Source organism: Acidovorax sp. ACV02 (genome assembly GCF_014851475.1).
GTDB lineage: Bacteria > Pseudomonadota > Gammaproteobacteria > Burkholderiales > Burkholderiaceae_C > Acidovorax > Acidovorax delafieldii.
On sequence record NZ_JACUZU010000003.1, the window covers coordinates 170,266 to 397,512 of the forward strand.

Annotated in this window: 213 protein-coding genes, 1 tRNA gene and 1 riboswitch (2 of these 215 cut by a window edge); of the genes, 109 read left to right on the top strand and 105 right to left on the bottom strand. The window is 65.2% G+C overall.

Annotated features, from left to right (window positions below):
* The 6 genes in view from IB236_RS08085 to IB236_RS08110 are tightly spaced (at most 15 nt apart) and all read left to right on the top strand, a layout consistent with a single transcriptional unit that may run on beyond the window.
* Positions 1–18, top strand: the end of a protein-coding gene (locus tag IB236_RS08085; protein ID WP_192419981.1) for an EAL domain-containing protein. The gene continues 1,689 nt to the left of window position 1, outside the view; the window shows 18 of its 1,707 coding nt (coding positions 1,690–1,707); the start codon falls outside the window, past its left edge; its stop codon occupies positions 16–18.
* A gap of 5 nt (positions 19–23) precedes the next feature.
* A complete protein-coding gene (locus tag IB236_RS08090) occupies positions 24–1,148 on the top strand; it encodes a saccharopine dehydrogenase family protein (protein WP_192419983.1) in 1,125 nt (374 codons plus the stop codon).
* Positions 1,149–1,152: 4 nt separating this feature from the next.
* Positions 1,153–1,677, top strand: coding sequence for an SRPBCC family protein (locus IB236_RS08095; RefSeq protein ID WP_192419985.1), 525 nt, complete (start codon positions 1,153–1,155; stop codon positions 1,675–1,677).
* Entirely contained in the window at positions 1,674–2,072 is a 399-nt protein-coding gene (locus IB236_RS08100; RefSeq protein ID WP_192419987.1) for a DoxX-like family protein, read from the top strand. The genes IB236_RS08095 and IB236_RS08100 overlap by 4 nt, the downstream gene beginning before the upstream one ends.
* Positions 2,069–2,563, top strand: a complete 495-nt coding sequence (locus IB236_RS08105; RefSeq protein ID WP_192419989.1) for a DUF2269 domain-containing protein — start codon at positions 2,069–2,071, stop codon at positions 2,561–2,563. Before IB236_RS08100 ends, IB236_RS08105 begins: the two co-directional genes overlap by 4 nt.
* A gap of 15 nt (positions 2,564–2,578) precedes the next feature.
* On the top strand, positions 2,579–4,276 hold the full coding sequence (locus tag IB236_RS08110; protein ID WP_192419992.1) for an AarF/ABC1/UbiB kinase family protein: 1,698 nt from the start codon (positions 2,579–2,581) through the stop codon (positions 4,274–4,276).
* A gap of 87 nt (positions 4,277–4,363) precedes the next feature.
* Here the strand turns inward: IB236_RS08110 and IB236_RS08115 are convergent, their stop codons facing one another.
* From IB236_RS08115 to IB236_RS08130, 4 genes are all read right to left on the bottom strand, one after another.
* Positions 4,364–5,218, bottom strand: coding sequence for a molybdate ABC transporter substrate-binding protein (locus IB236_RS08115; RefSeq protein WP_370539899.1), 855 nt, complete (start codon positions 5,216–5,218; stop codon positions 4,364–4,366).
* Positions 5,215–6,051: an extracellular solute-binding protein gene (locus IB236_RS08120; protein ID WP_192419999.1), complete on the bottom strand. Its 837-nt coding sequence runs from the start codon at positions 6,049–6,051 to the stop codon at positions 5,215–5,217. Before IB236_RS08120 ends, IB236_RS08115 begins: the two co-directional genes overlap by 4 nt.
* A gap of 80 nt (positions 6,052–6,131) precedes the next feature.
* Positions 6,132–6,860: a phosphate ABC transporter ATP-binding protein gene (locus IB236_RS08125; protein WP_056066886.1), complete on the bottom strand. Its 729-nt coding sequence runs from the start codon at positions 6,858–6,860 to the stop codon at positions 6,132–6,134.
* Entirely contained in the window at positions 6,857–7,594 is a 738-nt protein-coding gene (locus tag IB236_RS08130; RefSeq protein WP_099730913.1) for an ABC transporter permease, read from the bottom strand. Before IB236_RS08130 ends, IB236_RS08125 begins: the two co-directional genes overlap by 4 nt.
* A gap of 63 nt (positions 7,595–7,657) precedes the next feature.
* Here IB236_RS08130 and IB236_RS08135 point away from each other — a divergent pair, with 63 nt between their 5' ends.
* The 3 genes from IB236_RS08135 to IB236_RS08145 all read left to right on the top strand — a co-directional run bounded on the left by IB236_RS08135 (position 7,658) and on the right by IB236_RS08145 (position 11,403).
* A complete protein-coding gene (locus IB236_RS08135) occupies positions 7,658–8,785 on the top strand; it encodes a substrate-binding domain-containing protein (RefSeq protein ID WP_192420001.1) in 1,128 nt (375 codons plus the stop codon).
* A 182-nt stretch (positions 8,786–8,967) separates the two neighbouring features.
* Positions 8,968–9,588 (top strand): TRAP transporter small permease subunit, encoded by a 621-nt coding sequence (locus IB236_RS08140; protein ID WP_056748212.1) that lies wholly within the window; start codon positions 8,968–8,970, stop codon positions 9,586–9,588.
* Positions 9,589–9,615: 27 nt separating this feature from the next.
* Positions 9,616–11,403 carry a TRAP transporter large permease subunit gene (locus IB236_RS08145; protein ID WP_099730915.1) on the top strand — a complete coding sequence of 596 codons (1,788 nt, stop codon included), beginning with the start codon at positions 9,616–9,618 and terminating at the stop codon, positions 11,401–11,403.
* 536 nt (positions 11,404–11,939) lie between these two features.
* Here the strand turns inward: IB236_RS08145 and IB236_RS08150 are convergent.
* The 4 genes from IB236_RS08150 to xseB all read right to left on the bottom strand — a co-directional run bounded on the left by IB236_RS08150 (position 11,940) and on the right by xseB (position 16,468).
* On the bottom strand, positions 11,940–13,022 hold the full coding sequence (locus IB236_RS08150; protein ID WP_015015263.1) for a TRAP transporter substrate-binding protein: 1,083 nt from the start codon (positions 13,020–13,022) through the stop codon (positions 11,940–11,942).
* A gap of 245 nt (positions 13,023–13,267) precedes the next feature.
* On the bottom strand, positions 13,268–15,163 hold the full coding sequence (dxs, locus tag IB236_RS08155; protein WP_192420003.1) for a 1-deoxy-D-xylulose-5-phosphate synthase: 1,896 nt from the start codon (positions 15,161–15,163) through the stop codon (positions 13,268–13,270).
* A 91-nt stretch (positions 15,164–15,254) separates the two neighbouring features.
* On the bottom strand, positions 15,255–16,229 hold the full coding sequence (locus IB236_RS08160) for a polyprenyl synthetase family protein (protein WP_192420005.1): 975 nt from the start codon (positions 16,227–16,229) through the stop codon (positions 15,255–15,257).
* Positions 16,226–16,468: an exodeoxyribonuclease VII small subunit gene (xseB, locus tag IB236_RS08165; RefSeq protein ID WP_056066864.1), complete on the bottom strand. Its 243-nt coding sequence runs from the start codon at positions 16,466–16,468 to the stop codon at positions 16,226–16,228. The genes IB236_RS08160 and xseB overlap by 4 nt, the downstream gene beginning before the upstream one ends.
* Before the next feature lie 275 nt (positions 16,469–16,743).
* On the opposite strand from xseB, the gene IB236_RS08170 reads away from it, so the two are divergent.
* The 5 genes from IB236_RS08170 (at position 16,744) to flhC (ending at position 21,331) form a co-directional block, all read left to right on the top strand.
* Positions 16,744–17,898, top strand: a complete 1,155-nt coding sequence (locus tag IB236_RS08170; RefSeq protein ID WP_056748219.1) for an aromatic ring-hydroxylating dioxygenase subunit alpha — start codon at positions 16,744–16,746, stop codon at positions 17,896–17,898.
* Positions 17,899–18,037: 139 nt separating this feature from the next.
* A complete protein-coding gene (locus IB236_RS08175; RefSeq protein ID WP_192420007.1) occupies positions 18,038–18,949 on the top strand; it encodes a DMT family transporter in 912 nt (303 codons plus the stop codon).
* Between the two features lie 101 nt (positions 18,950–19,050).
* Positions 19,051–19,956 (top strand): sulfurtransferase, encoded by a 906-nt coding sequence (locus IB236_RS08180; RefSeq protein WP_192420009.1) that lies wholly within the window; start codon positions 19,051–19,053, stop codon positions 19,954–19,956.
* Between the two features lie 440 nt (positions 19,957–20,396).
* Positions 20,397–20,723: a flagellar transcriptional regulator FlhD gene (gene flhD / locus IB236_RS08185; protein WP_015015270.1), complete on the top strand. Its 327-nt coding sequence runs from the start codon at positions 20,397–20,399 to the stop codon at positions 20,721–20,723.
* A gap of 44 nt (positions 20,724–20,767) precedes the next feature.
* A complete protein-coding gene (gene flhC / locus IB236_RS08190; protein WP_015015271.1) occupies positions 20,768–21,331 on the top strand; it encodes a flagellar transcriptional regulator FlhC in 564 nt (187 codons plus the stop codon).
* A 170-nt stretch (positions 21,332–21,501) separates the two neighbouring features.
* On the opposite strand, the gene IB236_RS08195 is transcribed toward flhC, so the two are convergent.
* Together IB236_RS08195 and IB236_RS08200 are read right to left on the bottom strand one after the other, a co-directional pair.
* Positions 21,502–22,083: a FlgO family outer membrane protein gene (locus tag IB236_RS08195; RefSeq protein ID WP_192420011.1), complete on the bottom strand. Its 582-nt coding sequence runs from the start codon at positions 22,081–22,083 to the stop codon at positions 21,502–21,504.
* Complete coding sequence (locus IB236_RS08200; protein ID WP_192420013.1) at positions 22,080–22,814, bottom strand: hypothetical protein; 735 nt, start codon at positions 22,812–22,814, stop codon at positions 22,080–22,082. Before IB236_RS08200 ends, IB236_RS08195 begins: the two co-directional genes overlap by 4 nt.
* A gap of 140 nt (positions 22,815–22,954) precedes the next feature.
* Between IB236_RS08200 and IB236_RS08205 the strand changes: the two genes are divergently transcribed.
* From IB236_RS08205 to IB236_RS08215, 3 genes are all read left to right on the top strand, one after another.
* Complete coding sequence (locus tag IB236_RS08205) at positions 22,955–24,202, top strand: spherulation-specific family 4 protein (protein WP_192420015.1); 1,248 nt, start codon at positions 22,955–22,957, stop codon at positions 24,200–24,202.
* A gap of 238 nt (positions 24,203–24,440) precedes the next feature.
* Complete coding sequence (locus IB236_RS08210) at positions 24,441–25,538, top strand: AI-2E family transporter (protein ID WP_056748231.1); 1,098 nt, start codon at positions 24,441–24,443, stop codon at positions 25,536–25,538.
* 351 nt (positions 25,539–25,889) lie between these two features.
* Positions 25,890–26,183 carry a DUF4148 domain-containing protein gene (locus IB236_RS08215; RefSeq protein WP_192420017.1) on the top strand — a complete coding sequence of 98 codons (294 nt, stop codon included), beginning with the start codon at positions 25,890–25,892 and terminating at the stop codon, positions 26,181–26,183.
* A gap of 206 nt (positions 26,184–26,389) precedes the next feature.
* On the opposite strand, the gene ppc is transcribed toward IB236_RS08215, so the two are convergent.
* Positions 26,390–29,179, bottom strand: coding sequence for a phosphoenolpyruvate carboxylase (gene ppc, locus IB236_RS08220; RefSeq protein WP_192420019.1), 2,790 nt, complete (start codon positions 29,177–29,179; stop codon positions 26,390–26,392).
* Between the two features lie 128 nt (positions 29,180–29,307).
* Between ppc and hemC the strand changes: the two genes are divergently transcribed.
* The 8 genes from hemC to IB236_RS08260 all read left to right on the top strand — a co-directional run bounded on the left by hemC (position 29,308) and on the right by IB236_RS08260 (position 36,648).
* On the top strand, positions 29,308–30,240 hold the full coding sequence (gene hemC, locus IB236_RS08225) for a hydroxymethylbilane synthase (protein WP_192420020.1): 933 nt from the start codon (positions 29,308–29,310) through the stop codon (positions 30,238–30,240).
* A gap of 1 nt (position 30,241) precedes the next feature.
* Entirely contained in the window at positions 30,242–31,069 is an 828-nt protein-coding gene (locus IB236_RS08230; RefSeq protein WP_192420022.1) for a uroporphyrinogen-III synthase, read from the top strand.
* On the top strand, positions 31,066–32,199 hold the full coding sequence (locus IB236_RS08235) for a uroporphyrinogen-III C-methyltransferase (protein WP_192420024.1): 1,134 nt from the start codon (positions 31,066–31,068) through the stop codon (positions 32,197–32,199). Before IB236_RS08230 ends, IB236_RS08235 begins: the two co-directional genes overlap by 4 nt.
* 4 nt (positions 32,200–32,203) lie before the next feature.
* Entirely contained in the window at positions 32,204–33,481 is a 1,278-nt protein-coding gene (locus IB236_RS08240; protein ID WP_192420026.1) for a heme biosynthesis protein HemY, read from the top strand.
* 371 nt (positions 33,482–33,852) lie between these two features.
* Entirely contained in the window at positions 33,853–34,425 is a 573-nt protein-coding gene (locus IB236_RS08245; protein ID WP_192420028.1) for a cytochrome b, read from the top strand.
* 119 nt (positions 34,426–34,544) lie between these two features.
* Positions 34,545–35,120, top strand: a complete 576-nt coding sequence (locus tag IB236_RS08250) for a YceI family protein (RefSeq protein WP_056066824.1) — start codon at positions 34,545–34,547, stop codon at positions 35,118–35,120.
* 117 nt (positions 35,121–35,237) lie between these two features.
* The gene (locus IB236_RS08255; protein ID WP_099730932.1) at positions 35,238–35,813 is read left to right on the top strand and encodes a YceI family protein; all 576 of its coding nucleotides are present in this window, start codon (positions 35,238–35,240) and stop codon (positions 35,811–35,813) included.
* A gap of 211 nt (positions 35,814–36,024) precedes the next feature.
* Positions 36,025–36,648 carry a VOC family protein gene (locus tag IB236_RS08260; protein ID WP_099730933.1) on the top strand — a complete coding sequence of 208 codons (624 nt, stop codon included), beginning with the start codon at positions 36,025–36,027 and terminating at the stop codon, positions 36,646–36,648.
* A gap of 170 nt (positions 36,649–36,818) precedes the next feature.
* On the opposite strand, the gene IB236_RS08265 is transcribed toward IB236_RS08260, so the two are convergent.
* Positions 36,819–38,678: a M48 family metallopeptidase gene (locus IB236_RS08265; protein WP_192420030.1), complete on the bottom strand. Its 1,860-nt coding sequence runs from the start codon at positions 38,676–38,678 to the stop codon at positions 36,819–36,821.
* Between the two features lie 467 nt (positions 38,679–39,145).
* On the opposite strand from IB236_RS08265, the gene IB236_RS08270 reads away from it, so the two are divergent.
* The gene (locus IB236_RS08270) at positions 39,146–42,043 is read left to right on the top strand and encodes a valine--tRNA ligase (protein WP_192420039.1); all 2,898 of its coding nucleotides are present in this window, start codon (positions 39,146–39,148) and stop codon (positions 42,041–42,043) included.
* 133 nt (positions 42,044–42,176) lie between these two features.
* Positions 42,177–43,064, top strand: coding sequence for a UTP--glucose-1-phosphate uridylyltransferase GalU (gene galU, locus IB236_RS08275; protein WP_056066808.1), 888 nt, complete (start codon positions 42,177–42,179; stop codon positions 43,062–43,064).
* 83 nt (positions 43,065–43,147) lie between these two features.
* Here galU and IB236_RS08280 read toward each other — a convergent pair whose 3' ends face one another.
* The 3 genes from IB236_RS08280 to cysM all read right to left on the bottom strand — a co-directional run bounded on the left by IB236_RS08280 (position 43,148) and on the right by cysM (position 44,991).
* Entirely contained in the window at positions 43,148–43,375 is a 228-nt protein-coding gene (locus IB236_RS08280; RefSeq protein ID WP_056067086.1) for a sulfurtransferase TusA family protein, read from the bottom strand.
* 5 nt (positions 43,376–43,380) lie between these two features.
* Positions 43,381–43,965: an NUDIX domain-containing protein gene (locus IB236_RS08285; RefSeq protein WP_056066805.1), complete on the bottom strand. Its 585-nt coding sequence runs from the start codon at positions 43,963–43,965 to the stop codon at positions 43,381–43,383.
* 123 nt (positions 43,966–44,088) lie between these two features.
* Entirely contained in the window at positions 44,089–44,991 is a 903-nt protein-coding gene (gene cysM / locus IB236_RS08290; RefSeq protein WP_015015341.1) for a cysteine synthase CysM, read from the bottom strand.
* A gap of 39 nt (positions 44,992–45,030) precedes the next feature.
* On the opposite strand from cysM, the gene IB236_RS08295 reads away from it, so the two are divergent.
* Positions 45,031–45,115: transfer RNA gene (locus tag IB236_RS08295), tRNA-Leu, on the top strand.
* A 273-nt stretch (positions 45,116–45,388) separates the two neighbouring features.
* Here the strand turns inward: IB236_RS08295 and IB236_RS08300 are convergent.
* From IB236_RS08300 to IB236_RS08310, 3 genes are all read right to left on the bottom strand, one after another.
* Positions 45,389–46,267: a DUF6279 family lipoprotein gene (locus IB236_RS08300; protein ID WP_192420041.1), complete on the bottom strand. Its 879-nt coding sequence runs from the start codon at positions 46,265–46,267 to the stop codon at positions 45,389–45,391.
* 174 nt (positions 46,268–46,441) lie between these two features.
* On the bottom strand, positions 46,442–46,657 hold the full coding sequence (locus IB236_RS08305; protein ID WP_015015343.1) for a hypothetical protein: 216 nt from the start codon (positions 46,655–46,657) through the stop codon (positions 46,442–46,444).
* A gap of 87 nt (positions 46,658–46,744) precedes the next feature.
* Complete coding sequence (locus tag IB236_RS08310; RefSeq protein ID WP_056748252.1) at positions 46,745–47,689, bottom strand: LysR family transcriptional regulator; 945 nt, start codon at positions 47,687–47,689, stop codon at positions 46,745–46,747.
* 180 nt (positions 47,690–47,869) lie between these two features.
* On the opposite strand from IB236_RS08310, the gene IB236_RS08315 reads away from it, so the two are divergent.
* The 3 genes from IB236_RS08315 to IB236_RS08325 all read left to right on the top strand — a co-directional run bounded on the left by IB236_RS08315 (position 47,870) and on the right by IB236_RS08325 (position 52,394).
* Complete coding sequence (locus tag IB236_RS08315; protein ID WP_192420044.1) at positions 47,870–49,066, top strand: acyl-CoA dehydrogenase; 1,197 nt, start codon at positions 47,870–47,872, stop codon at positions 49,064–49,066.
* A 108-nt stretch (positions 49,067–49,174) separates the two neighbouring features.
* Complete coding sequence (locus tag IB236_RS08320) at positions 49,175–50,449, top strand: CaiB/BaiF CoA-transferase family protein (RefSeq protein ID WP_192420046.1); 1,275 nt, start codon at positions 49,175–49,177, stop codon at positions 50,447–50,449.
* 343 nt (positions 50,450–50,792) lie between these two features.
* Positions 50,793–52,394: a methyl-accepting chemotaxis protein gene (locus IB236_RS08325; protein WP_225581032.1), complete on the top strand. Its 1,602-nt coding sequence runs from the start codon at positions 50,793–50,795 to the stop codon at positions 52,392–52,394.
* Positions 52,395–52,483: 89 nt separating this feature from the next.
* Here IB236_RS08325 and IB236_RS08330 read toward each other — a convergent pair whose 3' ends face one another.
* The 3 genes from IB236_RS08330 to IB236_RS08340 form a co-directional block, all read right to left on the bottom strand.
* A complete protein-coding gene (locus IB236_RS08330; RefSeq protein ID WP_146869557.1) occupies positions 52,484–53,032 on the bottom strand; it encodes a 6,7-dimethyl-8-ribityllumazine synthase in 549 nt (182 codons plus the stop codon).
* Positions 53,033–53,182: 150 nt separating this feature from the next.
* Positions 53,183–53,352: riboswitch (FMN riboswitch) on the bottom strand.
* A 137-nt stretch (positions 53,353–53,489) separates the two neighbouring features.
* Positions 53,490–53,975, bottom strand: a complete 486-nt coding sequence (locus IB236_RS08335) for a hypothetical protein (RefSeq protein WP_192420048.1) — start codon at positions 53,973–53,975, stop codon at positions 53,490–53,492.
* A 115-nt stretch (positions 53,976–54,090) separates the two neighbouring features.
* Positions 54,091–55,065 carry a LysR family transcriptional regulator gene (locus tag IB236_RS08340; RefSeq protein WP_056066760.1) on the bottom strand — a complete coding sequence of 325 codons (975 nt, stop codon included), beginning with the start codon at positions 55,063–55,065 and terminating at the stop codon, positions 54,091–54,093.
* A 154-nt stretch (positions 55,066–55,219) separates the two neighbouring features.
* Here IB236_RS08340 and IB236_RS08345 point away from each other — a divergent pair, with 154 nt between their 5' ends.
* From IB236_RS08345 to IB236_RS08365, 5 genes are all read left to right on the top strand, one after another.
* Positions 55,220–56,239 (top strand): TRAP transporter substrate-binding protein, encoded by a 1,020-nt coding sequence (locus IB236_RS08345; protein ID WP_192420050.1) that lies wholly within the window; start codon positions 55,220–55,222, stop codon positions 56,237–56,239.
* 70 nt (positions 56,240–56,309) lie between these two features.
* A complete protein-coding gene (locus tag IB236_RS08350) occupies positions 56,310–58,091 on the top strand; it encodes an IlvD/Edd family dehydratase (RefSeq protein ID WP_192420052.1) in 1,782 nt (593 codons plus the stop codon).
* 52 nt (positions 58,092–58,143) lie between these two features.
* Positions 58,144–59,373, top strand: coding sequence for a fumarylacetoacetate hydrolase family protein (locus IB236_RS08355; protein ID WP_192420054.1), 1,230 nt, complete (start codon positions 58,144–58,146; stop codon positions 59,371–59,373).
* 26 nt (positions 59,374–59,399) lie between these two features.
* Complete coding sequence (locus tag IB236_RS08360) at positions 59,400–59,969, top strand: TRAP transporter small permease (protein ID WP_108498345.1); 570 nt, start codon at positions 59,400–59,402, stop codon at positions 59,967–59,969.
* Positions 59,970–60,002: 33 nt separating this feature from the next.
* Positions 60,003–61,283: a TRAP transporter large permease subunit gene (locus tag IB236_RS08365; protein ID WP_192420056.1), complete on the top strand. Its 1,281-nt coding sequence runs from the start codon at positions 60,003–60,005 to the stop codon at positions 61,281–61,283.
* A 92-nt stretch (positions 61,284–61,375) separates the two neighbouring features.
* Here IB236_RS08365 and IB236_RS08370 read toward each other — a convergent pair whose 3' ends face one another.
* Positions 61,376–62,017: an NAD(P)-dependent oxidoreductase gene (locus IB236_RS08370; protein ID WP_192420058.1), complete on the bottom strand. Its 642-nt coding sequence runs from the start codon at positions 62,015–62,017 to the stop codon at positions 61,376–61,378.
* Between the two features lie 113 nt (positions 62,018–62,130).
* Here IB236_RS08370 and IB236_RS08375 point away from each other — a divergent pair, with 113 nt between their 5' ends.
* The 7 genes from IB236_RS08375 (at position 62,131) to IB236_RS08405 (ending at position 67,637) form a co-directional block, all read left to right on the top strand.
* Positions 62,131–63,033, top strand: a complete 903-nt coding sequence (locus tag IB236_RS08375) for a LysR family transcriptional regulator (protein WP_192420060.1) — start codon at positions 62,131–62,133, stop codon at positions 63,031–63,033.
* A 261-nt stretch (positions 63,034–63,294) separates the two neighbouring features.
* On the top strand, positions 63,295–63,699 hold the full coding sequence (locus IB236_RS08380; RefSeq protein WP_192420062.1) for a hypothetical protein: 405 nt from the start codon (positions 63,295–63,297) through the stop codon (positions 63,697–63,699).
* A gap of 29 nt (positions 63,700–63,728) precedes the next feature.
* Positions 63,729–64,607, top strand: coding sequence for a LysR family transcriptional regulator (locus IB236_RS08385; RefSeq protein WP_192420064.1), 879 nt, complete (start codon positions 63,729–63,731; stop codon positions 64,605–64,607).
* 33 nt (positions 64,608–64,640) lie between these two features.
* On the top strand, positions 64,641–64,943 hold the full coding sequence (locus IB236_RS08390; protein WP_192420066.1) for an antibiotic biosynthesis monooxygenase: 303 nt from the start codon (positions 64,641–64,643) through the stop codon (positions 64,941–64,943).
* Positions 64,944–65,082: 139 nt separating this feature from the next.
* Positions 65,083–66,042, top strand: coding sequence for a chemotaxis protein (locus IB236_RS08395; protein WP_015015359.1), 960 nt, complete (start codon positions 65,083–65,085; stop codon positions 66,040–66,042).
* Positions 66,043–66,381: 339 nt separating this feature from the next.
* On the top strand, positions 66,382–66,933 hold the full coding sequence (locus tag IB236_RS08400; RefSeq protein ID WP_056066726.1) for a hypothetical protein: 552 nt from the start codon (positions 66,382–66,384) through the stop codon (positions 66,931–66,933).
* A gap of 44 nt (positions 66,934–66,977) precedes the next feature.
* Positions 66,978–67,637, top strand: a complete 660-nt coding sequence (locus IB236_RS08405; protein WP_192420069.1) for a DUF4124 domain-containing protein — start codon at positions 66,978–66,980, stop codon at positions 67,635–67,637.
* A 50-nt stretch (positions 67,638–67,687) separates the two neighbouring features.
* Here IB236_RS08405 and IB236_RS08410 read toward each other — a convergent pair whose 3' ends face one another.
* A complete protein-coding gene (locus IB236_RS08410) occupies positions 67,688–68,632 on the bottom strand; it encodes an SDR family oxidoreductase (protein ID WP_192420071.1) in 945 nt (314 codons plus the stop codon).
* Positions 68,633–68,680: 48 nt separating this feature from the next.
* On the opposite strand from IB236_RS08410, the gene IB236_RS08415 reads away from it, so the two are divergent.
* The 4 genes from IB236_RS08415 to IB236_RS08430 all read left to right on the top strand — a co-directional run bounded on the left by IB236_RS08415 (position 68,681) and on the right by IB236_RS08430 (position 73,736).
* The gene (locus IB236_RS08415; RefSeq protein WP_192420073.1) at positions 68,681–69,745 is read left to right on the top strand and encodes a CDP-6-deoxy-delta-3,4-glucoseen reductase; all 1,065 of its coding nucleotides are present in this window, start codon (positions 68,681–68,683) and stop codon (positions 69,743–69,745) included.
* A gap of 47 nt (positions 69,746–69,792) precedes the next feature.
* The gene (locus IB236_RS08420; RefSeq protein WP_225581033.1) at positions 69,793–71,997 is read left to right on the top strand and encodes an ATP-binding protein; all 2,205 of its coding nucleotides are present in this window, start codon (positions 69,793–69,795) and stop codon (positions 71,995–71,997) included.
* Entirely contained in the window at positions 71,994–72,680 is a 687-nt protein-coding gene (locus tag IB236_RS08425) for a response regulator transcription factor (RefSeq protein ID WP_192420075.1), read from the top strand. The genes IB236_RS08420 and IB236_RS08425 overlap by 4 nt, the downstream gene beginning before the upstream one ends.
* A 72-nt stretch (positions 72,681–72,752) precedes the next feature.
* Positions 72,753–73,736 (top strand): tripartite tricarboxylate transporter substrate binding protein, encoded by a 984-nt coding sequence (locus IB236_RS08430; protein WP_056748292.1) that lies wholly within the window; start codon positions 72,753–72,755, stop codon positions 73,734–73,736.
* 278 nt (positions 73,737–74,014) lie between these two features.
* Here the strand turns inward: IB236_RS08430 and folK are convergent, their stop codons facing one another.
* The 4 genes from folK to hda all read right to left on the bottom strand — a co-directional run bounded on the left by folK (position 74,015) and on the right by hda (position 77,748).
* Positions 74,015–74,542, bottom strand: a complete 528-nt coding sequence (folK, locus tag IB236_RS08435) for a 2-amino-4-hydroxy-6-hydroxymethyldihydropteridine diphosphokinase (RefSeq protein WP_370539900.1) — start codon at positions 74,540–74,542, stop codon at positions 74,015–74,017.
* The gene (pcnB, locus tag IB236_RS08440) at positions 74,539–76,128 is read right to left on the bottom strand and encodes a polynucleotide adenylyltransferase PcnB (RefSeq protein WP_056066705.1); all 1,590 of its coding nucleotides are present in this window, start codon (positions 76,126–76,128) and stop codon (positions 74,539–74,541) included. The genes folK and pcnB overlap by 4 nt, the downstream gene beginning before the upstream one ends.
* Before the next feature lie 37 nt (positions 76,129–76,165).
* Positions 76,166–76,870, bottom strand: a complete 705-nt coding sequence (locus IB236_RS08445; protein ID WP_225581034.1) for an HAD family phosphatase — start codon at positions 76,868–76,870, stop codon at positions 76,166–76,168.
* A gap of 179 nt (positions 76,871–77,049) precedes the next feature.
* Positions 77,050–77,748 carry a DnaA regulatory inactivator Hda gene (hda, locus tag IB236_RS08450; protein ID WP_056748298.1) on the bottom strand — a complete coding sequence of 233 codons (699 nt, stop codon included), beginning with the start codon at positions 77,746–77,748 and terminating at the stop codon, positions 77,050–77,052.
* 268 nt (positions 77,749–78,016) lie between these two features.
* Here hda and IB236_RS08455 point away from each other — a divergent pair, with 268 nt between their 5' ends.
* From IB236_RS08455 to IB236_RS08465, 3 genes are all read left to right on the top strand, one after another.
* Complete coding sequence (locus tag IB236_RS08455) at positions 78,017–79,234, top strand: MFS transporter (protein WP_192420079.1); 1,218 nt, start codon at positions 78,017–78,019, stop codon at positions 79,232–79,234.
* A gap of 349 nt (positions 79,235–79,583) precedes the next feature.
* A complete protein-coding gene (gene purM, locus IB236_RS08460; RefSeq protein ID WP_056066695.1) occupies positions 79,584–80,633 on the top strand; it encodes a phosphoribosylformylglycinamidine cyclo-ligase in 1,050 nt (349 codons plus the stop codon).
* A 34-nt stretch (positions 80,634–80,667) separates the two neighbouring features.
* Entirely contained in the window at positions 80,668–81,768 is a 1,101-nt protein-coding gene (locus tag IB236_RS08465; protein ID WP_056066692.1) for an AI-2E family transporter, read from the top strand.
* A gap of 107 nt (positions 81,769–81,875) precedes the next feature.
* On the opposite strand, the gene IB236_RS08470 is transcribed toward IB236_RS08465, so the two are convergent.
* A complete protein-coding gene (locus tag IB236_RS08470) occupies positions 81,876–82,997 on the bottom strand; it encodes a PHB depolymerase family esterase (RefSeq protein ID WP_192420082.1) in 1,122 nt (373 codons plus the stop codon).
* A 324-nt stretch (positions 82,998–83,321) separates the two neighbouring features.
* On the opposite strand from IB236_RS08470, the gene IB236_RS08475 reads away from it, so the two are divergent.
* From IB236_RS08475 to IB236_RS08495, 5 genes are all read left to right on the top strand, one after another.
* Entirely contained in the window at positions 83,322–83,882 is a 561-nt protein-coding gene (locus IB236_RS08475) for a cysteine hydrolase family protein (RefSeq protein ID WP_146869574.1), read from the top strand.
* A 59-nt stretch (positions 83,883–83,941) separates the two neighbouring features.
* Complete coding sequence (locus tag IB236_RS08480; protein ID WP_146869611.1) at positions 83,942–84,556, top strand: DJ-1/PfpI family protein; 615 nt, start codon at positions 83,942–83,944, stop codon at positions 84,554–84,556.
* Between the two features lie 29 nt (positions 84,557–84,585).
* A complete protein-coding gene (locus IB236_RS08485) occupies positions 84,586–85,581 on the top strand; it encodes a GlxA family transcriptional regulator (RefSeq protein ID WP_056748306.1) in 996 nt (331 codons plus the stop codon).
* Between the two features lie 92 nt (positions 85,582–85,673).
* Complete coding sequence (locus IB236_RS08490; protein ID WP_192420084.1) at positions 85,674–86,180, top strand: GAF domain-containing protein; 507 nt, start codon at positions 85,674–85,676, stop codon at positions 86,178–86,180.
* The gene (locus tag IB236_RS08495) at positions 86,177–86,566 is read left to right on the top strand and encodes a histidine kinase (RefSeq protein WP_192420086.1); all 390 of its coding nucleotides are present in this window, start codon (positions 86,177–86,179) and stop codon (positions 86,564–86,566) included. The genes IB236_RS08490 and IB236_RS08495 overlap by 4 nt, the downstream gene beginning before the upstream one ends.
* 31 nt (positions 86,567–86,597) lie before the next feature.
* Here IB236_RS08495 and ppk2 read toward each other — a convergent pair whose 3' ends face one another.
* Complete coding sequence (gene ppk2, locus IB236_RS08500) at positions 86,598–87,512, bottom strand: polyphosphate kinase 2 (protein ID WP_192420088.1); 915 nt, start codon at positions 87,510–87,512, stop codon at positions 86,598–86,600.
* 149 nt (positions 87,513–87,661) lie between these two features.
* On the opposite strand from ppk2, the gene IB236_RS08505 reads away from it, so the two are divergent.
* Together IB236_RS08505 and IB236_RS08510 are read left to right on the top strand one after the other, a co-directional pair.
* Positions 87,662–88,702: a transporter gene (locus tag IB236_RS08505; RefSeq protein ID WP_192420090.1), complete on the top strand. Its 1,041-nt coding sequence runs from the start codon at positions 87,662–87,664 to the stop codon at positions 88,700–88,702.
* Between the two features lie 96 nt (positions 88,703–88,798).
* On the top strand, positions 88,799–89,644 hold the full coding sequence (locus tag IB236_RS08510; RefSeq protein WP_192420092.1) for a plasmid replication/partition related protein: 846 nt from the start codon (positions 88,799–88,801) through the stop codon (positions 89,642–89,644).
* Positions 89,645–89,671: 27 nt separating this feature from the next.
* On the opposite strand, the gene IB236_RS08515 is transcribed toward IB236_RS08510, so the two are convergent.
* Positions 89,672–90,523 carry a SirB1 family protein gene (locus IB236_RS08515; RefSeq protein ID WP_056066673.1) on the bottom strand — a complete coding sequence of 284 codons (852 nt, stop codon included), beginning with the start codon at positions 90,521–90,523 and terminating at the stop codon, positions 89,672–89,674.
* A 91-nt stretch (positions 90,524–90,614) separates the two neighbouring features.
* Entirely contained in the window at positions 90,615–92,174 is a 1,560-nt protein-coding gene (murJ, locus tag IB236_RS08520; protein ID WP_056748309.1) for a murein biosynthesis integral membrane protein MurJ, read from the bottom strand.
* A 275-nt stretch (positions 92,175–92,449) separates the two neighbouring features.
* On the opposite strand from murJ, the gene rpsT reads away from it, so the two are divergent.
* Positions 92,450–92,749 carry a 30S ribosomal protein S20 gene (rpsT, locus tag IB236_RS08525; RefSeq protein WP_056066666.1) on the top strand — a complete coding sequence of 100 codons (300 nt, stop codon included), beginning with the start codon at positions 92,450–92,452 and terminating at the stop codon, positions 92,747–92,749.
* A 249-nt stretch (positions 92,750–92,998) separates the two neighbouring features.
* On the opposite strand, the gene IB236_RS08530 is transcribed toward rpsT, so the two are convergent.
* A complete protein-coding gene (locus tag IB236_RS08530) occupies positions 92,999–93,325 on the bottom strand; it encodes a DUF3579 domain-containing protein (protein WP_192420094.1) in 327 nt (108 codons plus the stop codon).
* A gap of 242 nt (positions 93,326–93,567) precedes the next feature.
* On the opposite strand from IB236_RS08530, the gene IB236_RS08535 reads away from it, so the two are divergent.
* The 3 genes from IB236_RS08535 to IB236_RS08545 are packed head-to-tail and all read left to right on the top strand — an operon-like array spanning position 93,568 to position 96,400.
* Complete coding sequence (locus IB236_RS08535; RefSeq protein ID WP_056748311.1) at positions 93,568–94,764, top strand: aspartate aminotransferase family protein; 1,197 nt, start codon at positions 93,568–93,570, stop codon at positions 94,762–94,764.
* 17 nt (positions 94,765–94,781) lie between these two features.
* Entirely contained in the window at positions 94,782–95,711 is a 930-nt protein-coding gene (gene argF, locus IB236_RS08540; protein WP_192420096.1) for an ornithine carbamoyltransferase, read from the top strand.
* An 8-nt stretch (positions 95,712–95,719) separates the two neighbouring features.
* Positions 95,720–96,400 carry a hypothetical protein gene (locus IB236_RS08545; RefSeq protein WP_192420099.1) on the top strand — a complete coding sequence of 227 codons (681 nt, stop codon included), beginning with the start codon at positions 95,720–95,722 and terminating at the stop codon, positions 96,398–96,400.
* Positions 96,401–96,725: 325 nt separating this feature from the next.
* Here the strand turns inward: IB236_RS08545 and IB236_RS08550 are convergent, their stop codons facing one another.
* The 14 genes from IB236_RS08550 to IB236_RS08615 form a co-directional block, all read right to left on the bottom strand.
* On the bottom strand, positions 96,726–98,651 hold the full coding sequence (locus IB236_RS08550; protein ID WP_192420101.1) for a ferrous iron transporter B: 1,926 nt from the start codon (positions 98,649–98,651) through the stop codon (positions 96,726–96,728).
* A complete protein-coding gene (locus tag IB236_RS08555) occupies positions 98,648–98,977 on the bottom strand; it encodes a FeoA family protein (RefSeq protein ID WP_192420573.1) in 330 nt (109 codons plus the stop codon). The genes IB236_RS08550 and IB236_RS08555 overlap by 4 nt, the downstream gene beginning before the upstream one ends.
* A gap of 290 nt (positions 98,978–99,267) precedes the next feature.
* Positions 99,268–99,534 (bottom strand): hypothetical protein, encoded by a 267-nt coding sequence (locus IB236_RS08560; protein ID WP_192420103.1) that lies wholly within the window; start codon positions 99,532–99,534, stop codon positions 99,268–99,270.
* Between the two features lie 64 nt (positions 99,535–99,598).
* Positions 99,599–100,351: a DNA adenine methylase gene (locus IB236_RS08565; RefSeq protein WP_225581073.1), complete on the bottom strand. Its 753-nt coding sequence runs from the start codon at positions 100,349–100,351 to the stop codon at positions 99,599–99,601.
* Positions 100,242–100,544, bottom strand: a complete 303-nt coding sequence (locus IB236_RS24305) for a Com family DNA-binding transcriptional regulator (protein WP_225581036.1) — start codon at positions 100,542–100,544, stop codon at positions 100,242–100,244. The genes IB236_RS08565 and IB236_RS24305 overlap by 110 nt, the downstream gene beginning before the upstream one ends.
* A gap of 130 nt (positions 100,545–100,674) precedes the next feature.
* Positions 100,675–100,896: a hypothetical protein gene (locus IB236_RS08575; RefSeq protein WP_192420107.1), complete on the bottom strand. Its 222-nt coding sequence runs from the start codon at positions 100,894–100,896 to the stop codon at positions 100,675–100,677.
* Positions 100,889–102,781: a hypothetical protein gene (locus IB236_RS08580; protein WP_192420109.1), complete on the bottom strand. Its 1,893-nt coding sequence runs from the start codon at positions 102,779–102,781 to the stop codon at positions 100,889–100,891. The genes IB236_RS08575 and IB236_RS08580 overlap by 8 nt, the downstream gene beginning before the upstream one ends.
* Before the next feature lie 9 nt (positions 102,782–102,790).
* Positions 102,791–103,225 (bottom strand): hypothetical protein, encoded by a 435-nt coding sequence (locus IB236_RS08585; protein ID WP_192420110.1) that lies wholly within the window; start codon positions 103,223–103,225, stop codon positions 102,791–102,793.
* The gene (locus tag IB236_RS08590) at positions 103,222–104,334 is read right to left on the bottom strand and encodes a hypothetical protein (protein WP_370539903.1); all 1,113 of its coding nucleotides are present in this window, start codon (positions 104,332–104,334) and stop codon (positions 103,222–103,224) included. Before IB236_RS08590 ends, IB236_RS08585 begins: the two co-directional genes overlap by 4 nt.
* Before the next feature lie 251 nt (positions 104,335–104,585).
* Positions 104,586–105,749, bottom strand: coding sequence for a hypothetical protein (locus tag IB236_RS08595; RefSeq protein WP_192420114.1), 1,164 nt, complete (start codon positions 105,747–105,749; stop codon positions 104,586–104,588).
* A gap of 11 nt (positions 105,750–105,760) precedes the next feature.
* Entirely contained in the window at positions 105,761–107,668 is a 1,908-nt protein-coding gene (locus IB236_RS08600) for a hypothetical protein (protein WP_192420116.1), read from the bottom strand.
* Between the two features lie 12 nt (positions 107,669–107,680).
* Entirely contained in the window at positions 107,681–109,354 is a 1,674-nt protein-coding gene (locus tag IB236_RS08605; RefSeq protein ID WP_192420118.1) for a hypothetical protein, read from the bottom strand.
* Positions 109,355–109,357: 3 nt separating this feature from the next.
* Positions 109,358–109,756: a hypothetical protein gene (locus tag IB236_RS08610; protein ID WP_192420120.1), complete on the bottom strand. Its 399-nt coding sequence runs from the start codon at positions 109,754–109,756 to the stop codon at positions 109,358–109,360.
* 5 nt (positions 109,757–109,761) lie between these two features.
* Positions 109,762–113,262 (bottom strand): tape measure protein, encoded by a 3,501-nt coding sequence (locus IB236_RS08615; RefSeq protein WP_192420122.1) that lies wholly within the window; start codon positions 113,260–113,262, stop codon positions 109,762–109,764.
* 19 nt (positions 113,263–113,281) lie between these two features.
* Between IB236_RS08615 and IB236_RS08620 the strand changes: the two genes are divergently transcribed.
* Positions 113,282–113,437, top strand: coding sequence for a hypothetical protein (locus tag IB236_RS08620; protein WP_192420124.1), 156 nt, complete (start codon positions 113,282–113,284; stop codon positions 113,435–113,437).
* Positions 113,438–113,529: 92 nt separating this feature from the next.
* Here IB236_RS08620 and IB236_RS08625 read toward each other — a convergent pair whose 3' ends face one another.
* The 19 genes from IB236_RS08625 to IB236_RS08715 all read right to left on the bottom strand — a co-directional run bounded on the left by IB236_RS08625 (position 113,530) and on the right by IB236_RS08715 (position 129,401).
* Positions 113,530–114,543, bottom strand: a complete 1,014-nt coding sequence (locus IB236_RS08625) for a hypothetical protein (protein ID WP_192420126.1) — start codon at positions 114,541–114,543, stop codon at positions 113,530–113,532.
* Positions 114,544–114,546: 3 nt separating this feature from the next.
* A complete protein-coding gene (locus tag IB236_RS08630) occupies positions 114,547–114,756 on the bottom strand; it encodes a hypothetical protein (protein ID WP_192420128.1) in 210 nt (69 codons plus the stop codon).
* Complete coding sequence (locus IB236_RS08635) at positions 114,753–115,262, bottom strand: hypothetical protein (RefSeq protein WP_192420130.1); 510 nt, start codon at positions 115,260–115,262, stop codon at positions 114,753–114,755. Before IB236_RS08635 ends, IB236_RS08630 begins: the two co-directional genes overlap by 4 nt.
* 2 nt (positions 115,263–115,264) lie before the next feature.
* Positions 115,265–115,765 (bottom strand): hypothetical protein, encoded by a 501-nt coding sequence (locus tag IB236_RS08640; protein ID WP_192420132.1) that lies wholly within the window; start codon positions 115,763–115,765, stop codon positions 115,265–115,267.
* Positions 115,762–116,445 carry a hypothetical protein gene (locus IB236_RS08645; protein WP_192420133.1) on the bottom strand — a complete coding sequence of 228 codons (684 nt, stop codon included), beginning with the start codon at positions 116,443–116,445 and terminating at the stop codon, positions 115,762–115,764. The genes IB236_RS08640 and IB236_RS08645 overlap by 4 nt, the downstream gene beginning before the upstream one ends.
* 168 nt (positions 116,446–116,613) lie before the next feature.
* Complete coding sequence (locus IB236_RS08650; RefSeq protein WP_225581037.1) at positions 116,614–119,025, bottom strand: hypothetical protein; 2,412 nt, start codon at positions 119,023–119,025, stop codon at positions 116,614–116,616.
* Between the two features lie 6 nt (positions 119,026–119,031).
* Positions 119,032–119,295, bottom strand: a complete 264-nt coding sequence (locus IB236_RS08655; RefSeq protein ID WP_192420134.1) for a hypothetical protein — start codon at positions 119,293–119,295, stop codon at positions 119,032–119,034.
* 104 nt (positions 119,296–119,399) lie between these two features.
* Positions 119,400–120,209 carry a hypothetical protein gene (locus IB236_RS08660; protein WP_192420135.1) on the bottom strand — a complete coding sequence of 270 codons (810 nt, stop codon included), beginning with the start codon at positions 120,207–120,209 and terminating at the stop codon, positions 119,400–119,402.
* Between the two features lie 167 nt (positions 120,210–120,376).
* Positions 120,377–121,300, bottom strand: coding sequence for a hypothetical protein (locus IB236_RS08665; protein WP_192420138.1), 924 nt, complete (start codon positions 121,298–121,300; stop codon positions 120,377–120,379).
* Positions 121,297–122,814 (bottom strand): hypothetical protein, encoded by a 1,518-nt coding sequence (locus IB236_RS08670; RefSeq protein ID WP_225581038.1) that lies wholly within the window; start codon positions 122,812–122,814, stop codon positions 121,297–121,299. Before IB236_RS08670 ends, IB236_RS08665 begins: the two co-directional genes overlap by 4 nt.
* Positions 122,815–122,818: 4 nt before the next feature.
* Entirely contained in the window at positions 122,819–122,998 is a 180-nt protein-coding gene (locus IB236_RS08675; RefSeq protein WP_192420140.1) for a hypothetical protein, read from the bottom strand.
* A gap of 12 nt (positions 122,999–123,010) precedes the next feature.
* Positions 123,011–124,681 carry a phage terminase large subunit gene (terL, locus tag IB236_RS08680; protein ID WP_192420142.1) on the bottom strand — a complete coding sequence of 557 codons (1,671 nt, stop codon included), beginning with the start codon at positions 124,679–124,681 and terminating at the stop codon, positions 123,011–123,013.
* Between the two features lie 4 nt (positions 124,682–124,685).
* Positions 124,686–125,183 carry a DUF1804 family protein gene (locus tag IB236_RS08685; RefSeq protein ID WP_108615948.1) on the bottom strand — a complete coding sequence of 166 codons (498 nt, stop codon included), beginning with the start codon at positions 125,181–125,183 and terminating at the stop codon, positions 124,686–124,688.
* Complete coding sequence (locus IB236_RS08690; RefSeq protein WP_146185459.1) at positions 125,183–125,455, bottom strand: hypothetical protein; 273 nt, start codon at positions 125,453–125,455, stop codon at positions 125,183–125,185. The genes IB236_RS08685 and IB236_RS08690 overlap by 1 nt, the downstream gene beginning before the upstream one ends.
* A 7-nt stretch (positions 125,456–125,462) precedes the next feature.
* Positions 125,463–126,062 (bottom strand): hypothetical protein, encoded by a 600-nt coding sequence (locus tag IB236_RS08695; RefSeq protein ID WP_192420144.1) that lies wholly within the window; start codon positions 126,060–126,062, stop codon positions 125,463–125,465.
* Between the two features lie 108 nt (positions 126,063–126,170).
* Positions 126,171–126,860, bottom strand: coding sequence for a lysozyme (locus tag IB236_RS08700; protein WP_225581039.1), 690 nt, complete (start codon positions 126,858–126,860; stop codon positions 126,171–126,173).
* Between the two features lie 116 nt (positions 126,861–126,976).
* The gene (locus IB236_RS08705; RefSeq protein ID WP_192420146.1) at positions 126,977–128,098 is read right to left on the bottom strand and encodes a hypothetical protein; all 1,122 of its coding nucleotides are present in this window, start codon (positions 128,096–128,098) and stop codon (positions 126,977–126,979) included.
* Between the two features lie 58 nt (positions 128,099–128,156).
* Entirely contained in the window at positions 128,157–128,684 is a 528-nt protein-coding gene (locus IB236_RS08710) for a DUF4124 domain-containing protein (RefSeq protein ID WP_192420148.1), read from the bottom strand.
* Between the two features lie 12 nt (positions 128,685–128,696).
* A complete protein-coding gene (locus IB236_RS08715; RefSeq protein WP_192420150.1) occupies positions 128,697–129,401 on the bottom strand; it encodes an XRE family transcriptional regulator in 705 nt (234 codons plus the stop codon).
* 175 nt (positions 129,402–129,576) lie between these two features.
* On the opposite strand from IB236_RS08715, the gene IB236_RS08720 reads away from it, so the two are divergent.
* The 14 genes from IB236_RS08720 (at position 129,577) to IB236_RS08785 (ending at position 137,136) form a co-directional block, all read left to right on the top strand.
* Positions 129,577–129,900, top strand: coding sequence for a helix-turn-helix domain-containing protein (locus IB236_RS08720; protein WP_370539904.1), 324 nt, complete (start codon positions 129,577–129,579; stop codon positions 129,898–129,900).
* Positions 129,897–132,107: a Mu transposase C-terminal domain-containing protein gene (locus tag IB236_RS08725; RefSeq protein ID WP_192420152.1), complete on the top strand. Its 2,211-nt coding sequence runs from the start codon at positions 129,897–129,899 to the stop codon at positions 132,105–132,107. The genes IB236_RS08720 and IB236_RS08725 overlap by 4 nt, the downstream gene beginning before the upstream one ends.
* A gap of 80 nt (positions 132,108–132,187) precedes the next feature.
* Positions 132,188–132,907, top strand: coding sequence for an AAA family ATPase (locus tag IB236_RS08730; RefSeq protein WP_370539905.1), 720 nt, complete (start codon positions 132,188–132,190; stop codon positions 132,905–132,907).
* On the top strand, positions 132,907–133,566 hold the full coding sequence (locus tag IB236_RS08735; RefSeq protein WP_192420155.1) for a hypothetical protein: 660 nt from the start codon (positions 132,907–132,909) through the stop codon (positions 133,564–133,566). Before IB236_RS08730 ends, IB236_RS08735 begins: the two co-directional genes overlap by 1 nt.
* 11 nt (positions 133,567–133,577) lie before the next feature.
* Complete coding sequence (locus IB236_RS08740; protein WP_225581040.1) at positions 133,578–134,003, top strand: hypothetical protein; 426 nt, start codon at positions 133,578–133,580, stop codon at positions 134,001–134,003.
* Positions 134,000–134,227 (top strand): hypothetical protein, encoded by a 228-nt coding sequence (locus IB236_RS08745; protein ID WP_192420157.1) that lies wholly within the window; start codon positions 134,000–134,002, stop codon positions 134,225–134,227. The genes IB236_RS08740 and IB236_RS08745 overlap by 4 nt, the downstream gene beginning before the upstream one ends.
* Positions 134,224–134,406 carry a hypothetical protein gene (locus IB236_RS08750; RefSeq protein ID WP_108616327.1) on the top strand — a complete coding sequence of 61 codons (183 nt, stop codon included), beginning with the start codon at positions 134,224–134,226 and terminating at the stop codon, positions 134,404–134,406. Before IB236_RS08745 ends, IB236_RS08750 begins: the two co-directional genes overlap by 4 nt.
* Entirely contained in the window at positions 134,399–134,818 is a 420-nt protein-coding gene (locus IB236_RS08755; RefSeq protein ID WP_192420158.1) for a hypothetical protein, read from the top strand. Before IB236_RS08750 ends, IB236_RS08755 begins: the two co-directional genes overlap by 8 nt.
* A 44-nt stretch (positions 134,819–134,862) precedes the next feature.
* Positions 134,863–135,477 carry a DUF3164 family protein gene (locus tag IB236_RS08760; RefSeq protein WP_108616324.1) on the top strand — a complete coding sequence of 205 codons (615 nt, stop codon included), beginning with the start codon at positions 134,863–134,865 and terminating at the stop codon, positions 135,475–135,477.
* A complete protein-coding gene (locus tag IB236_RS08765; protein ID WP_192420159.1) occupies positions 135,474–135,788 on the top strand; it encodes a hypothetical protein in 315 nt (104 codons plus the stop codon). Before IB236_RS08760 ends, IB236_RS08765 begins: the two co-directional genes overlap by 4 nt.
* Complete coding sequence (locus IB236_RS08770; protein ID WP_192420161.1) at positions 135,785–135,961, top strand: hypothetical protein; 177 nt, start codon at positions 135,785–135,787, stop codon at positions 135,959–135,961. Before IB236_RS08765 ends, IB236_RS08770 begins: the two co-directional genes overlap by 4 nt.
* Before the next feature lie 10 nt (positions 135,962–135,971).
* Complete coding sequence (locus IB236_RS08775) at positions 135,972–136,253, top strand: hypothetical protein (protein WP_192420163.1); 282 nt, start codon at positions 135,972–135,974, stop codon at positions 136,251–136,253.
* Positions 136,254–136,261: 8 nt separating this feature from the next.
* Positions 136,262–136,711, top strand: coding sequence for a regulatory protein GemA (locus IB236_RS08780; RefSeq protein WP_192420164.1), 450 nt, complete (start codon positions 136,262–136,264; stop codon positions 136,709–136,711).
* Positions 136,712–136,716: 5 nt separating this feature from the next.
* Positions 136,717–137,136 carry a Mor transcription activator family protein gene (locus IB236_RS08785; protein WP_192420166.1) on the top strand — a complete coding sequence of 140 codons (420 nt, stop codon included), beginning with the start codon at positions 136,717–136,719 and terminating at the stop codon, positions 137,134–137,136.
* Between the two features lie 161 nt (positions 137,137–137,297).
* Here IB236_RS08785 and IB236_RS08790 read toward each other — a convergent pair whose 3' ends face one another.
* Complete coding sequence (locus IB236_RS08790; RefSeq protein ID WP_192420168.1) at positions 137,298–137,855, bottom strand: hypothetical protein; 558 nt, start codon at positions 137,853–137,855, stop codon at positions 137,298–137,300.
* A gap of 394 nt (positions 137,856–138,249) precedes the next feature.
* Entirely contained in the window at positions 138,250–138,981 is a 732-nt protein-coding gene (locus IB236_RS08795) for an HNH endonuclease signature motif containing protein (RefSeq protein WP_192420170.1), read from the bottom strand.
* Between the two features lie 438 nt (positions 138,982–139,419).
* Here IB236_RS08795 and IB236_RS08800 point away from each other — a divergent pair, with 438 nt between their 5' ends.
* A complete protein-coding gene (locus tag IB236_RS08800) occupies positions 139,420–140,469 on the top strand; it encodes a hypothetical protein (RefSeq protein ID WP_192420172.1) in 1,050 nt (349 codons plus the stop codon).
* A 486-nt stretch (positions 140,470–140,955) separates the two neighbouring features.
* Here the strand turns inward: IB236_RS08800 and IB236_RS08805 are convergent, their stop codons facing one another.
* Together IB236_RS08805 and IB236_RS08810 are read right to left on the bottom strand one after the other, a co-directional pair.
* The gene (locus tag IB236_RS08805) at positions 140,956–141,378 is read right to left on the bottom strand and encodes a copper-binding protein (protein WP_192420581.1); all 423 of its coding nucleotides are present in this window, start codon (positions 141,376–141,378) and stop codon (positions 140,956–140,958) included.
* On the bottom strand, positions 141,378–143,363 hold the full coding sequence (locus IB236_RS08810) for a S9 family peptidase (protein ID WP_192420179.1): 1,986 nt from the start codon (positions 143,361–143,363) through the stop codon (positions 141,378–141,380). Before IB236_RS08810 ends, IB236_RS08805 begins: the two co-directional genes overlap by 1 nt.
* A gap of 122 nt (positions 143,364–143,485) precedes the next feature.
* Between IB236_RS08810 and IB236_RS08815 the strand changes: the two genes are divergently transcribed.
* The 9 genes from IB236_RS08815 to kynA all read left to right on the top strand — a co-directional run bounded on the left by IB236_RS08815 (position 143,486) and on the right by kynA (position 151,857).
* On the top strand, positions 143,486–144,151 hold the full coding sequence (locus IB236_RS08815) for a response regulator transcription factor (protein ID WP_099732196.1): 666 nt from the start codon (positions 143,486–143,488) through the stop codon (positions 144,149–144,151).
* Positions 144,152–144,153: 2 nt separating this feature from the next.
* A complete protein-coding gene (locus IB236_RS08820; protein WP_192420181.1) occupies positions 144,154–145,605 on the top strand; it encodes a HAMP domain-containing sensor histidine kinase in 1,452 nt (483 codons plus the stop codon).
* A gap of 53 nt (positions 145,606–145,658) precedes the next feature.
* Positions 145,659–145,997 (top strand): YkgJ family cysteine cluster protein, encoded by a 339-nt coding sequence (locus tag IB236_RS08825; protein ID WP_192420583.1) that lies wholly within the window; start codon positions 145,659–145,661, stop codon positions 145,995–145,997.
* A 139-nt stretch (positions 145,998–146,136) separates the two neighbouring features.
* Positions 146,137–146,880 carry a GntR family transcriptional regulator gene (locus IB236_RS08830; protein WP_192420183.1) on the top strand — a complete coding sequence of 248 codons (744 nt, stop codon included), beginning with the start codon at positions 146,137–146,139 and terminating at the stop codon, positions 146,878–146,880.
* Between the two features lie 44 nt (positions 146,881–146,924).
* Entirely contained in the window at positions 146,925–147,968 is a 1,044-nt protein-coding gene (locus IB236_RS08835; RefSeq protein WP_099730972.1) for a tripartite tricarboxylate transporter substrate binding protein, read from the top strand.
* Positions 147,969–147,971: 3 nt separating this feature from the next.
* On the top strand, positions 147,972–148,787 hold the full coding sequence (locus IB236_RS08840; protein WP_099730973.1) for an amidohydrolase: 816 nt from the start codon (positions 147,972–147,974) through the stop codon (positions 148,785–148,787).
* Positions 148,788–148,890: 103 nt separating this feature from the next.
* The gene (kynB, locus tag IB236_RS08845) at positions 148,891–149,547 is read left to right on the top strand and encodes an arylformamidase (RefSeq protein WP_192420185.1); all 657 of its coding nucleotides are present in this window, start codon (positions 148,891–148,893) and stop codon (positions 149,545–149,547) included.
* Positions 149,548–149,644: 97 nt separating this feature from the next.
* Positions 149,645–150,955, top strand: coding sequence for a kynureninase (gene kynU / locus IB236_RS08850; protein WP_192420187.1), 1,311 nt, complete (start codon positions 149,645–149,647; stop codon positions 150,953–150,955).
* A gap of 2 nt (positions 150,956–150,957) precedes the next feature.
* Entirely contained in the window at positions 150,958–151,857 is a 900-nt protein-coding gene (gene kynA / locus IB236_RS08855) for a tryptophan 2,3-dioxygenase (protein WP_192420189.1), read from the top strand.
* Between the two features lie 128 nt (positions 151,858–151,985).
* Here kynA and IB236_RS08860 read toward each other — a convergent pair whose 3' ends face one another.
* Positions 151,986–152,348 carry an MliC family protein gene (locus tag IB236_RS08860; RefSeq protein ID WP_192420191.1) on the bottom strand — a complete coding sequence of 121 codons (363 nt, stop codon included), beginning with the start codon at positions 152,346–152,348 and terminating at the stop codon, positions 151,986–151,988.
* 674 nt (positions 152,349–153,022) lie between these two features.
* Between IB236_RS08860 and IB236_RS08865 the strand changes: the two genes are divergently transcribed.
* Positions 153,023–154,201: a nitrate/nitrite transporter gene (locus IB236_RS08865; RefSeq protein ID WP_192420585.1), complete on the top strand. Its 1,179-nt coding sequence runs from the start codon at positions 153,023–153,025 to the stop codon at positions 154,199–154,201.
* Here IB236_RS08865 and IB236_RS08870 read toward each other — a convergent pair.
* On the bottom strand, positions 154,173–154,655 hold the full coding sequence (locus IB236_RS08870; protein WP_192420194.1) for a hypothetical protein: 483 nt from the start codon (positions 154,653–154,655) through the stop codon (positions 154,173–154,175). The two genes, IB236_RS08865 and IB236_RS08870, sit on opposite strands and share 29 nt — an antisense overlap.
* Before the next feature lie 93 nt (positions 154,656–154,748).
* On the opposite strand from IB236_RS08870, the gene IB236_RS08875 reads away from it, so the two are divergent.
* Positions 154,749–155,135, top strand: coding sequence for a MerR family transcriptional regulator (locus IB236_RS08875; RefSeq protein ID WP_099732199.1), 387 nt, complete (start codon positions 154,749–154,751; stop codon positions 155,133–155,135).
* A gap of 98 nt (positions 155,136–155,233) precedes the next feature.
* Here the strand turns inward: IB236_RS08875 and IB236_RS08880 are convergent, their stop codons facing one another.
* The 8 genes from IB236_RS08880 to IB236_RS08915 all read right to left on the bottom strand — a co-directional run bounded on the left by IB236_RS08880 (position 155,234) and on the right by IB236_RS08915 (position 171,267).
* A complete protein-coding gene (locus IB236_RS08880; RefSeq protein ID WP_192420196.1) occupies positions 155,234–156,865 on the bottom strand; it encodes a SpoVR family protein in 1,632 nt (543 codons plus the stop codon).
* A complete protein-coding gene (locus IB236_RS08885; protein ID WP_192420198.1) occupies positions 156,862–158,130 on the bottom strand; it encodes a YeaH/YhbH family protein in 1,269 nt (422 codons plus the stop codon). Before IB236_RS08885 ends, IB236_RS08880 begins: the two co-directional genes overlap by 4 nt.
* 47 nt (positions 158,131–158,177) lie before the next feature.
* Positions 158,178–160,100 carry a PrkA family serine protein kinase gene (locus IB236_RS08890; RefSeq protein WP_015015409.1) on the bottom strand — a complete coding sequence of 641 codons (1,923 nt, stop codon included), beginning with the start codon at positions 160,098–160,100 and terminating at the stop codon, positions 158,178–158,180.
* A 317-nt stretch (positions 160,101–160,417) separates the two neighbouring features.
* On the bottom strand, positions 160,418–161,629 hold the full coding sequence (locus tag IB236_RS08895) for an FAD-dependent monooxygenase (protein ID WP_192420200.1): 1,212 nt from the start codon (positions 161,627–161,629) through the stop codon (positions 160,418–160,420).
* 61 nt (positions 161,630–161,690) lie between these two features.
* Positions 161,691–164,204, bottom strand: a complete 2,514-nt coding sequence (locus tag IB236_RS08900; RefSeq protein ID WP_192420201.1) for a bifunctional diguanylate cyclase/phosphodiesterase — start codon at positions 164,202–164,204, stop codon at positions 161,691–161,693.
* Positions 164,201–167,533: an EAL domain-containing protein gene (locus tag IB236_RS08905; RefSeq protein WP_225581041.1), complete on the bottom strand. Its 3,333-nt coding sequence runs from the start codon at positions 167,531–167,533 to the stop codon at positions 164,201–164,203. Before IB236_RS08905 ends, IB236_RS08900 begins: the two co-directional genes overlap by 4 nt.
* Before the next feature lie 209 nt (positions 167,534–167,742).
* On the bottom strand, positions 167,743–170,661 hold the full coding sequence (locus IB236_RS08910) for an aconitate hydratase (RefSeq protein WP_192420203.1): 2,919 nt from the start codon (positions 170,659–170,661) through the stop codon (positions 167,743–167,745).
* 198 nt (positions 170,662–170,859) lie between these two features.
* A complete protein-coding gene (locus tag IB236_RS08915) occupies positions 170,860–171,267 on the bottom strand; it encodes a hypothetical protein (RefSeq protein WP_192420205.1) in 408 nt (135 codons plus the stop codon).
* A 110-nt stretch (positions 171,268–171,377) separates the two neighbouring features.
* Here IB236_RS08915 and IB236_RS08920 point away from each other — a divergent pair, with 110 nt between their 5' ends.
* Positions 171,378–172,253, top strand: coding sequence for a helix-turn-helix domain-containing protein (locus IB236_RS08920; RefSeq protein ID WP_056746749.1), 876 nt, complete (start codon positions 171,378–171,380; stop codon positions 172,251–172,253).
* 250 nt (positions 172,254–172,503) lie between these two features.
* Here IB236_RS08920 and IB236_RS08925 read toward each other — a convergent pair whose 3' ends face one another.
* Together IB236_RS08925 and IB236_RS08930 are read right to left on the bottom strand one after the other, a co-directional pair.
* Positions 172,504–172,806 carry an H-NS histone family protein gene (locus IB236_RS08925; protein ID WP_056058651.1) on the bottom strand — a complete coding sequence of 101 codons (303 nt, stop codon included), beginning with the start codon at positions 172,804–172,806 and terminating at the stop codon, positions 172,504–172,506.
* Positions 172,807–172,965: 159 nt separating this feature from the next.
* Entirely contained in the window at positions 172,966–174,261 is a 1,296-nt protein-coding gene (locus IB236_RS08930) for a hemolysin family protein (protein WP_056746750.1), read from the bottom strand.
* 35 nt (positions 174,262–174,296) lie between these two features.
* Between IB236_RS08930 and IB236_RS08935 the strand changes: the two genes are divergently transcribed.
* Positions 174,297–175,139: a symmetrical bis(5'-nucleosyl)-tetraphosphatase gene (locus IB236_RS08935; protein ID WP_056746751.1), complete on the top strand. Its 843-nt coding sequence runs from the start codon at positions 174,297–174,299 to the stop codon at positions 175,137–175,139.
* A gap of 55 nt (positions 175,140–175,194) precedes the next feature.
* Here IB236_RS08935 and IB236_RS08940 read toward each other — a convergent pair whose 3' ends face one another.
* Both IB236_RS08940 and IB236_RS08945 read right to left on the bottom strand, forming a co-directional pair.
* Complete coding sequence (locus tag IB236_RS08940) at positions 175,195–176,241, bottom strand: FAD:protein FMN transferase (RefSeq protein ID WP_056746752.1); 1,047 nt, start codon at positions 176,239–176,241, stop codon at positions 175,195–175,197.
* A gap of 11 nt (positions 176,242–176,252) precedes the next feature.
* A complete protein-coding gene (locus IB236_RS08945) occupies positions 176,253–176,663 on the bottom strand; it encodes a cytochrome c5 family protein (RefSeq protein ID WP_056746969.1) in 411 nt (136 codons plus the stop codon).
* Positions 176,664–177,232: 569 nt separating this feature from the next.
* Between IB236_RS08945 and nosZ the strand changes: the two genes are divergently transcribed.
* The 7 genes from nosZ (at position 177,233) to IB236_RS08980 (ending at position 186,251) form a co-directional block, all read left to right on the top strand.
* Positions 177,233–179,158: a TAT-dependent nitrous-oxide reductase gene (nosZ, locus tag IB236_RS08950; protein WP_056746753.1), complete on the top strand. Its 1,926-nt coding sequence runs from the start codon at positions 177,233–177,235 to the stop codon at positions 179,156–179,158.
* A 215-nt stretch (positions 179,159–179,373) separates the two neighbouring features.
* Complete coding sequence (locus IB236_RS08955) at positions 179,374–181,995, top strand: NosR/NirI family protein (protein ID WP_056746754.1); 2,622 nt, start codon at positions 179,374–179,376, stop codon at positions 181,993–181,995.
* Positions 181,995–183,272 (top strand): nitrous oxide reductase family maturation protein NosD, encoded by a 1,278-nt coding sequence (locus tag IB236_RS08960; protein WP_192420207.1) that lies wholly within the window; start codon positions 181,995–181,997, stop codon positions 183,270–183,272. The genes IB236_RS08955 and IB236_RS08960 overlap by 1 nt, the downstream gene beginning before the upstream one ends.
* Positions 183,247–184,191, top strand: coding sequence for an ABC transporter ATP-binding protein (locus IB236_RS08965; protein ID WP_082565034.1), 945 nt, complete (start codon positions 183,247–183,249; stop codon positions 184,189–184,191). The genes IB236_RS08960 and IB236_RS08965 overlap by 26 nt, the downstream gene beginning before the upstream one ends.
* 2 nt (positions 184,192–184,193) lie before the next feature.
* Positions 184,194–185,009 carry an ABC transporter permease gene (locus IB236_RS08970; protein WP_056746755.1) on the top strand — a complete coding sequence of 272 codons (816 nt, stop codon included), beginning with the start codon at positions 184,194–184,196 and terminating at the stop codon, positions 185,007–185,009.
* Positions 185,006–185,587, top strand: coding sequence for a nitrous oxide reductase accessory protein NosL (locus IB236_RS08975; RefSeq protein WP_056746756.1), 582 nt, complete (start codon positions 185,006–185,008; stop codon positions 185,585–185,587). Before IB236_RS08970 ends, IB236_RS08975 begins: the two co-directional genes overlap by 4 nt.
* Positions 185,588–185,594: 7 nt before the next feature.
* Positions 185,595–186,251 (top strand): nitrous oxide reductase accessory protein NosL, encoded by a 657-nt coding sequence (locus IB236_RS08980; RefSeq protein ID WP_369817494.1) that lies wholly within the window; start codon positions 185,595–185,597, stop codon positions 186,249–186,251.
* A gap of 80 nt (positions 186,252–186,331) precedes the next feature.
* On the opposite strand, the gene IB236_RS08985 is transcribed toward IB236_RS08980, so the two are convergent.
* The 3 genes from IB236_RS08985 to IB236_RS08995 form a co-directional block, all read right to left on the bottom strand.
* Positions 186,332–187,813, bottom strand: coding sequence for a DEAD/DEAH box helicase (locus IB236_RS08985; protein ID WP_056746757.1), 1,482 nt, complete (start codon positions 187,811–187,813; stop codon positions 186,332–186,334).
* A gap of 352 nt (positions 187,814–188,165) precedes the next feature.
* Complete coding sequence (locus IB236_RS08990; protein ID WP_192420209.1) at positions 188,166–190,685, bottom strand: ABC transporter permease; 2,520 nt, start codon at positions 190,683–190,685, stop codon at positions 188,166–188,168.
* Positions 190,686–190,750: 65 nt separating this feature from the next.
* Positions 190,751–192,451 carry a C13 family peptidase gene (locus tag IB236_RS08995; protein WP_056746759.1) on the bottom strand — a complete coding sequence of 567 codons (1,701 nt, stop codon included), beginning with the start codon at positions 192,449–192,451 and terminating at the stop codon, positions 190,751–190,753.
* Between the two features lie 406 nt (positions 192,452–192,857).
* Between IB236_RS08995 and IB236_RS09000 the strand changes: the two genes are divergently transcribed.
* A complete protein-coding gene (locus tag IB236_RS09000; protein WP_192420591.1) occupies positions 192,858–193,097 on the top strand; it encodes a hypothetical protein in 240 nt (79 codons plus the stop codon).
* Between the two features lie 117 nt (positions 193,098–193,214).
* Positions 193,215–193,565: an RNA-binding protein gene (locus IB236_RS09005; RefSeq protein ID WP_056058635.1), complete on the top strand. Its 351-nt coding sequence runs from the start codon at positions 193,215–193,217 to the stop codon at positions 193,563–193,565.
* A 199-nt stretch (positions 193,566–193,764) separates the two neighbouring features.
* Here IB236_RS09005 and IB236_RS09010 read toward each other — a convergent pair whose 3' ends face one another.
* The 15 genes from IB236_RS09010 to apbC form a co-directional block, all read right to left on the bottom strand.
* Complete coding sequence (locus IB236_RS09010; protein WP_056746760.1) at positions 193,765–194,712, bottom strand: formate dehydrogenase accessory sulfurtransferase FdhD; 948 nt, start codon at positions 194,710–194,712, stop codon at positions 193,765–193,767.
* Positions 194,713–194,920: 208 nt separating this feature from the next.
* Complete coding sequence (locus IB236_RS09015) at positions 194,921–195,313, bottom strand: hypothetical protein (protein ID WP_082565036.1); 393 nt, start codon at positions 195,311–195,313, stop codon at positions 194,921–194,923.
* Positions 195,314–195,324: 11 nt separating this feature from the next.
* Positions 195,325–196,545, bottom strand: coding sequence for a formate dehydrogenase subunit gamma (locus IB236_RS09020; protein WP_056746762.1), 1,221 nt, complete (start codon positions 196,543–196,545; stop codon positions 195,325–195,327).
* 8 nt (positions 196,546–196,553) lie between these two features.
* Entirely contained in the window at positions 196,554–196,796 is a 243-nt protein-coding gene (locus IB236_RS09025) for a hypothetical protein (RefSeq protein ID WP_056058622.1), read from the bottom strand.
* Positions 196,793–197,410, bottom strand: coding sequence for a formate dehydrogenase FDH3 subunit beta (gene fdh3B, locus IB236_RS09030; protein ID WP_055402827.1), 618 nt, complete (start codon positions 197,408–197,410; stop codon positions 196,793–196,795). Before fdh3B ends, IB236_RS09025 begins: the two co-directional genes overlap by 4 nt.
* 23 nt (positions 197,411–197,433) lie before the next feature.
* Positions 197,434–200,400: a formate dehydrogenase subunit alpha gene (locus IB236_RS09035; RefSeq protein ID WP_056746763.1), complete on the bottom strand. Its 2,967-nt coding sequence runs from the start codon at positions 200,398–200,400 to the stop codon at positions 197,434–197,436.
* A gap of 14 nt (positions 200,401–200,414) precedes the next feature.
* The gene (locus IB236_RS09040) at positions 200,415–200,624 is read right to left on the bottom strand and encodes a hypothetical protein (protein ID WP_056058615.1); all 210 of its coding nucleotides are present in this window, start codon (positions 200,622–200,624) and stop codon (positions 200,415–200,417) included.
* Positions 200,625–200,772: 148 nt separating this feature from the next.
* A complete protein-coding gene (locus tag IB236_RS09045) occupies positions 200,773–201,405 on the bottom strand; it encodes a molecular chaperone TorD family protein (RefSeq protein WP_192420211.1) in 633 nt (210 codons plus the stop codon).
* Positions 201,402–203,471, bottom strand: coding sequence for a 4Fe-4S binding protein (locus IB236_RS09050; RefSeq protein WP_192420593.1), 2,070 nt, complete (start codon positions 203,469–203,471; stop codon positions 201,402–201,404). The genes IB236_RS09045 and IB236_RS09050 overlap by 4 nt, the downstream gene beginning before the upstream one ends.
* Positions 203,431–204,156 (bottom strand): DUF3306 domain-containing protein, encoded by a 726-nt coding sequence (locus IB236_RS09055; RefSeq protein WP_146871776.1) that lies wholly within the window; start codon positions 204,154–204,156, stop codon positions 203,431–203,433. Before IB236_RS09055 ends, IB236_RS09050 begins: the two co-directional genes overlap by 41 nt.
* The gene (locus tag IB236_RS09060) at positions 204,149–204,739 is read right to left on the bottom strand and encodes a DUF3305 domain-containing protein (protein ID WP_192420213.1); all 591 of its coding nucleotides are present in this window, start codon (positions 204,737–204,739) and stop codon (positions 204,149–204,151) included. Before IB236_RS09060 ends, IB236_RS09055 begins: the two co-directional genes overlap by 8 nt.
* 83 nt (positions 204,740–204,822) lie before the next feature.
* Positions 204,823–207,726, bottom strand: a complete 2,904-nt coding sequence (gene fdhF, locus IB236_RS09065; RefSeq protein WP_192420215.1) for a formate dehydrogenase subunit alpha — start codon at positions 207,724–207,726, stop codon at positions 204,823–204,825.
* Entirely contained in the window at positions 207,723–209,705 is a 1,983-nt protein-coding gene (locus IB236_RS09070; RefSeq protein ID WP_192420217.1) for an NAD(P)H-dependent oxidoreductase subunit E, read from the bottom strand. Before IB236_RS09070 ends, fdhF begins: the two co-directional genes overlap by 4 nt.
* A 192-nt stretch (positions 209,706–209,897) precedes the next feature.
* Entirely contained in the window at positions 209,898–210,854 is a 957-nt protein-coding gene (locus tag IB236_RS09075) for a LysR substrate-binding domain-containing protein (protein WP_056746767.1), read from the bottom strand.
* Positions 210,855–210,879: 25 nt separating this feature from the next.
* Positions 210,880–211,971 (bottom strand): iron-sulfur cluster carrier protein ApbC, encoded by a 1,092-nt coding sequence (apbC, locus tag IB236_RS09080; RefSeq protein WP_056746768.1) that lies wholly within the window; start codon positions 211,969–211,971, stop codon positions 210,880–210,882.
* Positions 211,972–212,091: 120 nt separating this feature from the next.
* Here apbC and IB236_RS09085 point away from each other — a divergent pair, with 120 nt between their 5' ends.
* A complete protein-coding gene (locus tag IB236_RS09085) occupies positions 212,092–212,664 on the top strand; it encodes a restriction endonuclease (protein ID WP_192420219.1) in 573 nt (190 codons plus the stop codon).
* 371 nt (positions 212,665–213,035) lie between these two features.
* Complete coding sequence (locus tag IB236_RS09090) at positions 213,036–214,307, top strand: patatin-like phospholipase family protein (RefSeq protein WP_056746769.1); 1,272 nt, start codon at positions 213,036–213,038, stop codon at positions 214,305–214,307.
* Between the two features lie 12 nt (positions 214,308–214,319).
* Here the strand turns inward: IB236_RS09090 and IB236_RS09095 are convergent, their stop codons facing one another.
* The gene (locus IB236_RS09095; RefSeq protein ID WP_056746770.1) at positions 214,320–215,435 is read right to left on the bottom strand and encodes an SMP-30/gluconolactonase/LRE family protein; all 1,116 of its coding nucleotides are present in this window, start codon (positions 215,433–215,435) and stop codon (positions 214,320–214,322) included.
* Between the two features lie 174 nt (positions 215,436–215,609).
* On the opposite strand from IB236_RS09095, the gene metG reads away from it, so the two are divergent.
* Positions 215,610–217,709 (top strand): methionine--tRNA ligase, encoded by a 2,100-nt coding sequence (metG, locus tag IB236_RS09100; RefSeq protein ID WP_192420225.1) that lies wholly within the window; start codon positions 215,610–215,612, stop codon positions 217,707–217,709.
* Positions 217,710–217,825: 116 nt separating this feature from the next.
* Here metG and IB236_RS09105 read toward each other — a convergent pair whose 3' ends face one another.
* From IB236_RS09105 to IB236_RS09115, 3 genes are all read right to left on the bottom strand, one after another.
* The gene (locus tag IB236_RS09105; protein WP_192420227.1) at positions 217,826–220,162 is read right to left on the bottom strand and encodes an integrin; all 2,337 of its coding nucleotides are present in this window, start codon (positions 220,160–220,162) and stop codon (positions 217,826–217,828) included.
* A gap of 251 nt (positions 220,163–220,413) precedes the next feature.
* A complete protein-coding gene (locus IB236_RS09110) occupies positions 220,414–221,055 on the bottom strand; it encodes a YitT family protein (RefSeq protein ID WP_056058586.1) in 642 nt (213 codons plus the stop codon).
* A gap of 154 nt (positions 221,056–221,209) precedes the next feature.
* Positions 221,210–221,722: a hypothetical protein gene (locus IB236_RS09115; RefSeq protein ID WP_056746773.1), complete on the bottom strand. Its 513-nt coding sequence runs from the start codon at positions 221,720–221,722 to the stop codon at positions 221,210–221,212.
* Positions 221,723–221,798: 76 nt separating this feature from the next.
* Here IB236_RS09115 and IB236_RS09120 point away from each other — a divergent pair, with 76 nt between their 5' ends.
* The 7 genes from IB236_RS09120 to bioA all read left to right on the top strand — a co-directional run.
* Positions 221,799–222,005 carry a DUF3460 family protein gene (locus IB236_RS09120; RefSeq protein ID WP_056058580.1) on the top strand — a complete coding sequence of 69 codons (207 nt, stop codon included), beginning with the start codon at positions 221,799–221,801 and terminating at the stop codon, positions 222,003–222,005.
* Positions 222,006–222,069: 64 nt separating this feature from the next.
* On the top strand, positions 222,070–222,933 hold the full coding sequence (locus IB236_RS09125) for a ScpA family protein (RefSeq protein WP_056058577.1): 864 nt from the start codon (positions 222,070–222,072) through the stop codon (positions 222,931–222,933).
* Positions 222,934–222,998: 65 nt separating this feature from the next.
* Positions 222,999–224,585, top strand: coding sequence for an L-aspartate oxidase (nadB, locus tag IB236_RS09130; protein WP_192420229.1), 1,587 nt, complete (start codon positions 222,999–223,001; stop codon positions 224,583–224,585).
* A 142-nt stretch (positions 224,586–224,727) separates the two neighbouring features.
* Positions 224,728–225,363, top strand: coding sequence for a 7-carboxy-7-deazaguanine synthase (gene queE / locus IB236_RS09135; protein WP_192420231.1), 636 nt, complete (start codon positions 224,728–224,730; stop codon positions 225,361–225,363).
* Positions 225,364–225,496: 133 nt separating this feature from the next.
* On the top strand, positions 225,497–225,871 hold the full coding sequence (locus IB236_RS09140; protein ID WP_056058569.1) for a 6-carboxytetrahydropterin synthase: 375 nt from the start codon (positions 225,497–225,499) through the stop codon (positions 225,869–225,871).
* Between the two features lie 67 nt (positions 225,872–225,938).
* Positions 225,939–226,325, top strand: coding sequence for an aspartate 1-decarboxylase (gene panD / locus IB236_RS09145; RefSeq protein ID WP_192420233.1), 387 nt, complete (start codon positions 225,939–225,941; stop codon positions 226,323–226,325).
* 2 nt (positions 226,326–226,327) lie between these two features.
* A protein-coding gene (gene bioA, locus IB236_RS09150; protein ID WP_192420235.1) for an adenosylmethionine--8-amino-7-oxononanoate transaminase crosses the window boundary here: on the top strand, positions 226,328–227,247 show its 5' portion. Its footprint extends 406 nt past the window's final position; the window shows 920 of its 1,326 coding nt (coding positions 1–920); the start codon lies at positions 226,328–226,330; its stop codon lies beyond the right edge, outside the window.

Below are 227,247 nucleotides of genomic sequence, written 5' to 3' on the forward strand. Positions count from 1 at the left end.
TGGGCCTCGGGGGCATGACCCCCATGGCTGCACTGAAAACCCTGGTCCTGGGCGGCTACGGCAATTTTGGGGCGCGCATCTGTCGCGCCCTGGTGGGCGATGAGGCCACACGCCACCACATTGCCCTGCTGGTGGCGGGCCGGGATGCCTCGCAAGCGAAGGCCTTGGCCGCCACGCTGGGCCACGGTGCACAGGGCGTGGCGCTGGACCACCAGGCGCCGGGCCTGGCCGCCACCTTGCGCGAGTGGGGTGTGGGTCTGGTGATCCACACGGCGGGCCCTTTTCAGGCGCAAGCCTACAACGTGGCCCAGGCGGCGGCCGAGGCGGGGGCGCACTACATCGATCTGGCCGACGGCCGCCGGTTTGTGTGCGACTTTCCGGCCGCGGTGCAGGCTGCATTCACTGCCGCCGGGCGCACGGCCATCGCGGGCGCCAGCACGGTGCCCGCGCTGTCCTCGGCCGTCATCGACCACCTGTGTGCAGGCTGGCAGCGCATTGACAGCATCGACATCTGCATTGCCCCTGCGCAACGGGCGCCCCGGGGCCAGGCCACGCTGGCGGCCGTGCTGAGCTACTGCGGCCTACCCATCGACGTGTGGGACGGTGGCCGGTGGCAGCCGTACCGGGGCTGGGCGCGGCCCAGCCCCGTCCAGTTCCAGCGGCTGCGCCCTCGCCTCGGGGCGGTCTGCGACATCCCGGACCTGGAGATCTTTCCCGCCCATTACCAGGCCCGCGACCGTGTCACCTTTCGCGCGGCCCTGGAGGTCGGCCTGGCGCAAAGAGCCTTCGCCACCCTGGCAACGTTGCGCCGTTGGGGCGTGCTGCCCCACCCCGAAAAGCTGGCCTGGCTGATGCACCACGCGGGCGGCGCGCTGGACTTTCTGGGCACGCCGCTGGGCGGCATGGTGGTGCGTGTGGCGGGCGCGGATGCGCAAGGCCAGCCCCGGCGCCGCGCATGGCACATTGCGGCCGATAACGACCATGGCCCCGAGATTCCCTGCATGGCCGCCATCCTGCTGGCCCGCCAGCTCGCAGCCGGGCAACCACTGCCCAGCGGGGCGCACACCAGCACCAGCCTGCTGCTCCTGGAGGCCTTTGCCCCCGAGTTTGCGAAGTGGGGCATGGTGACCGATGTGGTGGAGGAATGAGCCCATGGCCCATCGGAAATTGACCTTCCCCATGCCAGCGCGTGCCGACATTGTTTTTGATGCCTTCCACTACCACGAGTGGCGGTGCCAGTGGGATTCGCTGGTGCGCCGTACCAGCGTGGAAAGCGGTGCGCCCTGCCCCAGTGTGGGCGCCACCACCGAGAACCTGGGCGCCGGCGCGTTGCGGGCGCTGTCCATGCGCACGCAGTTCGTCAGCTATGACCGCCCCGTGCTCGCGGCTGCGGCCATGGTTGGGCGTTCGTTCCCTTTCTCCCAGTGGGCAGCCTCGATGCGCCACCAAGAGCAAGGCCCCCACCAGTCCCTGCTGATCTACACCTATACCTTTCAAGTGGTCCCCGCAGCCTTGCGGGCGGTCATGGAGCCTGTGGTGGACTGGGTCTTTGTCCGCAAGACGCGGCAGCGGTTCCAGCGCCTGGCGCAGTTCCTGGCGGTCCGTGCTGCCGACATTGCAGCTTGGCAGCAGGCGCAGGGCCCTGCGCCCTCTGCGGCGCAGAAGGCCAGCCCATGAACCGCGCGTCAGCCCAACTGTTGCGCGCCAGCCTCGTGGTCGTCTGGCTGGCCACCGCCGTGGTCAGCGTGTGGGAACTGCACGGCCAAAGCCGCGAGCTGCTGGCGGGTCTGCCCACCGCGTGGACCGAAGGCCCTGCCTCGTGGCTGCCCACCGCCATCATCCTGGCCGGGGCGGCTGCCGATGCGGTGCTGGGGCTGTGGCTGGCGCTCCGCCCCGGCCGCAAGGCGTATGGAGCGGCCCTGCTGGTGATGCTGGCCATGACACTGCTGGCCACGGCCATACACCCTGCGTGGTGGCTGCACCCCTTCGGGCCGCTGACCAAAAACCTGCCGATTGCCGCCATCCTGTGGGTGCTGCTGCAAGACGAGGCCACTTCTCCGCAAAAGCCATGAGCCTGTACCTCACCCTCAAATGGCTGCACATCATCTCCAGCGTGCTGCTGGTGGGCACCGGGCTGGGCTCTGCGTTCTACATGTTCTTTACCAACCGCAGCGGCAATGTGCAGGCACAGGCGGTGGTCACGCGCCTGGTGGTGCGGGCGGACTGGTGGTTCACCACGCCCACGGTGTTCCTCCAGCCCGCCACGGGGCTCGCCATGGCTGCGATGGCAGGCCTGCCCTGGAGCACACCGTGGCTCGCGGTGTCTATGGCGCTGTACCTGGTGGCCGGTGCCTGCTGGCTGCCCGTGGTGTGGCTGCAGTTGCGCATGCGCGACATGGCGATAAAGGCGGCAGAGGCGGCGCAGTCCGCACAAGGCGATGGCGTGCTGCCGCCCTTGTACTGGCGCTACGCCCGGTGGTGGGAGGCGCTGGGCTACCCGGCCTTTGTGGCCATGGCCGTGGTGTTCTACCTGATGGTGAACAAACCCGCCCTGAACTTCTGAACCTATCATCGCCCCATGCTGATCGAGACGCTGGACACTGCCCGCGACCTGGGGCGCCTGAAGGAAATCCTGGGCGTGATGGTGCGCCACGGGTTTGGCGACACCGTGCGCCGCCTGGGCCTGACCGACCGGCTGGAGCGCGCGGGCCAGGCGCTGAACTGGACCCACGCCGCCGACCTGGCCCGCGTGGAGCCCCCCGTGCAGGTGCGGCTGGCACTCGAAGAGCTGGGCCCCGCGTTCGTCAAGTTTGGTCAGATCCTCGCGGGCCGGGCCGACCTTTTTGGCCCGGAGTGGATTGCAGAATTCGAGAAGCTGCACAGCCAGGTGCCCGCCGTGCCCATCGATGCACTGCGCCCGCAACTGCGCGAAGACCTGGGCGCCGATCCCGAAGCCGTCTTTGCCTGGTTTGACACGACACCGCTGGCCGCCGCATCGATTGCGCAAGTGCACCGCGCCCGCCTGCAGGACGGCAGCGAAGTCATCGTCAAGATCCGCCGCCCCGGCATTGCGGACACCATCCAGGCCGACCTGCGCCTGCTGCAGCGCCTGGCCGCGCTGGCCGAGGCCGAGCTACCCGCGCTCAAGCCCTACCGGCCCCAGCAACTGGTGCGCGAGTTCGCGCGCTCATTGCGCCGAGAGCTGGACCTGGCGGGCGAATGCCGCCAGGCCGAACGCATTGCCACCAACATGGCCGCACTGCCCCACATCGTGATCCCGCGCGTGCACTGGGCCTACACGCGCGAGCGCATCAACGTGCAGGACTTCATCGACGGCACACCCGGCGGCGCGCTGGCCGCGCTGACGCCCGAGGCAGGCTTTGACCGCACGGTGCTGGCGCAGCGCGGCGCGCAGGCGGTGCTGCAGATGATCGTCAAGGACGGCGTTTTCCACGCCGACCCGCACCCGGGCAACGTGTTCTACCTGCCGGGCAACCGCATTGCCTTCATCGACTTTGGCATGGTGGGCCGCCTGTCGCAGCGCCGGCGCGACGAGCTGCTGCAGCTGCTGCTGGGCCTGGTGGAGCACCAGCCCCAGGCAGTGGCCGATGTGCTGCTGGACTGGACGGGCGACGCGCAGGGCCTGAACCTGGGCCAGCTCGAAACCGAGATCGAGGCCTTTGTGGACCAGTACCACGGCGTGCCCCTGGCGCAACTGAGCCTGGGACAGATGCTGGCCGACGTGACGGCCATCCTGCGTGAACACCACCTGGGCCTGCCGTCCGATCTGGCGCTGCTGATCAAGGCCTTCATCTCGCTCGAAGGCATGGGCCGCAACCTCGATCCGGACTTCCACATGGCGACCGAAGCCTTGCCGCTGCTCAAGCAGGTGGTGCGCGCGCGCTACGAGCCCAAAGTGCTGGCCGGGCGGGCCTGGAGCACCTTGCGGCGCGCGCTGGCCACGGTGGAGCAGTTGCCGGACGACATTGGGCGGCTGCTGCGCAATGCGCGGCGCGGGCACCTGCAGGTGGGCATCGAGCTGGCCCACCTCAAGCGTGTGGGCGACCAGATCGACCGGTCGGCCAACCGGCTGGCGATGGCGCTGGTGATTGCCGCGCTCATCATTGGCTCGTCCATCGTGATGACCGTGAAAGGCGGGCCCACGCTGTTCGGCCTGCCAGCGTTTGGGTTCCTCGGTTTCTTTGGTGCGGTGGTGTGTGGCCTGTGGCTGGTGCGGGCCATCTGGCGCAGCAGCCATCACCGCGATGACGACTGAACGCTGCAAAAAACACGCCGCGCCGCCCCACCAGGCGGGCAGTCGCGGGTGTGCACGCCCGCAGCACGTCAACGGACTGCAACTCGGTCAGGGTTGCCCAAACCCCATCCGCTGCAACACGGCCTGGGCGGCCGGTTGGCGCAGCGCACTGGCAAACGCCTGCGCCACAGCGGGCGCGTCGGCGCGTACGGTCAGGCCATACGCAGCGCCAACCTGCAGCGCTGCAGGCAGCTGCACCACGCGCAGGCGCGGCACCTCAGCCTGGGCCGCTACCGCGTTGGTGCAGTAGGTCAAAAACACATCGGCCTGGCGCTGGTCCATCACCCACGCGTAGGTGCCCCGACCCGCAGGTGGCTTGGGCGAATCCGCGCCACCCGTGAGCTTCAGGGCCTTGGCGTCCAGCTGGGCATAGGCACCCGGCTGAATCTTGTCGGCCTGGCGGAACAGCGCCCAGGCGTAGTCACCCGACGGGTCGGCCTTGGGCGTGGAGGTGCCCACGCGCACATCGCTGCGCAGCAAGGTGGCCAACAAGGTGTCGGGGGTGTCAGGGGTGGCGCTGATCTGCTCGCTGGTCAGCGCACACAGCGCATTGCGCGTGAACACCACAGGCGCCTGCCAGCCGCCCCGGGCCGCCAGGCGCTGCGGGTGGTCGGTGTCGGCCGAGGCAAAGACCTGTGCGGGCTCGCCCTTCTCAATACGCTCGCGTAGCAGGCCCGAGGCGCCGAAGGTCAGCGCCACCTTCTGGCCCGTGCGGGCCTCGTGGTCGCGCGCGATGTCGGTAAACGCTTCGCGCAGGCTGCCAGCGGCATACACCTGCACGGGGGCAGCGTCAGCCATGGGCGCCTGGGCGGGCGCGGTCACACAACCGGCCAGGGCCCAGGCCAGCCCGGCGGCTGCAGCGGCCACCGCCCCGGTGAACGGTTTGCCATGGGGAGTGCTCACTGCGCCGCGTTCGGGAAGAACAGCTGCTCGCCACCAATCTTGTAACCCGCAATCGCCAGCTGGCCGGCGGGCGACACCACCCAGTCCACAAACTTCTGAGCGTCCTGCGACTTCACATGCGGGTGCTTGGCGGGGTTCACGACCATCACGCCGTACTGGTTGAAGAGCTTGGTATCGCCCTCGACCAAAATGGCCAGGTCCGCGCGGTTCTTGAAGTTGAGCCAGGTGCCACGGTCGGCCAGCACATAGGCGCCGCTTGACGCCGCGATGTTGAGCGCTGGCCCCATGCCGCAGCCACATTCCTTGTAGCCGCTGCCTTTTGATGTATTTGCAGCCTCGGCACCGGCCAGCTTCCAGTAGCGCAGCTCGGCCGCGTGGGTGCCGCTCTTGTCGCCGCGCGAGATGAAGTTGCCATTGGCGGCAGAGAGCTTCTGCAGCGCCTGCACGATGTCCTTGCCTTTGGTGCCCACCGGGTCGTTCTTGGGGCCGATGAGGATGAAGTCGTTGTACATCACGGGGTAGCGCTTCACGCCCCAGCCATCGGCCACAAACTTTTCTTCGGCCACCTGGTCATGCACAAACAGCACGTCCGCGTCGCCCCGGCGTGCCATATCGAGCGCCTGCCCCGTGCCCAGCGCCACCACTTTGATGTCCAGGCCGCTGGCCTTCTTGAACTCGGGCAGCAGGTAGCCAAACAGGCCCGACTGCTCGGTGGAAGTGGTGGAGGCCATGGTGACGCTCTGCGCAAACGCTGAACCCGACGCTACCAAAACAATAGCTGCCAGCGCTTTGGACACCAGCGCTACCGCGCGAAAAGGCTTGAAATTTTTCATCGCCGGGCCGCTCCAAGATGAAAAGGCCCCCTTGGGGGGCAGTGACCACACGAAGTGGGAAGCGTGGGGGTCAATTCGCGTCATACCAGCTCTCCTTTGACAAACAATCGGGCGGCCTCCGGCAGGGGGCCATTGAAAAAGTCGTGCACCGGCAAGTCCGCCACCAGACGGCCGTGCTCCATGTAGATCACGCGGCTGGCCAGGCGCTTGACCTGGCCCAGGTTGTGGCTGCTGAACACCATGGTCACGGGGTGTGCCGGGCCGGCCGCGCCGTGGCTGGCCGCAAAGTCGGCCATCAGGGCCTCGACCTCGCGCTTGGCATGGGGGTCGAGGCTGGCGGTGGGCTCATCGAGCAGCAGCACATCGGGCCGCAGGGCCCATGCACGGGCCAGCGCCACACGCTGCTGCTGGCCGCCCGACAGGGTGCGCGCGTTCTGCGCTGCAATGCCCTGCAGGCCCACCCGCTGCAAGGCCGTCAGGGCCAGCGGGCGCGCATCGCGCCAGCGGGTGCCGCGCAGCCACAGGGCCAGGGCCACGTTGTTCTGGGCACTGGTGCGCAGCATGTGCGGGCGCTGGAACAGCATGGCCTGGCGCAGCGACGCATCGCATTGCAGGCCGCCCCCATGCGTGTCGGCCAGGCCATGCAGCACGCGCAGCAAAGTGCTCTTGCCACTGCCATTGGCGCCCACCAGCGCCACGCGCTCGCCGGGTGCGATGCGCAGCGTGACCTGGTCCAGCGCCTGCACGCGGCCGTAGCGCACGGTCACCTGCCGCAGGTCCACCCAGGGGGTTGGCAAAGGCCCGCTCATGCAGCCACTCCCACCGGCGTGCTGGAGGCCGAGCCATCCACCCGCTCGCGCCAGCGCCTCAGCAATGCAATCAGCACATTGAGCGCCAGCACCACGGCCAGCAGAATCATGCCCAGCGCCAGTGCCAGCGGCAGGTCACCCTTGCTGGTCTCCAGCGCGATGGCGGTGGTCATCACGCGCGTGAAGCCGTCGATGTTGCCACCCACGATCATCACGGCGCCGACCTCGGAGATCGCGCGGCCAAACGATGCCAGCAGCACGGTGAGCAGCGCATACCGCTCGTCCCATGCCAGCAGCAGGCTGCGCAGCAGCGGGCCGGCGCCCATGGAGCGCAGCTGCTCGCCATGCGCGCGCTCGGCGTCTTCCACCGTCTGGCGCGTGAGCGCGGTGACCACCGGCAGCACCAGAATGGCCTGCGCCAGCACCATGGCCTTGAAGCTGAACAGCCAGCCCAGCGACCCCAGCGGCCCGCTGCGCGAGAGCACCAGGTACACCACCAGCCCCACCACCACCGAAGGCACGGCCAGTAAGGTGTTGAGCACCGCCAGCACGGCGCCACGGCCAGTGAAGCGGGCCACGCCCAGCCAGGCGCCCAGCACCAGGCCCACCCCGCAGGCCATCAGACAGGCGGTGGCGCTGACAGACAAGGAACGGCCCACGATGGTCCAGAGGACAGGGTCGGACGAGAGGGTGAGTTCAAGCGCTGTGCTCGCGCTTTCGGTGAGGGTGGACATGGGCCAGGGGATCGGTTTGGGCTATCGTAGGCACCCATCCAATATCCAGCGATATGAACTCCCGTGCATAGGGTCCAACTTCACTACACACTCAGCCGCGACGCGGGCACTGCGCTCATCCGCAATCCGTTGCCCGAGCTGTTGCAGGCGGTGGCCGAGCGTGGCTCCATCTCGGGCGCTGCGCGCGCGCTGGACCTGTCCTACCGCCATGTCTGGGGCGCCCTCAAACGCTGGGAAGACCAGCTGGGCGGCGAATTGATCATCTGGGGCAAGGGCCAGTCGGCGCAACTCAGCGAGTTCGGCAGCAAGCTGCTGTGGGCCGAACGCCAGGCCCAGGCCCGCCTGGCGCCCCAGATTGCCGCGCTACACGCCGACCTGGAGCGCGCGTTTGCCGTCGCCTTCGACCCCAACGCCCATGTGCTCACCCTCTACGCCAGCCATGACGATGCATTGGCGGCGCTGCGTGCACATGCCGCAACGCAAACCGATGCAGGCGCGCTGCACCTCGACATCCGGTTCACCGGCAGCGTGGACGCCATCCGTGCGCTGAACGAGGGGCGTTGCACCCTGGCGGGCTTTCACACCGTGGCTGACGCAGCCGCACAGTCGCTCACCGCGCGCACCTACCAGCCACTGCTACAGCCCGGGCTGCACAAGATCATTGGATTCGCACAGCGCACCCAAGGGCTCATCGTGGCCCCCGGCAATCCGCTGGGTCTGCGCAGCCTGGCCGATGTGGCCCGCACCGGCGCCCGCTTCATCAACCGGCCGCTGGGCTCGGGCACGCGGGTGCTGCTGGACGACCTGCTGGCCCAGGCCAGCATGGACCCAGGGAGCATCGTGGGCTACGCGCTCAACGAGCCCTCCCACACCGCCATCGCCCAGGCCGTGGCTGCAGGGGCTGCCGATGTGGGCATGGGCATCGAGCTGGCGGCCCGCGCGCGCGGGCTGGAGTTTGTCCCCCTGGTGCACGAGCGCTACCACCTGGCATGCCTGAAAGCCAGCCTGGACCAGCCCGCCACGCTGGCACTGCGCACCCTCTTGCAAACACCTGAATGGCTGGCACACATGACCACGCTGCCGGGTTACACCGCCTGGCACTGCGGCGAGGTGCAGGCCATGAGCACCGTGCTGCCGTGGTGGCAATTTGCGCGGAAAAAGCGTGCTTCCACGCCTAGGAAGAAACCCTAATTGCTGCAGTTTTGATAGCTGAAGAATGAGCAGCTGCTGCGGGATAACACCGTCACGCTGCTGTCAGACTCCGCCTACAGTGCTCCGTAGAATCGCGCCGTCGTCAAAGTGTGCCCTGCCCCAGCGCCTACCCGCGCGGGGCCCGGGCATCTCGCACACACAGCCTTTTTATTGGAGACACCATGCAGGCTCTATTGAAGTTATCAAGAGGGATCGACTGGATTAACACCCAGGTCGGCAAGTACGTGGTCTGGCTGATCCTGGCCTCCACGGTCATCAGCGGCGTGAACGCCGTGGTGCGCAAGGCGTTCAACATCAGCTCCAACGCATTCCTGGAAGTGCAGTGGTACCTGTTCGCTGCGTCGTTCCTGCTGGCAGCTGGCTACACGCTGCTGCAAGGCGAGCATGTGAAGGTCGATGTGATCTCGAGCCGCTTTTCCAAGCGCACGCAGATCTGGATCGACGTATTCGGCTACATCGTCTTTCTCACCCCCATGTGCTTGGCTGTGCTCTGGTATGGGGTTCCGTTCTTCACGCGCGCACTGGCATCGGGCGAAATGTCCAACAACGCAGGTGGCCTGATCCGCTGGCCCGTGTACCTGATGATGCCCCTGGGCTTCACGCTGCTGTGGCTGCAAGGCATTTCTGAACTCATCAAGCGCCTGGGCTTCCTGCAAGGCCTGATCGAAGATCCGACGGTCAAGAAGGTCGAAAAGACGGCCGAGGAAGAACTGGCTGAATCCATCCGCAACCTGGCCGAAGCCGCCAAGGGCAACGGCAAGAACAAGGCCGAGGCTCACTGAGCGGCCCTACCAAGCGGAGCACACACCATGGAATTTTTGACCCATAACCTCGCCCCCATCATGTTCGCGGGGCTCATCTGCTTCTTGCTGGTGGGCTTCCCGGTCGCATTCAGTCTGGGCGCCTGTGGACTTTTCTTCGCCTTTATCGGCATTGAATTGAACGTACTTCCCGAAGCGCTGCTGCAAGCCGTGCCGCTGCGCATCTTCGGCATCATGCAGAACGACACCCTGCTGGCCATTCCGTTCTTCACGCTCATGGGGCTCATATTGGAGCGAAGCGGGATGGCGGAAGACCTGCTGGACACCATTGGCCAGCTGTTTGGCCCCATCCGGGGTGGCCTGGCACTGGCCGTGATCTTTGTGGGCGCGCTGCTGGCAGCCACCACGGGCGTGGTGGCTGCGTCGGTGATCTCGATGGGCCTGATCTCGCTGCCCATCATGCTTCGCTATGGCTATGACCGCCGACTGGCTGCGGGCGTGATTGCCGCGTCCGGAACCCTGGCACAGATCATTCCGCCGTCGCTGGTGCTGATCATCATTGCCGACCAGATGGGCCGCAGCGTGGGCGACATGTACAAGGGCGCCTTCCTGCCCGGCCTGATGCTCACCGGCTTCTATGCGCTGTACGTCATCCTGCTGGCAATCTTCAAGCCCCAATGGGTGCCTGCGATCCCGCCCGAAGCCCGTACGCTGCGCGACGACAACGGCAAGAGCGGTGTGACCTCCCTGCTGGTGCTGACCGGCATCTGCGTGGCAGCCTCGATGTATGTGGCCAAGAACATGGCCGCCCTGCACACCTGGTGGTCGGGCGAAGCGGTGGAACGCGTGGCGCTGGACGAAACCATCGTGGTGGCCATGTGCTTTGGCGTGGCCCTGGCCTTCGTGGTTGCCAGCGTCAACAAGATCACCCGCCTGGGCCTGCTGTCCAAGGCTGCGGAACGCGTGACGTTCGTGCTGATTCCCCCGCTGCTGCTGATCTTCCTGGTGCTGGGCACCATCTTCCTGGGCGTTGCAACCCCCACCGAAGGCGGCGCCATGGGCGCGCTGGGCGCAGGCATCATGGCCATCATCCGTGGTCGCCTGAGCCTTTCGCTGCTCAAGCAGGCCGTAACTACCACCACCAAGCTGTCGTGTTTTGTGGTGTTCATCCTGGTGGGCGCGACCATGTTCGGCCTGACCTTCCAGGGCGTGGACGGCCCGCTGTGGGTGGAACACCTGCTGACCGGCCTGCCCGGTGGCCAGCTGGGCTTCCTGATCGTCGTGAACATCATGGTGTTCTTCCTGGCGTTCTTCCTGGACTTCTTTGAGCTGTCCTTCATCGTGGTGCCCCTGCTGGCCCCGGTGGCCAACAAGCTGGGCATCGACCTGATCTGGTTCGGGGTGCTGCTGGCCGTGAACATGCAGACCTCGTTCATGCACCCACCGTTCGGCTTCGCGCTGTTCTACCTGCGCAGCGTGGCCCCGGCGAAGGAGTACCTCGACAAGGTCACCAAGAAGATGATTGCGCCGGTGACCACGCCGCAAATCTACTGGGGTGCCATCCCATTCCTGATCATCCAGTTGATGATGGTGGGCCTGATCATCGCCTTCCCAGGCATCGTCTCCAGCGGCCTGGACAAGGCCGAGGTGTATGACCTGGACAAGGTCCGTATGGAAATGGAAGCCACCATGCCCGACGCGGCCGGAGCCCCCGAGGCAACCGACCCCACGGCTGGCATGGAAGGCGCTGGAGCTGCCCCTGGCGATACTGCGGCCCCCGCTGCAGACGACCCACTCAAGGCCCTGCAGGATTCGCTGGCCAACGAGAAGAAGTGATCCGAACCGCACAGGGCTGTTGACCAGCCCCTGAAGCAACCAGAGCCCCGGCAGATGTCATCTGCCGGGGCTTTTTTCATGGACCGATGGCGTGCAGAGCGTGCTCAAAGACAGGACCGTCAACGAACGGCTCGACGTCGCCATCCCCAAAACCTAAGGACCTACAGCAAAACGACCGCCACGCGTTGAGACGTTGGCTTCTTCGCACCACTTAACCCGCTGGCAAGCGTCTGTCTGTGGCGCTAAACGAACTTTGCACACCACGGGAAGCGATGGCCTCAACCACCCCTGGTATCCCATCAGAAACGTTTGCGCCGAGGGATCACGCAGACCTGCCGATCACAGCAACAAGGGCGACACCTTGAGCGCCAGCCGACCGAACATCGCCGGGCATCCCGGCGGCATCATCTGCCCCGCAGTACGGCGGGACCGAGCACCCCACCCCATACCACCCACCAGATGCAAAAAAACCCGCCAGGCGAACCAGGCGGGTTTTCTGATCGACATGCCCTGCGGCTTGCACCGCAGCCGGGCTATCAGATCTTCTGTGCGGACATGAAGGTGTCGTAGCGGGCTTCGGCAAAGCGGAACCAGAGAATCTGGTCGCGCTGGAAGGCACGCATGTCGGCGTAGATCTTCTTCCACTCGGGGCTCTTGGCGTCGTTCTCGGCGAACACTTCCATCGAAGCCTTGAACGAAGCGTCCATCACAGCTTGCGAGAAAGGCAGCACCTTGGTCTTGGCAGCCACGAGCTGCTTCAGGGCCGTGGGGTTCAGCGCGTCGTACTTGGCCAGCATGTCCACGTGGGCCACGTTGGTTGCGGCTTCGATGATGGCCTTGTTCTCAGCCGACAGGCCGTCAAACGCCTTCTGGTTGACGAAGAAGTCCACTTCAGGACCACCTTCCCACCAGCCGGGGTAGTAGTAGAACGGAGCGACTTTGTTGAAGCCCAGCTTCTGGTCGTCGTACGGACCCACCCACTCGGCGGCATCCAGCGTGCCCTTTTCGAGGGCTTGGTAAATTTCGCCGCCAGGGATGCTCTGAGGCACAGCACCCAGCTTCTGCATCACTTCACCGATCAGGCCGCCACCCAGGCGCATCTTCATGCCCTTGAAGTCGGCAGGCGACTTGATTTCCTTGCGGAACCAGCCACCCATCTGCGTGCCGGTGTTGCCACCTGCGAAGCTGATCATGTTGAAGCCACCGTAGAACTCGTTCATGAGCTTGCGGCCGTTGCCATGCAACATCCAGGCGTTCATCTGGCGGGCATTGAAGCCGAAAGGCACTGCCGAGCCCAGCGCGAAGGCGGGGTTCTTGCCGTAGAAGTAGTAAGGCACGGTGTGTGCCATTTCCACGGTGCCTTGTTGCACGCCATCCACCACACCAAAGGGAGGCATCAGCTCGCCACCAGCGTGCACGGAGATTTCAAACTTGCCGCCCGACATGGCCTTGACGGCCTTGGAGAACACATCAGCGCCGCCATAGATGGTGTCCAGCGACTTGGGGAAGCTGGAGGCCAGACGCCAGCGAATGGCAGCCTGGGCGTGGACGGCGGGCGCAGCGCCTGCAGCCAGCACACCGGCAATGCCAGCATGCTTGATGATTGAACGACGATCCATGAGGTTCTCTCCGATATATTGATTGCAAAACTTGGTGCGCACGCGTTGTGCACGGCCGACCAAGGACATGTTTCAGCCGGGACCATTGTAGGAACATGCCCCCCAGGACTTTTGCGGGTTTTCCCGCGAAATTCCGGCGCCAACACACACCTTCAGGGTTCTGCAAGCATCTGCGCGACAGCGGTGCAAAGACCCTCCCGGCAACCAAAAGCCAACGCGCTGCGCTGACCGCAGCCCTCCGCCTTTTAGCCCGCGCTGCCTGGCAAAAACCGCGCTGCAATCGATGCGCGAATGCCGGCTGCATCCAGCCCCTGCAACGCCAGCAACTTGGCCGGGTCACCATGCTCGATGAAGACATCGGCCAGCCCGAGCTGCAACACGGGGCGCACAAGGCCCATGGCGTTGAGTGCCTCGGTCACTGCGCTGCCCGCCCCACCCATGATGGCGCCCTCTTCGACCGTCACGAGGGCGTCGTGCCGCTCGGCCACCTCGCGCAGCAAGGCCTCATCGATGGGCTTGGCCCAGCGCATGTTGACCACGGTGGCATCGATCGCCTCGCCCACTTCGAGCGCGGGATACAGCAAGGTGCCAAACGCCAGGATGGCAATGCGGGGCGCCTTGCCGTCCGCATCACCCTTGCGCTCGCGGCGAATCTCGCCTTTGCCGAACGGCAGGCCATCGAGCGCAGCCAGCGGCGCCACACCCGCGCCGCTACCACGCGGGTAACGCACGGCCACGGGGTGGTCCTGTTCAAACGCACTGCTGAGCAACTGGCGGCATTCGCGCTCGTCAGCCGGGCAGGCCATGCTCATGTTCGGAATGCAGCGCACGAACGGGATGTCGTAGGCGCCTGCATGAGTGGCACCGTCGGCGCCCACCAGGCCCGCACGGTCCAGTGCAAACACCACGGGCAGGTTCTGCAAGGCCACGTCGTGGATCAACTGGTCGTAGCCACGCTGCAAAAACGTGGAGTAGATGGCCACCACGGGCTTCACGCCCTCGCAGGCCATGCCCGCAGCGAACGTGACAGCGTGCTGTTCAGCAATGCCCACGTCGTAGTAGCGGTCCGGAAAGCGCTTTTCGAACTCGACCATCCCCGAGCCCTCGCGCATGGCGGGCGTGATGCCCACCAGGCGCGCGTCCTGCGCCGCCATGTCACACAGCCACTGGCCAAACACCTGGGTGAAGGTCTGCTTGGGCGGCGTGGCGGGCTTGGTCAGGCCCACGGAGGGATCGAACTTTCCGGGGCCGTGGTAGGCCACGGGGTCGGCCTCGGCCAGCTTGTACCCCTGGCCCTTCTTGGTGACCACGTGCAGGAACTGCGGGCCCTTGAGGCTCTTGATGTTCTCCAGGGTGGGGATCAGCGAATCGAGGTCGTGCCCGTCGATGGGGCCGATGTAGTTGAAGCCGAATTTCTCGAACAGTGTGGCGGGCACCACCATGCCCTTGGCCTGTTGCTCAAAGCGCTTGGCAAATTCGAGCAGGGGCGGCACGGGGCGCAAAACGGTCTTGCCCACGTTCTTGGCGGCGGCGTAGAACTGCCCGCTCATCAGTTGCGCGAGATAGCGGTTGAGCGCGCCCACGGGCGGGCTGATGCTCATGTCGTTGTCGTTCAGCACCACCAGCAGGTTGCAGTCGGCCACACCCGCGTTGTTGAGCGCCTCGAACGCCATGCCCGCACTCATCGCGCCATCTCCAATGATGGCCACGGCATGTCGGTTGTCGCCCTTGCGCTTGGCAGCCAGCGCCATGCCCAACGCTGCCGAGATGCTGGTGCTGGAATGCGCTGTGCCAAACGTGTCGTAGATGCTTTCCGCCCGTTGTGGAAAGCCCGAGATACCGCCCATCTGGCGCAGCGTGTGCATGCGGTCGCGGCGGCCGGTCAGGATCTTGTGCGGGTAGGTCTGGTGGCCCACATCCCACACCAGGCGGTCTTCCGGGGTGTTGAAGACATGGTGCAAAGCCACGGTCAGCTCCACCGTGCCCAGGTTGGAGCTGAGGTGGCCACCGGTCTGCGACACGCTCTGCAGCACGAACTCGCGCAACTCGGTCGCCAGCACCTTGAGGTCCGCGCGCGAGAGCCGGCGCAGGTCTGCCGGGTCATTGATGGTCTGCAGCAAGGGGAAGGGTGTCGTGGACATTGACTATTCTTTTGATAGCTACGAGCGCAAGAGATTCAAGCACCAGCAGGCATTTGGACATTGAGAGAGTCGCCAGGGACCAGGGCCGGGCTCAGTGAGAGCGGCGCACGACCATGTCCGCGAGGGCTGCCAGGGCACGGGTGTCGGGCAAGCCACTGCGACCCAGGGCCGCATGGGCCTCGGCCAGCAGCTCCTGCGCGTAGGCCTGCGCACGCTCCAGACCGAGCAACGATACGTAGGTGGGTTTGTCTGCGGCCGCGTCCTTGCCCGCCGTTTTACCCAGGGTGGCCGAGTCCGCCACCACATCCAGGATGTCGTCCACCACCTGGAACGCCAGCCCCATGGCAGCGCCATAGTCTGACAGAGCCTGGTAGGCGGTGGGCGCCGCGTGGCCACACAGGGCCCCCATGAGCACGCTGCCCTGGAGCAAGGCGCCCGTCTTGAGGCGGTGCATCTGGCGCAGTTGCGCTTCGGTCAGCGCCACGCCGACGCTGGCCAGGTCAATCGCCTGACCGCCCGCCATGCCGGCCGAGCCCGCAGCCCGCGCCAGCAGCCGGCACAAAGCCGCCTGCGTGGCAGCGGGGATCAGGGTGTTGTCGGGGGTCAGCAGTTCAAACGCAAAGGCCTGCAGCGCGTCTCCCGCCAGCAGGGCCTGGGCTTCGCCAAACTGCACATGCACCGTGGGTTTGCCACGGCGCAGCACGTCGTTGTCCATGCAGGGCATGTCGTCGTGGACCAGCGAATACGCGTGGATCAGCTCCACCGCGCACGCGGCACGCAGGGCAGCTTCGTTCAGAGCTGCCTGAACCGCCGCGCCCTCGGGTGCCACGGAGTCCGAAGTGCCGCTGCGCGCCGCCTCGTAGGCAGCCAACACCAGCAAGGGCCGCAGGCGCTTTCCGCCGTCCAGGACGGCGTAACGCATGGCGTCGCCCAGCCCTGCCGGAGCGCCGTCGCCCACCCACAAGGACAGCGCCTGCTCCACACGGGCGAGGTGATTTTGGCTCCAGAGATTCGTATCCAGGGGCGGGTTCAACGCCGTCGAGGAAGTCATCGGCAATGCGCTCATTCCTGGTTCCATGGTTGCAGCTGGCCGTCGTCCAGCACCTTGATCTGGTCCTGCACGGCATCGAGCCGGTGGCGGCAAAAAGCCAGCAAGGCGGCGCCGCGCTGGTAGCCAGCCAGCATCTGGTCCAGCGGCAACTGGCCCGATTCAATGCGGGCCACGAGTTGCTCCAGCTCCTCCAGGGCCGCCTCGTAGCTGGCAGGTTCGGCGGGAGGAGCAGGGGTTGCGGGGGCCTTGGGCATGGAGGGGGCGGCAGTGCGCGGGTGAAAAACCGGTGATTTTAGGCGCAGCGCTGTGGCGCCCGTGTCAGACAGTGGCCGATCCGTGGGAGGTCTCTATTTTTCCGGAACCGGTGTTTTCTATTCACGTAGCGGGGGTGCGGGAATAACCCCACCGCCTATAATCCCATTCCCGTCGAGCCGGCTACCCACCCTAGCCGGTTTTCTTTTTCCAGATGCGCCTTCACGGGCGCACCTCCCGCACTCTCTCTGTGGGGAGTCTTTAGGTCAGGTCACCCATGTCTGATTTAAGTCTTCAACTGCAGCAGGCCGCAAGCCAACTACCAGTTTCGAGCTACTTTGATGATGCGCTGTTCCAGCGCGAGCTGGAGACCATCTTCCAGCGCGGGCCCCGCTATGTGGGGCATCAATTGGCTGTGCCCAACGCGGGCGACTACTACGCACTGCCCCAGGAGGGCGAGGGCCGCGCGCTGGTGCGCAACGCTCAGGGCGGTATCGAGCTGGTCTCCAACGTCTGCCGCCACCGGCAGGCGGTCATGCTCAAGGGCAAAGGCTCGCTGAACACCCAGCAAAAGGGCAGCGCGGGCGGCAACATCGTGTGCCCACTGCACCGCTGGACGTACAACCCCAAGGGCGAGCTGCTGGGCGCACCGCATTTCGCGCACGACCCGTGCCTGAACCTGAACAACTACAAGCTGCGCGAGTGGAACGGCCTGCTGTTTGAAGACAACGGCTACGACGTGGCTGCCGACCTCGCCCAGATGGGACCACGCGCCGACCTGGACTTTGACGGCTACGTGCTCGACCACGTGGAGCTGCACGAGTGCAACTACAACTGGAAGACCTTCATCGAGGTCTATCTGGAAGACTACCACGTGGGCCCCTTCCACCCGGGCCTGGGCAGTTTTGTCACCTGCGACGATCTGCGCTGGGAGTTCGGCAAGAACTACTCCGTGCAGACCGTGGGTGTAGCCAACCGCCTGGGCAAGGCCGGCAGCCCCGTGTACGAACGCTGGCACGAAGCCTTGCTCGCCTACCGCGAGGGCAAGCCGCCCAAGCATGGCGCCATCTGGCTCACGCTGTACCCGCACATCATGGTGGAGTGGTATCCGCATGTGCTCACCGTGTCCACGCTGCACCCCATCAGCCCGACCAAAACGCTGAACATGGTGGAGTTCTACTACCCCGAAGAAATCGCTGCATTCGAGCGCGAGTTCGTCGAGGCGCAGAAGGCCGCCTACATGGAGACCTGCATCGAGGACGACGAAATCGGCGAGCGCATGGACGCGGGCCGCAAGGCCCTGATGGCACGCGGCGACAACGAGGTGGGCCCCTACCAAAGCCCCATGGAAGATGGCATGCAGCACTTCCACGAGTGGTACCGTGAGGCGATGGGCTCGGACACCATCGACCCGACCACGCCAAACCGCTGAATACGACGGCAAAACCCTGCCAATCTGCAGGCCCGCCGTGGTCTGCTCTCATTACAATAGCTGCCAGTGCTTAAAAATAAGCGCTGGCAGCTATTTTCATTTTTGCGCCCCACGGCGCGCTTCAAGAGATCACAACCCGATGCAAGCCCTCTGGATGGTGTTGGCCGCGTTCCTGTTTGCCAGCATGGGCGTGTGCGTCAAGATCGCCTCGGACTTCTTCAACTCCGCCGAGCTGGTGTGTTACCGGGGCCTCATCGGCATGTTGATTCTCTGGCTGCTGTCGCGCTCGCAAAAAGTGACGCTGTCCACGCGGTACCCCGGCATGCACGCCTGGCGCAGCCTCGTGGGGGTGGCGTCGCTGGGCGCCTGGTTCTACGCCATTGCGCACCTGCCGCTGGCCACCGCCATGACGCTCAACTACATGAGCAGCGTGTGGATCGCGGCCTTCCTGGTCGGCGGCACGCTGCTGGCCTGGCGGCCCTCCGCCGCCACGCCCCGGCCTGCCCTGCAAGGCCCGCTGGTGCTGACGGTGCTCACCGGGTTCGTGGGCGTGGTGCTGATGCTGCGTCCCAGCCTGGACCAGAACCAGGCGTTCGCCGGGATGATTGGCCTCATGTCCGGCTTGTCAGCCGCATTTGCCTACATGCAGGTGGTGGCACTGTCGCGCCTGGGCGAGCCTGAGTCGCGCACCGTCTTCTACTTTGCGGTGGGCTCCGCGGTGGCGGGCGGCTTTGCCATGCTGTTCACCGGCATGTCGGACTGGCCGGGCTGGCAAGCGCTGTGGCTGCTGCCCATCGGGGTGCTGGCAGCTGGCGGGCAACTGTGCATGACCAAGGCTTACGCCAGCGCCAAGACCCAGCGCGGCACACTGGTGGTGGCCAATCTGCAGTATTCGGGCATCGTGTTTGCCGCCGTCTACAGCGTGCTGTTGTTTGGCGACAAGATCACGCCCATCGGCTGGATCGGCATGGCCCTCATCGTGGGCAGCGGCATTGTGGCCACCATCTTGCGGGCCCGGGCCGCGCCCGGCGCACCGGCCGAAGAACACTGACCGATACAAAAACCAATGCGCGCTGGCGAGGACAGTCCCCATCGGGATGGCCACAATGGAGGCCTCCCCGCCCTACCGGTTGCTTTGCACCTGATCTGCCGATGACCACCTACACCACGCTCATCTCCGCCCCCGACCTGCAAGCTCTGATCGCCAGCGGTGCGCCGCTGATGGTGTTTGACTGCAGCTTCGAACTCATGCAACCGACGGCCGGCGCACAGCAATATGCGCAAGCCCATATCCCCGGCGCCGTGTACGCCAACCTCGACGCTGACCTCAGCGCCAAGCATGGCGCACCTGGAGCCACCGGCACTGTGACGGCGCAGGAGGCTGACCAGCCCGCATCCGGCGGCCGCCACCCGCTGCCCAGCCGCGAACGTTTTGCCATGTGGCTGTCCAGCGTGGGTTTTGCCAACAACATGCAGGCCGTGGTGTACGACCGCCAGGGCGCCAACTACTGCGGCCGCCTGTGGTGGATGCTCAAATGGGCAGGCCATGACGCCGTGGCCGTGCTCGACGGCGGACTGCAGGCCTGGCAGGCCGCCGGCGGTGCAGTCCACAGCGGAGAAGAGCCGTCGCACTTCCAGTCCCACTTTGCACTGAACGAGCCCTTGCGCCAGCTGGCCACGGCCAGCGATGTCCTGACCCGCCTGCAGCGCCCCGCAGACCAGACCGTGATCGACGCCCGCGCCGGCGCCCGCTACCGGGGCGAGGTGGAGCCGCTGGACCCGGTGGCCGGCCACATTCCGGGCGCGCTCAACCGACCCTTTGCCGAAAACATCGGAGCTGACGGCCGCTTCAAACCCGCAGCCACGCTGCGCGCAGAGTTCGACGCCCTGCTGGCGGGCCGTGACCCGGCGACCGTGGTGCACCAGTGTGGCAGCGGTGTGAGCGCCGTCCCCAATCTGCTGGCCATGGAGATTGCTGGTCTGGGGCACACCGCGCTGTTCGCGGGCAGCTGGAGCGAATGGTGTTCAGACCCCACGCGGCCCGTCGAAAAGGGCTGAGAGCGACCCCAAAAAACTTCTGGCGCCGTGGCTGCGTCTTGCCGCACCACGCGCACCGCCCTGCGACACAACGCCTGGCCAAAACCGCCTCGCTGGGTTCTTTTGCGGCTCTGAACGGGGGTGTGCCGGTCCGTATCAGGCGGCAAGGGTTGCAAAAGCGCAAAAAAGATGGTTTTGCAGGCGCTATCAAAACCATGAGCAGAATTCCGGGGTGGGTGTCTGTCAATGCAGCAGACACGGCCCCCTGAAAAGCCAGCCGGCGCCTGATCTGCGTGTAGGGCAAATTCCTACACAGCCCACCGCGAAACCAGACACGCGGCACAGCCAAACCCCGACTTAATTTCTGATTGGGGCGGTTTCACAATCCATTTCAACGGATCACGCAAAACCTGCAGTCAGCAGGCCACGCAAGACCCGGTACTGGAAAAAAGGAAGCCGCCATGACCAACGAACAAATCCTCGCTGAAATCCGCGAAGCCAACCTCACCTACCTGATGCTGGCCCAAACCCTGATCCGTCAGGACAAGGCCGAAGCGGTTTTCCGTCTGGGCATGAACGAGGAGTCTGCCGATATTCTCGCTTCGCTGTCGGCAGCGCAAGTGATGAAACTGGCCTCCCGCAACACGCTACTTTGCAGCTTCCGCGTGGACGACAACCTGGTGTGGAGCTTGCTGACCAACCACTCGGCCAAGAAGGTGGGCAACGACGCCACCAACACCCTGCACGCCAACATCCTGATGGCCAGCCGCGTGTCGGAAGTGCTCTGAAGCACTAGCCCGCAGCGTTGTCCCGTTCTCACCGAAAGCCCGCCATGTCCTCCACCACCACCGCCGCCGCCAAAGCCCCTGTCAAAAGCGTTCTGAATGAATCCAAGCAGATCGAACGCGCAGCCATGCTGATCCAGATGGGCGCCCGCATGCAGGTGCTGGAGTCCGAGACCACGCTGTCGTATGAGCGCCTGATCCGCCTGTACAAGGAGATCGCGGGCAAGTCGCCCTCCAAAGGCCAGCTGCCCTTCTCCACCGACTGGTTCCTGACCTGGCAAGAGAACATCCACAGCTCGCTGTTTTTGAACATCTACGAGTACCTGTCCAAGGGCGTGGACCTGGATTCGGTGGAGCTGCTGACCAAGGCCTACCGCCTGTACAACGAACAAGTCGCCACGGCCGAGATCGAACCCCTGCTGTCCTTCACCCGCGCCTGGCGCCTGGTGAAATTCGTGGACGCCGGCATGTTGACCCGCACCAAGTGCAGCCAGTGCAGCGGCCAGTTCGTGACCGAGCTGTACGAAAACCGCCATTTCACCTGCGGCCTGTGCAACCCACCCGCCCGTGCCGGCAAGAGCAAGACCGCCGGCGCGCTGATGCTGCATTGACACCTTGGCGTGTTTTTTGAGCCAAAAGCGCCCGATGCGCTAGTTCATATTGCCGCTCTAGCTATTGATTAGATAGCAAACAAACAAGGCCCTATATGGGGCATTTTTGCTGTCTGCTGTCTGCTGTCTGCCGATGGAATGTGGTGCAAGGCAGAACGCCGAGCCACCCATCAACGCCCCGCAAGCAAGGTGCGCACGTTCTCGTCCACGGGCACTGCGTAGTTGTGCGCCGCAATCACATGGTTGCCCACCGGGTTCACCAGCTTAAGGCTGATGTACACCACCGAGGCCGACACCGCGTACGTGCCCACAACCACGGCCTGCGCGTTCTGCGCCTGGCTGACCTCCCGCACCTCGCGCGACAGCAGCAACTCGCCCTGTTCGCGGTGCAGCACCAGGTTGTCGCGCAGCTTCACCTCCGTCACGGGCAGCCCGCGCTGCACCATGCGCCCCGCGATCTGCTCCGAAAAGATGCGCCCCAGCCGCGACGACTCGTTGAGCCGGTCCACATTGACCAGGGTGGCCACCAACAGCGGCTGGCTCGCGTCCAGCGGCGCGTTGAGCAGCAAGGCATCCGTTGCCCGGTCGTTCACCTCGATCAGGTCGGTGCGCGACACGCCACCCGCACTGTTGCCGTAGTAGTAGCTGTGGACCGGGTTGGTCGAGCAGCCCTGCAGCGCCAGGGCCGACACCACCACCATGCCCAAGCACCACGCGGACCTGAGCTTGCCGGGATGGAAACGGCGCATCATGGTGCCACCACCCGCCAGGTTTTAACGGGGGTGGGCGCCGGTGCGGGCACCGAGACCTCTGGCTGGTACAGCGCGGCATCTTCGCGCTCGATGTAGTACAGGTCTGCGGAACCAGCCAAATAACGGTCACGGCTCTTGAGTGTCGTAGTGATCAGAACTTCAGTCCGCGTAGGCCCGCCCGCTGCGGCACCTTGCGTGTACAGATGGGCCATGTCCAATGCCAAACCAGCCCCCACCCCCAGTGCTGTCGCAACGCCTGGGAGCAAAGTGCGATCCGAATAGTGCACCTTCCAGTCACGCCATACCCCCACGCCGGTCCCGATGAGGGTCCCAGCGATCGGGACAGGGAAATTGGGCGGAACACCGGCCAGGTGTTGAACCACCTGGGTCTGCACCTCCAGCTCCACCGCAGTAGGAACCGTGGAAAGGACAACGCCGCGGTTCAACAAATGCACTGTCAGCAGTTTGAGGAAACCCGCGTTGAAGCTGGATTTGTCCGCCACCGTCACGTGAATGGGGTACTCGCCTGCAGGCCAGGACGCGATCTTCTCGGCAACTCGCCCAGCCACATCCCCAGCCAGCACATCCCAGTGGTGCACGGCGCGGGCCTTTTTCTGGCCAGTAGCAGGATAGTTGTCGGCGCGTGGCACGTCCAGGGTGCCGCAGCCAGCCAGCAGCGTTGCTGCCAGCAACGGCACAACGGTCGAAATGCGCAGGAGGGAAGATCGCATGGCGCCATGTTAGTGGCGCCGGCCATCCGTGATCGGCACAACAAAGCCGTCTTTCCCCACCTTAAGCCGCGATTTCAGCGCTTGGTGACGCCACTACAAGCACTCACAATAGCCGTACACCCAATAAACCCCGGAAGACCATGCACACCAAGAACACGACACAACGCCTCGCGTCCCTGCTGGCCTTGACCGCCGCGCTGGCTGGCTGCGGCGGCGGATCGGACAAAACTGCCACGCCCGCGCCGCCTGCACCGCCACCTCCGCCGGCTGCGGCCCCCGTCAGCGTGAGTTTCGTGCAGTCCGCCAACAACGTGCTGGAACCCAGCAGCTCGGAGCCTCTGTCCGTCAATGTCTCTACGAACGGCAGCGCCGCGCCAAACGGCACCGCTGCCACCTTCGCCGTGAACCCCAGCACTGCCGGCACTCTGGCCCCTGTGGCACCCACAACGGTTGGTGGTGTCGCCAGCACCACCTTGACGGTCAGCAGCCTGCCGCCCACCGCGACATTTCAGGTGACAGCCACTGCCACCAGCAGCGCCAACTCGGCCAGTGACAGCCTGACGTACTATGTGCGCCCCGCTCACAAGCCGCTGCAGGTGTTGGTCCCCGCCTATTTCACGGCCACCGGTACATCGTCCCCCTGGGCCACGCTGACGAGCGGAGCGACCAGCTATCCCGATGTTCAGATCAACGTCATCGCCAGCACCAACAGCGGCATCCTGACAGCTTCCACCAAGGAAGACACCGACCTCACCACCGCAGTCAAAGCCTTCCGGGCGGTGTCAGGCACCAGCAACCGCGTGATCGGGTATGTGGCAACCTCATCGAGCAGCGGCGGCACGCTCTCCGTCGCCGACGTCAAGGCCACCATCGACAACTACATCAGGCTCTATCCCAAACTGCTTGATGGTTTTTTTCTGGACGGCATGGCCACCGACAGCGCGCGGGTCGCTTACTTCCAGGACATCTACAACTACGTCAAGGGATTGACCTCGGGCATGAGTACGGGTGCCAGCGCTCCGGGCACCCCTCTCCTGGTTGGCAATCCTGGCACCTACCCTGTCCCGGCCTACGCCGCGGTTGCTGACACTCTGGTGACCTACGCAGGCAATTCAGCCGCGTACCAGAACGTGGATCCACAGCCGTCGAGCACCTGGGTCTATGCCAAGGCCAACACAGCGCAAGCGATGCTGGTGCACTCGGCCAGCACCTGCACCGAGATGCAAGCAGCCGTGAAGAATGCGAACCGCCCACGCCTGAACACGGGCATGGTGTACGCCACCAACCTGGCTATCGGAGCCCCATGGTCGGCCCTGCCCACCTACTGGCCACAGTTGCTGGGCACCGTAGATGCCCTCAACAAGGAACGCACCTTGCCGCTCTGCTGAGGACCGTGGGCCATGCCGTACCAAGCGCTGAACGCCTACATGCATTGTTTGTAGGCCCCCTCACAATCGGCGCATGACGACTGAGCCCACTTCCACGCCCTCCTCGCAAACTCCCCTGGAGGAGGGGCAAGCAACAGCCGCGTCGGCAGCAGACGCTGCACCCCGCCAGGACTCCGATGCCCCTGAAATAGCAGGGTACGCCCCGGCAGCCGGTCCGGCGTCCCACGCAGCCCCTCTCATGCTCCACATGCCCGTGGACGTGCGCAACCTCTCCCTCGCGTTGCTGGCACTGTTCGCCAGCGTCGCGCTGCTGCACTGGGCCAGTGCGGTGTTCATCCCGATCATGCTGAGCTTGTTGCTGACCATTGCGCTGCGGCCAGCGGTGGAGATGATGGCCCGGTGGCATGTGCCGCGGGCGCTGGGGGCGGGCTTGTTGCTGGTGGCCATCGTTGCCGGGCTGGCCAGCACGGCCTGGTCGCTGAGTGACGGGGCGGCCCAACTGGTGGACTCGGTTCCTGTCGCCGCCAAGAAGGTCCGCGACAACCTCAAGGCACGCGCGGGTGGCAGCAGTCCGCTGGACACCGTGCAGAAGGCGGCCACCCAGATCGAGCAGGCCGCCAACGAAAACAGCGCCGCCAGCGCAGCGCCCCGCCGGGGCGTGCAGCGGGTGATCGTGGAGCGCCCGCCCTTCAACATCCGCGACTACCTCTGGAGCGGCACCATGGGCCTGATGTCGGCGCTGGGGCAGCTGATGGTGGTGGTGTTCCTGACCTACTTCGCTCTCGCCTCGGGCAACCTGTTCCGAGACAAGCTGCTGCGCATTGCGGGCACCAGCCTGGAGCGGCGCAAGGTCACCATCCATGTGCTGCAGGACATCACCCAGCAGATACAGCGTTATCTGCTGCTGCAGGTGTTCACCAGCGTGCTGGTCGGCCTGGCCACCGGCGCGGCCTATTGGGCATTGGGGCTGGAAAACGCCGCCGTATGGGGCGTGGTGGCCGCCGTGCTCAACCTCGCGCCATACATCGGCTCGGCGCTGGTCACAGGGGCCTCGGCCCTGGTGGCTTTCTTGCAGTTTGGCACGCTCGACATGGCCATGGCCATTGGCGGTGCCTCGCTGGTCATCCACACGCTGATCGGCAACCTGCTGACCCCCTGGCTCACCAGCCGCACCAGCAGCATGAGCCCCGTGGCCGTGTTCATCAGCGTGCTGGCCTGGGGCTGGCTGTGGGGCCTGTGGGGACTGCTGCTGGGCATCCCGGTGATGATGGCCGTGAAGGCCGTGTGCGACCGGGTGGAAGACCTGAAGGCCGTGGGCGAGTTGCTGGGCGACTGAGCGACTTGGCCACCGAGCGACGCGGCGTCTGCCACTGACGCCGTCACTGCGGCTCGGGCGGTCCGGATCTCTGCACCTGTTCCACACGTGGACTCTGGCATCGCACCAGAGATGCAGCTCCCCGAATTACCGAACACCAGGGCGCAACTGCGCCACCCAACTGTCGTTGGTGATTGTTTCCAATACTGGAACAGTTAGTTTGCGACTGGGTGGTTTTTCCCTGAACACCATCGGCGTACAGTTCATCCAATCGATGAGCCGAACCCGCAAGGCGACTCACCGAACCCGGTTCAGAAATGGTTTTTGACCCGGCTTTTTTGAGACGCTTTTTAACTTTCAAGGATTTTCATCATGAACAAGACCGCTCGTTTCCTCTCCGTCGCCGCTGTTGCCGCTTTCGCTGCTTTTGGCGCCCATGCCGACGAAGCCGATGGCTCGCAATTTGCCCTGAAGTTCGACACCAACCGCACCCGCGCTGAAGTGACTGCCGAAGCCGCTACCGTGGCACAAACACGCAGCATCGAGCCTGCTGGCTCGCGTGTGGTGACCTATAAATCCACCGCTGACCGCGCTGCCGTGCGTGCCCAGGCTGCCGAAGCTCTGCGCACCGGCCAGATCCCTTCGGGCGAATTCAGCGCCATGTAATCGCATGACCGATTGACGCAGTTGCGGGACTTCCCATGGTGGCGGCACTTCGCGCGGTGCGGATGCTGCTGCCATGGGAGGTGTTTTAGACACACAGTTCCACACTGGCCAAACAAACTGGGCTCCCATTGGGAGCCCTTTTTGTTGTGGGTGCCCGCGATAGCAGCAGGCTGGAAAGTGCGTTTTCGGACCGCTGTGCCCGCAGATCAACCCGTATTGCGCAGCCCCGCTGCAATCCCGTTGATGGAGATGTGGATCCCGGTCTGCACCCGCTCGTCGCCCTGCCCTGCGCGCCAGCGGCGCACCAGCTCGACCTGCAAGTGGTGCAGCGGATCGATGTACGGGAAGCGGTGCTTGATGGACCGCGCCAGCGCCGTGTTGTGCGTCAGGCGCTGCTTGTCGCCCGTGATGCGGGTGAGTGCATCGGCCGTGCGGTGCCACTCGGCCTCGATGTTGGTGAACACCTTTTTGCGTAGACGCGCGTCGGTCACGAGTTCGCTGTAGCGCGACGCCAGGGCCAGGTCGCTCTTGGCCAGCACCATGTCCATGTTGGACAGCAGCGTGCGGAAGAACGGCCACTGGCGGTACATCTTCTGCAGCAGCGCCAGCTGGGCCTTGGGGTCCTTGCCTTCGGTGTTGATGAAGGCTTCCACCGCCGAGCCAAAACCGAACCAGCCGGGCAGCGTGAGGCGGCACTGGCCCCAGCTGAAGCCCCAAGGGATGGCGCGCAGGTCTTCGATCTTCTGGCTGGCCTTGCGGCTGGCAGGGCGCGAGCCGATGTTCAGCTCGGCGATCTCGCGGATGGGCGTAGAGTTGAAGAAGTAGTCGGTAAAGCCCGGGGTCTCGTACACCAGCGCACGGTAGCTGCCCATGCTGGCCAGCGAGAGCTGCGCGGCGGCGTCCAGGAAGGCCTTCGTCGCAGGCTTGGTGGGCTGCAGCAGGGTGGCTTCGAGCGTGGCGGCGACCAACGTCTCCAGGTTGCGCCGGCCGATTTCGGGGTTGGCGTATTTCGAGGCGATCACCTCGCCCTGCTCCGTCAGACGGATCTGGCCGCGCACGGTGCCGGGCGGCTGCGCCAGAATGGCCTGGTAGCTGGGGCCACCGCCACGGCCGACAGTGCCGCCCCGGCCATGGAACATGCGCAGCTGGATGCCGTGGGTGGTGGCAAGTTCATCGAAGAGTTCGACGAGGGCGATCTCGGCGCGGTACAGCTCCCAGTTGCTGGTGAAGATACCGCCGTCTTTGTTGCTGTCGCTGTAGCCCAGCATGATGTCCTGCTCGCCGCCGCTGCGCTGCACCAGCGCGGCCACGCCGGGCAGGCTGTAGAACTCGCGCATGATGGGCGCGGCATTGCGCAGGTCTTCGATGGTTTCGAACAGGGGCACCACGATAAGGTGGTTCTTCGACTCGGCATCCAGCGTGCCGTTCATCAGCCCCACTTCCTTTTGCAGCAGCAGCACTTCGAGCAGGTCGCTCACCGTTTCGGTGTGGCTGATGATGTAGTGGCGGATGGCCTCGTGGCCAAAGCGCTCGCGCATCACACGGGCAGTTTCAAAAATGGCCAGCTCGCCTTGGGCGTGGGCCGAATATTCCGCGCCCACCACGCGCAGCGGACGCGCGTCGTTCAGCAGCTTGATCAGCAGTGCGCGCTTGGCGGCCTCTTGCAGGTTGGCATAGTTGGGCTCGATACGGGCCTTGGCCAGCAGCTCGGCCACCACCTCTTCGTGCTTGTCGGAGCTTTGGCGCAGGTCCACCGTGGCCAGATGGAAGCCAAACACTTGCACGGCACGGATCAGCGGGTGCAGTCGCTCGGCAGCCAAGGCCTGGCCATGGTGGGACTGCAGCGAGGCCTCGATCACCTGCAGGTCGGCCAGGAACTCCTCGGCACTGGCATAGGCATTCTGCGGCGCCACGGCATGGCGCGCAGCTTCGCCACCGGTCAGATCCTTGAGCGATGCGGCAAGGCGCGCATAGATACCAGTCAGCGCACGGCGGTAGGGCTCGTCCACGCGGTGTTCGTTGGTGTCGGGCGAGCGCTGGGCCAGGGCCTCCATCTCGGCCGACACCTGCACTAGGCGGGCCGACAGCGACAGCTCGCCGCCCAGGTAGTGCACCTCGGTCAGGTAGTGGCGCAGGGCCACTTCGGCCTGGCGGCTCAGGGCATATTGCAAGGTCTGCGCGGTGACGTTGGGATTGCCGTCACGGTCGCCACCAATCCACTGGCCCATGCGCAAGAAGCTGTGCACAGGGTACTGGCCCAGCTCGTTTTCCAGGTCCGCATAGATCTTGGGGATCTCACGCAGAAAGGTGGCTTCGTAATAAGAAAGCGCGTTTTCGATCTCGTCAGCCACCGTGAGCTTGCTGTAGCGCAGCAGGCGCGTCTGCCACAACTGCGCCACACGGGCACGCAGCAGGGCTTCGTTGGCAGCCAGCTCGCGCGGGGTGAGCGCGTCCTTGGCACTGTTGTAGAGCTGGGCGCGCACCTGGATGTCGTCGCGTGTGGCCAACAACTGGGCGATGTCGCGCTCGGCGTCCAGAATGCTCTTGCGCTGCACCTCGGTGGGGTGGGCCGTGAGCACGGGGGCCACGTAGCTGCCCGCCAGCGTCTGCGAAATCGTCTTGGGCGCAATGCCTGCCCAGCGCAGGCGCGAGAGGGCGACCTCGATGCTGCCCTCTTGCGTGTCGCCTGCGCGCTCGTGCACAGCGCGGCGGCGGATGTGGTGGCGGTCTTCGGCCAGATTGGCCAGGTGGCTGAAATAGGTGAAGGCGCGGATCACGCTCACCGTCTGGTCGCCCGACAGGGACTTGAGCAGCTTCTTGAGCGCGCGGTCGGCCTCCTGGTCGGCGTCGCGGCGGAAGGCCACGGAGAGCTTGCGGACCTGCTCGACCAGCTCATAAGCCTCCACCCCTTCCTGCTCCCGGATCACGTCGCCCAGAATGCGGCCCAGCAGGCGGATGTCGTCAATCAGGGGCTGGTCCTTGTCGGATCGTTTCATGCAGGAGTCTCCGGGATGGGTGGGATGGCCTGGCGCGTTGAGCCCGCATGGCCGCAGGCCGCACCAGCCCCAGTGCGGGCGCATGCTAGCATCCTGCGCCGCTGAATAATTACAAACAGGTTACGAACTTGAGCCCCTCGCCAACGCCCCCCATAGTCATCGCCACCCGCGAAAGTCGCCTTGCGCTGTGGCAGGCCGAGCATGTCAAAGCGCTGCTCGAAGCCCGTGGCCACAGCGTGCAACTGCTGGGCATGACCACCAAGGGCGACCAGATTCTGGACAAGTCCCTCAGCAAGGTGGGCGGCAAGGGCCTGTTTGTGAAAGAGCTGGAAGTGGCGCTGGAAGAAGGCCGCGCCCACATTGCCGTGCATTCGCTCAAGGACGTGCCCATGGAGCTGCCCGAGGGCTTTGCCCTGGCCTGCGTGATGGAGCGCGAAGACCCGCGCGATGCCTTTGTCTCCCCCCGCTACGAGAACCTGGACGCCCTGCCGCAGGGTGCCGTGGTGGGCACGTCGAGCCTGCGCCGCCAGGTGCTGCTGCAGGCTCTGCGGCCTGACCTGAAGATCGAGCCCCTGCGCGGCAACCTCGACACCCGCCTGCGCAAGCTGGACGAAGGCCAGTACGACGCGATCGTGCTGGCCGCCGCAGGCCTCAAGCGCCTGGAGCTGGAAGCCCGCATCCGCACCACGTTCGAGCCCAGCGCCATGCTGCCCGCGGCAGGCCAGGGCGCGCTGGGCATCGAGGTGCGCAGCGACCGGCAAGACCTGATCGACGCGCTGGCACCGCTGGCCCACCAGACCACCTGGCTGACCGTGGCCGCCGAGCGCGCCGTGAGCCGCGCCATGGGGGGCAGCTGCTCGATGCCCTTGGCAGCGCACGGCACCTTCACCCACGGCGTGCTGCAGCTGGACGCCGCCTGGGGCGACCCCGAGGACAAAGCCCCGCTGGTGCGCGCCCAGGCCTCTGCCCCGGTCACCACACTGGCGCAGGCGGAAGCACTGGGCGACGCGATTGCGCAGCGCCTGCGTGCTGGGGGTGCGCGCGGCGTCACCCCGGCCTGAGATGGGCACCTCAGCGCCCCGGGTCATCGTCACACGCCCCGCCCGCGAAGCGGCGCATTGGGTGGCGCAACTGGGCGCACACGGCATTGAGGCCGTGGCACTGCCCCTGATTGCGATTGGCCCCTGCACGGACGCTGCCCTGCGACAGGCGCTGGACGCGGCCCGCGCCAACGTCGGCACCTACCGCGCCCTGATGTTTGTCAGTGGCAATGCCGTGGCGCACTTTTTTGAGGCAAATCACCCTGTAGCGCTGGATATTCATGCCCTGGCAGCTACAAAAACAAGATCATGGGCGCCCGGCCCAGGCACCACCCGCGCGCTGGAGCAGGCGGGCGTGCCGCGCAGCGCCATCGACGGGCCCGCGCCCGACGCGCCGCAGTTCGACTCGGAAGCGCTGTGGCGCCAAGTGGCCCCCCAGGTGCGGCCTGGCGACCGCGTGCTGATCGTGCGCGGTCGCTCCGCCACGCCGCAGGGCGCACACGAATCGCCCCAGGGCAATGGCCGCGAGTGGCTGGCCCAGCAGATCGAGGCGCGGGGCGGTCACGTGGAGTTTGTGGTGGCCTACCAACGCGGCGCGCCCCGCTTCACGGCGCAGGAGGTGGCGCTGGCGCAACAGGCGGCGCACGACGGCGCTGTCTGGCTGCTGAGCAGCTCCGAGGCGGTGGCCCACCTGGCCGAGGCCCTGCCCGGCCAATACTGGGGCGCAGCACAGGCGCTGGCCACCCACCCGCGCATCGCCGAAGCGGCCCGCGCAGCGGGCTTTGGCATCGTGCGGGAATGCCGTCCGGCGCTGGAAGATGTGGTGGCCTCGATAGAATCGGCCGCATGAGTTCTGCGCCCCCCGACGATCTGCCCTCCACGCCCCCTGCAGCCCCTGTGGCCGCCGCTGTGGGCGCGCCAGCAGTGAGCCCGGCCCCCTCGGCCGCTGCGCCAGCCGCTGCCACCGGCCGCAGTGGCGCCGTGACCTTGCTGTTGGGCACCGTGGCGGTGGCCGCATTGGTCAGCAGCGGCCTGCTGTGGCAAAAGCTCAGCGCCATCCAGGAGCAACTGGCCCGGCAGTCCGCCGACTCGGGCGCCCTGGCCATCGAGGCCCGCACCATGGCCCGCCAGGCCGAAGAGCTGGTGCGCGACACGGCGGCACGCCTGTCGGTGGCGGAAGCCCGCGTGAGCGAGGTCGCCCTGCAGCGCAGCCAGCTCGAAGAACTCATGCAAAGCCTGTCGCGTTCGCGCGATGAAAACCTGGTGGTGGACATTGAGTCGGCCATCCGCCTGGCGCAGCAACAGGCCCAGCTCACCGGCAGCCTGGAGCCGCTGGTGGCAGCGCTCAAAAGCGCCAACCAACGCATCGAGCGCTCTGCCCAGCCCCGCCTGGCCCCCGTGCAGCGCGCCATCGGCCGCGACCTGGACCGCCTGACCCGCGCCACCGTGACCGACACCGCCGGCCTGCTGGCCCGCCTGGACGACCTGGTGCGCCAGGTGGACGACCTGCCCGTACTCAATGCCGTGGCCCAGGCCGCCTCGACCAAGCGCCTGTCCGCCGGCCCCGCAGCCCCTGGCAGTGCCCCCGCCCCCACCGAGGGCCTGGCCTGGTGGCAAGCGGCCCTGCAGCGCAGCTGGGAGGTGGTGCGCGACGAGGCCCGCAGCCTGGTGCGCGTGAGCCGCATCGACCAGCCCGAAGCCATCTTGCTGGCCCCTGAGCAGACCTTCTTTTTGCGCGAGAACCTCAAGTTCAAGCTGCTCAATGCACGCCTGGGCATCCTGGCACGCCAGTTCGAGTCGGCCCGTGCCGACCTGACCGCAGCCACCGCAGCGCTCAACAAGTATTTCGACCCCGCATCGCGCCGCACCCAGAACGTGGCCTCCACCCTGCAGCAGGCCCAGGCAAGCATGAAGGCGGCCGAGCTGCCGCGCCTGGACGAAACGCTGTCGGCCCTGGCCACCGCCGCTGCGGGACGTTGACGATATGCGTGCTGCACTCTGGCTTTTGGCGTTGTTTGGCGTGGCGGTGGCGGCCGCGCTGTTTGCGGGCAACAACCAGGGCACAGTCACCCTGTACTGGCCGCCTTATCGCATCGACCTGTCGCTCAACATGGTGGTGTTGCTGTTGGTGGGCGGTTTTGTCACCGTTTATGCGGCGCTGCGGGCCCTGGCGGCGCTGCTGGCGCTGCCGCACCAGGCACGCCGCTGGCGCGTGCAGCAAAAAGAGCGTGCCATGCACGGCGCACTGCTCGACGCCTTGACCCACATGCTGGGCGGCCGGTTCATCCGCTCGCGCAAGGCCGCTGTGGCCGCGCTGTCGCAAGAACACGCGCTGGAGGCCAGCGGCGAGGCGGTGCCCCACGGCAAGCAGCTGCGCGCGCTCGCCCACATGATCGCCGCCGAGGCGTCACACGCACTGCAAGACCGCGCCACCCGCGAAAGCCATCTGCAGGACGCACTGCAGGAAGCCCCCATGCGCGGCTCCATCAACGAGCAGGAAATGCACGAAGGCGCCCAGATGCGCGCCGCCCGCTGGTCGCTGGACGACCGCGATGCCAACGCGGCGCTCGACCGCCTGGCAGCCCTGCCCCAGGGGGCCGCGCGGCGCACCCTGGCGCTGCGCATCAAGCTCAAGGCCACCCGTCTGGCGCGCCAGACGCAAGAAGCACTGGACACCGCACGCCTGCTGGGCAAGCACCGTGCGTTCTCGCCCAATGCCGCGCAGAGCATCGTGCGCGGCCTGGCCACCGAACTCATCAACAGCGCGCACGATGTCGCTCAGTTGCAGCAGATCTGGCTGTCGCTGGAGACCAGCGAGCGCAACATGCCCGAGCTGGCCATCCACGCCGCCCAGCGGCTGGCCGCACTGGGTGGCGATGCCACGCAGGTGCGTGCCTGGTTGCTGCCCGTGTGGGAACGCATGGTAGAGCTGCCCGATGCCTTGGCCGAGCAACACGCCCTCAAGCTGGTGCGTGCGCTGGAGGCGGGGCTGGATGCGCTCGACGGGCACTGGCTGGCCCGCATCGAGTCCGCCCAGCAAGCCAACCCACGCGACGCCCGCCTGCAATACCTGGCGGGCATGGCCTGCCTCAAGCGCCAGCTGTGGGGCAAAGCCCAGCAGCTGCTGACCCAGGCAGCCCAACAGCTCAACGACGCGCCAATGCGCGCCAGTGCCTGGCGCCACGTGGCGGAACTGGCCGAGCAACGCGGCGACGACAGCGCCGCCGTCAGCGCCTGGAAACAGGCCGCGCTGGCCCGATAAACGGGGCATTGCGGGGTGCGCCCGCCCCCGTACAGCCCGCCATCGCTGCACTTGATGCGGCCACCTCCCCCATTCGCCAAGGTGTCTCCACAAGGGCACCGGCGCACCAGCAAGGTTCAGGCAGGCGCCACGCCGGTGCCCTGCGGATGCCAGCAAACAGCCGCTCCGCAGAAATTGCACAGCATTGGGGAACTTTGAGCGCTCAAGGCATATCGATTCAATAAATTTGAATCAAGGCATCAATCTGCCTGAAGCAGATCACGGCCAGCGCTTCCTACACTGCGCCATCGCCCAGCGCGTTGTGCCGCCAAGTACGGCGGCCCTTGCAGCCTTCGCTCACCTTCTTTGTGCACCGACCTCCAGATTCGCTGATGACAGCCACTTCCACGACGACCCTCGACACCCCGCGCCGGTACACGCGCACCGCCATGCTGTTGCACTGGGTGCTGGGCCTGGCGCTGATCGCTCTGTTTGGCGTCGGCGTCTACATGGCCGACCTGCCCTTTTCGCCCCAACGGCTGAAGCTTTACAACTGGCACAAATGGGCCGGTGTGACCATCCTGGTGCTGTCGGCGCTGCGCCTGCTGTGGCGCGCCACGCACCGCCCACCGGCGCTGCCCAAGGCGGTTGAGAAGACCATGCCCGGCTGGCAGAAGCTCGCGCACCACGGCACCCACCACCTGCTGTACGTGCTTTTCTTCGCCGTGCCCCTGATTGGCTGGGCCTACAGCTCAGCGGCGGGGTTCCCCATCGTGTTCCTGGGCCTGTGGCAGCTGCCCGACTTTGTGCCGGTGAGCAAGGACCTGGCTGAGGCCATCAAGCCCTGGCACCAGTACACCGCGTTTGCATTGGCCGCGCTGGCGCTGCTGCACATTGCCGCAGCGCTCAAGCACCAGCTGGTCGACCGTGATGGCCTGCTGCACCGCATGCTCCCCGGGAAATAACCAGCCTCCACCTTCAGGGCGCCATGGCAACCCCTGGTGGGTGCCTTGCCTACCTCAAAGGTCGCTCGCCCCCCTGCGACCACCGCTTCCACCTTTTGTGAATTGAACGGAGTTTCTGCATGCATCTGTCTTCTACCTTGTCCCGCATCGTGATCGGCGCTGCCCTCGTTGCAGGCGCGCAAGCCGCCCTGGCCCAGCAGCAGCTGGTGCCCGCGCAAAGCGAGGTGCAGTTCACCGCCCGCCAGATGGGCGTGCCACTGGAAGGCCAGTTCAAGAAATTCAGCGCCCAGGTAGCGTTTGACCCGGCCAAACTGGCCACCAGCAAGATCGCCTTCACGGTGGACACTGGCAGCGCCACGCTGGGTTCGCGCGAGACCGATGCAGAGCTGCCCAAGCCCGCGTGGTTCAACGTGCCCAAGTTCCCGCAGGCCCAATTCGTGTCGTCCAGCATCAAGGCCCTGGGCGGCGGCAAATTTGAAGTGGCGGGCGCGCTCACCATCAAGGGCAACAGCCAGAACGTGGTGGTGCCCGTGACGCTGACCCAAAGCGGCCCCACCACCACGGCCACAGGCGCGCTGCCGATCAAGCGGCTGGCCTTCAAGATCGGCGAAAACGAGTGGGCCGACACCTCCATGGTGGCCGACGACGTGCAGGTCAAGTTCAAGCTCGCGCTGACTGGCGTCGGCAAGCTCTGAGCGCCGCCCCTCTGCCCGGGCCCCACCGGCCTCCGCCTGTCGTCCGGGCACGGTCCCGGCGGGTGGTGCCTTCCTCTTTTCCCTTGTCCTTTCCTTTTTGATCTATCAGGAGTTTCCATGCGCAAGTCCCTCTTCGCCCTGGCTGCCGCCGCCACCCTGTTCGCCGGTGCTGCCCAAGCCCAATCGGCCAACTACGCCATCGACCCGACGCACACCTTTGCCTCGTTCGAAATCAGCCACTTTGGCGCCGCCGTGAACCGCGGCCGCTTCGACAAGAAGGAAGGCACCGTCCAGCTCGACAAGGCTGGCAAGTCGGGCAAGGCCGAGATCACGTTCGATGTGACCTCGGTGAACACGGGCACCCCCGCGTTTGACAAGCACCTGCAAAGCGCCGACCTGTTCGACGCTGCCAAGCACCCCACGATGAAGTTTGTCTCCAGCAAGTTCGTCTTCAACGGCGACAAGGTCGCCAGCGTCGAAGGCCAGCTCACACTGCTGGGCAAGACCGCCCCCTTGACCCTCAAGGCCAACCAGTTCAACTGCTACGACAGCCCCATGCTCAAGCGCGAAGTGTGCGGCGGCGACTTTGAAGCCACCATCGACCGCACCCAGTGGGGCATGAACTACGGCGTGGAATGGGGCTTCCCCAAGAACGTGCGCCTGGTGGTGCAGATTGAAGCCGTGAAGCAGTAAACCAGGCCGAGCAGACCTGGGGTGCAGCGGGCTGACTTGCTCCGCCCTGCCTCCGGCTGCTTGCGACCAGCCACCCGTGCGCCTTGCACCGGGTGGCTTTTTTTTGGGGCCAGCCCGTCCTCATCTGCCAGCCTTCTGGGTATAAAAATTAACTTAACGTAAATCAATTACGAATAGTAGAATTGCGTTCACCGATTTGAGGAGACTCTGCATGAACGCCGTTCTGAACCCGACCGACCTGGCCAACCTGCCGGCACCCGCCGCCATCCAGCAGTTGCACCACTACGCCTACAAGGCCCGCGACGCCGAGGAAACGCGCCAGTTCTATGAAGACATCCTGGGCTTGCCGCTGTACCACATCATCCAGAGCGACTATGTGCCCAGCACCGGCGAGTACTGCCCCTACACCCACTTCTTCTTCCGCCTGCAGGACGGCTCGTTCATCGCCTTTTTCGACCTGGGCGACGACGTGAAGGCCGAGCCCTCGCCCAACACGCCCCTGTGGGTCAACCACATCGCGTTCCGCGTGAACACCGTGCAGGAGCTGGAGAACACCAAGCAGCGCCTGGAGGCGCATGGCGTGGAAGTGCTGGGCGTGACGGACCACCACATCTTCAAGAGCATCTATTTCTTCGACCCCAACGGCATTCGCCTGGAGCTGTCGGCCCAACTGGCCAACGACGAGCAGATGGAAAAAGACAGCACCGTGGCCCACGCCCGCCTGCGCGAGTGGACGGCGCGCAAGGAGCAATGGCGCAAGGAACGCGCCGAGGGCAAGGTGGACGCGCCGCTCAAGCCCCAGCAAAACGACCGGCCGGAGTTTGTGCGCAAGTAAGCCGACCTGACCCCAGGCCTCGACGGTCCACGGTCCACGGGGTCGGCTGCACTGGCTGTGGTGCGCAGCCCCGTCAAACGGCCCTCCCACCGCTTTGCGATGGGATTTTTGGCCCTACAGCGCTGAAGCGCTACATCCTATTGCCTCAGCAGCTATACAAAATATAGCAGTCATCCCGCTGCCTGTTGCTGCGCACGCATGATCTGGTGGCGCTGCCAGTAGTGGCTGACCACCGCGTTGAACTGGTCCTTGTCCTTCTTGAGACCTGGCAGCTTGATCTTGCTGGTCTTGGCGCCCAGACCCAGGGCGTTCTTTTCGGGGTGGGTCACGATCAGCGCGTTGCCAAAGCTGCTTTCCTTGAATTCCAGCCCCTTGATGGCGTCCCAGAACACCGTGGTCTCATCGGCCGAGGTACGGATACCGTCAATGCTCACCTCCACTGTCGCGTCGCCATTGAGGGCAAACACCACGGGCGGGAAGTACTGCAGCACCAGGGCCCGCTCCTCGTCGTTCGCGGGCTCGTAGCGGTAGGCCAGGCTGCGCTCGTGGTCTTGCGCAAACTGCTGCTCGTAGGCGCTCCACAGCCGCTGCTCGATGGCGTCGGCAGTCAGGATCTCCTGCACCCAGGTGGTGGCAGGCACGCGCACGGCGATGGCGCCGTAGTCGCGCTCTTTCAGGGCCATGCCCACGTTGCGCAGGCGCTCGGGCATGGCGGGGTGTGAGTCGAAGGGGTGCGGCACATTGGCCGTCTTCATCGCATCCACAAAGTCGGGCGATGCCGCGTAGGGCGCCAGCCCCTGGGCCACAAAACTGGCAATGCCCAGCGTGCTGTTGTCGTGCCGCTCGTTGCGGCCAAACAGTTCGTCCTCGATACGGTAACGGTACTGGGCATAGGCGGCAATCTTGACCAGCGACTGTGCAATCGCCGCCGGACTCACCAGCTTGGCCGCCAGGCGGTCGGCCTTGAACTCGCGCTCGCGGCTGTCGCTGGCCAAGGCGATTTCGAAAATGGTGCGGTACAGGTCCAGCAGCGGCGACGCCATCGCCGACAGCCCGCCGGTGCGGATGGCGTGGCGGTAGTGGTCAAACTGCACCAGCTTGGGCCCCAGCTGTGCGCTGCGCCGCGTGTCGCCCCCGCGCAGGTGGGCCAGTTCATGGCCCAGCACGGCGTCGGCCTCGGTCTGGTCCAGAATGCGCAGCAGCGGCAGGCTCACAAACAGCGTGCGGCCCGTGAGGGTCTGTTGGCCCACGGTGATCGGGGCCTCGGTCACGAAGAAGTTGGCATCAATGCCAGCCACGATGTGCCGGGGCGGCTCTGTCTTCAGGCGCTGCGCCAGGTGGCGGATACGCTGCCACAGCAGCGGCGCATCGGCCTCGGCCACCAGCTCGCCCACCACCTGGTTGCTGGACTGCACCCGCTTGAAGATGCCCGCCACCGCCACCAGCACCCCCGCCGCCACGGCAAACCCCACAAACAGTACCAGCTTGGGCGAGTACTTGTGGAAGAAAAACGCCGTCACCCAGAACGACAGCCACACTGCCATCGCCCCTTGCACCACCAGCGCCGTGGCGCTGGCCCAAGAGGTCAGGCGCCAGCCCGCCACAAAGCTCGCGTACTGCAGCGTGCGGTCGGCAAACGCCAGCGCCCCCAGCCCCAGCACCGCCAGCAGCAGCGCCGCACTGGCCACCAGCGTCCACAGCGACAGCTTGCGCGCCATGTGGAACTGCCAGACATCGGAGAAGGTGTCGCACAGCGCCTCGCGGTATTCGCGGGCCTCGGGGTCTGCATTGCTGCAGATGGTGGACGGCGGGTTGCTGCGGTAGTAGTCCTTGCGCGCCTGCGTCTCGTCGGCGGGCAGGCCCTTTTCGGCATCGATGCGCTGGCTGATACCGGCCACAAAACGGGTGTCCTGGTCGGTCTGGACATGGCGGGTGAACACGTAGGTCACCGCAGGCACCAGAAACAGCGCCAGCAGCGCATAGGCAAAGACCTTGACCAGGCCCAGGCGCCAGGCAGATTGAAACGTCATAGGTTCGGATGGTTGTGACGGCCCGGCACCGTGGCACCGGAAGGCTGAACGCCCCCCGCAAGCCACCGCACCAGTCCTTGTTGTAAATCGTGATCCTTAGAGCGGCTAACAAAACTCAGCGAAGCGGCCCTGGCTAGGCGTTTCGCCGCAGGCAGTACAAGCAGTACGACAAGGCGAGACAACGACGCCAGGGGAGTTTTGTTAGCCGCTCTCAGAGCCTGGTCCGCGTTGCCGCGCCCTCCTCGCTCTGTGGGGCGGGATTATCAGGACGCATTCACCCGCGCACCCAGGCTCAAGGTAACCATTGGAAAGAATCGGCCGACAGACGGCGCGCGATTGCCAAACGGCCCAAGCCCCCGCGGGGCCAGCGCCGGGGTGGCGGTCCCTTAAAATGTGCGGTTCACCCTCTTGTTCGTCGGAGCGCTCCCTGCGGCCGCTCCGTCCCACTGCCCCCACTGCGACACCCCATGAGCACGCCCCAACCACAACCCGGCCTCGAAAGCCTGTCCAAGTCGTTTGAACCTGCCGCGCTGGAAGCCCACTGGGGCCCCGAATGGGAAAAGCGCGGGTATGGCACCGCAGGCCACCGTGGCACGGGCCAGCCCCAGGCGGGCGAACCCGCCTTTTCCATCCAGCTGCCGCCCCCCAACGTGACGGGCACGCTGCACATGGGCCATGCGTTCAACCAGACGATCATGGACAGCCTCACGCGCTACCACCGCATGCGCGGCTTCAACACGGTGTGGGTGCCGGGCACCGACCACGCGGGCATTGCCACGCAGATCGTGGTGGAGCGCCAGCTGCAGGAGCAAGGCATCAGCCGCTACGACATGGGCCCCACCCCGCCCGAGGCGCGCAAGAATTTTGTGAGCAAGGTGTGGGAGTGGAAGGAAAAGTCCGGCAACACCATCACCACGCAGATGCGCCGCATGGGCGACAGCGTGGACTGGAGCCGTGAATACTTCACCATGGACGACAAGCTCTCCAAGGTGGTCACCGACACCTTCGTGAAGCTCTACGAACAGGGCCTGATCTACCGCGGCAAGCGCCTGGTGAACTGGGACCCGAAGCTGCAGTCCGCCGTGTCCGACCTGGAAGTCGAGAGCGAAGAAAAAGACGGCTCGCTGTGGCACATCGCTTACCCGCTGGCCGATGGATCGGGCAGCCTGACGGTGGCCACCACCCGGCCTGAAACCATGCTGGGCGACGTGGCGCTGATGGTGCACCCCGAGGATGCCCGCTACACGCACCTCATCGGCAAGATGGTCAACCTGCCGCTGTGCGACCGCCAGATCCCGGTGATCGCCGACGAGTACGTCGACAAGGAATTTGGCACGGGCGTGGTGAAGGTGACGCCAGCGCACGACCAAAACGACTACGCCGTGGGCCAGCGCCACAAGCTGCCCATGATCGTGGTGCTGACCCTGCAGGCCACCATCAACGAGAACGCCCCCGCCAAGTACCAGGGCATGGACCGCTTCGTGGCCCGCAAGGCCGTGGTGGCCGACCTCGAAGCCATCGGTGCGCTGGTCGAGGTGAAGAAGCACAAGCTCATGGTGCCGATCTGCACCCGCACCGGCCAAGTGATCGAGCCCATGCTGACCGACCAATGGTTCGTGGCCATGAGCAAGGTGAGCGACCAGGACCCCACGGGCAAGAGCATCGCGCAAAAGGCCATCGACGCCGTGGCCAGCGGCGAGGTGACGTTTGTGCCCGAGAACTGGGTGAACACCTACAACCAGTGGATGAACAACATCCAGGACTGGTGCATTAGCCGCCAGCTGTGGTGGGGCCACCAGATTCCGGCCTGGTACGACGAAGACGGCAACGTGATCGTGGCACGCGACGAAGCCGAGGCCCAGGCCAAGGCGCCCGGCAAAAAGCTGCGTCGCGACGAGGATGTGCTGGACACCTGGTACTCGTCCGCCCTCGTGCCCTTCAGCACCATGGGCTGGCCCAACCAGGGCGACAGCGCCACCGACGACTTCAACCTGTACCTGCCCAGCACCGTGCTGGTCACGGGCTACGACATCATCTTCTTCTGGGTCGCCCGGATGATCATGATGACCACGCACTTCACGGGCCGCGTGCCGTTCAAGCATGTGTACATCCACGGCCTGGTGCGCGACGCGCAGGGCAAGAAGATGAGCAAGTCCGAAGGCAACGTGCTCGACCCGGTGGACCTGATCGACGGCATCGCGCTGGAGCCCCTGCTGGACAAGCGCACCACCGGCCTGCGCAAGCCCGAGACCGCGCCCACGGTGCGCAAGAACACGCAAAAGGAATTCCCCGAGGGCATTCCCGCCTACGGCGCCGATGCGCTGCGCTTCACGTTTGCCGCATTGGCATCGCTGGGCCGCAGCATCAACTTCGACAGCAAGCGCTGCGAGGGCTACCGCAACTTCTGCAACAAGCTCTGGAACGCCAGCCGCTTCGTGCTGATGAACTGCGAGGGCCAGGACTGTGGCCTGAAGGAGCACACCAAGGAAGAGTGCCAGCCCGGCGGCCCGGCCCACGGCTACATGCAGTTCAGCCAGGCCGACCGCTGGATCAGCTCGCTGCTGCAAAAGACCGAGGCCGAAGTCGCCAAAGGCTTTGAAGAGTACCGCCTGGACAACGTGGCCAACACGATCTATGACTTTGTCTGGAACGAGTACTGCGACTGGTACCTGGAGATCGCCAAGGTGCAGATCCAGAACGGCACCGAAGCGCAGCAACGCGCCACGCGCCGCACGCTGATCCGCACGCTGGAAGCCATCCTGCGCCTGGCCCACCCCATCATCCCATTCATCACCGAGGCCCTGTGGCAGGTGGTGGCACCTGTGGCCGGCATCCCGGGCGAATCGGTCAGCATTGCGCGCTACCCCCAGGCCCAGCCCGAGAAGATCGACGAGGCCGCGATTGCCCACATGGGCCGCGTGAAGGGCCTGGTGGACGCATGCCGCGCGCTGCGGGGCGAGATGAACGTGTCTCCCTCCACCCGCCTGCCCCTGTACGTGGTGGGCGACACCGAGTTCATGCGTGGCGTGGGCCCGGTGCTGCAGGCGCTGGCCAAGCTCAGCGAGGTGAAGGTGTTTGACGACGAGTCCGCCTGGGCCGCCGCCGCACAGGCCGCGCCCGTGGCCGTGGTGGGTGACGCCCGCATGTGCCTGTACATGGAGATCGACGTGGCGGCTGAGAAGGCGCGCCTGTCCAAGGAAATCGCCCGCATCGACGGCGAGATCACCAAGGCGAACAACAAGCTGTCCAACGAAGCCTTTGTGGCCAAGGCCCCTGCGGCGGTGATCGAGCAGGAGAAAAAGCGCATTGCCGACTTCGGCGCCACGCTGGGCAGATTGCGCGATCAGCTGACACGGCTGGGCTAAAACCCGGGCCATACTGCGCCATGGCAGCCCGTCCCGTAGGGGCTGCCCGCCCCGTTTTCATGTTTTGCCGGTGTGGGTTACGGACTGCAGTGCAGCCCGGGCACACCGTCACCCATCCGTCCAGAGGAGCCCCATGACTGTTGCCACGACCGTTCGCAAAGCCGTTTTCCCCGTTGCCGGACTGGGCACGCGTTTTCTGCCCGCCACCAAGGCCAGCCCCAAGGAGATGCTGCCCGTGGTGGACAAGCCGCTGATCCAGTACGCAGTGGAAGAGGCCTACGCCGCCGGCATCCGCCACATGATTTTTGTGACCGGCCGCAGCAAGCGCGCCATTGAAGACCACTTCGACACCGCCTACGAGCTGGAGGCCGAGCTGGAGGCAGCCGGCAAGAAGGAACTGCTGGAGTTGGTGCGCTCCATCCAGCCCAGCGACATGGACTGCGCCTTTGTGCGCCAGCCGCGCTCGTTAGGGCTGGGCCACGCAGTGTTGTGCGCGGAGCCCCTGGTGGGCAAGGAGCCCTTTGCCGTGCTGCTGGCTGACGATTTGATGGTGGGCCCCCAGGGCGGTCAGCCCGTGCTGGCGCAGATGGCGACCGCGTTCCGCCAGCAAGGCCGATCGGTGATCGCCGTGCAAGAGGTGCCCGAGGACCAGGTGCACAAGTACGGCATCGTGGCGGGCGAGCCTGCCGGTGGCCCGTTGATCCGCATCCAGCGCATTGTCGAAAAGCCCAAGGCGGCCGATGCCCCCTCGCGCATGGGCGTGGCGGGCCGCTACATCCTCACGCCCGGCGTGTTTGACGAGATCCGCAACCAGCCGCGCGGCGTGGGCGGCGAGATCCAGCTCACCGATGGCATTGCGCGCCTGATGAACAATGAAGCCGTGTACGCCTTCCAGTACGAAGGCAAACGCTACGACTGCGGCAGCAAGGAAGGATTTCTGGAAGCGACGGTGGAACTGGCCCTGCAGCACCCGCAGGTGGGGGCGCACTTCCGGGACTACCTAAAGAACCTGGCGCTGTAAACGCAGCCGGCCAAGCCCTCTGAAACTTCAAAATCGATAGCTGCCCGTGCTTATTGGATAAGCGCTGGCAGCCATTTTTACGTTCAACGGCGGCGCAGGATGTGGATGAACTCCTCGCCCACGGTCTGTTGCTCCACCAGCTCGTTGCCGGTCTGCTTGGCAAACGCCTGAAAGTCGCGCAGCGATCCGTTGTCTGTCGCCACCACCTTGAGCAGCTGGCCGCTGGCCATGTCCGACAGCGCCTTCTTGGCCTTGAGGATGGGCAAGGGGCAGTTCAGGCCCCGGGTGTCGATTTCTTTGTGAATGTCCATGGTCATCAATCCTTTGGCGGCGTCGCGGCCGGGGCTTGTTCGTCCAGCCCACGGCGGCGTTCTGCATTTTCTTCGGCCGTGAAAAACACGGGCTCGTGGCCCCGTGTGCGCAGCCAGTCGGCCAGCGCGTAGCCCGTGCCCGCAGGCCAGCATTTGAGGTCTGGCAGATCGTACAGTCGGTAGTCCACCAGCTCCGGCGACAGTTGCACCTGCCCGGTGGCCACCACGTGGTAGGCAATGATGACCTGGTTCATGCGCAAAAACTCGTAGGCCCCCACCAGGGTGGCGGACTGCACATCGAGGTTGGTCTCTTCCTTGACCTCGCGCGCAATGCCCTCCTGGGGCGACTCGCCCGCCTCCATGAAGCCGGTGATCAGCGCAAACATCTTGCCGGGCCACGCCGCATTGCGCGCCAGCAGCACCTTGCCGTCGATCTCCACAATGGCAGCCAGCACGGGCGTGGGATTGTTCCAGTGCGTCCAGCCGCAGGCGGGGCAGCGCAGCCGCTCCTTGTCGCCGCCATCCTCGGCCAGCGTGATGGGCTGCAACTCGGTGGCACAGTGGGGGCAAAAACGAACTTCGTAGGGCATATGCTATCTTTTATGTAGCTGCTGAGGCATGTTCAACTAGCACAAGCAGCCATTCTGATTCAAAAACCTGCGAGGAGGCACCCGGCAATGCCCTGGAGCCCACTGCGCAGGCCATTCCACAGGTCACGCAGGAAACACCCCGGTCGACAAATACCGGTCGCCCCGATCGCACACGATGAAGACGATGGTGGCATTGCTGTCGCGCGCAGCGATCTGCTGCGCCACCCAGCACGCGCCTGCAGCCGAGATGCCGGCAAAAATGCCCTCTTCGCGCGCGAGACGGCGGCACATGTCCTCGGCGCTGTCCTGGCTCACATACACCAGCTCATCGACCGTGCTGGCGTCATAAATCTTGGGCAGGTACTCCTGCGGCCACTTACGGATGCCCGGGATGCGCGAGCCTTCTTCGGGCTGTGCACCGATGATCTGGATGGCAGGGTTCTTCTCCTTGAGGAACCGCGACACGCCCGTGATGGTGCCCGTGGTGCCCATCGCGCTCACAAAGTGGGTGATGCGCCCGCCGGTCTGCTCCCAGATCTCGGGGCCCGTGGTTTCGTAGTGAATGCGGGGGTTGTCGGGGTTGCCAAACTGGTCCAGCACCTTGCCCTCACCACGCTTTTGCATGGCCTCGGCCAGGTCGCGGGCGTGCTCCATGCCGCCGCTCTTGGGTGTGAGCACCAGCTCGGCGCCAAAGGCCTTCATGGTCTGGGCGCGTTCGATGGACAAGTCCTCAGGCATCACCAGCACCATGCGGTAGCCCTTGATGGCCGCGGCCATCGCCAAAGCGATGCCGGTATTGCCCGACGTGGCCTCGATCAGCGTGTCGCCAGGGCGGATGTCGCCACGCTCTTCGGCGCGGCGGATCATCGACAGTGCAGGCCGGTCCTTGACGGACCCCGCCGGGTTGTTGCCTTCCAGCTTGCCGAGCACCACATTGCCCCGCGCGGCGTTGTCCTGGGCCCCAATGCGCTGCAGCGCCACCAGCGGCGTGTTGCCTACCGCGTCTTCAATCGTCGGATATTTCATACGCCCTACTGTGCCATAATTCAGGGCTTCACATATTCCGCCCGGGTGGTGAAATTGGTAGACGCAGGGGACTCAAAATCCCCCGCCGCAAGGCGTGCCGGTTCGATTCCGGCCCCGGGCACCACAGTCAACAAGGCCGGTAGCTTCCACGAGCTATCGGCCTTTTTGCTGGGCCAGCCGCTGTGGCGGCGGCATGTGATTTCTGCACACCTCCACACCCAGCCACCGCCATGACCGCCCAGGATCTGATCGCGCACGCCACCGTGCTGGCCTACCGGCTGGCGGGTTATGCCCTGCAGAACATGGCCGAGGATGCGGCCCTGCTGGCGATGATGTTCTGCTGACCTTCGCGTCGCGGCAGCAGCCTTTGCGCTTCGCCCCACCCTCGCGCAGCACCTCAGCGCGCAGCCAGCAACAGGAAGTCCTGCTCATAACCCTTGAGCGATTGCGCCGCACGCAGCCGGTGCGCAGGCGTCATGGCGTTGTGCAGGCGCGCAAATCCCTCGCAGCCCTCGGCCACCAGCGCTTGTGCGTAGCGCTGGTAGGCGCCGTCCGGTGACGTCACCACGCGGTCCAGAAAGCCGAGCATCAGCGTGCGGGCCTGGGCGGTGTTGCCACGGTCAGCCTGGATGTTGCGCAGCACCTGCACCAGGTCTTCTTGCCTGCGTACGCGCTCGGCATAGGTGCGCTGCGGGTCAAAAGCCGACTGGGCGACAAAGGCGCGCAGCACGGCCTTCTGGGGTTCGTCCAGCGCGCCATAAAAAGTTTCGAGCCGCGACGAGAGGTCCTTGAAGTGGCGCTCGCGCATCTTGTCGGGCGATGGGTCCAGCCATTCGGATTTCCAGTCAGCGTTGCTGTCGGCCTGCTTGCGCTCCAGATTGCGGATCTGCGCCTCGGACAGCTGCGAGGCCAGCCACACCACCTTGGGCTCGGCCTGGGCCAGCACCTTGTCCAGCTGTGTACGTGCCTCGTCATAGATGCGGCAGGCCTGCTCGGGGGTGATGGTCGCGGGCAACTGCTGCTGCACCTTTTGCAACAGCTCGGCATGCTGGGGCAGCATGGTGTCGCGGTGCCAGCGGTGCAGGTCGCCCAAGTCGCCACGCACGCGCTCCGTCTGCGCGTCCGACAGGTCAAGGTAACGGTTCAGTTGCCAGTACGCCAGGTGGGGCACCTGGTTGTACGCCAGCCGCACTGTGCTGCAACCCGCCAGCAGCACACCGGCAACGGCCAGCGCGGCGATGCACAGGGTGGTGCGCAAACGGGCCAAAGCGGGCACAGCGGCTCCAGACAAAGGGAATGGCACAGGATAGGCCCAACGCTGCGCGCGGCGGGCACAGGGCCCGGATTCCCCAGCCCGCGCACCAGGATTTAGCCAAAGGCACCCACCCGCACGGAGGTCCACGCCACACCCTGCGACGGATGCGCACAAGGGGTCGGCTGACGCGCGGGGTCAGTTGTCCTGTCGCCGGATCAACTGGCGGCCACTGGCAGTGATGGCCAGCTCACCCCCCGTCCCCTTGGTGATGAAGCCCCATTCGAGCAATCGCCCCGACACATGGTCCTTGAGCGCGTGGGGCAGCGTGATGACTTCGCCCATCTCCAGTTGCTTGAGGGTCTCGATCTCGTCCACGGTGGGGTCGAAATGCGGAGCGTGGTAAGTGGTCATGGTGGTCGCTCTCCAACAAGGTTGCTGAATGAAAGACAGACTTCCGCGCGGCCAGATTAGTTCACAGCCCCCGTGGGCGCAAGCGCGTCATCCCGCAACCGGCGGGCTCCCCACCTCGGCCATGTGCTGGAGCCAGCGCGCAAACGTGGCCAGCACCGGGGGCTGGGCCTGTGCGGGGCTGATGAGGTAGTACGCCCGCTCGCCGCGCAGCGGGCGGTTGCAGGCCACCACCAGCTCGCCGCTGGCGAGCTCGGCCTCGATGAGCAGCGGCGGGATCAGCGCCACGCCCATGCCATGCGTAGCGGCCACGGCCAGCATGGAGAACAGCTCGTAGCGCGGGCCATCCAGCGCGTGCGGAGCCTCCACCCCCATGGCATCGAACCACTGGCGCCAGCCGTAGGGGCGTGTGCTTTGCTGCAGCAGCGGCAGCTCGGCCAGCGCCTCGGCGGCCACGGGCTGGTGGGCGCGGCCCCGGCCCCGGGGCGCGGCGGATTCGAGCAGGCGCGGGCTGCACACGGGCACCACGTCTTCGTGCATCAGCAGTTGCGCCTGTACGCCGGGCCAGTTGGCGACCTGCTCGGGCGTGCCGGCATACAAGGCGGCATCGAAGGTGGTGTCGGCAAACAAGAAGGGGCGTGTCTGCGTGTCGATGTGCACCACGATATCGGGATGCGCCTGCGCCAGGTGCGGCAGGCGGGGGATGAGCCAGCGCGTGGCAAAGGTTGGCACCGCGGCCAGCGTAAGGGTGCCGCCCTCGCCCTGGTGGGCCATCACGTCCAGCGTATCGCGCTCCAGCCCCTGCAGCCAGCGCGCCACCTGGCGGCCATAGTGCGCGCCCGCAGGCGTCAGCACCACGCCGTGGCGCGTGCGGCGAAACAGTGCCACGCCCAAAAACTCTTCCAGCGCCTGGATCTGGCGCGAGACGGCGCTTTGGGTGAGCGACAACTCCTGCGCGGCGCGGGTGTAGCTCTCGTGGCGGGCGGCCACTTCAAAACAGGCCAGGGCCTGGGTCGATGGAATGTTGCGGCGCATGATGAAGAGGAATTTTTAAGTGACCGGCCACGCCGTGGCTTAGCCGGCCGCCAGTATTCCATACATTCCATAAACGCATGTCTGGATGAAAAGAACTCGCTTGCGGGCCACCACCCCAAGGCCTACGATGCGTTCCAGATTCGTTTTTTTCTTCCCCCACTTTCCGACCTGGAGACACACATGGCCCACGCCGCTTTTCAATGGGATGACCCGTTCCTTCTGAGCCAACAACTGACCGACGACGAGCGCGCCATCCGCGACGCCGCCGCAGCGTATTGCCAGGACAAGCTGGCACCCCGCGTGCTGGACGCCTTCCGCCACGAAAAGATGGACGTGAGCATCTTCCGCGAGATGGGCGAAGTGGGCCTCTTGGGCCCCACCATCCCCGAGCAATACGGTGGCCCCGGCCTGTCGTACGTGGCCTACGGCCTGATCGCCCGCGAGGTAGAGCGTGTGGACTCGGGCTACCGCTCGATGGCCAGCGTGCAGTCGTCGCTGGTGATGGTGCCCATTTATGAATTCGGCAGCGAAGCCCAGCGCCAGAAGTACCTGCCCAAGCTCGCCAGCGGCGAGTGGATCGGCTGCTTTGGCCTGACCGAGCCCGACCACGGCTCTGACCCTGGCAGCATGGCCACGCGCGCCTACAAGGTCGATGGCGGCTACAAGCTCAAGGGCAGCAAGATGTGGATCACCAACAGCCCCGTGGCCGACGTGTTCGTGGTCTGGGCCAAGGAAGTGTCCGAAGGCGGCGCCGTGGGCCCCATCCGCGGCTTTGTGCTGGAGAAGGGCATGAAGGGCCTGACCGCCCCCGCCATCCACGGCAAGGTGGGCCTGCGCGCCTCCATCACCGGCGAGATCGTGATGGACGACGTGTTCGTGCCCGAAGAAAACGCCTTCCCTGAAGTGCAAGGCCTCAAGGGCCCCTTCACCTGCCTGAACAGCGCGCGCTACGGCATCGCCTGGGGCGCCCTGGGCTCGGCCGAGTTCTGCTGGCACACCGCGCGCCAGTACACGCTGGACCGCAAGCAGTTTGGCCGCCCCCTGGCCGCCAACCAGCTCATCCAGAAGAAGCTGGCCGACATGCAGACCGAAATCGCCATTGGCCTGCAGGCCTGCCTGCAGTTTGGCCGCATGAAGGACGCGGGCACGGCCAGCGTGGAAGGCACCTCCATCATCAAGCGCAACAGCTGCGGCAAGGCGCTGGACATTGCCCGCCTGGCGCGCGACATGATGGGCGGCAACGGCATCAGCGACGAGTTTGGCGTGGCCCGCCACCTGGTGAACCTGGAAGTGGTGAACACGTACGAAGGCACGCACGATGTGCACGCGCTGATCCTGGGCCGCGCCCAGACGGGCATCGCCGCGTTCGCCAACTGATCGGCCTGCGCCCCGAAAACCGGCAAAAACACCGCCTTTGCGGTGTTTTTGCCTTGTAGCGCTAGTCAATCATGCGCTGACAGCTATCAATTTCATAGTAAACACACCATGACCACCTCTTCTACCGCCCCAGGCGCCCTCGCAGGCATCAAGGTGCTCGACCTCTCCCGCGTGCTGGCCGGGCCGTGGTGCACGCAGATCCTTGCAGACCTGGGTGCGGACGTGGTCAAGGTGGAGCGCCCCGGTGTCGGCGACGACACGCGCCAGTGGGGCCCGCCCTTCTTGAAAGACGCCGAGGGCAACGACACCAACCAGGCCAGCTACTACACCGCGTGCAACCGCAACAAACGCTCGGTCACCATCGACATGGCCTCGCCCGAGGGGCAAGCGCTCATCAAGCAGATGGCGCAAGAGGCGGACATCGTGGTGGAGAACTTCAAGGTCGGCGGCCTCAAGCAATACGGTCTGGACCACGAGAGCCTGCGCGCGCTCAACCCCCGCCTCATCTACTGCTCCGTCACCGGCTTCGGGCAGGACGGGCCCTACGCCGAGCGTGCGGGCTACGACCTGATGGTGCAGGCCATGACGGGCCTGATGAGCATCACCGGCCAGGCCGACAGCCAGCCCGGCGGCGGCCCGATGCGGGTGGGCGTGGCCGTCATTGACCTTTTCACCGGGCTGTATGCCAGCAACGCCATCCTGGCCGCGCTGCACGTGCGCGACAACGCCACCAATGGCTCGGGCCAGGGCCAGCACATCGACATGGCGCTGCTGGACGTGGGCATGGCCGTGCTGGCCAACCAGGCCTCGGGGTTCCTCGCCACCGGCAAGGCGCCCGGCCGCATGGGCAACAGCCACCCCAGCCTCGCGCCCTACCAGGACTTCCCCACGCAGGACGGCAACATGCTGCTGGCCATTGGCAACGACGGCCAGTTCCAGCGCTTTTGCGCCGCCGCCGAGCAGCCCCAGTGGGCCAGCGACCCGCGCTTTGCGACCAACACGCTGCGCGTACAAAACCGCACCGCGCTGATCCCCGCCATGGAGGCCGTGACCCGCACGCGCACCACAGCCGACTGGATCACGCTGCTGGAAGACAAGGCCGTGCCTTGCGGCCCCATCAACACCATTGCCCAGGCGTTTGACGACGCGCAGGTGCAGGCCCGTGGCCTGGCGGTGACGCTGCCGCGCTGGAAGGACGACGAGGCCGCCACCGACAACGTGTTGCAGATCACCGGCGTGGCCAGCCCGCTGCGCCTGTCGGCCACCCCACCCGTGCTGCGCAATGCGCCGCCGGCACTGGGCCAGCACACCGACGAGGTGCTGCGCGAGATGGGGCTGGACCCAGCGCGCATCGCGGCACTGCGGGCCAGCGGGGTTTTGTAGCCAGACCCTCGCGGCATCGGCCTGCGCCATGCCCTGACCACTGCACGGCCTTGCCCTCACCGGCAAGGCCGTTTTGTTTGTGCTGTCTGCATTGCACCGGCCCCTGGCGCTTATCTGGCTCGCGCTATCCGCTATCCGCTGTCCATCGGATGACAAAGCGAGCGACTGACGGAGCCCGCTTGCCTCGGCCCCACGGCAAAAAAGACATGTACAAAAAATTACATCCGTCTCCATAATCCCAAAGACACCCTGTCTGCGGCCCCGCGCACGGCGCGCCGCTGGACCAGGGTGCTGGGCCCATGGCCCAGCACTGCGGCGTTTCTGGACCCTCAAGGAGTTCCTCATGAAGCTCAGCCTCAAGCTCCCCCTGGCATTCACCGTGTCGCTGCTATTGCTGTTTGCAGCGGCCCTGTTTGGCATCAGCCGCCTGAACCAGGCGCTCGACACCTACCAGACCACCGTGGCCCAGAGCTTCGAGCACGAGCGCATGGCGGCGGGCATGCTCAACAACTTCAAGGTGCAGGTGCAGGAGTGGAAAAACGTGCTGCTGCGTGGCAAGGACCCGGCCCAGCTCACGCGCTACTGGGCCGCGTTTGAAAAGCAGGAACAGGCCATCAAGGACGAGGCGCAAAAGCTCGTGGCCGCCCTGCCCCCGGGGGAGGGCCGCGAACGCGTGTTGCAGTTTGCCCAGGCCCACGAACGCATGGGCACCGCCTACCGCAAGGGGTTTGAAGCCTTCAAGGCGGCCGACCACGACCCGCAAGCGGGCGACAAGGCCGTGGCGGGCATGGACCGCGAGCCCTCACAACTGCTGGACCAGGCCGGCGAGCTGATCGCCAAGGCCAGCAGCGCCGTGGCCGAACGTGCCGCCGCCACTGCGCAGCGGGCCACCACCATCAGCCTGGTGGTGATGCTGGTGGTGTGCGCGCTGGGCATAGCAGGCGCCATTGCCTTCAGCCGCACCGTGGTGAACCCGCTGGACAACGCGGTGCGCGTGTCGCAGGCCGTGGCCAGCGGCGACCTGACGGTGGCGCGGCACGTGCAGGGCAAGGACGAGATCGCACTGCTGCTCAATGCCTTGCACGACATGCAGATCAGCCTGTCGCAGGTGGTAAGCAATGTGCGCAACAACGCCGACAGCGTGGCCGCCGCCAGCACCGAGATCGCGCAGGGCAACAACGACCTGAGCGCCCGCACCGAACAGCAGGCCAGCGCGCTGGAGCAAACATCGGCATCGATGGAAGAACTCAGCTCCACCGTGCAGGCCAACGCCGAGAACGCGCGCACCGCCAACCAGTTGGCTGTGAGCGCCAGCACCGTGGCCGTGCAGGGCGGTGATGTGGTGGCCGAGGTGGTGACGACCATGAAGGGCATCAACGACAGCAGCCGCAAGATCGCCGACATCATCAGCGTGATCGATGGCATCGCGTTCCAGACCAACATCCTGGCGCTGAACGCCGCCGTGGAAGCGGCCCGTGCCGGTGAACAAGGCCGGGGCTTTGCCGTGGTGGCCGGTGAGGTGCGCAGCCTCGCGCAGCGCAGTGCCGAGGCCGCCAAGGAGATCAAGACCCTGATCCACGCCAGCGTGGAGCGCGTGGAACTGGGCACCACGCTGGTGGACAAGGCGGGCGCCACGATGAACCAGGTGGTGAGCGCCATCCGCCGCGTGACCGATATCGTGGGCGAGATCAGCGCTGCCAGCAGCGAGCAAAGCGCGGGAGTCGCCCAGGTAGGGGACGCCATCACCGAAATGGACCAGGCCACGCAGCAGAACGCAGCGCTGGTCGAACAGAGCGCCGCCGCCGCTGACAGCCTCAAGGTGCAGGCGCAGCAGCTGGTGCAGGCAGTGGCGGTGTTCCGGCTGGCAGACACCGACGCCAACACCCCCGGGCAGGCCAGCATGCCCGCACCGGGCCACCACCAGCCCCGGTTGGCCGCAGGCTGAAGCGGAGCAGCCATTTCAAGCCTAATCGGCTTGAAGCGCTAGTGCATCATGCGCCAACAGCTACATAAATGGTAGCAACTGGCGTCTTCTCAGGCTTCAGCCAGCGCAGGGGTTGCCTGCTGCACGGTGGCCAGCGTGGGCGAGGCCAGCTTGCGCAGGTAGGCCATGGTCTGCAGGCAGGCCTGGGCCACCTCGGTGCCCTTCTTCACAAAATGCTCGCGGAAGAAGCGCACATGGTCCTCGTGGTCGTGGAAGTCGCGCGGCGTGAGCACGGCCGACATCACGGGCACCTCGGTGTCGAGCTGCACGCGCATCAGGCCGTCGATGACGGCGGTGGTGACGAACTCGTGGCGGTAGATGCCGCCGTTGACCACCAGCGCACAGGCCACGATGGCGTCGTAGCGCCCGCTGCGCGCGAGCTTGCGTGCCAGCAGCGGAATCTCGAACGCGCCGGGCACATCGAACAGCGCCACCTGCGCGGGGGGCAGGCCGTGGCGGTCGAACTCGGCCAGGGCCGCGTCGCGGGCCTGGTGCACGATGTCCTGGTGCCAACTGGCACTGATGATGGCCACGCGGGCGCCACGGTGGGCAGCGACGGGAGCCAGGGGGGAAATGGAAGGTGAAGAAGACTGATTCATGGGTTCCTCAAAACAGGTCATACCAGAATCAGGGCGCGCGCGAACACGGCGCCTGCACAGGGCGGCGCAGGCCCTGCGCCCTGCCAGCGCGCAACAAAGCACGCAGGCAAACGCCGAGGGCCCAGCCACCCATGGCGGGAGCTGTGGGTTTCGCGATCTCTTTCATCCGGACTGTGACCGTCGGCTCTGGTTTCGCACCAGATCTGCTGACCCTGCAGGCCGATCCGAAGAACGGCACCGCAGGCGCTCGCGGGCTCTTGCGGGCTTTTCAGCCAACAAATACCGCCGGTGGGGAATTCCGCCCCGCCCTGAGAACGCTGTCGGCCCCGAAGGTCATCCGGGGCCGACGGGTGGGATTTTAGGCGGCGGGCACGCAGTACGCCGTCGCGCAGGCGATTGCCTGCACTGGCAGTGCCGGTTTCTGCGGCTGTGGGCTGTATTGAATGCCGAAGTCTGCTCAGCGCACGCGCTGAAACCCGCCTTCGGCCCAGCCCGCTGCGCTGGCGGGCGTGAGCTTGAAGGTGGGCGGCGCGGACGCACGCGCCAGTTCCTCACCCAGCTCGTCCTCTGCGCTCAGCGTGGCCGTGGCGCCTTCCTCATCGGGCACGATGGCCAGCGCCACGCGCAGGCGCTGGCCGTCTGCGGTGGTGATGTGCACGCTCTTGTTCAGCTGCGCATGCAACTGCTGCTCGTGGCGGCGCACCACTTCGCTGGCGGTCTTGACCAGGGTGTGGAAGGCCGACACATCGAGCGGCTTGGGGTTCTTCTTGTCGCGTCCCATGGTCCAGGGGCCCACCAGTGCGGGCTCGGCCTCGCCCTTCAGCGTCATGGACACAGCCCAGCCGTCGTCGTCTTCGTTCTTGATGACCTGCGCCGTCCAGCGCCCATCGCTCCAGCAGCGGGGTTCTTGGATGGTGTCGGGCGTGTCGGATGCGTCGGTCATGGAGCAAAAGGCCTGGATTGCGGGAAAGGGCGCAGAGCATAACGGCAGGGCTTTGCCGCCCCAATTTCCAATAACCATTGGTTATCGAAAGAGGCCAGGCATAGCGCGGGCCTGGTCACTCCCCCACAACGTCCGGCGCCACACCCGCCGTGTCGCGCAACACGTCGATAAAGGCCTGTGCCGAGGGTGTGGGCGGCTCGCCCAGGCGGGTGATGAGGCCATAGCTGGGCATGCGGTTGGGCAGCTCGACGGGGATGCGCGAGAGCAGGCCCCGGTCCACATATTTCTGGATCAGCGCAGCGGGCTGCAGCGACATCATGTGGGTGGTGTTCATCAGCTCCAGCGCAAACAAGAAGGACGGCGTCTCCACCACCCCCGCCGTGAGCGCCAGGCCCGCGCCACCAAACAAGTCGTCCGACACCTTGCGCACCGCCGTGGAGGCGGGGTACAGAATCCAAGGCCAGTGCGCCAGCTCGGTCAGCGACAGGTCGGTGGCGCCGCGCAGCGGGTGGTGCTGTCCGCCCACCACATGCAGCGGCTCGGCGGACAGGTGCTCGTAGTGGAATTGGCTGCGCTGGTCCTCGGTGGTGAAGCGGCCGATCATCAGGTCGATCTTGCGCTCGGCCAGCCAGGCGATGAGCTGGTCGCTGCTCTGCTCCAGGATCTTGATGACCAAGAGGGGCCGCAGGCGGTGGATCTCCACCACCGAGGCCACCAGCACATGCGCGGCCGAGCCGGTGATCGCCCCCACCGTCACATGGCCATGGCCGCCCTGCTTGAGGGCGTTGAACTCGTCGACAAACTTGCGCTGCCCATCGAGCGCCGCGCTGGCGTAGCGCAGCGTAAAAAGCCCCAGCTCGTTGGGCCGCATGCCGCGCGAAAGGCGGTCGAACAAGCGCGCCTCCAGGATCTCCTCGATGTCCATGAGGATCTTGGTCGCCGCAGGCTGCGTGACATGCATCTGCTCGGCCGTGAGCCGCAGGTTGCGCGTACGGCCCAGGATGTCCAGAAACTGCAAATGCCGAAAGCGCAGCCGCGCGCAGGCCTGCGCCAAAGACAAGGGTTTACCCGGAAATTCGTCTGGACTCATAAGCGTTTGGAATGGATTGTCGCAAAACATTCAGTGGACCGGCCGGGGCGCGAAACCTACCCTTCGCCTTGCGTTCATGACGGCTTGCCAAAAAGCTGCATACGCCGACGGCCTCGCCAGCGGGGTCCCGCCATTCCAACGGAGACAAGACACCATGCAATTCCATTCCCTCGCTAAATCCTTGGCGCTTGCCGCCGCGCTGCTGGCCGCCCTCGCCGCCCCCGTCTCGGCCCAAGTCAAGGAACACACCTTCAAGGTCGGCATTGGCCTGAGCGACGACCACCCGCAGGCCCAGGCCGTGCGCCACTTTGCCGAGCGCCTGCAGGCCAAGAGCGGCGGCAAGATGAACGCCAAGCTGTTCGCCAGCGGCGCCCTGGGCAACGACGTGAGCATGACCTCGGCCCTGCGCGGCGGCACGCTGGAGATGACGATTCCGGACTCGTCCACGCTGATGTCGCTGATCAAGCCCTTTGGCGTGCTGAACCTGCCGCTCACCTTCAATACAGAGGCAGAAGCCGACGCCTTGCTCGACGGCCCCTTCGGCCAGAAGCTGCTGGCCATGCTGCCCGACAAGGGCCTGATCGGCCTGGGCTTCTGGGAAAACGGCTTCCGCCATGTGACCAACTCGCGCCGACCCATCAACACGGCCGACGATCTGGCGGGCCTGAAGCTGCGCGTGATCCAGAGCCCTTTGTTCCTCGACACCTTCAACGCGCTGGGCACCAACGCCACGCCCATGCCGTTCACCGAGTTGTACACGGCCATGGAACAAAAGGCCGTGGACGGCCAGGAAAACCCGCCCGCCACTATCCTGGCCAGCAAGTTCTATGAAGTGCAAAAGCACCTGGTGCTGTCGCGCCACATGTACAGCGCCTGGGTGCTGCTCATCTCCAAGAAAACCTGGGACGGCCTCTCGGCCGACGAACGCAAGATCGTGCAGGAGGCAGCGCGGGAAGCCACGCTGTTTGAGCGCAAGACCATCCGCGCCTTCAGCGAAACCGCCCTGGGCGAGCTGAAGAAGGCCGGCATGCAGATCACCGAGCTGCCCGCTGCCGAACAAGCCAAGCTGCGCACCAAGCTGCAGCCCGTGCTGGCCAAGTACGGCAAGGAGTTTGGTGAAGAAACCACCAATGAAATGATGGGCGAGCTGGCCAAGGCACGGGGCAGCAAGTAAGCGCTTGGTTCGTTCCCCAGGGCGCAGCTTCCGGCTGCGTCCAGCCCCTCTTTTGCAACGCCCCGACCCCATGACCCAAACACCCCGCCGCCCCTTCCGCTCCCGCGAATGGTTTGCCGCGCCCGAGCGCTCGGACATGACCGCGCTGTACCTGGAGCGGTTCATGAACTACGGGCTCACACCCGAAGAGTTGCGCTCGGGCCGGCCCATCATCGGCATTGCGCAGACGGGCAGCGACCTGTCGCCCTGCAACCGCATCCACCTGGACCTGGCGCGCCGCGTGCGCGACGGCATCCGCGATGCGGGTGGCATCCCGATGGAGTTCCCCGTCCACCCCATCTTTGAAAACTGCCGCCGCCCCACCGCCGCGCTGGACCGCAACCTGGCCTATCTGGGGCTGGTGGAGATCCTGTACGGCTACCCCATCGATGCCGTGGTGCTGACCACGGGCTGCGACAAGACCACACCGGCAGGCATCATGGCCGCGTCCACGGTGGACATCCCGGCCATCGTGCTCTCGGGCGGGCCGATGCTGGACGGCTGGCACGAAGGGCAGCTGGTGGGCTCGGGCACCGTGATCTGGCGCAGCCGCCGCCAGCTCGCGGCGGGCGAGATTGACGAGGAAGAATTCTTGCAGCGCGCCTGCAACAGCGCGCCCTCTGCCGGGCACTGCAACACCATGGGCACGGCATCGACCATGAACGCCGTGGCCGAGGCGCTGGGCCTGTCGCTGCCGGGCTGCGCGGCCATTCCAGCGCCCTACCGCGAGCGCGGCCAGATGGCCTATGAGACCGGGCGGCGCATCGTGGAAATGGCGTATGAAGACCTGCGCCCCTCGCGCATCCTGACGCGCGAGAGCTTTCTGAACGCGCTGTCAGTGGTGAGCGTGGCGGGCGGCAGCAGCAACGCGCAGGTGCACATCATGGCGATGGCGCGCCACGCGGGCGTGCAGCTGGACGCGCAAGACTGGACCAACCACGCCTACGACCTGCCCCTGCTGCTGAACATGCAGCCTGCGGGCCAGTTTCTGGGTGAGCGCTTCTTCCGCGCAGGCGGTGTGCCCGCGCTGATGTGGGAGCTGCAGCAGGCGGGCAAGCTGCATGCCGATTGCGCCAGCGTGACTGGCAAGACGGTGGGCGAGAACCTGCAAGGCCGCGAGACCCGTGACCGTGAGGTGATCCGCCCCTTCAGCAACCCGCTCATGCACAAGGCGGGGTTCATGGTGCTCAGCGGCAACCTGTTCGACTTCGGGATCATGAAGACCTCGGTGATCTCCGAAGCCTTTCGCCAGCGCTACCTCAGCCAGCCGGGCGCGGAAGGCATCTTTGAAGCCCGCGCCGTGGTGTTTGAGGGTGCGGACGACTACCACGCCCGCATCAACGACCCGGCACTGAACATCGACGAAGGCTGCATCCTGGTGATGCGCGGCGCGGGCCCCATCGGCTGGCCGGGCTCGGCCGAAGTGGTGAACATGCAGCCGCCCGACGCGCTGATCCGGCGCGGCATCAACACATTGCCCACGCTGGGCGACGGACGCCAGTCGGGCACGGCAGACAGCCCTTCCATCCTCAACGCATCGCCCGAGAGCGCCGTGGGCGGGGGCCTGTCCTGGCTGCAAAGCGGCGACACCATCCGCATCGACCTGAACACCGGTCGCTGCGATGCACTGGTCGCCCCCGAGGAAATCGCGCGCCGACAACGCGACCTGCCCGCCCCACCCGTGCCCGCGAGCCAGTCGCCGTGGGAGGCGCTGTACCGCGAGAAAACGGGGCAACTGGCCGATGGCGCCACGCTGGACTTTGCGCTGGAATTTCAGCGCATCTCCGAAAAGACTCCACGCCACAACCACTGACAACGAACGGTAGGCCACTGGCGCCTTCCCGGACTTTTTCGAAGGACTCTCCATGAACAACATGACGGCAGCGGCAGTTGCCGAACGGGCCCGTGCGCCCCAGGCCGCATTGCAAGTGCTTCCCGACGACGGCCTGCAAGGCACGCTGGTGGGCCGTGTGTGGGCACCCCAAGGCGCCGTTCCCGGCCCGGCCGTGGTGGCGCTGCGGCCCGAAGGTGTGTTTGACCTCAGCGCGCACTACCCCACCATGAGCACGCTGCTCGACTCCCTGGCACCGGCAGAGGCTGTGCGCAGCGCCACCGGCCAGTACCTGTGCAGCGTGGAAGACCTGCTGGCCAACAGCCTGCCCGGCACGCGTGACGCCAGCCGCCCCTGGCTGCTTGCCCCGTGCGACCTGCAGGTGGTCAAGGCGGCGGGCGTGACGTTTGCGGCCAGCCTCATCGAGCGCGTGATCGAAGAGCAGGCACGCGGCGACGCCACCCGCGCGCAGGGCCTGCGCAGCCAGGTCATCGGCCTCATCGGCCAGAACCTGGCGGACATTCGCCCGGGCTCGCCCGAGGCCATGCGCCTGAAAGCGCTGTTGCAAGACAAAGGCCTGTGGTCGCAGTACCTGGAGGTGGGCATTGGCCCCGATGCCGAGGTGTTCACCAAGGCGCCGGTGCTGGCCTCGGTGGGCTGCGGCGACGACATCGGCATCCGCTCCGACTCGGCCTGGAACAACCCCGAACCCGAGGTGGTGCTGGCGGTGAACAGCCGGGGCCAGATCGTGGGCGCCACGCTGGGCAACGACGTGAACCTGCGCGACATCGAGGGCCGCAGCGCCCTGCTGCTGGGTAAGGCCAAGGACAACAACGCTTCATGCGCTTTAGGACCCTTCATCCGCCTGTTCGACGCCAGCTTCGGGCTGGAACAGGTGCGCAATGAGACGGTGCACCTGCGTGTGGCGGGCGCGGACGGCTTTGAGCTGCGCGGCATCAACACCATGGCCAGCATCAGCCGCGACCCCACCGACCTGGTGGCGCAGACCCTGGCTGCACACCAGTACCCGGATGGGTTCGTGCTGTTCATGGGCACGCTGTTTGCCCCCATCGAAGACCGTGACCAGCCGGGCGGCGGCTTCACCCACCACCTGGGCGACCTGGTGTCCATCCAGAGTGCCTGGCTGGGTGGGCTGCACAACCGCGTGGCGCACAGCGAGGCCGCGCCGCCCTGGCGCTTTGGCCTGCGCGCCTTCATGGCCAACCTGGCGCAGCGCGGGCTGCTGCAGGGCACACCGCTTTGAGTCAAAAGAAAACAGGAGACAACCCCATGCTCAATGCCTTCATCGACCGCTGCTGCCGCTGGATCAACCTGCTCATTGCCCTGGCGCTGGCCGTGATGGTGGTGATGGTGTTTGGCAACGTGGTGCTGCGCTACGCGTTCAACTCCGGCATCGCCATCAGCGAGGAGGTCTCGCGCTGGCTGTTCGTGTGGATCACCTTCCTGGGCGCCATCGTGGCGGTGCGCGAGCGGGGCCACCTGGGCACGGACTTTCTGCTGGCGCGCCTGCCGCCGCTGGGCCAGCGCATCTGCCTCGCCATCAGCTACGCGCTGATGATCTGGTGCACCTGGCTGCTTTTCAGCGGCGCGCTGGCACAGGCGCGCATCAACTGGGATGTGGATGCGCCGGTCACCGGTGCATCCATGGCCATCTTCTATGCGTCGGGTGTGGTGTTTGCCGTGGCGGCGGGGCTGCTGCTGGCGCTGGACCTGTGGCGGATTGTGTCGGGGCAGATGCCCGACAACGAGCTGCTGCACATCGCCGAATCCGAAGAACTGGCCGCCGTGGGCAGCCAGTTGCCGCACACAGCCCCCGCGCCCACGGCTTCACGCCAGTGAACCCCACACCGCAATGACCTGGAGCGCTCTTTCATGACCGTTTTTATCTTCCTCGGCTCCCTGCTGGCCGCCATGGCCATCGGCGTGCCGATTGCCTACGCGCTGCTCGTGTCTGGCGCGGCCCTGATGTGGCACCTGGACCTGTTCGACGCGCAGATCCTGGCGCAGAACGTGATCAACGGCGCGGACAGTTTTCCGCTGCTGGCCGTGCCCTTCTTCATGCTGGCGGGCGAGATCATGAACGTGGGTGGGCTGTCGCAGCGCATCGTCAAGCTCGCGCTCACGCTGGTGGGGCACAAGCGGGGCGGGCTGGGGTTCGTTGCCATCCTGGCGGCCTGCATGCTGGCGGCGCTGTCGGGCTCCGCCGTGGCCGACACGGCGGCACTGGCAGCCCTGCTGCTGCCCATGATGGTGAAAGCCGGGCACGACAAGGCACGAGCGGGCGGGCTCATCGCTTCAGCGGGCATCATCGCGCCGGTCATTCCGCCCTCCATCGGTTTCGTGGTGTTTGGCGTGGCGGCCAACGTGTCGATCAGCAAGCTGTTCCTGGCCGGCATCGTGCCGGGGCTGCTGATGGGAGTAGCGATTGCCATCACCTGGTACTGGGTCTCGCAGCGCGAAAACGTCACCCCACCGCCCAAGGCGTCCACCGCCGAAAAGCTGCAGGCGCTCAGGGAATCGACCTGGGCACTGTTCCTGCCGGTGATCGTGATCGTGGGCTTGAAGATGGGCGTGTTCACCCCCACCGAGGCGGCGGCCGTCGCTGCCGTGTACGCCCTGCTGGTGGCCACGCTGGTCTACCGCGAGCTGCACTGGCGCCAACTGACCGATGTATTCATCAGCGCCGCCAAGACCACCGCCGTGATCATGTTCCTGGTGGCGGCCGCCATGGTCAGCGCCTGGCTCATCACCGTGGCGGATATCCCGCGTCAGCTGGTGAGCCTGCTCAAGCCCTTGATGGAACACCCCACGCTGCTGCTCATCGCCATCATGGTGCTGGTGATGGCCGTGGGCACCGCCATGGACATGACGCCCACCATCCTCATCCTCACGCCCGTGCTGATGCCGGTGGTGAAGGCGGCAGGCATCGACCCGGTCTACTTCGGCGTGCTGTTCATCATCAACAACGCCATCGGGCTCATCACCCCGCCCGTGGGGACGGTGCTGAACGTGGTGGCGGGCGTGGGCAAGATGCGCATGGATGACGTGACGCGGGGTGTCATTCCGTTCATGGTGGCGCAGTTTGCGGTGATGTTCCTGATGGTGCTGTTCCCGTCCCTCGTGCTGGTGCCGATGCGGTGGTTTGCGGGATGAACCTGCGTTTTTGAAGCAAAAAGTGCCGCAAGCGCCAGTGGATATTGCGCTTGCAGCTATCAAATCAGGAGTTACTCACTCCTAAGCGCTGTTCAGTTGGCCACCGTGAACCGCTTTTGCACATGGCGTGGCGTCTCCAGTTCGTCGGCCATCGCCACCGCCAGGTCGGCCACGCTGATGCTGCCGGGCTGGTCGCCGTTCATCAGCGGCGCCTCGTCGCCCAGGCGGTACTGGCCGGTGCGCTCGCCGGGCTGCAGCAGGATGGGGGGAGAGAGAAAGGTCCAGTCCAGCGTGTTTTCGGTGCGGATCCAGTTCAGCGCCTCTCGGGCGGCCAGGGCGCCCTGCTTCCATTCGGCGGGGAACTGGGGCGTGTCCACCAGCTGCAGGCCGGGTGCCACAAACAGGCTGCCTGCGCCGCCCACCATCAGAAAGCGACGCACGCCGGCCTGCTTGGTGCCGTCGATGGTGGCGCGGGTGCCCTTGAGGAACTGGTCGTGGATATCGGGCACGGTCCAGCCGGGGTTGTAGGCGCTCACCACCGCGTCGTGGCCCGCAACAGCCTGGGCCACCTGGGTGGCGTCCTGCGCGTCTGCGGCGACCACGGTCAGACCTTCGTGGGCCGTGAGCTTTGCCGGGTTGCGGGCCAGCACGGTCACACGGTGGCCGCGTTGCAGCAGTTCGTTCAGCACGGCCGAGCCGACAAAGCCGGTGGCGCCAATCAGGGCGATGTTCATATCGATGTCCTTGGGGTCAAAGTTGTGATGTAGTGAGAATAGGAGCTTGTCAAAACAGGCGGTAGATGGCTAAAACCGCCTTGTCTTTGAAGCTGTACTTCACAATTGAACGCATGGAAGACCTCAAACGCATGGCTGTTTTCGCCGCCGTGGTGCAGCACGGCTCGATGAGCGGCGCCGCGCGCGCCCTGGGCATGAGCACTTCGGCGGTGAGCCAGCCGGTGCGCAAGCTCGAAAGCGAAGGCGGTGTGACGCTGTTGCACCGCTCCACGCGCAAGCTGGCGCTCACCGAGGCGGGCCAGCGTTACCACGCGCGCTGCGCTGCCATGTGGGCAGCGGCAGAGCAAGCGCGCGCCGAGCTGGCAGCCTCCCGCGATGCGCCCAGTGGCGAATTGCGGATGTCGGCCACCGTGGGTTTTGCGCGGCACATCGCACCCGCCCTGGGTGAACTGCTGGCCGCGCACCCGGCGCTGCGCCTGCGGCTGCTGGTGGACGACTCCACCATCGACCTCATCAACGCACGCATCGACCTGGCCGTGCGTTACGGGCGCCTGGCGGATTCGACCTGGGCGGCCCGGCGCCTGGGGGGCATGAGTTGGTACCTGTGCGCATCACCCGAATGGGTGGCCGCACACGGCGTGCCCCAGCACCCGGATGCGCTGCTGTCCCATAGCTGGCTGGGCTTCGCGCGCGAGGGGGGCGGGTTGCTCATCGACCTGCGCAGTCCCAGCGGCGAGCCGCGCGCACTGCGGGTGGAGCCGCGCATTGCCAGCAACAACCAGCTCTCGATCCAGCAGATGTGCGAGGCCGGGCTGGGCCTGGCGCTGGTGGGCAGCATGGACTCGCACGAAGCACTGCAGGCCGGGCGGCTGGTGCGCCTGCTGCCCGACTGGTCGTTTGGCACGCTGGACATCTGGGCCGTCACGCCCCAACGCGATGCCCAGCCCGCCAAGGTGCGCCAGTCGATTGCGGCACTGCATGCCTACCTGCGGCAGGTGCCCGGGATTTCGGACTGAGAGCGGCCAACAAAACGCTTCTGGCGTCGTTGCCGCGTCTTGTCGTACTGCTCGCAATGCCTGCGACGCAGCGCCTAGCCAGAACCGCTACGCTGAGTTTTGTGAGCCGCTCCGAGCCTTGCTCGTCGGCACCCATCGATTTTTTATCGCACGGACCCACAAATTCCATCGTTGTGTGGGTGCCGTGCTCTGCCTACAGTTGCGGCTCCCTGGCCAGGGTTTGATTGATGGATTGACCCCACCACCCACCGGAGACCCGACATGACGACCCACCCGCCACTGACCTTCCCCATCGACCGCGTGCTGACCGCCTTCGAGCAGCAGGACGTGCCCACACTGCTGGCCACGATTGCCGACGATGTGGACTTCCGCATTGACCATTACCGCGATGACGCAGATACCCGTTGGCAAATCGCCCGCAACAAGGCCGAGGCGATGGCCGTGGTGCAGCGCCTGGGGGTAGATGTGTTCCCGCGCGGCACGAAGATCCTGCACACCCACAGCCAGCCGCTGGGCAATGACTGGGTGCTCACGCACTTTCACCAGCGCTTCTTTTATGCGGTACAACAGCGCGAGGTGGAATCCGTGACCTGGATCACCAGCCATTCGCAGAACGGCCAGGTGGACTATTTCCGCGAGACCGTCACCACCATCACCCCGGTCTGACAACCTGATCCAAGAAAGGCTCCGCCACCATGCTGTTTGACCTGCGCGCCCTGGGCTACTTTGTAGCGGCCTATGAAGAGCGCTCGGTCACGGCCGCCTCGCGCCGCTGCTTTGTGGCGCAGCCGTCCATCAGCATGGCCATCAAGGGGCTGGAGGATGCGCTCGAAACCACCCTTTTCGAGCGCAGCCGCCAGGGCCTGGCGCCTACGCCCGCCGCGCACCGGCTGTACCCCCGCGCCTGCAGCCTGCTGGCCCAGTCCAGCGCCATGGTGCGCGACTTTCGCGATGCACCACGTGAAACGCTGGGCATCTTCCTGCAGGACGACCTGATGGTGCAGCAGGCCACGCCCCTGTTCGCACACATCGCGCAGGAGCTGCCCCACACCATGGTGCGGCTCACCGCCAGCGCGCAAGAGGCGCGGCTGCGCATGGTGGCCGAGCACTGCAAGCCGCCGGGCGACACCTTTGTGCCGCTGTGGCACGAGCCCTATGTGATGCTGGTGCCCGAGCAGCACCCGCTGCGCTTCAAGAAGCGCTTTGGCCTGGCAGACATTGAAAACCTGCCCCTCATCGAGTGGCCCTATTGCCCGCTGCACCAGTCCTTCATCCGTCTGCTGGCCGAGCGGGGGATTGCGCTGCAGGTGCAGGCCAGTGCTGCGCGCGAGGAGCTGCTGCTGCACATGGTGGACGCGGGCATGGGCTTGGCCGTGGTGCCGCAGTCGCATGCAGCCCAGGCGCGCCGCGCGCTCACCCGCCCGCTGGACGGGCCCCTGGCCTTCTCGCGCCACATCGGCCTGGCCTGCGACGCGTCGGACGCGCCCCTGCTCGGTCTGCTGCACCGCCTGGCGGACGGCATGAAGGCCACCGCAGCCCAGCCCGAGCCCACGCAGCGCAGCAATGTGGTCTGATCCCCTGCCCCATCCACCCCTCAGGCCACCCCCATGATTCTAGAAATTGCCCACCTCACCATCCGCCCCGGCCAGAACAGCGCGTTTGAACAGGCGTTTGCCCAGGCGCAGCGCATCATTGCCTGCATGCCTGGCTACCTGTCCCATGAGCTGGGGCATTGCATGGAGCGACCACAGGACTATGTACTGCTGGTGCGCTGGGCCACCCTGGCCGACCACGAGGTGGGTTTCCGCCAGTCCGCCCAATACCAGGAGTGGAAACGGCTGCTGCACCATTTTTACGATCTGTTCCCCACCGTTGTGCACTTTGAGCCGGTCACGCCGTACAGGGTGTGACGGCGCCGCCACGCGCGGATGCTGCAGCGCACTATTCGGGTATTGCCTGAAGATTTAGCGCACTGCGCGTGCCGTTTGGGTCCTAGAATTTGTAAAAGCGCGTATCTTCGTATCTTCATTACCGCGCGAAGGATCCAACATGAAAGCCATCCAGCAGGACATCGACGAGCGGACCAACCTCACCAGCACCAACAAGTTCGAGCTGCTGCTGTTTCGCCTGGGCATCGACAGCGCCTTGGGCAAGTCCGAGCTGTTCGGTATCAATGTCTTCAAGATCCGCGAGATCGTGGCCATGCCCAGCATCACACCGATTGCGGGCACCACGGCCCATTCGCTCGGGGTGGTCAACCTGCGCGGACAGGTGATTCCGGTGCTGGACCTGCCCTCCATCGTGGGTTGCAAGCCACAGACGGGCCTGAACATCATGCTGGTGACAGAGTACGCACGCACCACCCAGGCGTTTGCAGTCGAGTCGGTGGAAGACATCGTGCGCCTGGACTGGAAACAGGTGCTGTCGGCTGAAACCAGCGGCGCTGCTGGCAAGCTGGTGACCAGCATTGCCCGTCTGGACGGCAACACCGATGAGTCCCGCCTCGCGCAGGTACTGGACGTGGAAGCCATCCTGCAGATGATCTCGCCCTCTGACGGTCACGAGGTCACAGAGGAAAAGGTGGGAGCCAAGCTCAAGCTCAAGCCTGGTTGCATCATCCTGGCGGCGGACGACTCGTTCGTGGCCCGCTCGCTCATCGAGCAAGAACTCAAGGTGCTCAACGCGCCATATGAAATGGTGAAATCCGGCAAGGAGGCCTGGGACCGGCTCAATGCCATCGCCAAAAGTGCCGAGGCCGAGGGCAAGACGGTGCTTGACCGCGTGGCCATGGTGCTGACCGACCTGGAAATGCCGGAGATGGACGGCTTCACGCTGACGCGCAACATCAAGCAGGACGCCCGCTTTCATGGGCTGCCGGTGGTCATCCATTCCTCGCTGTCGGGCTCGGCCAACGAAGACCATGTGCGCAGCGTTGGGGCCGATGGCTATGTGGCCAAGTTTGTGGCGGAAGACCTGGCGGAGACCATCCGCCGCGTACTGCCCAAGTAAACCGGCGCCCTATCCGCTGGAACACAACGGCCTTGCGGGGCCGTTTGTTTTTTGCGGGTCCGATTTTTTGGTTGAATCAGTTGATTGCGTTCGTAAAACGTACTCTGATAGCTATCATTTTTGACGATATCAAGCAGCAGGCGTGCCCCATATTCACGGGTTGTTACAGCCTCCATCGGCACCTGTGCATGCGCCGAGTCAACCAAAAGCCGTCCCCGCGCGCTAAAGTGATTGGCCCCCTGTGCCAGACCCCTGAAATTTGTAACGCTCCACCGGAGCGCTTTTCATGGGCTTTACGGACAAGGCGGAACGCGCCCACCAAGCCGGAGTCTGATCACCATGACCTACACCATCACCCGCATTCTTTCCGCCACGGTCCTGGGGGCCCTGGTGACGGGGTGTGCCACCGTGCCGGGCGACCCTTATTACGACTCTCCGCGCTACCCGGTGTACGAACAGCCAGGCTACATCTACAGTGCCCCGCCGCCGGTGTACCAGGCGCCGCCTGTGTACCGTGCGCCTGGCGTGATCTATTCGGCCCCGCCGCCACCGCCCGCCATCTACTACGGCGGACGTGACCGCGACGACAACCGGTGGGACAACGACCGTAACCGCAATGACTGGCGCGAAAGAGAGCGTGACCGTGACCGCGCTGAGCGCGACCGGGCAGCCCGCGAACGCGAACGCCGCGACCAGCAGGCCCGTGAACTGGATCGCCGAGCCCGAGAACAGGACCAGGCCCGCCGGGAGCAGGCCGAACGGGATCGCCGCGCTGCCGAAGACCGCCGCAACCGCGAAAACCGCCCCGGCCGCCTGGCACCCGACAGCTACACCCCGAGTCCTTACGACTGGCGCTCGCGCCAGCAGTCCAACAGCCCGGACAAGCCGTGATGGCCTGGCGCTGACCCCGCTACCCCTACAACTCTCCAGCCACCATGAAACCACGTACCCATACCCTCATCGCTGGCCTGTGCGTGGTCTTTCTGGGCGCGCTACCTCCATTGGGTGCCCAGGCGCAGGTGGTGCGCTGCACCGACGCTGCCACGGGCAAGGTCACCTACACCGACGGCAAATGCGCTAGCGGCACCACGGTGCGTGAGGTGGAGGCCCGCAAAACTCCGCAGGAGATCCAGCAGGAGCGCGAAGAAGCCGCCGAGGCGCTGGCGCGCAAACAGCAGCGCTTGCAGGCCGAGGCGACCGCCGCCGAGACCGAATCACGGCGCAATACACAACGCGACCAGACCGCTCCTGCCAAAACCACAGACTACGCGCGCTCCCCGGAGTGCGCCCGTTCACGGCGCAACCTGGATGTGGTGTTGAGCAGCGTCACCGGCGGCGGCTACGAACAAAACCTGCGGGTGGAGGCGGCGCAGCGGCAGGTCGACCTGGACTGCCTGGGCCCTCAGGGCTATGCGGAGGTGGAGAAGTCCCGCCCCCGGTCAACTAACACCACGACGCCGGTAGTCGTCGTGCCCCCACCGCATTACCCGGTGCGGCCTACGCCGGTGCAACCGCCGACGCCCACCCCCAAAAAATTCACGCAGTGCAACGTGTTCCGCTGCTACGACGCCCAGGGCAATAGCTACCCCCGCTGATCGGTCGCCCATGTGGGCAAGGTGAGGAGAGTGCGGATTTCTCCAGCCTCTCAGGCTCGCAACCCCTCGACCACACTGGGGTAGCGCAACCGCAGACCCAGCTCGCGCAGCATGCGCTGGTTGTCCAGCCGGCGCGATTCGCTCATGAAACTCAGCAGCATCAGCGACAGCTGCTCTTGCGCCGTGCTGCGAGGCACGCGCGGCGGGCGAGGCAGGCCATACAGATCAGCCGCCATGTCAAAGTAGTCGCCCATCTTCATGTGGGTGGAGTCGCTCACGTTGTAGGCGCGCTGCGGGCGCCCCTTCCACACGGCCGCCATGCAGGCGCGCGCCAGGTCTTCGGCATGGATGTGGTTGGTGAACACATCGTCCTCGGCCACCAGCACAGGCGTGCCCCGGCCCAAGCGGGCCTCAGGCGTACCGCCCTCGCGGTCGGGGGCGTAGATGCCCGGAATGCGCAACACGGTGGCCCGCACGCCGGCACGGCCCAGGTGGCGCACGGCGCGCTCGGCATTCACACGGCGCTGGGCGCGAGGTGTGCCGGGGGCCACGGCCCGGGTCTCTGGCACCAGGGCCCCCTGGCAGTCGCCATACACACCGCTGGTGGACGCGTAGGCCAACGACATTGGCAAGGTGCGCAGCCGCAGCGCGCGGGTCAGCGCCACGGTACGGGGGTCACGCCACCAGGCATCGCCCCCTGCGCCCTCCCCCGGCGGGGGCGCCAGATGCAGTACCCGCGTCGCCAGGCCGGACAGCCTGCGCAAGGTGCCTGCATCGTCCAGATTGCCCACCAGAGGCCGGGCCCCTTGTGCCCGCAGCTCCGCCACCCGCCCAGCGCTGGAGGTCAGTGCCAACACCTGCATGCGCCCGGCCCCGGGGCCCGTCTGCAGATGGCGCAGCACCCGTTGACCTACATCACCACAGCCCACGATGAGCAGGCGTTCGCGACGAAAGCGCGCTGGCAGCGCGCCGAGGGGGTTCTGGTTTGAGGGCAAAATCGGGTCCGTTTGCTTAGCTAGAGACGACTCCAAGGATACCCACACATGACCAGCGCCGAGGCTGCCACCACCGCAGCGTTTCAGATCACCGTGCAGCCCAGTGGCCGCGCTTTCAGTGCCAATGCGGGCGAAGCCATCCTGGCCGCCGCCATCCGCAGTGGCGTGGGCCTGCCCTATGGCTGCAAGGACGGCGCGTGTGGCTCGTGCAAGTGCAAAAAACTCAGCGGCACCGTGCAGCACAGCGCCCACCAGTCCAAGGCCCTGACGGCCGATGAAGAGGCTGCGGGTCTGGTCCTGACCTGCTGCGCCCAGCCGCTGTCCGACGTGGTGCTGGAATCGCGCCAGGTCACCGACGAAAGCGCCTACCCCGTCAAGAAGATGCCAGTGCGCGTGGCCTCGCTCGAAAAGAAATCAGACGACGTGATGCAGGTGCGCCTGCAGCTGCCTGCCGCAGACACCTTCCGATACCACGCGGGCCAATACATCGAGTTCATCCTGCGCGACGGCGCCCGACGCGCTTACTCGATGGCCAATGCGCCGCACACCCAGGCAGAGGCGCCGGGTGTGGAGCTGCACATTCGACACATGGCCGGCGGCAAGTTCACCGACCATGTGTTTGGGGCGATGAAAGAGAAGGAAATCCTGCGTGTCGAAGGCCCGTTCGGCAGCTTCTTCCTGCGCGAAGACTCCGACAAGCCCATCGTGCTGCTGGCATCCGGCACCGGATTTGCCCCCATCAAGGCGCTGATCGAGCACCTGCAGTTCAAGGGCATCAGCCGCCCCACCGTGTTGTACTGGGGCGGCCGTCGCCCTGGCGATCTGTACCTGGCCGACTGGGTGCAGGCCCGCGTGGCCGAATTGCCGTGGATGCGCTACGTTCCGGTCATTTCCAACGCACTGCCCGAGGACGGCTGGACTGGCCGCACAGGCTTTGTGCACCAGGCGGTGCTGGACGACTTTGCGGATCTCTCAGGTCACCAGGTCTATGCGTGTGGCGCGCCCATCGTGGTCGAGTCCGCCCGTGACGCCTACAGCGCCCAGCGCGGCCTTCCGCCGGAAGAGTTTTTTGCCGACGCATTCACGTCGGAAGCCGACAAACACGGCGGCTGACACGCCCCCGCAAGGCCGATAAAGACACCTGGACCACGACCCAACCCATGGTGCGTGCAGCGCCCGCCCCGCCAGCCCCGCAGGGCGCGCCCCGCCGCTGGCATCAAGTCCGGCGCGGAGGCTTCATTGCCACGCTGCTGTGCCTGGCGGCCCTGCTGGTGTGGGGCGCGGGCGAATGGGCAGAACAGAGCGAACGCGACGCCCAGTGGGACAACCTGCGCCGCCTGGGCGAGGTGCAAGCCCTGGCGCTGCGTGGCGTGGCCACGCGCTACAACTACCTGCCCTTCACCACCGCGCAGCACCCGCTGGTGCGCCAGTTATTGCAGGAGCCTTCATCGCAGGCCGTACGCGACGCAGCCAATGTCTACCTGCAGGCGGTGAACCAGCATGCGGGCTCCGACATGCTGTACGTGATGGACCCGCAGGGCCTCACCCTCGCGTCCAGCAACTGGGACACCCCCAACAGCTTTGTGCACCAGAACTACGGCAACAGGCCGTACTTTCGCGATGCCCTGGCGGGCCAGACGGGCCGCTTTTATGGCGTGGGCAAGACCACGGGCGAACCCGGCCTGTTTGTCTCAGCCCCCGTGGTCGATGCGGGCCGCGTGATCGGCGTGGTGGCGGTCAAGGTGCGCATGGAACCCATCTCGGACCCATGGGCCCAGCTGCGCGATCCAGTGTTCGTGACGGACGAGCGGGGCATCGTCTTTCTCGGCTCCGTGCCCGGCTGGCTCTACCGCACCAGCCAGCCCTTGCCCACCCCACTCGTGCAGCAGCTGCAGCACAACGAACAGTACGGCACAGGATGGACCCCGCGCGCCGTGCCCTGGACCCTGCACCCCCAAGACGACCCGCCCGGTACTGAACTGCGCCTTGACGGCGCTGGCGGCAAAAGCTACCTGGCGTTCGAAGAGAAGCTGCCCGACCTGGGCTGGACCCTCACCGTCACTGCCGACAGCCGCGTGGTGGCCCTGGCGCGGCAACAGGCCTGGGCGCTGGCCACGCTGGCGTCGGGCCTGCTGGTGCTGGGTGCGCTGTACTGGCAGTTGCGCGAGCGGCGCCTCGCCGAAAACCGGCTGGCCCGCATCGAACTGGAGCAGCGCGTGCAGGAGCGTACCCACGCGCTGCAGCAGGCCCAGGCGTTCCGCCAGTCCATGGAGGACTCGCTGCTGGTGGGCATGCGCGCCCGCGACCTCGAAGGGCGCATCGTCTATGTCAACGCGGCCATGTGCGATATGGTGGGCTACCGGGCCGACGAACTCATCGGCCAGCTGCCGCCCTACCCGTACTGGCACCCTGACGAGCTGGACCGCCACTGGAACGACAGCGACACCGTGCTGGCTGGCAACGCGTTTCCGCAGGGGCGGGAGAACCGGCTGAGGCACCGTGACGGGTCGGACGTGTACACGATGTTCTACACCACACGCCTTATCGACGGCAGCGGCCAGCACATCGGCTGGATGAGCTCGGTGGTCAACATCACCGCGCAGAAGCGGGCCGAAGAGCAGCAGCAGCAGCGCGAGACCCAGCTGCAGCGGGTGCAGCGCGTGATCACTGTCGGCGAGATGGCATCCACCCTGGCCCACGAGCTGAACCAGCCGCTGGCCGCCCTGGTCAACTATGCGGCCGCCGCACGGGCGCTGGCCGCCCAGGGCAAGACCGGCCCCCTCCACGACAGCCTGGAGGCCCTGTCGGCCCAGGCGCTGCGGGCCGCCGACATCGTGGGCCGCATCCGCCGCTGGGTGCGCCAGCACCCTGAAAGCCGCGAGCCTTGTGATCTGTCTGCCATCGTGGAGCAGTCGCTGGAGCTACTCTTGCGCGCCGAGGCTCGCCGCCAGGGGATCCCTGTGCGTGTGGAACAAGCCGGAGCCCCTTTGCCGGTGAACGCAGACCGTGTGCTGCTGGAGCAGGTGGTGATCAACCTGGGCCTGAATGCCCTGCAGGCCATGCAGACCCACCAGCCCCCGCCCGGCGGGCACGAATTGCGGCTGCGCATAGCCGCAGACGATGGCCAAGCGCTGGTGCAAGTGCTGGACCGGGGCCCAGGCCTGCCGCCCGGCATCGCCGAGCGCCTGTTCGAGCCTTTCTTCACCACACGTTCCGACGGTCTCGGCCTGGGTCTCAACATTTGCCGCTCCATCATTGAAAGCATGGGGGGCCAATTACAGGCCCGCAATCGAGAAGGCGGCGGCGCGGTCTTCGAGATCCGCCTGCCATGCCCCCCCGCCACCGAGAATGCCACCGCGCCATGACCTACGACACTGCCCCCATCGCCGCTGACTCGCCGGACCCCACCGTGGTCTACATCGTGGACGACGATGAAGGCGTGCGCCAATCTCTGGCCGCACTGCTGCTCGCACGCGGGTACTCGGTGCGGGCCTTCGACAGCGGCGAGGCCTTTCTGGCGCAGGCTGCACTGGACCACCCCGGCTGCGTGCTGCTGGACCTGCGCATGGAAGGCTTGAGCGGGCTGCAGGTATTCCACGAACTCGGCCAGCGCCACAGCGCGCTCAAGACCGTGTTCCTATCGGCCCACGGTGAGCTGTCCTCCGCCGTGGCAGCCGTCAAACAAGGGGCGGTGGATTGGCTCGAAAAACCGTGCAACGAAGCCACCTTGCTGGCCGCTGTCGAAAAGGCCTCCACGCTGTCGCAAACGCAGGCACGGCAGACACAACGGCAGCACCAGCTGCGCGAGCGCTGGAACGCCCTGAGCCCACGCCAGCAAGAGGTGGCCCAACTGCTGGGCATGGGCCTCAGCAGCAAGGAAGTGGCCCGTGCGCTGGCGCAGCGTGACCCGGAGCGCCCCATCGACCCGCGCACCGTGGACACGCACCGGTCCGCCATCTTCCTGAAGCTGGACATCCGCTCGTCGCACGAACTGGGCATGCTGGTGGAAGACCTGGGCGTGGCGCTCAGCGCGCCTCGCACGGCATGAACGTCCCCGCCTGACCATCACCCCCTCAGGGCTTCATAAGCTTTCTTACGATTTTTTTGCACAATGGCGCCCATGAACCGCAGAAACCTCATCCTCCTCGCCACCGCCGCTGCCACCGCAACGGCTTTTTCGTCCCCCGCCGTCTGGGCTCAGGATGCCGGCCAGCCCATCCGCCTGATCGTGCCGTATGCCCCGGGCGGCCCCATCGACGTCACGGCCCGCGCACTGGCCGAGCGCGTGCGCGAATCGCTGGGCACCGTCATCATCGACAACAAGGGCGGCGCGGGCGGCAACATTGGCGCCGACGCTATTGCCAAGGCAGCACCCGATGGCCTGACCATTGGCATCGCGGCCACCGCCACCCACGCAGTCAACCCCTGGCTGTATGCCCGCATGCCCTATGACGCAGGCAAGGACTTTGCCGGCATCACGCAGATGGTGCGCGTGCCCAATGTGCTGGTCATGAACGCCGCCAAGGCCGAGCAGCTCAAGATCCACACCGTGACCGACCTCATCGCCTACGCCAAGGCCAACCCCGCCAAGCTCAACTACGGCAGTGGCGGCAACGGCAGCGCGGGCCACCTGGCGGGCGAGATGTTCAAGCAGCGCGCCGGCATCTACGCGCTGCACATCCCCTACCGGGGCGCCAACCCGGCCCAGCTGGCACTGCTGGCGGGCGAGGTGGACTTCAACATCGACAATCTGGCCGCCGCAGCGCCCAACATCCGCGCGGGCAAGCTCAAGGCGCTGGCCGTGACCTCGCTCGACGCCTCGGCCTCGCTGCCAGGCGTGCCACCGCTGTCCGCGACTTTCAAGGGTTTTTCCATCGACACCTGGTGGGGCCTGGTGGCGCCGGCCGCCACGCCCAAGCCCATCATCGACAAGCTGAACAAGGCTTTTGTGGCGGCACTGAACGCGCCCGAAACGAAGACCCGCTTTGCCGCATTGCTGGCGGAGCCCGTGGCCACCACGCCGCAGCAGTTCGACAGCTTCATGGCCAGCGAGCGTGCCAAGTACCAGCAGGTGGTGAAGGCGTCCGGGGCAAAAGTCGATTGACGCGTCTGAGACGCAATCCGCTCGGTGCTGCCGCCTGAGGCGGCACCTCTTCGATGCCGTCCACGCCTGCGCGGGCAGGCTTGCGGCTGCGGCCTCCCAGCCTCCGAGAGAGACGCCACCCGAGGCCCGGCGGAGCCGGTTCCACGGCGGCACTGGCGTTGGACCGCGTCCGTTTCATCTGTCGCCCGCAAAGCCAATGCAGACGGGAGTATTTTTAAGCCTTTTCAGGCCCTGGCGCTTATCTATAAAGCGCAAAAAGCTCCCAATTTAGGAGCAAATTATTCACCCACCAAAGTGCCCACCCAAGCCGGGCCTTCCAGCTGGTGGATGTCCTGAGTCGCTACGGCCTGCAACGCCGACGCATCCACCCGCCCAGGCACCAGATCGGCCAGGGGGCGCAGCACGAACGCGCGCTCGGCCATGCGGGGGTGGGGCACGGTGAGTGTGGGGGAGTCGATCACCTGGTCACCAAACCACAGAATGTCGAGGTCCAGCGTGCGCGGCGCGTTGCGGTAGGGGCGCTCGCGGCCAGCAGATAGCTCGATGGCTTGCAGGGCACCCAGCAGGGCATCAGGTGCCAGAGTCGTTGTCAGCTCGGCCACGGCGTTGAGGTAGTCCGGGCCACCGGCATCGACCGGTGCGCTGCCATAGAGCGGCGACACGCGCAGGACCCGCGTGCCGGGCAATTGACCCATGGCCGCCAAAGCATTGCGCAAGGCGGCTTGCCGCTCTCCCAGATTGGCCCCCAGGCCCACATAGACCCGAGAGGGCCGCTCAGCCTGCTCCCCCACGTCCGGCCAACTCACTCGCCAGCCGCAGCAGGTGCTGCACCTTCGCCGCCACCACCACCGGGCTTGCGGCGACGACGGCGGCGCTTCTTGGGCGCGCCGCTTTCGGCGGCCCATTCGGTCTCGCCGCCCGCATGGTCAGTGTCTTGGACGGTGCCAGGGGCACGTGGTGCCGCCGCAGGTGCACTGCGAGGCACACGCTTGACCACAGGCTGCGCTTTCTGGCGGGCCTTCTGCTCTTCCTTGGCCTGGTCCATCAGGTCGTCGCGGCGCTCATCGTCCGCCGCCTGGAAGTCCTGCCACCACTCGGCCAGGGCTTCCTCGACTTCGCCCACATCGGCGCGCAGGCGCATGAAGTCGAACCCGGCGCGAAAGCGCGGCTGCATGACCATGCCGAACGGCGTGTTGCCCACGCGCTTTTCAAAACGCGGCTGCATCACCCAGATCTCACGCATGTCGGCGGCCAGCTTGCCGCGGCCCGACACGTCGCCAATGCGTTTGTCGAACACCTCGTCGATGGCCTCTTGCAGCGCGGGCAGCGGGTGTTGGCGCTGGTTCAGGCGCTCCTGCCAGCCATTGCGCACGTCTTCCCACAGCACGCAGGCCAGCAAGAAGCTGGGGGCCACGGGCTTGCCTTCGTTCACGCGGCGGTCGGTGTCCACCAGGGCCGCTTTGACAAACGGTGTGTCGGCGCGCTCCACGGCCACGTCCAGCAGCGGGTAGATGCCCTTGGACATGCCCAGCTTGCGCAGCTGCTCGATGGTGGCGATGGCGTGCCCGGTCTGCAGCAGCTTGAGCATTTCGTCAAACATGCGGCTTTGAGGCACCTCGGCCAGCAGGGCCTGCGACTGCACCAGCGGCGCGGCCGACTTGGCATCGATGCTGAAGCCCAGCGGGCTGAGCTTGGCCGCAAAACGCACGGCGCGGATGATGCGCACCGGGTCTTCGCGGTAGCGCGTGGCGGGGTCGCCAATCATGCGCAGCGTCTTCTTCTTCGCGTCCTGCAAACCCTTGTGGTAGTCGACCACGATCTGGCTGACCGGGTCGTAGTACATGGCGTTCACGGTGAAGTCGCGGCGCGTCGCGTCTTCGTCCTGCGGGCCCCAGACGTTGTCGCGCAGCACGCGGCCGCTGGCGTCCACGGCATGCTGCATGCCCGACAGCTGCGCCTTGCTGGTCTTTTCGTTGCCAGCCACCTGACCCGCTGCGGCATTGTCGAGGTAGGCGCGGAAGGTGGAGACCTCGATCACCTCGTGCTCGCGGCCCCGGCCGTGCACCACATGCACGATGCGAAAGCGCTTGCCGATGATGAAGGCGCGGCGAAACAGGCCCTTGACCTGCTCGGGCGTGGCGTTGGTGGCCACGTCGAAGTCCTTGGGGCGCAGGCCCAGCAGCAGGTCGCGCACAGCGCCACCCACGATGTAGGCCTCGAAGCCAGCGTCCTTGAGCGTCTGCACCACCTCGGCGGCGCGGCGGTCCACCAGCTCGGGGTTGATGCCGTGCACGCTGGCGGGCACCTCTTCGCGCTTGCCGAAATGGGGCTTGCCGCCCGAGGTCCCGGGCGTCGATTTGCCCAGCAGTTTGTCGATGAACTTCTTGATCATGGGTAGGGAGATATCAGGGGACTGCGAGCGCAGGGGGTCAGGAGGCCGTCTGGCTGGCAGGCTCGGCAAACAGGTCCAGTATGCGCCAGCCGCGCTCCTGGGCCAGGGCGCGCAGGCGCGGGTCGGGGTTGGTGGCGACCGGGTGGTTCACCTTCTCCAGCAGGGGCACGTCGTTCATGGAGTCGCTGTAGAAGGTGCTCTCCACGTCGGCCCAGCTGAGCTGCCGCTCGGCCAGCCATTGTTCCATGCGGCGCACCTTGCCTTCGCGCATGGTCGGGATACCGTCAATCTCGCCGGTGTACCAGCCGCTGGCGTCGCGCACCAGCTGCACGGCCAGCAGCTGCGGCACCCCCAGCGCCTGGGCGATGGGGGTGGTCACGAACTCGTTGGTGGCAGTGACGATCACCACCTCGTCGCCCGCTGCCTGATGCTGGCGGATCAGGTCGAGCGCCTGGGGCTGGATGGCGGGGGTGATGACCTCGCGCATGAACTGCTGGTGCGCCGCCGCTGCGGCCTCGGGCCCGCGCAGGCGCACGGCCTCGGTCGCAAAACGCACGTAGTCGTGTACATCGAGCGTTCCCGCCTGGTAGTGGGCATAGAACTCGTCGTTGCGGCGCGCGAACTCCACCGGGTCGTTCCAGCCGATGCGGATGGTGAACTCGCCCCACTCGTAGTCAGAGTCGAGCGGCAGCAGCGTGTGGTCCAGGTCAAACAGCGCCAAGCGAAGGCGGCTTCTTTGCATTTCAATCATTCAATAAGTTGCGCTGCGCGAGCGGTTGCAAAAACTGTCGCTGCCCAAACCCAGCGGCCGCCGCGCAAGGGCCGCCCCGCCGCGCTGGCGGCGTCCTCCTTCCCGCGGTGCGCAGCACAGCGAGAGAAGGGGGAAGCGGCGCAGCCGCTCAGGGGGTTGTCCCTCATTTTTTATTCCGACTCGAGCATTGTCTTGAGCAGCGGAATCGTGATGGCACGCTGGGTGCGCAAGGCAAAGGCGTCGAGCTGGTCCAGCAGCTGCATCAGGCTGCCCAGGTCGCGCGAAAAGCGGTTGAGCATGTAGTCCATGACTTCGTCGCCCAGGAACACGCCGCGCGCATCGGCCTCCTGGCGCAGCACGGCGCGGCGCTCGGCCTCGCCCAGCAGTTGCAGCTGGAACACATGGCCCCAGCCCAGACGGCTGCGCAGGTCGTCGCGCAGCGGCAGGTCGGCGGGGGGCAGATCGCCAGCCGCCAGCACCCAGCGCTGGCTACCGCTGGCGGGGCTGATGGCATTGACGAACCAGTTGAAGGCCGTGGCCTGCTGGGCGGTGCTGTACAGGTGCACGTCGTCCATGACCACGGCGGCCCAGCGTTCATCAAAATCCGGCGGCTCGCCCACCGAGGGGTCGAGCCAGCCCACGCTGGAGCCCTGCTCGCGCAGGGCCTGGCGCACGGCCTGGAGCAAATGGGTCTTGCCGCTGCCCGGCTCGCCCCAGAGGTAGGTGGGCACCGGAGAGCGGGTGGCTTCACTGCTGCCCGCCCCAGCGGCCAGGCGCAGGTGCTGCAGCGCGGCCTCGTTGGGCCCGGCAAAAAAACGGTCCAGGGTGGGCCCGGTGGCCAGGCCGATGTCCAGCGCCAGTTGCTTCATCGTCATGCGCGGCGCCCGCACAGTACAGGCTGAACCGTGGCGGAAGGTGCGGAAGCGGCGGTCAGGAAGAGGGTCAGCAGCGGCATCACAAGTGGGTGGGAAGGCACCGGGCCGTCGATGACTGCGGCCAGGCGCGGCGACAAAGTGGCATACGGCGCGTGGTCACCGACCGGCTCCCTCGCAGGGGCTGGGCGACAATGGCCGCGATTTTAGTCTGCTGCCAGCCCCCTGGGCCGCCGCCCGGCACCACCGTCCCCTGCCTTGCACCATGACACCTCCCACCTCCCCTGCAAAGCGCCTGCCCGCCAGCATCTGGGCGCTGGGCTTCGTCAGCCTGCTGATGGACGTGTCGTCCGAGATGATCCACAGCCTGCTGCCGGTGTTCCTGGTCACCACGCTGGGCGTGAGCATGCTCACGGTGGGCCTCATTGAAGGGGCCGCCGAGGCCACGGCTTTGATGCTCAAGGTGTTTTCGGGGGTGTTGAGCGACTGGTGGGGGCGGCGCAAGCCGCTGGCGGTGCTGGGCTATGGGCTCGGTGCACTGTCCAAACCCCTGTTTGCCATCGCTCCCACCGTGGGCCTGGTGGTCACGGCGCGCCTGCTCGACCGGGTGGGCAAGGGCATACGCGGCGCGCCGCGCGACGCGCTGGTGGCCGACCTTGCGCCGCCCGGCATGCGGGGCGCGGCCTTCGGGCTGCGGCAGTCCCTGGACACCGTGGGCGCCTTTTTGGGCCCACTGCTGGCCATGGGGCTGATGCTGCTATGGGCCAATGACTTCCGTGCCGTGTTCTGGGTGGCCGTGATTCCAGCCGCCCTGTGCGTGGCACTGCTCCTGGTGGGCGTGCGCGAGCCCGAGCGCGCCGCCAGCGCCGTGCGCACCAACCCCATCCGCCGCGAGAACCTGCGTCGCCTGGGCGGCGCCTACTGGTGGGTGGTGGCGCTGGGCGCCGTGTTCACGCTGGCGCGCTTCAGCGAGGCGTTTCTGGTGCTGCGCGTGCAACAGGGAGGCCTGCCGCTGGCCTGGACGCCCCTGGTGCTGGTGCTGATGAACGTGGTGTTTGCACTGGGCGCCTACCCGCTGGGCAAACTGGCAGACAGCACCCGCCACACCACGCTGCTGGCCTGGGGGCTAGTAGCGCTGATCGCTGCCGATGCGCTGCTGGTCCTCAGCGACCGGGGCGCCGCCGCCTGGCTGGGGATTGCGCTGTGGGGCCTGCACATGGCCATGACGCAGGGGCTGCTGGCCACCATGGTGGCCGACACCGCACCGGCCGACCTGCGGGGCACGGCGTTTGGCATGTTCAACCTGGTCAGCGGCGTGGCACTGCTGGTGGCCAGCGGGCTGGCAGGCCTGCTGTGGGACCAGCTGGGCGCCAGTGCCACGTTTGGTGCCGGAATCCTGTTTGCCACGCTGGCTCTGGCCGGTGTACTGGTGCAATCTGCCCGGCATGGCCGCACCCCAAAGCCCCCTGCCACACAGGGGTAAGAGCCTGTTCAAGGTCTTTTTGGAGTCGCACAAGTCCCTTGCCGGGATGGGATGCAAGGCGCGGTGTGCAGCCAATAGCCCATGCTATTGGCAAGCGCCGCAACGCCGCAGACCGCCCGGCAAGGCACTTGCCCGAAGGGTTGGAGTGAAATCGGGCGATTGAACGCCCCGGCTGCTTGCATGGGCATGAGCCCATGCGGCGCATCCGACGCATCCACTCCTCCCGATTGCACTCCAATGCGATCACCAAAAAGACCTTGAACAGGCTCTGCGCCGGGGCGCCGAGGCGTGCCCCTTAAAATCCCCGGATTCCAGCCCGCCCGGCGGGCCTACCAGCACCACACCATCCATGAGCTCTTCTGCCCCCTCCACCCCCATCTCCTACAAAGACGCCGGCGTTGACATCGACGCGGGCGACGCCCTGGTCGAGCGCATCAAGCCGCTGGCCAAGAAGACCATGCGCGAAGGCGTGCTGGCGGGCATCGGCGGCTTTGGCGCGCTGTTTGAAGTGCCCAAGCGCTACAAGGAGCCCGTGCTGGTCTCTGGCACCGATGGCGTGGGCACCAAGCTCAAGCTGGCGTTTGAATGGAACATGCACGACACCGTGGGCATCGACCTGGTGGCCATGAGCGTGAACGACGTGCTGGTGCAGGGCGCCGAGCCCCTGTTCTTCCTGGACTACTTTGCCTGCGGCAAGCTCGACGTGGACACGGCTGCGGCCGTGGTCGGCGGCATCGCCAAGGGCTGCGAACTCTCCGGTTGTGCGCTGATCGGCGGCGAAACGGCCGAAATGCCCGGCATGTACCCTGCGGGCGAATACGACCTGGCCGGCTTTGCCGTGGGCGCGGTCGAAAAGTCCAAGATCCTGACCGGCAAGGACGTGGCCCCTGGCGACGTGGTGCTGGGCCTGGCCAGCCACGGCGTGCACTCCAACGGCTTTTCCCTGGTGCGCAAGTGCATTGACCGCGCTGAAAGCCAGGGCACCGTGCCCGCCACGCTGGACGGCAAGCCCTTCAAGCAGGCCATCATGGAGCCCACCCGCCTGTACGTGAAGAACGTGCTGGCCGCGCTGGCCGCTCACCCCATCAAGGCCCTGGCCCACATCACCGGCGGTGGTTTGCTGGAGAACATCCCCCGCGTGCTGCCCGACGGCACCGCCGCGCACCTGAAGAAGGGCAGCTGGCCCCAGACCGAGCTGTTCGCCTGGCTGCAGAAGACGGCGGGCATCGACGACATCGAGATGAACCGCACCTTCAACAACGGCATCGGCATGGTGGTGGTGGTGGATGCGGCCAACGCCGAAGCCACGGCCGCCACGCTGCGAGCTGCCGGTGAACAGGTCTACGCGATTGGCACGATCGCAGCGCGTGGCGAAGGCGCCGCCGTGGTGGTGGCCTGATACCCGGCCAGCAACACCGCCCCCCTCACCGCGCATGGCGCAGCGCCCCGCTCCACCCCCCTCAGCGCAACCTGAGCCCACGCCCACCACCCTGCCGCCGCGCGCCCTGAACCAGGGTATCGTGGTGGCCAGCTATCTGCTGGTGGCCGCTGCGCTGCTGCTGGTGATGTGGCGTGGCCTGCTGCCCGGCCTGCTGTGTGTGTGCCTGGGCTTTTTGCTCACCCGGGCGCTCACAGGCTGGTTTGCAGCGGGGCTGGGCCGGATCCAGCGCCAAGCCGCCCCATCCCCCACCAGCCTGCGCGTGGCCCAGGTCACGGCCGCTGGTCTGGTGATGCTGCTGCCCCTGGCGCTGCTGGCGCTGGGCCTGACCCATTCGCGTGGCTACCTGGTCAGCGCACCGCAGCAGTACCAGGAACTGCTCACCTACATGGCCCGCACGGTGCTGGAGCTGCGCCTGAAGCTGCCCGCCGACATGGCCTCCCACCTGCCCGAGGGCGTGGCCGACATCCAGCGCATCATTGCCAGCTATCTGGGCGCCAAGGCCGGTGCGCTGGCCATGGCGGGGCGGGCCTGGCTCGCCGGTGTGCTGTTTGCCTATGTGGGCCTGCTCATCGGCGCGCTCGCCGCCGTGCGCCCGCCGGTGCTGGCGCGTGGCCCGCTGGCCCAGCAGCTCAAGCTGCGCATCACGCTGTTTGGCGAGGCGTTCCGCCAGATCGTGGCGGCGCAGTTCTGGATCGCGGCGTTCAACACCCTGCTCACCGCCCTGTTCCTGCTGTTCGTGCTGCCCGTGTGGGGGCTGCAGCTGCCTTACACGCCGGTGCTGATCACCTTCACCTTCGTGGCCGGGCTGGTGCCCATCGTGGGCAACCTGGTGTGCAACGTGGTGATCACCATCGTGGGGCTGTCGGTGTCGCCGCTGGCGGCCGCCGCCTGCCTGGGGTTTTTGATCCTGATCCACAAGGCCGAATATGTGATCAACGCCAAGGTGGTGGGCCGCCGCACCCAGATGGGCGTGTGGGAGCTTCTGAGCGTGATGTTCGTGGCCGAGGCCGTGTTTGGCCCTGCGGGGCTGGTGGCGGCGCCGCTGTTCTACGCCTACCTCAAGAAGGAACTGGTGGCCGCTCGGCTGGTGTGACCGCAGCCGGGCAGTGGCCTGCGCCCCCCCGGAGCCACCCGCACGGATAGTCACTTTTTGATAGCAGCAAGCACAATCAGCACTAACGCTTGCGGCCATTTTCTCGATCATTTTGCGAATTGACGGGCCACAAAGGCCCAGATGAGCGCCGACGCATCGGGCCCGGCCGGGTCGCTGTAGGGCAACTGCGCGGCGCCGCCGCTCCAGGCATGGGCCAGCCCGACCACCTCACGCAGCGCCACCACGGTACGGCCCCGGGCCTTGAATTCGGTCACCCGCATGGGGTATCGCTGGCCCCTCTGCAAGGTGCGGATGGCACCCGCCCGCGCCCCCAACGCACCGGCCCACAACAAGGCGGTCGCCGCCGCGTTGCGCACCGACACCACACCATCGGCATCGCCATGCACGATCAGCAGCGGGGGCAAGGCCGCAGCGGCGCTGACGGGCAGCACGGTAGCGTCTGTCGGTGTGACCGCAGCGGCAACCGCAGGAGGGTCCGGCAGATGGGCCTCGCGACGGCCATGCATGGCAGCCAGGGCCGTGGCGGCGGATTCGGCCGTGCCGGGCGCCACACCGGAATGCATGGCCACCGCGCAGAACCGGTGGGGGTAAAGCGCCGCCATCAGCACCGCCATGCTGGCGCCTGCCGACAACCCGGCCACCGCCACCCGCGCCAGGTCCACCGGCAGGCGGCGCGCCACCTTGTCCACGGCGGCCAGCAGCGTGGCGGCTTCGGCCTCGGCCCGGCCATTGCGGCGTTCAAACCAGTTCCAGCAGCCGTGGGCGTTGGCCATGCGCTCCTGCTCGGGGTACAGCACCACAAACCGATGGCGCGCCGCCAGCCGGTTCATGCGCGACACGGCGGCAATGTCCCGCCCCGTCTGGCCGCAGCCGTGCAGCATGACCAGCAGCGGCAGCTTTTCGCCCGGGCGCAGGGCCAGCCCGGCAGGCACATAGGCATGAAACCGCCGCGCCCCCGCCGGGCCGGGGGCCACGCCAGACATCCACTCGCCCCGCGACGGCACCGGCTTGCCTGCGGGGCGCGGTGTGCGGGCCGTGGAGGGCATCTTGGCAACCGCCGCCTTGCGCGGCGCTGTCCGCAGTTTCGATGCTGCCTTGGCCCGCACCGGCCGGGTGCTGGCCCGCGCAGCCCGCGCGAAGGCCTTGAGATTGCGCTGGTAGGCCCGCGTCAGGGACGACAGCGAGAACAGGCGGGAGCGGCGGGGCATAGGCGGGCAGGGGGTCTGGCGGTCGATGTTCAAGAATCAGGGAAAACCCTAGCCACCTTAACAGCTTCCCGCATCGCTCGGATAGTGCTATGTCTTTGATAGCTTGAAAGGCAATATGTACCGGCGCATAACGCTGATATGGCTCCAAAACCCGCTTCACAGGGCCAGCGCAGCACCTGAAATGGCCTGGGGCGCCAGCCAGGCCTGTCATTCGCCACAGAATGATGGCTGAAATTGATCGAATCCTGTCTCCGTCAGTGCGGACCGTCGGCCGTCGTGCAGTGAACATAAGCACATCCAAACCACTGCCTCTGTGAGCACACCATGAAAACCTGTCTGATAGTGATTGATGTCCAGGAATCGTTCCGCCACCGCCCCTTTTTCACCGAACACGACCTGCCTGCCTACCTGCGAGCGCAGAACGCGCTGATCGACGGGTGTGTCGCCCAGGGTATCCCGGTGGTGCGCGTGTTCCACAGCGACGGCCCCGAAGTCGCCGAGAACCCGTTTTCGCGGGCCTCGGGCCAGGTGCGGCCGCTGAAAGGCTTGGCCACCTTCGACGCAGCAGCCACCTTCACCAAGTCGCGCCACAGCGCGCTGGTGGGCACGGGCCTCGATGTGTGGCTGACACGCCATGGCATCCAGCGCCTGATCGTGAGCGGCATCCGCACCGAACAGTGCTGCGAAACCACCACCCGCCACGCATCCGACCTGGGCTGGGACGTGGACTACGTGACCGATGCCACGCTGACCTGGGACATGGTCCAGCCCGACGGCCAGGTGCTGGCGGCGGCCGACATCAAGACCCGCACCGCCACCGTGCTGCAAGGCCGATTTGCGACCTTGTGCACCGTGCAACAGGCGCTGGACCGGGCGGCCGCATGAGCGCCGCGCCGGGCCGCCCCAAGCAAGCTCGCACCGCAGGCGAAGCCGAAGGTACAACAGTGAGCGCCCAGCCATTGCAGGTCGCCATCCTGGTGTTCGACGACGTGGAGGCCCTGGACCTGGGCGGGCCCTATGAGGTCTTCACCACCGCCAGCCGCATGCACCAGCGGCAACATCCCGGCGCGCCTGCACCGTTTGTGGTGCAGTGCGTGGCCCGCAGCCTGGACCCGGTGCGCGCCCGGGCGGGTTTGCGCGTGTTGCCCGATGCGGACTTTGCCAGCGCCACCGCACCCGATGTGCTGATCGTGCCCGGCGGCGTGGTCGATGCCGCTGCGGCCTGCCCTGCCACCCGCGCCTGGGTCGCCCAGGCGGCAGGCCGTGCGCAGATCACGGCCTCGGTGTGCACAGGGGCCTTCATTCTGGCCGCAGCCGGTGTGCTGACGGAAGGCCCGGCCACCACCCACTGGGAGGACACCGCCGACCTGCGCACGCAGTACCCCGCGCTCGACGTGCGGGAGAATGTGCGCTGGGTGGACCGGGGCGCGCTGGTGACCTCGGCCGGCATCAGCGCCGGCATCGACATGAGCCTGCACCTGGTCACCCGGCTGCTGGGCGCGGCGCTGTCCGAGCGCACGGCCCGCCAGATGGACACGCCCTGGAACCCCCAGCCATGACACGCTTTTAGCCTGACCCAAAGCCATCGATGCAGAACCCGGCCTCGTCCCCCATCCACGTCTATTTCGCCCTGCTGCCGGGCAGCCTGGTGCTGGACTGGGCGGGCCCGGCCGAAGCGCTGCGCATCGCCAATCAGACCCTGGCCAAGCAAGGCCAGCCCGAGCGATTTGTGCAGCACTTTGTGAGCCCCACGCCCGAGTCTGTCTCGTCGGTAGGTGCCGTGCTGACCCAGCTGGAGCCGCTGCCTGCCACCCTGCCCAGCCCCGCCTGGGTGGTGCTGGTGGGTCTGGCCGGGCAACACATCGCGGTGGATGGTGACGAGGCCCGCGCGCTGCTGCACTGGCTGCGCGGGCTGCGGCCCGTGGCGGGGCAGCTGGAGCTGATCACCGTGTGCGCGGGCTCGGTGCTGGCCGCCCATGCCGGCCTGCTGACGGGGCGCCGCGCCACCACCCACCACCAGCATCTGGACGAGCTGGCCGCCGTGGACCCGCGCTGCGACGTGGTGGCCAACCGCGTGTTTGTGGCCGACGGCGCCGTGTACAGCAGCGCGGGCGTGACAACGGGCATCGACCTGCTGCTGCACCGCATCTCCGACACCTGCGGCCCCGCGCTGGCCGCGCAGGTGGCACAGGCCATGGTGGTGGCCCTGCGCCGGGGGCCCAACGACCCGGAGTTCTCGCCCTTTCTGCACCACCGCAACCACCTGCACCCGGCCCTGCACCGCGTGCAGGACGCCGTGGGCCAACAGCCCCAGGCCGACTGGAGCGTGCCGCAAATGGCCGAGGTGGCGCACACCTCACCCCGGCATCTGACGCGGCTGTTTCTGGAACATGCGGGCATCGCCCCGCTGCAATACCTGCGCCGCATCCGCCTGGCCACGGCCGAGGCCGCGCTGCGGTCCGGCCAGAACGTGACGCAGGCCGCGCTGATGGCGGGGTTCAGCTCCGACACGCAGCTGCGCCGGGCCTGGCACCAGTTCGGGCGCGGCGGCACGCCATCACAGGGCAGTGCGCGCAGCCACTGAGGGGCCCGTCCGGTGTGATGCCGCGCGATGCACGCGACACGGTACCCGCCGATAATGAAGCCCTTTGCCGCACCACCCGCCGGGTCGCCACCATGCAAGAACCACCCCGCCCCGCCAACGAGCCCGACCGCCTGCAGGCGCTGCGCCAGCTGCTGATTCTGGACACGCCGCCCGAAGAGCGATTTGACCGCCTGACGGCCTTTGCTGCGCAGGAGTTCGATGTGCCCACGGCGCTGCTCTCGCTGATCGATGACGACCGCCAGTGGTTCAAGTCGCGGGTGGGCATGGATTCGTGCGAGACCCCGCGAAGCATCTCGTTCTGCGGCCACGCCATCCTGCAGGACGACATCATGGTCGTGCCCGATGTGAACCAGGACGAGCGCTTCATCGGCAACCCGCTGGTCACAGGGGAGCCCTACATCCAGTTTTATGCAGGCGCTCCGCTCAAGCTGCCCAATGGGCACAACGTGGGCACCCTGTGCCTGATCGATAGCAAACCGCGCACCCTGGACGACATCGACCTGGCCATCCTGGGATCGCTGCGCGATCTGGCAGTGGAAGAACTGGTGCGCCGCGAGCAGGGAGACGCTGCCCCATGAACGACCGCAGTCCCCAGGACATCCTGCTGGTTGAACCCAGTTCGCTGACCGGCAGCATCATCGTGACCACGGCCCGCCAGCTGAACCTGCCCGTGGTACGGCAGGTGAACAGCGTGCGCATGGCCCAGCAGCGGCTGAGCCAAGCGAACTATGCGGGCGTGATCGTCTCGCTCGACGAACAGGAGCAGGAGGCAGTCGCCTTGCTGGAGCAGGTGCGCAACGATGAACTGGCCGTCAGCGCCGATGTGCCGGTGGCGGTGACCACCACGCAGGTCGATGCCTCCACCGCCGTGAAGATGAAGGCCCTGCAGGTGCGGCGGGTGCTGATCAAGCCCTTCAAGGTGCGGGATGTGATCGCCACCATTGCACTGCTGAAGGACGCGTAGCCAAGCCCGCGAGCGCAGGGATCCAGCGGCCTCAGTAAACCTCTGGCACGTACATGCTGGCAGGCACGGGCTGGCGCAGGTATTCGGGGTTGCGCACGCGGTCGGGCAGCACCACGGGCGGGTGTGACACCTCCTGGTAGGGCAGCTGCGACAGCAGGTGCGCAATGCAGTTCAAGCGCGCCTTTTTCTTGTCCACCGCCTGCACCACCCACCAGGGTGCTTCGGGGATGTGGGTGCGCTCCAGCATCGTTTCCTTGGCCTTGGTGTAGGCCTCCCAGCGCACGCGGCTTTCCAGATCCATGGGGCTGAGCTTCCACTGCTTGAGCGGGTCGTGAATACGGCCCAGAAAGCGCAGGTGCTGCTCTTCATCGGTGATGGAGAACCAGTATTTGACCAGCGTGATGCCCGAACGCACCAGCATCTTTTCAAACTCGGGCACGGTGCGGAAGAACTCTTCGTATTCGTCGTCGGTGCAAAAGCCCATCACCCGCTCGACGCCCGCGCGGTTGTACCAGCTGCGGTCAAACAGCACCATCTCGCCCGCCGCAGGCAGGTGCGCTACATAGCGCTGAAAGTACCACTGCGTGCGCTCTCGGTCGTTGGGTGCGGGCAGTGCCGCCACCCGGGCCACACGGGGGTTCAGGCGCTGCGTGATGCGCTTGATGACGCCCCCCTTGCCCGCCGCATCGCGCCCCTCGAACAGGATCACCACCTTCTGGCGGCTGTGCTGCACCCAGTCCTGCAGCTTGACCAGCTCGCCCTGCAGGCGAAACAAGTCCTTGAAATATTGCTGGCGCGCCAGCTTGTCGCCGGGGCTGGGGGCGCCGATGTCATCGACCTCGCGGTCTTCGATCTCCAGCTCAATCTCTTCGTCGTAGCTGTCAATGAGGTCGTTGGCGATGCGCTGCATCAGCTCCTGTGTGTCGAGGGCGTTGTTGTGGAACATGGGCAAGCATCCGGCGGTAGTGCAAATCAGATGCGCGATGGTGGACCGCTGCAGTGACAGCGCCATGACACTGGTGTGATCTGTCACAACGCTGTCATGCCCAGAGGCCAGCATGCGAGGCCGTGCCGACAGCAGACCACTCCGCCGCTTTGTCAAATCCCCTCGCCCCCAACGCCAGCCTGAACTACGGCGGAGATGCCGCCGGGCTGATCTACGGCTACCTGCTGGGTACCGACACCCCGCCGCAGGAGGTCGATTCGGCCCAGGCCGCGCAGTGGCTGGCCGACCTCCAGGCAGGCGCCGCGCCGTCAGGGCAGTTTCTGTGGCTGCACTTCAACCTGAGCCACGCGCAGGCCGTGCGCTGGATGGAGCGGCACGCCCATCTGCCGGAAGCCTTTTTTGATGCGCTGAAGGACCGCTCGGTATCGACCCGCATCGAGCGCGACGACGACACACTGATTGCCGTGCTCAACGACGCACACTTTGATTTTGCGTTCGAGCCTTCGGACATTGCGACCCTGTGGACCAGCGTGGCGCCGCACCTGATGGTGACCGGCCGCACGCGCCCGTTGCGGTCGGTGGATGCGCTGCGTACTACGGTGCGCAGCGGCAACGCCCCGTGCTCCAGCGTGGCGTTGCTGGCCGAACTGATGCGCACGCAGGCATCAGGCCTCGTGGACATCGTGCGGGGCGTGACCCAGCGCATCGACGATGTGGAAGACGCGCTACTGGCCGGCCGCCTGGACCACAAGCGCGCACGGCTGGGTGTGCTGCGGCGCTTGCTGGTGCGGCTGCAGCGGCTGCTGGCGCCCGAGCCTGCGGCGCTGTTCCGCCTGCTGCAGCACCCGCCGGCCTGGATGGGCGCCGACGATGCGCAGGAGCTGCGCGATTCGACCGAAGAGTTCTCTGTGGTGCTGCGCGACATGCAGGGCCTGCAGGAGCGCATCAAGCTGCTGCAGGAAGAAATTGCCGCCAGCGTGCAGGAGGCCAACAGCCGCAGCCTGTTCGTGCTGACGGTGGTGACCGTGCTGGCCCTGCCCATCAACATTCTGGCCGGCCTGTTTGGGATGAACGTGGGCGGGGTGCCGCTGGCCGACAACGGCCACGGCTTCTGGATCATCGTGGCCGTGGTGGCGGCTTTCACGGCGGTTGCGGGCTGGCTGGCCCTGCGAGGCACGCGCGATCAGTAGGTGGGACCGTGCGGCAGGTGTGATCGCCCGACATGCCCGGTGGCAAGCCCCACTACAATGCCGCCCCTTGCCCAGCTCCCCGGACCCCCTGCCACCATGAACATCGTCGTCAACGAAGAACTCAAAGCCTACATCGAACCCTTGACCCCCGACGAACACGACGCGCTGGAACGCAGCATCCTCACCGAAGGCTGCCGCGACGCACTGGTGCTGTGGGGCGATGTGCTGGTGGACGGGCACAACCGCTACGGCATCTGCCAAAAACATGGCCTGCCGTTCCAGACCGTGCAGAACCCGCGCTTTCAGTCGATGGAAGACGTGCACCTGTGGATGATCGACCAGCACCTGGGCCGCCGCAGCGTGTCGGATTTCCAGCGCGGCGTGCTCGCCCTGCGCAAGCGCGAGATCATGGCCGAGCGCAAGGCCCGCGCAGCCACCTCCACAGAGACCGCCGAAGCCACCCCCACGGCTGACGTGCCCGAGGCAGCAGCCGCCCTGCCCGCTCCCGACCCGTTGAACAGCCGCGAGGCCATTGCCAAGGCTGCGCGGCTGAGCAGCAGCCAGGTGGTGATGATCGAAAAGATCCAGAAACAGGCGGCCCCCGAGCTGGTGGCCGCTGTGAAGTCCGGCACCATCTCCATCAACGCCGCAGCCGCTGTGGCTACTCTGCCCGCCGAGGAACAGGTGGCAGCGGCCGTGGCCGGCAAGGACGAACTCAAGCAGGCGGCCAAACGCGTGCGCGAACTCAACAAGCGCAAGCCGCGCGAGGAGGCTCCGGCAGAAGGTAGCCCGGCAGACACCCCCACGGACTCCGCTCCAGCCAGCGACGAGTTGCACACACTGCGCATCCGTGTGGCGGAACTGACGGCGGAGAACACCGAGCTACGCTGTCAAGTAGCGCAATTGCAGGCAGCGCTGCCTGCAGACAGCACGCCGTTCTAAAACTATTTTTGAGTCAGGCGCCGGACATCAGCCGTTGGCGTTGCGCAGCGCGCTCAGCCGGTCGGCGATGAGGTCGAGATCCAGCCCATCTTCGCTGTGGGCCAGATAGGCCTCCAGGTCGGCCACCGCCTCGGCTGTGTTGCCTCGCTCGGCGTGCGCCAGCCCCCGGTCGCGGCGCTCGCCCCAGGCCTCGGGCAGCAACACGATCAACCGGTCCAGCACGGCGACCAGCCGTTGCCAGTCCTGCTGGGTGCGGTGCACCTCCTTGAGGTTGCGTAGCATGCGCGCAATGATGTCGCGCGGTGTGGCTGCCTGCAGATACAAGCCGAGCGGTACGTCGTAATCGTCCACCAGACCATTGCGGCGCTTGTAGGGCTCCAGCCGCTCGGCCAGCTCCTCGCGGCTGAGTGACTGGCCCGAGATCGGGTCCAGCACCACCTGGCCCTTGGGCAGCAGCACCTTGACCATGAAGTGCCCCGGGAACGCAATGCCCCGCGCATGCAGGCCCAGCCCCTGGGCCAACTCCATCCACAGCACAGCCAGGCTGATGGGAATGCCCCGGCGCGTGCGCAGCACGGCGTTGAGGTAGCTGTTCTCAGGGTCGTAGTAGTTGTTGATGTTGCCGCCAAAACCCAGGTCGGCAAAAAAGAACTGGTTGAGCGTGCGCAGCCGCTGCAGCGCCGGCGCATCGGCAGGCAGGCGGCGCTTGATACGGGCCTGCAGCTGGTCCACATCGCCCAGCAGTTGCTGCACGTCGAACTCGGGGTATTCATCCTGCGCGAGGCTGGCGGCGGCTTCGAGCAGCGGAAAGTGGTCGTCGCTCTGCACCAGCGATGCAAAGTACTCCAGCGAGGTGGGCACGGAAAGGCTCAAGGACATGGCAGCTTTGTACGGGGCCGTCGCCATGGCGTCAAGCCACAGAAGCGCGGGCTTTGCGGGGTATTTCGGGGTCCAGGCCTGCCGCAGATATTCAGCGGCGCAGCAGCTGGCGCAGCTTCAGGCCGGCCGCCCACAGGGCGCCAAAGTACAGCACTGCGGCTGCAGCCATCATCGCGGCCAGCAGGCCAATGCGCTGCAGGCGCTGCGCCTTCATTTCCACCCAGTCGAAATGCTGGGCGCCCCACGCCAGCAGCACTGCCAGCAAGGCGCTGGCCGCCACCACCTGCAAGGCAAACCGCCCCCAGCCGGGCAAGGGCCGGTAGCTGCCGCGCCGCAGCAGCCCCACCAGCAGCCAGGTAGCGTTGATGACCGCCCCCACGCCAATCGACAGCGTCAGCGCCGCATGCTGCAAATAGGGCACCAGCACAAAGTTCATCACCTGCGTGAGCACCAGCACCGCCACGGCAATCAGCATGGGTGTGCGCATGTCGTGCTTGGCAAAGTAGCCCGGCGCCAGCACCTTGATGGCCACGATACCCACAATGCCAACCCCGTAGCCCGCCAGCGCCAGCGTGGTCTGCTGCACGTCCCGGTCGGCAAAGGCGCCGTAGTGGTAGAGCACGGCCACCAAAGGCTTGGCAAACACCAGCAGCGCCACCATGCAGGGCACCGACAGCACCACCACCAGCCGCAGCCCCCAGTCGAGCATGGCCGAATAGCGTTCGTCATCCTGCTTGGCGCGGGCACTGGCCAGCTGCGGCATCAGCACCACGCCCAGCGCCACGCCCAACAGGGCGGTGGGCAGCTCCATCAGGCGGTCGGCATAGGTGATCCAACTCACGCTGCCGGTGGCCAGGTGCGAGGCAATCTGCGTATTGATGAGCAGCGAAACCTGCGCCACGCTCACCCCCAGCAAGGCGGGCAGCATCAGGTGCGCCACCTTGCGGGTGGTCGGGTCCGCCCACGCAGCGCGGATGGCGGACCAGCGCACGCCAATGCGGGGCAGCAGCCCCAGGCGCAGCAGCGCAGGCACCTGGATGCCCAGTTGCAGCAGACCACCCAGCATCACGCCCGCCGCCTGCGCATAGATGGGCTCGATGCCATGGCGCTTGAACAAGGGCGCGCCCAGCGTGATGGACAGGATGAGCGCAATGTTGAGCAACACCGGCGAGGCTGCAGGCACCGCAAACTTCTTCCATGTGTTGAGAATGCCCCCCGCCAGCGCCACCAGCGACATGAAGCCGATGTAGGGGAACATCCAGCGGGTCATCGTGACTGCGGCGTCAAACCCCTGGGGCTGAAGCCCACTGGCCATGGCCCACACCATCCAGGGCGCACCCAGCACGCCCGCGATGCACAGCAGCACCAGCGTCCAGGCCAGCAAGGTGCCCACGTGGTCGATCAGCACCCGGGCGCCCTCGTCGCCGTCCTCGGCCCGGGTGGCAGCCAGCACCGGCACAAAAGCCTGGCTGAAAGCGCCCTCGCCAAGCACCCGGCGGAACAGGTTGGGAATGCGGAACGCCACATTGAAGGCGTCCGTCATGGCACTGACCCCGAACACGGAGGCCATGAGCAACTCGCGCACCAGCCCGGTGATGCGGGAGACGAGGGTCAAGAGGGAGACGGTGGAGGCGGCTTTGAACAGTGACACCGCGGGGAGTGTATTCCCCCTGCGCCGCTTCGCGCCTGGGTACAGCTGCCACAGGCGGCAGGTTTTTCAACCCGTCCAAGCCTGCACAGGCGGGCTCGAAGCCGTGCCCCTCAGCCGTCAAGGGCGATGCACATGTTGCGCTGACAGAGCCAGGCGCCACCGGTGCGCTGGCAATGGCATTCCGCCGGTTCGGGCACAGGGGTGGATACAGGAACTGCTCTGGGCTATAATCGCGGGCTTTGCTGGCATCATCCACAGACCCAAGGAACTAAACAATGGCATCCGCAAAACCCAAGAAGAAGAACCCGCGCCTGGCGTCGGGCCGCAAGCGCGTCCGTCAGGACGTCAAGATCAACGCTGCAAACACCTCGCTGCGTTCCAAATACCGTACCGCTGTCAAGAACGTCGAAAAGGCTGTTCTGGCTGGCGACAAGACCAAGGCGACCGAACTGTTCGCCAAGATGCAAGCCGTGGTGGACACCGTGGCTGACAAGGGCATCTTCCACAAGAACAAGGCTGCTCGCGACAAGAGCCGTCTGTCTGCCAAGGTGAAAGCCCTGGCAACGGCCGCCTGACCCACTTCAGGCAAACAGCCCGAACGGCACCTGTCGTTCGCCGTTTGTAACGGGTGCGCTGCCAGCAAAAAACGGACAAACCGCCTTCGGGCGGTTTTTTCGTTGGGGGTTCAAAATTGCGCCAGTCAGCCTGTAGCGCATCAAAGGGTGGATGGGGAGTGCCCGCTGGCTGCCGGGCGGGCATGCCCCTGCGCAGTGACGCCTCGGGCCCGACACGGCAGGCAGCGCCGGGAGCCAGGCTGTGGCCGGTCAGGGCTTGGCGGAAGAAGGCGGGTCGGGCAGCAGGCAGGCCTCGGCCACCTGCAGGTTGTTGTCGCGGGCGAAATTGATCACGAAGTCCCAGGCCATGGGCTCGTGCCCCTGCAGGTCGCGGTGTACGACCACACATTTCACGCCGTTGAGCGTGGTGGGAATGCACCAGGGCGAATAGCTCAGATGGCTGCCTGGCCGGGCTCCACCGGGTCGAAAGCTGCTCATCACCCCGGCCAGCCGCTCGGCCCAGTCGCTGGGACGAAAGGTTTTCCCGTCATGGGTGATGCCCTGGATGAAGACTTCTTTGGAGGAGGGGGAAACCATCGGGGATTGGAGTGGTAGTGAGGGCACAGACGCAGGATCACTGCATGTTGCACCGCAACGCGACATTCTAACTCTTATATAAGAGCTAGCTCCCTAATCCCTCCGGCGCGCTACACATAGGCACCCCGAAGAGGGTAAGAGCCCGGCATTGCAGTGATGCGCAATCGTCAACAGACCGCACCCCTGCTCCCCCTAGAATCGTGACTCGCTTTTTCGCCACCGTACCGTCTGGAGATTTCCGCATGACCGCTTCCATCCCGGCAGCTTCGCCCCACGTGATGAACACCTATGGCCGCGTACCGATCGCGCTGGCCCGTGGGCAAGGCAGCCGCGTGTGGGACGTGAACGGCAAGGAATACCTGGACGGCCTGGGCGGCATTGCCGTGAACACGCTGGGCCACAACCATGCCAAGCTGGTGCCCGCGCTGCAGGACCAGATCACCAAGCTGATCCACACCTCCAATTACTACCACTCGCCCCTGCAGGAGCAGCTGGCCGCCAAGCTGGTGGAGCTGTCGGGCATGACCAACGTGTTCTTCTGCAACTCGGGCCTGGAGGCCAACGAGGCGGCCCTGAAGATTGCACGCAAGTTCGGCGTGGACAAGGGCATCGCCAAGCCCGAGATCGTGGTTTACGAAAAGGCCTTCCACGGCCGTTCGATTGCCACCATGTCGGCCACCGGCAACCCCAAGATCTACAGTGGCTTCGGCCCGCTGGTCGAGGGTTTTGTGCGCGTGCCGCTCAACGACATCGAAGCCATCAAGCAAGCCACCGAAGGCAACCCCAATGTGGTGGCCGTGTTCTTTGAGACCATCCAGGGCGAGGGCGGCATCAACCCCATGCGCGTGGAATACCTGCAGCAGTTGCGCAAGCTGTGCGACGAGCGCGGCTGGCTGATGATGATTGACGAAGTGCAGTGCGGCATGGGCCGCACCGGCAAGTGGTTTGCCCACCAGTGGGCAGGCATCGTGCCCGACGTGATGCCCCTGGCCAAGGGCCTGGGCTCGGGCGTGCCGATTGGCGCGGTGGTGGCCGGCCCCAAGGCCGCCAACGTGCTGCAGCCCGGCAACCACGGCACCACCTTTGGCGGCAACCCGCTGGCCATGCGCGCCGGGGTCGAAACCATTCGCATCATGGAAGAAGACGGCCTGCTGCAAAATGCCACCACGGTGGGTGAGCACCTCAGGGCGGCACTGCAGCGCGAGCTGGGCAGCCTGCCCGGTGTGAAGGAGATCCGGGGCCAGGGCCTGATGCTGGGCATCGAGCTGAACAAGCCCTGCGGCGCCCTGATCGGCCGCGCGGCCGAGGCAGGCCTCTTGCTGTCGGTCACGGCCGACAGCGTGATCCGCCTGGTGCCGCCGCTGATCCTCACCACCGCCGAAGCCGACGAAATCGTCGCCAAGCTGACCCCGCTGGTCAAAGCCATCCTGGCTGAATGAAGAATAGCCCCACTGCCATGACGACGCTGAAACATTACCTGCAGTTCACCGACCTCTCCGCCGACGAATACGCCTATCTGTTCGAGCGCGCCGCGCTCATCAAGAAGAAGTTCAAGGCCTACGAAAAGCACCACCCGCTGGTGGACCGCACGCTGGCCATGATCTTCGAGAAGGCCAGCACCCGCACGCGCGTGAGCTTTGAGGCGGGCATGTACCAGCTCGGCGGCAGTGTGGTGCACCTGACCACGGGCGACAGCCAGCTGGGCCGCGCCGAACCCATCGAGGACAGCGCCAAGGTCATCAGCCGCATGACCGACCTGGTGATGATCCGCACGTATGAGCAGGCCAAGATCGAGCGTTTTGCCGCCAACTCGCGCGTGCCCGTCATCAACGGTCTGACCAACGAATACCACCCCTGCCAGATCCTGGCGGACATCTTCACCTACATCGAGCACCGGGGCTCCATCCAGGGCAAGACGGTGGCCTGGGTGGGCGACGGCAACAACATGGCCAACACCTGGCTGCAGGCGGCGTCGCTGCTGGGCTTCAAGGTGCATGTGAGCACCCCGCGCGGCTACGAAGTGGACGAGAAACTGGCCGCTGGTGCCCATGGAATCAGCGCTGACAGCTATCAATTCTTCAGCAACCCCATGGAAGCTTGCCGGGGCGCCGACCTGGTCACCACCGACGTGTGGACCAGCATGGGCTACGAAGCCGAGAACGAAGCGCGCAAGAAGGCCTTTGCCGACTGGTGCGTGGACAACGAAATGATGGCTGCGGCCCAGCCCGACGCCCTCTTCATGCACTGCCTGCCCGCGCACCGGGGCGAAGAGGTCGAGGCCGACGTGATCGACGGGCCGCAGTCGGTGGTGTGGGATGAGGCAGAGAACAGGATGCACGTGCAGAAGGCACTCATGGAGTACCTGCTGCTGGGCAAACTGGCCTAAAAGCCCCCATGCCCTGGCGCCGCCAGCCCGCTCACAGCGCCGAATTGCTGGCGCACTGGCAGGCCCTGGGCCAAGCGCTGGGGTGCGACACGCCCGCCTGGCGGGCCGAGGGCAGGCGCCTGCTGCGCAGCTGGGCACGCTGGCCCCGCGCCTACCACGACACCACGCATCTGCGGGCCTGCCTGCGGCACCTCCAGGCAGTGCAAGACCAGCAGCCCGGAGCGCTTCACAACCCCCATGCTGCGGCCCTCGCCCTGTGGTACCACGACGCCATCTACTGGCCGTGGAGTGGGCACAACGAGGCGCGCAGTGCCGACTGGGCGCAACAGTTCCTGGTGGGCCAAGGGCTACCCACCACGCTGGCCGAAACCGTGCACCAGCATGTGATGGACACCCGCCACACCCCGGGCGCGCTCACCGGCGATGCGCTGTGGGTGGTGGACATCGACCTCGCCATCCTGGGCCAGAGTGACGCGGTGTACCGACAGTTCGAAGGCAACGTGCGGCGTGAATACTTCTTTGTGCGCTGGCCGCGTTATGTGGCGGGGCGCAGCGCAGTGCTGCGAGGCTTTCTGGACCGCCCGCACATCTATGGCACAGCCTACTTTGCGCAGCGCTACGAGGCCCAGGCGCGCGCCAACCTGCAGCAGGCGTTGAGCGCGCTGGGCCAAGGCCAGCTGTACCAGTAGACAATTTGAGTCAAAACGGCTTGTAGCGCTAGTGAAACAAGCGCTAGCAGCTATATAAAATATAGCAACTACTGAGAAGCAGGCCCGCGACGGACGGGCATGGCCACGGGCTTTTCAGCGGCCGCCGCGGACGGCGCCGCGCAACTGCCGCAGCTGCTGCACCCACCATCGCCTCCCCCACAGCCCGGCGACTGGACGAGCCCCGGGTGGACCTTGCCCAACCCCCGGCGCCAGCGCCCGGGCAGATACCGCCAGAGCACATAGAGCGCTGCGGCCAGGACGATCAGACCGACGACGAGTTGCTGGACCATCACAACGTTTCCCTTCAGCCGCCGCCCAGCGCCAGCGCCACGCGGTAGGTCACAAAGCTGGCCGCATACGCCATGGCAAACAGGTACCCCACCATGAGCAGCGGGTAGCGCCAGCCATTGGTCTCACGGCGCACGGCGGCAATGGTGGAGATGCACTGGGGCGCAAACACATACCAGGCCATCAACGACAGCGCGGTAGCCAGCGACCACGAGCCCGCAATCAGCGACCCCAGCTGGCTGGCCACCTCGTCGCCCGTGGCAGACAGCGCGTACACCGTGCCCAGTGCGCTCACCGCGACCTCGCGCGCCGCCATGCCGGGCACCAGCGCGATGGCAATCTGCCAGTTGAAGCCGATGGGCGCGACGATGACCTCCAGCAGGCGACCCAACTGGCCGGCCAGGCTGTAAGTGATGGCGGGCTGTATGGCGCCTTCTGGCGCGCCGGGGTAGGTGGACAGGAACCACAACAACACGGTGACGGCCAGGATGATGCCGCCCACCCGTTTGATGAAAATCACCGCCCGCTCGTACAAGCCGTAGGCCAGGCCCCGCACGCTGGGCCAGCGGTAGGCGGGCAGTTCCATCATCAGCGGCGTGGCCCGTGTATCGCTGCGGGCCAGCTTGGCCACCGCCGCCACGGCCATGGCGCTGACGATGCCCGCCACATACAGGGCGAACAGCACCACACCCTGCAGGTTGAACACCCCCGCCACCGTGCGCTCGGGAATGAAGGCTGCAATCAGCAGCGCATACACCGGCAAGCGCGCCGAGCAGGTCATGAGCGGCGCGATCATGATGGTCACCAGCCGGTCACGCCAGTGGGTGATCGAGCGCGTGGCCATCACGCCCGGCACGGCGCAGGCAAAGCTCGACAGCAGCGGGATGAACGAGCGGCCCGACAGGCCCACCGTGCCCATCACGCGGTCCAGCAAGAACGCCGCGCGCGGAAGGTAGCCCGAGTCCTCCAGCGCCAGGATGAACAGGAACAGGAACAGGATCTGCGGCAAAAACACCAGCACCCCGCCCGCACCCGCCAGCACCCCGTCGGTCAGCAGGCTGCGCAAGGGGCCGTCGGCCATGTGGCCGTTGACCAGGGCTGCCAGCCCGCCCACGCCATCTTCAATCCACGACTTGGGCAGCTCGGCCCAGCTGAACACCGCCTGGAACATCAGGAACAGCGTGGCGGCCAGGATCAGCAGGCCCCACACCGGGTGCAGCACCACCGCATCGATGCGGTCGTCAGTCCGCAGGCTGACCACCGGCACGCGCACGGCCCGGTCCAGAATGCTCCGCACCTCCTGGTGCGTGCGGATCACGTCGTTCTGCGCCTCCAGGTCGCTCGCATCCAGGCGCGCCGCCGCATCGGGCGCCACCACCGGGCGCTGCAGCTGCTGCAGATTGGCGCCATCCAGCCACTGCACCAGCTCCTGGGCGCCGTTGCCGCGCACGCCCACGGTGGCCAGCACAGGCATGCCCAGCTCGCGCGACAACGCCTCGCGGTCAATGGCGATGCCCTGGCGCTCGGCCACGTCCATCATGTTGAGCACCAGCACCATGGGCAGGCCCAGGGCGCGCGCCTCCAGCACCAGGCGCAGGTTCAGGCGCAGGTGGGTGGCATCGGTCACGCACACCAGCACATCGGGCACGGGCTCGCCGGCGCGGCGCCCGCGCACGATGTCGCGGGTGATGGCCTCGTCCACGCTGTGTGCGTGCAGGCTGTAGGCGCCCGGCAGGTCCAGCACGCGCACGCGGCGGCCGGCGGCGGTCTGCAGCAGGCCTTCCTTGCGCTCCACCGTCACGCCCGCGTAGTTGGCCACCTTCTGGCGCGCGCCCGTGAGCAGGTTGAACAGCGCGGTCTTGCCGCAGTTGGGGTTGCCCAGCAGCGCCACGCGCAGGGGCGCATCGGCGGCGGTGGGCTGCACAGTAGCCTGGGCGCTCATGCCACCTCCTTGTCGGACAGGGTGGCTTCATCCAGCGGCTGCACCTGCACCATGGAGGCCTCCTGGCGACGCAGCGCAAACGTGGCCTGCCCCACCCGCACCGCGATGGGGTCGCCGCCCCAACCGCCGCGTGCGACCACCTGCACGGTTTCACCGGGCAGGAAGCCAATCTCCAGCAAGCGCAGCAGCATGCTGTGCTCTTGCGCGTCCTGTGCGGGCAACAGGCCCGTGACCCGGCCCGAGGCACGGCGCGGCAATTGGTCCAGCCGCGAGGACAGGTTCTGCTGCGTAGGAAGATGCAACCGCGCCGCAGCGCCATCGTCCATGGTTTTCATGGTGACTGGCCTCGATACAAATAATAGTGATTCTCATTCTACCAATATCTGCATCGTGCTGGTTGCCGTCTCACTCTCTCCTTGACGCAGCGCAAGCCGCAGTCCCCGCTAATGGCGCGCCGCGCGCTTTGGCACTGATTTACGCCCGTTTTGGCGCTAATTTACGTCGCCTTTGGCACGGAGATTAGGCCAAAACCCATTGCCAGACGAAGAAAAGGCACTCAGAGGAATGGCGCGTCGCTCTATTGACGCAGGCGCCAACGAGCGTTGGCAAGCACTTCTTATCGGAATGGAGCATTGATCTCGAAACGCTCAAAGCCATGGTCGCCTAACCAGAGCGCGATCTCTTCCGGCTTTACATGAGGGAGACCCTCAAAACGAACCAAAAACACCAGGAACTCTGGGTTCATTCTCTCGATGACGACTTCACGCTTTGCCTGGGAGGGTGCAAATTTCTCAAACAGCATCCCGGCGAGTTCTTCAACTCTGTCTAGGGTGTTCTCTGGTTTGTCAAATTTGAGCTTCAAGTCGGATATGACGAAGTTCATGTGTGCTCCCAATCTTTAGTAAACGGAGGTCGTTATGGCGATCACCTCCAAGCAGTCTAGGGTACTACCGGAAGTTGCTTATCAACACCTCGGCCGCCTCCTGCTTGCTGCTGCCGCTGATGCTGTACCGGGTCTTCACTGCCTCAATGCGGAAGTCCGCAAAGGTCTCTCGCACCCCGGGGGTGTCATTCAGGCTCAGGATGAACTTGCCCTTCACGGCCCCCAAGAGGGCCGCCAGGCGCCCAAAATCATCCTTGCTGAACAACCCCTCGCCGTAGTCCTTCTCGCAGTCCCAGTAAGGCGGGTCCACATAGAAAAACGTCCCCGGCTTGTCAAAACGCTGGATGACCTGGTCGTAGGGCTTGTTCTCAATGAACACCCGCGCCAAGCGCAGATGGGCTTCGCTCAGGTCCTCCTCGATCCGCAGCAGATTCAACCGAGGCGCGCCGGTCGCCGAGATGCCGTAGGTCGGCTTCACGATCCGGGCGCCAAAGCTGGACTTCGCCAGGTAGAAGAACCGGGCCGCCCGCTGGATGTCCGTGAGGGTGTCGGCGGGCGTTTTGAGGAAGCGGTCGAACTCGTCACGCGACACCAGCATCCAGCGGAACTGAGTGACCAGCTCGGCCAGGTGGAACTTCACGCACCGGTACAGGTTGGTGAGGTCCGAATTGATGTCGTTGATGATCTCGACCTTGCTTTCCGGCTTTTTAAAGAGCACCCAGGCCGCGCCTGCGAACACCTCGCAGTAGGTCTGGTGAACCGGCATCTTCTCGATGATCCGGTCTGCCAAGCGGCTCTTGCCGCCCAGCCATGCCAAAGGGCTTTTTTGCGTCGTCATTGCACATTGCTTTGTGACGCTCGTGGCGCTCTGGTTGGGGGCTCTGCCCGCTGCGATCAGCGGGGCTGGCTCTCCAGTGGTTCAGGCACCCGCAGCGCGGGCACTTGATCTCTACGATCCCATCGGCTCGGGCCAGCAGTTTCTGGCACCGTCCACATCTCACTTCCTGCATATCGGCATCACCTATGATCAGCCCCGCCTAGCTAGGTGGCAGGGTCTTTGGTCGATGCCGTGCTTACTCACGGCGGAGGCGTTTGCCGGGGGTGTTAGCGCACCCCTTGCACTCGCCCTGTCTTTTTTTGCTACCCCTCGGCCGACACATACGTCAGCGTCGGTGCACCTCCTTCAATCAGGCCAGCCCGCACAAACACGCGCTGGCCTGCCGAGCCCTCACCCCGGGCCTGAAGCACCCCGCCGCCTGGCAGCGTGATGATTGCCACGCCCCCGGCGATGGATGTGATCTCGCCCACTTCCAGGGGCTGATCTGGCATCAAGGCCATGAACTCCCGATAGGCGTTAGGCATGGGTTTCGATCTCCAGCGTTTGGCGCAGGCGCGGGCGGTTCCAGTCGATGGACGTGCTGCGCACGATGCCCATCACCGGGGTGTCACCCAGGTAGCGGATGAACTTGCCCGGCACGATCACGCCGGTCTCCGGCAGCACCTGCATGTTGAGCGTGATGCGCTCTTGCTTGCCGGTGTCCGACAGCTCGGCAATACCGCGCTGGCGATGGGCGTCCGGGTGGGTGATCAGGGCGTGATTCACCTGGGGGGCGATCACGTTGCCCGCTGTGCCCGCCCGTGTGAACGGACCAAACACCCCCGCGCCGATGCCGCCCAGGAACACGCGGTTGTAGGCGGGCTTGTCGATGTACTCGGTGCCCTCGACCTCGGCCGCATCGGCGGGAATCTCAAAGTCGGGTGTGACGCTGTTCCAGTACCAGGGAGCCAGCGGATAGCGGGGCAACACCCGCAGCGTGGCGGCCGTGTTGTGGGGCTGCACATAGCCGCCTGCGGCCCCTGCGATGTCGTTGATGGCGTCGATGTAGTTGCCCTGGATTGCCCAGGCTCCAGCGGGCACCAGCCAATCTTCCAGGCCCCAATCCACCGTCCAGCCCATGGGCACGCCATTGACGGTGAGCACGTCGGCCATGAGCTGCTGGGCCGTGCGGTCCACCAAGTTGCGAAAAGACTGCTTGGGAGCGTCGGCCGAGCCCAGCACCGATGCCTTGCCCTTGCCAGAAACTGCCCAGCGCGTGGGGCTGAAACGCCGGTCCCGCGACTTCGCTTCCAGCCGCAGGCGGAACTCCACCCCATTGACGAACACCGCCAGCTCGGCCGGATCGCCCGCGCTGTCACGACCCAGGTGGTTTGCCGCATCGCTGTGCAGCGTTGCCGTCCAGGACCAGGTCCAGGACTGGTGGTCCAGCGACATGCTGAAGCTGTAGGCGCGCAGCTCGGCGCCTGTGTCCACCCGGTGCAGGGTGATGTTGTTGATCACGATGTAGGTCCTCCGAACTGGAACAACGATGGTTTCGCCTGGCTGCGGCCCCGGCCCATGGCGCTCGCACACGAACACCAGGCCCACAGGCTGGCTGCTGTCGGACAGCTCTTCAAACACCAGGTGCGCAGGCAGGCTGGGCACGTAGCACGGGTCGTCAATGGGCGGCTGCACGGGCTTGGCTTGGCCTGGCAGTGGCTTGCGGGCCTCCTCGTACCGCGAGGCCCACACCCGTGACAGCGGCACCGCACGGCCAAAGCCGCTGAGAACTCCGGCTTGGCGGCCCTGAGCCTCTTCAAAGCGGGATCGCACCAGGTGGCGCAGGCGGGTGGCGTCTTCAAACCGCTGCAGCACCGGGGCTGCAGCCAGTGGCTGTGCCTGCTGCATGCCCTGCAGGGCGACAGAGCGCAGGCGCTCGGCTTCTTCAAACCGCTGCAGGGCTGGGGCGCTGCCCAGACGTTGCGCCTGCTGCATGACCTGGCGCACGACAGCCGCCAGGGGCTGTGCCTGCTGCCAGCGCGCCTGGTGGGGGGCGCCCACAGTGCGGCCGTCCTGCCACACGGCCTGAACGGCTGCATGCACGGGCTCGGCCTGCTCATACCGCACCTGGGTGCTTGCGTGCACCGCCCGGGCATCCTGCCAGCCGTTGACCGTGGTGGCAGCGAGGGGCCGCTCCACATTCACATCGAACCGCACACCGATCCGGCCGCGCAGGCCCGTGAGGGTGCCTGCCGCCCGCAGCCTGGTCGCCACGCGCACGCCGATCCGCCCGTGCAACCCGGTGATCGTGCCGCTGGCCAGCAGTTCGACCGCACCAGGTGGCAAGCCGCTGTCGTCGCCAAAGACGATCTCGACAGGGCCGCCCGAGGGGTTCGGGAGCTGACCAAAGAGCAGATCGGTGCTTGCCACGGCCTGGCCTTAAGTGAGCGAGGTGGCGCCCAGGAGCACCAGGCCACCGGCCTGCAGCAGCGGGCTGGTCTCACCAGGTGGCGTTACGCCCCCAGCCACCCAGAAGTCGCCGCCATTGGCCTCGTCCGTCACGCTGCCCTCAGCCACGATGGCGCCCGCGCCATTGACCCACAGCGCCCAGCGCGGTAACCCCGTCGCCAGCACCAGGGTGCCATCGGGGTTCGCCACATGCAGCACCAGGGCACCACCCACGATGGAGGCGCAAGGCACGGCCAGCACCACCTCGGCTTGCGGTAAGTCGCCTGCCGCGCCATCCAGGTCCGCGTGCCGAGCGGTGGTGTAAAGCTGAATCTTGCTGGGGCCGGGGCCAATGTCCGCCGTAGCGATGACGGCCTCCAGCTGGGCCAGGGACAACACGGGGCCAACCCGGAAGGTGCCGCTCATGGCAGCACCTCGGGCGTGAGCTTGTTGGCCGCCACGGGCCGGAAGTTGCCCGCCGCGTCTTCGGCCAGCGTCAGAAACTGCTGGCTCGTATCAATGCCGGTGAACTCAAAAACACCCGTCACTGGATCGCTCCAGGTCTCGCGCACCGGCAGTTTGCTGCGCTGGTGATGCAGCACCACGCGGGCCTTGGTGGGAGTATTGGGCGCGCCCTTGGTCTTGGTGGTGCCCCAGATGCGTCCAGCGCCGCCAAACTCCGCATCGCGTGCCAGTTGCACCCGCGACCGCGTTGTGACGCTTGCCGGTACCGGCGAGCTGGCGGCCGACAGCAGCGAGCGCGGTGCCGATGCCGTAAAGACCGACTCGGCGAACAGATTCGTGCCCAGCTCCAAATCCCAAGCGGTCGCTCCTGATGGGATTGCAGACCCCAGCTCTGCTGCCGTGGTGAGCAAGACAGCCCCGGCCTGGGCACCGGATGTGCTTGGCGACAAGAGGTCAATGATGTAGTCGGCACCGAGTACAAAGTTCGGCAAAAGGACCGGAGCCGACCAGGCACCTGCGTTCTTTTTGATGGCGACGTATCCGGTGCCGAGGTCCACGTCAAAGTACGCCGTATCACCCACCACCGTGGGAGCGCCTGGCGCTGGGCTCAGTGCAATGATCGTTCCGGTTGGGTAGTAGTAGAAATTGTTGTCGGCACCGTACATCAGCCAATGCTTGCCGACGTTGTAGGAACCCCAGCCGCTCAGGGCGGCCAGCCCTCCAAAGAAGGTCTGCGGAGGATTGACCACACTCAGCCTCAAACCAAAGACGCGCCGTCCGCTGGAGCGCGGCGAATTGGTACGGACAATCCCCGAAAAGTTGCTCGACACCCGCGCTTCGCGACCAGTGATCGAGGCGGAGCCGCCTTTGCTCGCGGCATCCCAATCCGAGGGGGAGTCCACCCGGAGCTTCGGATCATCAGGAGTCCACTGCCCCGCGCCTGGATAGATGACCCGCCCAAAGCTCACGTCGGTGGTCCAGGTGGTTCCGTTGGTCGAGTATTGCAACGTGCCCCACCCGAGGAACTCAGCCAGGCCTGCAGCGGCGATGCGTGGGTATGGGTCGGTCACAGCAGCGCCCAAGTCCCATGACAAGAAGAACCCACCCGAGCGCACCGCACTTGCACTGAAGCGCACCAGGGTGCTTGCATCTGCGTCCTGCAGGGCCGCAAGTGTCCCCGAGGCGGGGGCGTGGCTGCAGGTGATCGTGGCGCTGCTGTCCACTCTGGAGCCCGCGACCAGCCAATGCAGTCCGCCCAGCTCCAGGGCTCCTCCTGCGAATGCCCGCAGGCCGACCAGTCTCCAATACCGTGCTGAAGCCATCAGCGGCTCCAGTTGCCTGTGATGTCCAGGAACACCGTGCCGGGGGTAACGGCCCCGGAGGGAGGTGCCACGCGGACGGCAAGAAGGCGGCGCCCAGCCAGGTCATCCGTGCCATCCACGATGGCGCCCGTGGCAAACGCAGTGCCACAGTCTTGCACGGGGTGCAGCAGCCCGGGCAGCGTGCCCCGGATGCCCAGGCCATGCAGCTCCAGCGCTCCCGTCATCAGACCGTTGTTGGGACCGTTGGGATACGTGCCCAGCGAATACCCTGCAGTGCCTGCATAGACATCGGACGTAGAGCCGTTGTGGTGAGCGCCCAGACGCTGCATTGCGAGGGACTGCCCAATCGCTGTGTGCGCCCTCACCATGTACGCGCCGGAGCGGGCGCTGCGGTGTGACCAGCCGCAGCACCCATCGGGAACCGTGGTCAGTGCTGTCTGGTCAGCCTGGTTGCCTGTGAGCAGATAGCCGTAGGCGTCGCCGCTTTTAAGGCTGGCAATGTCGCCCGCGTACAGCAGGGTGTAGCGGTCGGTGCCTTGGGGGGACAACGCCAGGTAGAACCCGCGCTCATCAGCCACCATGTACCAGGGGCGCGCCGTGGCGTTTGCGGTGCCGCTCTTGGGCCAGTACAGGCCGCCCGCGAGCTGGCTCTCCAGCGGAGTAGGCCCGGCGCCGGTCGACACGTCGGTCATGCTCTCGTAGGCACGCACACGGGCATTGATGGTGCCGGTGTCATCCACCCGCAGGACGCAGCCGGTGGCCTCGGGCACGGTGGGCTTGACGCACAGCACGTTGGCGAGCGCACCCGCAAACAGCTCCTGCCAGCCTGCTGCGGCCACTTTGTGGGTGATGGTGCCGGTAGCCGCTCCGTCTGCGATGCCAGGCGCGGCATAGGTCACGGCGTTGGTGGTAATGGAGAGGATGCGCTTTTGCCCATTCAGTCCTGCAGGCGTTGCCCCTGCGAACTGGCTCACCGAGCCCACGCGGTAAGGATGCGCAGCCGCAAAGGTGGCGGTTGCGATGCCCGCTGCAACGGTGAGCGTCGCCACGGCGCCAGCACCGAAACCGTCAACCAGGCAGGCTTTTACCAACGCGCGCAGGGCGCCAGCGGAACCAGAGAGGACGGGAGCGCCCGTCATGGCGGAGTCGAAGGTGTAGATCATGGTGGGCTTGGTCAGATGACGGGATTGGTGGGCGCGCGGTCGATATCGCCGCGCTCGGTCAGTTCAAAGGCGTAGTCGGTACCGATGGCCTCGGACGGCTGTGTGGCCCGGATCGCCACCAGCGGGAAATACGCCCCCACCGTGGGCAGGAACAGCGTGTTGCCGGGCACCCAGCCCGCGCCCCAGCCCGCAGCCGCGAGCGTGAAGTACGGCGCCCCGCTGATGGGGTTGATCGGGGCGATGGCCGTGTTGCGGCTGAAGGTGCCCAGGTTGCCCACGTGCTCGCCGATCACCTCGACGTCGGTGCCCCCTGTGAGCACGCGCAGGGCAAAGCGCTCGGTCACGGCGCCCGCGTTGGTCACCACGACAGGAAACGCGCCGTCGTTGTAGGTGGCGGGTGCGGGGTTGCCCACTGTGACGTCGGCCCAGCTCACGCCGTCCCAGGTCTGCTGGTCAAACACCGGCAGGGCCCGGGCGCGCAGGTTGCCCGCCATGACAGCGCTCGACACGATGGAGCCCACCGGGAAGTTGTGGGCGAGCTGCTTGGTCAGCTTGAGCGTGCCGTCGATCTGCACGTCGGCCACGCGCGCCATTTGCTCAATGCGGTGCTTCACCGTCACGGGCTGCACCCAACCGGTCACATCGGTCACGGCGATGGTGCCCGCGTTGAGATCGGGGCCGTAGCCAGTGCGGATGAGCTGGCCGTCAGCGCCGACCAGGTAGACGCGCGAGAGGCGCTCACGGGCGCAGTTGATGGTCTGGCCTGCGCTGTAAACAGCGGCAGGCACCACGCCTGTGTGGCCGATCACCACATAGGAGCCCACCCGGTACTTGGGCACCCGGCCATCGGGCGGCAGTCGCACAGGATCAAGACCCACGATGTCCGCATCCAGCGGCAGATAGAAATAGGCCACGCTGTTGTAGCGCAGGGTGGTCGGGTCCACCGGCCACGGCCGCCAGATCTTGCCCGCCTCCACGGTGCCCACGTCGGCCGCGTCGTACCACCACTCTGCCTTCTGGGCAGCGGTCAAACTGGAGTCCAGCACGAAGTCCCCGAACTGCAGCTCGACCACGCCGGTCAGGTAGTCGATGTGCCCCCACATGTGGGTGCCCTGCAAATTGCCGTTGAGATCGCCCGTGGCTGTGAGTGCGTTGCCCGCCGTGTCGGTGAGCGTGAGCACGAAGCCGGTAGGCTTGATCGGAGCCGCCTGGGTACGCATGAAGATGCTGGCGGTCTTCCAGGCGCTGCGCCGCGTCCACAGGCTTTGCAGCGTGATCGTGTTGGGGTTGGGCCCCACCACGTAGTCCGTCATGCGCACGGTACCCGCTGCATAGTCCATGCGGCCCGAGTCGATGCCGGGATTGCCAGCCGTGCGGCCCCGATAGATCACGCCCTCGAAGTCGGTATAGGTCTGGCCCATCCAGAGGAACTGCACGCTGCCAGGCACGATGGAATCGGACGTGTAGGGGCACAGATCAATGACGATGGCCTCCGGCTGGAACACGTCGGTGCGGTGGGTGATCACGGCTGGTGCAACGCGATAGCGGGCCACCACACTGGAGCCCGCGAGCACTTCCTCACCCACGCTCGCTGTTGAGTATTCCGCGCCCTTGCGGCTGTTGGAGTTGCTGGTGCCGTTGCCGTCGCCCACCGTGTCAGAAAACTCTTTGGCGGCGTCGAAGTCGCTTTTATAGGCCTCGGTGGTGCGGTCTGCGCGAACCATGCGCAGGCTCACGGCCTTGGCGGCGTAGTTGACGGTGCCCAGGCTGTTGATGAAGGAGCCCGCGCCGTCGTCGGTAACTGTGTGCACCACCACGAGCTTGTCGTCGGCCGTGCGCCCAGTCTCCTGGGTCAGGGAGCTGGAGTTGGTGTTGGACTTGGTAACGGCGAAGGGCCGCGAGACATATACGATGGTCATAGGGCGGTCCTTTTAGGAGCTGCGAGGCCAGTTCACGTACACCCCGTTTGTCGAGGGCGGCTCCCGGTATTCCGGCACCGTGCGGATGGTGTACGTGACGTCGACCGTCTTGGTGGCGTTGGTGGCGGTCAGGCTGGCGCCGCTGGTATTGCTGATGGCGCGGGCCGTGGCCCACTCGATCTGCAGGGTGTTGGCCGCTGGCTGCTGCTGCAGCGCCAGGGCGACGAAGCCGCCGGCATCCGGGGCGCCGGGGGCGAGGATTTCTGTGACGACCTGGTCGGTGTCATAGGCGGTGCTGATCTCCCCGCCCGCGTCAGGCAGGTGCACGGTGCGCAGCAGCACCGTCCCACTGGGGTAATCGATCAGGCCCGATGCGTCGCCGCTGATGACACCTGCGGCGTTCGTGGTGGCGGTCCGAAGCACTCCGGCGCTGAACCAGGTGAACACGGGAGAGCCAGGCACAACGCCTTCATGCTCCAGCGTCCAGCAGTATTCAGGGGCGCGGATGGCGGCGCCTTGGGTGCTGCGGTTGGTGAAGCCCACGCGCTCACCCCACTGGATGATGATCGCGCTGCCTGCATCGGGCAGTACGGGCAGTGTGATGCTGCCGCTGCCCGTGCCGTAGATGAGCTGGCCTGCGCCACTGCCTGTAAAGGCGCCTGCGCCATCGTCCTGCAGCTCGTACCAGGTGCCCAGCGCTCTCCAGCTGATCGTGACCGAGCCTGGCTCTGGCAGCGGCTTGAGCATGAAGACGTAATTGAACCCCCGGTTCTCCTGACCGATCTTGATGCGCTGGGTATGGGCCGCTACCCCGATCTCCACCCGGCGTGGGGCTTCGGCCAGGACGATGGAGCGCGCAGCGGCCGGGCGTTGGTCGAGTGCCGAGGTCTCGGTGCGCGAGTTGGGGACGAGCTGGGTGTAGATGCTGTCCACCTTCACGCTCGTGTCGCCGATGGTTCCGGCCACCACGGTGGGACCGGCGCCGTAGTACTCGGCCGCATCCGCCACGGTGGTGTCGCGGATCATGGTCTTGCCTGCAGTGCGGCCGAAGCCCCGGTCGGGTGGGCTCCCCGGAAAGTCAAAACGCAGGCTGTCCGACAGGTCGAGCTGGGTGACCGAGCCCAGGAAGTCCACATAGGTGCCGTTGCTGTTGTACGTGAACACCCGTGTTTCGGTGGTGGCCTTGGTCACCCGCACGTACTGGACCCGCTCGCCCGCCAGGCCTTCGTTGTAGATCAACACCAGGGTGCGACCGATGGGCGGCGTGGCCGTGCCAGGCCGGTGGAAGAGCTGGATGTTGCGCTGGCCCAGGACATGGTTCTCCAGCAGGTAGCCCGACCACTCGGACGCTTTGATCAGGTAGTTGGCAATGGCCGCTGCGATCTCGGTACGGCGGGCGAACAGGTTGCACTTGGCGAGGGTCACCGACACATTGGGGTCGGTGGGCGGCATGGACAGGATGAAGTTCGCCCCCATGTAGGGCTCGGCGTTGTTGGTCATCACCGCCGCGTGCACCTGCATGATGCTCACGTTGCCACCGGCCCGGTCGGCCTCGGTGATGTCGCGGAAAATGTGGTTGCTGCCGCCGTAGGGGATGACGTTGCCGGTGGGGCCGCCGCCGCCCTCGGGCACGTCGTCCATCACGCGGGACGCGAGCAGCTTGATGTCGCCTTCAAGGATGGTCATGGATCAGACTTTCAGAAAACGGAAGGTGGGGCGATAGAACAGCTCGGGCGTGATCTCGCCGTCCAGGAGCTTCCAGATCGGCTGGGCCGAGAAGCCGCCCTTGGCGTGGTCGAAGATGACTCGGTGCGTCTCGCCGCGCAGGACCAGATCGAGCTGGATGCCGGGCAGCGCGGCCCAGGCCTGCAAGGAGCTGCACAGAGCGCGGCTGATCCATGCGTTTGTATCGGTGCCTTCCAGGGTGATGGGCTGGCCCGCTTGCTTGAGTGAAACGTCCACCAGGAATGCGCCGGTGGTGCTGTATCCCGTGGCCTGCTCGACCGGGGACCAGTCGAACTCATCCGCCCAGTGCAGGCGGTCGCTCAGGGTTGCGGTCGTGCCGCTGTAAGTCAGGGTGATGCTCATGGGGTTTACCGGACAGCGGTGCTCTTGGCCCGAGCCAGCCTGCGCAACAGATCTTCGCCCTTGCCCTGGCTCTCTGCATCGGCAAAGCGCACGGTGGTGGGCTGGCCGTCGATGGTGATGTTGGAGACGTAGGTGGCGCCCGAAGAGCCGCCACTCCCGCCTGCAGACGTTGCGGGACCTCTTTGAGGAGTTGTTCGCCTTCTTCTTTCAAAGTCGAGCATCTGGTCCGCGTCGGCGTTGCCTTCGTCGGTGTATTTGTAGTACTCGGCCATGTTGCCCAGCGCTTCTGACAACGTGCCGAACTTTCCAGCCCACCGCTTTTGGACATCCTTGGCCGTGTATGGAACCTTGCCGTTGGCATCGACAAATTGCTCAGAGAGCTTTCGAGCGAGCAGTTCATCAAGCCCGGCCTGTTTGAGGTAGTCGATGATTGCGGTGCGCGTCCATATGCCCTGGGTCAGCGCACGCCCCATGGCGTCGCTCGACCAGCCGTCCTTGTTGCGGAACTGCGAGCCGCCCGTGCCCACTTCCTGCACACCACCACCCAGCTCCTGCCCGTTGCTGGAGAACCGACCGCGTTCAAACAGCCCCTTATCGCCTTCTCCCGGACGGCCGTAGGTCTGCTGCATGCGGCGCTGGTATTCCTGCAGGGCCTGCGTTGAGGTACGGATCGCCGAGGTCACGCCACCCCAGTCGCGCTGCATACCTGGCGCAACGCGACCGCTGGATGCACCGGTCTGCTCAATGGAGTCGCGCAGCTTCAGCGTTGCCTTGCCCGCAGCGTCGAGCTGGACCTCGTAGCCGCGCACAGCCGCTTGCCCTTCAACCCAGGCTGGAGCAACCCCTTTGTTTGCTGCGATAGCCGCCTCCGCAGCCCGTTTAAAGCCCTCGCCCAATTCGCGGGCACTCGCTGTGCCGCTGGCGGTAAGCGTGTCGTAGGCTTCCTTGGCATCGGTCGCCGTCTTCTTGAGCGTCTCGTCGGACGTCACACCCAGTTGCTTCAGAGCCTCACGCACGCTGTTGATGCCTGGAGTAGCTTGGTCCAGGGCATCTTTCAGGGCAAGTGCCTTTTCTTTTGCCTGGTCGAGCAAGCCATCAGCGATCTTGTCGCCCAGGACCTTGCGAACCTGCTCGATCTGAGAGCGCACGGTCTCCAGTGCTTTCTCGCTATCCGCCGACTGGATGGCCTTGCTCAACGACGCGGTGAGCGCGCGTCCGGTGTCCACACCTTCGGCCTTGAGCTTGTCCAGGCCCGCGATGATGGCTTCCACGTCGTTGATGGCGCTGCGGGAGGTAGCCCCTACTCGACCTTGGAGCTGTTCAAACTCAAGTCCCGTGCGCTTGACTGCTTCCCGGAGAAGAGAATCCATCAACTGAGCGGATCGCTCCGACTCTTTGGTGAGCACAGCGAAGGCGGCCTCTGCTTTTGCTTTTAGGGCCGCCAATGGCTCACCAGTAACACCTTGCTCAAGGGCATCGCGAACTGCCTTCGCAGCCTTCTCCGCTTCACTGCGTGCGGCAAAAAATGCGGCTCGGGCCTTAACCTCAAATTCCGCGAGGTCCTTGCCATCCAGCGCTTTCGACCATGCAGCCTGCAACTCCGTAAGCGATATCTTTCCGTCCGCCGCGAGTTTTTCGAGCACGGCTGAGAAGTCCCGGATACCTTGGACCTTTGATAGATCAAAAGCGTCGGTCGCCTTTTTGAGCGCTTCGGCGGTGACAACCCCTTCCTTGCTCAGCTTTTCAAACTCTGCGACACCCGAGCGTGCCGCCTTTGACAGATCGAAAGTGCGTTCAACTGCTGTTTGAATGGCAGTTGCCAGGCGAGCCCTGTCTGCTGCCGCCTCCTTGGCAATGTCTGCTGCGAGCTTGTCTGCACGTGCAAGCTCATCGGTACGGTCCTTGTACCCCGCGAGCTTGGCGGCGGCCTCACCGATTGCGGTGCCGATGTCCTTGAAGTTGGCGACCAGGCCAATCAGGGCGAAGGTGCGCAGGCTGGCAAGGATCGTGGCGAATCGGCTCGCGCCCACTGCGGCCGTTGCGGCAGCGTTGCCAGACGCGACCATCTGGACATTGTTGGCAGCTACCGCTGCGGCCGAGGCCTGGGCGGCCACGCCGATGCCCAGAAAGTGCTGAGCGAGCCGGAATGCCATGAAGGCAGCGGTGGCCTGCCCAACGTCAATCAGAAGCCCTGCAACGGTCTTGAGATTGTTGGCGAGAGCGCTGATCGCAGAGGCAGCCGTCGCACTGGCGCCGGTAGCTTTGTCGGTCTCGCTGACATATAGGGTCCATTGGGTGGACAAGTCCTGCAGCGCCCGGCCCACAGTCGGTGGCAGCTTCGAAAACTCAGCAGCGACTGTCTGGCTTTGCCCCTGCAGCGCTTTGATGACGGTGTCGCTGGTGAGCAAGCCAGCTTCTGCCATCTTGCGAAGTTCCCCAGTGGTGACGCCGAGTCCATCAGCCAAAGCGCGCGCCAGCCGTGGGCTTTGTTCCATGACGGAATTGAACTCATCGCCGCGCAAGGCGCCGCCCTGCAAGCCTTGCACCAGCTGGGTAATCGCCGCACTGGACGCCTGAGCGCTGGCTCCGCTGAGCTGGATCGTCTGATTGATCGTCTCGGTCAGCGCCAAGGCCTGGGTGCTGGCCGCGACAGTAGATAGGCCTGCGTCCTTGCCAGCCTGCGCCAGGCGCGTGAAAAGAACGCCCGTCTCTTCCAGTGCACTGTGGGTGCGCAATGCAACTTGGGTGACTTCGTTCCAGGAGCGAGTGAAGTTGTCACCCTCGCCGGTCACAAGCTTCAAACGGGCCTGCAGGTTGTTGACCTGGTCGGCCGTCTCCGCCAGGTCCGACGCCATGGTCTTTAAACCCTGGAAGCCCTGCAGGGCTGCGTAGAAACTTTGGAGACGGGCCAGTTGCTGGCTGATGGACTCCACACCGTCGCCAATCTGGCGGTGTGTGCGCACCATGGTCTCCCCGGCATTGGAAGCTCCGGTAGCGGCCCCCTGGTAGGCGGGCACCAGGTCCTGAATGGCCTCGCGGACTCCGGCCACCTCCTGGCGCAGTCGCTGCTGTGCATCACGGGCGTTCTGCCCGGACACACCAAAGCGCTGTAGTGCGGTCTGAGCGCCCGATAGGGCTTGCTCCTGCTGGCTCAGGGCTACACGTGCGGCATCGACCCCCGCCTGCAGGCGCTGCTGAGCTGCAACTTCCTGGGCAGTCGGCGGCCCCATGGCAGCAATTTGCCGACCGTAGTTGGCGGCCTCAGTTTCTGCCGCCTTGAGTGCGCGCCCCGCATCGCGTGCCTCGGTCTGCAGTTGCAAGAAGGCAGATATCGCAGCGTCTTGCTCGGCCAGCTCGCGCAACCGGGCAGCGGCCGATTGGGCGGACTTCGACAGCTCGCCTGTCAGTACCTTGGAGACATCGTCCAGGTCATCCGCCAGGCCCGTGATTGACTCACGGCCCGTGACACCAACGCGGAGTTCTGCACTGACTTGCTTGTCGGCCATGTTTTCTTACAATGCAGGCATGCGCCCGATCCTCTTTTTGCTGTGTGTTGCGTTCCTGCTTACTGCAGGTGGCTTCGTGTCGATTGGCATGGCCGTTGGCTTTGTGGCCTTTTTTGGCCTGGGCGCCTTCATCACCTGGCTGGTTCTGAACCCGTTTTTCAAGCGCCAGCAGTAGCTGCCATGACGTAACTGTCTCGCGCGAAGCACAAAAAAATAAGGCCGACAAATGTCGGCCTTATTCGTTTGGAGGGAGTGGATGGGTCGTCGTCAGACCTTGCGCACGCGGTAGTACTTGCTGACGCCGACCCCGCTCTTTGTGTCGTCCTTCAGGACGGCACCGGTGACCGGCAGGCTTGCGAAGCCCTTGTCGGCCAGCAGACCGATGGCAGACGCCACCCCCTGGCTTGCGCGCCAGATTTCCACAATGCATGGCTTGCCGTCGTCAGCCTCGTTGAGCCCTTCAAAGATCAGCTCCAGCTCCTTGGCCTTGGTCGTCAGCGCTTCAATGATGGCGTAGCTGCCGTACTCGTAGCTCAGCTTTACATCGTCATCGTCGGCCAGGTCCACGGCATCCGGCAGCACGTAGACACCGGAAGCACGCACTTCGTAGTTGCCAGCTGCGGCAATCAGATCACCCACCGTGGCATACGTGTAGTTCACCCAAAAAACGGAGCCATCGACCACGCCGGGCGCATCTGCTGCCACCTGGACACCCCCTGCGACCACGGTGTAGTTACCCGCAGCCGTCAATGGTGTTGCCGTTGCCTCGTCCGCTCCCACTCGGATGCTGACGTTCGTAGCAGGCGCTGCGGTCAGGTGCAACAGCGGCACGAGGGCTCCTTTGTTCACCCCGGAGTGTTGCTCATCCGTTGCCGTCGCTGTACCCGCAGTGCTACCTTTGCGCAGCGTCAGGTTCTTTGGGCCGATGTGCGCGGTGCGCAGCAGGCCACCCCGAGTGACCTTTTGCGCTTCGTTCGCAACCGTCCCAGCGTCCACGCCGTGCACGGTGCCCAACGATGCGCGCGCGAAGTTGGTCACGTTCAGGTCGGCCAGCTTCATTTTGATCTCGACATCGGTCACGCGGCGCATCTCTGCGTGGGTGCCGCCACCGAGTGCCGTCATGTCTGGTTGCTTCTGGACATCCTCCTTGTGGGACAGCTCCAGTTCCAGGACGTTGCCGATGGGCATGGGTGCGGCTGTAGTACCGCGCTCACGGGCGTACACCTGGCCCATATAGCCTGCGGGTGCGAAGATGCGTTTGATGATGGCTGCAGAGGTCATAGATCAATCCTTGGTGGTGGTGGTGGGTAAGGGGGCAACTACGCCCACGGCACGCAGCCAGCGGGCAGTTTCTGGATGCACGACGAGGGGTGTGCCAGGTGGTTTTTTCTCGCCCAGGTGCTCATGCTCCCGAGCCAGAATCACTTGCTCCATCGCGGGTGGCGCGGGAGGTTGAGCGGCTTTTTTTCTCGGCTTGGTGGGGGTCTGTTTCATGGCTTTCTCCATTCGGCCCAGTTGCGGGTTTTGAGTTCGAGCGCTGCGCTGTGGCACAGCAGACCAGCGAAGAGCACAGGACCAGCACTGGCGACTTGCACGCCTCGCTCTTCAGACAGACCCGAGCCCAACAGGCCAGGCAGACCCAAGGAGCCGTCCACGCGCACGGCATCGCGCATGCGCTCGACCAGGTCATCAAAGATCAGCTCGCTGTCAATGGCGGTCTGGAAGGACAGATAGCCGCGCACCAGCCAGGTGTGTTCGTTCAGGATGCGTCCGTTGGCATTCACCTCCGAAGTCGCCGTGCGGCGCACGTACCAGCCACGGATATGCGGTTCACTGGCAAAGGCATCCGTGGCAGGATCGGCATGGGTGTAGAGGTAGGCCTGTTTAAACCCCAGCTCACTGTCTGCATACCGTTCGCACGCGTGCACCACGCCTACAGCAGACACGGAACGCAACAAGGCCAGCAATGCGGTACGCGAAGCGGCGAGGGTGTTGGGCATCGTCACTTGCGTGCTCCCACCAGGTGGGCCGCCACTTTGGCGGCAGCGCGGTCAAACATCGCTGTCACTTGCCCCTCCGTGGACTGGACGGCACGCGCCATGGGGTGCTGCGCAGGTGTCCCCTCACGCGCAATCTTGCGGGCCACCAGGAAGGCAACCCTCTTGACCTCCTTGGGCTCGCGGATACCCAGGACCGCCTGAACCCAAGGCTCAATCGCAGCGACTGGGGGCATGTGGGGACGAGTGCCCAGCTCCAGGAACAGTGCATTGGGCTGGCTGCTGCTCACGATGCCAAGCACGCCAGCCGGGGTGCTGGCTACATCGCTGGTAATGCTCCTGGCCGTGAGACCGGAGACGCGAGGCATGTTCTCCTGCCATTCGCGCTGCACCAGCAGAGTGGCTTCGGTCATGGCTTCCTGCAGCACCTGGTCCGTATAGGCAGGTGCCTCACGCAGCCCTTGTGCGAACGACTGCAAGCCACCGAGACTGATGGACAGGTTCACAGGCCACCTCGCTGCACCAGGCGATGGCGCGGATTGCGGCTCGGCCAGCTCACGACGCCTGCAGCGGCGGTAGAGCCTGAGCTGCCGCCCGTCGCCGAGGTGAAAGGGTCGGAGACGCCAATACCGGCGTAATAGGCAGACCGCAGCTCTTTGGCTCTGGCGGCGAACTCACGCGCCCGCGTCTCCGTCATGCTGGCGTCCGAGCCAAAGCTGTTCTCGCGCTGCGCGCTGTAGTAGGTTGCCAGTTGGTGGCAAAGCAGGTGCGCCGCGTACTGCGCCACAGGCAAGCGGTGACGTGCTGGAATGGTGTCCTCAGTGGCCGAGAGCGCATGCTCGGCCATGAACTTCACGCGGACCACGCCACCCACTGCCACGTGGTCCGCTGCCATGAGCTGCCAGCCAGTGGGAGACAGGTAGGCCGATACGTCAATGGCCGCAATCGGGTCTCGACCGATGGGGTACTCCGCGCTTTGAATCCATGCGCCGTCCGTCCAGCCTTCCGGCGCAGGGGCCAGTGAACCACCGGGCCAGGTCACATCGCCCATCAGGCGGCGAGGAAGGTCCGCGCTGTACTGCAGACGGGCAGCTTCCAGTGCGCGGGCGCGGGTGTCCACAGTCAGCACAGACGCTTGATCACGGGCCAGATCGCTGAGCAGCGCCTGAAAATCGGCCAAAGCCATGGTGGGTCGGAGTCCTGTTTAAAGAAGAGGTGTTGGTCGGCTGGGTTGCCGAAGGCTCCAGGTCCGGGGCCTTGGACAACCCACCCCTTACGGGGCGGGCCGGGTGCTTTGGCAGGCCACCAGCCTGTTGCGCCGAAGCGCTTCGCGCCGCTGGGTGTGTCCGGTGCGTTACGCCACCACGGCCTTGGTGAAGGCGCGGTAGTCGGTCACCGCGCCGCCGTAAATGTGGCGAATCTTGTAAGTCAGCTTGTCGGCCGCGAACATGGAACCCACGTTGGGTGTGTCCTGCACAAACAGCTCGGGCTCCTCGCGTCCGTCCAGGAAGCCCACCTCGATGCCAGGGATGTCTGCCGGATCGGCTGCAGTGCACCAGTCGTTGGCATCGGTCCAGTACCACACAGGGATGATGTTCATCGTCAGGGTCTGGATGAACGTCTTCTCGTTGTTGGTGGACAGCTTGAACAGATCGACAGCGGCCTCCTGCAGGTCGGAGGGAACAACCAGCCGCGAAGGGGCGATGCCGATGCGGTCGTTGCTGGAAAGCTCGGTCTGCTTGAGCATCGCCAGACGGTGGACCGCCAGCTCGGCCTTGGACAGAGCCGCCGCGAACAAGTTGGCGTGGTCCACATGGAACAACGCCTTCGTGTCATAGATCACCGGGTTGGTACGCAGGAAGTCGAACACGAACTTGGCGAGGGTGCGCTTGGCGGCGCGCGACAGCTTGGTGGGGATACGGCGAATCACGCCCACGTCGTCGTTCTTGATCATCTCCAAGGTGATGTCTTCCGTGCCACCCTTTTTGCCTGCCTTGTAGGTAGCCTCTTCATCACCAGGGCTGGTCAGCGGCAGGTAGTCGCCACCTTCTGCCACAGTGGGCAGGTCGCCATAGCCACCCCAACGCGTGCGGTGCTGCATGCGGAAGTCGTTCACAGGCACCACGCTCACGAGCTGGCGCCAACCGTCGAAGTCCACCGCAGCGCGGTATTCGGCCAGCATGCGGCGGGTCACGCTGTCGCCCAGCACTTCACCCAGCGATGCGCTGCCCAGCGATTCCACCAGGCGCGACTGGTCGCACTCGCGGAGACGGCCGGTCACCAGGCGGTCGCCCGTCATCTCGATGTAGCACTCCTTAAAGGACTGCACGCGGCCGTGATCCTTGTGGGCCGGGTCCCAGAAAGCGTCGAGCATGTCACGCATGGTCAGGCTACGGTCACCCACCACCATGGAGCCTTCGCCGAACATCGGCACGCGTACGGCACCGCTCTCCGTCATGCGGGCGATGTACTCGCCCTCGGCCTTGATCAGGTCGCCCACGGCGGCCTCGGTCAGGCGGTCGGCGCCAGCGATGGATACCTGCGCCTGCAGGCGGTCCTTGGCGGCCTGGGGCAGCTTGGCCGCGTTGATGCGTTCGCGGGCTGCGCCACGCAGGGTGAAAACTTCCAGGTCGGCACGGGTCAGAGGCGTGTTGTCGCCCTGGCCTTCGGTGATGCGGGTCGCACCAGGCGCGGTCGGCACCAGGGAGCCACACACGGCTTCGTGCAGGGTCACCAGCTCATCGTCACCGATGGTCTCGGCGTTGATGGTGGCGTGCTTGGCGGGGTCTTTGGCCTTGATGGCCTCCAGCAGGCGTTGCTTCCAGAGAGGCATTGCGTTTCCTTCAGGGTTGTTGAGAGGTTGGTCGGCAGCGGCTTCAGTCAGGCGATCCAGGCCGCCGCCAGCGCCCGGTTCGACAATCAGGTCAACGGAGTGCACCTTGGTGAACTTCACGGCCTCGCGCAGGGTCTCGGTCCCGGCCTTGCGCTGCTTGGTGCGGGCATCCGCGTCGATGGACAGGCCCAGCAGGCTCTGCATGCCGCGCTTGACGGACTCGGTCATCTTGGTGACCGCCGCATCCGTGGGGTCTAGGGCTTTAAAGGTGCCCACCAGTGCCCCGGTGTCGGGCGCCTTGCCTTCCACAAAGCGCACGCCATAAATGCCACCGATCAGGTTGCGCACGTCCTTGCCCTTGCCCGCGATGTGCTCTGCGTCGCTTTTGGTGAATACGCGCACACCCTCAAACATGGGCGCCGCCTCGCGCAACGTGGCGTCGGGGTAGTAGTTGCGGTTGCCACTGCGGCCGGAGCGGATGAGGGTCACCTCGATAGACCCGTCAGCGGCCTCGCGGAAGGCCTCACTGCCCACTGCCTCGCGCACTGCTGCAGGCGCGGCGGCCGGAATAGTTGGAGCGGGTGCTGGGGTGGGCGCGGTAGGGACGTATTGCTCCACGACCTCAATGGGAGAGCCCAGCACCACCTGGTCAGTCCCAGCGATGTGCTTGAAGGAGTAGCTGTACTGGAAGTGCTTGCCGTCCAGCTCGATCACGGCGCGGTCGCTGTAGATGGCCGACAGGCCGATGTACCGGCGCTGCTCGGGAAGGCGCCCGTTGTTGATCTGCTCGGAGATGGCTGCGCGCACTACGTCGATAAGCTGACGGAAGTCGCGCTCGGGGGCTGCGGCCTCGCGCATGGCGGCATCCACCGCTGGCCCGCCGCGCAGCCCGCCACAGGCCGCCAGCGCTGCAATGAGTTGAGCCCAAATCATGCGGGCTTACTCCTCACCCGTGCTGGTGAGCTTCTGGCCGTCCTTGGTGACCACGACCACATGGGTGCCGTAATCCTTGAAGGCCAGGACTTCATCAGCCTTGATGGCCACGCGCTTTTCGCGGGGCACCTTGGCGGCTTTTCCTTCTTCGCCTTTGCCGTCCACGAGTTCGACCACCGTTCGCTGTACGCGCTTGGCGGCCTCGGCGGAGGTCAGTTCTTTGGACTTGCCCTTGTCGTTCTCGGGCGTCTGGGTCGGGGTTGCGGACATGCATCACTCCATCCATGTGAGCCGCTCAGGGCGGCGGGTTGCGATGGAGTGACTGTGCCGAAGGGAGCACAAAAAACTAAGGCCGACATGTGTCGGCCCTCGAATCAATGACCAGAGTTGCTACCGGTCTTTTCGCTGCTAGGCGTGCTTATATTTTTCAGATGTTCAGTCAGACCTCGTACGGGATATCCGTTGAACTCATCGCCAAAGCTAAGTTGCGTGACCTGCTTCATAGGGTCTTCTGCGCCTTCCTTCCATCTCGAGAACTTCACAACTACCAATGCCGACATCTCATCAATACCGAGACCGCCGACAGGCCTTCCAACGTAAATACCCACTCCTCCTGAACGGGCAAAGTAGGAGCTATTTGCCAACTGCGGGTGCTCGAGTGCTAGGTAGAACTGATGGCGCCAGTATTCCTCGTTTTCCTGAAAGAGAATAAGAATTTCAGGGCTCTGTATGAGAAGCGCAATTTTCTGCGCGCGGAGAATGTGGCGCGCGCTGGTCAACCAGTTCAGGCGGTGGGGGGCCGGTGGAACGTGTTTTCCTCCATCTGTAAGTGCGTCATATGCCCACTCGAATGATCTTTGAGCTTGCTCGGAATACTTCTCATCCCTTATCCATCGGCGTTCATCTCTGTATGTTTGATACGCGGACATGGTTCCCATGGCAAGGACGCCAAAGCCTAGAGCTGAAAAGAGAGCGTTGATTCCACCGAAAAGATCGCCAAACTGCCCGAGACTTGTCAGATCGGCGGTGCAATCTTTGCATGTAGCTCTTAAGAAGCTTCCAGCGACAAAGCCTCCCCAGAGACCCCAAGCGAGTACAACCGCACCTAACACACCAACGACTTTTGCCCAAAAGCGCCAGCTCTCATTTTGCTTTGCGCTGAGTTTCCCTAAATACTTGGTCACAATCCCGTCCTTCCCATAGAAAATCAGATGCTGTCGAATGCCAAGCCATCAACGATAGCTTTAAACCCTCTTTAAATCGCCCGGCAGGGCGGGCCGCCGGAAAAATTCAAGGGGTTGCCGCAGTGAATTGGTTTAAAGCGGCGTAGCCTGCGACAGCATCGACCTCATCACACTTGCCGCCGCCCCGCATCCTTCGCCGCCTTGTCCAGGGCCGCCTTGCGCGCATCCAGCTTCAGCTCCAGCTCAGTGAACGGCTTGGCCCCCGAGGTGGCTACCTTCCAGCTCTTCAAGTAGGGAATGGCGAGGCACCCGCAGTTGATCACCTGTTCGGGCGGGGCCTTGGGATCATGGGGGCAAAGCATCAGGTCAATGCCGCCACCCGGGTTGGGCACCTTGAAGGATGCAGCCGCATCCACGACCTGGCCATCCATGAGGTCGTGGGTCCAGCGACTGTGAATCTTGCCGCTGCGCCGCCACTGTTTACCGAGGCCTGGCACCAGAGGGGCTGCTTGCACAAGACGCTCTTTGGATGCCACGGCGAACGCCCGGCTTACCTCGGTACGTACGATGGTCGTGGCGCGCTTGGTCGAGTCGCTTTCCAGGAGTGCCTGAACTGCCTTGATGGCCTGAAATGGCGTCACGCTGCCAATGGTGACCAGGCCGAGCTGCTGCCCGATCTTGCCCAAGGCCTCGGCCGCAACGTTGTTCAAGCGTTCATGGCCGAAGGTACGCATGGCAGACAACACCCGTGCATCCAAGGCCGTGAGGCGCATCTCCACAGCATGCCCTGCGGCCGCCAACGGCTTGTCCACCAGGTCCTCGCCTTGCTGCCAGGCATCACGCAGGGCCAGGTCGGTTTCCGCTCCGGCCTTTTGGCCCGTTGCGACGAGCACCGTCGAGATCTGGTCCCGCAGCCTGGTCAGATGCCATTGTTGCCACTCCGCGGGCTGGCTTGCGAGCTGGGCCGTGATCTGGCTCAACGCATCCCGAAGCAAGCCCACGACCTTTTGGTCGGCATCAATCAGCAGCCGAGCGCGCTCCGCCAGGCGCTCTTTAAGCACCGCCTCAAAGCGCTTTTGCTCGGGCGTCACGCCTGGTCAGCCGTTGCAGGAACCGGGGCAGGTGCCGGTGCTTTGGGCTGAGCCTTGCCTGCCTGCAGTTCGTCTCGCAGGTCGGCAGGCAGGTTGAAGCTGTCCTCCGCCGCCTTGGCCTTCTTGCGCTCCTTGTGCTCCTTGCGCGCCGCTTCCAGCTCGGTCTTGGCGTCGAAGTCTTGGCCGAACCGCTGGGCCACGTCGGCTACCAGCTTCAGGGCGGTTTCCTCAGTCAGCAGCCCCGCATCGATCATCTGGATCACCGCCGTGACCAACGAAGCCATGGCAGCGGCGAACTTCGTCACGTCGCGGTTCACCAGCTCGGGGAAGACCGCCGTCACCTGCCACTCGTCCTCAGACCAGTCGGGCTTTATGCCTTTGGCTTCAGCAGCTCGCCACAGCACGAACCGTCCAACCTCTTCCAGCATCAGTTTCAGAAAATTCTGGCGCCCCGTGTAAATCTTGAAAGTGGGCTCGCCCATTTCGGAGGCAGCGGCCCGATTCACATCGCCGCCACCGCCAAACCAATGCTCGGGCGTGGTGCTGCCGCCCAGCACATGGTTGCGCAGCAGTCGGGCGCTTTCGCTGGTGTCGGCGGCCTGCAGGCCTGGGCTCTTGGCTTCCAACTTCACGCTGTCGTTGTGCACGAAGGTGCTGTTGGGCGATGGCGGCTTGAATTCCTTCTCATAGTCCTTCACGGCCTGGGGGTCAGCACCGGTCAACGTCACATCCCAGGTAAAGGCGCGTAGGTAGCCAATGCGGTCCAGCTCATTGAACAAAAACTCGTCGTAGGCGTCCAGCCAGTCGATCTGCCCGAGTAGGTCGCTGCGGCCACGGCTGCCGTTGGGGAATTTGTTGAGCTGGTACAGCAGGCACTCGCCGTCCGTGAAGTCCTCGACCCGGATGCGGGCGGTATTGGCACTGAACAGGTCACTGTCCTCACCCAGCACGATCACCCGGTACTTGTGCTGCTTGCCCCGGTTGTCGCGCTTGGTCACCACACCGATAGGCTGCTCGGGGTTGTCCGGGTCGGTCACCACAGTGGCGATCTGACGCGGGTCCAGGTAGCCCAAGCGCACAAAGCCATCCCCTTCGCGCACGTTGGCGATGTAGCACTGCTCGCCCAGCAAGCCCAGGGCACGCACGCGGGGCGTGAGTTTTAAAGGCCAGTTATTGATAGGGTCCGACCAGAAGGCATTGAGCAGCTTTTGGTGCTCTTGATCCTTGCACTGCAGCGTGACGCCCTCGGCCAGCAGGTAGGCCAGCGGAAGCTCCACCAGGCGGTTGGCGAGTAGGTTGCTCTGCCACAGGTACTCGGCCACCTTCTGCATGCGGTCCTGCGCCATGGGCGACAGGTCGCGGTCGTTCTGGTTGCTCAGGCCGTCGCCGCTCAGACGGCGCCAGCCGGGTTCATCTGCTCCTTGGGCGGATGCCGCCTCTCGGACAGGGTTGGATGGTTGGACAGGGGCAGCGGTGATGCCCACGGCCTCTTTCAGACGGTCTATCAGCCACATGGTGTCATTCCTCTGCAGCCAGCTCGGCGCCCACAAGGGCGAGCGCCAGGCGGCCATGGTCGTTGTGGTGGGCGATCACCTCGCGCAGCTTTTGCGCGGCCAGCTCGATCCCCTTGCGGTCAGCGGCTGGAAGGCCCGCGATGTGGCCCCGGATGATCAAAAGGTTTTGTTGGTCTTCGGTCATGGCTGTCCCTGGTCACCCGCGCCGAAACATGCGCTGGGCCGTGTGGCCATAGCGCTCGCGGGCAGACTGTTGACTGCCCTGGTTGGTGCCACCTTGGGCGGCTGCAGCAACCCCACCGGTCACAGCCAGCATCCACAGCATCACGACCATGTCGGGGCCATCGTCGTGATCGGCCTTGGGAAAGTGGCGGAACTGGTCGACCAACGTGGTCTGGCTGCGGTGCAGCCGGATCAGGCCGTTGTGCATGTGCGGCTGAAGGCTTTCAATGCGCAGCACCTTGTCAGCGATGGGAAGCAACCCACGCGCCGGTACCGGTACACCGAGCTGAGCGCTGCGCTTGACCAGCTCGGTGCGCAGGAACTCCTGAAACTGCACCGATTCGACGCCCCACACGATGCAGCAGTACTCCCGCTGAAAATCAATGATGTCGCTGATGATCCGGTCGGGTGTGCGCTTCTTGATCTTGGCTTCGACCACATCCAGGATGCCGGTGGTGCGCTGGTAGCCACCGATGCCAAGGGCGCTGGGGTCGCGGCTGTTGCCATGCTTGCCCAAGGATGGATCGGCCGCGCCATAGAACACCCACTCGGCCAGGCGGTTCACCCAGAACTGGATGCTGTGGGCAAAGGGGGCATCCTCGCCCGCAACCGGGTCGTTCTGCTGCTCGCTGTCGAAGGCGCTGTGGCCTTCTCGGGCGCGGCGGATCATGAGCTTGTGGATGGGACGAAGGGCGGGCCAGCTCACCACCGCACCTTTGTCCATCTCGGCCTGCTGCTCGCGGTACATCGCCATGGCTGCGGCCTCACCCTCCTGGGGCGTTTCGGCTCCCAGGAGCAGCCCTTCGAACTGCTCCCACAGATCCATGCGGTCAGGCCACTGGATGATGGCTTTAAAGACCTTGCGGTTCCACAGCGGGTTTTTGAGGAAGCGTGCAAGAACCGAGTCGTAGTGCAGCACCGTGCCGATCAAGATGGCATCCATGCTGTCGTCAGGTGGCCCCAGGTTCAACACCGAGGCCGTGACAAACTTCTGCAGCTTGTCGCGCTGGGCCGGGGTGGTTACGTTCTCATCGTTCTCGATGTCGTCCATCACCGCCAGATCGGGGCGGTGGGCGCCATGGCGGCGGCCCCGAATCTTCTTGGCGGAGCCGAAGGCTTCAACCTTGCGGCCATTGGCCGTGACGATCACGCCTGCGCGCCAGACCTTGCCCTGGCCGCAGGCTTCGGGGAAGTCCCCCTGCAGGCGCGGGTTGGCTTCCAGCTCGGCCTTGATGGCTTCCAGCATCTCGGCGGCCTGCTCAAAGGCGTCCATGATGATCACTGGGTACCACTTGATCCCGGTCACCACGCACCAGAGCACAAACGACATGCTCACCTTGGTGGACTTGGCCTCGCCCCGTGGGGCGGCCAGGGCGTCCCGCTGGCCGCTGGTTGCATTGACCATCTCTGGCAGGCGCTTGTACAGGTACTGGTGCAGCGCGCTGGGCTCGGCGGTGCCGTAGTGCGGGAAGTAATTCCGGTCCCAGTATTCATACCCGGTCACCGGGTCGAACACCTTGCGGCGGCGCTCGGCAATAGCCTCGGGCGATACGTCCCATCCGTCGAGGTCGGCGTCGATCTGACGGCGCAGGCCATCGGCCAACGCGGCCAAGCCTTCGAGGAACTCCTTGCTGCTCTTTGCCATGGCGTTACTTCACCTTCGCCAGTTCTTCGCCGAAGGGTTCTAGCAGCTCCACCATGGCCGTGAGGTGCTGCGGAAACTTGGCCTGGGCAAACGACACCAGGCGCTGCAGCACGTCGAGCTGGATGGCCTGCTTGTTCAACTCGGGCGACAGGCGCTTGAAGCTTGCCATGGTCTTGTTGAAGCTGTCGCTCATGCTGGCGAGCGTTTCCGCCCGTTGCATCGGCCCCATGTCCTTGGCTTCCCGCAGCAGGTCCATGGTGGCCTGGTGTTGCACCAGGTAGTCTTCTAGCAGCTTCTTGCTCAGGCTGGCGAAGTTGTCATCACCCAGTGCCATGGCGGCGCGAACGCTGTCCCAGTCGTCGCCCTTGTCGGCGGCTTCTTGCTTCCAGCGATTGGCGGTGCTGCGTGGCACGCCCACCTTCTTGCAGGCGGTCTCCATCGGTAGGCGCTGGTACACATACAGGCCCCGGAGCTGCGTGCGCTTCTCGGATGCGTGAGCCATTACTGTCCGGCGCCTCCACGGCCCAGCCATTGCTTCACGCCCTCGATAGCCAGGGCGATCCCGATGGACACGGCAGAGCCGCTGATGGCTCCAGCCACTGCCGCCTTTTGTTCCACCACGCGCAGGCGCTTGTCGATAGCGTTGTGGCGCTCTTCCATGCGCTGGTCGAGGGCGTCGATGCGCTGATCCTGGCGGCCCAGGTGGGCGGTAATGCTGTCGAGCTTGCCGTCCATCTTTCCCAGCAGCATCAGTTCGTCTTTTTCCATTGGCATGGAGAGGTCACTTTCCGTTTAAAAAATCGATCAGGTGTTGGTAGCGCTGGCGCTCGTCTGCGCAGGCTTTGGCGTTGGCTGCGTGGTTGGCCCAGGCGTCGTCGAGGGTGAGGCCGGAGCCTTGGGCACAAGCAGCGTCGGTGCTTTCGGCGGGAGCAGCAAGGCCGCAGGAACCGGCCGCTTGGTCGATGCCGGTGAGGGAGCCGTTCCACATGCGGACAGCAGCAAGAGTGAGGACAGGGCTGCTATCGACAGCAGTTGCAGGCGCACTCCGCTCATCCGGTCCTGGCGAGTCAGGCCCAGGCGATTCGCTGCGGGTGACAACAACCACAGGCCCAGGAACAACAAGAGGCACACGGCGGCGAAGGTCTTGATAAGTGGCGTTGAGGGCGGCATAGCGGTCTTCCTGGTCAAGGTGTTCGCTGAGGTAGTTGGCGGCGGCTTGGTCGGCGCGCTTGGTTTCCTTGGCGGTCTCTGCGCGCTCGGCTTCCAGAGCGTTCGCGTGCTTGGCCTGCCAGGCGTTGTCGGTGGCGGTGTGACCCCACCAGTAGCCTCCACCGACCAAGGCCAGGGCGGAAACGAGGGCGATGAGCAGACGAGCGGCCATGGCATCAATGGGGCAGTTGGCCGACCATCCACATGACGGCCAGGCAGAAGATGAGGAAGGCGATCAGGGCCGCGCCTGCAACGCCCATCAAGATGCGCTTGAGGGTCTTCATTGCTGCAGCTCAGTGCACTTCTTGTGGCGCTCAATCTGCCGTGTCCACACTCCTCGACAGACCTTGTTGCCGGGCGTGCTGCAGTCGAACTCCCAGCGGCTGGGCTTGCCCTGGGCGTCGCGCCGGCTCACGGTCCAGCCTGGCCCTTCCTGGCGGGCGCTGGTCAGCTTGCGGTAGTCGAGCAGGCCATCGCACGCGGGCTTGTAGTTGCCCGCAAGCAGTTCGCGCCGCATTGCGGATGTGCGCCATGCGCCCATGCCGTACTGGTACACCCAATCGAGATACAGGTCGTATTCGCCCTGGTGGAGCGCCACGCCAGGCAGGCTGTCGCGGAAAGCGGCCTCATCCTTGGTGATATGGGCATGGGCTTTGATAAGCGCGCGCACCGGGGTGGTGGTGTCGCCCATCTGCACGGGGGTGCCGTCTTCGTGGATGGTGGAGCCGAAGCCCACAGTGGGACGGTCGCCCTGCGTGGGAACGATGGCTTTGTCGGTGTAGCTCTCGTGGACCACCAGGCCCACCAGCCCAGCCGCCGAGAGTGACATGACTGCGACGATCTGACGCGGGCTCACGTTGCCGCGCATCCCTTTCTTTGATTGCGCTCGTGGCCCAGCACTCCAGCCGAGGACGCTGGTGAGCAGCAGCACCGTGAAGATGCCTAGGAGAAAAGAGGTGGTGATTTCCATGCCGCGACTGTCGAGGTCGGGGCAGAAAAAAATAAGGCCGACATAAGTCGGCCTGAGAGCGAGAGAAGGTTCGCTAGTGAACTAAACGTTAGAAGGCCTTCGTATCATCACTCAGTCTAATCATTCTCCTCTGGCGCAAAAGGCCCATCATAGGACTGCGCCATCACTTGAATCGTGGCGAGAACCTTGTCGGGCATGGCCCGCCCTTGTAACTCCTCCATAACATCCTGTTGAACGTAGTATCTGGAGGGCAAATCTGGATTATTGACGTTGGCAACCCCTTCTTTAGAGCACGCGCTCAAGACCTTCCTTACGGCAGCATCCCGTTCTGCAGACGTTGCCTCTATTTCCTCAGGAAGCCTTTCAAAACACTGACCGTCAATAATCTCGTCGATTACAGACCGATGCCAGACGGTGCCTATTTGCGGATCAATGTCTTTCGCGACCCCCACTCTTCCAACATACACACCGGCAAGAATAGCAATCTGCCGACCAAAAAATGTTGTTTTGCCTCCAATCCGGAGATTTCCCCTTGGACTGTAGAAAACGACTGGGGAGCCAGACATTCCCTTATGGGATGCGCTGTCAATCAGAAATTTAGGCTGACGATCGAGTCCTTGCTGTATGGACGATGCAATCGTCGCTCGTTTCCAAACAGGCTGCGAGAGATGGGTCTGGATGTTTTGAGGGTAGCCAGGAATAAACAGCTCTTCAGTGACGTCCACCGTTTCAAGCCACTGCTTTTCCAGATTCAGATCTTGGAGAGCAAACTGTTGAAATGGGCAAACCTCAAAGGAAGCGAAACTAGCACCTTGGCCGGGGAATACAGAGCGAAACGGTTGCTTAAAACGCTCGGTCCCAACAAAGCCCTCAAAGTCGAGAGAGTCGGGATCAAAAGGTATGGCTACGACATCTACCCGAGGCCAGCGCTGTGGATGAACGTAGAAAAGAGCCTTCGCAGAATCGGCAAGGGGCACAATGAGCGTGCACGGAGTCAAACCGCTCTGGCCATTCTTCGTTTTGACGCTCAGCCGGAGAGTTACAACAAGGTTGTCTGGCACAGCGGCAGCCCCACTCTGGCAGACTAATGTTTCCGAATGGCGACCTGTTACGTTATGCCAAGCGGTAATGATGAAGAGCTTGTCATTTCTTTCGTACAGAAAGCCCGTGCCAATAGCAAGCTCCGTCGCTCCGAACCGCATTTTCAGATGCACAACAGAATTTTCAACAGCGGCCATAGTGATCTTGGAGAGTGGTTCTGGATAGGCGCCGGCATCGGATTCTAGGGCGCCAAAACTAACGACTAACAGCAGTTATTTTTCCATTATCTATATAGATGAATTTCACGGGTGAGTGGCGAGCGTAAACATACTGCTTGCGTACTCCAAGCTGGGTTTCAGTCTCATTTACTTGCAGGTAGTCCCACTCCCTTGCAAAAACCGTGCAATTCAGAAATTGAGCTTCAGACATTCCCACAGTCGGCTGTGCCTTAAAGTCTTTTCCACAAAGTTTTTGGTCATCTCTCCGGCCACGTGCCTCGGCTTTCTCAAGCATCTGCCTAGTCTCTATGTTGGCCTGGATTTTCTTCTGCATCTCAGGTCGTTCTATCTGTGATTCAAATGAGCGCGCAACATCAGAAGCACTCATCACTGCAGGTGGCTGTGCAGAGACGGGCGCTCTGCTCGGAGCAGAAAGGCTTTTTGCGCCGTCTGAGCACGGAGCATCCTGAAAGATTACCTTCCCGTCTTCGCCTGCGCATTTGTTGACGGCCCAACTCGGCGCCATGAATAGAACTATGGCAAGGAGAACTACCTGCTTGAGCATGCCAACTCCGGTCTAATTGAACGTAACGCCGCCCCAACGAACCCGACCAAGCACCGAAAAATCACGATGCGCCTCTTCATCGGTGCCTTCTATTTCAAAGGACGAGTACTCTGGGTTTGAACTACTGACGCGAAGCACTTTGCCTGGCAAGCGTTGCAATTGCTTCAACATCAGCGCTCCATCAAGACGGATTGCATGAATGCCTTCAGTCAGCACGTCCTTTGCTCGAAGATCCAGCATCGTGGTGTCTCTAGACCGCAGCAGCGGCTCCATTGAGTTTCCAATCACCGACACCAGCGCCAACTCGTTGTGAGCTATGCCGAGGTCCTGGCGGATGAACTTGGTGTCAAACGGGCGCATCGCAACAACGCGCTCCACATCGCAGAACACGCCATTGCCCGCCGACATCGCAACGTCGAAATGCGGGACGTAGATGTACTCGCCCAACTCCACGGCCTGAACACTGCGTCCGACCTTGTCGGATTTCACTTGCCCCGTCAGGAGCCACTCCGCCGGGCATTTACCTATCTCCGCCATCCTCAAGAGAGCAAAGGCGTCAGGGATCGTTATGCCGCGCTCGAACTTCCCAATCGTGTTGACATGTAGATCAAGGCGGCGCGCGAACTCCTCGCGAGTGAAGCCGGATCGGCACGACCTGATTCGCTCGCCCAGTGAAGCCGCATAGGCATCGCGAAGTTCGTTGCTCGGTCTATCCATGATCTCAACACCACGCGAAGCGAGGTGAACATTTTAGTGTGTCCATGAACACATTAAAGCATGCAGAACTCAAAACGGAAACACCTGATACCACCTATGCCCCCGAAGGGCAACTCGATCACCAATGGAAACACACTCTTTTATGTGTTGAAAAAGCTTGCAAGAACATTTATTTGTGTTTACCATCATGATCATGGACACACAAAAATGTATGCAGCAGACAGATTGGCATCCTGCGGATGTCAAAGCCGCACTCGAAAAGAAAGGTGTAAGCCTCCGTCAACTCGCTAAGGAGCATGGCTACTCACACTTTCAGCGCGTCCTAACGACCCACTGGTGGGCCGTTGAGCAGATCGTTGCCAATGCTCTTGGCAAGACCGCCCAGGAAATCTGGCCGTCCAGATACGTCACCACGCGCGCAAAGGCCCAGGCTAGAACCGTCAAGATCACGGTGACTCGCTCAGGGCGCATCCGCAAACAGCAGGAGCCACGCGCATGACTTGGCTCACTGCACGCGAAATTGCGGGGTTGCCCGGCATGCCCAGCACAGAGTTCCGCACTCGCGAGAAGCTCGAAAAATTGGGAGTACCACGCCAGCCGCGCACCGGTCGTGTCGGTGGGGGCACTGAATACGACTCCAGGGCACTGTCCGCAGAAACCCGTGCAGCCATTGCAGCCCGCAAGGTCGCAAAGGCTGCAAGCGCAGTCCTGGCTCAGGTTGACCCAGCTCCGGTGGTGTCTTTCGCCTCACCAGAAAAGCCGCTGCCCGCACCTCTGGCCCCTATGCCAGAGCCCACCCGCCGCCCGCCCAGCCTGACCGACAAGGCCACGGCCGACGCCCGCATGCTGCTGGTGAACATGGTGCTCGACCTGGAGCCCATGCACGGCATCAAGCGTGCATGCAACCTAGTGGCTCTGCAGCTCGCCAGCGGCCAGGCCAACGCCGAGTTGCGAGCCACCGCACGCAAGGCCAACCAGCGCGCCCGCGCCGACCAGGTCAGCGCCCGCACCTTAGAGCGTTACATTGGTTTCTATCGCGCTGATGGCTGGTGGGGCTTGCTGCCCGCGCCAGCACCAGAGCCCGCCCTGCAGGACGTCGAGCGGGATGTGGCCGCAGTGCTTGGTTTGTTCCACAGCCGGGACGCGCGTTTTCGCAAACTCACAGGCGCAGCCAAGGAAGTGACCCGCCAGCTCGGCCGGGACTTCGATACATGGAGGGCCCTGTATGCCCGGGCGCGCCGCTCCCTGGACAAGCTGGGCAAGAGCCACCTGGCCAACACCGCATTGATCAAGGCCCGCTTCGCACCCGGTGCGCAGCGCGACGCCCAACTGCCCTTCAAATGGCGCGACACCTCGGGTCTGAAGGCCAATGACGTTGCGCTGATTGACGGCCACACGTTTAAAGCCAAGGTACGCCACCCAGATCACGGAGCACCGTTCGCCCCCGAGCTGACCGTGACTCTGGATGCCAAGACCCGGATGGTCACAGGCTGGTCAGTGAACCTGTCGGAGAACGTGCGTGCGGTGGGCGATGCCTTGCGGCATGCAGTGGGCCAATGGGGCGTGCCAGCCATTCTCTACGGCGACAACGGTGCCGGTGAAACCGCCAAGCAGATGGATTGCCCGATTGACGGGTTCTGCGCTCGGCTGGGGATTGACCACCGCACCGGGATCGCTGGCAAGCCGCAAGGCCACGGGGGCATTGAGCGCCTGTGGCAAACGGTGGGCATCAACTGCGCTCGCAACTTCGCCACCTACCAAGGCAAGGACGTTGATGGCGGCACCTTCCGCAAAGTGGCTGCCGAGCTGCAGAAAGAGCAGCGCGCCGTGCGCCGCGCTCAGCAATCGGGCGAGGTTGTGGTGCTCAGCTCCAAGGTGCCAACCTGGCAGCAGTTCATCGACGCGGTCGAGAAGGCTGTGCATGAGTACAACCACGAGCACCGCCACCGCATGCTGCCCAAGCGCGCTGACGGCAAGCACATGACCCCTGCCGAGGCATGGGCCGCTGAGTACAAGGTCGAAGAGCAGGAGCTACTCACCCAGCTTGAGCTGCGCATGATGTTCATGCCAGCCGTGCTGCGCACCGCCAAGCGCGGGCAAGTGACCTTCTTCAACCAGACCTATGCAGCCCCGGAGCTGATGCGCCGAGATGTGGATGGCCGCGAGGTTAGCGTGCGCTACGACATCCACGACCCAAGCTTTGTGCTGGTCTACACGCTGGACGGTGACTACGTCTGCGAGGCCAAGTACGAAGCCAGCCGCCGCGACTTCTTCCCAACGCCCGTGATTGACATGGCCCGGGAGAAGCGCGTGAAGGCCGCCGTCAAGCGCCGTGAGCAGCAGATCGATCTCGCATTGCGCGAGCTGCAGACCACGGTGCAATCCGCCCAGTTTTCCCTGCCGGAGCCCAGCACGCCATTCGTGGTCGTGCCCTCCACCCCGGAGGTTTTCTCCTCCCTCCCTCCCTGTTCTTCCTCCGAGGGCGAGGCCGTGCAAGCGGCTTCGGGCAGGCCTTTCTTTGACACGTCCAGCGACCGCTACGAGTGGCTCATGGCGCACCGCGATCAATGGGACGCAGGTGACGAGCAATGGCTGCGCCAGTACGTGAAAAGCGATGGATATGAGGGCTTGGCCGACTACTACGCGGCGCGGGGCCTGGGGTGGGATGACGCGGACGAGCAGTCCGGTTTTAAGAGTGCCCTGTGACGGCGGCAACCGTCACAGAGCGTGCCTGAGTGATTTTGAGAGACCCAAACGAAGGGGAATGTAAGGTGAAAAAAGGATTCGTGCAAACCACCAACTTCCGGCTGCTCAAGGAGGCCGAGAAGATCGTTGAGCGCCGGGGCGCACGCGAGGCCAGTCTGGTGCTGATCCAGGGCAAATTCGGTATCGGCAAGTCTGAGATGACTGAGCGCTGGGCCAGCGAGAACGGCCATGTGTTCATCCGCGCCAAGAAGGTGTGGACACCTCGCTCCATGCTGGAAGACATCGCCGCCGAGCTAGGAGTGGCAGTACGTGGTTCTGCCAAGGACATCGAGAACCGCATTACCCAGCACCTGGCGCAGACCATGCAGGCGCTCATCATTGATGAAGCCGACTATCTGGCCGACATGAAGAGCGCAGCCAAGCTGGAGACCATCCGTGATATCTCCGACGTTACCGGCACCATGGTGTTCCTGGTCGGCATGCAGGACTTCCCGGCCATCGTGCAGCGGTACGAGCACATCGCCAGCCGCGTGGCGCGCATCGTGCAACTGCACCCACTGAGCCTGGCAGACGTGCAGGCGACCTGCAAGGCCAAAGCCGAGGTGGCGCTTTCGCCCGCCCTGGTGGAACAAATCCACCGCGACAGCAAGGGCCGCATGCGCCACTTGCTCAACGCCATCGCCAACATCGAGGTATGGGCCGAGACCAATAGCTGGACAGAGGTGGATGTGGCCCACGTGAAGGGCAAGCCCCTGTGCACGGACTTTACCGGCCACATTGCGGCCAACAAGGGGGTGTGATGGCCTTCTTGCAATGGTTCTTCCTCCCCGCACTGGCGGGTATCGGCGCCAACGTCAAGCGCACAACCCAGGCGATCACCGCCGCCGATGTCAGTCAATGGGCGACTAGCGATCACCTGCACTATCCCGTCGGTATCGCTGACCTGGCTCTGTCATCCCTGCAGAAGCAGGGGTACGTGGAATCACGGGCCTTAAAGCCACAGAGGTCGCGTAGCCCCCGGCTGTGGTTCGCCACAGCGACTGGGCTGCAGGTTGCCCAGGCTGCAGTGCAGGCAATGCCAGGCGCCACGCCCGACCTGCAGGCCCTGCCCACCCGTGTGTGGAACCTGCTGCGCATCCGCCGCCGCCTGACCGCCGTCGAAGCGGCAGAGACGCTGATCGACGCAGACGACAACTTCGACGCTCAGACCAAACGCATCGGCGCGCTGCTCGCAGCCTGGACTAAGCACCCGACCTCTGCGGTTGTGACCGGCCAAAAGCGCGAGGCAGGTGGGCGCCTGCGCTACGTCCTGGTCAAAGACCTGGGACGCTGGCCACCGCCAACCAAGCCCCGGCAGATACACCCCAGCCAGCTGCCAAACGCGAGCGCAGTGCCCGCACGCTATCGCAAAGCATCGAACGCCGTTGCCAGTGACTCAGAAGGGTACATCGACCAATGAAGCCACCTTATATGAGCGAGTCATGGTTTGAACTGCTGCAGCAGCGCACCGAGGGACAGCAACGCACCCAGGTGGCAAAGACGCTGGGTATCAGCCCTGCCACCTTGAGCCAGGTTCTCAACGGCAGCGGGGAATACGGCAAGGGCACGGCCAGCACTTCGCGTGTGGCCGACAAGGTGGTCCACACCTTCGGCCGCTACGTGTGTCCGCACCTGACCGAGGAGGCAGGAGGCGTGTCCCAAGAGGTCACTGCCGATCAATGCCGGGCACATGCACACCGCAGCGCGCCGTCAACGCCGAGGGACATGCGGCATTGGCAGGCATGCAACCAGTGCCCCCACAAGGCAGCCAGCGCGCCACCCGTGGCGCGTGCGGTTCAGCCGTGCAACAAGGTCATTCCCATCCACAGCACACCGGTCCCGCAGGAGGCCAAATGAATGCTTTAAAGACCATCGCCATTGGCGGCCCCGTGGGCTTGGCGCACGCGGTGCGCGAAGCCTGGGTGGCCCGCCGAATCCGTCGCATTGCGACCTACATGGACCGCGAGCGCGTACTCCATCGCGAGCACATGGCTCAGCTCCGCGCCGAGCTGGATGCGCTCCAGGCCAAGCAGATCAGCAGCACCGCCCGCGCGGCCAGCTTCTGGAAAGGCCTGTCATGAGCACTGCACCGAACTACCAGCGCCCGCCGCTTCGCTGGATCACCCGCCGTGCCCGCTGCCTGCAAAACGGCTTCGGCATCAACCGCCGCGAGGCACTACGCTTCGCCGTCATCGACTACGCCTGGTTCCAGGGCATGCGTGGGCTCACGGTGGTCCAGGGAGGGCGCAGCCATGGCTAAGGGACTGACTCTCGATTGCGCAGCCCTCTGGGCCTTCATTCGCAAGGATGGTGGCTGGTGGAGCGTGCTGCGCCTGACCAGCCATTGGAGCCCCACCTACAGCCTGGCCGAGGTGGAGGAGTGCCTCGCCACGCTGCTCAAGGGTGGGTTTCTGGAGTGCCAGACCCTGCACCGCGCTGGCACCGTCTACGCCGTCACTCCAACGTGCCTGCCGCTGCCTGGCGCCGCAAGTGCCACCACCACGCAGCCCGAAGACGCAGGCCCCACGGCCGCCCCCACGCGTCCTGATGCCATGCGAGGGGCCTATGTGCCAACCCCCATGCCCACCGCTCGCCGGGGCGCTCTGGATCACACCAACTGCCCAAGCCTCTTACAGGGCAAACGCAATGCCTACAGAGGCACTGCCGCGTAAAGCCGCGCCCATCCACCGATCACCGACCAAGGAGAGAAAAAACCATGACAGAGAAAACCATCCCCAACGGCTACTGGGAAGACGCCAACGGCGCCCTGATTCCCGTGTCCAAGATCAAGGACATCGACAAGGACCGCCACCGCACAGTGTCCGACCTGTGCCAAGCCGCCGCCAAGCAGCACGCCGAGCTGGCCCGCTTCAAAGCCGCCGCCATGGCCGAAGTCAGCGACTTTATTGATCGCAGCTTGGCCCAGTACGAAGTGCAGCATGGTGGCAAGAAGGGCAACGTGACGCTGATCTCCTTTGATGGCCGGTACAAAGTAGTGCGCCAGATCCAGGAGAGCCTGGTGTTCGATGAACGCCTCATGGCGGCCAAGGCTTTGATTGATGAGTGCATCCAGGTGTGGAGCAAGGGCAGCAACGCACACATCAAGCTCCTCGTGAACGATGCGTTCCAGGTAGACCAGGCCGGGAAGATCAACACCGGCCGTGTTCTGGGCCTGCGCCGCGCCAAGATCGACGACGAGAAGTGGCAGCGCGCCATGGCCGCCATCGGCGACAGCATTCAGGTCGCAGGCAGCAAGCCCTATATCCGCTTCTATGAGCGCGATGCCAACGGTGTCTATCAGGCCATCAACCTGGACATGGCGGCCGTATGAACCAGCGTACCAGGCCCACCCCGGAGGTCATCGCGGTTGAGATTGAACGTCTGAAGGCCGTGCACCCGTTGGTGCCCACCCACTCGTTCTTTGGCGATGACAACCGAGCAGCCATCACTGCTCAAATCAGAGTGCTGCAAGAGCGCATGTCGCTGGATCAGATTCACGAAATCTTTGGTGAGCTGAGCGATGGAGGCGACTTCAGCCAGAACACGCTGGACTGCGCCCTGACCGCCCATGACTGGATGCAAGGCCTCTTGGCTGAAGACGAATCACCACCTGCATTTGGCTGGGAGGGCATCGCCCGATGAGTGCATCCCCACGCATCGTCTGTGTGTGCTGCCAGGTCAATGAAGTGGCTTGGTACGAGCTGACCTGCGACGCCTGCCGTCCCGCACTTGAGGCTGCAGGCCTGCTTGCCCCAGCACCTACCGACGACGAGCCTGCCGATCAGCGTATCCAGATCGGCCCCACAGATATTTAAAGAAGCCAACATGCAACAACTTGAAATGCTCTCCGCAGGCCTGGGCTTATTGGGGGCCTTCCTGCTCGCCACCAAAAGCCGCTACTCAGGGTTAGCCTTCGTGGCTTGGTTCGTCAGCAACCTGGGGTGGCTGATCTTTGGGGCACGCAACGCGCATTGGTTCTTCTTCGTCCAGCAGATCGGCTTCACCGTCACCTCGGTGCTCGGAATCTGGAACTGGCTAATTCAGCCCGCGATGCGTGGAGGAACGAAGGGCCCACTTCACCAAGATCGCTCTGGAGTCAGCGAATGAGACGTGCCATGTCATTGGCGCACGGACCTTCTGCGACCAACTCCGATGGCGTGCGCAGACGGGAACTGGGTCACATTCACCAAGGGAAGACGGCCTTGCAGTGGTCGGACGAAGACTACCGGTTTCACCTGCGCAATCTCACTGGCAAAAGCAGTGCCGCTGAGCTGGACGCAGCTGGCCGTCGTGTGGTGCTTGCTCACATGGCCTCACTTGGCTACACGTCCTCCGCAGCCAAGTTCCGCGTATTTGACCAGGCGGAGAAGATCAAATGGCTTTGGCGAAAGATCGACGAGGCGGGCGGGCTGCGCGACCCTAGTCCTTCTGCGCTGCTGGCGTTCGTTGGGCGAACCACCGGCATGGGTGTCTCTGATGTGAAGTTCCTGCCCACGCTGGAAGCCTCGAAGGTCATCGAAGCTCTCAAAGCAATGCTAGACCGGGCCAAGACCGCCCGACTCTGACTGCAATGCGCAACATCGTTCCTGCCGTCCCTGTAGAACTGCTGCCGCCCCTGCTGCAGGACTTCGAGCGCTTGATTGGCCAGGATGCCACCATGGCGCTAGTGAGGCATTCGGGAGGTCTGCGCATATATATCCCGACTCCAGAACGAGTCACGCCTGACCATCCGTTTGCGCATGAGATTGGTCTGGACAATCTTTTAAAGCTGGCGGAGGTGTACGGTGGAGAGGCGCACTTCCAGCTCCCGAAGGCGGAGAGGGCGCTCATCCAGGTGCGCAATGCACGCATCGCCCATGCCTACTCTACCCACAAGACGGCCCGCGAACTGGCCGTGGAGTACCACCTCACTGAGAGGCAGATTGTGCGAATCGTTGCTGAGATGGGGGTGTCAGCACCTGGCGACCGCAGACAGGCCACGTTGTTCTAATCGCTTAGTGACTTCGTACAGGATCGATTGGGTCGGCTTGTTTCATGATAGCCAGCGGTACCAAATCACGCATTTTTTGTGTCTTCAAATGCGGCATCTTTTGCGGGCGGCACATAAGCTTTCTGCCGACTGCGGCCAGTGTGGCGGCTGAAAGCGAACGCTCAACGTTTGACATGGGATATGACGACCCCATCGGGTGGAGCGAACTTGGCATCAGACTCAGACAACACCTGAACCATGTTCCGCGCCTGAGAGGAATCCTCAAAAGGAACCGTCGATAGCACCACCGAGGTGGAGCTACCGAGCAACTGGTCGCCAAGCGCCTCACAGCCGTACCCCAACGGAGTAGCTCGGTGAATATGTGCGATTAGCCCGTCCATGTAAAAGCGGAACGTCGGCAACGCGACGGGGGCGCCGTTCGGGATATATGGATTCGGCAAGTACTTGACATCCTGAATTGGCGTTTGGTTGTGGGCGTCCCCCTTAGTAGAAAGTTGCGTCAACTGAACCGGGAAGAAGCTCAACGGTGCCTCAACTACCCCCAATATTGCGTCACGTAGAAGCTCTAGTTCTTCCGCCGAAACCGAAATATCGCTGAATTCCGCTCTATTGCTTGCGGCTGCGCGCCAAAGAAGGCTGTGGAAGAAGAGGCGAAGCCGCTTCGTATCAATGTTATCGACAGACCTGATGCCTAAAGACTCGACGACGACGGTGTGCAATTCTCCGAGTTGTTGATCACCCCTCCATCCGCTCCACACCAAGCGATGTTTGCGAAGCTCGGAAATCGCCCAGTGGTCCAAGTCGGAAAGATATCTCTCGCCGTCCGCCGTCACAAGCTCCGAGTCGTACCAGCTCGTCCAGCGTCGAGTCGGAGGTCGTCCTTCCCCATACTGAAACAGCGGGCGCCCTCGAACCGAGGGTCGTGTTAGCGCCTCAGGGATGAGGTGAGAAGCAACGAATGGGCCTGTCTTGCCGGTCAACTTGCAAGTCCCCTGGCGGGCTTCGGTTGGAGCTTGGTCAGTGTGCATTTTCGTGCGCGGCTTAGCGCCTAACGTTTGGGGCGAGAGGCATGCATATCCGCTCGATTGAAGGACTAGGATGTATTTTGACTGCCTAAGTACGCCACCGATCGGTCCAGCCTTGACCGTCGAAAGATTCTTTGTACCCCGCTAGTGAAGTTACCAACTCTTCGATCATCCGCTCAACATCTGTCGTCACGTTTCCCACACAGATGACGTGGACGATTGTGCCGCCCGTCCCCGGCCCACCTGGCTCCGAGTGAGCGCGATGCCAGCGGAATCTTGCAGCGATGGCGTCTGCAAAGAACTCTTGAGGCGATCTGCCAGCAAATGATTGTGGTGAGAAATACTGCGCCAACGTGACAAGGATTCCTTGCAGCGCATCGATGTATTCATACGATGCCGCGACCATTCGTGATGTGACCCCACTGTCCCATTCGGGCTGGGCGTGTTTCTTGAGTTCTGATCTGAATGCGGGGAGTGAGTTGATGTACGCGAGCGGGGCTTCCCGGGGGATGTGTTCGGGAGCACTTGGCTCGGGTGTGGGCAGGGAATGCGGATCTACTTGACGCCTAACGGCTTGCTCGTCGGCTCTAGTTCGACGACCTACTACACGCTCCAACCATTCGTCCCGGTAGCGTGTAACGAGAGGGGCATTTAGCTTGCGGCCAAAGCCCCCCTTCAGTTGTGTGTCGTTGTGGCACTCCAGGCAAAGCACCGCCAGATTAGTTGAAATGTTATTGCTCGGATTTTCATCAATGTGATGCAACTGCAAGGCCTTGCCGCGCTCTCGACAAACGCAACATGTATTGTCGGAGGCGAACATGACCTCGGTGGAAAGGTCTACTCCAATTTCTGTCCGAATTTTCGCCATCGCAGTTGATGCGCTTTAACCTGCTGTATCCCGCAAAACCTGCGGGAAAAACTGGACTACGCGGAATTTTTTGGACATTGATCCCTCCTGAAGGTGGTTTGTGGCTTGTTAACTGTTAGCGCGCAGTTTCAAAGCATAGAGATAAATTTCCGTCAAATCCGGCAAGCCTCCACCCAACAAACTTTAAACCGGACGCTAAGACAGCGCGGTTTGGACTGAAGGCCACGGGTAGCGAACCAATGCCAGCTTTGGGATGGTTTGTTTTAAATGGCGGTTTTGGTACCTTAGCCAACCGTCGGCATCACTTCCCAAATCGGGCATTGATTGACACACTGGCTTGCTCACAGGCCCAAAAATGCGATTGCATCGCGCTAGATACCACCCAAAAGTATGAAGTATCGTTACATCGTCGCGTTCGAGTTGATTGGCGTGATCACGCCCAGTGCCGACCTAGAAGCTTCCATGCTCGAACTACAGGGTAATGGAACTCGCGGACGACTCACCGCGGACCTAGACACCTTGCCACATGAGGTAGATGAGGCGACGGTGATCGGCGGTCTTCTTCTTAAAGGTTTCCCTGGTCAGGGAAGTGAGGGAGCGCTGGAGGAACGCCTGGCCCGAGAGGTCGAAGAGCTTCGACAACGCCGCCGCAACGAGAAGGGCAATGCTGCATTCCTGATGGTGGAGGCGCAGGGTGATTTCGCCGACTTCAACCCCCAACCGCAGCGCGAATTGCCTGGTTACGTCCTCGCCATTGACGATGCGCCAAAAAAAGAGATCCGATCAATGCATGAGACTTCTGTTCACGGAATGCTCGCAGCGATCGCTATCGTGTCAGGGCACCTTTACGGGGTAAAGAAGGTCGTTGATTCAGTCACTTTCGCACGAGACGATGGGACGCCCCTCTTTTGCTACACATTGAGCGCCTCAAGCAACGTATATGTGCCTTCGCCAATTGCTCCAGATGCATGGGCCCAAGTTCCACGATTGACCAAGATACTGTCCCGTCACCAGTCGCTAGTCGACGTTGCTAGACTTCTCACTCGGTCTCTCGCAGAGGACAGTGATCTGTTGTTGTCTTTTCTGTCAGTATGGTCAGGCCTTGAAATCTTCGTGAACAAGACCTTCAGGGACTACGAGAACCGCGTCCTAGGTCGGCTTTCAGTTGGTACGCCACCGCCTGTGCCACAACGCGTCATAGAACGCATTCGATCCGTAATGTCCGACAAGTACCGCCTGAGTGACAAGTTTTCTGTCATCTCCAGTGAGCTGGCTGACTCTAACGTCGAAGCAGATCAGCTTGCCTTTGAATCGATCAAGCTTGTGCGTGACAAGCTATTGCATGGAGAAGATGTTCCTCTCGCAGGCTTACCCATAGCCGAGACAAAGCGCTTGCTCCGCAAGTACTTACAGCTGCACCTCACTAGCATGGGCGCCTAACTCTTCGCGCGACAGTACGCGATGATCCTCGCTGGCCCGTCTCGTTAAAAAGATGTGCGACTTAGTCGAACCCGCACGTTGTGGATAAATGCAGTGAAAAATTCTCTAACCCATTGATCCAAAACACTTTTTTAGAAAATTCCTTGATGCACCGTGCGACTTCACCGCGTGCGACTTCCCAGTAGCGGTTCAACGCCAATCAAGGGCTCAATTCGCAAGGGCCAGCGGCGCTGCTTTCCAATGAAAGTAACCCGCTACGACCCCGAAATCACTCAGAGGCACCCAAGGCCCATTCAAGTTCACAACGCGCCCATTTAGGCCATTTTGGGGCGTTTGGCCGCCCGTTTCGCGCCAAAGCTTACGATAACGCCAAAACGCCCCAAATGGCTAGCAAACCCGCGCCAGCGTTAGCGAGGGCCAAATTTATCCACAGCCACCGACCGTGCCAATTCGATCACCTCCCCACTCGCTGCCCTGCCCGGGTGGTCAGTCACATCGCTCAAACCGCTTGCACTCCGCAGTAGCGCGGATGGATGTGAGCGTGTTTTCGCCGTCGATGTGCCGGGCAGTGAACTGCACCCAGGCCCCCTGCGGAATGCCGTGCATCAGGGCGGGGTTGACCACCCGGAAGGTCTGTGTGGTGAACGGCAGCTTGGCGCGGGGCACCAGCTTCAGCCGCACATGCGTGGTGTTGCCGCCCGCATCCGCCTCCACAGACACCACCCGCGCCCGGGTGTAGACCGGCGGCGCCGCAGGCGCTGCAGCCTTCACGTCCACGGAGGCCGCGCCCGCCGGAGCGACCGGCTGGGCACCCGCCACAGCACACCCTGCGGCCAGAACCAGTGCAATGACCAGCCTACCGCTGCGCAGCCCCTTGCGCGCAAGCAACGAAGCGAAGGCCTGCGTCATCAGAACGCCCATGCACCCAGCTGGTAGTAGTCAAAACCGCTGGTCCGCCCACCCAGGCATTGGGCGAGGAAGTCCTCGGTCTTGCGGTACATGGTGAGGTTGTTGGGCCAGCGCTGGTTGCCATGGCCATCCCCGGTGAAGGTGACGTAATCCACCGGCTTGCCCGCCTTGCGCAGGGCCGCCACCATCCATTCGGACTGCTCCAGCTTCACGCGCGGGTCGTTCACGCCGTGCATGATGAGGATGGGTTTTTGCGCGTGCTCAGCCCGGTACAGGGGCGACTTCGCGTCCATGCGCGCACGGTCTTCCGGCGCGGCCGGGTTGCCCACATAGCGGTGCCACCACGGCAGGCCCAGCTCCCAATAGGGCGGAGCAGCTTCCAGCAGGCGTGCGATGTCCGTCACGCCCACCACATCCACGGCGCAGGCAAAGACCTCGGGCGTGAAGGTGGCGCCCACCAGGGCCGAATAGCCGCCGTAGCTGGCGCCATAGATTGCCACGCGCTGCGGGTCGGCCACGCCGCGCTCCACCGCCCAGCGCACGCCGTCCACCAGGTCGTCGTGCATGCGGCCTGCGAACTCGCCACGGGCCTTTTCCATGTGGTTGCGGCCATAGCCGCTGGAGCCCCGGTAGTTGACCTGCAGCACCGCATAGCCCCGGTTGGCCAGAAACTGCTGCATGGCGCGGCTGGTGGCGCCATCGCCCCAGCGGTCACGCGCCCAGGGGCCGCCATGCACCAGCAGCACGGTGGGCAGCCGCTGCGGCGCTGCGCCCACGGGCAGCGTGAGGTAGCCGTGGATGGTGAGACCATCGCGCGCGGTGTAGGTGATGGGCGCGGTGGGGGCCAGGTCCTTGGCAATCAGGCTCAGCCGGTTCTCGCCCAGAAAGCGGGGTTCGTGCCCATCGCGCAGCAGGTAGTTGCGGGTGCCACGGTCGGTGGCCACCGCCACCGTGAGCACCTTGTCCGTCTGGTCCAGGCTGGTCACCAGCACCTCTGCGGGCTTGTCGCCGGCCAGCGCGGACAGCCGGGCATCGAGCGCGGGGTCGAACACCTTGCGCGCCGAGTAGCCCGGCATGAAGTGCACCAACAGCGGCTCGCGGGTGCGGCGGCTCAGCGTCACGCTGTCCAGGTCCACATCGGGCGAGGCAAACCACTCTTCCTCCGTGCCCGTGGTCAGGTCCAGCCGCACCAGCGCCAGCTTGTCGCGCCCACGGTTCGACAGGGCCCAGGCCTTGCGCCCCTCATCGTGCAGGCCAAAGATGTTCAGCGTGTCCCACCGGCTGCGCTCTGCCACCGTCACCCAGCTGCCCGGCTCGGCGCCAGGTCGCTCCAGCAGCACCTGCTCGCCCTGGATCTGTGCCCGGGCGCGCAGCTGGCCCGTGGTGTCCACGCCCCACCAGCCCACGTTGCCGGGGTTGGTGGCCATCAGCACCGGCGGCCCGCCCGCAGGGTTCACGCGGTACAGGTCAAACACCTTTTTGTCGCGCTGGTTGGAGGTGACGATGAAGTCGGACGAGGCATCGACCGCCTCCGCAAAATGCGCCACCGAACGCGGTGCAGGCATCAGCTCGCGCAAGTCGGTCCCCGGGCCCTCGACCGGGCCCGCATAGATGCGGGTGTTTTCATCGCCCGTGGGGTCGGCGGTGATGCCGAGCCAGCGGCTGTCGGCACTGAAGCGGATGGCGCGCGCACGGATGCGAAACGCCTTGGCGTCGCCCCCATCGATGGACTGCACCCAGATTGCGGGCACCACGCCGTCGGTGCCAAACCAGGCGATGCGCTTTCCATCCGGCGACACGCGATAGCCCCCGGTGGACTGCCGGCTGGCCACAAAGTCGCGCACGGGCACCAGGTCGGGCAATTGCGCCCCAGCCAGCGATGGGTGCGTAGGTCCGGAGGCACAGCCCACCAAGGCCAGTGCAGCAGCAAGCGCTGCGCTGCTCCACCATCGCCGCACCATCGCCTGTTTGGTTGTCGATGCCATCGCTTTCCCCCCATGTGTTGAGCCATTGAATGCGCCCATTGTGCAAAGTCCCGCCTTAAGGCCAGCCAAAGGTGGCGGCTGCGGCACTGCGCGACGGCCACCACTCCCGCCACAATCGCCCCATGCACATCCTGCTCATCGAAGACGACCTGGATCTGGGCCGCGCGCTGCAGTCCGCGCTGAAGGTGGAGGGGCTGACCAGCGAGTGGCTGCGCCGCGCGGTGGATGCGCCCGCCACGGTGGACGCCACGACGGTGGACTGTGTGCTGCTGGACCTCACACTGCCCGACGGCAGTGGCTTTGACCTGCTGGCGCGCTGGCGCAACCAGAGCGGACACAGCGGGCAGGTGCCCGTCATCGTGATCACGGCGCGCTCGGCCGTGGAGGACCGGCTGGCGGGCCTGGACGGAGGGGCGGACGACTTTGTGATCAAGCCCTTTGCCACGGCCGAACTGATGTCGCGCATCCGCGCCGTGCTGCGCCGCAGCGCGCGCCAGGCCAGCGAGCGCTGGGTGCTGGGCGAGCTGGTGGTCGAGCCCCGGCGTCATGCCGTGCAGCGCGCCGGGCTTCCGCTGGAGCTGTCCCCGCGCGAGTTTCAGCTGCTGCTGGAGCTGGCGCGCGAGCCCGGCGTGGTGGTGTCCAAAAGCGTGTTGTCGCAGCGGCTGGACCCGCTGGGCGAGCCCATGGACTTTGCCGCCATCGAAGTGCATGTGTCCAACCTGCGGCGCAAGATCGGTGCGGAGCTGATCCGCACGGTGCGGGGCGTGGGCTATCTGCTGCAGGCATGAGCATGAGCACCTCCGTCTTCCCCCCGACCACCGGCAGCCGTACGCCCCGCCAGTTGCGCGCGATATGGCGTCGGCTGGCCGAGCCCACGCTGGTGCGACGCAGCGTGTTGTCCGTCACCGTGGCGTTTTTGCTCGTGTGGGCCGTGCTGCTGGGCTACAACTTCTTCAACTACAAGCAGGCTATCACCAACGACCCGGGGCTGCTGAAGTACGGCGACGCGCTGCTGGAGTCGCTCACCCCGATCACGGACCCGGCGCAGGCCGCTGCGGCCGTAGCGGCCACCAACCACTGGACCAACATCCGACGTCGCCAGATTGGCCTGCTGCCCGGCGCATCGATGCATGAGCTGCGCGACAGCGCCACAGGGCAGGTGGTCTATTCCCCCGCAGGTCTTCAAGAGCTGGACATCCCACTGACTGCTCTGCAAGAAGGCTCTGCCCTCTCCGAGTCCGTCGTGCAGGGCAAGCCCTATCGGATCTACGCCGGCCACAACGCCCGCTGGACACTGCGCATTGTCGATAACAAGCGGACGGATGCGGATTACTTGGCCTACAACGGCCGCTACTTGGTGCCCTATCTCCTGCTGGCCGCCCCCTTCGTGCTGCTGCCCGTGTGGCTGTCAGTGCGCAACGGCCTGCGCCCGCTGCAGCAGTTGGCAAACCTCATTGCCCGCAGGGACAAGGACGATCTGCAGCCCGTCGGCTTCCACGCCCGCCACCGCGAGCTCAAGCCACTGGAACAGTCGCTCGACCACCTTCTGGCCCAGCTGCGCCAGAAGGTGGAGCGCGAGCGCGCCTTTGTGCAGGACGCCGCGCACGAGATCCGCACGCCGCTGGCCGTCATCACTGCACAGGCCCACGTGATGGCCCGCTCGCCCAGCGAGGAGGAACGCACGCAGGCCCAGGCCCACCTGGAGCAGGCCATCGCCCGCACCTCGCACCTGGCGCAGCAACTGCTGGACCTGGCCGCGCTGGACGACGCACAGCGCCCCGCACCGCGCGACCTGGACGTGGCGCAATGGCTGCGCGGCGCGCTAGCGCAGGCTGCGCCGCAGGCCATCGCGCGTCAGATCGAGCTGTCGCTGGACGCGCCCGACACCTTGCCCGCGCGGCTCGACCAGCCTGCGTTCGAATCCATCGCCCACAACCTCATCGACAACGCGCTGCGCTACACGCCCGATGGCGGCAACGTGGCGGTGACGCTGCGGCGCGGGGGTGCGGCGCTGCAACTGTCGGTGCAGGACGACGGGCCCGGCATCCCGGCCACAGAGCAGCAGCGGGTGTTCGAGCGCTTCTACCGGGGCACGGGCCATGCCGCCAACGGCTCAGGTCTGGGCCTGGCCATCGTGCGGCAGGCGGTGCTGCGCATGGGCGGGCAGGTGCAGATGGGCGCAGGCCTGAACGGCCGGGGCGTGGGCTTTTTCGTTAGCATTCCCCTCCCGCACAGCGCCTGACGGCCCCGCCGCAGGCCCACCGCCCGCCCCGCATGTCCGACGACGCGACCACGATGACCACCGCCGATTCCACCCACCCGTGCCTGAGTTGCGGCTCCTGCTGCGCCAGCTTTCGCGTGGACTTTGCCGTGTACGAGATGCAGGCAATGGGCGGCACGGTGCCCGACGGTCTGGCCCTGGATGTGAACGGCAGCACCTGCCGCATGCGGGGCACGGATCAGGTGCCCATCCGCTGCGTTGCGCTCACCGGCCAGGTGGGCCAGCAGGTGACCTGCAGCATCTACGAACTGCGCCCCGCGCCCTGCCGCGAGTTCTCGGCGGGCGACTACGCCTGCAACAAGGCGCGTGCGCGGCACGGGCTGGCGCCACTCGGCGACGGGCCCATGGACTGAGCCCCACAGCGGGCATCCTCTTTTTCAACGCCTCCACGTTGCCGTATCTCAGCGCAGCCCCCTGTTGCGCCGACTCCGCTTTCACGTTCAAAGGGATAAGTGCTTGCACAAAGTCCTATAGAGGACTAAAGTTATAGATATGCAAATTACATCCACCATCGTTCCGCTCCACACCACACCGGGCGTGAGCCGCTATGCGTCGCTGGCCGCTGCCCTGCGTGCGCGTGTGGTGTCGGGTGAATGGCCTCCCGGTACAGCCCTGCCTGCAGAAAGCCTGTTGGCCAGCGAACACCAGGTGGCTTTGGGCACGATGCGGCGGGCACTGGAGCTGCTGGTCGCAGAAGGCCTGGTGGAGCGCCTGCAAGGCCGGGGGACGTTTGTGCGGCAAGGCATCGCCGGGGCTTCGATGCTGCGGTTCTTTCGGTTTGACACCGGCAGCAACGAGATTCCCCGTTCGCGCATCGCGTCGCGCCAGCGCATGGCTGCGCCAGCGGGTGTAGCGCGGCGCCTGGGCCTGGCCACGGGCGAGGCCGTGCTGCGCCTGCTGCGCGTGCGCCTGCTGGCCCACCGCCCCTGTTTGCTGGAAGAAATCTGGCTGCCGCTGGACTTGTTCGCCCCCCTGGTGGAGGGCAACACCTCTGAGTGGGACGACCTGCTCTACCCCATGTTTGCGCGGCGCTGCGGGGTGCATGTGCACCGCGCAGTGGACGAAATCGGCTTTGGTGTGTTGACCGCGGCCCAGGCCACTCATCTGGAACTCGCCGCTGGCCACCCCTGCGTGCAGGTGCAGCGCGCCGCCCACGACCTGAGTGGGCGCTGCGTGGAGTGGCGCACCACCCGGGGCGACGCCAACGCCTTTCACTACACCGTGACGATCACCTGAGCCACGCCCCCAAGAACAACACCCCCACACCCGAAGGAGACACCATGAACCGCCCCCAGGAATCCGCCCCCACATCTGCCCAGCTGTTGGGAGGCAAACGCAGCTCCAGCACCCTCACACGCCGCACGACGCTGGCAGCCTTGGGCACCACGCTGGCAGCCCCGTGGATCGGCGCGCGCGCCAATGGCCTGGCGGGCGGGCGCCCCATTTCGCTGGTGGTGTCGTATCCGGCGGGCGGTGGCGCCGACCTGATGGCGCGCATCCTGGCGCCCCGCCTGTCAGAGGCCCTGGGGCAATCGGTGGTGGTCGAGAACAAACCGGGCGCCAGCGGCCAGCTGGCCGCTGCAGCCGTGGCCCGCGCGACGCCAGATGGCACATCGCTGCTGCTGGACGCGTCGTCGTTTGCAGTGAACCCCTCGCTCTACCCCAAGCTGCCGTACGACAGCAACGCGGCCTTTACGCCGCTGGCCATCCTGGCCACGTTTCCGAATGTGCTGGTGTGCCATCCTGGCTTTGAAGCCAAGACCGTGCAGGACGTCATCGCCAAGGCCAAGGCCCAGCCGGATTCGGTGGCGTACGCGTCTTCAGGCAACGGCTCTGCACAGCACCTGGCAGGTGCGTTGTTCGAACAGCGCACGGGCATCAAGCTGTCGCACATCCCCTATCGGGGTGGTGGTCCGGCCATGAACGATGTGATGGGCGGGCAGGTGCCACTGTTCTTTGCCAACGTAGCGTCGTCCCTGGGGCACATCCAGGCGGGCAAGCTGCGGCCCCTGGCCGTGACCAGCACGCTGCGCGCGCGTTCATTGCCCAACATTCCCACCATGGGAGAGGTCGGTGTGACCGACTACGAAGTGCTGGAATGGAACCCCTTGCTGGCGCCTGCAGGCATCTCTGCCGATACCCGCAAGCAGCTGGTGGCCGCCGTCCGCAAGGCCTTGGCCGACCCCGAAGTGTTGGGCCGTATCCGGGCATTGGGTGGTGACAGTTTTCAGGACGCCACCCAGGCCAGCGCGGGCAAGTTCATCCAGGCTCAGCAAGCCCTGTGGGGCAAGCTGGTGCGCGATCGAAAGATCGTGGCGGGCTGATCGATGACCACCGCTGCGATCAGCGCCCCGCCCCCACGCCTGGACGGGTGGGACGCCCATGTCCATATCTTTGACGGCACAGTTGCCACACAGCCGGGCCACTACCAGCCCGCCCACCACCCCATCGAGCACATCGAGGCCGAGGCGGCCCGGCTGGGCGTGGGCCACCTGGTGCTGGTGCAGCCCAGCGTGTATGGCACGAACAACCGCCTGATACTGGACGCGCTGCAAGCCCGCCCGGGTCGCCACCGCGCGGTGGTGGTGGTCGATGAAACCACCTCGCCTGCTGCCCTGCAGGCCATGCACCAGCTGGGCGTGCGCGGCATACGGTTTAACCTCGTGTCACCGGTGGGCAACGGGCTGCATGCGCTGGAGTCCCTGGCCGGGCCGCTGCGCGAAATGGGCTGGCACATCCAGTGGTACGCCCACCCGCACCACCTGGCGCAGATTGCCCATGTGCACCACCAAACGCGGTTGCCCTGTGTGCTGGACCATCTGGCGGGCATGCACGCGGCCTTGCCGGCCACAGACGCGGCCTGGCTGGCCCTGCAGCAGCTGGCCGAACTGGGCGCGTGGGTGAAGTTATCAGGCTGGTACCGGCTGCGCGACCAGGCACCGTATGCGGGGCTGACCAGCAACATCCAGCGTGTTGCTGCGCTGGCGAAGGATCGCCTCGTCTGGGGGTCAGACTGGCCCCACACTGCTTTTGAAGCGACCGCCATGCCAACTTATCGCAGCGTGTGGACGCCCGTGGTGGATGCGCTGGGCGAGGCGCGTGCGCAGGCAGCGCTTGCGGCAGGTAGCCAGCTCTACGCCTGACGCCGGCAGCAACGCCTAGATAGTTTAGGCTTCAACAAAAAATCTGAGTGGTGTTGGAAATAACCGACACCACGGGTTTTTCGGGACATGCAAACTTTGTCCCATGTCAATGCCCTCCTCCCCCACCGCCCGCCAGCTTTGGGACATCTCGCCGCCCGTGTTTGCGGGCAGCCCCGTGTTCCCCGGCGACACGGCCTACAGCCAGCAGTGGTGCGCCACCATCGGCCCCGGCTGCCCGGTCAACGTGAGCGCGATCACGATGTCGCCCCATGTTGGCGCCCACGCCGATGCGCCGCTGCACTATGACGCGCAGGGCGCCACCATCGGTGACGTGTCGCTCGACGCGTTTCTGGGCCCCTGCCGCGTGATCCACGCCATCGGCTGCGGCCCACTGATCAACTGGGAACACATTGCCCACGCGGTGAACGCCTCCCTGCCCCAGCGCGTGCTGGTGCGCACCTACGAACACATGCCCGTGGACCGCTGGGACGGCCAGCTGGCCGCCTATGCGCCCGGCACCATCGAGCGCCTGGCCGACCTGGGCGTGCTGCTGGTGGGCATCGACACCGCCAGCATCGACCCGGCCGACAGCAAGACGCTGGACAGCCACCAGGTCATCCGCCGCCGGGGTTTGCGCGTGCTGGAAAACCTGGTGCTCGACGCCGTGCCCGAGGGCGACTACGAACTGATCGCCCTGCCGCTCAAGCTGACTACGGCCGACGCATCCCCCGTGCGGGCCGTGCTGCGGGCGCTGGACTAGCGCGATACACAGAATTTCAAGCATTTTTGGCTGGAAGCGCTAGTACAACATGCGCCAATAGCTATCAATAACATAGCAATCACCTCCCCCAACGCCCATGTCCATCACCCTTCAAGACTGCCGCACCCGCGACGCCCAAGACCCGCTGCGCGCCCTGCGCGACCACTTCGCACTGCCACCCGGCGTGATCTACCTCGACGGCAATTCGCTGGGCGTGGCCCCCAAGGCCGCTGCCGCGCGCGTGGCCGATGTGGTCACCCGCGAATGGGGCACCGACCTCATCAAATCGTGGAACACCGCCAGCTGGTTTGACCTGCCCCAGCGCCTGGGCAACCAGCTCGCCCCGCTGATCGGCGCGGGCCAGGATGAAGTGGTGTGCACCGACAGCACCTCCATCAACCTCTACAAGGTGCTGAGCGCGGCGCTCAACATCGCGCGGGAAGACAGCCCCGCGCGCAAGCGCATCGTGAGCGAGCGCAGCAACTTCCCCACCGACCTCTACATTGCCGAAGGCCTGTGCAAGGAGCGCGGCCTGGAGCTGGTGCTGGTGGAGCCCGAAGAGATCACCGCAGCACTCACCAGCGACGTGGCTGTGCTGATGCTCACGCACGTGAACTACCGCACTGGCGCCATGCACGACATGGCCACCATCACCGCCGCCGCGCACGCCCAGGGCATTCTGTGCGTGTGGGACCTGGCGCACAGCGCGGGCGCGGTGCCGGTCGATCTGAACGGCGCAGGCGCGGATTTCTCGATTGGCTGCGGCTACAAGTATTTGAACGGCGGCCCCGGCGCACCGGCATTTGCCTGGGTGCACCCGCGCCATGCCAGTCGCTTCTGGCAACCGCTGTCCGGCTGGTGGGGCCATGCCGCACCGTTTGCCTTCACCCCAGACTACCAGCCCGCCCCGGGCATCACGCGCTACCTGTGTGGCACGCAGCCCATCATCAGCTTGTCGGCCCTGCAATGCGGGCTGGATGTGTTCACCGCCGCGCAAAGCCTGGGCGGCATGGCCGCGCTGCGCACCAAATCGCTGGCGCTCACCGACCTGTTCATCCAGCTGGTGGAGGAGCGCTGCGCAGGCCACGGCCTGGGTCTGGCCACGCCGCGTGAGCATGCCCAGCGCGGCTCGCAGGTGTGCCTGACGCGCGATGAAGGCGCGGGCGTGAACGGCCAGGGCAGCGGCGCCTATGCCATCGTGCAAGCGCTGATTGCGCGCGGCGTGATTGGCGACTTCCGCAAGGGCGATGGCGGCACGGGCCGCCACAAGGACATCCTGCGGTTTGGCTTTACGCCGCTGTACCTGGGCTTTGAGGATGTGTGGAACGCCGTGGAACACCTGCGCCAGGTGCTGGAGAGTGGCGAGTGGCGAAAGCCTGAGTTCAACCAGACCCATGCAGTGACCTGATCATGTGCCCCTTCTCCCACTCCAACACACCGGCCAACGCCAACCCAGGCGACAAGGCAGCATCTGCCCTGCCCGAATCCATCGTGCACGAGGAGCGCGCCCAGCTCGACTTCAGCCGCAGCATGAGCTATGGCGACTACCTGCAACTCGATGCCATCCTCACCGCGCAAAAGCCACTATCGCCCGCGCACGACGAGATGCTGTTCATCGTGCAGCACCAGACCAGCGAGCTGTGGATGAAGCTCATGCTGCACGAGCTGCGCGCGGCCATCGGCCACATTGCGCGCGATGAGCTGCCGCCCGCGTTCAAGATGCTGGCGCGCGTGAGCAAGATCATGGAGCAGCTGGTGCACGCCTGGGACGTGCTGGCCACGATGACACCGCCCGAGTACAGCGCCATGCGGCCGTACCTGGGCCAGTCCAGCGGGTTCCAGAGCTACCAATACCGCTGCATCGAGTTTTCGATGGGCAACAAGAACCGCGCCATGCTCAAGCCCCACGAGCACCGCGCCGACCTGCTGGCCCTGGTGCAGGCGGCGTACGAGGCACCGTCGCTGTACGACGAGGCCCTGCGGCTGCTGGCGCGGCGCGGCCTGGCCGTGCCCGCCAGCCACACCGAGCGCGACTGGACACAGCCCTATGTGGAAAACGATGCGGTAGAGCAGGCCTGGCTCACCGTATACCGCAACCCCGAAAAGCACTGGGACCTGTACCAGCTGGGCGAGGAGTTGACCGACCTGGAAGACGCCTTCCGCCTCTGGCGCTTCCGCCACGTGACCACGGTGGAGCGCGTGATCGGCTTCAAGCGCGGCACGGGTGGCACGGGCGGGGTGAGCTACCTGCGCAAGATGCTGGACGTGGTGTTGTTCCCAGAGATCTGGAAGCTGCGCACGGATCTGTGAGCGCAGGCCATGGCACCTGCCCGGCGGCAACCCCTTACCAGCTTGGCTGGAACCATGAACCCAAACGGGGGGCGCTCTGGCCGCCCGGGCTGGCAACCACGAAGCCGTGAGTTGCCGGTGTGTGCTGGCTACTTGGCGCCCGCCACCATCATGCCGCGGTTGCTGCGGCACCAGATCGGTGCCAAGTGTCCAATCTGAATCGTCAGCTCATTGCCCTTGCCCAGCACCGTGGTGGGGCCGTTGCTGTAGGCGTAGCCACTGTCAGCAGGTTGCTTGGGCAGCTCCACCGTCCAGCCGCTGCGGCGCATCACGCTGCGGTCCTGGTCGGGGTAGAACTGCATCTCCACTTTTTCGCCGTTGCCGCAGGCGTATTGCATGCTGCTGCCATCGGTCGGTGTGCTGAACGCCTGCATCGCGGGGGGCTGGCTTGCGCAGCCCGACAACAAGAGGGTAGCCAACGCACCCGAACCCAGCAAAACCATCGTCTTCATCGGTCACTCCTGACATCGCGGCGCCGCCTGACGGCGCCCGACAACTTCCATCCAACGGCTTGTGGCCACCGGCCACCGGGACCCATTCAAAGCCCCGTGGTGATCACCCAAGCACAAACCTTGCCACTCACCACTGCCTGCACCATCCTGATTGCGAGAGACCGAAACTTGCGATTCCAGAGCCGTGACCAACACCCGGTGCAGCGCATGGACACAAGAGTGCCCCAGGCCCCCGGCACCGTCATTGGGGTGATCCCCACATCGAGAGCCTCCTCTAAAGTCTGCCCGCGCCCTGTGGCGCCCTCATGACGGCCCCAGCCACCTGCAGACGGGGCAGGATTGGAAGCACCGAAGGGCCCAATCAGCGGTAGAAACATCTGATTACAAGCACCCACACCCCAAAATCCGCAGCATCCGACGCGTTTGGTCGGTTATGGACGGGAGGGACTGGGACATACCCTATGAGCCTGCCTGTACGGCTGCTCCGCCCACCGGGCCGGCTCCCCGCCGTCCATGGGTGACAGCAGCGCCCGTGCTCAGCGGATAACCTCGCGGGGCCCAGTCGCCGGCAGAGAACCCCTCTCGACCGCGACGGGCATCCGCTCTGGAGACCTGCCCCCGTGCCCAACCCCTTGCCAGCCACCCCTCTCCTCGCCCCCCGCACTGCCTGGGCCATGCTGCTGGCGCTGGTGGCGGGCTTTGCGCTGAGCCAGGCGTTTCGCACCATCACGGCCATCATGGCGACGGGCTTGCGGGCCGAGTTCGGTCTGTCGGCGCAGGCGCTGGGGGTGTTTGCCGGGGCGTTTGCGTTTGCCTTTGGCACCATGCAGCTGTTCATGGGCATTGGCATCGACCTGTATGGCGTGCGGCGCACGCTGCTGGTGGCGTTTCCGCTGACCATTGCGGGCGCGGTGCTGTCGGCACTGGCGCCGGGCTATGGCGCGGTGCTGCTGGGGCAGGTGCTGATCGGTGTGGGCTGCGCGCCCGCATTTTTGGTGTGCACCGTGTTCATCGCACGCTACTTTCCGGCGTCGCGGTTTGCCATGGTGTCGGGAGTGGCCATGGGGGTGGGCGGACTGGGCATGCTGTTCACCGGCACGCCGCTGGCCTGGCTGGTGCAGCAGTCGTCCTGGCGCATGGGGTTTGGCGTGCTGGCGGGCCTGGCGGCGCTGGCCTGGCTGCTGATCTTCTGGAAGGTGCATGAACCCGCACAACCCATCGACGAGGCCGCTCCGCGCGAATCGATGCTGCAGGCGGTGCGCGGCTTCGGCGCGCTGTTCCTGCTGCCGCACACCGCCGGCATCATGCTGCTGGCGCTGATGACGTATGCCTCGTTCCTCACGCTGCGCGGACTGTGGCTGGGCCCACTGTTGATCGAGCGGCATGGCTATTCGCTGGTGGCCAGCGGCAATGTGGCCATGCTGTCGTCGCTGGTGTCACTGTTCAGCCCAGCCCTTTTTGGTCGGCTGGACCCTGGCCCCACACGGCGCAGGCGCTGGCTGCTGGGCTTTACCACCCTGCTGGCGGCCTTGTTTGCGGCTATGGGCTTTCTGCATGCCGAATGGCTGGACGTGGGCGGCTCCGTGGCCGTGGGCCTGCTGTCGGGCTACATGGTGCTGCAGTATTCGGACGTGCGCTCGGCCTACGCCCCTGCGGTCACGGGGCGGGCCATGGCGGTGTTCACCATGGCGCTGTTCCTGGGCGTGGCGCTGATGCAGTGGGTGACGGGCGTGGCGGCCTCCATCGCCGCCGCACAGGGTGTGGACCCGTACGTGGCGGTGATGCTGACCATTGCGGCCATGCTGGTGGTGGGTGCACTGGCCTTCAGGCTGCTGCCCGCGCCCGCCCATTGACCAGCTCATTCACCCGCGCGGGGTCAGGCGGGCACAGCGCCGCACTGGCACCTGCTACACGCCACCATTGCAGCACGCAGAACAACAACTCGAAGGCGGTGAAACCCAGCACGATGGCATTGGCGCCGTGTGCCACCGCGTAGATCTGCCAGGCCGCAAACAGAAACCGCGCCACGACATCCAGCCGCCCCAGCAGCACCGTGGGCGCCACGATGCGCGCCACTGACCACACCACCACCACCGAGCCCAGCAGGTTGGCTAGCAGCATGTGCGTGGTGTCCAAGGGGTGCAAGGTGCCAGGCAATGCGAGCGCCTGGGCCAGCAGGTTCAGCTGGGTGTAGAGCCAGGCAAAGGTCCAGGGCAAGGCAAACGGCCAGGTGACGAGCAGGTCGTACCAGCCGCTGGCGCGCACGATGCGCAGATAACGGCCGGAAGCGAAAGCGGGGATGTGCATGACAGGAAACCTCTGCGAATGGATCAATGAGGCCCCGAGCTTCCACCTTGAAGTACGCTTCAGGGTCAAGCACTTTGTGAAGGGAACGGGATCATGCTGATCGGTGAACTGGCCACGGCCTCGGGCCTGAGCCGCGAGGCGCTGCGCTTTTATGAACAGCAGGGCCTGATTCGCGCGCGGCGCCTGGACAACGGTTACCGGGACTACCCGCCCGAGGTGGTGACGCTGGTGCAGTACATCCGCACTGCGCAGCAGCTGGGCTTTACCCTGGCGGAGATCGGCGACCGGCTGCCCGCCATCTGGGACGCCGCCGAGCCCGGCCCCGCATTGGCGCAGGTGCTGGCCGCCAAGCTGCAGGAGATTGACGACCGCATTGCCGCACTGCAGGCCCTGCGCCAGACGTTGGCCGAGCGTGTGGCCACCGACTGCCCGCTGCAGGCCCGGGCGCCACGGGCCAAGGCCTCTTCGCCCACTTTTTGAGCCAAATCGGGCGGTAGCGCTAGTACATCATGCGCTGGCAGCTATCAAAAACAGAGCGATCTTCCCTCAATCGCCGCGCAGGTGCCAGCGCAGCCCGGTCAGGTGGCTGAGGCGGGCACCTGGTGCAGCAGCACCGGGTGGTTGCCATCGGCGTCCGCACTCTCGACCTGCACCCCAAAGCCCCACAGCCGCGCCACGTGCTTGAGCACCTCCTGGGTGTCGTCGGCCAGCGGGCGGCCCTGGTACTGGGTGTGGCGCAGGGTCAGGCTGCGGTCGCCGCGCAGGTTCACGTTCCACACCTGGATGTTGGGCTCGCGCGTGCCCAGGTCGTACTGCTGCGACAGCATCTGGCGCAGGCTGCGGTAGCCGTTTTCGTCGTGGATCTCGCTGACCACCAGATCGCGCTCGCCAGCGTCGTCATGCAGCGCAAACAGGCGCATCTCGCGCATCAGGTGCGGGCTGAGGTACTGGACGATGAAGCTCTCGTCCTTGAAGTTGCGCATGGCATGGTCGAGCGCAGGCAGCCAGGGGGTGCCAGCAATATCGGGGAACCAGTGCCGGTCCTCCTCGGTGGGGTGCTGGCAGATGCGCTGAATGTCGCGGTACATGGCAAACCCCAGCGCGTAGGGGTTGATGCCGCTATAGGCACGGTGCCCCACGGGTGGCTGGTAGACCACGTTGGTGTGCGAGCCCAGCCATTCGATCATCACGCCGTCGCTCAGGTAACCCTCGTCGTACAGCGTGTTGAGCAGCGTGTAGTGCCAGAACGTGGCCCAGCCCTCGTTCATGACCTGGGTCTGGCGCTGGGGGTAGAAATATTGGGCGATCTTGCGCACGATGCGCACTATTTCGCGCTGCCAGGGCTCCAGCAGGGGCGCGTTTTTTTCGATGAAGTACAGGATGTTCTCTTGCGGCTCCCTGGGGAAGCGGTCGGCCTCTTGCGCCGCACCTTCCTTGCCGGGGCGCGTGGGCAGGGTGCGCCACAGCTCGTTCACCTGCTGCTGGGCGTAGGCCTCGCGCTGCGCGCGTTCAAGCCGCTCGCGCGCCAGGTTCTTCTTGGACGGGCGGCGATAGCGGTCCACGCCAAAGTTGGCCAAGGCATGGCAGGAGTCGAGCAGGCGCTCCACTTCGCCCGTGCCGTAGCGCTCCTCACACTGGGCCACATAGTCCTTGGCATACACCAGGTAGTCGATGATGCTGGACGCATCGGTCCACATGCGAAACAGGTAGTTGCCCTTGAAGAAGCTGTTGTGACCATAGGCGGCATGCGCAATCACCAGCGCCTGCATGGCGGTAGTGTTCTCCTCCATCAGGTAGCTGATGCAGGGGTTGGAGTTGATGACGATCTCGTACGCCAGGCCCATGTGCCCGCGCCGGTAGCGCCGTTCCGTGGCCAGAAACTCCTTGCCGTAGCTCCAGTGCCGGTAGTTCACCGGCATGCCCACGCTGGAGTAGGCGTCCATCATCTGTTCGGCGGTGATGATCTCCAGCTGGTTGGGGTAGGTGTCGAGACCAAAGCGCTCGGCCGTGGCGGCAATGGCCGCGTGGTAGCGCTCGATCAGCTCGAACGTCCAGTCGCTCGGGTCGGGCAACGGCTCGGCCGGCCGCGCGCCTGCAGGCAGGGGCTGGCCGGGCACGGCACGGTGGCGGCGCTCACCCACGGCAGCGGCCTTCCAGGGGTTGTCGCTGAGACGGCGCTCCAGCACGGGGTACTGCACAACGTTGTTCATGCGGCCACCCCCTCTTTCTTGAAGAGATCGCGGAACACCGGGTAGATGTCACCGGGTGCGGAGACCTTGCGCATCGCAAAGTGGGAGTACAGCGGCGCGAGCTGGCTGTACTCGTCCCACAGGTTCTGTTCTTCCTCGGCCACCTGCACATAGGCAAAGTAGCGCACCAGCGGCAGGATCTTGTCCACCAGCAGGTTGCGGCAGACGCCGCTGTCGTTGGTGAAGTTGTCACCGTCGCTGGCCTGGGCCACGTAAATGTTCCAGTCGCCCTGCGGGTAGCGCGCACGGATGATCTGGTCCAGCAGCACCAGCGCGCTGCTCACCACCGTGCCGCCGCTTTCGGTGGAATGGAAGAACTGCTCCTCGCTCACCTCGGCCGCCTGGGTGTGGTGGCGGATGAACACGATGTCGATGGTCTCGTAGTGCCGCGTGAGAAACAGGTACAGCAGGATGAAGAACCGCTTGGCCAGGTCCTTGCGCGTCTCGTCCATGGAACCCGACACATCCATCACGCAGAACATCACCGCCTGGCTGCTGGGCACGGGCACCGGCGTGCGCGCACGAAAGCGCAGGTCGATGGGGTCGAGGTACGGAATCTTGCCGATGCGCGCCGTCAGCGCATCGATGCGGCGCTGCAACTCAGCCCCCGCCTCGCTGGTGCCGTCGTCCTGCGCCAGCAGGGCGTCCAGTTCGGCCTGCAGCGCCAGCAGCTCGCGGTGCGCCGACTTGCCCAGTGCAATGCGCCGGCCCAAAGCGCCGCGCATGGTGCGCAGCACGGCCAGGTTGTTGGGGATGCCGTCCTGGCTGTAGCCTGCGCGGCGCGACTTCCACTGCGGGTTCTCGCCAATGTGGGTGCGCAGCAGGTGCGGCAGCGCGAGGTCTTCAAAAAAGAGCTGCATGAACTCTTCCTTGGTGAGCGTGAAGGTGAAGTCGTCCTCGCCCTCGCCGCTGTCGCTGGCCTGCGATCCGCGCCCACCCGCACCGCCCTGGGGCCGCTCGATGCGGTCGCCGCGCACATGCTCTGCATTGCCGGGGTGCACGGTGTCGCGGATGCCGCCCTGGCCATGGTGGAACACAGGCTCGCTGATGTCCTTGCGCGGGATGGTGATGCTCTCTGCCTGCTCCATGTCGCGGATGCCGCGTTGCGAGACGGCACGACGCACCGCATCCGCGATCTGTTCCTTGTAGCGGCGAACAAATCGCTCGCGGTTGCCCACCGACTTGTTCTTGCCAGCGAGCCTGCGGTCGATGATTTGCAATGCCATCCGTTGCTCCCGTTCCCCATGCAGGGCCTGTGGCCCAGGCACCGACCCTAGCTACTCTTGCGCACGCGCAGGTACCACTCGCACAGCAGCCGCACCTGCTTGGGCGTGTAGCCCTTGTTCACCATGCGGGTGACGAAGTCCTCGTGCTTGCGGGCCTCTTCGGCGCTGGCCTTGGCGTTGAAGCTGATCACCGGCAGCAGCTCTTCGGTGTTGGAGAACATCTTCTTCTCGATCACCAGCCGCAATTTTTCGTAGCTGGTCCAGCTCGGGTTCTTGCCCTGGTTGTTGGCGCGCGCCCGCAGCACAAAGTTGACGATCTCGTTGCGGAAGTCCTTGGGGTTGGCGATGCCTGCGGGCTTCTCGATCTTCTCCAGCTCGGCGTTGAGCGCGCTGCGGTCGAACACCTCGCCGGTGTCGGTGTCGCGGTACTCGTTGTCCTGGATCCAGTAGTCGGCGTAGGTGACGTAGCGGTCGAAGATGTTCTGGCCGTATTCGCTGTAGCTTTCCAGGTAGGCCGTCTGGATCTCCTTGCCAATGAACTCGGCGTAGCGCGGCGACAGGAACTCCTTGATGTAGCCGGTGTACTTGGTCTCCAGATCGGTGGCGAACTGCTCGCGCTCGATCTGCTGCTCCAGCACATACATCAGGTGCACCGGGTTGGCAGCCACCTCGGCGCTGTCGAAGTTGAACACCTTGGACAAAATCTTGAACGCAAAGCGGGTGGAGATGCCCGTCATGCCTTCGTCCACGCCCGCGTAGTCGCGGTACTCCTGGTAGCTCTTGGCGCGCGGGTCGGTGTCCTTGAGGCTCTCGCCGTCGTACACCTGCATCTTGCTGAAGATGCTGGAGTTCTCAGGCTCCTTCAGGCGCGTGAGGATGGCGAACTGGGCCATCATCTTGAGCGTACCGGGCGCACACACGGCGTTGCCCAGCGACGATTCGCGGATGAGCTTTTCGTAGATGCGGATCTCCTCGCTCACGCGCAGGCAGTACGGCACCTTGACGATGTAGATGCGGTCGAGAAACGCCTCGTTGTTCTTGTTGTTGCGAAACGCCTTCCACTCGCTTTCGTTGCTGTGGGCCAGCACCACGCCGTCAAACGGAATCGCCCCAAAACCTTCGGTGCCCTTGTAGTTGCCCTCCTGCGTGGCCGTGAGCAACGGGTGCAGCACCTTGATGGGCGCCTTGAACATTTCCACGAATTCGAGCAGCCCCTGGTTGGCCAGACACAAGCCGCCGCTGTAGCTGTAGGCGTCGGTGTCGTCCTGTGCAAAGGTTTCGAGCTTGCGGATGTCCACCTTGCCCACCAGGCTGGAGATGTCCTGGTTGTTCTCGTCGCCCGGCTCGGTCTTGGCAATGCCCACCTGCTTGAGCACGCTGGGGTAGCGCTTGACCACACGGAACTGGCGGATGTCGCCGCCGTACTCTTCCAGCCGCTTCACCGCCCACGGCGACAGCACACGCTGCAGGTAGCGGCGCGGAATGCCGAACTGCTCCTCCAGCACCGGACCGTCTTCTGCGGCATCGAACAGGCCCAGCGGTGATTCGTTGACCGGCGAGCCCTTGAGCGCATAGAACGGCACCTTCTGCATCAGCGCCTTGAGACGCTCTGCAATGGAGCTTTTGCCACCACCCACAGGGCCCAGCAGATAGAGGATCTGCTTGCGCTCCTCCAACCCCTGCGCGGCATGGCGGAAGAAGCTCACCACCTGCTCGATGGACTCCTCCATGCCGTAGAACTCGGTGAATGCGGGGTAGCGCTTGATGACCTTGTTGGCAAAGAGCCTCGACAGGCGCGGGTCGTTGCGCGTGTCCACCATCTCGGGCTCGCCAATCGCTGCCAGCATGCGCTGGGCCGATGTGGCATAGGCCATGGGGTCACGCTTGCACTCGGCGAGGTACTCGTCGATCGACATTTCCTCTTCGCGGCTACGGGCATAGCGCGCGGCGAAGTTGCTGATGGCATCCATACGACCTCCTGTAGCGGCACCCCTGGCGGGCTCAGGTGGTACCACGGTGTTGCATTGGCAATCGCTACCGGCTTGGCTCTTTGTAGCACCACGACCTGCGCTTGAACAGCAAATTCGCGGGCGTGTGAGCGGCCTTTTTGTGGCATTGCACACACAGGGATAGAGCGTGGCACACTGCGCAAAGTTCACCCTGCAAAACGTGCTCGCGGGTTGCACCGGATAGGGAATGCCCTGACAACTGGAATGTCCGGTTGATACCGCATGCATGGGCCATGCGCCAAGGGCTTATCCGCAGTGCGCCCCCCGCACGCCAACCGTCACAACGAACTGGCGCTCGAGCCGTCGCCCCGGTACAACCAGGGCACATCCAGCAGGCGCTCGCCCAGCAGGCGCAGCGACAGGTCGCGCCCCCAGCGCACCGGCCCCGTGGCGTGGAAGATGCGGCCATTGCGTGTAGACCGTGCCTGTACCCGCGCGTTGCGCTGCCAGCGGTTGAGCGCATAGCGGCGCAGACGCAGCGGCACATCGAGGTCGTGCATGGCCAAAGCACGCTGCAACTCGGCCGCGTCTTCAATCGCCATGCCCGCGCCCTGGGCCAGGTACGGCCGCATGGGGTGCGCGGCATCGCCCAGCAGGCCCACCAGGCCTTGTGCCATCTCGTCGGCGCTGCGCACTGGCGGGCGGTCACACAAGGGCCACAGGCGCCAGCCCGCCCCACCTGCGGCACTCACGCTGCGCACCACGTCCTGCAGCGCGGTGCAGGTGCCTTGCAGTGCGTGCTCCAGGCCTGCGGCATTGGCGGCGTGGTCCCAGCTCTCCAGGTCTTGCGGTGCGGGCCCTTGCACAATGACCACCAGGTTTTGCAGCTCGCCCCGACGCACGGGGTACTGCACCGCGTGCAGGCGCGGGCCCAGCCATGCGGTGACCTGCGCCGTGCGCAAGGCGTCGGGCAGCGCATGCTGCGGCACCAGCGCGCGGTAGGCCAGGTGCCCCGTCACGCGTGGCGGTACCGCGCCCAGAAGTTGGGTGCGGGTGCGGCTCCACAGGCCATCGGCACCAATCAGGGCATCGCCCTCAACCTGCTTGCCCCGGCTGGTGCGCACGGTGACCACGCCGTCGGCATCGGCAAAGCTGTCAATCGCATGCTCCAGATGCCATTGCGTGTCGGTGTACTTGGTCACGGCAGACAGCAACAGGCCATGCAGGTCCGCTCGGTGAATGGTGGCGTAGGCCGCGCCATAGCGCTCCACCGCCGCGGGACCCAGGGGCAACACGGCCAGCTCTTGGCCGCTGACGGCGTTGCGCACCTGCAACCGGCTGGGGAAGGCAGCCACCGCCTGCAGCGGCTGCTGCAGACCCCAGGCCTGCAAGCGGCGCACGACGTTGGGCCCGATCTGCACGCCCGCACCCACTTCGCTGAACGCGGCAGCGCGCTCGTACAGCCGCACCTCCCACCCGGCCCGGGATGCGCCCAACGCAGCAGCCAAGCCGCCAATGCCGCCACCGGCGACCAACACCTGTTTTTTCATGGCGCGATTGTGAACTGCGCGCGCCGGCGGACCTTTGCCTTAGCGCAGGTCATAGCGCAGGTCATAGCGCAGGCCGTAGCGCACGCTCCAGCACTTCGGCGGGCATGGGCCGGCCAAACAGGTAGCCCTGAAAGGCCTTGCAGCCGTAGCGCTGCAAGAACTCCAGCTGGCCCGTGGTCTCCACGCCCTCAGCCACCACCGCCAGGTCCAGGCTGTCGGCCAGGGCCAGGATGGTGCGCACAATGGCGGCGTCGTTGGGATCGGTCTGCAGGTCGCGCACAAAGCCCTGGTCGATCTTGAGCTGGTCGAGCGGCAAGCGCTTGAGGTAGCTCAGGCTGGAATAGCCGGTGCCAAAGTCGTCCAGCGAGAAGCCTACGCCGTAGCGGCGCAGATGCTCCATGCGCGCAATCACATCTTCCACATCGGCCATTAAGAGGCTCTCGGTGAGTTCGAGCTTGAGGCGCTCCGGGTTGGCGCCCGTGGCATCGAGCACGCCCAGCACTTGCTCCACAAAGTCGGGCTGGCGGAACTGCCGCACGCTCACGTTCACCGACAAAAAGAACTGTCGCGTGAGCGAGCTGCGCTGCCAAGCTACCAGCTGTGCACAGGCCGTCTCCATCACCCATTGCCCCAACGGCAGGATGAGCCCGGTCTGCTCCGCCAGCGGAATGAACTCCGCCGGGGACACCATGCCCCGGCGCGGGTGGCGCCAGCGCACCAGTGCCTCGGCGCCCTGCAGGCGGCCCTTGCCGTCCACCACCGGCTGGTAGTACAGCACCAGCTCCTTGTCTTGCAGGCCGCGGCGCAGGTCGGCCTCCAGGGCCGAGCGGTTGCTCACGGCCGCTTGCATGTCGGGGTCGAAGAAGCGCTGGGTGTTGCGCCCCGCCGCCTTGGCCTGGTACATGGCCAGGTCGGCATGTTTGAGCAGCTCATCCACGCTCACGGTCTGCTGGCCAAACAGCGCGATGCCTATGCTGGGTGTGCTGTGGTGGCTGGCATCGCCCAGCGCATAGGGCTTGCCCAGCGTGGTGATGATGTGGCTGGCCACCAGCGCAGCCTCGGCGCTTGCGTGGGCGGGGTCGGGGCTGAGGCCCTCCACCAGCACCACGAACTCGTCGCCACCAAAACGGGCCACGGTGTCGGACTCCCGAACGCAGCCCTTCAGGCGCTGCGCCACCTGCAGCAGCAATTGGTCGCCGGTGTCATGGCCCAGCGTGTCGTTGAGGTCCTTGAAGTTGTCGAGGTCAATGAACAGCAGCGCGCCCTGGGTGTCAGAGCGCGCAACCGCCAGCGTGGCGTGTTGCAGCCGGTCCACCAGCAAGCGGCGATTGGGCAGACCGGTCAGCGAGTCATAGAACGCCAGGCGTTCGATCTGGCTCTCGACCTGCTTGCGTTCGGTGATGTCGCGGCCCACACCCCGGTAGCCACGCAGCGCGCCATTGGCATCAAACACAGGCACGCCGCTGACCGAGATCCAGTGCATGCTGCCGTCCGCGCGCCGGCGTTGCAGCTCCAGGTCACGGAACGGCTGGTGCGCGGCCAGCACCGCGCGGTGCGCAGCCCAGTCGGCATCGGTCATGTTCAGGGCGCCGATCTCCCAGCGCGTGCGCCCCATCACGTCCGACAGCGGGATGCCGTTCACGCTCAGATCGCCCGCCAGTTGCACAAAGCGGCCCTCGGCATCGTGCTCCCAGTACCAGTCGGACGACAGGTCGCTCAGGGATCGGAAGCGCGCCTCGCTCTCGCGCAGCTCGTTCTCCACACGCACGTAGTCGCTCACATCGGCAAACGTACGCACCAGGCTGCCATCGGCCAGCGTGGTGGTGCGGACCTCGAACGTACGGCCATCGCGTGTGGTGCGCCAGTACAGCGCCGGGGCAGCAGCGACAGCACCCTGGGCCACGTAGTCGTGTCCGCGACGGTCCACCAGGCTATAGCCCTCGCCAAAGTCACCGCGCTCAGCCTGCACGCGCGTCAGGTCAGCCAGCGTGGGGCGGGTGGCCATCAGCGACTCGGGCAAATTCAGCAGCTCCAGCACGCGCTCGTTGTAGACGGTGATGCGGCCATCGGGCCCGGTCTTGAAGATGCCCTGGCTCATGCTGGCCAGCGTGGCCTGCAGGGCCGAGCGCTGCTCCTGCAGCATGGTCAGAGCCTCTTGCCAGATGCGGGCATCCACCATGCGCACGGGCTGGCCCTGCCCCTTGGCGCCTTGCACCAGCGCCACCAGGCGGTTGAGCAGCTCGCTCAGGTGCGCTACGCCATCGGCCTCGCGCAGCACATAGTCGCCCAGCCCGCAGCGAAAGGCGCGCGCAGCCAGCGCCTCTTGCGCTGCATCGATGCACATCAGCACCGGGCGGCCAGCGCACAGCTCCAGCAGGCCGGGCAGTTCCTGGTCGGTGGGCTTGAGGCACAGCACCACGGCATCCCAGGCCTGGCTGGCGAGGGGAGCCTTGGCAGTTTCTTGCGTGGGGCTGTTGACCACCCGCCAGTCGGGGTAACGCGTTGCCATGAGCCGCCGCGCGGCCGCCGCATGCTGGGTATCAATGTCCACCCACAGGATGCCCACACCGTTCATGGCTGCGGCTCCTGCGGTGCGGGCAGAGCGGTCGGCAGCGAGGAGGCTGAATGGCCCGGCAGATGCTCACGCTCGAACAACTCGACGGGCCCAGGCCTTCCAAACAGATACCCCTGGAACCCCTCGCACCCGTGCAGCCTCAGGAACGACAGCTGCCCCGTCGTCTCCACCCCCTCCGCCACCACCTCCAAATCCAGGCTCTTGGCCAGCGCCAGGATCGTCCGCACGATCGCCGCGTCGTTCGGGTCCGTCAGCACGTCCCGCACGAAGCTCTGGTCGATCTTCACCTGGTCCAGCGGCAGGCGCTTGAGGTAGGACAGGGACGAGTAGCCGGTGCCGAAGTCGTCCAGCGCAAACCCCACGCCTTCGCTCTTGAGCTGCACCATGCGCGCGATGGTGTCTTCGATGTCGCCCAGCAGCAGGCTTTCGGTGAGTTCGAGCTTGAGTTGCCGGGGGTCTGCGTTGCGGTTCTTCAAGGTTTGCAGCACTTCGGCCACGAAGCCGGGTTGCCGGAACTGGCGGGCACTGACGTTGACGGAGATGGACAGGTGGGCGGTGTCCGGGTGCTGGCTCCAGCGCTGCAGTTGTTCGCAGGCGGTCTGGAGCACGTATTGGCCCAGGGGGAGGATGAGGCCGGTCTGTTCTGCCAGGGGGATGAAGTCGCCGGGGCTGATCATGCCGCGCTGGGGGTGGCGCCAGCGCACCAGGGCTTCTGCGCCCAGCAAGCGGGCGTGGTGGTCGACCACGGGCTGGTAGTGCACGAGCAATTCGCCCCGGGCCAGGCCCTGGCGCAGGTCGGCTTCGAGGTTGGAGCGGGCGTTGACGGCCGCCTGCATGTCGGGGTCGAAGAAGCGCTGGGTGTTGCGTCCTGCGGCTTTGGCCTGGTACATGGCCAGGTCGGCGCGCTTGAGGAGTTCGTCCACGGTGAGGCGTTCGTCGCCAAAGAGGGTGATGCCGATGCTGGGGGTGCTGTAGTGCTGGGCGCCGTCCAGGTCAAAGGGCTGGTTCAGGCTGGCCAGGAGTTTCTCGGCGACGGTTTCTGCCTGGGTGGCGGCGTTTTGCAGATCGGGGGCCAGGGCTTCGAGCATGACGACGAATTCGTCGCCGCCGAAGCGGGCCACGGTGTCGGCTTCGCGCACGCTGCCCACCAGGCGGGCGGCGACCTGGGCCAGGAGCTGGTCGCCCATGTCGTGGCCCAGGGTGTCGTTGAGGTCTTTGAAGTTATCCAGGTCGATGAACAGCAGGGCCCCGAGGTTCCTGGTGCGCTGGCAGGCGGCGATGGAGCGTTGCAGGCGGTCCAGCAGCAGGCGGCGGTTGGGCAGGCCCGTGAGCGCGTCGTAGAACGCCAGGCGTTCGATCTCTTGTTCGGCGCGTTTGCGGTCTGTGATGTCGCGGCACACGCCCAGGATGCCTGTCACGCGCCCATGCAGGTCGCGGATGGGCGTCTTGATGGTCTCGAACTGGCCCTGGTAGCCGTCTTCGGCGAAGGTGAGCGTCTCCTCATACACCAGCGGCTGCCAGGCCTGCATGGCGCGCTGGTCGTACTTGCGAAAGCGCTCTGCGTCGGCAGGCGCGACCAGGTCAAAGTCGCTGCAGCCCACAATCTGGTTCTCCGGACGGCCGGCAAAACGCTCGAACACCGGGTTGACCGACAGGTACACCCCGTTGGTGTCTTTCATGAACACCATGTCCGGCATGGCGTTGACCACGCTGGCCAGATGCGCCTTCTGCTGGGCGAGTTCCTGTTCGATGCGCTTGAGGGCGGTCAAATCGTAGGCGAACAGCACCACGGCAGCCACCCCTTGCTCCGTCACGCTTTCGGGCGCAATGGTGGTGTGGCGAAACTGGGTGCCGTCGGGGCCGTCAATGCGGTTTTCAAACACGGCTGTCTCGCCCGCAAAGGCTTTTTCAAGATGCGGGTGGATGCGCGCGAACACTTCGGGCGGGATCACATCCTGCAGCAGTTGCCCTTCCAGCTCCTGGGGCGTGGTGTACAGCCAGCGTGCCTGCTGTTCATTGACGTACAGCACGCGCAAGTCCCGATCAATCCGCGAGACACCACCCGGCACATGGCGCAGCGTGTTGGCCATCCGAGCCTGCTGGGCGTGGGCGGCCTCTTCGGCCTGGTGGTGGGCGGTGATGTCGGTCTGCACGCCGTCCCACAACACCCGGCCATCCTGCAGTCGGCGTGGCGACGAACTCAGGTGCATCCAGCGCACCTGGCCGTCGGTGCGTCGCAGCCGAAACACCGCCTCCAGACTGGTCATGGACAGGTAGGACTGGCGCTCTGCCTGCCGCAGGCGATCAATGTCTTCCGGGAGGATCTGGCGGTACAGCACGCGTGGGTCCTGCAACACGTCTTCGACGCGTACCCCATTCAGCCGTTCGATGGCGTCGCCCATGTGAACAAAATGCACCCGGCCATCCAGCTCGCGCACGATCTGGAACAACACGCTGTGCGGCAGGTTGCGCCCCAGCAATGACAGACGCCCCTCGCTCTCGCGCAACCGGCTCTCGGCCTCCTGGATGCGCGCGAACGGGCGGCGGATGCCTGCATCAAACACCGCCTGGTACAGCAGCGCATACGCCACCACCCGAAAGCCATGGGACAGCACTCCACCCAGCATCGAATGCCCGCCCAGCGCGCCCACCGTGACCTCGCCGCACACGAACGCTCCGGCCGCCCAGGCAAACAGGCGTTCACGCGGTGCATCTTCGCTGCGGCTGCGGCGATGCAGCACCACCGCGCTGGCGGCCATGGCCAGGGCGAGCCCCACGGCCACCACCTGGCGCAAGGCACCGTCTGCAGCATGGGCAAACCACTGGGGCAGCGGCCCCAGCGACGACCCTGCCAGCACCAGCGTGACACCCCCCGCCGCTGCCAGCCAGGCGCGGGCCGGCCCGGGGGCCGACAAGCGCGTGGCGGTGAGCCCCAAGGTCAGGGCCTCGGCCACACGCGCCCAACTGCTCAGCCACAACGACATGTCGGCACTGCCCGGCGGCATGTGCACAGGGCCGGAATGCACCAGCACCCCGTGCAGAAAATTGCAGGCCGCCGCTACGCCAAAACCCACCACCAGGACATTGGCGCGCGCCTGCTCCTGCGCCTCCAGGGCGTGCAGGGACACCGACACCACCAGCAGTCCCAGCAGCACCGCCACCAGCTCCAGCAACGGTTCCAGCCCGTGCTGGGCGCCCGCCCCATCCCCCAGCATCTGCGCCAGCGGCACCACGACCAGCGCCAGCACTGCCACCACCAGCACCACGGTGATGGCGGGCGCATCCGACCAGGGCATGCGCGCTGTCGGAGAGCTGTTGGGAGGTGGCATGGACGAAGGGGTGAATGGCAGTGCCAGCGAAATGGCCGCACAACGTCACAAGTGTATCTACGCGTAAGGAAATGACCAGAGCGCTCGCACCATGAAAAACGGGGCCGAAGCCCCGTCCAAGACAACCCTGGACGGCGCTGCACCCAGGCGTTGCGTGCACGCATCAGCGCAGGGCGCGATGCGGCAAGGAAGAAGGATGCAGCGGGCCTTCAACCCTCCAGCAGCTGGCGCAGCACAAACGGCAAGATGCCACCGGCCTGGTAGTAGTCCACCTCGATGGGGGTATCGATGCGCAGGGTCACCGTCACTTCCTGGCGCGTGCCATCGGCACGGTGAATGACCAGCCTCGCATCGCTCTGTGGCGTGAGTGCGGCATCAGGCACCACATCAATCACCTCATTGCCCGTCAGGCCCAGCGTTTCCCAAGAATCGCCCGCCTTGAACTGCAGCGGCAACACGCCCATGCCCACGAGGTTGGAGCGGTGAATGCGCTCAAAGCTGCCCGCCACCACCGCCTTGATGCCGAGCAGTTGCGTGCCCTTGGCGGCCCAGTCGCGGCTGGAGCCGGTGCCGTACTCTTCGCCCGCAAAAATCACGGTGGGCGTGCCCTGCGCCATGTACTGCATGGCGGCATCGAAGATGAACATCTTCTCGCCCTGCAGCGGACCATCGTTCTGGAACAACGTGACGCCGCCCTCTTCACGCGAGCCATCGGCGGTGGGCGGAATCATCAGGTTCTTGATGCGCACATTGGCAAAGGTGCCGCGCATCATCACGTCATGGTTGCCCCGGCGGGCGCCGTAGCTGTTGAAGTCTGCCTTTTGCACGCCGTGCTGCAACAGCCACTGGCCTGCGGGTGAGCTTTCCTTGATGGAGCCTGCGGGCGAGATGTGGTCGGTGGTGATGGAGTCGCCGAACAGCGCCATGATGCGCGCGCCGTGCACCGCCGACGCGGCCGCAGCGCCTTTGTCGAGCGCAAACTGGGCAAAAAACGGCGGCTCGGCAATGTACGTGCTGGCGGGCCAGGTGTAGGCCGTGCCGCTCACGCCCTTGATCTTCTCCCACAGCTTTCCGGGGTCGGTCGCCACCTTGGCGTAGTTTTCGCGGAAGGCCTTGCCGTTCATGGCGAACTTGAGCAGGGCGTGGACTTCATCGCTGGTGGGCCAGATGTCGCCCAGGTAGATGTCCTTGCCACCCTTGCCCTTGCCCACGGGTTCGGTCATCAGGTCTTTGAGCACCGTGCCCGCGATGGCATACGCCACCACCAGCGGCGGGCTGGCCAGAAAGTTGGCCTTGAGGTTGGGATGGATGCGTGCCTCGAAATTGCGGTTGCCCGACAGCACGGCTGCGCAGACCAGATCGTTGCTGGTGATGACCTCGTTCAATTCGGGGGTGAGGTCGCCCGCGTTGCCGATGCAGGTGGTGCAGCCATAGCCCGCCAGCGCAAAGCCCAGCTTTTCCAGGTACGGCAGCAGCCCGGTCTGCGTGAGGTATTCGGTGACGATGCGCGAGCCGGGGGCCAGCGAGGTCTTGATGTGCGGCTGCACCTTGAGGCCTGCCTCCACCGCCTTCTTGGCCAAGAGGCCTGCAGCCAGCAGCACGCTGGGGTTGCTGGTGTTGGTGCAGCTGGTGATGGCGGCAATCAGCACGTCGCCATTGCCCACTGTGGGGTCAGCCCCCTTGGCGGGCAGCGTGGCTGCGCGGGACTCGCCGTGCGCAGTGGCCAGTGCGGGTTTGTTGGCCTCCATCTCGACCACCGAGCGCGGTGCGCCGGCCGGCGTGGGCTTACCGTCTGGCGTAGCCTCTTCGGCGGCAGCTTCGCCATGGCGGTGGATGTGATGGCGCGTGTGCAGCAGCTCTGCCGGGCGGTTGAAGCCGTTTTGCGCATTGGGCTTGCTGAACAGCTCAGCGAACTGGCTGCTGACCTTGCCCAGCTCGATGCGGTCTTGCGGGCGCTTGGGGCCCGCCAAGCTGGGGGTGACGCTGCCAAGGTCGAGCTTGACGACCTGCGAGTAGTCGACCTCGCCGGCCAGCGGCACACCAAACAGCCCCTGGGCCTTGAAGTAGGCCTCGAAGGCTTCGATCTCGCCCTTGGTACGCCCCGTGCCCTTGAAGTAGTCGATGGTCTTTTCGTCCACCGGGAAGAAGCCCATGGTGGCGCCGTACTCCGGCGCCATGTTGCCGATGGTGGCGCGGTCGGGCAGCGCCAGGGTGCGCGTGCCTTCGCCAAAGAACTCCACGAACTTGCCCACCACCTTGTGCTGGCGCAGCAGCTCGGTCACCGTGAGCACCAGGTCGGTGGCGGTCACGCCCTCGCGCAGCTGGCCGGTCATCTCAAAGCCCACCACATCGGGCGTGAGGAAGTACACCGGCTGGCCCAGCATGGCGGCCTCGGCCTCGATGCCGCCCACGCCCCAGCCCACCACGCCGATGCCGTTGATCATGGTGGTGTGGCTGTCGGTGCCCACCAGGGTGTCGGGGTAGTAGACGCCATCCTTGCGCTTGTGCACGCCGCGCGCCAGGTATTCGAGGTTGACCTGGTGCACGATGCCAAAGCCCGGGGGCACCACACCAAAGGTGTCAAAGGCCTGCATGCCCCACTTCATGAACTCGTAGCGCTCTTTGTTGCGCTGGAATTCGAGTTTCATGTTCAGGTCGAGCGAATTCTTCTTGCCGTAGTGGTCGACCATGATCGAGTGGTCCACCACCAGGTCCACCGGCACCAGGGGCTCGATCTTCTTGGGGTTCTTGCCCAGCTTGGCGGCCACGCTGCGCATGGCGGCCAGGTCGGCCAGCAAAGGCACACCGGTGAAGTCCTGCAGCACCACGCGCGAGACGACAAAAGGGATCTCGTCGGTGCGCGCGGCATTGGGCGCCCAGTGCGCAAGCTGTTGCACATGCTCGGCCGTCACCTTGCGGCCGTCGCAATTGCGCAGCACCGATTCGAGCACGATGCGGATCGACACCGGCAGACGCTGGATCTGCGGAAACTGCTTGGCCAGCGCAGGCAGAGAGTAGAACTTGCCCTCCTTGCCCGACGCCGTTTTGAAGCCCTTGAGCGTGTCGGCAAAGGCGTGGCGTGCGGGTCGGGACGACGGTTTGGCTAGCGGCTTGGACGATGAGGCCATGGCGAACTCCTTGATAAGGCAACAGCGTCTATTCTGGCAGTCCCCCATGACGGCGCAATCGTTGGGGGTATGCCGCTGTGCCCCGCCGCCCTGGCGCAGAGGCTCATACGACGCTCTTTTCACCATTTTTGCGGAAAAACTCGGCCAAGCGCTACATCCTTATGTCTCAATAGCTATCAAATATATAGCACAAAAGAACTAAATAGCAGCCCAAGCAGGCAGGCGGCGCACACCCATCCACTGCAGCTCAGCAATGAGCGCCACCGAGACCACGTGCACCACCAGGTACGCCTGGCCCAGCAACGTGGGTGCCACGGCGTTACCGAGCAGCAGCACCAGGCTGGCCAACGCCCATCCAAAGTTGGCAGCGATCAGCGCCCACAGCCACCCGCGCGGCATGGTGCGCGCGCGGGCAATTCGGGTGGCCAGTGCTGCGTAGCCCAGCAGCAAAACGCCGGACACCACCAGCAGTCCGTGCGGCAGACCCAGCCATTCGGCCAGCGACGCCGTCAGCAGCAGATGCAAGGCGCCCAGCAGCAGCCCGGTGGACGCATCGAACCAGACCACGGCACGCAAAAGGGAGGGGGAAGACAACAGGTTCAACATGGCAAGCTCCTTGGGGGTTGAAGAAGGCTGCATCGTTGCCGCTGCGGCGCATGGCGTCGATGACATGGCAGGTAATGGCCTGCGGCCTGGTTGGGCCTAGGATGCGAGGCATGACGTCCGCACCCTCCACCCCCTCTCGCCGCACCCCGCGCCATCCGCTGCCGCACCGCAGCACAGCGGCGGGGCCTGCCAGTTTTGGCGACCACCTGCGCACCTGGCGCCAGCAGCGGCACCTGAGTCAGCTGGAGCTGGCCGACGAGGCAGACATCTCCACGCGGCACGTGAGCTTCATGGAAACCGGCCGCACCAATCCCAGCCGTGACATGGTGCTGCGCCTGTGCGAGCGCCTGGCCATCCCGCTGCGCGAACGCAACGCACTGCTGGTGGCAGCCGGCTACGCCCCCATGTACCGAGAACGCGCGCTGGACGACCCGGCACTGACCGCAGCGCGCCAGGCCGTCGAGCTGGTGCTCAAGGGCCATGAGCCCTGCCCCGCCATCGCGCTCGACCGCTGCTGGAACGTGGTGGCTGCCAACCGCGCAGCGCAGGCCTTGCTGGCCGCGCACGTGAGCCCTGAACTGCTCGTGCCCCCCATCAACGTGTTCCGCCTGAGCCTGCACCCCGACGGCCTGGCGTCACGCATCGCCAATCTGGCGCAATGGCGCCACCACCTCTTTGAGCGCCTGCGCCAGCAGATTCATGCCACGGGGGACCCGGCATTGCTGGCCCTGCAGGCCGAACTGCTGGAATACCCCGCGCCCGATGAATCCACACCACTCGTCATGGCGGGAGAAATGCTGGGTGTGGTGATGCCGTTTTGTTTCAATAGCATGCACGGCATGCTGTCGCTCATCAGCACCACGACGATATTCGGCACGCCAGTGGATGTGACGCTGCAGGAGCTGGCGGTGGAATCGTTTTTCCCGGCCGACGCATTTACTGCCCAGGTACTGCGGGAGATGGCGCAGCAATATGCTGCGGATTGACTGCCTGGGGTGCGTTGAACCACCACACGCGGACCGAATTTTTGGGTTCCGTGGGCAGTGGCTGGTTGGGATAGCGTGATTTTGCGGTATCCACCCAGTGAATGCAGGGCGCAGATTTTGTGTCGCCAGCGATGTATGAAGGCTCCAGGTGTGGGGCCAGGCTGGGTAGTTCGGCGCCCCGTGCCAGGCCACCCAAAAAAATAGCCCGCAGTTGCGGGCTATTTTTTTTGAGTGCAGCGAATGCCGATTCTCAGATGGCGAACTTTTCGCGGTTTTCGTTCTGAATCCACTTGGGTGCCTTGCCACGGCCGGTCCATGTCTGGCCAGTCGCCGGGTCGCGGTATTTGGGGGCCACTTTGGTGCCTGCCGTAGAGCTGCGGCCAGTTTTCCCTGCGGCCTTGCCTGCGGGGAACACATCCTGGGCGGTCAGACCATATTCGGCCACCAAGGCGCGCACTTGGGAAACAGCGTCCGACAATTCTCGGCGACGGGCTTCGCTGATTTGTTGCTCAAGCGCTTCACGCTGCTTCAAAAGTTCTTTGTAGCTGGTCATGGTGTCTGAATAAGAAAATGGGGTTGGTGACAGCGCGATTATATGGATAACCGCTGCGAGCACACGCCGGGGTAAAGATTTTGCATTAAGAAACCACAAAAATACTGCCTGGCATATTCAGCACCTGGACAGCCGGTGGTCCAAGAAGCCACAAAGGCTTCAAAGTGCGCTGTCAGGCTGTGCCAATACGCGGTCAATGCGTTTGCCCTCCAGGGCCAGCACCTCGAATATCCAGCCCACGCACACAATCTGTTCGCCTACGGCAGGTAAATGCCCCGTTTCTGCCATCAAAAACCCCGCCAGGGTGTTATACCGCCCACGGTCTTCCTGCGGCAGATCTCGAATATCCAGGCGGGCCTTGAGTTCGGACACAGGCATCAGCCCATCCAGCAGCCATGCGCCATCACCACGCGGGGTGGCCCAGGCATCGGCGGCAGCGCCGGGCTGCAATTCACCGGTAATGGCTTCGAGCAGATCGTGCGGGGTCATGATGCCTTGCACCACGCCATATTCGTCCACCACAAACACCATGCGCCCCGAGCGCGCTCGAAACTGCTCCAGCAGCTCCATGCCGCTCAAGGTCTCGGGCAAAAAGGCGGCGGGCTTCACATACTGTTCCAGCGTGCCGGGCGCATCAGGCCCCAGCTCCAGCAACCGGGCCACGCTCACAATACCCACCACCTCGTCCAGAGAGTTGCGACACACGGGGTACCACGAATGCGCGGCATGCTCGCCGCCACGGCCCGCCTGCTGCAAGCCCTGCAACACCGACCACCCTGCATCGAGCCAGCCCACATCACTGCGCGGCACCATCAGCGAGGTCAATGGCCGATCATCCAGGCGAAACACGTTTTGCACCATCTGGTGCTCATGGTGCTCGATCACACCGGCCTCGCGCCCTTCTTCCAGGCTGGCAACGATTTCTTCTTCCGTGACCGAACGCCCTGCTGTGTTGTCCACCTGCATCAGGCGCAGCACCCCTTGGGTTGAGAGCGACAACAGGCGCACAAAAGGCTTGGCCACCCGGGCCACCCAGGCCATGGGTCGCGCCACCAGGCGGGACACCGCCTCGGGATAGAGCTGTCCGATGCGTTTGGGCACCAGTTCGCCAAACACGATGGTGACGAAGGTGATGACGGTTACCACCAGCGCGGTGGCGGTGATGCTGGCGGCCCGCACAGGCATCCCGAGCTGCTGCAGCCACAGCCCCAGGTCATCGCTGAAAGCAGCCTCTCCGAGAATGCCGTTGAGCATGCCAATGGAGGTGATGCCCACTTGCACCGAGGACAAAAACTGCGTGGGGTTCTCAAGCAGCGCCAGAGCGGCCTGTGCGCCCTTGTCACCCGCCTCGGCCATGGCGGTCAGCCGCGACCTTCGACTTGACGCCAGCGCCAGCTCGGACATCGCGAACACGCCGTTGAGCAGGGTCAGCAGCGCGATCAGCAGAAAATCCATGCTTCACTCAATCAGGTTTGCAACCGACGACCATCATGGCACTTTACTGTATCGGCGACATTCAGGGCTGCGACGACGCCCTGGGGCGCCTGCTGGACACCATCGGCTTTTCTGCCAGCCGTGACACGGTGTACCTGCTGGGGGACCTCGTCAACCGCGGCCCCGACTCCGCCGCCGTGCTGCGCCGCTGCATGCAGCAGGGCGACGCCATCCGCTGCCTGCTGGGCAACCACGACCTGCACTTGCTCGCTGCCGCACACGGCGCACGCAAGCCTTCGCGCCGGGACACCCTGGCCTCGGTGCTCGACGCCCCAGACCGCAGCGCTTTGCTCGAGTGGCTGCGCCACCAGCCATTGGCACGGGCCCACGAGCATGCCGGCCAGACCCTGCTGATGGTGCATGCGGGCGTGGTCCCCACCTGGACCCCCACAGACACCCTGGAACGCGCGCAGGAGGTCCATGCCGTGCTGGGTAGCCCGGACCTGCCCGCCTTCTTGCACAGCATGTATGGCAACACGCCGGACCACTGGAGCGATACCCTCACAGGCTCCGACCGGCTGCGCGTGATCGTGAACGCGCTAACGCGCATGCGCTTTTGCTCATCCGAGGGTGTGATGGATTTTGAAAGCACCGAAAGCGCCAGCGCTGCCCCAGAGGGCCTGATGCCCTGGTTTGATGTGCCGGGCCGGCGCACCGCTGGCACGCTGATGGCCTTTGGCCACTGGTCCACCTTGGGGTGGCTCAACCGCAGCGACCTGCTGGGCCTGGACACTGGCTGTGTATGGGGGGGGTGCCTGAGCGCCGTGCGTTTCGGCGCCACGCTGGGACAGCGGGAGCTGCTGCAGGTGCACTGCGAGCAGGCCCAGGCCCCGGGCTGAGTGTCTGGAGACCATCTCGCAAAGGCCCGCCAGCTCGCTCAGAGCCACAACCGACTCAAGACGGCATAGGCTCGAGCAAGGCCGACATGGCGGCAGACTGCCAGACACCACCATCCTGCCCGGCGATCAACACAGCCAGCCCCGGCATACGCTGCGCCAGCGCCCTGCCCGCCTGCGGGCCCTTCACCATGAGCGCGGCGCCCAGTCCGTTGACGGCTGCCACATCCCGCGCCACCAGACTCACGCCATGCACCCCGGATGCCGGGCGCCCCGTACGCGGGTTGAGTACATGGTGCTGGCGCTGGCCTTCGTGAAAGAAGAAGCGTTCATAGTCCCCTGAAGAGGCCACCACACCGGTGCCTGCCACCGCCACGACGCCCAGCAAGCGCTCGGGAGACCGCGGGTCGCGCAAGCCCACACGCCAGGGTCTGCCTTGCCATAACCCCTGGGTCAGCACATCACCGCCACCATTGATCATGGCATTCTCGACCCCTTCGGAGCGCAGCATGTCCATGCCGGCTTTCAGAATCGGGAGTTTGGCGATGCCACCCAAATCCAGCGCCATGCCCTGGCGAGCCAGGTAGGCAGTGCCTGCGGCGACATCCAGCACCAGACCGCGTGCATCCACCAGCGGCAGTTGCCGCGCGATCTCGCTGGCGCCTGGCACCACCTTTTCGCCAGGGCCAAAGTTCCAGGACCTGAAAGCTCCCACAGTGGCATCAAAGGCCCCATGGCTCGCTGCCGACACACGCTGTGCGCTTTGCAGCACCGCCATGACCTCGGCCGGAACCTGCACCGGCGTCACGCCCGCAGCCAGGTTGATGCGGCTGACCACGCTGCGTGGCTGGTAGCGGCTCATGAGCGCCTCCAGCCTCTGCATCTCGGCATAGGCCCGGTCCATGGCGCGGCGCAGCAGCAGGGCGTCAACACCCTCCACAGCCATATCCACCTGCGTGCCCATCAGTGGCCGCGAGCTGCGTTCAGACACCACCCTCGCGTGGGCTGCCGCGCTGGCGCCCCAGGTCGCACCACCCAGCAAGGGCAGCGCCATCACCATGCGACGGCGCAACAGACCGTGGGAATGCAGAGAAGCTTGCTGCATGGCGTCTGCGCTCAGAGCGATTTGTCGGCCATGAAGTCCACGGCGGCCTTGACCTCGTCATCGGTCAGGTTGGCGGAGCCTCCCTTGGCAGGCATCATGCCTTTGGCCCCGGTAAAGCCCTCGATAGCGTGCTTGTACAGCGTGTCCTTGCCCTGGGCAATGCGCGGGCCCCAATCGGCCTTGTCGCCTGGCTTGGGGGCACCGGCCACGCCCGCGGCATGGCACATGGCGCAGGTCTTGCCGAACACGCCCTTGCCCACTTCGTTTTCTGCGACAGCCGGGGCGGCAGGGGCCGCCGCGGGCGCCGGGGTCGTCGCTGCAGCGGGTGCGGCAGCAGGTGCAGGTTCCGACTTCTTGTCGCCACAACCGGCCAGCAGCGCGGCCAAGATCGCTACGGCGACCCACTCGGTTTTCTTTTGCATCGCATACATCCTGTTCTTGATGGTTAAAAACATCTGAGGGGGCCTGTGACTGCGCACGAAATGCATGCAGCGCCACTTCAGACCGGTGCATGAACTTTAGAGGCAACAGGCCCTTTTGGGCAGTTACAGGCCTCGCCAGAACATGATCCAGATCAAATTGATTCATATTACATGAATCTATTATCCGCCCCATGCAAAGCCATCCAACCGTACGAACCCTGCGCCTTTGGTTGCTGGCGTGGTTTGTCATGGCGCTGGCTGCAGCAGCGGCTTCGCCGCTGATAGCGCCCCGTGCCCTGGAGCTGGTCTGCTCCGGCACCGGTGGCACCCGGCTGGTGGTGAAGACCGCAGAGGGCCTGGTGGCGGCAGATAGCGCCGGCCTTGATTGCCCCTTGTGCCTGGCCGCCGACGCTCCACCCGCTACCCCGATCACAGCAAACACCACCGCGGCAGCGCCTCCATTGGCGCCCCTCTTTCACACATCACTTTCCGCTCGCACAGGGATGGCGCTCAGCCCCCCTGCGCGTGCACCACCCCTTTTCAACTGAGCGATCCCCAAGAGGAAAACCATGACCGAGAGAAAAGACAGTTCCCTTCCCGCTGCTGGCCTGGGCCGACGCAGTTTCATCAACACGGCAGCCCTGGTGGGCCTGACCGCAGGCGTTGCCGCCTGCAACGAAAAGCCCAGCGCCGCCACACCTGCGGCACCGGCATCGGCAGCCCCCGCCGCCAGCCACGCGGCCGGCGGTGCCAACCCCCACCTCAAGCCCGGCGAACTGGACACCTACTACGGTCTGTGGAGCGGCGGCCATACGGGCGACATGCGCGTGCTGGGCCTGCCCTCGGGCCGCGAAATCACACGCATCCCCTGCTTCGTGCCTGACGCACTGGTGGGCTGGGGCATCACCAACGAATCCAAGGCCGTGATGGGCACCAAGGCCGATGGCCACCTCGAATACACGGTGGCCGACACCCACCACACGCACGCCTCGTACAAGGACGGCAACTACGACGGCCGCTACGCCTGGATCAACGACAAGATCAACAGCCGCATCGCGCGCATCCGCCTCGATTACTTTGTGTGCGACAAGATCACCAAACTGCCCAACGTGCAGGGCTTTCACGGCATCTTCCCGGACAAGGCCGACCCGGTGGACCCGGCCATCAACTACACCACGCGCGTGTTCTGCGGCGGTGAGTTCGCCATTCCCATGCCCAACACGGGCACCGAAGACTCCAGCAAATACCGCTCCATGTTCAGCTGCGTGGATGCAGAAACGATGGAAGTGCGCTGGCAAGTGCTGATCGACGGCAACTGCGACCTGGTGGCCACGTCGTACGACGGCAAGCTGGCCGCCACCAACCAGTACAACACCGAGATGGGCGCGAAGTACGAGGACATGATGTCCGCCGAACGCGACGCCTGCCTGTTCTTCAACGTGGGCCGCATCGAGGCCGCCGTGAAGGCTGGCAAGTTCAAGACCATCGGCACCAGCAAGGTACCTGTGGTGGACGGCACGCACGAAGCCAACACGGACCCAAAGACGGCCCTCACCGCCTATGTGTCGGTGCCCAAGAACCCGCACGGCGTGAACGCCAGCCCCGATGGCAAGTACTTCATCTGCGCCGGTAAGCTCTCGCCCACTGGCACCGTGATCGAGCTGGCCAAGGTGCTGGACTACTTTGACGGCAAGCTCGAAAAGCTGGACTCCGCCATCGTGGCCGAAGTGGAGCTGGGCCTGGGCCCACTGCACACCGCGTTCGACGGCCGTGGCAATGCCTACACCACCCTGTTCCTGGACAGCCAGGTCGTGAAGTGGAACGTGGAGGCTGCCATCAAGTTCCACGCAGGCGACAAGACCGCCAAGTACGTGGTGGACCGCCTCGATGTGCAATACCAGCCCGGCCACTTGAACGCGTCGCAGTCCGAAACCAAGGCCGCCGACGGCAAGATCCTGGCGGTGGGTTGCAAGTTCTCCAAGGACCGCTTCCTGCCCGTGGGCCCGCTGCACCCCGAGAACGAACAGCTCATCGACATCTCTGGCGAAAAGATGGTGCTGCTGGCCGACCACCCTGTGCGTGGCGAGCCCCATGACTTCATCATCTTCAAGCGCGACCTGGTGCGTCCCAAGCAGGTCTACACGCTCGACGAGTTCCCGCTGGCCGTCAAGGACCCCAAGGAGTCCGGCGTGTTCCGCAATGGCAAGAAGGTCACCGTGAAGATGACCTCGCAAGCCCCGGCGTTCAGCCTGCGCGAGTTCAAGCTCAAGAAGGGCGATGAGGTCACGCTGATCCTGACCAACCTGGACAAGATCGAAGACTTGACCCACGGCTTTGCGATCCCGAACTACAACGTGAACTTCATCGTGAACCCGCTGGAGACCAAGTCGGTGAGCTTTGTGGCCGACAAGCCCGGTGTGTTCTGGTGCTATTGCACGCACTTCTGCCATGCGCTGCATCTGGAAATGCGCACCCGCATGATCGTGGAGGGGTGATTCGGAGCATCCCCCTGAGGCGCTGCGCGCCTTCCCCCTTCTCTCGAATCGCTGCGCGATTCGGGAAGGGGGACGCAGCCCTCGCGGCGGGGCGGCCCTTGCTTGGCTGCTCTCGCCTGGGGCGCGCCAGTTGTCACGTTTGTGCCCCATTTCGAATCATATTGGCCGCTAGCGCTTGAAGAATATGCGCCGGCAGCTATCAAAAAGATAGTTCCATGATTTCCCTCCGTCGGCAGTTCGCCACGCTTCTTCTGGTCTTGTTGGCAGCACTTTGGCTGGCGCCGCGCGCGCATGCTGCGGCAGGCGCCTACGAGGCCGAACTGCCTGCGGACCTGCCTACCGCGCGCGACATGTGCGCGCTGGTGCCGTGCAAGGACGTGTTTCCCGGCGCCAGCCATTTCTCTGAACGCAAGGGCCAGCCGCCCTACGTAGAGGCTTACGACAACGACAGCGCGCAAAAGAAGCTGCTGGGCTACGTGATGCTCTCCACCGACATCACGGACACCCCTGCCTACTCGGGCAAGCCCGTGGTCACGCTGATCGGCATGGACACACAAGGTCGCTTCGTGGGCGTGAAGGTGCTCAAACATTCCGAGCCCATCCTGCTGCTGGGCATCCCTGAATCCGCGCTGCTGAAATTCAACGCCCAGTACCTGGGCAAGTCGGTGGCCGACAAGATCGAGGTGGGCCAGTCGCGCCCCGATGAAAACGTGCTGGGCCTCGACGCCATCTCGGGCGCCACGGTCACCGTCATCGCGCAGAACCAGGTCATGATGGCCTCGGGCTCGGCCGTGGCGCGGCAGGTGGGCATCCTCGCGCCCACGGTGCGCGAGCCCGCACGCTATGCCGAAACCGGCAAACGCCTGAGCTGGGCCGAACTGGTGCAACAAGGCACCGTGCAGCGCCTGCGGGTGCTGCCCGAACAGGTGGGCCTGGACAAAGGCCCCGACCCGTTCATCGAGCTGTGGTTTGGTGATCTGAACCACCCCGACATTGGCAAGAGCCTGCTGGGCGACAACGGCTGGAACAACCTGCGCCTGCAGCTCAAGGAGGGCGAACACGCCTTCTTCATCGTCCGCACCGGTGGCAAGGAATCGTTCAAGGGCTCGGGCTTTGTGCGCGGCGGCCTCTACGACCGCGTGCAGGTGCGCCAAGGCGCAGATTCGTTCACCTTCCGCGACCTGGACGCGCTCAACCTGTACGGCATCGAGGCCGCAGGCGCACCCAGCTACAACGAATCGGTCATCTTCATCATCCGCTCGAGTGCGTTCTCGGCGGCCTATCCGTGGAAGCTGAGCTTTCTGGGCAACCGCGTGGACCGGGCCACCGGCACACGCAGCTTCACCAGCTTTGACACGCCCTACTGGCTGCCCGCCGCCACGCTGCAAGGCGGGCGCCCTACCATCAACGAGCCCGACGCCCCCTGGGTGCGCGTGTGGAAGTCGCGCGCGGTCGAGATCGCGCTGTTCGCCGTGCTGCTGGTCGCCGTGAGCGTGGTCTACGCCCTGCGCGAAAAGCTCACCCGCCTGTCCACCCACAAGAACAAGTGGCCCGTCAACGCCTTCAAGTACAGCTTCTGGGCCCTCAGCATTGGCTGGATCGGTTTTGGCGCCATGGCGCAGCCCTCCATCACGCAGGTGCTGACCTGGTTCCACGCGCTGCTGTTCCAGTGGACCTGGTCGCTGTTCCTGTCCGACCCGTTCATCTTCCTGTTCTGGATCTTCATCATCGTCACCGTCTTCCTGTTCGGGCGCGGGTTGTTCTGCGGCTGGATGTGCCCGTTTGGCTCGCTGCAGGAGGGCATCTACAAGATCGCGCGCGCGGTGGGCCTCAAGCGCTTTCAGGCCCAGCTGCCGCAGAAGTGGCACGACCGGCTCAAGTGGGTCAAGTACGCGGTGTTCTTCGGGTTGCTGGTGGTGTCGATGTTCTCGATGGGGCTGGCCGAAAAGCTCGCCGAGGTGGAGCCGTTCAAGACCACCTTCCTCGTCGGTGTGCTGAACCGCGCCTGGCCCTACAGCCTGTTTGTGGCGGCCATCCTGGGCGTGTCGATCTTCATCGAGCGGCCCTATTGCAAATACATCTGCCCACTGGGCGCCTCGCTGGCCATGCCCAGCACGTTCCGCTGGTTTGGCCTCAAGCGCAAGCAGGACTGCAACAGCTGCAAGGCCTGCGCCGTGGGCTGCGGCGCCCAGGCGATTGACGCCGATGGCCGCATCGACCATCGCGAATGCCTGCACTGCCTGGACTGCATGGTGCTCTACACCGACACCAAGGGCTGCCCGCCCCTGGCAAAAGAGCGCAAGCGCCGCGAAAAGGACGGCCTGGAGATCACGCCCATCGGCGCGAACGGCTACTTCATCCCGATCCACCCCGCTACGGTGCAGGATCAGATTTCGGCCAAGGCCGCCCAGGGGCCCGACCCACGCATGCCCACAACGCCTGCACACCCCGCCCACAAGACTGGAAGCCAAGGCCTGCGCTGGATCTGGCTGGAGCTGGTGGACCACCTGTGGCCCTGGAGCCGCGAAGGCTGGGCATCTGGCCGTGGCCTGCAGATCGCAGGCTTCTCGCTGGCCATCGCCGCCAGCGTGGCCTGGGTGATGACCGCCCTGGGCACGTTGTCGTCGGGCGCCATCATCGGCTGGTGGTTTGGCTGGAGCGTGTACGAGGTGCTGATCCGCCTATCGGGCAAGCGCTATGTGAAAGACGGCCCGTGGTGGCAGGGCCAGTACCGCCAGGCGGGCGTGATGGACATGCTGAGCTATGTGGGCTTCAAGAACCTGCTGATCGGCGCGGCGCTGTTCCTGGCCATCAAGGCCGTGGTGGGGTTGGCGTGATGAAGCCCCCCCTTGCTGCCACCGCATTCGTGGCGCTGGCTGCGTGCCTGCTGGCCCTGCCCACCCACGCTGCCACCGTGCAGGTGCGCCCCGGGCAAGACCTGCAAGCTGCCATCACGGCCGCTGCGCCAGGCGACACGGTGGAGGTGCTGCGCGGCGCCTACCGCGTGAACCTGCGCATCGACAAAGCCCTGACGCTGCGCGGCATCGACCGCCCCACGCTCAGCGGCGGCCAGACGGGCGACACCATCCGAGTCACCGCGCCCGACGTGGTGATCGAGGGCCTGATCGTGCGCGACTCGGGCACCAGCCTCAAGGACCAGAACGCGGGCATCTACATCTACCCCGGTGCCCACCGTGCCGTGGTGCGCCACAACGACCTCACCTACAACCTGTTCGGCCTGTGGATCGAGAAGGCCAACGACGTGCAGGTGCTGCACAACACCATCACCGGCCTGCGCGATGTGGGCTCGTCCCAGCGCGGCAATGGCGTGCAGCTGTACAACACCACGGGCGCTCGCATCGAGGGCAACCAGATCAGCTTTGTGCGCGACGCGCTGTATGTGGACGTATCGCACCACGCCGTGTTCCGGGGCAACAAGCTGCACCACAGCCGCTACGGCACGCACTACATGAACTCCTACTACAACCTGTGGGAGGACAACGACACCTACTACAACCGGGGCGGCCTGGCGCTGATGGAAGTGCGCGACCAGGTGGTGCGCAACAACCGCGCCTGGGGCAACACCGACCACGGCATCATGCTGCGCACCATGCAGGACTCGGTGATCGAGAACAACGTGGTGGCCGAGAACAACCGGGGCTTCTTCATCTACGACGTGGAGTACGTCACCCTGCGCGGCAACCTGGTGGCGCGCAACACGGTGGGCGTGCACCTGTCGGCCGGCTCCACCCGCAACAAGGTGGACAACAACGACTTCGTCGGCAACCGCGAACAGGTGCGCTACGTAGGCGCCCGCGACGAGCGCTGGGGCACCGGCGGCGGCAACCACTGGAGCAACTACCTGGGCTGGGACCGCGACGGCAACGGCGTGGGCGATGTGCCCTACGAAGCCAACGACATGGTGGACCGCCTGACCTGGCGCCACCCCGCCATCAAGCTGCTGCTGGCCAGCCCTGCCGTGCAGGCACTGCGCCTGGTGGGCCAGCAATTTCCGGTGCTGCGCGTGCCCACGGTGGTGGACCCCAAGCCCCGCATGCAACCGAACCAACCCCAACGGAATTTTCAGCGTGACACGCAACCCTCCCCCCATTGACCTGAGCGAGCCCCCCGCCATCGAGGTGCGGGGCGCGCACAAGCACTACGGCGCACTGCACGCCGTGGACGGCATCGACCTGCGCATCGCGCGCGGCGAGATCTTTGGCCTCATCGGCCACAACGGCGCGGGCAAGAGCACGCTGTTCAAGATGATCCTGGGCCTCACACCCGCCACCTCGGGCGAAATCCGGGTGGGCGGGGCCACGGTGCAGGGCCGCGACTTTCGTGCCGCCCGCCGCCACCTGGGCTACCTGCCCGAGAACGTGGTGCTCTACGACAACCTGAACGGGCTGGAAACGCTGCGTTTCTTCGCCCGCCTCAAGGGTGCGCCCCTCACACAATGCCCCGCGCTGCTGGAACGCGTGGGCCTGGCCCACGCGGGCAACCGCGCCGTGCGCGAATACTCCAAGGGCATGCGCCAGCGCCTGGGGTTTGCACAGGCCCTGCTGGGCGAGCCCCAGGTGCTGCTGCTCGACGAGCCCACCAACGGCCTGGACCCGCAGGCCATCCGCGACTTCTACGCCACGCTGCGCGAGCTGCAAGCGGGTGGCGTGACCATCGTCATCACCTCGCACATCCTGGCCGAACTGCAGGAGCGCGTGGACCGCCTGGCCATCCTGGCCTCCGGCAAGCTGCAGGCCCTGGGCAGCGTGCAGGCACTGCGCGAGCAGGCGCACATGCCGCTGACCATCCACCTCACCCTGGCCGCGGCCGACCGGCCTGCCGCGCTGGGACTGCTCTCTGCCGTGCCCGGCGTCACCGGGACGGAAACGGCGGAAGGCCTGCATGTGGACTGCCCGCGCGGCAGCAAGATGGCCGTGCTGGGTGCGCTGGCACCGCTGGGCACCGCGCTGCAGGACCTGCAGATCCAGGAACCCTCGCTTGAGGATGTGTACTTTGACCTGCGCAAGGGCTAGCCATGGAATTCCAACAAATCTTCACCATCGCGGGCAAAGAGTTCCGCGACCGCATGCGCAACCGCTGGGTGCTGGCCGTGGCGCTCGTGTTCACCGTGTTCTCGCTGGCCATCGCCTACTTTGGCGGCGCACAGCAGGGCACGGTGGGTTTTCGCTCCATCGAGTTCACCATCGCCAGCCTGGTCAGCCTGGTGATCTACCTCATCCCGCTGATCGCGCTGCTGCTGGGCTTTGACGCCATCGTGGGCGAGCGCGAGCGCGGCTCGCTCGATCTGCTGCTGTCATTGCCCATCACGCGGCTGGAGCTGCTGCTGGGCAAGTACCTGGGGCTGGCGGCGGCGCTTACGCTCTCGACGCTGGCGGGGTTCGGGCTGGTGGCGGTGCTGCTGGTCCGGCAGTTCAGCTGGGCTGCGCTGTTCCACTACGGCGGCTTCATGCTCAGCTCGGTGCTGCTGGGGCTGGCCTTTTTGAGCCTGGCCGTGCTGCTGTCGGTGCTCACGCACGAGCGCACACGCGCCTCGGGGCTGGCGATTACCGCCTGGTTCTTTTTTGTGCTGGTGTTTGACCTGCTGCTGCTGGGTGCCCTGGTGGCCACGGGCGGCAGTGTGGGCGGCGAGGCCATGGCCTACCTGCTGCTGCTCAACCCGGCCGACGTTTTCCGCATCCTCAACGTGTTCTCGCTGGACGACGTGCGCACCCTGTACGGCCTGACCAGCATCGTGCCCCCTGCCCTGGCCAAGCCATGGCTGATGGGCGCGGTGATGGCGGGCTGGATTGTGGTGCCCCTGGGCCTGGCGAGCTGGAGATTCAAGCCATGACGAAAAAATCCCACAACCAATACCAATGCGCGTGCGCCACACGGCGCCAACTGCTGGGCTGGGCGGCCCTCACATCGCTGGGCACGCTCACCGGCCTCACGGGCCTGACCGGCTGCAGCCAGGCAGACAACAGCGCGCAGTCCCTGAAACCCGTGGAGATCGACCGCACCACCAGCTGCGAACTCGACGGCATGCTGCTGGCCGACTACCCCGGCCCCAAGGCGCAGGTGCGTTTTGCGGGGCAGGACAAGCCCTCGTTCTTCTGCGACACGGTGGAGCTGTTCAGCACCCTGCTGGCCGGCGAACAAGTGCGCGCCGTGCAGGCCGTGTACGTGCAGGACATGGGCAAAGCCGACTGGAATGCACCGCAGGGCCACTGGATCGACGGCAAGACCGCCATCTACGTGGTGGGCGGCAAGCGCCACGGCTCCATGGGCCCCACCATCGGCAGCTTTGCGCAAGAGGCCGACGCGCAGAAATTCGCCGCCGAATACGGAGGCAAGGTGCTGCGTTTTGCCGAGATCAAGTCCGCCATGGTGGACCTGAGCGGCGGGGCCCAGCAAGACACACGCATGTGAGCCACCCGTGTTGGCATTGATACCGCCCCCACCCCGCCCCGCCGCTCGGCGCGCCGTGCTCGCAGCCCTGTTGCTGGGCTCGACAGGCCTGGTGGCGTGGCAATGGCCCCAGCGCACCCCGCCCCCGCCATCCGGCAACGCGGCCCTGGAGGGGATTGGCGACGATGTGTGTGTGGTGGCGCCACCCACGCCCTACGACCCTGCGCTGGGCCAGCCCCTGGCCGCTGCGCGCGAGGTGCCCGCCGAAGCCCGCTGCCCGGTGTGTGGCATGTACCCGGCCCGCGCACGAGCCTGGGCGGCACAGGTCATTTTTGCGCAAGGGGACGCATATTTCTTCGACTCCCCGCTCAGTCTCATGCTGTACCTGGGCAACGTGGACCACTACACGCGGGGCCGCACGCCCGACGCCATCGTGGCCTGCTACGTGACCGATACCGACACGGGGCTGTGGCTGAACGCGCAGGAAGCGGTGTACGTGACAGGTTCGTCGGCCCTGGGGCCCATGCGGGCCGGCAACCTGCCCGCCTTTGGCAGCGCGGGGGCGGCACAGCAGTTTGTGCAGCAGCGTGGTGGGCAGGCCGTTCTGTTCGGCGGCATCGACACGCGCTTGCTGCGCGGCCTGGCCCCCAACCTCAGGGCCGACCACCGCCTTCACGCAAGTTGAAGGGAACTTGACCGCTATTGAAAATATAGCTACCAGCGCTTATTCTTCTAGCGCCACAGGCCCAAAAGGCCTGTTTTTTATCACTGCACCGAAGTTTCTGGCTGAGTGGCCTTGAAGAGGGCTGCCACCTTGCGCTTGGGCTTGATGTTGGCCGAAATGCTGCTGCGCGCAGGCGATTTGGCGGCGGCCTCCCAGGCGGGGGCGGTATCCGCACTGCTGGGTTCGTAAGGCTTTTCGAAGAAGGGATCGCGCGAGGCCACGGCAGGGCGGAAACCCCGGTGGTGTTCACGCGACTCGCGGGGTTCGCGGCGCTCGCTGCGTTCACGCACGGCCCCTGGAATCGCATCGCGCGGATCACCGGTCTCGCCTGCTTCACGCCATGCGCGGCGGCCGTCGTTGATGCGGCCGCGGGGGCGGTCTTCTTCGTATTCGATGGCTTCGAGATCGATCTTCTTCTTGATCAGCTTCTCAATGTCGGCCACCAGGCGGGCATCGCTGCCCGACACCAGCGTGACGGCCAGGCCGGACGCGCCCGCACGGCCTGTGCGGCCAATGCGGTGCACATAGTCTTCCGCATTGAAAGGCACGTCGAAGTTGAACACCGCAGGCACGTCCTTGATGTCCAGGCCGCGCGCAGCCACATCGGTACACACCAGCAGATCAACCTCGCCGCTCTTGAAGGCTTCCAGCGCCTTCAGTCGCTCGTCCTGGCTCTTGTCGCCGTGCAAGGCTGCGGTCTTGAGGCCCTCACGCTCCAGGCTGCGCGCCAAACGGGCGCATCCGAGCTTGCTGTTCACGAAGATGAAAGCCTGCTTGATGCCGCGCGTCTTGAGCACCTGGTGGATGGCTCGGCGCTTGTCGTCATCATTGGCGCTGTAAAAGCGCTGCTCCACCGTGGAGGCCGTTTCGTTCGGGCGGGCCACCTCAATGGTGATGGGGTTCTGCAGGTAGCTGCTGGCCAGGCGCTTGATCTCGGGCGAGAAGGTGGCGCTGAACAGAAGCGTGGTGCGCTGCTTGGGCAGGTAACTCAGGATGCGCTGCAGGTCGGGCAGAAAACCGATGTCCAGCATGCGGTCGGCCTCGTCGAGCACCACGTACTCCACCTGGTTGAGCACCGCATTCTTGGCCTCGATATGGTCGAGCAGGCGGCCCGGCGTAGCCACCAGCACTTCGACGCCTTTTTTCAGCTCGATGGTCTGGGGCTTCATGTCCATACCGCCAAACACCACGGTGCTGCGCAGTTTGGTGTACTTGGCGTACAGCGCAATCTGCTGGGCCACCTGGTCGGCCAGCTCACGGGTGGGCAACAGCACCAGAGCGCGCACAGGGTGACGAGCGGGGGATGTGGAACTGCTCTCGTGCTTGAGCAGGCGCTGCAGCAAAGGCAGCGAGAACGCGGCGGTTTTGCCGGTGCCGGTCTGGGCTGCGCCCATCACGTCCTGGCCGGTGAGCACCACCGGGATGGCCTGCGCCTGGATGGGCGTCATGGACTCGTAGCCCATTTCGGCTACGGCGCGCGCCAGCGGCTCAGCCAGCGATAGATTGGAAAAGGAACTTGTCATTTAGCCCTCTATTGTCGCACCGGTGGCCCAAAAAGCGATTTTTCGGGCCCGGAGCAGCAAAAATGCAGTAGGCGCAGTCAGCACATTGGCGAGTATTTGCTATCCATTTGATAGCTATCAGCGCATATGAATTCGGCGCTATCGTCTGTTTTTATTCAAACTCTGGGCCGGCGAGGCCAATGGCCGCAACACCTTGCGCCGCGTGCGGTCGTTGCATCGCGGGGCGAACAATGTCCCGCAGCTGCCACAACAAACCCCCTCGGAAAGCGCTTGGCACCGGCCAAAGGCAGAGGGTGCTCGTGCGGACTCTCACCCTTTCCGGACGCAGTGCAGTGCGCCTGCTGCTGTCCAGTTACTCGGCAGACCGCCTGAGCGTGTCCACCACCGGGCGCAGCAGCACCTCGCGCAGACCCCACCAGCCTGCGGCCAGCGCCAGCACCGCGCCCGCGAGCGCACCGGCCAGCGGCACCCAGGGGGCGGCGGTCCAGGTGAAGTCAAACACATAACGCGCCAATGCCCAGCCCACGCCCACTGCCACCGCGCTGGCCAGAAAGCCCGCCAGCAGACCCACACCCACCAGCTCGGCCCGTTGCACCTGGCGCAGCAGGCTGGCACGGGCCCCCACGGCACGCATGATGGCGTACTCGCGTGCGCGCTCTTCGCGGGTGGCCGTGACGGCGGCAAACAGCACCACCAGCCCAGCTGCGAGCGTGAAGGCAAACAAGAACTCCACCGCACGGATCACCTGCTCCAGCACCCGCTGCACCTGGGCAATGGTGGCGCCCATGTCCACGTTGGTGATGTTGGGAAACTGGCGCACCAGCGCGTTGTCGAAACCGTGGGTTTCTGGAGCGCGGTAGGCGGCCAGGTAGGTGACCGGGACATCCTTGACCTCGGCCACCGGGTACATCACAAAGAAGTTGGCGCGCATGGAGCCCCAGTCCACCTTGCGCAGGCTGGTGATGCGGGCCTCGTCCTGCACGCCGCCCATATCGAACTGCAAACGGTCACCCAGCTGCAGGCCCAGCGTCTGGGCGATACCTTCTTCCACGCTGATGGCGCCCTCCTCGCCGGGCGTCCAGCGTCCAGCCACCACCTGGTTGTGGGGCGGTGCCTCCACAGCGTTGGACAGGTTGAATTCCCGGTCCACCAGGCGCTTGGCGCGGTCGTCGGTGTAGTTGTCGGGGCCCAATGGCTTGCCGTTCACGGCCACCAGCCGGCCGCGGATCATGGGGTACCAGTCGTAGCGACCCACTCCGCTGTCCTTGAGCGTCTGCTGAAAGGCCTCCGACTGGTCAGGCATCACGTTGATGACAAAACGGTTGGGGGCATCGGGCGGGGTCGCCTTGCGCCAGCTGCTGATGAGGTCGGTGCGCAGCAGCACCAGCAGCACCAGGGCCAGCAGACCCACCGCCAGGCTGCTGACCTGCACCACGGCATAGGCCGGGCGCGCAGAAATCTGCCGCGTGGCCAGCACGAGCCAGCGCGGGGCTGTGCTTTCGTTCACGCTCTTGCGCAGAAGCTTGACCGCCACCCATGACAGGCCTGCAAACAGCGCCACGGCGCCGGCAAAACCACCCACAGCAATCAGACCCAGCTTGATGTCGCTGCTGACGGCCAGCAACAGCGCAGCGAAGCCCGCAATGCCGATACCCAGCACTGCCAGCGATGCGGGCTTGAGCCCCCCCACATCACGCCGTATCACCCGCAATGGCGGCACCTGCGCCAGCTGCAGCACCGGCGGCAAGCCAAACGCAAACAGCAGCGTGAGCCCCATGCCCAGGCCAAACACCACCGGCCACAGGCTGGGCGAAGGCAAGGCCGATTCCACCAATCCCGCCAGCAGCAGCACAAACGCGTAATGCACCACATAGCCCAGCGCCACACCCAAGGAGCTGGCAAACAGGCCGATCAGCGCGAACTCCGTGGTATAGGCCCCAGCAATGGTGCGCTGGCTTTGCCCCAGCACACGCAGCATGGCCGAAGCGTCGAGGTGCTCCGCCGCAAACCCGCGCGCCGCCAGCGCCACGGCCACGGCAGACAACAGTGCAGCCAGCAGCGCTACCAGGCTCAGGAATTTCTGCGCGCGGTCCAGCGTCTGGCGCATCTCGGGGCGGCCGCTTTCCAGCGACTCCACGCGCACGCCATGCACTTCGGGCTTCTTGGCCTCGACCACCGCCCAATCGTTGAACGCCTTGATGGCCGACGCCGGGCCGACCACGGCAAAGCGGTAGGTCAGGCGGCTGGCAGGCTGCACGAGCCCCGTGGCGGGCAGGTCGCGTTCGTTCACCATCACACGTGGTGCAAAGCTCATGAAGCCCGCCCCCCGGTCAGGCTCGATGACGATGATGCGCGCGATGCGCAGTCGCGCATCGCCCAGCAACAGCTTGTCGCCCATGGCGAGGTTGAGCGATTCGAGCAGTGGCGCGTCCACCCACACCTCGCCGGGCGCCGGGATGTCACGCGTCGGCTGCTCTAGCGCACCAGGGGCATCTGCCACCGTGAGGCTGCCGCGCAGCGGGTAACCCTGCTGCACGCTCTTGAGTGCCACCAGCTTGCTGGCGCCGCCCTGCGCATCGCTCGCGCGGCCCATGGTCGGAAAGCCCAGCGTGGTCACCGATTGCAACCCCAGCGCCTTGGCGCGCTCCACGAATGCAGCGGGCGTTGGGTTGTCGCTGGCCACGACTGCATCTCCCCCCAGCAGTTGCAGGGCATCGCGCTGCAGTCCGCCTTGCAGGCGATCGGCAAAAAAACCCACAGATGTGAGCGCGGCCACTGCCAGGGTGACCGCCACAATCAACAGGCGCAACTCGCCCGCGCGCAGGTCCCGGGCCAGGGTGCGCCAGCCAAGGCGCAGGAAAGACAGGTTCATGGGCAGACCTTAGCGCAAAGCGAACGGGCTGGCGGGCCGTGGGGTGTTAGAACGTGTTCAACCCATCAGGGCCGCGGGGATGGCGCTGTGGCGGCGTCGGTCGCCGCAGCTGTCGCCGGCACCGGGCTCGGAGCGTCGGCCGCCAGCGCCGGGGCTGCGCTGGAGGCATTTGGTGCCTCCGTCTGCAGCCGCTGTTCCAGCGCCTGCAACACCAGGGCGATCTGTTGGCCCACGCGGATCTGCGGGTTCGAAAAGCCGTCGGCCTTGCCGGCCTCGACCTCACGCTGCTGAATCAGCGGCACAGCCTTGGCAAAGGCCTCGGTGAAGGAATGGGTCTGGCGCAGTTGTTCATGAAACACCGCGCGGCCAAAGAAGGTCAGCTCAGACAGCCTGCCGCAGCCATACGAGGTGTGGGTGGCGTCGGCCGCCGTCATGATCAGGGTGCTGTCGGTGGCCAGCGGTTCGATCCAGCCTCCCGAAAAGCAGGCAGACACTGCGATCACGCGGTTGCGGATACCCGATTCGTCCAGCGCTGCGCGCAGCATCTCCGGCGTCACCGGGGGCACCTGCAGCGGCCAGTGTGCGGCGGCCAGTTCATGGTTGCGTGCGCCATGCGAGGTCATGTAAATCACCAGCACATCATGCTCGCGATCCATGCGCGCGGCCAGCGCGGCAATGGCGCGTTGCAGATTCTCGGGCGTCGCCCAGGGGTGGGTCTCGGCAGTTTCAGCATGGTTGAGCAGGTGCAGAACCCGGCCCTGGGCGTCAAACCGCTCCTGCAGCAGCGTGTTGACCATCGTGCTTTCGCGGCGGAACACGTTTTCATCCGCATAGGGCGCGAACACCAACCCATAGACATCCACAACGCCGGGACGCTGAGGCAACAAAGCATCCACCTGCTGTTGCCACAGCAGCTGCTGATTCTCAAAAAGGCCTTGCGATAGCGCCAGTTGCGCAGGCTCTGGAGGCTGTGCTCCGTCGGCGGACGCGGCCGACGCATCGGCCACCGCCAGGGCGTCTTCCTCCCAGGGCTGATCCTGAAACTGCCACATGCCCACCCCGACCACCACAGCCATCGCCACGCCAAAGACCGCAGTGCGCACCCGCGATCGGATGAAGCGGGCACTCACCACCACCAACGTGGCCAGCACCCATACCGTGAGCACGCCGTAGGCCACCCAGAAAAGGATGCTTGCCACCGTCCCATTCCACAGTGCAGGTTGGTGAACCGCCAATCCCATCAGGACATAGAGCACCAGCAAAGGGGCCAAGGGCGCCCACGCCGACAGCACATACCACGCGGCCAGCCCGCCCGAAGGGCCGGGCACACCCCGCTCGGGCGCAGGGGTAGGAGCACGCTGTGCTGGCGCCATGGCCCACCAAGCCAGCCACAGCAGCACCAGGCTGCTCCACATGGGGGTGAGCCAGCCACGCATGCTGAACTGGGCCGGGCCTACGACCTGTAACCGTGCAGCGCCCAACAGCAACGCGCCGCTGATCAACGACAACACCAGCAACTGCCAGGGCGTGGGTGCCGCAGCCCCTGTACGCGGAGCCAGAAACAGTGCAGCGCGCAGTCCTTCGCGCATCCAGCCCCACAGTGAAAGGCGCTCCGTGGGGGAAACGGCCCTGATGGCAGACGATGTGGGCAGGTCTTGCGGCGACCGGCTCAAAGGAACTTCAATTTCCGTGTGGGCCAGTTCTGGTCCCCACTGGCTGGGCAACGTGTCGGCCCAGGTGCTACTGCTGGCGTTCAGGTCTTTCATGCGCGCATCATGCCATCGCGGGGTGACGCCTTCTGTGGCCGTGGAATCCGCCGAAGGCAGGACGCAAGAGGCTGCGGGAACGGGCCAAAAGACGATGGAGAGCGGTGGACGAGCTCGCTATTGCGCCAGCGCCCCTCGGCCTTCGTAGGAGCGATCGAAGGACTGGCACCGTCTTTTTAAAACAGAAAATAATATTAAATAAAAATTAAATAACCAATCGCATATACTCTGCTTTGTTGCAGTCACGGCTTTTGACGCCAGCAGTCACCGCAACGCCTGCCTCCCAGCGGTCTACCGCGCCACGGCAGGCTGCCTTTTGCGACCTTGTCGCCCAGTGGGTCTGAAGAGCTGCAGCCCACCGAGTCCCTCGATGCTCACGCAGGTCGATGCTGGCCTGCGTTCCCGAATGCACCAGATTTCAAACAACGCCATTTCCATGGGCCAATATGTCGTTTCGCCCGCGACACACCCGACCGACTGCGGCCGCTTCCGCGCCTCCTTCTCGGTCCATCGTTCAAGTGGCAACGGCAGCTACTGCCGAGTGTTCCGTTTTGACAAAGCCTTTGCATCGCGCGAAGCTGCCAGGCTCTTTGCCGTCACCCAGGGCTGGCTGCAAGCGTGCATGTCCCATCCCCCTGTGTGCTGAAGCTCTGCTGACCGCAGGCTCCATGTCCTCATCCCAGTTGCCGTGGGCTCCCGCTCACAGTGCTGTACCCCAACGGTGCGCCCTTCGTTGCGTGCCATCCTTCAGAAAGGCTCTTCCATGAGCACCAAGATCTACGTGGGCAACCTGCCCTATTCCGTGACCGATTCCAGCCTGCAAAGTAACTTTGCCGAGTTCGGCAATGTGTCCTCCGCCAAGGTCATGATGGACCGCGAAACCGGTCGCTCCAAGGGCTTCGGCTTTGTGGAAATGGCGTCGGCCGAAGTGGCCCAAGCCGCCATCAGCGCGCTGCACGGCATGTCCGTCGATGGGCGCTCGATTGTGGTGAATCTGGCCCGCCCCCGTGAAGAAGGTGGCGGCGCAGGGGGCTACAGCGCCAATGGCTACAGTGCGAGCAAACGCTCGGACGTTGGCTATGGCACGGGCGGCTACGGCGGCGGCCGCTATTGAGCCCTGTGGCTCATGAAAAAAGCCGGCTCGCTGTAGCCGGCTTTTTTTTCGTCTCGCCCCATGCCTTTGCATGGGCCGCAGGCCAAGGCGGGCCGAAGGTGCTCGACGCCGCTGCGGTGGCCGACTCAAAGACTATTGAGCGGCAACGGCCCCAGCACCACCCCGTCTGCGCGGGCGCAAACCATTGAGCGCTGCCGCCTCACACTTCACCAGCAGCCCGGGCGGGGGGCACTACCGGTGCCTGGGCCAGTTCTGGCTGCAGTACCAGGCGATGCGTACCGCTGTAGCACACAAACCGGCGGTTGGTGGCGCGCCCGATGGCGCACAGGCCCAGCTGCTGGGCCACGGCATGGCCCATTTGGGTCATGCCGCTGCGAGACACCACAATGGGCACCCCCATCTGCGCGGACTTGATGACCATCTCGCTGGTGAGGCGGCCGGTGGTGTAGAACACCTTGTCTGCCCCCGATATGGGAGAGGTTGCGGGGTCTCCTGCACAGTCGCTGGATGAGCACGTCTCAGGATTCATCCACATCCAGCCGGCGATGGTGTCGATCGCATTGTGGCGGCCGACGTCTTCCACAAAAATCAGCAAGTCCTCCCCCTTGAACAGGGCACAGCCGTGCACCGAACCGGACGACTTGTAGGTGGTCTCCTTGAGGCGAATCGCGTTGACGATGCCGTACAGCTGGCCCTGGGTCAGGCGGGCGTCGGGCAACTGGATGCGGTCCACTTCGTCCATGAGCCCGCCAAACACGCTGCCCTGTCCGCAGCCCGTGGTGACGACCTTGCTGGCCGTGCGCTCTTCGATCCGTGCAATGCCATGGCGCGTGCGCACAGCGGCGGCGTGGACCTCCCAATCGACCGTGATCGATTCGATGTCGAGCACCGATTCGACCAGCCGCTGGTTGCGCAGATAACCCAGCACCAGCAGCTCTGGTTGCGCGCCCAGTGTCATCAGCGTCACGAGCTCGCGCTTGTCCACGTAGATCGTGAGCGGACGCTCGGCGGGGATCTGTACCTGTTCCCGTGCGCCCAGTTCGTTGACGACCTCCACTGCATGGGTCAGCGGGGCGTGGGCCTGCGTCAGGCGCGGCAGAGAGGGCGAAGACAAAACTGAAGGAGTGGACAAAGAACTGGAACTCATGGGGCAAATATACGCAGTGTGGTGCTACCGCGGTTAGCGCACGGAAATGAACCGCTGCGTGGCCCGGTCCACTGCACCAAGGGGGCAGGCTGGTGCCGTATCGCTCTGCGAGTGCTGGCTCGGCGGTGCACCTGGCACATCGCGCCCAGAAAAAAAGCCGCGCCCCACCAGGGAACGCGGCTTCGAGCCCAGCGCGGCAGGGCGCCTGTCAGGACTTGGAGGCCGGTGCAGCTGCAGCGGCTGGTACCTGCGTGCTGGGAGGGCTGCTGGCTGTGCCAGGTGGCGAGTGTGCACCAGCAGCCTCTGCAGGCTTGGCCGCTGGCGGTGTGTAGGCGAAGGGACCAGGGTCCGTGCAAGCAGCACCAGTAGCAGCCGCGGGCTTGGCCGAGGGCGTGGTCTTGCGGTAGTGCGCGGCCACCTTGTCTTGCGACAGGCACAACTTGTAGTTGTCCACCTTGCCAGCCCATGCAGCCTTGGCTGCCGCTTCGGCGGCCTTGGCGGCCGCCTCGGGGGACGGGGCCGGCAGCTTGGCGGATGCCACAGTGCATACAGCTGCCGCGCACAGCGCCAGCAAAAAGGTGCGGATGCTTGATCTCGTCATGGAGTGGATCCTCATACCTGGGCGGGCTGCTGGCCCGCAGATGCTGTTACGTCGGTCGCTGACTGGCTGGCGCTGCGCTGGCGCGGGATCTTGCCGGCCTGCACATCGTCGTACCACAGCTCATGGTGTTCCTTGGCCCAGCCCTCGCTCACATAGCCGGTGCGCATGGCCTTGTAGGCACCCTTCATGCCCACTGTGCCCATGTAGATATGACCACAGATCAGCGCCATCATCCAGATGGCCAGAGTGGCGTGGATCATGTGGGCGATCTGCATGTCGCCACGCACGTCACCAAAGCCGGGGATGAGTTTGTCGAGCACCAGGCCAGTGGCCACCACGAAGATGCCGGGGATGGTGATGCCCCACCAGAACAAGCCCTTCTCGCCCGCATTGAAGCGGTGTGAGGGCACCTCGTGATTGCCCTTGCCCAGCATGCCGCCGCCCTTGGCCAACCAGACAAAGTCAGCGCGGTTGGCGATGTTGTCCTTGATGAAGGTAAGAATGATCACCAGCAGCGACACTGCAAACAACGGACCCACAAAGTTGTGAACGTTCTTGAGCGCATAGGTCAACCAGCCAAAAAGCGTGGTCCCCAGGATGGGCAACAGGAAGAACTTGCCAAACGCCATCACGATGCCGGAGATGGCCAGCGCGACGAATGCAAACGCATTGGCCCAGTGGGCCGCGCGCTCGAACGGGGTGAAACGCTCGATACGGCGGGGACCGGTGCCGTCGGGATGCTCATGCCCCAGCGGGCCTTTCACAAAGTAGAAGATGCCCAAAGCCAGCAACACAATGGCAAACAGCGCCGCACCGTAGGGGATGATCCAGTGGTTGCGCACTTGCCGCCACGCCTCGCCCGCATTGGTGTAGCGCGAGCCGGGGTACTGCACAAAGCGCTGGATCAGGTTGCCCGCCTCGGGCGCCTGGGTCTCAGGCAAGCTGCTGTAGCCTGTCACGCCCTGCCCCACCTGGCGCCACATGGGCGCGTTGTTGCCGGGCTGCACCTTCATGCGCTCGCCATTGGTCTGTTCCGCGTATTTGGGATCAGCGCTGGCGTCGGGTTTGACCTGAAAGATATTCTGGCTTTGTACCCCCCCCACCGCAGCCGGTGCAGCCGTGGCTGCAGGAGCTGCCGCAGATGCGTCGGGCGCAGGAGGCGGCGTCTGGGCGCCAGCCACCCCACAGGCCAGGCTGGCCGCCAAGGCCATGGACCACACGATGTATTTCATGGTGGACCTCACTTCGCCTGGGTGCGGGTGTATTCGTTCTGGCCGTACTGCTGGCGCGCTTTCAACTGCGCCTCCCAGCTGGTTTTGTCGCCGGCTTTCCAGCCAGGCTGCGTGAAGTTGCTGCCGGTGCCGGCGTAAGACGGAGCATCGCTGCGAATGCCCGCGCCGGTCTGCGGTTTCTCGCCGCAGCCCGTCAATGCCAGGGCGGCCACCGCAGCGGCCAAGGTCATGTGTATGGTGCGCTGCATCATGACTTGCCTCCTGCAGGCTGACCTGCCTGCTGTGAGCCGTAGGCCGTGCCCCAGCCCCACACTTCGGCGCCCTTGCCACGCTGCACCACGCGGTTGCGGAAGATATCCGCCACCACATCGCCGTCACCGGCCAGCAGGGCTTTGGTAGAACACATTTCTGCGCAGGCGGGCAGCTTGCCTTCGGCCAGGCGATTGCGGCCGTATTTTTCAAACTCGGCCTGGCTGCCATGGGTTTCAGGACCACCGGCGCAGAAGGTGCACTTGTCCATCTTGCCGCGCACACCAAAGGTGCCGGACGATGGGAACTGCGGCGCGCCAAACGGGCAGGCATAACTGCAGTAGCCGCAGCCAATGCACACGTCCTTGTCGTGCAACACCACACCCTCTTCGGTGCGGTAAAAGCAGTTGACGGGGCAGACCGCCATGCAAGGTGCGTCGCTGCAGTGCATGCAGGCCACCGAGATGGACTTTTCACCCGGCACACCGTCGTTCAGGGTGACCACGCGGCGGCGGTTCACGCCCCACGGTACTTCGTGTTCGTTCTTGCAGGCGGTCACGCAGCCGTTGCATTCGATGCAGCGCTCTGCGTCACAGATGAATTTCATTCGTGCCATGTGTGTCTCCTTGCGTGGCGCGATCAGGCGCGTTCCACGTTGCAGATCGTGGTCTTGGTTTCTTGCATCATGGTCACGCTGTCGTAGCCATAGGTGGTGGCCGTGTTGACGGCTTCACCGCGCACCACAGGTGCCGCACCCTTGGGGTAGTACGCCAGCATGTCCGCCCCTTGCCAGCGGCCCGAGAAGTGGAACGGCATCCACACGGTATCGGGTGCGACGCGCTCGGTAACGAGTGCTTGCACGTTGATGCGGGCACCGGTGGGAGAACTGAGCCATACGCGCTCGCCGTTGCGGATGCCCCGGTCGGCGGCCGTCTTGGGGTTGATCTCGACGAACGACTCCTGCTGCAGCTCCGCCAGCCAGGGGTTGGAGCGGGTTTCCTCGCCGCCGCCTTCGTACTCCACGAGACGGCCCGAGCTCATGATGAGCGGGAATTTCTCGTGCACCTTGTCGGCCACGTTTTTCTCCTGCACGCTCTTGTACAGGGTAGGCAGGCGCCAGAAGGCCTTCTTGTCGTCGTGGGTCGGGTACTTGGCCATGAGGTCAGGACGCGTGCCATACAAAGGCTCACGGTGCTGCGGAATGGCGTCCGGGAAGTTCCACACCACAGCGCGCGCCTTGGCATTGCCGAATGGATGGCAACCGTGCTTGAGGGCCACCCGGATGATCGCGCCCGTGGGGTCGGTCTTCCAGTTCTTGCCCTCGGCCTTGGCCTTTTCGGCATCGCTCAGATCGTCCCACCAGCCCAGCTTCTTGAGCAGCACGTGGTCGAACTCGGGGTAGCCCGTGGTGATCTCGCTGCCCACCGAATGGGAGCCATCCTCTGCGAGCAGGTTGACGCCATCCTTTTCCACGCCGAAGTTGGCGCGGAAATTGCCGCCGCCTTCCATCACATGCTTGGAGGTGTCGTACAGATTGGGCGAGCCTGGGTGCTTGAGCTCCGGCGTGCCATAGCAGGGCCATGGCAGGCCAAAATAGTCGCCGCCAAAGTCGTAACCAGTCTCCTTGTCCTTGCCCCCCTTGGCCTTCAGGGTCTTCACATCGAACAGGTGCATGTTCTTCATGTGGGCCTTCAGGCGCTCAGGGCTCTGGCCGGTGTAGCCAATGGTCCAGACCGACTTGTTGATCTCGCGCAGGATGTCCTCGGGCACGGGCTCGTCCATGCCCTTGACCTTCTGCATCTTGTAGTTCTTGGAGAGCTCGGCGGCAAAGCCCAGCTTTTCGGCGAACTGGTGCATGATCATGTGATCGGAGCGGCTCTCCCACAGCGGCTCGATCACTTTTTCGCGCCACTGCAGCGACCGGTTGGATGCCGTGCACGAACCACTGGTCTCGAACTGCGTGGCGGCGGGCAGCAGATACACCGCACGGTTGGGATTCAAATCTTCGGCCTTGCCTGGCATGGCAGCCATCGCGGCGGTGGCGGACGGATAAGGATCCACCACCACCAGCAGGTCCAGCTTGTCCATGGCGCGCTTCATCTCCAGACCACGGGTCTGCGAGTTGGGCGCATGGCCCCAGAAGAACACGCCGCGCAGATTGGAGTCCTGGTCGATCAGCTCGTTGTTCTCTAGCACACCATCAATCCAGCGCGACACGGTGATGCCGTTCTTGGTCATCATCGCGGGCGACGCATACTGCTTCTTGATCCACTCGAAGTCCACTCCCCACACAGCGGCGAAGTGCTTCCACGAGCCTTCGGCCAGGCCGTAGTAGCCAGGCAGCGAGTCTGGGTTGGGACCCACGTCGGTTGCGCCCTGCACGTTGTCGTGGCCGCGGAAGATGTTGGTGCCGCCACCGCTCTTGCCCACGTTGCCCAAAGCCAGCTGCAAGATGCACGATGCACGCACGATGGCATTGCCGATGGTGTGCTGCGTCTGGCCCATGCACCACACGATGGTGCCAGGGTTGTTCTCGTGCAGCATCTTGGCGACCTTGAAAACCTGGTCTTCCTTGACGCCACAAGCCTCTTCCACCTTGTCAGGCGTCCACTTGGCCAGCACTTCGTCGCGCACCTTGTCCATGCCATAGACACGGTCGTTGATGTACTTCTTGTCTTCCCAGCCGTTCTTGAAGATGTGGTACAGCACACCAAACAGGAAGGGAATGTCGGTACCGGAGCGGATGCGCACGTACTCGTCCGCCTTGGCGGCCGTGCGGGTGAAGCGCGGGTCCACCACGATCATCTTGCAGCCGGTTTCCTTGGCGTGCAGCATGTGCAGCATGGACACCGGATGCGCTTCCGCCGCGTTGGAGCCGATGTACAGAGCGACCTTGCTGTTTTGCATGTCGTTGTACGAATTGGTCATGGCGCCGTAGCCCCATGTATTGGCCACCCCCGCCACCGTGGTGGAGTGGCAGATACGCGCCTGGTGGTCGCAGTTGTTGGTCCCCCAGAAGCTCACGAACTTGCGCAGCAGATAGGCCTGCTCGTTGTTGTGCTTGGACGAACCCACAAAGTACACGCTGTCAGGACCGCTGGCCTTGCGCAGCTCCTGCATCTTGGCCGTGATTTCGTTCAGGGCCGTGTCCCAGCTGATACGCTCGTATTTGCCGTTGACCAGCTTCATGGGATAACGCAGGCGGTACTCGCCATGACCGTGCTCGCGCAGCGCTGCGCCCTTGGCGCAGTGGGCACCCAGGTTGATGGGCGAGTCGAACACCGCCTCCTGGCGCACCCACACGCCGTTCTCGACCACGGCATCGACCGCGCAGCCCACCGAGCAGTGGGTGCACACCGTACGGCGCACTTCGATCTTGCTGTCGCCGATGCCGACCTTGGCACCTTCGGCAGCGTTGGATTTCTTGACCAGCGTGAGCTGCGAGGCCGCGATGCCCACGCCCACTCCCAGGCCAGAGCGGCGCAGGAACGAGCGACGGTCCATGGTGGGCAGGGCCTGCGACAGGCCACGGCGCAGGCTGTGCACAAAAGGCGATGCAGAGCCGTTGCCCTGCACAGAATGGGAAGACTTCTTGGTTAGCAACATGGCGTGCCCCGATGTCAAAGTTGGGTGGTCTTGTAGTACTGCTTCACGCGGGCAGACAGGTGGTAGCCACCGCCCTTTTCGGGTGCGACGCGCGCGGGCTCGGACACCACGGCATCGGACGGCGCGACATGGGGGAGTGCCACCACGGCTGCTGCAGCAGCCCCTACGGTGGCGGCGCCGGAAAAGAAGCTCCGGCGGGAGGAATTTGGCTGGCTGTTCTGCATGCTTGTCTCCAGAAAGGCTGGCAGCTATGAAACGGAATTCATACAGTCTATGTCAGTGTGTAAAAACCCGCCATCGGGCTTTACAACTCCCAGTAACACACTCATCTTTTGTAGCGGCATATCGAGGGTTTACGAGCATCTGGAGGGATCAATCCAACATGTCGAAGCCCTGGGTCTCCACCGACACAAAGGCCCGCGTGAAGTGCGCCACAGCCGCATAAAACCGTGCTTGCGGCTGTGCGGCCAAGGCATCGCAGAGCTGAAGAACCCAGGGCTGCAGATGCGTTGAAAAAAATTCACGCTGCGATGTCAGGTTGCAGACAGCTACATCGTCTCCAGCGATCAGGTAGCGCATGACCTCCAGCAGGTAGGCCACATGGTCCTCGGTCTCGGGCATGGTCTCGTCCCGCGCCAGGCCCAGCTGCTGCAGATCGGTACGCAGACGCGCCAGCGGCTTCTCGTTGAGAAACCCGCTGAGGTAGTGCGAGCCATACAAAAACACCTCGGGCTTGCCCACACCACCAAAGAGCCGGTCAAACTCCTGCGCAATGGCAGCATCGCTGAGCGCACGCGACGCCGCCACCAGTTGCTGCCAGGGCTCCTGCAAAAAGCCGCCATCGGCAGGCGCCTCCGTCACTGCCACCCGCAAGGCCGACAGCAGCTCCGGGCTGGGCGCTGCGTAGTACAGCTGCGACAACAAGCCATACAGCTCGGCGCGGGCGGTTTCTTCATCGAGCGCAGAGCTGCCGCCCAGGGGGGTCAAGGTGGATGGAGCGCTCACAGGTCGGTCACTTTCGTCTCGTTTTGTGCGGAATACAGGTCAATCACGCGGCAGTCACTGCACATCTTCAGTCGCTCCAGCGCCTCGCCCTGGAACATGGGGTGGCCCGACAGTTTGCCCAGCATGGCCTCGATGGCTTTCACCGTGCCAAAGGGTTTGCTGCAGCGCACACAGGCCCAGGGCTTGGCCTCGTTGAGCACACGCAGCTGTGCACGCTCGGGCGTGAGCAGCAGGCGCGGCTGCAGGGTGATGGCGTCTTCGGGGCAGGTGGTGGCGCACAGGCCACACTGCACGCAGTTCTTTTCGATGAAGCGCAGCTGCGGCATCTGCGGGTTGTCCTGCAGCGCACTGGCGGGGCAGGCGCTCACGCAGCTCAGGCACAGGGTGCAGCGATCTTTGTTGACTTCAATCGTGCCCAGCGGCGACCCCACGGCAGGCAGAGCAATGGCCGCAGGCCGCTCGTCTACGGGCATCGGGGCCTGCTCGATCAGGTGGTCGAGTGCCATCTCCAGCGTGCTGCGCTTCTCTTGGGCCACCGCAAAGCGTGCAGCCACGGCCGGGGTCTTCTGGCGCGTCTGGCCCAGGGTCTGCAGTGCAGCATCCAGCGCGGTGGGGTGGTTGGCACGCAGCAACTGCACATGGGTGCCGGTGTAGCCCAGGCCGCGCAGGATGGCCTGCGCCACGTCCATTTGCGCCTGCAGGCCTTCGAGGTACTGCGGCGCTTCTTCATCGGTGCTCAACACCACCACCTGCGACGCACCATAGGCCATGGCACTCAGCCACAGGTCCACCCCCGTGCTCGCCGTATGCCACAGCGCCACCGGGATCACGTTGGCAGGCACGCCATGCGCCAGCTTCAGCTGAGCAGCACGGCCCAGTTCTTCCACCAGCGCCTGGCCGCGCTCCTGGCTGTGCAGCAGCAATACCGCATCCTTGCCGCCGGCGGCGGTGTAGGTGGACAGCAGCGTCTTGAGCTTGGTGCCCTGCTCCGTCGCACTGGGGTAGGCATAGGTCAGTGCGCCCGTGGGGCACACGGTGGTGCAGGCGCCACAGCCCACACACAGGTTGGGGTTCACCTTGATTTGCTGGCGGCCCTTATCGCTGCTGATGGCCTCGGCCGAGCAGATGTCCACGCAGGCATTGCAGCCCACGGTTTCGTTGCGGCTGTGGGCGCAGAGCTTTTGTTTGTAGACAAAAAACTTGGGTTTCTCGAACTCGCCCACCAGCTCGCGCAGCTTGAGCAGCGTGTCCAGGTCCCGCCCGTCCCAGCGCAGGTAACCCTGCGGCAGCGCGTGCTGCAGGAAGGTGGGCGTGGCAGTGGATGAACGCAGGTCCAGCACCAGGTCAAAACGCTCGGTCTGCGCCGTGGCATCGCGGGTGAAGTCGATGGCGCCCGCCACCTGGCACACCTTCACGCAGGCACGGTGCGACTGGCAGGCGGCCAGATCGATCTGGTAATCCAGGCCAATGGCGTTTTCAGGACAGGCCGCCACGCAGGCGTTGCAGCGCGTGCACAGGTCCAGGTCGATGGGGTTGTCGGCCGCCCATTGCAGCTCAAACGCACCCAGCCAGCCGGTGAGGCCCGTGATGCGGCCACCCAGCACCGGATAGCGCCGCGCCTGCGCGCCACCGGCATTGCCAGGGCCTTGGGTGAACAGCGTCACATCCAGCACATCCGACACCAGGGCGGCCGCCTGCTCGGCCTGGTCGAGCGGTCCGATGATCAGCAAGCGGCCCGTGCTCTTGTAGGTGACCGTGGGTACGGGCGGAGGGTCGGGCAAACGCGCTGCTGCCAGCAGCGCGGCGATCTTGGGGCTGGCCTTGGCAGCATCGCGGCTCCAGCCCCCGGTTTCGCGGATGTTCACAAACCGGATGGGCGACACCGCGCCTTCGGTCTGCTGGCCCAGGTCGCCAAACAGGCGCTGCTCCTGGGTGCAGGCCACCACCACGTCCTGCCCGGACTGGATGGCCTTTTGGAACGCCCCCGCGTCGCGCCGGCACAGGGTGGAGTGAAGGGTCAGGTCTTCATGCAGTGCCTCGCCCAACGCCTTGGCGTTGAGGGGCATCGTCTGGTTGCAGTCGCAGATGAGCGTCGTGGTCATTGTGGGTATGGCTGGCTGGCGTGACCACCGCATCCTGGGCAGAGCGTGGGGCCACCTCAGGCTCGCTAGAGGGAACGCTAGGAACAGCGTTGCATACCTGGGACTGTGCCACGTCTGGGGGGCTTTGCGCCTCCGCATCATCCCGAGGCTGACTGCCCGGCGGGGATATTGCGGCCGCAGGGGCCGCGTCCGGCGCAGCATCACCTGGCAAACCCTGCGCAGCGGTCGCGGCCTTTTTCTCGTGGTCAAAAAAGCCCAGTGCATGCGCACTGGCCATCTTGCGCAGCATGCCTGCAGGCAGCGGGTCGGGCTGGGTGTAGTCGCCGATGTAGATGTCCAGGCCGTCCATCACATTGAAGTGCGGGTCGGCAAACAGCTTTTTCATGGCCAGATTGCGCACCTCAGGCGACACGGCACGGGCCACAAACGGTTTGAAGTCGGACGCGGGCGTGAGCGCCTCAGCATCCGCCAATGTGGGCGGCGGTGGCACCTCCGGGGCAGGGGCTGCAGGTGCGACGGGCGCAGCCACAGCGGCCACCGGCGCGGGGGTTGCCACCTGGGGGGCGGGCGGCGGCGGGTCCTGCACGGGCTTGCCCGCCAGCACATCCTGCTTGCGCCGCGACCAGCGGCCGAGGAATCCGTCAGCCATGGTCGCCACCTCCTCGCGCGCCTCCCGCATGGCCGCCACCACCACCACCGCCGCCACGCGGCTTGTCGGTGGACACGGACGCGGGGTTGCCAAAGCGGTCCTGCAGCGTGCGAAAGCTCTCGGGCCGCTTGCGGCGCTTGGGCTCGGGCTGGTAATGCTCGGCCACAAAGGCGCGCAGTGCCTCCACCACCTCGGCATCGGCGGGCACTTGCTCCACGGTTTCCTGTGCGTCCAGCCAGCGGCCGGCGTCGTGGTAGCTCAGGCTCACCGCCACCGGGCGGGCCATGGGGACCTCGCCCGCGCCGGTGTCTTCATCCTGGCGCCACATCACAAACCAGCAGGGCGCGGGCGAAGTGAGGTTCAGGTGATAACCCTCGGCGTCGTCGCGGAACAGCTCCACGCGAAAGCCCGGGAACAGCCAGCGCTGCTCGCGCTGGTCCTGGATCAGAGGGCGGGGTTCGGTCCCAAAGGCGGGCTCGTGGATCACCACCTCGGCCAGCGACCACCGCCAGGGCTGCCAGCGGTTGTCGATGTGCTCGCGCCGCATGATCACGGCAACGTCGGTGTAGGGGCGCTCTGTCATGGGCTGCGACTGTACCCCGGAGTAACCCCTTGCCCGCAGCGCGCGGTGCAAAGCCCCACAGCCAGCGTACGGATCACGCGGTGTCAGCCCGGCACGCCAGTGGCCTGCATGACCTCCACCGCCACGGCGCAATATTTGAATTCGGGGATCTTGCCGAACGGGTCCAGCGCCGCGTTGGTGAGCAGATTGGCCGCCGCCTCCACATAGGCAAATGGCATGAACACCGTGCCGCGCGGCGTGCCGTCGTCGCGGCGCACGCGCACCTGCACCATGCCGCGCCGCGAGCGGATGCCCACCAGCGCGCCGGGCGCCACGCCCAGCCGCGCCAGTTCGTCGCCATGCAGCGACGCGGTGGCCATGGGCTCGATCGCGTCCAGCACGGTGCTGCGCCGCGTCATGCTACCGGTGTGCCAGTGCTCCAGCTGGCGACCGGTGATGAGTACCAGGGGGTAGTCGGCATCGGGCTTCTCTGCCGCCGGGATCACGCTGGCGGGCACCAACTGCAGGCGGCCCGTGGGCGTTGGGAATTTTTCGGTGAAGACGATGGGCTGGCCCGGGCCGTCAGGCGTGAGGCAGGGGTAGGTCACACTGGAATCGCGTGCGAGGCGGTCCCAGGTGATGCCCTCGATGCTGGCGTGCATGGCCTGGCGCATTTCGTCGTAGACAGCGGCCACGCCAGACTCCTCGCCTTCGTAGTTCCAGCCAAGCCCCATGCGCGCGGCGATCTGCTGGATGATCCACAGGTCCGGCTGCGCATCGCCCGGCGGATTGAGCGCGCGGCGGCCCATCTGCACCATGCGGTCGGTGTTGCTGGCGGTGCCGGTCTTTTCGGGCCAGGCGCTGGCGGGCAGCACCACGTCGGCCAGCCAGGCGGTCTCGGTCAGGAAGATGTCCTGCACCACCAGGTGCGAGAGGCTGGCCAGTGCGTGGCGCGCGTGGTTCAGGTCGGGGTCGCTCATGGCCGGGTTCTCGCCCATGATGTACATGCCGCGCACCTTGTGCGGGTCGCTGTCAGGCGCCAGGGCCTTGTGCATGATCTCGACCACGGTGTAGCCGGGGGTCTCGTCCAGCGGAGTGCCCCAGAACTGTTCAAACCACGCATGCGCCCCGGCGTTGTCCACGCGCTGGTAGTTGGGGAACATCATGGGAATCAGCCCCGCATCGCTCGCGCCCTGCACATTGTTCTGGCCGCGCAGCGGGTGCAGGCCCGAGCCGGGCTTGCCGATCTGGCCCGTGACGGCGCAGAGCGCGATGAGGCAGCGCGCGTTGTCGGTGCCGTGCACATGCTGGCTCACGCCCATGCCCCAGAGAATCATCGACGCCTTCGCCGTGGCAAACGCCCGCGCCACCTCGCGCAGCGTCTCGGCCGGGATGCCGCACACGGGCGCCATGGCCTCGGGGCTGCAGCCCATCACGTTGGCCTTGAGTGCCTCGAAGTTGTTGGCGCGATCTTTGATAAAGGCCTCATCCACCAGCCCTTCGTCGATCACCGTGTGGATCAGCGCGTTGAGCATGGCCACATCGGTGTCGGCCTTGAACTGTAGGGTGCGCCAGGCGTGGCGGCCGATGTCCGTGATGCGCGGGTCGGCCAGCACGATCTTCGCGCCACGCTGGGCGGCATTCTTCATCCACGTGGCGGCCACGGGGTGGTTGGCCGTGGGGTTGGAGCCGATCACGAAGATCAGCTCGGCATGTTCCACGTCGTGCACCGGGTTGCTCACCGCGCCGGAGCCCACGCCTTCGAGCAGCGCGGCCACGCTGGAGGCGTGGCACAGCCGCGTGCAGTGGTCCACGTTGTTGCTGCCAAAGCCGGTGCGCACCAGCTTCTGGAACAGGTAGGCCTCTTCGTTGCTGCCCTTGGCCGAGCCGAAGCCCGCCAACGCCTTGGGGCCGTGCGTGTCGCGCAGCGACCTGAGCGTGCCGGCGGCCAGGCCCAGCGCCTCGTCCCAGGTCGCTTCGCGGAAGGTGTCGCGCCAGTCGGCACCGTAGGGGCGCACCTCCTTGGGCACACCGGGTTTGCGGATCAGCGGCACCGTCAGGCGGTCGGGGTGGTGGGCGTAGTCGAAACCAAAGCGCCCTTTCACGCACAGGCGGCCGTGGTTGGCCGGGCCGTCGCGGCCTTCGACGCTGATGATCTTTTCATCGCGTACGTTGTAGGTGATGAGGCAGCCCACGCCGCAGAACGGGCAGACCGAATCGACCTTGCGGTCCACCGCCTGCGGGCCGATGTGCGTCTTGGGGCTGAGCGCGCCCGTGGGGCAGGCCTGCACGCATTCGCCGCAGGCCACGCAGGTGCTCTCTGCCATGGGGTCATCCAGGTCGAAGACGATCTTGCTGTCGGCACCGCGCAGCGCGTAGCCGATCACATCGTTCACCTGTTCCTCGCGGCAGGCGCGCACGCAGCGGTTGCACTGGATGCAGGCATCCAGATTCACGGCCATGGCCGGATGGCTCAGATCGGGCGCGGGTTGCTCGCGGCGCAGGGCTTGGAGCGCGGGGCGCACGGTGACGCCCAGGCGGCTGGCCCAAGCACTCAATTCGCCATGCTGACCTACCGCTGGGGCAGTTCTTGAATCCAATGGGCCTGTAGCGCTAGAAGAATATGCTCCACCAGCTATCAATTCAGGAGTATCTGGTTGATCATCATTCCATTGGTAGCCAACATCCGGCATATCGGACAGCAGCATCTCCACCACCATCTGCTGGCTCTTGCGGGCGCGGGGGCTGGCGGCCTGCACCTTCATGCCTTGCGTCGGTGCGCGGCAGCAGCTGGGGGCCAGCGTGCGCTCGCCCGCGATCTCCACCACACAGGCGCGGCAGTTGCCGTCGGGGCGCAGGCCGTCGCTGCAGCACAGGTGCGGAATCTCCACGCCGTGGCGCTGCGCAGCCTTCAGGATGGTTTCGCCAGGATGGGCGGTGACGGGCTGTCCGTCCAGCTCGAAAGCCACGCCGGGCTGCGCTGCGGCAGAAGTCAACACGGCGCTCATGGCTTCACCCCGGTAGGCAGTTGTTCGGTCAGCGGGCTGTTACGCGGCTTGGGCAAATCGCCCGGCCAGGGCCCCTCGCCCACTTCGTGCGCAAAGTATTTGTGGATGCAGCGGATGGGGTTGGGTGCAGCCTGGCCCAGGCCGCAGATAGAGGCGTCGGCCATTACCTGTGCCAGGTCGTCGAGCAGTTCTTCATCCCACTTCGGCGCTTGCATCAGCGTGGCCGCCTTGGCCGTGCCCACACGGCAGGGCGTGCACTGGCCGCAGCTTTCGTGTTCGAAGAAGCGCATCACGTTCAGCGCCGCGTCGCGCGCGCGGTCGTGCTGGCTGAGCACGATGACGGCGGCCGAGCCGATAAAGCAGCCGTAGGGCTGCAACGTGTCGAAGTCCAGGGGAATCTGGTTGAGGCTGGCGGGCAGGATGCCGCCTGAGGCGCCGCCGGGCAGGTAGGCGTACAGCTCATGGCCATCCAGCATGCCGCCGCAGTATTCGTCGATGAGTTCCTGCACCGTGATGCCCGCTGGAGCAAGCTTGACGCCGGGGTGCTTCACCCGGCCGCTCACGCTGAAACTGCGCAGGCCCTTGCGGCCGTGGCGGCCAAAGCTGGCAAACCACTGCGGCCCGCGCTCCACGATGTCGCGCACCCAGTACAGCGTCTCGAAGTTGTGCTCCAGCGTGGGCCGGCCGAACAGCCCCACCTGCGCGATGTAGGGCGGGCGCATGCGGGGTTCGCCACGCTTGCCTTCGATGCTCTCGATCATGGCCGACTCTTCGCCGCAGATGTAGGCGCCCGCGCCGCGCCGCAGTTCGATGTGGGGCAGCGGGCATGGCGGATCGGCACGCAGGTCGTCCAAAGCCCGCTGCAGCAGCGCACGGCAGCCGTGGTATTCGTCTCGCAGGTAGATATAGATGGCCTCGGTGCCCACCACCTGGGCGGCAATGAGCACCCCTTCCAGAAAGCGGTGCGGGTCGCGCTCCAGGTAGGTGCGGTCCTTGAAGGTGCCGGGCTCGCCCTCGTCGATGTTGACGGCCATCACGGCCGTGCCCGCACGCTCCCCCGCTTCGCGTGGTCCGCTGCCCCCCGAGGGGGCCGTCGCCTCGCTTGGGGCGGCCCGGCGCTCGGCGAGCGCGGCCTGCTCGCGCACGATGCGCCACTTGCGCCCGGCCGGAAAGCCTGCGCCCCCCAATCCGCGCAGGCCGGAGTCTTCCATGGCGGCCAGCACGGCCTCGGCGTCCATCTCGCCATTGACCAGCGCAGCGGCGGTCTGGTACCCGCCGTGGGCACGGTAGGTGGCCAGGTCGGTGTGTGCGGGGCTGATTCCATCCGGCTGCGCAGGCACGCTCGCCTCCACACACTCAGCAATATCAAAATTGATAGCACCTTGGGCATATGGATGTAGCGCTACCGCCCGATTGGGCTTTAAATCAACTGCTTCCAGCACCCCACCGACCGTGGCGTGGGGCACCGGGCACTGGTGCACCACCGCCACGGGCGCCTGCTCGCACCGGCCCACGCAGGGCACAGCCAACACCTGCACATCGCCCTGCCCGGCCGCGCGCAGGCGCTCGGGCAGCGCGGCCAGCAGGTCGCGGGCGCCCGCCATGCTGCAGCTCAGGCTGTCGCACACCCGCACCACCAGGCGGGGCGCCTGGGCCTCTTCACCACGCACGATCTCGAAGTGGTGGTAGAAGCTCGCCACCTCGTACACCTCGGCCATCGGCAGGTTCATCTGCTTGGCGAGTGCCACCAGGTGCCGGTCGTGCAGCACGCCAAAGTGGTCGTTCAGGCGGTGCAGGTATTCGATGAGCAGGTCACGCCGAAAGCCCGTGGCCGGGCGCGGGCCCAGCAGTTGCGCCACCTCGGCCATGGCCGCGTCTTCGGGCTGGCGGCCCTTGAGGCGGCTTTTGCGGCGGATGCGTTCGCGCATGTCGTTGACGGACACGGCGGCGACGGTGGGGGCTTCGGGGGCAAGGTGCATGGACCGGGGGCGTGGGGCGTTGATCTGGTTGTATGCAGGCACCTGCATAGGGTGCCCGGGCCGCCGCAGTGTCGGCCACGGGCGCCTGCGGCGTCAAATTGCCGATGCACATGGGTCGATCACAAAAACAAATGAAACGGCCGTTTTTGCAACTGCCCATGAATCACCCGCCGCAACCCGTGCGGTCAGCGCTCAATCGGCGACCAGAAGCCCACTGTGTGCTGCAGCGTGCTGCAGCCAGTCGGGGTCCTGCGCCAGTGCCAGCGCTGCATCGAGGGCGCGGGTGGGCTGCACCTGCCGGTGCGACATGAATCCGATGGGGGTGGTCAGCACCGGGCCCTTGAGCGGCAGGGCCTCCAGCCCCTCATGGCCGCGCACGGCATCGACCAGCGCCCCGGGCAGGACGCTGCACAACTGGCCCGCCACCACGCTCAACGCCAGGGTCAGCACCGAATCGGTTTCCATGGCGGGCATGACCGTGGCGCCTGCCGCGCGGAAGGCGCCATCGACCAGGCTGCGGTTGTGCATCTCCGGGGTGAGCAGGCACAGCGGCAGCGCCGCCGCATCGGCCCAGGCCATGGGTGGGCCGATCTGCAGTCCACGCGCCGGGCCCTGGGGCGGGCGCGCTACGCGGCGCAGCAGAAAGTAGTGCTCGACATACTGCGGCCAGGCCCGCAGCGGGCCGCCGCGTGCGGGCATGCGCTCGGTGTAGCCCAGCGCCAGGTCCAGCGAAATGTTTTCCAGCCCGGCCTCCAGCGCCTGCGAGCTCATCGACAGCGCCACCGGCACGATGCCCGGGTGCCGCGCCTGCAGCTGCGCCGCAAACCGCGCGAGGATGGGCATGGCCGTGGGCACGGCGCCCAGGCGCAGCGTGCCGCGCGGGTGGGCGGCGTCGCCGCTCAAGTCCTGCTGCAGCACCTGGTGCTCGTGCAGCATGCGCTGGGCGGATGCCAGTACACGCTCACCCTCGGGCGTGAAGCCCTCGAAGCTGCGCCCCCGGCGCACCACCACCACACCAAACTCCTTTTCCAGCGCACGCAGCGCGTTGGAGAGCGCCGGCTGCGTGATGTGGCAGGCCTGCGCCGCCCGGCCAAAGTGCCGGTGCTCGTGCAGCGCCACCAGGTAGCGCAGGGACGCGAGCAGGTTCATGGCGCGGTGGGGCGACTCGGGAGGATCAGGTGTTCTTGCTGATCGAGATGGTGGGGAATTTGTTCGAGAAGTCCTTGGCCTGCTGGGCGATCTTCACCGCCACATCGCGCGCCACCTTCTTGTAGATCTTGGCCACGTCCCCGTCCGGGTCGGCCACCACGGTGGGCTTGCCGCTGTCGGCCTGCAGGCGGATGCTCATGTCCAGCGGCAGCGCGCCCAGGTAGTCCATGTGGTATTCGGCCGCCATCTTCTTGCCGCCGTCGGCGCCAAAGATGTGCTCCACATGGCCGCAGTTGCTGCACACATGGGCTGCCATGTTCTCGACGATGCCCAGGATGGGCACACCCACCTTCTCGAACATCTTGATGCCCTTCTTGGCGTCCAGCAGCGCGATGTCCTGCGGTGTGGTCACGATCACGGCGCCGGTCATGGGCACGCGCTGGCTCAGCGTGAGCTGGATGTCGCCAGTGCCGGGCGGCATGTCGATGATGAGGTAGTCGAGGTCTTTCCAGTTGGTCTGGCGCAAGAGCTGCTCCAGCGCCTGGGTGGCCATGGGGCCGCGCCAGATCATGGCTTCGTCCTGGTCCACCAGGAAGCCGATGGACATGACCTGCACGCCGTAGTTTTCGAGCGGCTCCATGGTCTTGCCGTCGTCGCTTTCAGGGCGGCGGTTGATGCCCAGCATCATGGGCTGGCTGGGGCCGTAGATGTCGGCGTCGAGCACGCCCACACTGGCACCTTCGGCAGCCAGGGCCAGGGCCAGGTTGGCGGCCGTGGTGCTCTTGCCCACGCCGCCCTTGCCCGAGGCCACGGCGATGATGTTCTTGACCTGGGGCAAGAGCTGCACGCCGCGCTGCACCGCATGGGCGATGACCTTGGTGGTGATGTTGACCGACACGTTGTCCACGCCCGCCACGCCCTTGGCGGCGGCCACCAGGCTGCGGCGCAGCTCGGGCACCAGGCTCTTGGCGGGGTAGCCCAGTTCCACGTCAAACGCCACGTCGCCACCGGTGATCTGCAGGTTGCGCAGGGCGCGGCTGCTGACAAAATCCTTGCCCGTATGGGGGTCCAGCACGCTGGAAAGTGCGGCCAAAAGGCCCTGTTCGGTGACTGCCATTCAAATAACTCCTGTGGGGCCGGTAGTCTATTCCCAAGCTCCCGCCCCATGCCGCTGAAGGACAATGCGCACCGCATTGCATCGTCGCTCTCTCCAAAAAGGCCTCCCGTGAAATTCAAGATGTCCGAAAACTCCCTGTTTGCCGTCCTGCTGCGCTCGCCGTGGTGGATCAGCTTTGTGGTGGTGGGCCTCATCACGCTGGCGGCCGGGGCGTTGTTGCCCAAGGAGTACTTTGTCGTGGGCGCGCTGGCAGGGTTCCCCATCTTTGTGGTGGGCTGCATCGCAGCCTGGAAGCAGCTGCGCGCGCCCAACCCCGCCAAGGTGGTGGAGATGCTGGAGGCCGTGGGCAGCATGCCCTGGCGCAGCTTCGCCGACACCCTGGCCACCGCCTGGGAACGCGCGGGCTACAGCGTGGAGCGCCTGACCGGCAGCAACGCCACCGGGGCCGACATGCGCCTGAGCCAGGGCGGCAAGACCACGCTGGTCAGCGCCAAGCGCTGGAAGGCCGCTACCCACGGGGTGGAGCCCCTGCGGGAGCTGCACACGGCCATGACCGCTGCCGATGCGTCGGCGGGCGTTTACGTGGCCGCCCTGGGCCAGGTCAGCGAGAACGCCCAGGCGTTTGCCCGGGAGCACGGCATCGTGGTGCTGCAAGGTGACGCGGTGGCGCACCTGCTGCTCAAGCAGCGTTAAGAACCTGTTCACAGTCTTTTTGGAGTTGCACAAGTGCCTTGCCGGGATGGGATGCAAGGCGCGGGGCGCTGCCAATAGCCCGTGCTATTGGCAAGCTTTGCTCCGCCGCAGACCGCCCGGCAAGGCACTTGCCCGAAGGGTTGGAGTGAAATCGGGCGATTGGACGCCCCGGCCGCTTGCATGGGCATGAGCCCATGCGGCGCATCCGAAGCATCCACTCCTCCCGATTGCACTCCAATGTAATCTCCAAAAAGACTGTGAACAGGTTCTAAGACCACCCCCTGTGGGGTGGCCCGCACATGCGGGTTTTCCCACATGAGCTGCGCCCGGGCGCCCCTCCACACTGGGAGCCTTACACCGCCCCACCGTCCATGCCCCCCACAACCCCTACCGCAGCCCCTGGCAACGTAGCTGCCACACCCGCCACGGGCCTGCTGCTGACCGGCGGCGGTGCCCGCGCTGCCTACCAGGTGGGCGTGCTGGAAGCCATTGCCGACCTGCGCCAGGCCTGTGGCGAAGGCGGCGGCCCCAACCCCTTTCCCATCATCACCGGCACCTCGGCGGGGGCCATCAACGCAGCCGCCCTGGCCTGCGGAGCCGACCACTTTGACCGTGCGGTGCGCCGCATTGCACGCGTGTGGCGGCAGTTCCATGCCAGCCAGGTGTATGGCGCCGACTCGCTCAGCGTGATGCGCAGCGGCGCGCGCTGGCTCACGCTGGTGTCGCTGGGCTGGGCGCTGGCACGCTGGCGGCGCATGCGGCCGCGCTCGCTGCTGGACAACTCGCCACTGGAGAAGCTGCTGGTCAAGATGGTGCCCCTGGTGCGCCTGCCCCGGCTGATCCGCAAGGGGCATCTCACCGCGCTCGCCGTGACGGCGTCCAGCTACAGCTCGGGCGAGCACGTCACCTTTTTTGAAGCGGCCACGCCCGTCAAGCCCTGGGTGCGCTCCCAGCGCAAGGCGGCCAGCGACCGCATCACGCACGAGCATCTGCTCGCGTCGTCGGCCATTCCCTTCATCTTTCCAGCCAAGGGCATCGAGGTGGATGAGCACATCGAATACTTCGGCGATGGCTCCATGCGCCAGTCGGCGCCTATTGCTCCGGCCATCCATCTGGGGGCCGAGCGCATCCTGGTGATCGGCGCGGGCCGCATGCACGAGCCCAAGGGCGATGCCGCCGCCAACCCCACGGCCACCTACCCCACGCTGGCGCAGATCGCGGGGCATGCGCTGTCCAACATCTTTCTGGATGCGCTGGCGGTGGACGTGGAGCGCGTGCAGCGCATCAACCAGACCCTGTCGCTGATCCCCGAAGAAAAGCGCCTGCATAGCGCGCTGCGCCCCATAGAGCTGCTGGTGATCGCCCCCTCGCAGCGCCTGGACGCCGTGGCTGCGCGCCATGTGGGCGATCTGCCGGGCCCCGTGCGCACCATGCTGGGCGCCCTGGGGGTCACGTCCAACATGGCCGATGTGCGCGGCGCGGCGCTGGCTAGCTACCTGCTGTTCGAGTCCGGCTACACGCAGGAGCTGATGGCCCTGGGCCGGGCCGACACCCTGGCCATGCGGTCCGAGGTGTGCCAATTTTTTGGATGGACGGATACCGGTGCCGAGGTGCGGACGAAGCACCACGGAGCGGAGGACTGAACCGCTGACCCCCTACGGTTTGGGCAACCAGCCCAGGCCGTGTGCGTGCAGGCTTTGCACGTAAAGCCGGTCGGCCGTCTCGGTGATGGCCGTGGTCTCGGGGTAGGCGCCGCTCGGGTCCTGCAGGTCGGCCACCACCTTGCCATCGTCGGTGAACGCGATCACGTGGCCGTAGGGCTGGGGAATGGGCCAGAGCGCGCGCGGCAGGCGCAGGGTCAGGCTGCGCAGCCAGGGCTTGCCCGCCATGTTGTCGATGGCGGCTCCGCGTGGCTTGGCAAAGCCCAGCCACACCTTGCCGTCCTGCCCGCGCATCAGGTTGTCGGGGTAACCGGGCAGGTTGTCGAGCAGCACGCGGGCCTGGGGGCTGGTCTGGCCAATGTCGAGGTCATTCGCATCCACCGCAATCTTCCACACCCGGTATTTGCCGGTTTCGTTGACGAACAGGCTTTTCTCGTCCTGACTCAGCGCCACGCCGTTGGCAAAGCTGATGCCCCGGGCGACCACGCGTGCGGTGCGGGTGGCGGGGTCGTATTCGATCACCCGGCCCGTGCTGGCCTGCTCCAGGATGTCGAGCACACTGGCCTCAAACGTACCGCCCCAGTCCTTAGGGGCAAACCGGGTGGAGGCATCGCTCAGGTACATCTTTCCGCTTTGGGCCACCACCACGGCGTCGGCATAGCGGATGGGGTCGTTGCCCACCTTGTCGGCCAGCACGGTGACCTTGCCATCGGGCGCAATGGACAGCAGGCCCTTGATGGCATCGGCCGCGATCAGGTGGCCCGCCGCATCGAAGTCGAACCCCAGCACCCGCCCGCCGGTGTTGGCAAACACCTCCTGACCCGAGCCGTCGGGGTTCATGCGCAAAATGTTGCCGCTGAGCACGGTGGTGTAGAGCTTGCCGTCCTTGCCAAAGGCGATGTGCTCGGGGCCCACCTCGTCTTTGAGGTCGATGATGTTCAGCTGGGCCAGACGCTGGTTGGGAGCGTGCACGCCCTGGTAGCCAGGGGCGGCAGGTGCAGTCCAGGCCAACGGCTGAATGGGCACAGGCCACGTTGCCAGATAGGCAGCCACCACCAATATCGCGCCACCCACGCCCCACCCCACCCGTGTTGCCCATGTTCTGGCCATGTGTTGTCTCCTCATGATTATTTGACTGCGGGGCATTGTGGCGCCGTCAGAGGCTGGCGCACAGGCCACGGCTGGCACCTGCGCGACCGGGCCTATCCGGTGCAGCGCCTGCAGCGGTCAAGGACACTGCCGACCGCCTAAAATCACGGGTTCCGCCTGAGAAAGCCGCATTCCATGACGACCTCCGCCCGCAAACTCTTCGTTACCACCGCCCTGCCCTATGCCAACGGCAACTTCCACATCGGCCACATCATGGAATACATCCAGGCCGACATCTGGGTGCGGTACCAGCGCATGCAGGGCCACGCGGTGAACTTTGTGGGGGCCGACGACACCCACGGCGCGCCCATCATGATTGCCGCCGAAAAGGCCGGCAAGACGCCCCAGCAGTTCGTGGCCGACATTGCTGCCGGCCGCAAGCAGTACCTGGACGGTTTTCACATCAGCTTTGACAACTGGCACAGCACCGATGCGCCCGAAAACCACGAGCTGGCCCGCCAGATCTACCGCGACCTGCGCGACCGCGCCGACGGTGGTCTGATCGAGGTGCGCACCATCGAGCAGTTCTTTGACCCCGAGAAGAACATGTTCCTGCCCGACCGTTACATCAAGGGCGAATGCCCCAAGTGCCACGCCAAGGACCAGTACGGCGACAACTGCGAGGTGTGCGGCACGGTGTACGCGCCCACCGACCTCATCAACCCCTTCTCAGCCCTGTCGGGTGCCAAGCCCGAGCTCAAGAATTCGGAGCACTTCTTCTTCAAGCTGTCGGACCCACGCTGCGTGGAGTTTCTGGAGAACTGGACGCAGGACGGCAAGCTGCAGCCCGAGGTGGCCAACAAGATCAAGGAGTGGTTCACCGTCCGCACCAACCCCGACGGCACCACCAGCGAAGGCCTGGGCGACTGGGACATCAGCCGTGACGCGCCCTACTTCGGCATCGAGATCCCCGACGCGCCCGGTAAATACTTCTACGTGTGGCTGGACGCGCCCGTGGGCTACCTCGCGTCGCTGAAGAACCTGCTGGAAAAGCGCGGCGAAAGCTACGACGCCTACATGGCCGACCCGGCCATGGAGCAGTACCACTTCATCGGCAAGGACATCGTCACCTTCCATACGCTGTTCTGGCCCGCCATGCTGCACTTCAGCGGCCGCAAGACGCCCAACAACGTGTTTGTGCACGGCTTTTTGACCGTGAACAACGGCGAGAAGATGAGCAAGAGCCGGGGCACGGGCCTGGACCCGCTGAAGTACCTGAGCCTGAACATGAATGCGGAATGGCTGCGCTACTACCTGGCGGCCAAACTGAGCGCACGCAACGAAGACATCGACTTCAATGCCGAAGACTTCATGCTGCGTGTGAACAGCGATTTGATCGGCAAGTACGTGAACATTGCCAGCCGGGCGGCGGGCTTCTTGACCAAGCGCTTTGACGGCAAGCTGACCGACCAATTTGGCACCACGGGCGCGGCCCTGCTGGCCGAGGTGCGCGGTGCCAGCGACGCCATCGCGCAGATGTACGAAACGCGGGAATACAGCAAGGCCACGCGCGAGATCATGCTGCTGGCCGACAAGGTCAACGCCTATGTGGACCAGAACAAGCCCTGGGATCTGGCCAAGGACGCTGCCAACAACGAGGCCCTGCACCAGGTGTGCTCGGTGCTGGTCAACGCCTTTGCCACGCTCACCCGCTACCTGGCCCCCGTCCTGCCGGGTCTGGCCCAGGCGGTGCAAGGCTTTGTTGGCGTGAACATGCAGCAGTGGAACGCAGCGGGCGACGTGCAGGCCATCCAGCCCTACCAGCACCTGATGCAGCGCGTCACCCCCGAACAACTCGAAGCCTTGTTTGAGCCACCGGCGCAGGCAGAACAAGCGCCAGCAGCTACAGAAACCGTAGCAGCCAACTCCCACCCTGGCGGCGAAGAACTCGCCCCCACCATCACCATCGACGACTTCACCAAGATCGACCTGCGCATTGCGCTGATCGTGAACTGTGAGCCGGTCGAAGGCTCCACCAAGCTGCTGCGCCTGACGCTGGACGTGGGCGAAGGCCGCACGCGCAACGTGTTCAGCGGCATTGCCAGCGCTTACAAGCCCGAAGACCTGGTGGGCAAGCACACCGTGATGGTGGCCAACCTGGCCCCGCGCAAGATGAAGTTTGGCGTGAGCGAAGGCATGGTGCTGGCCGCCAGCCATGGTGACGAAAAGGCCAACCCCGGCATCTACGTGCTCAACCCCTGGCCGGGCGCCACGCCCGGCATGCGGGTGCGGTAAGGCGTGCAACGCTCATAGACAAAGCAATCGACAAGGATACCGAGGGGTGCTGAGCCCCTCGCCATTCGCTGATAGCGGAAGGGGCGGCATGTTGACTGCCTCCCATCATCCAGTTTTCAGTACAGGTACACCGCGCCCGCGTTGGTGCTGCTTTCGTCCGACTGATTGCCGCCAACGCCAGTCGATCCACTGTCTTCAGTGGATGCCCCCACGGCCAGGGTAGTGCCGTCACCCGATATCGCCACACGGCCACCGAACCGGTCCCCAGTGCCCGTATTGGGTGCCTTCAGGTAGGCTTGTTGCGCCCAGGTGCCCGCGCTGCGGCGGAACACCAGCACAGCGCCCGCATCCGCAGCGGCGGTGTTGGCCTGGTCGCCATTGAATCCGCGCGCATTGCTGTCGTCCCGGTACGACGGCACCACCAGCGTGTCGCCGTCGCCGGACATGGCCAGGTTGTTGCCGAAACGATGGGGGGTGCGGGTGTTGGAGGCTTTCAAATACGCCTGTGACTGCCAGACGCCACCTGCGCGAATGAACACAAACACCGCGCCAGAGTTGAGTGCCAGAGTGTTGCGCGGTGGCGGCACGACGAAGGTGCCTGTGTAGTTGCTGCTGTCTCCATCCATGCCAACCGCCAGCGTGTTGCCGTCGCCTGACAGGATGACCGACACACCGAAGCGGTCCTGCGCTTGGGGACTGGGGGCCTTCAGATAGGCCTGCTGCGACCATGCCCCCGCATTGCGCTGGAACACATAAGCCGCACCGGCATTGGTCAAGGTGTCGTCCGCAGGATCACTCGCCAAAGCGCTGCGCTCAAAGAACGCACCCACCGCCAGGGTGTCGCCCGCGCCAGACAGGCTGAGGTAGATGCCGAAGAAATCTCCCACGCCTGCGTTGGATGCCTTGAGGTAGCTCTGCTGTGCCCAGCTGGTGCCCGTGCGGGCAAAGACGTAGGCGGCCCCGGACGCAGCATAGGCTGCATTGCCGTGTGTTCCGGTCAGGTCACCATCCTCGTTATAGGCCCCGACCGCCAGGGTGTTGCCGTCGTTCGAGAGGGCTACGAATGAACCGAAAAGATCGTCGGCATCCGCGTTGCTCGCCTTGATGAATGCCTGCTGCGACCAGACGGCGCCCGTGCGGGAATAGACATAGACGGCGCCGGAGTTGCTGGCCAGGTTGTTGGTGGCGGGCATGGTCGCAAACGTGCCCTTCTGGTCGCCGCTCTCGCCATCCGCGCCGATGGCCAGCGTGTTGCCGTCGGCAGACAGCGCCAAGGCATTGCCAAAATAATCGTTGGCCTCGCCGTTGGGGGCGGCAATGCGCGCCTGCTGCGACCACGTGGCGCCACTCTTCGTGAAGACGTACACCGCGCCGGTGTTGCCTCCCTCTCCATACGCCCCCACGGCCAAGGTGGTGCCGTTGCTGGACAAGGCCACACGGTTGCCAAAGCGGCCTTCGGCGGTGGTCGCCGACGCCTTGAAGTACCCAATGGCGCGCACCATGTCGGCCGCCACAGAAGTCGACGGGGCGCTGCAACCACCTGCATTGCAGGCCTGCACGGTGTAGGTGGCATTCAGCCGCAGGTGCAGCAGCACCGGTACTGCATAGGTCAGCCCTGTGGTGGCTGTGGACCCGATCTGCACGGGTGTCAGCGGGCCTGCGCCATCCGGGTCCTCGTACACCGTGTAGCTGGTTGCACCCGGCGCCGAAGTCCACGAAAAGATCAGCGCCTTCGTCCCGTAGCCAATGCCCAGGCCACCCGGCGCCGGAGGAGCTGGCGGCGGAGGGGGCGGTGGCGGAGGCGGGGTATAGATCGTGCTGCAAAGCACCCTCACCTGGGTGACCGGCGCCACGGCGACTCCAGTGCCAGCTTCGACCGTACAGGCCTGATCCACAGGCTGCGCATACACCGTGACCGCATAGGCGCTACCGTGAGGCACCGGCGATTCAAACCGGAAAGCGCCGTTGTCAGTCAGCAGCAAATCTGCAGCGCCATTCAGCCGCAGCCTCAGCCCCCCCACCAGGCCCGTGACGGTCCCACCCACCACATAGGTGTTGGTGGTGCAGGCCACCAGGATGTTGGTGACCGGGCCCGTCACCACACCCGAGCCGTTTTCCACCACGCAGGTCTGCCCCACCGGCTGGGTGCGCACAACAATGTTGTAAGCCTGCCCCTGCGCAACGTTGGTGACGTAACTGCCGCTGGCCGTGATGCTCACTTCCGCACCCGTTCCGTTGGCGAGTACCAGCGTTCCCGTCAGCCCCGTCACCGTGCCCCCCACCGGATGCTGCACCACGGCGGGCGGTGGTGGGGGAGGCGGTGGCTCGGCAGAGTCCCCACCACCGCCGCCGCAAGCTGCCAGGGCGCCTGCCATGACCAGAGGCAACGCCCATGCCGCACCGGCAAGCCTCGCACGCAGGGCCTCGGCCATGGCAGAAAAATTTCGATACATCAAGGGTTCTCCGGGTCTGTGAACTGCATGGACACTCCAACCCCTCGGGAGGCACGAATAGGTCCGGCTCCCTCGTGCGGGTGCAGGCGGGGTGCCTGGAACTCTAGGGCGGGAGAACGCGCAAGCGCACCCCACTGAAGCAGGGTTGACGCAGAGAATGGAATGGCCCCGTAGCGTTTGGCGGGACTCAGAACCCCGGGGTCTTGTTCAACCGACGAGACTGTCAGCCACCGCGCTGGCGGCTGTCTCGCTCAATGGCCCACGTAGCGCCCTGGCCGGTGGCTGATCCACAGAAACCCGCTCATCACCAGCACCGCCAGCACCGAATACGCCACACGGTCTACCGGCACCACCCACAGTGCGAGCAGCACGACGGTGCCATCGATCATCATCTGCACCTTGCCCGCACGCATGCCGTAGCGGCCTTGCAGGTACAGCGACACCACGGTGGCCCCGCCCAGGCTGGAGCGGTGGCGTGCCAGGAACAGGCAGCCCGTGCCCAGCAGCAACCCGCCCAGCAACGAGGCGAACAGCGGGTTCAGGTAGTCCACATGCATCACGTGCGGGAACAGCTCGGTCAGCAACGACAGCAGGCCCACGCAGACAAAGGTCTTGATCGTGAACTCGCGCCCCATGCGCGTCCAGGCAAACCAGTAGAACGGCAGGTTGACCACAAAGAACAGCTTGCCGAACGAGATGCCGGTGACGTAGTGCAGCAAGAACGCCGCGCCCGCCGTGCCGCCCACCAGCAGCCCCGCCTGGTTGAACAGCATGAGCGCCATGGCCACGAACAGGGTGCCCGCAAACAGGGCCTGGGCGTCTTCAAAGGTGCCATGGCGCAGGGCGGATAGCGGCGGTGCAGCGTCGTGGGCGGGGGGCTGGGTATCGGGCATGGGCGTTCAGCGTTGGGGTGCGTGGCAAAGGCGCGGGGGCTTTCCGCCGGTGGAGTGCTGGGCACTTGGGGACAGTCCGGCGCGCGTCCAGCGTTCAATCTGCAAGATGAGAAGCAAGCAACGCGCCAGTGTGCGCAGGTGTGCGCAGGCGCCGCTACTTGCCGCCCTTGAACTCGGGCGCCTCCGTGTCCGCACCCTTCTGCGTGCGCAGCACGAACTGGTCGGGCCCATAGACCACCGTGAAGACCTTGGACTGGTTGGGTGCCTCCAGGTAGCGCCAGTCGGCCCAGGTCTCCTTTTTCAGCTCGTAGGGCGTGACTTTGGCGGGCTTGCCCAGCAGGCGGCGCACCTCGTCCATGCGCATGCCGGGCGACACACGCGCAAAGGTCTCGGGCGTCAGCACCTGGCGCAGCGCGGTCATGCGGCCGTCGGGGCCGATGGTGATCATGTAGTTGACCTGGCCGGCAGGCTGGCGGTTGTACTCGAAGGTGCGCGCGCCACCGGGCTCGTTCCACACGTTCTCGGGGGCGCCGAAGCGGTCGCGCACGTCGGCTTCGGTCGAAACGCCCTCCTTGAGTTCGCTGATGCGTTGCGGATCGCAGGCGGCAAGCACCAGCAGGGAAAAAGTGGCAGCCGCCAGGGCGGCCGAGCGATATATCAAGCGCATAAATTCGTCCCGGTAAAATCTTGGACCTTCGGTGCATCACTGTGCCTGACGCGTTCCAAGAAAGAGTTCACAGTCCATGTCTATTTTCCGCCGCCCCGACTACCAATCCGACGCCACCCAGTTCATCAACCAGCTCAAGGCGAGCCGTCCCGAACTGGACCAGCAGCAACAAGCCGGCCGTGCCCTGCTGTGGGACAAGCAGGTGGACCGCAAGATCTGGGGCGAGTACCGCGACGCCCAGGTGGCCCAGAAGCCCTACGTGTACCAGACCAACGCCGATTGAGCATCTTTTGAGCCGCAAGCGCAGGTATTTATTGCGCTGATAGCTCCTGATTCAATAGCAAACCATGACCACTGCGAACGCAGCCGAAGCGGCAGACTCGCCCGGCGCGCCCTCGCTGGACGCGGCGGGCATGCCCGTGGTGGTGGACCAGGTGGCCTTGGCCCGCCTGTACGGCGAACCGCTGTTTGCGCTGCCGCAGGACCTGTACATCCCGCCCGACGCGCTCGAAGTCTTCCTCGAAGCCTTTGAAGGCCCGCTGGATTTGCTGCTGTACCTGATCCGCAAGCAGAATTTCAACATCCTCGACATCCCCATGGTGGGGGTGACCAAGCAGTACTTGGCGTATGTGGACGAGATCCGCAGCCGCAACCTGGAACTGGCGGCCGAGTATTTGCTGATGGCTGCCATGCTGATCGAGATCAAGTCACGCATGCTGCTGCCGCCCAAGAAGCAGGCAGAAGGCGAAGAACCCGAAGACCCACGCGCCGAGCTGGTGCGCCGCCTGCTCGAATACGAACAGATGAAGATGGCTGCCGCCCGCCTGGGGCAGATGCCGCAATATGGCCGCGACTTCCTGAAAGCCCAGGTCTACATCGAGCAAAGCCTGCAGCCGCGTTTTCCCGACGTGCATGTGGTGGAGCTGCAGGAGGCCTGGCGCGACATCCTGAAGCGCGCCAAGCTGGTACAGCACCACCGGATCACGCGCGAGGAACTGAGCGTGCGCGAATACATGAGCATGGTGCTCAAGACCCTGCAGGGCCGGCGTTTTGTGGAGTTTGAAGAACTCTTCGAGCCCGAAAAAGGCAGCACCGTGCTGGTGGTGACCTTCATTGCGCTGCTGGAGCTGGCCAAAGAGACGCTGATCGAGATCACGCAGGCCGAAGCGTTTGCGCCCATCTACGTGCGCCTGGCCTACACGCCGGCCTAGGGCCGCCTTCCACTGTTCACCGCCCTGGCCGGTGGCCGTGGCATTACCCCCTTCACACGCAAGCCATGGCATCCCACGACTTCGACGTTCTCATCGTAGGCAGCGGCCTCGCCGGCCTCTCGGCCGCCCTGCACCTGGCGCCCACGCACCGCGTGGCCGTCATCACCAAGCGCACGCTACAAGATGGATCGAGCGGCTGGGCCCAGGGCGGTATTGCCGCCGTGCTGGCCGACGACGACAGCTTTGCTGCCCACATCGAAGACACGCTGGTCGCCGGCGCAGGCCTGTGCGACCTGGCCACCACACGCTTTGTGGTGGAGAACGCGCCCGCATCGATTACCTGGCTGCGCGAGCTCGGTGTGCCCTTCACGCTCGAAGGCGACCAGCTGCACCTCACGCGGGAAGGCGGCCACAGCGCGCGCCGCATTGCCCATGTGACCGACGCCACCGGCGCGGCCGTGCAGCGCACGCTGATCGACGTGGTGCGCGCCACGCCCGGCATCACGCTGTTCGAGCAGCACACGCTGGTGGACCTGATCACCACGCGCAAGCTGGGCTTGCCGGGTAACCGCTGCCTGGGGCTGTATGCGCTGGACAGCGACACCGATGAGGTCGTCACCTTCCGCGCACCGCAGACCATTCTGGCCACGGGCGGCGCAGGCAAGGTGTACCTGTACACCACCAACCCCGACACCGCCACGGGCGACGGCATTGCCGCCGCCTGGCGCGCGGGCTGCCGCGTAGCGAACATGGAATTCATCCAGTTCCACCCCACGGGCCTGTACCACCCGCACGAAAAGTCCTTCCTCATCAGCGAGGCCGTGCGCGGCGAGGGCGGGCAACTCAAGCTGCCCCCCTCGGCCGGCGGCACGCGCTTCATGCTCGACCACGACCCGCGCGCCGAACTGGCCCCGCGCGACGTGGTGGCCCGCGCCATCGACTTCGAGATGAAAAAGCACGGCCTGGACTGCGTACACCTGGACATCTCGCACCAGAGCCCCGCGTTTCTGCAAGAGCACTTCCCCAACATCCTCGCGCACTGCGCGTCGCTGGGCATCGACATCACCAAGGAGCCCATCCCCGTGGTGCCCACGGCCCACTTCACCTGCGGCGGCGTGCTGACCGACCTAGCGGGCCGCACCGACCTGCCCGGTCTGTACGCCGTGGGCGAGGTGGCCTGCACCGGCCTGCATGGCGCCAACCGCCTGGCCAGCAACTCGCTGCTCGAATGCATGGTGTTCGCCCGCGCCGCCGCGCAGGCCATCGCAGCAGCCCCGACCACAGAACTGCCCACCGTTCCCGCCTGGGACGACAGCCGCGTGACCGATGCGGATGAATCCGTCGTCATCTCCCACAACTGGGACGAGCTGCGCCGCTTCATGTGGGACTACGTGGGCATCGTGCGTACCAACAAGCGCCTGGAACGTGCCGCCCACCGCATTGCCATGCTGCAGGGCGAGATTCAGGAGTTCTACGCCCATTTCCACGTCACGCGCGACCTGCTGGAGCTGCGCAACCTGGTGCAGGTGGCCGACCTCATCGTGAAAAGCGCCCAGCTGCGCCGCGAAAGCCGGGGCCTGCATTTCAGCCGCGACTACCCCGAGGTGGCAGCGCCTGCCGCCCCCACCATCCTTGTTCCGCCGGTGAAATGAAACACCCCCTGAGTCGCTTCGCGCCTTCCCCCTCAAGGGGGACGACACCCTCACTGCGGGACGGCCCTTGCTCGGTGTCCCTCGCCCTGGCCGCGCCAGTTGTATGGGCCGATGCCTCAGCACGCCTCGCGCAAGGACACTCATGACATATAGCGTCAAAGAAATTTTCTACACCCTGCAAGGCGAAGGCGGCCAGGCGGGCACACCCGCCGTGTTCTGCCGCTTTGCAGGCTGCAACCTCTGGACGGGCCGCGAGCAGGACCGCGCGCAGGCCATCTGCCAGTTCTGCGACACCGACTTTGTGGGCACCGATGGCACGCTGGGCGGCAAGTTCGAAACGGCCACGGCACTCGCAGAGCTGATCACCGCCCAATGGCCTGCAGGCGCGGGCCACCGCCTGGTGGTGCTGACGGGTGGCGAGCCCCTGCTGCAGGTCGATGCGGCGCTGATCGACGCGCTGCACGCCCAGCAGTTCCGCATCGCCGTCGAAAGCAACGGCACGGTTGCCGCGCCCGAAGGCATCGACTGGCTGTGCGTCAGCCCCAAGGCCGGTGCACCGTGGGTGCAGCGCAGCGGGCAGGAGCTGAAACTGGTCTGGCCCCAGCCCGGCTTTGACCTGCAGGCGCTGGAGCAAGACACGCAGTTCACCCACCGCTTTCTGCAGCCCATGGACGGCCTGCTGCAGCGCCAGAACACTGCCGCCTGCATTGACGCCTGCCTGGCCCACCCCGCGTGGCGATTAAGCCTACAGACCCACAAGCTCACCGGCATCCGCTGAGAGAGGCCAACAAAACTCCCCTGGCGTCGTTGTCCCGCCTTGTCGTACTACTCGTACTGCCTGCGGCGGAACGCCTAGCCAGGGCCGCTTCGCTGAGCTTTGTTAGCCTCTCCAAGTCCTTCTAAATCACCGTATGTTGTTCACCATCTCCCAGCGCTTCTTCTTCGACGCCGCCCACACCCTGCGCCGCGAGATCGAGGCCGAAGGCAGCCGCCGTGTACACGGCCACACCTACCACGCCGAAGTGTTCCTGACCGGCCCGCGCGACCCCGCCACAGGCATGGTGCTGGACCTGGGCCTGCTGCGCCAGGGCTTGGCCGTGGTGCGCGAGCAGCTGGACCACCACATGCTCGACGAGGTGCCCGGCCTGGGCACACCCACGCTGGAGAACCTGTGCCTGTTCATCGCCCAGGCACTGCCCGCCGACCTGCGCGCCAGCCTGAGCCGCGTGCGCGTGTGGCGCGAGGCGCTGGGCGACAGCTGCGCGCTGGACTTTCCACAGCCCTGACCGGCCATGGCCCTGCCACCGGCAGGCCACCCCCCAAAAGTTCACAGACTTCACCCAAGGAAGCCCGATGTTCCGCACCCTGCTCAAATCCAAGATCCACCGCGTGGCCGTGACCCAGTGCGAGCTGCACTACGAAGGCTCCTGCGCCATCGACGAAGACCTGCTGGACGCCGCCAACATCGCCGAGAACGAGCAGATCCATATCTGGAACATCAACAACGGCGAGCGCTTTGTCACCTATGCCATCAAGGGCCAGCGCGGCAGCGGCATGATCTCGGTGAACGGCTCGGCTGCACGCCGTGCTGCAGTGGGCGATCTAATCATCATTGCGGCCTTCGCCCAGGTGCACGAAGACCAGGTGGCCGCGCACCAGCCGCAACTGGTGTTTGTGGACGACCACGACCACAACCGCCAGACGGAACTGCGCCACGCAGTGCCCACGCAGGCCCTGTAACGATGGCACCAACCCATGACGCTCTGGTGGCCCGCAGCCTGGCTGCCGTCTGGCACCCGTGCACCCAGATGAAGCGGCACGAGGCCCAGCCCCCCGTGGCGATTGCCCGCGCGCAGGGCCCGTGGCTCTACGGCACCGATGGGAAGCGCTACCTGGACGGCATCAGCTCCTGGTGGGTCAACCTGTTCGGCCACAGCCACCCACACATCCAGGCCGCGCTGGTGGACCAGCTGGGCCAGCTGGACCACGTGATGCTGGCGGGCTTTACCCACGCGCCCGTGGTGGAGCTGTCCGAGCGTCTGGCCGCCCTCACCGGCCTGGGCCATGCGTTCTACGGCAGCGACGGCGCAGCCGCCACCGAGATCGCCCTGAAGATGAGCGCGCACTACTGGCGCAACACCGGTCGCCCCGCCAAGAGCGGCTTTGTGGGTCTGGCCGGTGGCTACCACGGCGAAACCGTGGGCGCGCTGGCCGTGACCGACATTGCGATCTTTCGCGAAGCCTATGCCCCGCTGGTGCGCCTGGCCGACACCGTGCCCAGCCCTGACGTACGCGATGCGGCAACGGGGGAGACCGCACAGGACGTGGCCCGACGCGCCGCTGCCGCGCTGGAAGCATGGCTGCAGGAGCACCACACAACCACCGCCGCCTTCATCGTCGAGCCCCTGGTGCAATGCGCGGCCGGCATGGCGATGCACGACCCCGAATACCTGCGCCTGGCACGTGCGCTGTGCAGCCGCTACGAGGTGCACCTGGTGGTAGACGAAATCGCCGTGGGCTTTGGCCGCACGGGCACCATGTTCGCCCACCAGCAGGCCGGAATCCGGCCGGATTTCATTTGCCTGTCCAAAGGCCTCACGGGCGGCACACTGCCGCTGTCGGCCGTGCTCACCACCGATGCGGTGTACGCCGCGTTCTACGA

Bases quoted from the DNA above. Each gene is read 5' to 3' on its own strand.
- IB236_RS09025 (WP_056058622.1), bottom strand. From the start codon at position 196,796: ATGATGCAGCGCACCATACACATGACCTTGGCCGCTGCGGTGGCCGCC.
- IB236_RS08870 (WP_192420194.1), bottom strand. From the start codon at position 154,655: ATGCACATCCCCGCTTTCGCTTCCGGCCGTTATCTGCGCATCGTGCGC.
- IB236_RS08940 (WP_056746752.1), bottom strand. From the start codon at position 176,241: ATGCAGCAAGCTTCTCTGCATTCCCACGGTCTGTTGCGCCGTCGCATG.
- IB236_RS08230 (WP_192420022.1), top strand. From the start codon at position 30,242: ATGGGCACCTCAGCGCCCCGGGTCATCGTCACACGCCCCGCCCGCGAA.
- argF (WP_192420096.1), top strand. From the start codon at position 94,782: ATGACGACGCTGAAACATTACCTGCAGTTCACCGACCTCTCCGCCGAC.
- IB236_RS09120 (WP_056058580.1), top strand. From the start codon at position 221,799: ATGTCTATTTTCCGCCGCCCCGACTACCAATCCGACGCCACCCAGTTC.
- IB236_RS08635 (WP_192420130.1), bottom strand. From the start codon at position 115,262: ATGCCCAACACCCTCGCCGCTTCGCGTACCGCATTGCTGGCCTTGTTG.
- IB236_RS08750 (WP_108616327.1), top strand. From the start codon at position 134,224: ATGAGCACTGCACCGAACTACCAGCGCCCGCCGCTTCGCTGGATCACC.
- IB236_RS08930 (WP_056746750.1), bottom strand. From the start codon at position 174,261: ATGGATTTTCTGCTGATCGCGCTGCTGACCCTGCTCAACGGCGTGTTC.
- IB236_RS09115 (WP_056746773.1), bottom strand. From the start codon at position 221,722: ATGCGCTTGATATATCGCTCGGCCGCCCTGGCGGCTGCCACTTTTTCC.
- IB236_RS08770 (WP_192420161.1), top strand. From the start codon at position 135,785: ATGAGTGCATCCCCACGCATCGTCTGTGTGTGCTGCCAGGTCAATGAA.
- IB236_RS08805 (WP_192420581.1), bottom strand. From the start codon at position 141,378: ATGACGCAGGCCTTCGCTTCGTTGCTTGCGCGCAAGGGGCTGCGCAGC.
- panD (WP_192420233.1), top strand. From the start codon at position 225,939: ATGTTCCGCACCCTGCTCAAATCCAAGATCCACCGCGTGGCCGTGACC.
- IB236_RS09070 (WP_192420217.1), bottom strand. From the start codon at position 209,705: ATGCACCTTGCCCCCGAAGCCCCCACCGTCGCCGCCGTGTCCGTCAAC.
- IB236_RS08105 (WP_192419989.1), top strand. From the start codon at position 2,069: ATGAGCCTGTACCTCACCCTCAAATGGCTGCACATCATCTCCAGCGTG.
- IB236_RS08830 (WP_192420183.1), top strand. From the start codon at position 146,137: ATGCAAATTACATCCACCATCGTTCCGCTCCACACCACACCGGGCGTG.
- IB236_RS08735 (WP_192420155.1), top strand. From the start codon at position 132,907: ATGGCCTTCTTGCAATGGTTCTTCCTCCCCGCACTGGCGGGTATCGGC.
- IB236_RS08885 (WP_192420198.1), bottom strand. From the start codon at position 158,130: ATGGCATTGCAAATCATCGACCGCAGGCTCGCTGGCAAGAACAAGTCG.
- IB236_RS08765 (WP_192420159.1), top strand. From the start codon at position 135,474: ATGAACCAGCGTACCAGGCCCACCCCGGAGGTCATCGCGGTTGAGATT.
- rpsT (WP_056066666.1), top strand. From the start codon at position 92,450: ATGGCATCCGCAAAACCCAAGAAGAAGAACCCGCGCCTGGCGTCGGGC.
- IB236_RS08380 (WP_192420062.1), top strand. From the start codon at position 63,295: ATGACGACCCACCCGCCACTGACCTTCCCCATCGACCGCGTGCTGACC.
- IB236_RS08280 (WP_056067086.1), bottom strand. From the start codon at position 43,375: ATGGACATTCACAAAGAAATCGACACCCGGGGCCTGAACTGCCCCTTG.
- IB236_RS08210 (WP_056748231.1), top strand. From the start codon at position 24,441: ATGCTCCACATGCCCGTGGACGTGCGCAACCTCTCCCTCGCGTTGCTG.
- IB236_RS08475 (WP_146869574.1), top strand. From the start codon at position 83,322: ATGAAAACCTGTCTGATAGTGATTGATGTCCAGGAATCGTTCCGCCAC.
- IB236_RS08130 (WP_099730913.1), bottom strand. From the start codon at position 7,594: ATGTCCACCCTCACCGAAAGCGCGAGCACAGCGCTTGAACTCACCCTC.
- IB236_RS08455 (WP_192420079.1), top strand. From the start codon at position 78,017: ATGACACCTCCCACCTCCCCTGCAAAGCGCCTGCCCGCCAGCATCTGG.
- IB236_RS08485 (WP_056748306.1), top strand. From the start codon at position 84,586: ATGCAGAACCCGGCCTCGTCCCCCATCCACGTCTATTTCGCCCTGCTG.
- fdh3B (WP_055402827.1), bottom strand. From the start codon at position 197,410: ATGGCACGAATGAAATTCATCTGTGACGCAGAGCGCTGCATCGAATGC.
- IB236_RS08745 (WP_192420157.1), top strand. From the start codon at position 134,000: ATGAATGCTTTAAAGACCATCGCCATTGGCGGCCCCGTGGGCTTGGCG.
- IB236_RS08375 (WP_192420060.1), top strand. From the start codon at position 62,131: ATGGAAGACCTCAAACGCATGGCTGTTTTCGCCGCCGTGGTGCAGCAC.
- IB236_RS08825 (WP_192420583.1), top strand. From the start codon at position 145,659: ATGACCACCGCCGATTCCACCCACCCGTGCCTGAGTTGCGGCTCCTGC.
- IB236_RS09035 (WP_056746763.1), bottom strand. From the start codon at position 200,400: ATGTTGCTAACCAAGAAGTCTTCCCATTCTGTGCAGGGCAACGGCTCT.
- IB236_RS08530 (WP_192420094.1), bottom strand. From the start codon at position 93,325: ATGGTTTCCCCCTCCTCCAAAGAAGTCTTCATCCAGGGCATCACCCAT.
- IB236_RS08715 (WP_192420150.1), bottom strand. From the start codon at position 129,401: ATGGATAGACCGAGCAACGAACTTCGCGATGCCTATGCGGCTTCACTG.
- IB236_RS08170 (WP_056748219.1), top strand. From the start codon at position 16,744: ATGTCTGATTTAAGTCTTCAACTGCAGCAGGCCGCAAGCCAACTACCA.
- IB236_RS09010 (WP_056746760.1), bottom strand. From the start codon at position 194,712: ATGAGTTCCAGTTCTTTGTCCACTCCTTCAGTTTTGTCTTCGCCCTCT.
- IB236_RS08985 (WP_056746757.1), bottom strand. From the start codon at position 187,813: ATGACAAGTTCCTTTTCCAATCTATCGCTGGCTGAGCCGCTGGCGCGC.
- IB236_RS08780 (WP_192420164.1), top strand. From the start codon at position 136,262: ATGTCATTGGCGCACGGACCTTCTGCGACCAACTCCGATGGCGTGCGC.
- IB236_RS08705 (WP_192420146.1), bottom strand. From the start codon at position 128,098: ATGGCCGCTGTTGAAAATTCTGTTGTGCATCTGAAAATGCGGTTCGGA.
- IB236_RS09005 (WP_056058635.1), top strand. From the start codon at position 193,215: ATGAGCACCAAGATCTACGTGGGCAACCTGCCCTATTCCGTGACCGAT.
- IB236_RS08315 (WP_192420044.1), top strand. From the start codon at position 47,870: ATGGCCCACGCCGCTTTTCAATGGGATGACCCGTTCCTTCTGAGCCAA.
- IB236_RS08675 (WP_192420140.1), bottom strand. From the start codon at position 122,998: ATGACCGAAGACCAACAAAACCTTTTGATCATCCGGGGCCACATCGCG.
- IB236_RS08395 (WP_015015359.1), top strand. From the start codon at position 65,083: ATGAAAGCCATCCAGCAGGACATCGACGAGCGGACCAACCTCACCAGC.
- IB236_RS08615 (WP_192420122.1), bottom strand. From the start codon at position 113,262: ATGGCCGACAAGCAAGTCAGTGCAGAACTCCGCGTTGGTGTCACGGGC.
- kynA (WP_192420189.1), top strand. From the start codon at position 150,958: ATGTGCCCCTTCTCCCACTCCAACACACCGGCCAACGCCAACCCAGGC.
- flhC (WP_015015271.1), top strand. From the start codon at position 20,768: ATGTCCTCCACCACCACCGCCGCCGCCAAAGCCCCTGTCAAAAGCGTT.
- metG (WP_192420225.1), top strand. From the start codon at position 215,610: ATGACGACCTCCGCCCGCAAACTCTTCGTTACCACCGCCCTGCCCTAT.
- IB236_RS08335 (WP_192420048.1), bottom strand. From the start codon at position 53,975: ATGACCGACGCATCCGACACGCCCGACACCATCCAAGAACCCCGCTGC.
- IB236_RS08150 (WP_015015263.1), bottom strand. From the start codon at position 13,022: ATGGATCGTCGTTCAATCATCAAGCATGCTGGCATTGCCGGTGTGCTG.
- IB236_RS08200 (WP_192420013.1), bottom strand. From the start codon at position 22,814: ATGCGATCTTCCCTCCTGCGCATTTCGACCGTTGTGCCGTTGCTGGCA.
- IB236_RS08370 (WP_192420058.1), bottom strand. From the start codon at position 62,017: ATGAACATCGCCCTGATTGGCGCCACCGGCTTTGTCGGCTCGGCCGTG.
- IB236_RS08835 (WP_099730972.1), top strand. From the start codon at position 146,925: ATGAACCGCCCCCAGGAATCCGCCCCCACATCTGCCCAGCTGTTGGGA.
- IB236_RS08695 (WP_192420144.1), bottom strand. From the start codon at position 126,062: ATGGCCGCTCGTCTGCTCATCGCCCTCGTTTCCGCCCTGGCCTTGGTC.
- IB236_RS08685 (WP_108615948.1), bottom strand. From the start codon at position 125,183: ATGGCTCACGCATCCGAGAAGCGCACGCAGCTCCGGGGCCTGTATGTG.
- IB236_RS08895 (WP_192420200.1), bottom strand. From the start codon at position 161,629: ATGAAAAAACAGGTGTTGGTCGCCGGTGGCGGCATTGGCGGCTTGGCT.
- IB236_RS08920 (WP_056746749.1), top strand. From the start codon at position 171,378: ATGACGTCCGCACCCTCCACCCCCTCTCGCCGCACCCCGCGCCATCCG.
- galU (WP_056066808.1), top strand. From the start codon at position 42,177: ATGACTGTTGCCACGACCGTTCGCAAAGCCGTTTTCCCCGTTGCCGGA.
- IB236_RS08400 (WP_056066726.1), top strand. From the start codon at position 66,382: ATGACCTACACCATCACCCGCATTCTTTCCGCCACGGTCCTGGGGGCC.
- IB236_RS08585 (WP_192420110.1), bottom strand. From the start codon at position 103,225: ATGAGCGGCACCTTCCGGGTTGGCCCCGTGTTGTCCCTGGCCCAGCTG.
- IB236_RS08995 (WP_056746759.1), bottom strand. From the start codon at position 192,451: ATGAAAGACCTGAACGCCAGCAGTAGCACCTGGGCCGACACGTTGCCC.
- IB236_RS08325 (WP_225581032.1), top strand. From the start codon at position 50,793: ATGAAGCTCAGCCTCAAGCTCCCCCTGGCATTCACCGTGTCGCTGCTA.
- IB236_RS08795 (WP_192420170.1), bottom strand. From the start codon at position 138,981: ATGTTCGCCTCCGACAATACATGTTGCGTTTGTCGAGAGCGCGGCAAG.
- IB236_RS08405 (WP_192420069.1), top strand. From the start codon at position 66,978: ATGAAACCACGTACCCATACCCTCATCGCTGGCCTGTGCGTGGTCTTT.
- IB236_RS08250 (WP_056066824.1), top strand. From the start codon at position 34,545: ATGCATCTGTCTTCTACCTTGTCCCGCATCGTGATCGGCGCTGCCCTC.
- IB236_RS08095 (WP_192419985.1), top strand. From the start codon at position 1,153: ATGGCCCATCGGAAATTGACCTTCCCCATGCCAGCGCGTGCCGACATT.
- IB236_RS08320 (WP_192420046.1), top strand. From the start codon at position 49,175: ATGACCACCTCTTCTACCGCCCCAGGCGCCCTCGCAGGCATCAAGGTG.
- hda (WP_056748298.1), bottom strand. From the start codon at position 77,748: ATGAAGCAACTGGCGCTGGACATCGGCCTGGCCACCGGGCCCACCCTG.
- IB236_RS08925 (WP_056058651.1), bottom strand. From the start codon at position 172,806: ATGACCAGCTACAAAGAACTTTTGAAGCAGCGTGAAGCGCTTGAGCAA.
- ppk2 (WP_192420088.1), bottom strand. From the start codon at position 87,512: ATGTTCCACAACAACGCCCTCGACACACAGGAGCTGATGCAGCGCATC.
- nosZ (WP_056746753.1), top strand. From the start codon at position 177,233: ATGACCGAGAGAAAAGACAGTTCCCTTCCCGCTGCTGGCCTGGGCCGA.
- IB236_RS08240 (WP_192420026.1), top strand. From the start codon at position 32,204: ATGCGTGCTGCACTCTGGCTTTTGGCGTTGTTTGGCGTGGCGGTGGCG.
- IB236_RS08490 (WP_192420084.1), top strand. From the start codon at position 85,674: ATGCAAGAACCACCCCGCCCCGCCAACGAGCCCGACCGCCTGCAGGCG.
- IB236_RS08550 (WP_192420101.1), bottom strand. From the start codon at position 98,651: ATGAGCGCCCAGGCTACTGTGCAGCCCACCGCCGCCGATGCGCCCCTG.
- IB236_RS08215 (WP_192420017.1), top strand. From the start codon at position 25,890: ATGAACAAGACCGCTCGTTTCCTCTCCGTCGCCGCTGTTGCCGCTTTC.
- IB236_RS09055 (WP_146871776.1), bottom strand. From the start codon at position 204,156: ATGGCTGACGGATTCCTCGGCCGCTGGTCGCGGCGCAAGCAGGATGTG.
- IB236_RS08725 (WP_192420152.1), top strand. From the start codon at position 129,897: ATGACTTGGCTCACTGCACGCGAAATTGCGGGGTTGCCCGGCATGCCC.
- IB236_RS08740 (WP_225581040.1), top strand. From the start codon at position 133,578: ATGAGCGAGTCATGGTTTGAACTGCTGCAGCAGCGCACCGAGGGACAG.
- IB236_RS09000 (WP_192420591.1), top strand. From the start codon at position 192,858: ATGCACCAGATTTCAAACAACGCCATTTCCATGGGCCAATATGTCGTT.
- IB236_RS08975 (WP_056746756.1), top strand. From the start codon at position 185,006: ATGACGAAAAAATCCCACAACCAATACCAATGCGCGTGCGCCACACGG.
- IB236_RS08935 (WP_056746751.1), top strand. From the start codon at position 174,297: ATGGCACTTTACTGTATCGGCGACATTCAGGGCTGCGACGACGCCCTG.
- IB236_RS08425 (WP_192420075.1), top strand. From the start codon at position 71,994: ATGACCTACGACACTGCCCCCATCGCCGCTGACTCGCCGGACCCCACC.
- IB236_RS08360 (WP_108498345.1), top strand. From the start codon at position 59,400: ATGCTCAATGCCTTCATCGACCGCTGCTGCCGCTGGATCAACCTGCTC.
- IB236_RS08840 (WP_099730973.1), top strand. From the start codon at position 147,972: ATGACCACCGCTGCGATCAGCGCCCCGCCCCCACGCCTGGACGGGTGG.
- IB236_RS09110 (WP_056058586.1), bottom strand. From the start codon at position 221,055: ATGCCCGATACCCAGCCCCCCGCCCACGACGCTGCACCGCCGCTATCC.
- IB236_RS08800 (WP_192420172.1), top strand. From the start codon at position 139,420: ATGAAGTATCGTTACATCGTCGCGTTCGAGTTGATTGGCGTGATCACG.
- IB236_RS08945 (WP_056746969.1), bottom strand. From the start codon at position 176,663: ATGCAAAAGAAAACCGAGTGGGTCGCCGTAGCGATCTTGGCCGCGCTG.
- IB236_RS08545 (WP_192420099.1), top strand. From the start codon at position 95,720: ATGCCCTGGCGCCGCCAGCCCGCTCACAGCGCCGAATTGCTGGCGCAC.
- IB236_RS08710 (WP_192420148.1), bottom strand. From the start codon at position 128,684: ATGCTCAAGCAGGTAGTTCTCCTTGCCATAGTTCTATTCATGGCGCCG.
- IB236_RS09140 (WP_056058569.1), top strand. From the start codon at position 225,497: ATGTTGTTCACCATCTCCCAGCGCTTCTTCTTCGACGCCGCCCACACC.
- IB236_RS08655 (WP_192420134.1), bottom strand. From the start codon at position 119,295: ATGTCCGCAACCCCGACCCAGACGCCCGAGAACGACAAGGGCAAGTCC.
- IB236_RS08235 (WP_192420024.1), top strand. From the start codon at position 31,066: ATGAGTTCTGCGCCCCCCGACGATCTGCCCTCCACGCCCCCTGCAGCC.
- IB236_RS08625 (WP_192420126.1), bottom strand. From the start codon at position 114,543: ATGACCTCTGCAGCCATCATCAAACGCATCTTCGCACCCGCAGGCTAT.
- IB236_RS08990 (WP_192420209.1), bottom strand. From the start codon at position 190,685: ATGAACCTGTCTTTCCTGCGCCTTGGCTGGCGCACCCTGGCCCGGGAC.
- nadB (WP_192420229.1), top strand. From the start codon at position 222,999: ATGGCATCCCACGACTTCGACGTTCTCATCGTAGGCAGCGGCCTCGCC.
- IB236_RS08125 (WP_056066886.1), bottom strand. From the start codon at position 6,860: ATGAGCGGGCCTTTGCCAACCCCCTGGGTGGACCTGCGGCAGGTGACC.
- fdhF (WP_192420215.1), bottom strand. From the start codon at position 207,726: ATGAGCGCCGTGTTGACTTCTGCCGCAGCGCAGCCCGGCGTGGCTTTC.
- IB236_RS08285 (WP_056066805.1), bottom strand. From the start codon at position 43,965: ATGCCCTACGAAGTTCGTTTTTGCCCCCACTGTGCCACCGAGTTGCAG.
- IB236_RS08515 (WP_056066673.1), bottom strand. From the start codon at position 90,523: ATGTCCTTGAGCCTTTCCGTGCCCACCTCGCTGGAGTACTTTGCATCG.
- xseB (WP_056066864.1), bottom strand. From the start codon at position 16,468: ATGCCCAAGGCCCCCGCAACCCCTGCTCCTCCCGCCGAACCTGCCAGC.
- IB236_RS08415 (WP_192420073.1), top strand. From the start codon at position 68,681: ATGACCAGCGCCGAGGCTGCCACCACCGCAGCGTTTCAGATCACCGTG.
- IB236_RS08345 (WP_192420050.1), top strand. From the start codon at position 55,220: ATGCAATTCCATTCCCTCGCTAAATCCTTGGCGCTTGCCGCCGCGCTG.
- IB236_RS08555 (WP_192420573.1), bottom strand. From the start codon at position 98,977: ATGGACGATGGCGCTGCGGCGCGGTTGCATCTTCCTACGCAGCAGAAC.
- IB236_RS08900 (WP_192420201.1), bottom strand. From the start codon at position 164,204: ATGAACGGTGTGGGCATCCTGTGGGTGGACATTGATACCCAGCATGCG.
- IB236_RS08755 (WP_192420158.1), top strand. From the start codon at position 134,399: ATGGCTAAGGGACTGACTCTCGATTGCGCAGCCCTCTGGGCCTTCATT.
- IB236_RS09020 (WP_056746762.1), bottom strand. From the start codon at position 196,545: ATGAAATACATCGTGTGGTCCATGGCCTTGGCGGCCAGCCTGGCCTGT.
- IB236_RS08970 (WP_056746755.1), top strand. From the start codon at position 184,194: ATGGAATTCCAACAAATCTTCACCATCGCGGGCAAAGAGTTCCGCGAC.
- IB236_RS09085 (WP_192420219.1), top strand. From the start codon at position 212,092: ATGTCCGAAAACTCCCTGTTTGCCGTCCTGCTGCGCTCGCCGTGGTGG.
- IB236_RS08880 (WP_192420196.1), bottom strand. From the start codon at position 156,865: ATGAACAACGTTGTGCAGTACCCCGTGCTGGAGCGCCGTCTCAGCGAC.
- IB236_RS08355 (WP_192420054.1), top strand. From the start codon at position 58,144: ATGAACAACATGACGGCAGCGGCAGTTGCCGAACGGGCCCGTGCGCCC.
- IB236_RS09050 (WP_192420593.1), bottom strand. From the start codon at position 203,471: ATGCCCCTCAACGCCAAGGCGTTGGGCGAGGCACTGCATGAAGACCTG.
- IB236_RS08690 (WP_146185459.1), bottom strand. From the start codon at position 125,455: ATGCCAATGGAAAAAGACGAACTGATGCTGCTGGGAAAGATGGACGGC.
- IB236_RS09125 (WP_056058577.1), top strand. From the start codon at position 222,070: ATGACCACTGCGAACGCAGCCGAAGCGGCAGACTCGCCCGGCGCGCCC.
- dxs (WP_192420003.1), bottom strand. From the start codon at position 15,163: ATGTCCACGACACCCTTCCCCTTGCTGCAGACCATCAATGACCCGGCA.
- IB236_RS08865 (WP_192420585.1), top strand. From the start codon at position 153,023: ATGCTGCTGGCGCTGGTGGCGGGCTTTGCGCTGAGCCAGGCGTTTCGC.
- IB236_RS08310 (WP_056748252.1), bottom strand. From the start codon at position 47,689: ATGCGCCGCAACATTCCATCGACCCAGGCCCTGGCCTGTTTTGAAGTG.
- IB236_RS08160 (WP_192420005.1), bottom strand. From the start codon at position 16,229: ATGAGCGCATTGCCGATGACTTCCTCGACGGCGTTGAACCCGCCCCTG.
- IB236_RS08260 (WP_099730933.1), top strand. From the start codon at position 36,025: ATGAACGCCGTTCTGAACCCGACCGACCTGGCCAACCTGCCGGCACCC.
- IB236_RS09040 (WP_056058615.1), bottom strand. From the start codon at position 200,624: ATGCAGAACAGCCAGCCAAATTCCTCCCGCCGGAGCTTCTTTTCCGGC.
- IB236_RS08910 (WP_192420203.1), bottom strand. From the start codon at position 170,661: ATGGCCTCATCGTCCAAGCCGCTAGCCAAACCGTCGTCCCGACCCGCA.
- IB236_RS09015 (WP_082565036.1), bottom strand. From the start codon at position 195,313: ATGACGAGATCAAGCATCCGCACCTTTTTGCTGGCGCTGTGCGCGGCA.
- queE (WP_192420231.1), top strand. From the start codon at position 224,728: ATGACATATAGCGTCAAAGAAATTTTCTACACCCTGCAAGGCGAAGGC.
- IB236_RS08270 (WP_192420039.1), top strand. From the start codon at position 39,146: ATGAGCACGCCCCAACCACAACCCGGCCTCGAAAGCCTGTCCAAGTCG.
- IB236_RS08875 (WP_099732199.1), top strand. From the start codon at position 154,749: ATGCTGATCGGTGAACTGGCCACGGCCTCGGGCCTGAGCCGCGAGGCG.
- IB236_RS09075 (WP_056746767.1), bottom strand. From the start codon at position 210,854: ATGAACCTGCTCGCGTCCCTGCGCTACCTGGTGGCGCTGCACGAGCAC.
- IB236_RS08350 (WP_192420052.1), top strand. From the start codon at position 56,310: ATGACCCAAACACCCCGCCGCCCCTTCCGCTCCCGCGAATGGTTTGCC.
- IB236_RS08140 (WP_056748212.1), top strand. From the start codon at position 8,968: ATGCAGGCTCTATTGAAGTTATCAAGAGGGATCGACTGGATTAACACC.
- IB236_RS08605 (WP_192420118.1), bottom strand. From the start codon at position 109,354: ATGACCATCCTTGAAGGCGACATCAAGCTGCTCGCGTCCCGCGTGATG.
- IB236_RS09060 (WP_192420213.1), bottom strand. From the start codon at position 204,739: ATGACAGAGCGCCCCTACACCGACGTTGCCGTGATCATGCGGCGCGAG.
- IB236_RS08120 (WP_192419999.1), bottom strand. From the start codon at position 6,051: ATGAAAAATTTCAAGCCTTTTCGCGCGGTAGCGCTGGTGTCCAAAGCG.
- IB236_RS08445 (WP_225581034.1), bottom strand. From the start codon at position 76,870: ATGCAAAGAAGCCGCCTTCGCTTGGCGCTGTTTGACCTGGACCACACG.
- flhD (WP_015015270.1), top strand. From the start codon at position 20,397: ATGACCAACGAACAAATCCTCGCTGAAATCCGCGAAGCCAACCTCACC.
- IB236_RS08815 (WP_099732196.1), top strand. From the start codon at position 143,486: ATGCACATCCTGCTCATCGAAGACGACCTGGATCTGGGCCGCGCGCTG.
- terL (WP_192420142.1), bottom strand. From the start codon at position 124,681: ATGGCAAAGAGCAGCAAGGAGTTCCTCGAAGGCTTGGCCGCGTTGGCC.
- IB236_RS08090 (WP_192419983.1), top strand. From the start codon at position 24: ATGGCTGCACTGAAAACCCTGGTCCTGGGCGGCTACGGCAATTTTGGG.
- ppc (WP_192420019.1), bottom strand. From the start codon at position 29,179: ATGAAACGATCCGACAAGGACCAGCCCCTGATTGACGACATCCGCCTG.
- IB236_RS08620 (WP_192420124.1), top strand. From the start codon at position 113,282: ATGCGCCCGATCCTCTTTTTGCTGTGTGTTGCGTTCCTGCTTACTGCA.
- IB236_RS08330 (WP_146869557.1), bottom strand. From the start codon at position 53,032: ATGAATCAGTCTTCTTCACCTTCCATTTCCCCCCTGGCTCCCGTCGCT.
- IB236_RS08810 (WP_192420179.1), bottom strand. From the start codon at position 143,363: ATGGCATCGACAACCAAACAGGCGATGGTGCGGCGATGGTGGAGCAGC.
- IB236_RS08100 (WP_192419987.1), top strand. From the start codon at position 1,674: ATGAACCGCGCGTCAGCCCAACTGTTGCGCGCCAGCCTCGTGGTCGTC.
- IB236_RS08600 (WP_192420116.1), bottom strand. From the start codon at position 107,668: ATGACCATCGTATATGTCTCGCGGCCCTTCGCCGTTACCAAGTCCAAC.
- IB236_RS08645 (WP_192420133.1), bottom strand. From the start codon at position 116,445: ATGGCTTTGGCCGATTTTCAGGCGCTGCTCAGCGATCTGGCCCGTGAT.
- IB236_RS08175 (WP_192420007.1), top strand. From the start codon at position 18,038: ATGCAAGCCCTCTGGATGGTGTTGGCCGCGTTCCTGTTTGCCAGCATG.
- IB236_RS08385 (WP_192420064.1), top strand. From the start codon at position 63,729: ATGCTGTTTGACCTGCGCGCCCTGGGCTACTTTGTAGCGGCCTATGAA.
- IB236_RS08905 (WP_225581041.1), bottom strand. From the start codon at position 167,533: ATGCCACCTCCCAACAGCTCTCCGACAGCGCGCATGCCCTGGTCGGAT.
- IB236_RS08560 (WP_192420103.1), bottom strand. From the start codon at position 99,534: ATGAACTTCGTCATATCCGACTTGAAGCTCAAATTTGACAAACCAGAG.
- IB236_RS09095 (WP_056746770.1), bottom strand. From the start codon at position 215,435: ATGGCCAGAACATGGGCAACACGGGTGGGGTGGGGCGTGGGTGGCGCG.
- IB236_RS24305 (WP_225581036.1), bottom strand. From the start codon at position 100,544: ATGCAGGAAGTGAGATGTGGACGGTGCCAGAAACTGCTGGCCCGAGCC.
- IB236_RS08650 (WP_225581037.1), bottom strand. From the start codon at position 119,025: ATGATTTGGGCTCAACTCATTGCAGCGCTGGCGGCCTGTGGCGGGCTG.
- IB236_RS08670 (WP_225581038.1), bottom strand. From the start codon at position 122,814: ATGTGGCTGATAGACCGTCTGAAAGAGGCCGTGGGCATCACCGCTGCC.
- IB236_RS08960 (WP_192420207.1), top strand. From the start codon at position 181,995: ATGAAGCCCCCCCTTGCTGCCACCGCATTCGTGGCGCTGGCTGCGTGC.
- cysM (WP_015015341.1), bottom strand. From the start codon at position 44,991: ATGAAATATCCGACGATTGAAGACGCGGTAGGCAACACGCCGCTGGTG.
- IB236_RS08365 (WP_192420056.1), top strand. From the start codon at position 60,003: ATGACCGTTTTTATCTTCCTCGGCTCCCTGCTGGCCGCCATGGCCATC.
- IB236_RS08205 (WP_192420015.1), top strand. From the start codon at position 22,955: ATGCACACCAAGAACACGACACAACGCCTCGCGTCCCTGCTGGCCTTG.
- IB236_RS08245 (WP_192420028.1), top strand. From the start codon at position 33,853: ATGACAGCCACTTCCACGACGACCCTCGACACCCCGCGCCGGTACACG.
- kynB (WP_192420185.1), top strand. From the start codon at position 148,891: ATGTCAATGCCCTCCTCCCCCACCGCCCGCCAGCTTTGGGACATCTCG.
- IB236_RS08630 (WP_192420128.1), bottom strand. From the start codon at position 114,756: ATGAAACAGACCCCCACCAAGCCGAGAAAAAAAGCCGCTCAACCTCCC.
- IB236_RS09105 (WP_192420227.1), bottom strand. From the start codon at position 220,162: ATGTATCGAAATTTTTCTGCCATGGCCGAGGCCCTGCGTGCGAGGCTT.
- IB236_RS08180 (WP_192420009.1), top strand. From the start codon at position 19,051: ATGACCACCTACACCACGCTCATCTCCGCCCCCGACCTGCAAGCTCTG.
- IB236_RS08420 (WP_225581033.1), top strand. From the start codon at position 69,793: ATGGTGCGTGCAGCGCCCGCCCCGCCAGCCCCGCAGGGCGCGCCCCGC.
- IB236_RS08785 (WP_192420166.1), top strand. From the start codon at position 136,717: ATGCGCAACATCGTTCCTGCCGTCCCTGTAGAACTGCTGCCGCCCCTG.
- IB236_RS08535 (WP_056748311.1), top strand. From the start codon at position 93,568: ATGACCGCTTCCATCCCGGCAGCTTCGCCCCACGTGATGAACACCTAT.
- IB236_RS08595 (WP_192420114.1), bottom strand. From the start codon at position 105,749: ATGATCTACACCTTCGACTCCGCCATGACGGGCGCTCCCGTCCTCTCT.
- IB236_RS08145 (WP_099730915.1), top strand. From the start codon at position 9,616: ATGGAATTTTTGACCCATAACCTCGCCCCCATCATGTTCGCGGGGCTC.
- IB236_RS08305 (WP_015015343.1), bottom strand. From the start codon at position 46,657: ATGACCACTTACCACGCTCCGCATTTCGACCCCACCGTGGACGAGATC.
- IB236_RS08470 (WP_192420082.1), bottom strand. From the start codon at position 82,997: ATGCCCCGCCGCTCCCGCCTGTTCTCGCTGTCGTCCCTGACGCGGGCC.
- pcnB (WP_056066705.1), bottom strand. From the start codon at position 76,128: ATGATCAAGAAGTTCATCGACAAACTGCTGGGCAAATCGACGCCCGGG.
- IB236_RS08390 (WP_192420066.1), top strand. From the start codon at position 64,641: ATGATTCTAGAAATTGCCCACCTCACCATCCGCCCCGGCCAGAACAGC.
- IB236_RS08760 (WP_108616324.1), top strand. From the start codon at position 134,863: ATGACAGAGAAAACCATCCCCAACGGCTACTGGGAAGACGCCAACGGC.
- kynU (WP_192420187.1), top strand. From the start codon at position 149,645: ATGTCCATCACCCTTCAAGACTGCCGCACCCGCGACGCCCAAGACCCG.
- IB236_RS08890 (WP_015015409.1), bottom strand. From the start codon at position 160,100: ATGGATGCCATCAGCAACTTCGCCGCGCGCTATGCCCGTAGCCGCGAA.
- IB236_RS08495 (WP_192420086.1), top strand. From the start codon at position 86,177: ATGAACGACCGCAGTCCCCAGGACATCCTGCTGGTTGAACCCAGTTCG.
- IB236_RS08265 (WP_192420030.1), bottom strand. From the start codon at position 38,678: ATGACGTTTCAATCTGCCTGGCGCCTGGGCCTGGTCAAGGTCTTTGCC.
- IB236_RS09090 (WP_056746769.1), top strand. From the start codon at position 213,036: ATGCCCCCCACAACCCCTACCGCAGCCCCTGGCAACGTAGCTGCCACA.
- IB236_RS08110 (WP_192419992.1), top strand. From the start codon at position 2,579: ATGCTGATCGAGACGCTGGACACTGCCCGCGACCTGGGGCGCCTGAAG.
- IB236_RS08575 (WP_192420107.1), bottom strand. From the start codon at position 100,896: ATGCCTAACGCCTATCGGGAGTTCATGGCCTTGATGCCAGATCAGCCC.
- IB236_RS08820 (WP_192420181.1), top strand. From the start codon at position 144,154: ATGAGCACCTCCGTCTTCCCCCCGACCACCGGCAGCCGTACGCCCCGC.
- IB236_RS08195 (WP_192420011.1), bottom strand. From the start codon at position 22,083: ATGATGCGCCGTTTCCATCCCGGCAAGCTCAGGTCCGCGTGGTGCTTG.
- IB236_RS08915 (WP_192420205.1), bottom strand. From the start codon at position 171,267: ATGTTGAACCTGTTGTCTTCCCCCTCCCTTTTGCGTGCCGTGGTCTGG.
- IB236_RS08465 (WP_056066692.1), top strand. From the start codon at position 80,668: ATGGCGCAGCGCCCCGCTCCACCCCCCTCAGCGCAACCTGAGCCCACG.
- IB236_RS08610 (WP_192420120.1), bottom strand. From the start codon at position 109,756: ATGAGCATCACCCTGACTTACAGCGGCACGACCGCAACCCTGAGCGAC.
- IB236_RS08775 (WP_192420163.1), top strand. From the start codon at position 135,972: ATGCAACAACTTGAAATGCTCTCCGCAGGCCTGGGCTTATTGGGGGCC.
- IB236_RS08340 (WP_056066760.1), bottom strand. From the start codon at position 55,065: ATGAGTCCAGACGAATTTCCGGGTAAACCCTTGTCTTTGGCGCAGGCC.
- IB236_RS08255 (WP_099730932.1), top strand. From the start codon at position 35,238: ATGCGCAAGTCCCTCTTCGCCCTGGCTGCCGCCGCCACCCTGTTCGCC.
- IB236_RS08860 (WP_192420191.1), bottom strand. From the start codon at position 152,348: ATGAAGACGATGGTTTTGCTGGGTTCGGGTGCGTTGGCTACCCTCTTG.
- apbC (WP_056746768.1), bottom strand. From the start codon at position 211,971: ATGGCAGTCACCGAACAGGGCCTTTTGGCCGCACTTTCCAGCGTGCTG.
- IB236_RS08955 (WP_056746754.1), top strand. From the start codon at position 179,374: ATGATTTCCCTCCGTCGGCAGTTCGCCACGCTTCTTCTGGTCTTGTTG.
- IB236_RS08430 (WP_056748292.1), top strand. From the start codon at position 72,753: ATGAACCGCAGAAACCTCATCCTCCTCGCCACCGCCGCTGCCACCGCA.
- purM (WP_056066695.1), top strand. From the start codon at position 79,584: ATGAGCTCTTCTGCCCCCTCCACCCCCATCTCCTACAAAGACGCCGGC.
- IB236_RS08510 (WP_192420092.1), top strand. From the start codon at position 88,799: ATGAACATCGTCGTCAACGAAGAACTCAAAGCCTACATCGAACCCTTG.
- IB236_RS08700 (WP_225581039.1), bottom strand. From the start codon at position 126,860: ATGGAAATCACCACCTCTTTTCTCCTAGGCATCTTCACGGTGCTGCTG.